A 230686-nucleotide genomic window follows, 5' to 3' on the forward strand; every position below is an offset into this window, starting at 1 on the left:
ACATGATGCACAATTCCGTGATTAAACTTCTACTGATAATACTGTTCTTACTCACCTTGGGCTACCCAAGGTGTTTTTTCATATAAAAAATCTACTCAGCCTCACATCAAAATACAAATGATTTTAATGTTTGTTCTCAGTAGATTTTAATAACAGTAATGAGCTTAGCTGTTAATTGATTTTCGACAACACCACTTTGCCACCCCTATCGGCGATGATGCAGTGGGTATTAAGCTGTTCGTAAACTCCTCACGTTAGTCGTTTAAAGTCACTAACCCTAAATCATATTTCCATTTTAAAACACGCGCTGCAGCTGTTTCAATTGTTGCCTCAGATAATTCACCTGCCTTCACCTTAGCAAGTATAAACGGAATTTGTTGCGCATAAGATGAAGATAACACCAGATCGTTTCCTGCTTCGATTGCTTTAAAACCAGCCTCTGTTTGACTTGTGAAATCAGCTAAACCTGCCATATCCATATCATCAGTCATGATAACACCTTTAAAACCTAACTGTTGACGCAATAAATCATGTACGGGTTTTGAAATAGAGGCAGGTTGTTCTTTATCAATCGCATTGATAATATTATGGGATACCAAAACACTATCAGCACCTGCTTTAATTCCGGCGATAAACGGTAAAAAATCTGTTTTTTCTAGCTCTGTCAGTGGACGTATATCCCTGACAATTTCTACATGTGAATCCCGATTGTTGCCGTATCCTGGAAAATGTTTCAACGTTGAACCGATATTCTGCTTGTGCATTTCTTTAACAGAGCGCTCAACGTATTCCACCGTTCCTTCACGTGGTAACCCAATTGTACGATCATAAATAAACGAGGCACTATCCGTGGAAACATCTGCAACAGGCGCAAGGCCTGTTTGAATACCATAATACTTGAATATTTCTGCCTTATTGATGATGTCATCTTTGATCGCTTGCCATCCTCCTGAGCGGTATAGATCTTGTGGTGAAGGGAATGCCGTGTTCACTAAATCATTTCCACGTGATAGTCGGCTGACTGTGCCTCCTTCTTCATCTGAAGCAATTAATAATGGCACCTTACTTTTAGCTTGGTAACTTGCAATTTTTTGTTTGAGTGACTCGCGTGTTTCGCCGTCCATATCGCGACTGAATAACACATAACCACCGAGATGAAATTTGGTAATATCCTCGATTTGATGGGTTTCCGGAACACGTACAAGAAATAGTTGACCGACTTTTTCTTCTAATGTCATTTTTCCAACCATTTTGGTGATTTTTTTAGAAACAGCCGCTTCTTTTTCAGCAGCAAGTGTTTTTGCATCTTTCTTGATTGGTTTTTCTGTTGTATTTGTTGGTTTAGGTGTTTCGGTCGGTGCCGTTACTTTACTCTGACACGCGACACATACAGTTGCTAACGTAAGACATATGCCAAAAAATAGTCTTTTTTTAAATTGCATCGTTATCACAGCTCTCTTCCCTCTTAATAAAATTATAACATTTAGCTATTTGTGGTGCCACTGCCTTTTATATCGTAAAACACAAAAAAAGCCCATATAAATGGGCAATAATAGACGTTTAAAAGAATAAAAATCGTTTGGGTTTGATCGACTTAAAATCACCTGAAACGACTGCTGCATTGTCGAGTAATAATTGACTGTTAGCAATAATGGCTCTATGCCAAATAGTGTTGTTATTCAAAATTTAGTGAGAAAAGTCTTTTTTGCTAGCTGCTTATTTTTAGTCATTGCTAATATCGTAGCGGATTCATCCGCTTTACGAGAGTAGTATGGGACGCAGCGACAGCGAGTACCATCCCTTTCAACTATTTGGTGACTTTTCATCCTCCTCGCTACGCTGTGGGGTATTCAGATGCCACTTTTCCCGCCAGAATCATCCTCACAAACGTCATAACGCTGTAAGTTTACTATTGAAGCCCAGTAGAATTCGATTGCGAAAATTTATAAAGTTACGGTAACCAAAACTAACACGTTTAATTATTTTAATTTTATTGTTGCTGACAGTGTTGTGAAATTATTCGCTTACGAAGGCAGTATGGGACGGAGCTTTCGGAAGAAAGTAAGTACCATTCATCTGAATTTTTGCAGTCGTATTTCAGGGAAATACTTTTTCAATGTTCTTAGACTGCGTTTCATTTGTGTAGAAATCAATTTGTTTGCACCCAAAATAAGTGTTTGATACGCTGAAATATTTTTATGTTGTAGTGCAACGAGTAAGTTTTGTGCTAATTGATAGGTTGCTTTAAATTCAACATCAAGTGTCATGAAATAATCGATGATGCCCATAGAGCTTTTAGGACCTTTAAATAAACGTTGGTAGCGGTAGTCTGAATCACGCAACTCTGCTTTGTTTTTAAGTAGTAATTTCCAATACTTTTTAGTTTACGATAAATCTTCTTATCTTCTGGGCGTGTAGTATCATAGCGGTTCATGAGCTTGATACGTATTTGATTGAGCTAGCGCATCACTAATTGAACTAAATGGAAACGATCAATAATGACAATTACGGTTGAGATAACGTCTTTAATTAGAGGCGTAAAAGGTGCATTCATATCTACCACGACAGTTTTTACAGAAACTCTCGCTTCATAGGAATACTTTTAAAAATAGTTCTTCAAATGATGCAACCCTTCGAGTAGGCAAGATATCTATACTTTCATGTTTCCTTGCATCAGTGAAAATTCAACAACATAAATTATAGAGCCCAACTAATCAATGAGCAAAAAAAGCATGTCCGAATCGACAATCGATTCAGGCATGCTTTTTCTTTTTATTTTAAAGTGTTAACGTTCTATATAATCATCTAAAAAGAAATAGGGATCATTGTTCGTCTCCCTTATTGCGTCCCTTGTTTCCGCATAACCACAATAAATAGCTACAGTGAGAAATACACTCATCAATACTGTAATCAATTGAATAAATAGTAGAAAACGTGTCTGTTTAATGGTTCGAGTGAGTGTGAAAATAACGATACCTAAATTAACGAAGAACAAAATGATCACGAATAAGACAAAAAAACCACTGTCTCTCATGCTCGCTGATAATTCGTCATACTCATCCACATAATAACCTGCAATATAACTAAGGACAATGCTTGCTAATAACGAACCAATAGCAATCAGTGTCAAACCAATACTACTCATTAATTTCATTATCTTCACCCCATATCTAGTATCAGTTAATTATAACTGAATAATCACTTCAGCTGACTATCAAAAGATGTTAGAGGCCAACACTTTTTTAAGATTGACAAATACGTTTTCGCACTTATTTTTGGTCGTGTTTCTCTAACATTTGTTCGCAAATTTCATGCGACAGAAGGATACTTTCAGCTGTAAGGGGTGATTCTCCTATTTCAATTGAATGAATAAAGTCCTTAATTAAAGATTCGAACCCTCGCTTATAAAGCGTTGACTCCCAATCAGTGAATTGCGTTGTTGTCATTTGATTACCGCTGTATGTTTTATAATCCACCAAATCATTTAGACGAACGGTGCCTTCTGGTGCTTGGACTTCCATTATTTCCGAGTTGACACCTGCTTCAAAGTTTACCGTTACCACACAGGTCGTTGTCGCTGTTTCTATCGTAACCAACGCACGCGCAAACCCACCGTCTTTAGTGGTAATATGAGAATTAATCGTAACGATAGCATCATCTAATAAATAAAGTGCTGTGTCTAATGAATGAATGAAAATATCATAAATGGTAAAACGTAACGGTGCCCCTGGTTTGTTGCAACGATTTTTTTCCACACGAATCATTCGCTTATTAGGTATCGTTTTCAATTGTTGTACCATTGGTGCATAACGTCGATTAAAGCCCGCTGTTAGAATCAGCCCTTTTTCAGCTGCTAAAGCAAATAAGGCATTCACTTCCGCCAAATTTTCACTGATTGGTTTATCAACGAACACATGTAAACCGCTATTTAAAGCCGCTTCGACCATTGCCGAATGCGTATGGGTAGCCGTGTGAATAAATACAGCTTCAATACCACTTTCAAATAAATCTTGGTAGTTTGTGTATAAATTCGTGATGCCATATTTTTTGCCGAGTTGTTCCAGCTTTTGCGGATCACGCGTGCTTAAAAACCATTCCACCTCATCTTGCATTGCCATTGTGACAGGCATGTATGCTTTTTGAGCAATGCCCCCTAATCCAATTACACCTATTTTTTTCATCGTTATCCCTACCTTCACTTCGATTACTTTAAGTATACCGCTTTATGTGAAATATCAAAATGATTTCCCTATCAAATACAGAAAAATAACGTTTTTTATCGTTCTCATGTATACTAAAGTGGTAAATCAAAGAAATGAGGTGGCTCACTTGCCATTACGAATTGAAATCATTGCACCTTACGCTTCGATGGTGCCACAAATTGAAGAAGCCTTGCCTTTGTTTGACTCACATCATATTACCTATCACGTCGGTAATCTTGAAGAAGGTGTGACGATTGCACAATCGCTTCATCCAGATGACACCGATATTATCATTAGCCGTGGTGGGACTGCACAACTAATTCGCGACGCTGTTACGATTCCTGTGATTGACCTCCAAATTTCTGGCTATGATATGATTCGTTCTCTGACCTTGGCAAAAAAACAGATGGCTCATACCGCGATTGTTGGCTTTTCTAACATCACATCTAATGCCCAATCTATTATGAGTTTATTTGAATGGCATTATCAATTGAATACGGTCACTCATCAAGATGACGTATTACCGTTGTTGTTTGATCTAAAAGAAAAAGGTATTAAACAAGTCATTGGTGACGTTGTCACCGTGACCGCTGCCACAAAAATCGGCTTACAAAGCATTTTGATTACAAGTGGCACCGAATCGTTGATCAATGCCATTACTGAAGCCACTCACTTGGCGAATCATTTCAATAAGAGTCGTGAAATTAAAGATGTTTTTGAAGCGCTTTTCAGTGAATCCTATCCCAATTACCTCTTAATGGATAGTAACGAAACGATTGTTTTCCAACAATACAAAGATTATCAGGAGATGCCGCTCAGCGACTCATCACTTCGTTCGTTAATCCACGTTTTGCAACAACGGGATAAAATTAAAACGATTTTCAAAGAACGCCGTACGGTTGAAGTCTTGGCACAACGTAAAAAAATCAATCAAAAAATATACTACCTGCTGGTTTTTTCAAAAGATGAATCAGAGCACCAACGTGCTACAGGTATTCGTTTAATCAGTTCGCCACCGTTATACCATGAACTCCCAGCGCATAAAACGTTAAAAGGCACGGCTCAACAATTTTTAAAACGCCGTCAACCACTGACACTTGTGGGTGAAAATGGTGTTGGTAAAAAAACCTTTGCTCGTGTGTTGTTTTTTTCAGAAGAATCAGATGGCAATTTATTAGAAGTTGATACACGTTACGCCACTAATTTTGATGTGTCGTTAGAAAATGTGCATACGTTGATTTTAAAAAATATTAAAAGCAGTCATATCACAGTTGCACTTAATGAACTGATAACGCGCGCTTTGTCTAAAAACATTCAACTGATCTTGACTGCCGAAGAAATGGGTGTCATCCATTCGTTGCAAATTGAAACAGGCGTCCTTTACCTCGACGGAATCGATGGCACCGCTGATAACATTGTAGAATTAACCCATTTTTATATGACGTATTATCATGAAAAGTATCATTTTAAACCTGTAAAAATTGCCGATGCCGTTTTACAGATGATGCAAACAGCAACCTATCCGCATCATTTGATAACGTTACGAAAAACAATTAAATTAATGATGAGTAATGAAACAAAGTATGTCATTGGTTTAGATACCTATCAAAAAGCAAGTGCTAAAAAGCGACCAATCGCCACTGGACTTGACTTAACAGGTTCTTTTAAAGACATTGAACGCCAGATTTTAGAGTACGTTTTAACGGACGAAGATGGTAATCAAACAAAAGCAGCCGAGCGCTTAAATATTAATCGTGCAACACTTTGGCGTAAATTAAAGGATTAATACAACTGTTGCAATATTAAACGCTTTTCATTTTTATTTAAAAAACACGATTGGATACTGTTGCTTTTATTAACAACTCCTTTTAGTATTATGTGTAAGCGCTTAACAAATTTATTAGGAGGTTTCACAAATGGAAATAAAACGCACACTTGATAAAATCCCTGGCGGTATGATGGTTGTCCCATTATTATTAGGGGCTTTGATTAATACATTCTTTCCCGGTGCTTTACGTATCGGTGGCTTCACACAAGCACTCTTCGTCGATAGCGCTAGCGCTTTAATCGCTCTTTTCTTACTCATCGCTGGTACTCAAATTACATTCAAAACAGCGGGTGAATCCGTTAAGAAAGGGTTAACCTTACTCATTTTCAAATGGGTGCTCGGCGCCGCATTTGGTTTACTCGCAATTAAATTGGCAGGGGCAAATGGGCTCTTCCTGGGCATGGCACCTTTAGCAATTATTGCAGCAATGACTAACTCAAACGGAGGTCTTTACATCGCTTTAGCTGGACAATATGGTAAAGAAGCAGATAAAGCAGCTTATCCTTTCCTTGCTTTGAGTGATGGTCCCTTCCTAACAATGGTCGCTCTTTCAATCTTTGGAACAATGGGCTTCGTTGAAGGTATGTTTTCTCCAATGGCTTTCGTTGCCGTTTTGTTACCATTGATTGTTGGTATCATTATTGGTAACCTCGATCCCAAAATGGGTAAATTTTTACATAATGGGAGTGACAAATTAGTTCCTTTCTTCGCTTTCGCTTTAGGGATGGGTATCGACTTCAATGCCATTATTCAAGGTGGTTTAAGCGGCGTATTGCTCGGTGTCTTAACTGTTCTCTTTACAGGTGGTATTGGGTTTGTCCTTTTCAAGAAAATTGGTTGGAACCCGATTGTTGGGGCTTCTGAAGGCTCAACTGCTGGAAACGCAGTCGGCACACCTTTAGTAATTGCAGCAGCAAATGCCTCATTCGAACCGATTGCTCAAATCGCAACTGTTCAAATTGCTGCCAGCGTTGTCACTACAGCAATCTTATTACCAATTTTCATCGGCTTCTTATCCAAACGTGTCAATATCGCTGCGTACAATGCTGAGAAACCGACAACAAAAACAACACTCGATACTAACGTCTAGAAAGGACTGTTTTTTATGACTCAAGCCATTGAATTTGCCATCGTTGCAGATGACTTAACAGGTGCCAACGATAGTGGCGTCCAATTTGCAGCCAAAGGTTTAAAAACTGGCGTACTACTTAATCCCCACTCGTTTGATACACTCGCTTACGATGTGATTGTCACGGATACGGATTCGCGTGCTCTTGATCCCCAAGAGGCCTATGATAGCGTATTTTCCCAAGTGACCCACTTAAAAAAAATGGGTGTCGAACGTATTTTCAAAAAAATCGATTCCACGTTACGTGGTAATATAGGCGCTGAGATGGATGCCTTGTATGATGTGACATTACCTGATTTCCTTTGTATCGCGATTGCCTATCCAACCAATAAACGCACGGTTAAAGATGGAAAGCTCTTCCTTGATGGTCTTCCCGTCGGTGAAACAGAAATTGCGCGTGATCCTAAAAACGCCGTCATTGAATCAGAAATAGCAGCGATTATTTCCTTACAATCACGACGTGAATCAGCAGTTATCACGGCTAAAATGATTAAAGATGGCGCTGATTGGCTACAAACTCATTTATTACTCTTGAAAAAAACAGGGGTCCGTTACCTCATCTTTGATGCAGAAACTGAAGTCGAATTAATGGCTCTATTAGAAACAATGAAGACTTTACCATTTAGCACACAATGGGTGGGATCCGCAGGGATTGCGAGCTATATGCCTACCTTTTATGATGTGGACTTACATGATCAAGTGCCTGCTGTTAAACTGGTCACTCATAAGCCGATTTTAACAATCGTTGGCAGTGTGAATCGTCATTCACGTGCTCAGCTCGATCATTTGTTAGAAAACAGCACCACTTATCCCGTTGCTTTTCATTCTGCTAGTGCCGTTGATACGCCCGCTAAAAAACATTTGGAAAAACAACGTGTGATAACCGAAGCAACCACTGCACTTATCGCTCATCAAGATGTGGTGCTATATTCGACAGCAACGACTGAAGCGATTCAGTTGGCACGAGATATTGGTCAACATAATCGCTTTTCCGCAAATGCTGTCAGTGAAGAAATTGTCAAAACAATGGGCGAAATTTGTGATGCCCTCTTACAAACAGATACCATCGGTGGATTGGTCATGACAGGCGGCGATACCGCTAAAAAAATCTGTACCATCAGTGATATTCATGGTTTTGAACTGCTGGAAGAATTACAAATAGGTGTGCCTATTGCGCGTCTTATGAGTGATTCACCACTTTATGCCATTACTAAAGCAGGTGGCTTTGGCAGTACCGATGTTTTCTTACAAGCCATCACTAAACTTAAAGGAGCGACACAATAATGAAACCTATAATCGGAATTACAATGGGCGATGCCGCAGGTGTTGGGCCCGAAATTATTATTAAAGCACTCAGTGATACCACAATTTATGATACTTGCCGTCCACTTGTGATTGGTGATGCCAGTATCATGTCACGCGAATTAACGAATCTTAATAGCAATCTAACGCTCCATTGCATTACAACTCCAAATGAGGCTTTATTCACAAAGGATACGATTGATCTCATTGATTTAAACTTGCTCACTGCTAATTTAGCTTATGGCGAGGTCTCAGCTGCAGCTGGAAATGCCGCATTCCGTTATTTAGAAAAAGCGATAGACCTTGCAAAAAACAATGAAATTTCAGCTATTTGTACCGCACCTCTTAACAAAGAAGCGCTTCACAAAGGTGGACATCTCTACCCTGGACACACTGAAATTTTAGCAGATTTAACACAAACAACTGATTTTTCAATGATGCTTGCCACACCTGATATGAAAGTCATCCATTTAACCACACATATGGGATTGATCGAAGCCATCCAAAGCATTACCCCTGAGCGGACCTATTCAGTGATAAAGTTAGGCTACAATACCCTTCTAAAATCAGGTTTGGCTTCACCTAAAATTGCTGTTTGTGGGATTAACCCTCATGCCGGGGAAAATGGCTTGTTCGGAAATGATGAAGAAGGTAAACAATTATTACCAGGTATCGAACGTGCGCAAGCCGAAGGCATTGATGTGATTGGCCCTCTACCAGCTGATACACTGTTTTATCGTGCGGGACGTGGCGACTTTGATTTAGTTGTTGCCTGTTACCACGATCAAGGCCATACTCCTGTTAAAGTATTAGGGATTGAATCAGGCGTTAATATCACAGTCGGACTCAACTACGGTGTGATTCGTACCTCAGTTGATCACGGCACTGCCTTTGATATTGCAGGTGAAAATAAAGCCAACGGTGAAAGCATGATTGCTGCTATTCAATCAGCCATCGAATTATCTCCGATTGTCTAAAAAAATCTAATAAAATGACGGTTCATGTAGGCAGTTATCTTTGGGTAGCTGTCTATTTTGTATCGTCGCGTTTCATTTACGCCTCCTCTCACAGTTTAATTTTGACTATGTGCTCCCTTCGATGTCTATTGAGCCTGGATGGAGAAACGTTTGAAGTTAGTATTTCAACTTCTTATTAAGAAAGAGGCGATACTTATGATGTCCTGCTGGCAAACCATTTCGGAAAAGTACGTCTGAAGTTTTTAGCGATTGTCATTCAATTTACAGCGCTCGTGCTACTCTAAAAAAACAGCAAAAAAACCATCTAAAAATTCGAGCGGATTAGATGGTGTGTCATTCACTATTTTATTCTAGCTAACGTCTTTATAACGGTTCTACCTAAGCGCGATATGATAAACACCCTAGTTGTTACAAACATTGCAAAAGATTTATGACCTGAATTTAAGCACTAAAAAATTATTATTTCTAATCACTGTTTATTATCAGCTGTTGGTAATGATGTACTTACATTAACCAATCCCTCTAAAAAAAGCCTTTAATAGATCGTTAGTTATTATATAAAAATAGCATTGATTAAAAGACACATCCTCCAATTAAAGCCCACTATACTGACTCAAAAACAAATTAACATCACCGTTATTCTCTTGGATTTTATCCCTTGTTTTATCAAAATCACTGTATAATATCACTGTTAAACAGAGTATCAGCGTCACTAAAATAGTTTGGCTAACCACTAATAAGCGTTTTCTTTTCGAAAAATCCCCTAATAATAAAGCCAACAATACAACATTTATAATAATCAACACAAATTCTGCTAAAAAAAAGCAAATGCTAAACTTTAACGGTTGCGCATATGTTTCGTATTCATCCAAATAATAGCCTGCTATGTATGTCATACATGCACTTGCACCCACTAACAAAACGCTAAGCACACTTAACGCTATACTTACGATTCGTTGCATGTTGCCTCACCTCCACTATCTTACTAAAATTATACAGTAATAAACTAAAAGCACCGTCTTAAAAAGACTAAATTAAAACAGAAAACAGTGGTATTTGACTATTTTGTGTCCTTACTAACCCAATCACAATACATCAGTTGAAGTGAGTTATCTAATTAATGGTTGTAAAACATACAAATATTGGTCGTTTAACGACAAAATTCATATAAAATAAAGCGATAAAAAAGTTGACAAAGTAAACTAAAAAAACTATGCTTAAATTAGTTGAATTTGTAAACTGTTTCAGGAAAGGTAGGTACCCTTTGTGACTATCAATGAAATTAGAATGTTCAATCGCTATTACACGAGTATTTTAGGTGTGTTTGATCAGCAGACATTTGGTTTACCTTACTCAATGATTGACCTGAGAATATTAGGAACAATAGGTAGACATGACGGAATTACTGCGAACACGCTGATAAAGTCGCTTAATATCAAAAAGAGTTACCTCAGCCGTATTGTGAGTAAGTTAGAAAAAGACGGTTACATCATCAAACAAAAAAATCAACATGACAGCCGTAGCTTTAATTTATACCTTACTAAAGATGGCACACAGTTAAATGATTTCATTGAAAAAAAATCAGACGAACAAATAGCAACGTTATTAGCGTCGCTAGATGAAACTGATTTGAAAGAATTAACAACCGCAATGGCAACAATCAAAAACATTTTAGGTCCTATTGTACCTGATAACTTGGAGGAAGATTAAATGATTTCATTTGAAAATGATTACTTAGAAGGCGCTCACGAAAAAGTATTAACACGATTAATCGAAACAAATATGATTCAAGATTCAGGCTATGGAACTGATAGTTTTTCTCAGCAAGCCAAAGAGAAAATCAAAGCAGCTATTCAAAACCCGGATGCATCAATTCGCTTTTTGGTGGGTGGGACACAAACCAACCAAGTAGTCATCAACTCAGTTCTGCACCAATATGAAGGCGTTCTCGCAGCTGATACAGGCCACATCAGTACTCACGAAGCTGGCGCTATTGAATTTAGCGGTCATAAAGTATTAGAATTGCCTTCTGTCGATGGCAAAATAAACGCAACGGACGTCGATAACTACATCAGCACGTTTTATGCCGATGCCAATCACCAACACATGGTATTTCCAGGAATGGTTTATATTTCTTATCCAACCGAATACGGGACGCTCTATAGTCATGAAGAACTTGAAAGTCTTTCTCATGTTTGTAAAAAATACGATATTCCGCTCTTTATTGACGGTGCGCGTTTAGGATATGGACTAGCTAGTAAAGCTGCAGATGTCACAATTGCTGATATCGCAAAACTATCTGACGTTTTTTATATCGGTGGTACAAAAATCGGTGCACTTTGTGGTGAAGCTGTCGTCTTTACTAAAAATAATGAACCGAAAAACTTTACTAATTTAATTAAGCAACACGGGGCGTTATTAGCTAAAGGACGCTTGGTCGGTATTCAATTCTTAGAATTATTTACAGACAACCTTTACTTCACTATTAGTGAGCATGCCTTAAACATGGCCTTGAAATTAAAAATTGGTTTTATCGAAAAAGGTTACCAACTTTATTTAGACTCACCAACAAATCAACAATTTTTCGTCCTCAGTAATGAAAAAATTGCTGAATTACAAACGAAAGTAAAATTTGCTTGTTGGGAAAAAGTCGATGATAACCATCAAGTTGTGCGCTTTGCAACATCTTGGGCAACAACCGAAGAGAATATCGATACATTGTTAGCTTTGATTTAAAGTCATACCGAAGAATAACACGTTATCCTACATAAATGAGAGAACCTTTTAAGGTTAACTCTATCTTATATCATAAAAAAAGCGACCTCCAAAAGTTAGGTTTTAGTCTAACTTCTAGGGGTCGCTTTATTGCCATCTATGAGGTGTTTATTTAATGCCGTGTTTTTGTAAATAGTCATGCGCCACATCAGCTGCAGACTTATTTTTAACATTAACTTCATAATTCATTTTACTCATATCTTCTTCAGAAATTTTACCCGCTAATTTATTTAAAATACCTTCTAATTCAGGGTATTTTTCCAGCGTTTCTTCTGTCATTAATGGTGCCCCTTGATATGGTGGGAATAATTTTTTATCATCTTTTAAAATCACCAAGTCATACTGCGTTAATTCACTATCAGTTGAATACGCATCTACCACATTAACATCACCATTGTTGATTGCTTGGTAACGCAAAGCGGGTTCCAATGACTTCACATCAAATTTCAAACCGTATTTACTTTCCAATCCTTTATAACCATCTTTACGATCGATAAACTCAAGCGTAAAACCACCTTTTAATTGTGACTGAATGGCACGTAAATCAGAAATGTTTTTAAGATTATTATCTTTAGCAAATTGACGTTTGACGGCAACTGCATATGTATTTTGGAATTCCATTGGTTCTAAGAAAGCCATATTATGCTCTTTCTTCAAGGCTGCTTTAGCCTTTTCAAACACTTCTTTTTTATCATTCGATGTATTAGTATTATTTTTTACAAACGTTTCTAATACCGTACCTGAAAATTCAGGATAGACATCCACATCGCCACTTTTTAATGCATTAAATAAGAAACTTGTTTTACCAAAATTCGGTTTTAATTGAACATTAATATCACTATTTTCTTCAATCAATTCTTTGTACATATTGATGATAATATCAGGTTCTGCACCTAATTTACCTGCAATCGTGATTTGTTTTTCTTTGCTATCGGCATGTGTGTATACAAATGTACCAGCCACAACAAGGATTAACACACTAAATGCGATAAAGATTTTTTTGATACTCGCTTTTTCTAACAAGTGAATAAAATAGTTGAATACCACTGCTAAAACGGCTGCAGAAATAGCACCTATTAAAATAAGAGGGATATTGTTACGATCAATACCTAGTAAGATAAATGAACCTAATCCACCCGCACCGATCAAGGCCGCTAATGTAGCCGTACCAATGATTAATACAGTCGCTGTACGGATACCTGAAATGATGAATGGCATCGCCAACGGAATTTCAAACTTCACTAATTTTGTCCATTTAGACATCCCAAATGCCTCAGCTGCTTCTTCAAGTGAAGAATCGATTTCTGTTAAACCTGTGTAGGTATTTTGTAAAATTGGGAAAATAGCATAAATAACCAACGCAATAATAGCAGGTGCCGTTCCAATTCCTATTAATGGAATCAGTAAACCAAGTAATGCTAATGATGGAATTGTTTGGAAAATCCCTGAAATTTGTAATAGAACTTCTGCTAAACGCTTATGTTTTGTAACAATAATAGCTAGTGGAATCGCAATCAATATTGCAATTAATAATGATAACAACGAAATTTGAATATGTTCAATAAAAGCTTGTAATAGCTCCCCTTTTCGCTCGGATAAGGTTGTCATAAAATAACTCATCGGCTACAGCTCCTTTTCTTCTATAAGTCGAAGGATACTTTTTTCGCTAATATATCCTAAGGATAGATCATCTTCAATTACTTGTAGACTGGAATGCGCGATAAGTAACTGTAACACATCGTATAATGGTGTATTCAATGAAACAGAACGACCTGTATTAATACCTTCTTCTTCAATTAAATTTTTCTGTTGAAGCAACTTAACAGTCCCTTTTTCTAACCATTTTGAACCTTGAGTTGTTTCATTTTTAAAGAATTGTGCAACAAAATCATTTTTAGGCAAGGCTTTTATTTTTTCAGGTGTATCTATTTGAACTATTTTCCCCTCATTCATGATACAGATACGATCACCTAATAATAAAGCTTCTGACATATCATGTGTAACAAATACAATCATGCTATTAATTTCTTGATGCAATTCTTTAATCAACAATTGTAGCTGGTTACGAGAAATCGGATCGAGTGCACTAAATGGTTCATCCATCAAAATAACATCTGGTTCTGTTGCAATCGCGCGTAATATACCAATCCGTTGTTGCTCTCCACCAGAAAGTTCATCCGGTTTACGATGTAAATAAATATCAGGATCAAGTTTTACTTTTTTCAACAACTCAATCGTACGCTTGCGGCGCTTTTCTTTATTCCATTTTTTTAGCTCAGGAATTAATTCAATGTTTTCCGCAACGGTTAAATTGGGGAACAAGGCAATCTGTTGTAATACGTAACCAATGTTAAGTCGTAAAGACTGGATGTCATAATCAATAATACGTTTATCTTTAAAATAAATATCACCATCTGTTGGCTCAATAAGACGGTTAATCATCTTCAATGTTGTTGTTTTACCACTACCACTGGGGCCCACTAATACAAAAAACTCGTCGGCAGCAATCGTCAAACTAAAATCTTCTATGACTGTCTGGTCACCATAAATTTTCGAAACTTTCTTGAACTTAATCATTTTCTCACGCCTTCCCCTATCAGTTAATTTAAACTTATCTTATTTAAAAATAGCTTTGATTATCGGCCGTTTTTTTATTTTGTAACACAAACTACTATAATCTTAATTTCTTCACAAAGCAAGCAAAAAGCAAACATACGTTCTCTTACCTATTTCATTTTTTTAAAGCCAGTTGATAACTTTTTTGTATCAATACTTTAAGTTCAGCAGTCGGTACCGATCCATCTAAACAAATCGTATACCAATGTTTTTTATTCATATGGTAACCAGGAAAATAATTGGGTTGATTAATCAACGATAGCACTTCTTCTGGTAATCCCCTTAAATCAATACTTTCAAGCGCTTTTTCACCCTTTAACTCCAATTTTTCCGGCAAAACTGTCAGCAGCGCTGCGTAACATTTCTGATTATCTGCTCGCCGATAAATAGCATTTTTAGGGAAACCCTCCCATAAAAACTCTAATTCATCACCATAAACATCACGAATATAAGCCATTATTTCCTTACTTTGCGGATTCACAAAAACAACTTTCTCATAACATTCCTTCGCAATTCTTTCTAAAAGATCATCAAAAGCTTCTCGTACTTCTCCAATAAAAGTACCCGCGGTATTAGTAACTAAATGTAAGATATAACTTTCACCTGTTGCTAAATCAATCATATCAGTAGAAACTTCGCCATTTTCAGAGATAGTGACTGTCATTTCAAATAACTCTTGTAACACAAATTCTTTATAATAATAACCCTTTGTTGTTTTCTCGAAACCAAAAGTCAGCAATTTATCACGATTAAGTTGTTTATCTGTAAAGAAATTGTTCATTACACTGTTCAACCTCTCTTTAGATGTTTTTTTCGTATTTCTAGTATAACAAACTCAGCAATAGAAACAGCTAATGTGGCTCGAGACTTCACTATTTGACATTTAGTCTAATTAGACTATAATATAATTAAATAAATGAAACATTAGAAAGGAAGTTAAAAATGAAACACGTTTTTTTATTGATTGGCCAATCAAATATGGCTGGACGCGGTTTTATCAACGATGTCCCTAAAATTACAAACGAACGTATTCACATGTTACGCAACGGACGTTGGCAAATGATGGCTGAACCACTTAATTACGATCGCAGTGTTGCTGGCGTTGGTCTCGCAGGTTCATTTTCTGAAGCTTGGCTCTCAAAAAACGCCGAGGATACCATTGGCTTAATTCCCTGTGCTGAAGGTGGCAGTTCTATCGATGAATGGGCACCCGATGGTATACTCTTCCGTCATGCAGTCGCTCAAACCCGCTTTGCAATGGAGAACAGCACATTAAGTGGCATTTTATGGCATCAAGGTGAAAGCGACAGTGTTGTTGGACGCACTGCCGATTATTACGCTAAACTAGCGACTGTCTTAGATACCTTTAGAACCGCTTTAGATGCACCAACACTTCCTTTAATCATTGGTGGTTTACCAGATTTCCTCGGTAAAACAGCTTTTGGTTTAATGTGTACTGAATATCCATTAATTAATGCTGATTTACAAAAATACGCGGATAGACATGAAAACACTTATTTTGTAACAGCTGATGAACTCACTGCTAATCCTGATGGTATCCATATCGATGCGTTATCACAACGCCGTTTTGGTTTGCGCTATTTCGCTGCCTTTGAACAAAAAACTAACCAGCTTACACCTTTAAAAGATGAAACAACACCATTAAATACTTTTGCTGAACGACCACTCACTCAAGGAGAAAAAATGTACCTTGCTAGTGAGGCGATGGCGATGGGAACGATTAATTACGAAACCTTTACATCACGTTTAGCTGAGATTTATCCACGTTAATCACAAAAGGAGTGAAAACAGTGATACCACTACTTATACTTGGTTTGTTAAAACAATTTCCCGGTGCTCACGGCTATGAGCTCCTTGCTTTAATGGAAGAACGACACTATAAATACATTGTTAACTTTACCAAAGGTTCCTTCTATTACAACTTACAACAATTAGAAGACAAGCAATGTATTCGCCAAAAAAAGGTGTCGCAAACTGAAAAGGGTCGCGAAGCACATCACTATGAAATAACACCCCTCGGGCAAAAAAACTTTGAGGACTTAATGCATAAATTTGGGACTAAAACGGATTATATTAATTTAAGTTTTTATGGTGCCATGTTATTTTCTGACGACTTTCCACCCAAACAATTTAATGCCTTAGTTAAAAGCCAAATTGCTGAAACAAACAAAAAAATCGCTTTATTAGATTTATCGATTGACCATCATGAGTTATTACCATCTTTTAAAAAAATGTTGGAGAACTCACGCGCGCACCATCGTGTTAATTTAGAATGGTTTGACACTTTATTGAAGCCTAAAACTGACAATCAATAAGAAAAATTAGCTGATATTTTCAATTTCCCCCTATCAATGTGTTGTGATGACTTATTTTTACAGGGATTTTGAAAATGTCGCTTTTTTTGCACAAAAATAGGCGTCAGTGAAATCTCACCAACACCTTAAATGATAGTCCTGTTTTATGCTAAACCGCCGTTTGTGAAGATGACTTGCCCATTCACCCATCGTGCAGGTCCTGCTAAGAATGCAACTGTTTCGGCAATATCTTCGGGTTGTCCTAGTCGTTCCAAAGGTGTTGCTTTCGACAGATTATTTATCGTTGCTTCGTCTTTACCGTTTAAAAATAGAGGTGTCGCCGTTGGTCCGGGTGCCACCGTATTAACCGTAATATCCTTCCCTCTCAATTCACGTGCAAGTATCATCGTCATACTTTCAACAGCGGCTTTACTTGCTACATAGCCCCCATACGTTGGGAATTGTGTCCGTGTAACGCTTGTTGAGAAATTGATAATGGCGCCCCCTGAACGTACACGACGAGCGGCTTGTTGTGCAACCACAAACGTCCCACGAATATTTGTGCGGAACATACGGTCTAAATCATCTAAATTTAAATCAACGATCGTACTCAATAGCATCATTCCAGCTGTATTAATCACAACATCAATGCCACCAAACGCCACTTCGACTTCATCAAAAACCTGCGCCATTACTTTTTCATCCGCTACATCACCCCCAACAACGAGCGCTTGCCCACCTGCAACAATGATATCAGCCACCAGTGTTTCTGCTTTTTCTTTATTACTTGCATAATGCACAGCCACTGCGAAATTATCAGCAACTAAGCGTTTCACAACTTCACGACCAATCCCGCCTGATCCACCTGTTACTAAAGCTACTCTTGAATGTGTTGTTTGTTTTGTCATTGTTATACGCTCCTTTGGCTTAATTTAAAATAAATTACAATTATGTAAATTTGTAACTTATCTGATAAAAAGTATTATACACCTATATATTACAAAAACAAGGATTTGTAATTAATTGATTTAAAAAGGGCTTTTTGCTGAGCTTTGATTGTGTGTTATCATGAAGTTATTGTTATATTAAATCATTGTTGGGGGACTTTTATGTTTACATTATTTATAATGATGATGGAACGCGTTGGCTTAATTATTCTACTCGCTTTTTTATTGGTCAATGTCTCTTTCTTCAAAAAAATTCTTTTAAATCGGCAACTTTTATCTGCCAAAATAAAATTAATCGCTATATTTGCAACATTCGCGATTATTTCTAACTTCACAGGCATTGTCATCACCGATAATCAACTCTTACCTGGTGATTTTTCGACTGTACTCAATGCGGATACGTCTATTGCTAATACACGAACTTTAGCCATTGGCGTCGCAGGTATTATTGGAGGTCCCTTCGTTGGCGTGGGTGTCGGTATTATTGCCGGTATCCATCGTGTGATGCAAGCTGGTGGAACCTCCTTGTTTTATATCGTCTCTTCTATACTTGTTGGATGTCTTGCGGGGTATATCGGTCGTAACTATATCCGTCTCAATAAAATGCCCTCCACCAAAAAGGCTTTTTTATTAGGGACATTGATGGAAAGTATCCAGATGGTTTTTATTCTCTTTTTCAGCCCAACCCTAGAACAAGGGTGGTTGCTAGTGAGATTTATTGCTGTTCCAATGATTCTTCTTAATGCCATCGGCACTTTAATATTCATTACAATCATCAGCTCCACTCAAAAACAAGAAGAACAATTACGAGCGGTTCAAACGCATGATGTGTTAGATCTTGCTGCTAAAACCCTCCCCTATTTCCGTGAAGGGCTGACCCAGGAATCCTGCGGGGCTGTTGCTAAAATAATTCAGAAATATACAAAAGTGGCTGCCATTAGTATGACCGATAATCATCAGATTTTGGCGCATGTTGGGGTTGGTAGCGATCACCATATCCCTGAGCTAGATGTTATGACCTCGCTCTCATTAGATGTACTACAAACAGGCCATTTAACCATTGCTCGTTCTAAATCAGCCATCGGATGTAGCAATCCAAACTGCCGATTACATGCCGCTATTGTCATTCCTTTAAAGAGCAACGATCAAATAGCTGGCACTCTAAAAATGTATTTTACCGATGTCAATGATCTTACGCATGTTGAAGAAAATATGGCAGAAGGACTTGCCACTATTTTTTCTAGTCAACTCGAACTGGGAGAAATTGAAGCTCAATCTAAATTACTAAAAGATGCCGAAATAAAATCGTTACAAGCACAGGTCAATCCTCATTTTTTCTTCAATGCCATGAACACAATTGCGGCGTTAATGCGTCGTGATGTCACACAATCACGCCAATTATTATTACAATTAAGCCAATATTTCCGTTCGAATTTACAGGGCGCTCGCCAAACGACCATTACGTTAGAACAAGAACTCGCTCATATTAACGCGTATCTTGCATTAGAACAAGCGCGTTTCCCTTACCGTTATACTGTTTCCTATGATATTGAAGAAGGACTTGAATCATTAGCGGTGCCGCCTTTTTGCTTACAAGTTCTTGTTGAAAATGCGATTCGTCATGCGTTTCATTCACGTAAAACAGACAACCTCATTCGTGTGACGATGACACGCCAAGGACAAACTGTGCGTTTATGTGTGCGCGACAATGGTTTCGGAATTAATCCTGAAAAATACGCTTTACTCGGGCAAGAACCTGTGCCTTCCGTTGAAGGAACTGGTACTGCTTTAGAAAACCTTAACAAACGTTTAGCAGGACTTTTTGGACCTGACAGTACCCTCCATTTTACAACCACTGCCGAAGGGACACGCGTCACCTTCAAATTGCCATTTGAAAGGAACAGTGATACTTTATGAATGTTTTAATCGTTGATGATGAACCACTCGCTCGTGAAGAATTACGCTTTATCGTAGCTGAAGATGACCGTGTCACTTTTGTTGATACAGCTGAATCAGTCGATGAAGCGCTCGAAAAAATGTTAGATGTTAAACCCACAGTGATATTTTTAGATATCCATTTAACAAATGAATCCGGCTTTGACCTTGCAAAAAAAATACAACGTCTTCAAAATCCACCAAAAATCATCTTTGCCACAGCCTATGATAATCATGCCTTAGAAGCGTTTCAAGTGGATGCGATTGGTTACATCTTAAAACCATTTGATGACCAACGTATTTACGCTGCATTAACGAAAGTGTATCAACAATTACAGACTTCTTCCGACACAACTACACAGGAACTGGAAAACCTACGTATTGCGCTTCCTTTAAGCGATCGTATTGTAATGATTGATCCTACACAAATATTATTTGCTTCTGTTGAAAACAGTCAACTAACAATTGTGTTGCCAAAACAAAATTATCAATTGAACGAATCACTCAATTGGCTTGAACAGCGTTTAGATACCCATCAATTTATGCGTACACACCGAAGTTTTATCGTTAATTTAAATAAGATCACTGAAATACAACCGTGGTTTAATCATACGTATCAACTGACACTCACCAACAATGCCAAAATCCCTGTTAGTCGCTCGTTTGTGCCCTCTCTAAAAAAACGAGTGCAATTGTAACTAGAAAAGACCTGACTTCCTTATAACAAAGGGAAATCAGGTCTTTTTTTAGTGATTAATTATCGCTACAACTCTTTCTACTACAAACTAAACGGATTGAATGATACTAATGACAACGAGAACAAACGCAGCTACAAATAAGAAGCAGAAAAAATACGCTTTACGTTGAACACTGTCGAGTAAAGCAGCTAAAAAACCCACTAATAAGAGGATCTGAATCCACATCGGATAGCTTAAGCCTTGGTTGCTATTTGTAAAAGCAAAAAACATGTTTATGTAGATTAACACCGCGGCCATTACACCTGTGTAAGATAACATTTTATCCACAATCGGTCACTCCTTTATTTAAAAATCATTATTTTTAATATACCATAAAATCGTTACTTAAAAAGCTGTTTCAACAAATCAATGTATTTCAGCAAGCGCTCAGGGCAACTCAAGCGATTATTTGGCATCCCGAAATGAAAGCGGATTCAAAATTGTTTTTATAGCCTATACTAGGTTTATAAACAAATACACACACTACTCAAAGGAGCGATTTCATATGAAAAATTCAAAAGCAGTTCCGTTCTTACAACAGGCTTTTATCTTCGCAATAGTCATGCTTGTTGCTAATATTATAAAAGGATTTTTACCAATGCCAATGCCTGCCTCAGCTATTGGACTTATCTTATTATTCATAGCACTCTCTACAAAAATAGTTAAAGTCGAACAAGTCGAAGGTTTAGGTAATAAACTCATCTCAATCATCAGTTTTCTATTTGTGCCTGCGGCAATTTCAGTCATCAACTCATTAGGCATTTTAAGTACCTCTGGTTTACAAATTATGCTCATTATTATTGTAGCAACCGTGATTCTATTAGCTATCACTGGTTGGTCTACACAAGTTTTCCTTAAAAAAAGAGCAAAAACACATCGTTTACGTTTGAATTCAGAAGGGAGTAAATAACTATGACTGCTTATTTTGGAATCACACTCACTTTGATTGCCTTTGGTATTGGGACATTCTTATTTAAAAAAACAAATAAATTCTTTCTTTTTACTCCTCTATTCGTTGCAATGATTCTCGGTATACTTTTCTTGAAAATCGGTGGTTTTGATTACGCCACAGACTATAAACCTGGTGGTGATGTGATTAACTTTTTCTTAGAACCTGCCACAATCGCCTTTGCAATCCCGCTTTATAAACAACGCACTGTCTTAAAACGTTATTGGTTAGCGATTATTGGTGCGATTGTCATAGGGTCATTTGCTTCTATCTTTGTGGTCTATGGTGTTTCTAGTCTTATCAATGTTGATCATCCAATTATGTTATCTCTTTTACCTGAAGCTGCGACAACTGCAATTGCTTTACCCTTATCTGCCTCTATCGGTGGTATCGCCTCTGTTACATCATTCGCCGTTATTTTCAATGCAGTGATTGTGTATGCAGTTGGACGCTTCCTCCTTGAGAAATTTAACATCTCTAATCCAATTGCACGCGGACTCGCTTTAGGAACAGGTGGGCATGCATTAGGCGTAGCCGTTGCTTTAGAAATGGGTGAAGTTGAAGGTGCAATGGCCAGTATCGCTATGGTTGTTGTTGGAGTAATCACCGTCATCGTTGTCCCAGTATTTGTAGCCTTTTTATAACAATTATAAAAAACCCACATCCTAATCAGATGTGGGTTTTATGTTTTAGGCTATGCTGTTTGTTTGGCCAATTTCCGTCAATTATAGTAACCATAACTACTATTAAAGAGAAATGCCACCCACATTGCCACCATACTCGGATTGCCTGCAATAATCCATAATATGATTGACAAGATATTCACAACAATCCATAATAACCACTGTTCTTTATAACGTAAGGTCATCAAAATTTGAGCAACCACACTTATTGCCGTTGTAATACTATCTAAATACGGTTGATTGCTACCAAAATAATCTAGCATCAAACCAAAGAGGTACCAAAAAATAACGACCACAGTCACGGTGAAAAATGTTTGTTTTTTAGATAAACTACGCGCTTCAACAACAGCTGTTTCAGTCGTATTTGTGCTTGTTTCTGACACAGCAACGTTCATTTTTTTACGCCAGACAATGATACCCACAATTTGCATAATAAAGTAAAAACTATTTAATAATACTTCGCCATATAACACAAACTGAAGGCTGATAATTAAATATAAACTTACCTGAATAACACCAAAGAAATAATTACTAATTTTCCCTTTAGCAACAAAGGTTACGCATAATACGCCACTAATACCCGCAATCATACTGATTAAATTTTCTGGATTGAAATAAAAAACAATAAGTTGTAATAATAATAGGCCACCAATATAACTTTTTTCAAACGTTGTCCAGCCACCTAAAAGTTCTTTTCTCACTGTTGTCATCATCTTTGTTCCTCCTCGTTTTGCTTTCCTTTAATCGATCCAAATACCTGATTTATTATGCACATGGTTCTGAACATGTTTTTTAGCAGCCTCGTATCGGGCATAAAAACCTTGTGAATCTGTCTCTAAATTTCCTTTTTGGTCAAGCATCACCACCTTTTCTAATAGTTGATGCGCCTCTAATTCAGCCATAAATAGTTGATGTAAGTGCCAACGACTCGTTTCGTCTGCATATGACATATCACGAAAATCATCATTCACATAAGGCGTAATAGGCGGGATAACAAAAATGATTTCCCATTGTTGTTGTGCGATGAGTAAATCAAAACTAGGTGCCAATTGTGCATACTCTTGTGGGCTACAATAATATTTTGTGTAAACCTTGGTTACCAAAACATCAGTATCCGCAAACATTAGCCCTCTATTCATGGGACTAATAATCGCATTTTTATTATTTTCAAATTGACCTGCACCCATATAATTAAAATCATTGATAGCAAGTTCCTCATCACGCACATTGTATTTTTCTTCATACCGTCGTGCATATTCATCTGTATAGGGGCTATCAAAATAACGGCCTAGATCTTTTACTAACGTGCTTTTCCCACCACTCGCTGTCCCTAAAACGAGTATGTTCATTGAGAAAACGCGGCGAAATGGCAGCATGATATAACGCCAATATTTATAAGGATTTTCACGGATTAAAGTAGCTGAAATAGGCAGCTCCTGACGATTAATAAATCTAATAAAATCGTTTGTCCGCACTTCTAGCTCTGTTATGTACTCTTTTTCTCCCACATACCACGTTAATTTTTCAGCTGAAGAAACCATTGTTGCTTTCACAATTGATTGCACAGCCTCTAACCATTCTGTCCAGCCATTTGGAAATAACGGCATCCCTGTTTCATCTAATTCTGTAACCACTACCTTCTCGTCTTCTGCAAAAAGCTCACGCATATAACGAAACCGACGGCGTAAATCCAAACCCACTGCCTCACCTCTATCACCCGGCTCACCACAAACAACAACAATACACGCATCATTTTCGCGCTTAGCTTGCATGATTGTATTAAAATGGCCCAAATGACAAGGTGCAAAACACCCAAAAACAATTCCAATATTTTTTTCTGATAAACGTGCTGTGACTAAATTACTCATAATGAACCTCCATCGATTTTTATTAAAGGTATTTTTAACCTTTATTAAATTAAAGTTTTTTATACCTTTATTAGTGTAAAAACAAGTTTTAAGCCTTCACTTAAAACTTTTAATGCTCTATTTAAGGTACGGGATATCCAACGCATAAAATTTTGAAGGTCTCCCCACCCCAGTTGGACGTTCATCTACCTCTTTTAAGAACTTCAATAAATCTTTTTTGAAATTCGAGTGATCTAACGTTTGATACGGCACACCTAAAAACTTCGCATATACCTTCCGCGCTTCTGCAATTGTGAAACTCTCACCTAATAATGTCAAAAGACGTGGTTGATAATACATTTTTCCGATAATACGTTTGATTGCTGTGCTAATAATTTTCTCATGATCAAATGCTAAATTACCTGTACTCGCCGCACTCGTCGTTTCAGCAACTAGATCTAAATCGATATGTTCCATCTGATGATGTAGCAATGCAGAACCTTCTGTTAGCGTGATATCAAACCAGGCCGCCTCACTGGCATCATCCCCTGCTTTTAAAGCCTCTTGATTGAGGAAGGCAATGTAACTGACTGTAATCACCCAATCACGTGGATCTCTATTTGGCGTGCTAAATGTGTATAACTGTTCGATATTTGATTCTTTTAGTTGGACACCTGTTTCTTCAAACGTTTCACGCAAACAGCCTTTATCTGTTGACTCATTAGGATTGACAAAGCCTCCTGGCAAAGCCCAACAACCTTTATATGGATGTGCTTTTCGTTTGATTAATAGAATTTTCAGAGCATCTTCTTCACGATTGTATGCCAACATGACATTATCAATCGTCACTGAAGGACGCTCATATTTTTTATGTTCTTTCGTACGATACCACTCAAGGAATTCCTGTTCAGACGCCTCTGTTTCGTAATATATTTGTTCTTCTTGCTCTGTGCGTTTTGTCATTTTTTCACCTCGTTAATAAAAGTATTTAAAACCTTTATTAGCCTAATAATAGCATACCTCTTTTTAACTAGCAACCTTTTTTATATAAAACGCTTCCATGTTATAATAATACTGTGAAAATATCAGAAACGAGGAACACACCATGAACTATGAATTAATCACAGACTACAAACACAACGCTATCTATCGTAAAAGTTTTTTTGAACTCGTTCAAACAACATTTGAACTAGATTTTAAACAATGGGATGACGCTGGTGGTTGGAATGATAACTATCGCTGTCTTTCTTATCGTTTAGGTTCACAAATTGTTGCCAACGTTTCAATCAATGAATTGACTGTTATTGTTGAGGGAAACGCTCATTCAGCTTTACAAATCGGTACAGTTGTCACGCATCCTGATCATCGCAACAAAGGCTTGTCACGTCAATTAATCGAGTATGCGCTAACCACGTATGAAAAAGATTATGACTTTATCTATCTCTTTGCGAATGATACAGTGCTGTCTTTTTATCCTAAATTCGGCTTCAAACAATGGCACGAATCAACGTTTGTTTTAGATGTATCAACGTACAAAAAAAGTAACAACACAAATTCTTGGCGTAAATTAACACGTGAAGTACCTGCTGATTTAGAAATCATGACTCGCTTAGCAGAGCAACGAAAACCCTTATCGAATCAAGTTGAAGTGACAGGTCGTGAGCATTTAAGTCACTTTTATTACATCCTTGGTTTTGGTGACGCACTCTATTATCATAGCGAATGTGATGCCCTACTGATCTTTGAAATAGATGGATCAGAATTACATCTCTTCGATATCATTGCAGCTCAACCAATCAATCTTAATGATATCTTAAGTAGTCTATTAACACCTGAAATTACAACCGTTAACTTTTACTTTACACCTGCTGGCCTTCCTCATGTACAATCGGCACGTATGGAAAACCCTGAAGATACACTTTTTGTGCGTTCAAAAATTGAGGAACCAAACACACCGTTTGTTTTCCCATTAACTTCACATGCCTAAAGATATTATTTTGATAACATCTAATAAAACAGTTTAAAAGCCCTACTGATTTTTTACAATCAAGCAGGGCTCTTTTTGTATGAAATAGCTTGAATCAACATTTCAAGCCGTTCATCATTATGTAGTAAAGTCACTAAGACTTCGAGGATATTTTCCATATCTGCAATCAAACCCTAACAAGCAAACATTCCCGCTTCAAAATCATACGTTACTTTAGCAGATTTTTCCCGGGCATGCTACTTTAAGATAAGACTGTGCTACCTTTTCCCACAAATACCCTGTTGGTTCAATTACATTTTTTTGAAAAGCTGATATTTATTATCCGCTTCGAGTATGATTGACGCTTTATTTTCAACGTCATTTAAAAATTTAAATGCATCTCCCTCAGGGGCTTTATTTTAAAATATTATAAACATCACGCGATAACACTGAAATCTTTTCATATCCAGTATAGTTTTTAGTCATTACTGAGATGACGTAAGGTTCCTTCGCATAAACAATGCCTACATCATGAGCCAAGTCATATAAATCACCAATTTTATGCCCTACCGGCACTGGTAAGTACTTCGGAATCCGCTGATTATCATAATTTGTTGATTGCAGATAACGCGGTGCCTTACCACCTTGTCGATAAATCGCTTCAATCAGTTTAGCATTATCTTTTGCACTTACTTTCCCCCACGAGGTCCATTGGCGACCAACTACCTTACTAATTTCTTTCTTCATTGCAGGGCTGTATTGGTTACCGCCATAATAGCCTAAGAAATTGGCACCTTGGTTATCTGATTTTTGTATCGTCCATTTTAAAATTGTATCAATCGGGAAATATTTACCCCAAGGCTCATACTGTAATACGCCAGCACCCCACGGTTGATAGGATAACGGCATATTATTAATGGCACGTTTGTTTTCATAACGACTGCTATATTTTATTTTGCCACTATTAATCATCTTTTGTGTGTAATAAATCGCAGGTAATTTCCCTGTACTTGCCGCCGTAAAATTAGTGTTACCATGCATCGTTGCTGTTTTTCCGTCCGATAAACGACGGACATAAATGCCATAATTTGGTGAACGGTATTTGCTATTTAAGAGCGTTTGCACTTTTTCCATTTTCTTATCATCTTCTTTAATACTACTTTTTGGCAGCCATCCAAGGCCGTTAACCTTATAAAAAACACCTTTTGGCGTTATAGCTGATTCTGTTATTTTAACAGCACGCCCTTTGTTTTTGGCAGTAGTTACCACATATCGTGAGCCTTTATACAGATAAGGTTTTGTATACAACGCAGCCGTACTGCTGGTGATATTCCCCGCAATCGACACTTTTTTATAGCTTTCTTTTGCCAATGCTTTAAAACCATTTGCATTGACCCATACCATTTGTTTATTCGCTAACGTTATTTGATAATAGGTTGCACCACCGGATTGCGCTTGTTTTTTCACGACATAATCATTGTCAATATACCCCTGTGTTTTCGACAATATGCGGCTATTTTTACTAAGGTAAGGTGCCGTAAATACATTATAATTACCACTCGTTAATTTCAAATTTTTATTCAACGTTTTGTAAATTGGTCGATCAAGCTTAGTAAAACCCTTTGTATTGATCCATCCTGCTTTACCCTTCCCGTACACAATATAATAATAACGGTTATTGCCTGAAATGGCCTCTTGCTTAACTGTATAATCATTACCAACATAAGCCGTACTGTTATCGATTGTCTGATAACCTTCATATCCATACGGCTTCGAATAAATCTGGTATGCTTTTTTCTGCAATCGGACATCAACATCTACTTTAACGTAATTTTCCGTTATACTTTTTGTTGTGGTTGAATTTGCTTGAACAGCTATTGGCTGATTTACACCCCCCATAAGGAACCCTACCACAAGTAGCCCTACCATCAAATTTCGCTTCATAAAAGTCCCCACCTTTTAAAATAGTTGTCTTTCTCTTATTCACTTATAATATACCACGATTTGTCATTTTTCTTACGCCCATCAATCAAATAACATTAAATTACAATTTCAAACATTTGACATTTATTAGTCACCATCTTATGCTTAGTGACGAAGGAGTGGTTTTTTTGAAAAATGCCTTACTAACGAACGAACAAATTTTAGCTACAACAGAAAATTTATTGCGTCAAAATGGCGTTACAAAAACAGCAGTCACTGATGTTGCAAAAGCTTTAAATGTCAGCCATGCCACAATTTATAATTATTTTCCCAATAAAAAAACGCTGCTCGCGAAAGCAACGGAAAACTGGTTACAAGTGGAGATAATTAATCACCTTAAAGATATACCCAGTACAGCTGATACTCTTTCAGTGGAACAGCATCTTTATCGCTATATTGATATGCTAATTAAGCTAAAACGCAAATCAGCAACGAAAGACAGCGCTCTATTTGCTATTTATGCAAAAGTCACTGTCTCCGAAACAAAAGTTTTAGCACATCACATTCACCAAATTCATCAACACTTAACACTTATCTGTCAACGACACCTCACCCTTGCTGATGAGCCATGCCATAATTTAGCACGCTTTATCTTCTCTGCAACAAGTAAATTTCATCACCCGGCACATGCGAATGAGTGGCTTGAGACGGCACAAAGTGATGCTGATTTTGCCAATGTCTGGGCGCATATTCAACCGCTTCTAAACAGTTATCACACACGTTAAGTATTATTTTGCGAATAGTGCTAATCTAGCATCTTCTAAATGAGCAGAGTAAATCTGCTCGTTTTGTAAAAGCGTTATTAATTCTGCAGGTTTCCCATATACGAGTCCACCATATGATTGTATCCCCTGTTTATTGATATAGTTTTGTACAGCCTTTAACTGCTTAGTGTGATCATACCCTTGTGTATTGTTACCTGCAGTGATTGCTAAAATATCGGGATTGTCCAATATGTATTGAACTTGTGATTTAAACATTTTTTCTAATAAAGCAGGCTTTTTCGAACGGTCATCATTAATGATATTCGGATATTTTTTTGTGGACACAGGTTGATCCGTGTAATAGCTTACCGTATTATCCACTTTCAAACCAATCGGTAAAATGACACGATTCTTATCTTGCTCATTTTTCGTTTGATTACGAATACCAAGCCAAGCAATATCAATTTCACTGTTTTGTGGTTTCATAAGAGCCAGAGACTCTTTAATTGTTTGATCCTCTTTAAAAGTAACATAAGCAGAAACAATGCTGCTATCAGGTAATTTTTTAAGCTCAGCTATATTTTCTTGAATCATTGATTTCCGTTCATTAGCTGATGAAAGCTCATAAGTCGCTACGGCTGGTTGTGCTTTTTCGGCAAATGAATAAGGTAAACGAGTTAAATCGTGAAATCCTTCTAACTCAGCTGTATTTTTACCTTTATTTATTTTTAGTGTTTCTATTGTTGCTGTATCATTAGAATAGCTAAACTTAGAAGCAAAATCGATTGCAAGATCATACTTTCCAAGCCCTGTTTTTACGACATCCACTTTGTTGACAAAATAACCCGGTATAAATAAATCTGCGTAGACGGTGAAATCAAACATCACTTTATCATCAGGAACCCCCTCTACCTTGAGCGGCACGAGAGCAGTCGGATTATAATATTTTTGATCATACATCGCTTGTATGCCAGGTATAATTAAATAGAAAAGTAGAAGCCCTACACAGACAACAGCACCGATAGGAATCAATGTCATACGCATAATTTTTCGACTCGTTTGTTTTTTTAGACGAGCGACATCGATAGCTTTTTCACCTAAAATCTCCTTATCCCAGTCTTCATCATTCTCCAATAAATAATCATTTATTAATTCGTTTTTTTCAATTTCAGCTTCGATGTATTCCTTCTCTGCAGGTGTGACCTCACCTTTACGATAGCTTTCAAATAATTCTTTAAAATTTTTCATAAGGCTCCAACTCCTTTCGTAATTTTTGACGCGCTCTAAAAAGAGATACCTTTACCGTACTGTAGGGTATTTCCAAATAAGCAGCCACCTCGTTTAATTGATAATCACAAAAATAATGCAATATAATCATTTCTTTATGAGGTGAGCGTAATGCCAACACACAACGATAAAGATTCTGATAACGTTCCTTTTCAATAAACTGATCAAGATTATCCCCCTGCACTACCTGTCCTAACAACGGTACTTTCGACTGATAACGCTTCTTTTTACGATACTCGTCGATATAAAGATTTTTACAAATACGAAACAGCCAATATTTGTATTGTTCTTGGTACTTTTGTTTACCATATAATGCGCAATAAAACGTTTCGCTTACTAAGTCCTCGGCCATTTGTTTATGCTGACTCAATGAATAGGCATACAAATATAATTCTCGATAGTACGTTTGATAATATTTTTCCAACTCGCGTTGTGGCACTACTTCACCCCCTATTCAATAGATATACGAATAATAGTTTCAATGGTTACAAAAAAACAAAAGATTTTAGCTCTTTAAAAACCATCCTTCAAAATCAAAGGATGGCTTAGTCTACTTTTTTAGTTATATTTAGTGTTGGACTTTCTTGCTTAAGGATAAACGGTACTTTTTCTGTTTGATAATCTATCCGTGCTGTTATGTTCCCCTCTACTCGGGTCATTGCTTTATAGGCGACCTGTCTAATCATTTCCAGCTGTTTATGATTGTTTTTAAACGTAATTCCTTTTTGCCGTTTCAAAGCCGCGTCAAAATCAGCACGATACTGTAAAATACCTGTCCATTTCATACCCAGCAAATGAATATGATTCCACTCTGGAAAAGATGTATTATGGTAAAAGACTTCTTTTGTCTCTAAAGCAATAAATTCCTGACACCAACGTTTGTTATTGATAATAAAACGCATCGCCGGCACATTATTTTGTAACATGATGTCCTTAAACGCTTGTTGATGCTCAGGTTCAACAGCTAGATGTTCAACAATTTGTAATCCTGCCTTCACAAACAATTGCTCATTAGTAAGCCAAAAACCGAGCGGCACCAGCATTTCTTCACGCCTGATAGTGACATTCTCATTAAAAGGTAATTTTTCAAAAGCCTGCTTATCTTTGGCCTCCATTAAGCATAACAACGTCCATTTTGTTTTTGTTGACTGTTTAAAAAAGACCGTTGCAGTATACCAACGATAAGTAATAGCGCTGTTTAATAGGAGCGTTTTTTCAAAAGCCTCTTTGTACTGCTTTTGTTCAACTTTTGTTTCAAAGTAAAGGGTGTCGATGATATAGAACATAGCCCTCATTCCTCTGTTTTAAAGTATAGTCGTCTCACCCTCATTATAGGATAAAACAAAATAGAGAGCAAACCTGATATAGATCAGACGCCCTCTATTGTTTTGAAATTACTTGCTGAAAGTAGTAAACACTACTTCAATACCTTGAATTAACAGGTAAAATGCAATAATGAACGGTACTGTTAATGCTGATGTAATTGGAGTAAAAAGTAATGAAATCCCAATAAAAAGACACATAACATTAAAAATAATCGATAACCAATAGATAAATTTATTAGCTTTAATAAACCCTACGTTTAAAATCTGTGCAATTGAATCGACAATAAACCACAATGCAAATAAAAGCCCAATCGCGATAATACCCGATAATATATTGGTAATCAAGGCAACACCAATTAAAATATTAAGCACGCCTGCAATAATTAATAACGTGGCATTAAAACCGGTAAATTTCTTTACTTTTGTATAACGAATAAAATTAAAAATACCTCTAGTAATTGCTAAGATACCTAACCAAATAACAATCACCGTAATTGTTATACCTGGACTAGCAAACAATGCAATTGCCGCTATAATGTAGAGTAGTCCAATTAACAAGTCTTTCCAATCAAAACCCTTTGTATCTGTTGACATAGTATCCTCTCCTTATGGTGATGATACTACTCCTTTAAGATAGACTTTGCAACGGTGTTTTTACTATAAAATTTGATAAATAAAATGAAAAGTTTCATTTTATTATAGAACGTTGAATATTTTCAAAAACATGAAATTTTACAATTAAAATTAGGATATTTTTCGATTTGTGTTATTCTGTCAAGTATTACTAGAACTCATTAAATAATGAAACAAACTTTTTTCAACTTCATTATCTAGGATTAGATTCATTTCTACCACAGGTTTACCATCTCTCATTGTAACTTGTTGAACAGTGTTATTGTCGACTTTTGCTGTACCTAAATAATAAGAATCAGAGCCTTCACCATCACTTTTTTTGACAAATACATGAATTGGCATCCTTGTTTCATTTGATTGGACAATTTTGATGACTTCTTTTGAAGTTAATGATCGATTACTTCTGGTATACCACTTGAGCACTTTAGCATTTAAAAAATCATCCTCATAAGCAACACTTGCATCCAATGATTCATCTTTTTCGTAAGTGAAAAAAATCGGACAATTACCATATTTAGGTTTATAGCCATATAAAGTTGCAGACTCATCTTTATCCCAATTGAGTAAACGACAGGCATCTTTACGAGAATATTTTTCTCCAATTGTTAATGTATCTTAATACCCTAGCAAATATTGTCTTTTCAACAGTGATCTATTACGTTAAAATAAATGCTATAAATAAAAATTTAAGATGCCGTTGAAAATCATGAATTATGAATTATGAATTACATTCACATAGGTATGCTTTATCAATTCTAACTACAGATAGTCAATTTATCGAAACATGGAATGAGATATTACATATAGTATCTTCAATTTCTGATGAAGTTATTATTAATGCATTTGAATTATCTAATTCCGAAAACCGAAAGCAAAAAAGTCTATCAATAACACTTAATGCCCTTCTAAAAGAAGAGTTTGAAAAATGGGGATGGCAATCAGAAAGTCCAATTTTTCAAATATCCGAATATCAAGGTGAAAATTGGAGACTTGATTTTGCAAAAGATAACATTTCTATAGAAGTTGCTTTCAATCATTCAGGAACAATCGCATGGAATCTATAAAAACCTGTACTCGCAAGCGAATTAAATCACGAACAAAAAGCTATCCAAACTAAAATTGGTATAATTATTTGTGTCACTAACGCAATGAAAAAAGCTGGTGGTTTTGATAATGCAATTGGTTCATTCGAAAAGTTCATTGATTATTTAAAGCCTTTGAATAACCAACTAAGTGTACCTCTAGTAATACTTGGTTTAGATGCCCCGTCAGATTATAAAGTTGATGGAACAAACAAAGGAAGAATTATTTATTATTAAAAGACTCTTGACTGAGTCTTTTTTAATTTTTAGTTTGATCTTTCACGTTAAATATAGTATAATAAACAAGTATAACCGAAAGGATGTTCGCATATGAAGAATAAAAATATAAATGTACTAGAATTATTTGCTGGTGTTGGTGGATTCCGAATCGGCTTAGAAAAGGCAAATAAACAAGTTTTTAAAACACTATGGGCTAACCAATGGGAACCTTCAAAAAAAGCACAAGATGCTTTTACTTGCTACAGTAATCATTTCCCTAAAAGTACTAACTTAAATGAAGATATCTCAACTATCTCAGATGATAGATTTAAAGAAATGAATGCTGATATGATTGTTGGGGGATTTCCTTGTCAAGATTATTCTGTTGCTAGAAGTTTATCTGGTGGTATGGGTATTCAAGGTAAAAAAGGCGTTCTTTTTTGGGAAATTATGAGAGCGACTGAAGTAATCAAACCAAAATTTTTGCTACTCGAAAATGTTGATCGTTTATTAAAATCACCAGTAGCACAACGTGGACGTGACTTTGCAATTATGCTGTCAGCTTTTAACAAGTTAGGTTATTCTGTCGAATGGCGAGTTATCAATGCTGCTGAATACGGTCAAGCACAGCGTAGACGTCGTGTTTTCATTTTTGCATACCGCAATGATATTACTTTTGCAGATCAGTTTAAATCGTTTACAGATGAAGAATTAATATATCAATCGGGTATTTTTGCAAAAGAGTTCCCCATTGAAAACGAACCTTATAAAAAAAGACATGTTGAGGGTACACTCTCAAATGATATCGTTGAAGTTTCCGAGTCATTTTCTTCTAGTGTTTTTAATACAGGTATTATGCGAAACGGAAAATTCACTTCTATTGATACTATCGCAATTAGTGAAACACCAACAACACTTGGTGAAATACTCCAACCTGCAGAAACTGTTGATGAAAAGTATTATTTGAATGAAACAGAAATTGAAAAATTCACTTACCTTCGAGGAGCAAAGAAAATCGAACGAACTGCTGCAAGTGGACATAAATATATCTTCTCTGAGGGTGGCATGTCTGAAACTGATGATTTACAAAAACCTGGACGTACAATGCTAACAAGTGAAGGTTCTAAAAATCGTAGCACACACCTTATTAAGGTTGATGATAGATACCGTATACTAACACCAATCGAATGTGAAGCTTTAAACGGTTTTCCTGCAAATTGGACAGATTCAATGTCTGAACGCATGCGCTACTTCTGTATGGGTAACGCTTTAGTTACTGGTATTATTGAACGTATTGGAAAACAAATAGTCAAGTTAAATGAATGAAATCAGTAGTGTATACTAATCCTCAACTAGTATACACTTTTTCTTGTCTATCTTTTCTTTACGAGTATGCTAAATAGTGATTATACACTCGATTAAGGAGCTGAACAACATGTTTAAATATGGACCTGAGATTACTGAGCAGCAATTACTTGAACACTCACTGTTACTTGAAGGCAAGCTGATCAATCAAATTGGAAATCAAGACGAAGTTAATATCTGGTTAGGTAATACTAAAAACAAAGGAGCTCTAGGTAACGCTATTCAGGCTTGTTACTTTGGTGTACCCGCAAACTCTATTAAAGGCGCAGACTTCAATTTTCATAATATTGAATTGAAAGTAACACCTGTTAAGAAAGTAAAACCCTCTAAACGTAATAATATGATAACTTTAGCAGCTAAAGAACGTTTAGTTCTAACCATTATTAACTATATGGAGGATTGGAAATATCCATTTGAAACAAGTCCACTTATTAAGAAATCAAATGAAATGTTACTTATTTTTTATCTCCATGAATTAGACACTGAAATTCGTGATATGAAAATTTTAAAGTCTCAAAAATTCACTATTCCGTTAGAAGATTGGCCTACAATTAGAGAAGATTATGAGATCATCACAAATAAAATTAAAGCTGGCTTAGCTCATGAACTTTCTGAGAGTGATACAATCTATCTATCTGCTTGTACAAAAGGTGCAGGTAAAGGAAAAGATTTTAGACAACAGCCTTTTTCTGAAATTAAAGCAAAACAACGTGCATTTTCATTCAAAAATAGCTACATGACAAACTATTTCAACTCTATTTATGACCCTAGCTATATTGAATCACTTTCTATACATAAGTCGGAATCATTAACTCAATACATAGATAATAAATTTATGCCTTTTGAGAACATGAATATTGAACAGGTTACTAAACAACTTAACTATCTCCCAAGTACTACCATTGATACAGATAAAGGTTTCTTACCTAGACTTTCTGCAAAAATATTAGATGTGAAAGATACAAATTTAAATAACTTAGAACAATTTCAGAAAGCCAATATCAAATTTAAAACGATTCGCTTAAGAAAAGATAAGGCAAATAATCAAGATATGTCTTTCCCTAATATTGATTTTGAAGAAATACTAAATGTGCCATTTGAGGATTCTAGCTGGAATGAGCTATTTGCTGAAACTAAATATCTCTTTGTATTATTTGAAGAAACTGCTGAAGGTACTTTTTTCAGAAAGTCTTTACTATGGAATATGTCACATAAAGATTTAGTGAATCTTGAGAAGCTATATAATCACCTCAAACAAATGTTGCTTGATAAAACGATTGAAATTAATATTATTGAAAAAAACGGTAGAGAATATTGGCAAGATAATACACCCAAGAAAGCTTTTATTCCAAATATTCATATACGAACAAAGGGTACTAAACAACACTCAACTACCATCTTACCTGATGGACGGCTAATTAAGAAAAAATGTTTGTTCTTAAATAAAGAGTATATTCATTCGCTATTCAATTAAAAAAATCGTCTTACAACTTATACCTTAAAAAAAAGCAGCCATCACTGGCTGCTTTTTCGTACTTTAGAATTTAATGCTCGTTTCATTTCTATTTAACAAATGCTGAGAATACTTCTTCAATTCCATGTAACAAGAAGTAAAATGCAATGATTAATGGTACTGTCAATGCTGATACGATTGGGTTAAATAACAATGATATACCGATTACGAGGCATAAAACATTAAAAATAAGTGATAACCAATACATACCTTTATTACGTGCTTTAAAGAATCCTGCATTTAAAATATGAGCAATTGAATCAACGATTACCCAGAAAGCAAACACGACTCCGATGACAACGATACCTGAATTCAAGTTGAATAACAACACAAATCCGATAAGGATATCAAGTACACCTGCAATGATTAAAATCGTTGCATTAAATCCAGTAACTTTTTTAACTTTAGTGTATCTAATAAAATTATTAACACCTTTTATAATTGCTAGTATACCTAACCAAATAACAAGTACTCCGAGTGCTGCACCTGGTCTGTTGAACAATGCGATAGCTGCGACGATATAAAGTATTCCAATTAACAAGTCTTTCCAATCAAATCCTTTTGTTGCTGTTGACATAAAATCATCTCCTTATATTAGAAATGATACTCTTTTACATTAAAATTCGCAATGGTCAAATGAGCTAGTACGGCTATATAATGCTGTTTCTTACTTACTATTTTCTTCAAAAAAGGATTTTCAAAAAGATGATTTACCTTAAAGCTTTATCTTCTTAAAAGATACATATCCAATTGTGATACCCAACAAATTTGTTATTATATCTGCAACATCGAAAAAACCTAATTTAAAAATATACTGACTGCTCTCAACTACAACAATAAAAAGAACTGAGAAAAGGACTGCTTTTTTCGAACTTACTTTAAATAAAGAGAGTATGATTCCGAGGGGGATAAAAAAGATAATATTTGCAAACACCTCAAAAGCTTGCCCATCCAAAATATCAACTATAAAAGCGAGTGGATTAAAAGAATATCCTTGAACGCCAATACTTTTGAAAAACAGCAGGAAAATCAACAGCGGAAAATAGAGTGTCATACTTACATAAAAAAAGACTTTAGATAGCTTTTTTTGATAAATTTGATAACAAAGCAATGTGATATATAAGGCTGTCAGTATTAAAAATAGCAAGGAAAAAACTTCGCTTTCAATTACCCACATATACTCTTGTGGTACATAGGATAATAATCGATCAAATAGTAGATGACCGTATAGCCATAACATAATAAAAAACAAACCAATAAATACGGTAATGAATACTAACAATAAACGTTTATTCAATAAGCCAACCTCCTATCATTATTTCAAAACTAATAGTAAGCATAGCATTATAAAATTCGAAAGTCACTCTCTAATTCGATTAGTCAAAATAAAAAAAGTATAACGTTTAATCGCGCTATACTTCATTTTATATTGTAACTGCAGTTCACAAAAATTTAAAAACAACTATCTTAATTTCCTTGTTTGTCATTTATTAATCGTCTCGTTATTTATGACTTTGTTCGTGTTTTTCTAAAAACAAACAGGTCCAACATAAAGAAAATAAAAATAAGAATATAGAAACTAATACTAAGCATTGAGGTCAGTGACGCTTGCGTAATGATAACACTTAAACCAACAATTGTAATGATGATTTTTAATAGTAACGATATTTTTTTCATAAGAACCTCCTTATCAATTTTATATCTCTCTTTCATTATAAACGGTTTGCATTTAAAATGTGTAGGCTTATTTAATTTACTAATAATCATCACCTATTGTTGCGTATTTCATTAAAAAAACTACTTATCCATAAATTTAATTTTTCGTGGATAAAAAAGCAGACAAAAAAACCAACTGATTATTTAAATAACCAATTGGTAAATTAAATATTCCTTGGCAATATGTCATCCATATCTTCAACGGCAATATCTAATAGAGTCAAAAGCTATGAAGTTGTTATACAAATTCCTCATTAATGCTGTTAAATGCATTGCTGTCGGCACTTTTGTATGGCTTCCAACCTTATGACAATTTAATGATAACATGTTAGACTTCTGTTTATTTGTTATTATTTTCCAAAAATAAACAGAAGTTAATTAAAAAAAGAAATTTAAACTTTGTTTAATTAATTATTTTCTATATTACTGAAAAAACATTGTGATATTTACGTTCGATTATCTCCAATTTACCTGCTAAATCGTATAACCAATCTAAGGTCACTTTTCCCGGATAATGGATCATTATCCCCTCGCTTTTGCTCGGTAATACATAATTTGTTATGACAATATCCGTTGACTTATCATCTAAATCTGCTATGACCAACACTTTAATTCTATCCCCAAAAAACATCTTCACTACATTCCTTAAGCCGTTTTTTTCTTCTAATGTAGCAAATGCATATATTGCAACAGTCGGTTGTGACATTGTATACTTCACCATACCTAATTCAGAATTTAAAGTATAGACAAGTTGAATAAGGAAAAATTGTTTATTTTCCTTAGATGTAAAATATATTTTATCGTTATCAGCGATTGTATTGATGACATTGAAAAATTCATGGTATTGCTGAACATGGTATTTATACACATCATCGTTGTGATCAATCAAAAAATACAACACGTTTCTAGAATAAAGTAAAATTAAAGCTAGTTTTTTCGAAATTTTTTCCCTCTTTTCACTAGTAATCGTCGATTTAGGAAAATAATCGAGTATAGTATCAATAAAATGTTCATATTTACGCTTTTTTTCTATTTGTGAAGTTGACAAATTTTGATATATACCATTCAAGAACGAGTGATGAATGATTTGATTCATTAACTGTTCATTTAATTCTAAGTTGAATTCGCCAATCACTAGCCTGTTTAATTCACGAAACATATTAGAATCAGTCTTCAAATCCATTTTTTTATACGTTCGATTATTGTCTGTATGCCCATTTTTTATGCGATACAAAGATGTTAACATAAAATAGTACATTTTCCTTAATTCATATTCATCTAAAGGAATAACATTTTCATATTGTGCTAAAACGTTTGCTTTAAATACTGAATATAATTGCGAATCGGAAGTTTCAGGTTCAAATATATTAGAATAATTTAATTCTAACAACATATAATGGCAAAACAACCTAATTTCTGTTTCATTACCTTCCAATATTAATTTGTTTTTTTCAACCGATATTTCAAAAGAAAAATTACGACTATTTATATAACAATTCCATCTACTTACAATTTTTCTAACTTTAGATTCAGACACAAACATGTCATGAGAAATATCAGTTATTGTCACTTCACCTGTCAATATATTAAATAAGAGTTGTACTGACATTGACTCAGTTAATAATTTACAATAAATAAAATTGAAATTGATTCCTCTTTCTTTGTTAAAAAAAAAGCCTTTATTCTTTTCGAATTCTATTATATAGAAATAATTATTAATTTCCAAAATGTCCTTCAATAAAGTATTTTTAGAACAGTCTAATATTTCTATTGCATCCTCGATCTGAATGTATTTTTTCTTATTATAAAGCAGCTCTATTAATATCAATTTTCGTGCAAGGTGATTTTCTAATATATTTTTCACTATTCTCTCCCTTTATGCTATTAAATCATTTTTTTATAAACATCTTTAGGTGTATTTGCCTTTTTATGTGACATTAATCTGATTTTATTTGGTTGGTCTTACTTATTTTTTTCAGTTTGATAGAAAAAAATTCAATTAAACACTTTAGTATGATTTATATGAAAATAACTTTTACTCATTTTTACATAGAACAATTATCACCGTTATAATTGTAATTAGAACCATTTAACGAGTCTACGCTAAAGTGTGATTTTTGATAAAAAAACTATCTTAATGGTACTTATAGTCATTTCGAATTTCCTAACTTTTAACATATAATACTTAAAAAAAAGCTGCACAAAGTGCAGCAGCATAAATCAGAACTTATTTCACTGATTTTTGAATAACAACACTATTAAGAAAGAGTCCTTTAATAAATTAAACTGGCAAATTTGTCAGTTTTCACACGATATAAAATCATTCGAATTTTTTTATGTTATGAAACTAGAAAGCATTTTTTTATCCTCTTGCATGTATAGTATTATATCTACTTTTTGCAAATGAAAATAGAGCCATATACTATATTTCCAAGCTTTTTTTGCAAAACATATCTTATTATCAATGTTCCAACCATTTTAATGGTTCTGTACTTTCAAACTGTTCTTTTTTATAACCAAATACACCATGATATTTATATTTGAATTTTTTCAATTCTTCATCCAAACTAAATAACCACTCTAACGTAACATTTTCCGGGAAGTAAATCGTTTTATCTTCATATGATGTGGGCAATAAATAATTTGTAATAATCAAATCTGCTTCTTCTGTTTTCCCTTCCAAATTATCAGTGATTAAGATACCTATTCTCTCACCAAAAAACATTTGAATTAAACTTTTTAACGCTTTTTTAACGTCAGCTGTTCCAAAGGAATAGATTGCAATACAAGGTCTCGTTAAAGTATATTTAGCAATACATATTTCAGCATTTAAAGTGTAAACTAGTTTAATAAAAAAAGCTCTTCTAATTTCTTCTGACTTAAAGATATTACCTTCTTGTTCTGCTAAATCGTTAATAATCATAAAAAAATTACGATACTGTTTAAAATGTACGTTGTAAACATTAATATTATGATCAACTAAAAAATACTTAATTTGTGGTGAATGAAGTAATATTAGTAGTAAACTTTCTTTGATTTTCCGTGTCGTTTCCTCAGTCAAAATGAGGTTTGGAATACAATCGATAATATTCTGAACAAAACGCTCATATTTTTCTTTTACCTCCAACTTAATTGGAGCCAATTCTTGATTATACTCTTTAAAATACGAATGATGAATAATTTGGTTAACTAGCTTAGTATCAACTTCCACATTAAATACCTGTGTTATTTTAGTTTCTAAATTACGATATAAGGTTGAGCTAAAGCTTACCTTAAATGGATGATAGTCCTCAAAAACATTGTCATAGTGACCATTTTTAATACGATATAGAGCTGTAATCATAAAATAATAGGCTTTTGTTAATTCATAATCCCCGATGTTACACTTACTACTGTACTGTTTTTTTATATTTTCCTTATATAATCGATATAACAGCGAATCAGAGGTCGTTTGATCATAAATATCCGTATAATTTAATCCAAAGAACATATAGTGGCAAAAAAGTCTTATATCTGTCTCATTTCCAGCAAGTATTAATTTATTCTTATCAATGATTATTTTGAAAGAAAAGTTTCGGCCTTTTAAATACTCATTCCATTTACCAATTAATTTTCTAACTTTAGACTCAGATATAAAAATATCGTAAGCGATGTCTGTTATCGTCGGTTCTTCAATTATAATTTGTTTTAATAATTGAACAGAGGTAGATTCAGTTAATAGATAACCATATAGATAATTGAAATTCACACCTTTATTTTTATTAAAAGAAAGGCCTTTTGTTTTCTCATACTCAATCACATAAAATTTTTTATTAATTTCCATTATATCTTTTGATAAAGTGTTTTTTGAGCAACACAATAACTCAGCAGCTTCATCGAGTTGAAGGTATTTTTTCTTATTATAAAGTTCCTCAATCAAAAGTAACTTTCGAGCTAGATGATTTTCTAGTACATTTTTCATTTATCGCTCCCCTTAAAACATCAGATTAAGTTCCTATTTTTAAAATCAAACATTCTGCCATCGCTAATGCTTTGAATATTTTCTTTTAATATCAAAATATTAAGAGCACTAATCAACTAGGAAATTGACTTTTACATTCAAAAATTGTTTATAGATTAATTTAGTTATTTCCATAAGCAAGTTAAAATAGTCATTATATTCTGCGCAACAAGAAGCAAGAACCATTTCTTATTCTTGCTAGTATAACTTAGTCACCCACTACTTGAAAGCGTTACAAAAACCATGTTTGTGAAAAAAGGTTACTATAAGATTCACCATTTCATACTATTATATGTCTTGAAACGTCAGTTCTTAAGTACCATCATTTGATTGTCAAAACTAATGCTGCTTGTGCACTTCCTTGTTTTTCTTTGCTTTTAGCATCATAAATATCAACTTCTGCTGTTGCTTTATACTCACCTGTTTCGAGAGTTACATCAAGCGGCACATTGTAAATTTCGTAACCTGGTTGGATTGCACCTGATTCATAGACCACTTGATTCGTGTTATCCACTCTGATTTTCACATTGATTGGATAAGCATTTGTTTCATCATTACGCACATGTAATGTCCCTTTTTCTTTAGCACCTTTTGGAAAAACAGCTTCTGGATAGACGCTTAGAGTAAAATTAGACGCATCAACCTTCGCTGCGGCTGCTTTTTTCTTTTCTGCTTTTGTCGCATCTTTTCCTGCCGGCAAGAAGTCTCCCGCTTCAATTTCAACACCTTTATCACGGGTCATAATTTTACACATCGTAATGCCACCTGCCAATAATAAAAATATGACAATCAGAATTATCATTTTCAACTTTTTTCGTCTGTTGGTTTCACTAGGCGTTTTATCATCATTTTTTACTATCATTTTTTCTCCTTACTGTGTTTTAGCCTTGTTAGCAAGTAAACTTGCTAACAGATACTTTGTTTCGTTATCTATAAAAATATTTTCCAAGATTATATTCCGTAAACATACTATCTTTTACAAATAAAGATAACCTATCAAAGGCCATAGATTATCTTACGGCCTTTGATAGGATAGTTTTTAGATTGTTTTTTTGCCCAATTAAAGTTTCTGAAGTCGCTGATTTCTCTGTATTATAGTCATAGCAAAAATAACAATCAGTATCCCCAAGAGAGAACCGAAAAATGATAGGACAACTCCTGTTTTTGGAAGAACAGTATCTGTGTGTTTTAAAATTGTTTTCACAGTTTGAACTTTATCATTTGTATTAGACTGATTTTTTCCACTATCACCAGTCTGACTATTCTCATTGTGACCAGGGTGAACGGCGCCAACATCAGGTTGAGTGCTATTTTCTTTGTCACCATTACCAATTACACCGTTTATTCTGATAGACTGATTAATGCTTGCCTCTACTGGGATGGTTAATGCAAACATACTTATGATCAATGAAATCATCAGTGGTATTTTCCAAAATTTCATGAGTTGCCACCATCTCCTTTCGACTATTCATTGTTTATTACTTTGTCTCACCAGGTCCTACCTGTCCGTTTGTACCAATACTTTCAAATTTTAATTTCATATCATATGCAACTTTGATTTTTTGATCCTTACTTCCTGTTGATTTTCCTGTAAAACCATATGTGAATGATGTCGTTTTACCCTTAACTGCATCCAAGTCTGCTAACTTAGTATTTATTGTTCCATTAACTTTTGAATTTTCAATCAATGGTACTACTGTGCTGCCTACTTTCATATTTAGGACATTTAATGCTGCATTATGTCCGTCACCTTTAGGTACAAACTCAGTTAAAGTAACACGCACACCACGACCTGAATTGTTCGTTACTTTATAATTAGTTGGTGATTCAACGACAGTCGCATCATCTGCTTTTGTATTAAATACAACAGCTGTCGGTAATGTTACATTGATCCATTTATCACTGCCCTCTGGAATAACTTCACCGGGGTTCGTATTATCAATTTCACCTAATTGACCTTTTGTTTCGATTGAAGCTTGAGTTCCCCCACTAATAGTTTGAGTGCCATCCTTGTTAATAGTTGTTTCTCCGTTTCCAGCTGCAAAGACTGGTGTCCCTGCTCCAATAACCATTGTTCCTGCCAATAATGCTGCACTTAACTTCACTGCTTTTTTCATCATTCATTCCTCTTTTCTTTTTTTTAGATTAAAATCATCAGTGTTCTATATATATAACTCCGAACAACTAAATTAAGTTTAACAATCAAAAGTTGCATTATATAATCAATTTTTGGTTTTTTCCTAGTCTTGAAATTTTTTAAAAAAAAAGCATACTAGGTAATACTATCATTCAAAACTAGTCAAATACCTATAACAAAAGAGCAACATAGTATCGGTACTAATACCGGAAATTATACAAAAAAGAACTATTTAATATGTTGACGTTGATTTCTTTTAAATAAAAAGACATTGATTATTATTAAAAAAACCAACCATGTACAACTAACATAAGGCGGTGATTGTGATACTTTTCCTATTGAGAGATTATTGAAGAATAAGGTGAAATCACCCATAAAAGTATAGTTGTTGATCACTTGAAGAACTGGATTAATACCTGCTACCATTGGCAAAAAAGTAGTCATCAAAGTAATCGGTAATGCCGTTATTTGCGCTTGTGTTTGTGTTTTTGATGCAATAGCTATCATTAAATTCAATAAAATAACCACTAACATTGTCATTAGTCCTAACAGCATATAAGGACCTATATTACCTTTTAAATATTTAGCAGTCCCTGTTAATTGCGGCACTGTAACTAAGGCGAAAAGGCCTATAATAACTGGGAAAAACAGCGTTGCAGAGATATATTCAAAACTATTTATACCTGCAAGCATCAATGCTCTCAAATTGTTTTTTTCTTTCTCTTCAGCGATAAAATTAACGACCATATTACCTGCAGAAAAAGCAAAACTCATCGCTAAACACATCAGTAAAATTGCTAAACGTTGCTCTTCAGGAATTACCATCCATTTACCGTAAAAAATACTCATCATAAAAGGCATAGCTATCAATATCAGCATGTTTTTATTACTCCATATTATGTTGGTACGTAACCAAATAAGTGCTTTAATTCTCATCATCTTATTTATCTCCAGTCAGTCGAATAAAAATTTGTGATAATGTCGGTTCACAGGAGTGTATTGAAAAAGTGTCATCTAAACAGTATTTATCAAGGCTTTCTTTTTTAAAGCGCACCGTCGTTTGTTTACCGACATCATTTGTAATAATAACAAGACTTTCTTGCGTGTATTTTGCTATAAGCTCTTTAGGATTACCTGATTCAATCAGGATACCCTTGTTGAGTAATACTATTTCATTACATAATAATGTTGCTTCTTCCATATCATGTGTTGTTAAAAAAATAGTCGTTCCCTGCTTTTGTAGCTCTAATAGTAGTTGATGGATTTTTTTTGATGTATAAGGATCTAAGCCACTCGTTGGCTCATCTAAAAATAAAATGTGTGGACGATTAATCATCGCCCGTGCTAATAACATTCGTTGTCGCATACCAGTAGAGAGTTCTGAAGCTAATTTATTTTGGTGCTGTAATAAACCAACATTCTGTAATAAATTTGTGATTTCAATCGCTAAAACACCATGAAGTTTAGCGTAAATTAATAAGTTTTTATACACTGTCATTTTTTCATAAAAACCACTGGTATCACTGACAATTCCCATATTAGAAAATTCATTTCTTCCAAGTTCAGAAACCGCTTTGCCTAACAAATATGCCTCTCCTGAATCTTGTGCCAGTTGCCCAGTCAAAATATTAATTGTTGTTGTTTTACCTGAACCTGAGGGGCCTAAAAAGCCGAAAATTTCTCCTTTTAAAATACTAAAACTGATATTTTCTAATGCCGTTTTTCCAGAGAATTTCTTATTGACTTTTTTCATAGACACAATTTCATAAGTCATCCACTTGCCCCCTCCTTTTTATTCATGTCGCAAAGCGATAATCGGATCTAATTTGGCTGCTTTTTTAGCTGGGAAAGTCCCTGCAATAAATGCTACCAGCATAATTGATAATGAAATGATACTCGCAGTCATTAGACTAATATCAACTAATTTCAATCCTGATAACTCTTCTAAAAAACCGCTAGATGCAATGGAGTTGATGCCACTACCTAATAATTGCGCGCTCACAATTCCCAATAATGAACCTAAGAAACCAATTAAAATTGCTTCAAAGCTAAACAGAATAAAAATCTTTCGTTTACTCATTCCTAAAGCTTTCATTAAACCGATTTCCCGTGTTCGTTCTTGTACTGACATATAGAGTGTATTGATAATACCGAAACAAGCTGCAAAAAGCGATAACATACCAAATAAAGTTAATACACCCGTAACTGCATTAATTACTGTATAAATAATCCCAACTGAATCCTCCACTGTTTGTGACATAAAGCCTAATTTATCCAGATCTTTTTTGACTGTTTTCATCGTTTGAGCATCCGTACTTGGTTTTACTTCCACAGTTAAAAATTGATAACTATTTTTAATTTTCGCCGGAACGCCCTTATTATTAATAGCCAAAATCTGATCTGCTAACTGTTTATTGACACGCGATTGTCCACCTTGAATGAGGCTTTTTGTTAATACGCCGACAACCTTTGCTTCAATTATTTTTTCAGATTCATCAACTTGAGAAGTAATGGCCAATTTTATTTTTTTGCCCACGGCTTTCTTATTTGATTTTAAGCCTAATGTTTTCACATATTCTGGTGCTATAATTATTTGATTTTCTTTTGCTGACATATCTACCATGTTTCCTGCTTGCATTGTATTTGAAATACCATTAATTGCAGTCGATACTGGCAAAAGATATTTTTTTCCATCCCCACTTTTTGCATATTCAATGATTGGGGTTTGGATTGGAGTTACTTCAATGATATTTGTTACCTTCTTTATTTTATTGATGTCTTTTTCTGTTAGTGTCGCAGCTTGAGACGTACCATCTTTATATTCAACTGGCTCACTGTTATCAATATTTAATCCATTATCTGTTTTACGTGCAATGGTTAGATTATTCTCACCACCGATATTGCCTAGTTGATCATCCAGGTATTTATTAACACCCACATTAATACCGATTGTTAAAGAGATTGTAAACGTCCCAATTAAAATCGCAATAATTGTTAAAATGGTACGGGTTTTATGTTGTAGGATATTTTTCATTGCTGATATAAGCAGATCTTTAATTGTCATTGCTGTACTCCTTTATAATTTCACCATCTTGTAAATAAAATTGGCGATCGAATTTTTTTGCAAAATCATCATCGTGTGTTACAACTACTAAGGTTATTCCTTTAGCTTTATTTATATCAAACAATAATGTTTGAATTTTATCGCTTGTCTTGCTATCTAAGTTACCTGTGGGTTCATCAGCAAATATAACACCCGGATTATTAACCAGTGCGCGGGCGATACACACACGCTGCTTTTGCCCACCTGATAAATCTGCTGCACGACTTAATGCTTTTTCTTTTAAATCTACGGCTTCTAGAGCTTCCAGAACTTTGATTTTACGTTGTTTTGCTGATAGTTTATAAGATTCACTAGCAATCTGTAATGGTAACAGCACATTGTTTAGTACGGTATCTTTTGGTTTCATAAAAAACTGTTGGAAAACAAAACCGAATTGTTCATTACGAATTTGATTCACTTTTTTTCTTTTAATGCTTCGATTTCCATACTATTTAGCACAATGGATCCTGAGGTTGGAATATCAAGCAACGCAAGTATGTGCATCAGCGTTGATTTACCAGAACCACTTTTCCCAACAATTGCAACAGATTCCCCTTGTTGAATCGTTAAATTGATTCCTTTTAATACTTTATATTGCTGATTTTTACCATAAGATTTATTAATGTTCTTAAGTTCAATAAAATTCATCATTATCACTCCTTCTATGTTCACAAACAACTCTAAAACACTATTCGTGTGCTTTTTTAGAAATAGACAATTACTACTGTTATTTGACAATTTTTAAAACAACACATGAATAAAGATGTGTAACAGTTAACTATAGGAACCATTGTGAGGTTTCGTACAAATAGCTGTTACACATACTTTTGAGATTGCTGACATACCTCAGTACTTTTTAAGTACCTCTATTTTGTTTTATTCTCCGTGACTTTTTATTAGCAAAGTGATAATAGTCCAACGCCACCGATACCTGCAAGTATAGCTAATCCTGTAAACATAGATTCCACCTCCTTTGAGTGCTTCTTTAGCATAATAAAACACTAGATTATTGACCTACTTCAGTACTTTCTAAGTACCTAATTCACATTTTTTTCTTCATTGTGGCTTTTTTATTAGCAAAGTGATAATAATCCAACGCCACCGATACCCGCAAGTATAGCTAATCCTGTAACCATAGATTCCACCTCCCTTCAATCTAACTTATTGCTTACTTGGTGCTGTCTCTTAACTCGAACAATTCGCTTTCGAGTTCATTCAATTGTTTAGTAATTGTGAGCGCATCTTTTTCAAGATCTGTTACAACCATCGACACATCATTTCTAACCCAAAATTGACTGGTTTTTGCATTTAATAAATAGGATTGGTCCCACGATTTCCTTAATAATGTATAGTTGTCTGCGGTTGCAATGAGTGGTAAAATCGGAATTTTATATTTTTTAGAGAAAAACAGCATATCCTTTTTAAATACTTTACTTGGTCCATTAGGCCCGTCAGAAAAATTAAAAATAGAGTAACCTTCGGTTAAATAATGATGAATCTGTTTTGCACGCGCAAAAGCATTCGTATCATTTTCATCTTGACGTATAATTTCAATATTTAAATGTTCAAACAATGGGATACAAATAAAATTTTGTGGATTATTAGACATAATGACTGCTAGCTTTGGTGGTTTGGTCACGAGTAGAAAATGTAACATTGCGCCGATTCCTTGGTGCCAAGACACGATGATAAATTGTTTAATAAACACATCATCTGACAGTTCGACATGATTTGTGATTTTATCGTAGTTTTTTAAATACGTTTCTTTAATCGCATTTCCTAATAAGGTATATTTTTTTATTTGCATGTTTCTTTTGAATTTTTTAAACATGATGGAACCCCCTCTATCGTTTACGTGTTATTGCTCCATTGTTGTTAAAAAACAAACCAATGCTTAGGCTTCTTTTGAATTCACATGTGGCGATTGTAAGATTAAAATTGTCATTTCTTCCTCAAAATGAAGCTGGTGCTGCTCAATCGTGATATTTTCTAAAATATAAGGTGTATATTCTTTTAAGTAGACAACTAACGCATAATCAAGTCTAGCGGCATCGATATTTTTAACTGCCAAATCAAATGCCCCCCTACCACCTGTGAACCCATTAAATATTGTTGAATTAGGTCCGGTAATGCCATAAGCAACAGATAGCCAACCAGACATACTATTCAACACTGAACTTGGAAATTTCATCGGGCTAATATAGGTTGGTGAGCTATCATAGGCTTCTTTCATTAACTGATAGGTGTTTTCAATATGACTGTAAGGTGCGTCTACATACACCGCCCACCTTGAGCCTAACGGTGCATCCACATCAATGTTCGCTAGTTGAAGTAATTTTCCACTTTCATACACAGCGATTTGGATTGCCTCTGGTAACCGCAAACTTTTTTTCCCTAGACGGTGATTTAAAGGTGCATCCACTGCTGGTAGACTGAGCTTTACTAGCGTGACTGTCTTTTCATCCACTATATGTGTCTCACTTCTAGTGGGATCAACACTATACTTGTGTTTTATATATTCGTTAATAATGAGGCCCTCCCTCTTTACTGATATTTTTTGAAAATGAGCGCTGCATTTGTTCCACCAAAACCTGCAGAAAGATTTAAAGCATAATCAACTGTTAACTGACGGGCCTTATTGGGAATACAATCAATTGCACATTCAGGATCAGCTTCAATAAAGTTAACCGTTGGTGGCACAACATTGTTTTGTGTTGCTAAGCAACAGACTGCGGCTTCAATTGCACTAGAAGCCCCCATCGTATGACCAATCATCGATTTAATAGAACTTGCACTCGGTGCTTTATTATCGAATAAGTCATTAAGAACACGCGCTTCAATAGAATCGTTTTTTTGCGTTCCTGTGCCATGTAATGAAATGTAGTCAATCATACTCCCCGCTATCTTTGCATCTTTCAGGGCGTTTTCAATCGCTATTTTTAAACCGCTACCTTCAGGGTGTGGAATATTAATATGATGGGCATCACTCGATAATCCGATGCCGGTTAATTCAGAAATGATGATAGCATTACGCGCTTTTGCATGTTCTAATTCTTCTAACTGCAAGATTGCTGCACCTTCAGATACGAGCATACCGTCTCGATCTTTTGAAAAAGGGCGACATACATTTTTTGATAAAGCATTTAAACGTTTAAATCCTAATAATGAAACGGCGGAGAATGGCTCAACTCCCCCTGCTAAAACGGTATTTGATCGACCGCTCATAATATCATCATAAGCGTGACTTAATGCATAATTACCAGCTGAACATGCATTTCCCACCAGATACTGAGGAATAGCTTTTGTTGTCATCAAGGCGAGTGTATCCAAAATGAGACGTTGTTTTTCATTACGTTCACGCAATTGTTGTGGGACACGACAGCCATTAAAATAATGATCGACTGATTCATCTAGACTTGCTTCACCCATCGTTGTACCTACATACAAAGCTGCGATTTCATCAATGTTAGTATTGCTTTGATTAAGACATTGTTGCATAGCATCATATAACAATTGACTCCCACGTCCGATTGTTGCTAAGTTCTCTTCTTGATAATGGTTACTTATTTGAAAATCTTTGATCTGGCCTCCCATAAAACTATTCGCATATGTAAAGACAGCGTTCTCTACCTGTGAAGTTCCTACTTTACCAGCTAAACAGTTTTCCCAAAACGAATGTGATCGTCCGATTGGTGTCACCAAACCAATACCAGTAATAACAACACGTTTACTCATTAGACTTAACCGTGCTTTGTACTGCTGTAATAATATCTTTTACAGTTATAAAATCCGTCATGTCTTCTGCAGGAATATCGATTTGATATTTTTTTTCAAGCTCTGTTACAACGTCTAATAAATCAAGTGAATCAATAGCTAAATCGTTTCCAAGTTCAGCATCCTCATGAACCTCTGTCATTGCTACTTTAGATACATCACTAATAATTTGTTTAATTTCATTTTCCATTCTATTCGCTCCTTCTTTGTAACATAATGTCACTTTTTGTTTACTAGACCTATGATAAACTGTTTACTAAGGTAATACTTTTTTAAATTTGAGAAATATCACCGTGTTTTTTTCAAAAAAAAGAGTGATTTTGTTAATAAACAATTTGAGAAACAATTGCTTTGAATTTATAATAGTCCTCCACAAAAAAATTGTGACTACTCCAAAAAATGATAATTAGAAAAGCCTTCCCCTAAATCCGCTTCTATATGAAGCAAAAGAAACGCAAAAAAACAGTCGCAAATACACGACTGTTTTTAGTAAACATTTGTTTGTCTTTTATTGAAGCTTTATTTTATGTCATATGACGTACTCATACTTTTCAAATTACGAATTAACTCTTTTACCTTTTTATAAAAACTTTGCCCAATTACTGTTAACTAATACACCTTGGTAATCAGCATGAAGCAAGCCTAAACATTTACGCGGCTTCAATGATGGTTTATTTTGCCTCACTTAAAGAGGCACACTAAATTTTAATACTAATTGTTGTTTGATTTTTTTTACAGAATCTTTCCTTATTTCACCAAAGTAACTTCCAGTAAACTGTAAATTCATTTGTTTTTGTTTTTTTATGACTCCCATAGCTGAAACTGGCGTATCTTTATTCAAAGAGGAAATTTGCTGATTATTATCCACAACTAAATTCAAACGAGCGGCTTCACTATAATTAACAGGGTCACGTTCTGTTGAAGTTAACAGTTTAATACCATCAGTGACTACTTCTTTAAATGCGCTTAATTCTAGCTCGACTGAATGGGTCTGTGAGTTATTAATAATTTTATAGCGATTAGATTCAATTTTTTTATTTACTGTTTTATCTTCCGTATTGCTAAAAAGCATCTCAATTGGTAGCGTTACGTTAATTTCTTTATCTAAATTGTTAACAACCACATTTTTAGTCACAGTAATTAATTCACCATTATGGTCTTTTATACCATAAACAACTTGATATGTCCCTGCGACAGTCGTATCAACCTCAACACCATTTAAACCCCAAGTCATCTTCTTATCAAAAGCAAGCACCTCTCCATCAGCATTTGTTGCCTGAATAAAACCGGCTTCAGGATCGTATTTATCTCCTCTATTCAACTCAATATCCTTGGCCTCAATACTCGTTTGATCCTCCACCACATTAATAAACTTCATTTCAGATACAATTCCAGCTTGCACTGCATTCCTAAGTGCAATATTTAATTGATACCGTCCAATTTTGCTTGTATCAATCTGTATTTTTTCAAACTCTGAGATTATATTACCATTGATGTAATAATAACCTAAACGCACAATATCTGCTGCATCAAGTCGCTCACCATCTTTATTTCGTACATTTGTTAATGGTGAATTCGGGTCAAATGTATCCCCCACATATAATTTAACATCTTGCGTTTCCACCGTTGTTTGATCCCTTATTACAACAACATTATAATCGGCAGTTACCGTCTGTTTATCACCATAAGAGTAGGTGATTGTTTGCTTATATGTCCCTGGCTCTGTCATTTTAACTTCTTCGCCACCAAAACTCAAGTTCGCATCATTTGGCAAAATTAACGCACCCAGTGCATCTGTCCCGGATACGAAATTATCCTTTGGATTATATGTCTGTGTGTGATACAACCTTGAATTTTTCGCTTTCAATGTCGGTGTTTTATACTTCATATATCTGTAAACAATTGTAGCATCTTCATTATATTTTCCTTTAGCATTTGTTGGTAGTTTATCTTCCAAGAGACTATAACCTGGAATTGATTGCTTGTATTCAGGGGTAGATACGTCATAACTATCACCTTTATAACCTTGCAATTTTTTTGTTTGTGCTCCGGAAATTAATTTGTTATTTTCATCACGGTACTCAACTTTAAGATCAATTTTTTTACGTTCCCACACATACGTACCAGCATTACGTGAAACATATCCCATGAATTCTGCGGGTGTATATGTCCTCCCTTTCTCATTTTCTGAAATCCAACTGCCGCTGTAATTATCAGTATCCGTAATAGGTTCTAAGGCTGCATCTACTCTGAATGATGTTCCTGTTGGAATCGTTATTTTTTTCAATTGTGTCGCTCCAGCAAACATGTTACTGCTAGTAACTGTTCTTGAACTGCGTTTCCAACCACTGAAATCGACCTCCTTCAAGCTTCTAGCCCCTTCAAACATCCCCGAGAAATTCGTGACATTTGATACATTAAGGTTAGCTAGATTAGCGGAAGTTAAAGCACCAGCAAACCTAAATGCCCAACTAAAGGATGTGTTCTTACTCGTGTCCCAGCCCCTTAAATCGATTTTTTCCAATGACATATTATTATAAAACATCGTTGCCATTGATGTGACATTTGATACATTAACATTGCTCATTTTTTCAAAGGACTTTAAGTACAACGCGCCACTCCACATAGCATTCATATTACTAGGCATAACGACCGTACTATTAAAAATGATTTTTTCAGCTTTGAAGTTTTTCCAAGGAGCAGCATCTACAGAGCCAGCTGATCCACCGCTAATAAATGTCATGGTATTTGTGCTTGTATCACGCGAGTACCTTGTCCCACCCCAATTACCATAAGCAATAGCCGTTGGAGACACCACTTTTTGAACTGGTTGTTTTGAAGTCGTCGCTTTTGTCGAACTATTTGATAGTGATTGCTCGCTCACTGTAATTGCTTGTTCTGACTCTTTTTTTATTTCAGTGTTTTCACTTGATAACGTATTACTTTTTTCTTCATCCTCTTTTTTTATTTCAGTGTTTTCACTTGATGACGTATTACTTTTTTCTTCATTCTCTTTTTTTATTTCAGTGTTTTCACTTGATGACGTATTACTTTTTTCTTCATTCTCTTTTTTTTCTGTCGAACTTTTTTCCATTGTGTTGTCTGTCTGACTGACACTTGATGCATTTGTTATGAATGGTACAGATAGATTACTTATTAAAAGCCCCACTATCAGAATAAAGCTTATTTTTTTCACTTTGACTCCTCCTTGATATTACTATGTCGCTTTTCGATCATTTAGTTGCGTTTTATTTGCCATCCCTCCTCAATAAATAAAAAATCGTGGTAACTTTAAAAACGGTTACTAATCTAATTTTATTGAATGTGTCGTCTAAAATAATAAGAGTGATATGTTTTTTATACCGCTGATTTTAAGTCCCCACTTTTTTTTATAAAAATATACTCTTTTGGGTGAATTTAAACTTATCCCTCTCTCGATTTTATCAGAGGTATTTTTAGATAGATAATCTTATTTTGCGTTTACAAACTCTATATATCCAAAAAAAAAGAATCTCCAAAAATATTGGAAATTCTTTTTCGTATATTATTTCTAGTACGTTAAACACAGACAACATTTTGTAATGGATTGGCGAACATAAAAACGTTAATATAAAACTTAATATCTTAACATAAGGAATTGTAATTCTTAAGACATTTACATATGGAATTAACATAAAGAACGCTACTCTTAAGACATTTACATATGGAATTAACATAAAGAACGCTACTCTTAAGACATTTACATATGGAATTAACATACAGAACGCTACTCTTAAGACATTTACATATGGAATTAACATACAGAACCGTACTCTTAAGACATTTACATATGGAATTAACATACAGAACCGTACTCTTAAGACATTTACATATGGAATTAACATACAGAACCGTACTCTTAAGACATATGGATTGGTACTCGCTTGCGCTCCGTCCCATACTGTTCTCGTAAAGCGGATAAAACCGCTACGATAACAGCACCCATACTACTCTCGTAAAGCGGATAAAACCGCTACGATAACAGCACCCATACTACTCTCGTAAAGCGGATAAAACCGCTACGATAACAGCACCATACTACTCTCGTAAAGCGGATGAATCCGCTACGATAGTAGCACCCATACTTTCAACGTCCACTACTTTAGTGACGACTCCTTCATAAAAACTTTTCTCATGTGAGACTAAAACAACGGTGCCTTGGTAATTTTTCACTGCGGTTGTGAGCGCATTTTTTGTCGCTTTATCTAAATGGTTAGTCGGCTCATCTAAAATAAGAATGTGGCTATTCACAAGGGTCATCGCACACAATTTAACTTTTGTTTGTTCCCCACCACTTAATTGAATGAGCGGCTTTTCGACGTGTTCTGCATTTAAGCCACTTTTTGATAACTTGCTGCGCACTTCTTTATTAGTTAGGTTTGGTAATTTCTCTTTGATAAAACTAAACGGTGTATCATTACTATCGTCCCATTCTAACTCTTGAGAAAAGTAATTCACTTTTCCACTCGTTGGCATTTGAGCATTCCCGCCTAATGATGAAATTAACCCTAAAATTGTTTTTAACAACGTTGATTTCCCTAGACCATTAAATCCTTTAATCAGGACTTTTTCACCTGTCGTAATACTTAAATTGATAGGTGGTAATAATGGTGCTTCATAACCAATTTCAAGTTTTTGGAGACTAATTGTCATATCCGAATTCGTATTAACATAAGGGAACACATATTCACCTATCGCATTGGTACTCGGTGGTGTTAAACGTTCAATACGATTCAATTGCTTTTCACGACTTTTAGCAATTGTCGAACGAGATCCCGCTTTATATTTTTGGATGTATTTTTCCATCTTTTCAATTTTTTCTTGTTGTTGATAATAATTTTTTAAATACACTTCATTTGCTTCGGCTTTAAGTTTTAAAGCTTTATGGAGATTTCCTGGATACTTTTTGATACGCCCAAATTCAATATCACAAATACAGTTTGTTATGCCATCAAGAAAAGCTTCATCATGGGAAATAACAACAAAACTTCCTGTAAAAGGATTTAAGAAATTAGTGAACCATTCAATATGTGTATCATCTAAATAGTTCGTCGGTTCATCTAATAACAAGACATCTGGTTGTTCAAGTAATAATTTCGCCAACATGACTTTCGATTTTTGTCCCCCACTTAGCTGGTTCAACTGACGGTCTAATCCCATTACATTAATACCTAAACCACTAGCGATTGTTTCTATTTTACTGTCAATTTGGTAAAACTCACGTTGTTCCAATTCTTCTTGTTTGTCCCCAATTTTAGCTAATAAATCAGGTTCATCAGCAACACGCATGTACATCTCACCAATTTCAGCTTCTAATTGATATAAACGAGCAAAGGCTGTTTGAAGATAAGTAGTAATGGTTTCTTCGTCACTAAATTGCAGATGTTGTTGCAAATAGCCCACTGTTGTTCTTCGTCCCCAGACAATGCGTCCTTCATCTGGCATTATTTCACCCATTAAAATTTTAAGCAATGTTGTTTTTCCAGCGCCATTTTTACCAACTAAACCTAAATGATCGCCAGGGTTTAACTGCAAGTCGCCATTTTCATAAAGCACCTTATCGGGTAATTCATATTTTAAGTTTTCAATCCGTAATAAACTCATTCTTATTTCCTCTTTTCATCATACTATTAAATCAGACAAACAAAAAAAAGCAGGATGCCTCTTCATTCAAAAGAGTACCTCTGCTTCGGGATACGGGCAAAGGCTACATTTAAGCAGCCTAAAACCAATATGAACACTGTTTTTCATCCAGATATTCAATACTGTTCAAAATGTTTATTCACATCTTAAATAACACCGTAAACTGCGGTGACATCGAAGATTAAAAAACATTTAGGCTCCATAGATACAGTGATTCATCTACAGAGCATTAGCGTCTAACCAGTTTATCAACAATAATAACTTTCGTCATTCTTGCCACCGTTCCCTTCATCAACTCATTTTTACCATTATGTCATGCTTTTACTTTTTTCACAAGTCGTGCTGTTTAAAAACGGTAATCAACCTTACCCTCTTTTATTACAATAATGCTCTCACCTTTTGCATTGATGAGTACAACTGTAACATTATTATGTTTTTCGCTAATCATGCGCAGCTCTGGCGTGATTTTATCGGTCATAAATGTTTGTTCTTCACCAGGCTTCTTACTTGCTTGCATTTTTTGCTGCATTTGATCACTGGTTGCACTCACTATCACTTGTGCCCCATTATAATTGGCTGCTAAGTCTCTGTCTGCCAAATAATTAGTGTTAATTTCATTGATTGCTTGACTATCTAGTGGTGCCTCTTTGATTTTTGCTTTTTCATCTGCTTGAGCTTCTATTTCTGCTGCTTTTTCTGCCTTCATTTTATTTAAATCGTTTACTAAATCAGCGACTTCAATTTCTTTATCAGCAATTTCCTTCTCCAAAACATTCGTAGATGTTGAGGCTGTATGGTTATACCAAAACAGAGCAGAACTGCCAATACCGATGACTGCAATCAAAGCTAAAATTAATAGTTGTTGTTTGCCATTTAACATTCTGTACTCACCTACTTTTAATTTAATAAAAAAACACTCTATCTATTATATTGTAACGCTTTTCCACCTTAATTTATAGACATACCCTTGTGAAAACAAACTATTTTGTCACATTTAGTTATCACTTTTTAGTGGTGTGTGTAATGCTGTTGCTTATATAGAAAAAATATGATAAGTTTCAAGATAGAGAATGTTTAAATCCTGATGAATGGATGTGTACGACTATGAAAACAAAACGTTTAGTGAAAATTGAAGAATACATACACACTAAAGGTTCGGCTACACTAGATGAATTATGTGATTACTTCGGTGTTTCTAAAAATACCATTCGCCGTGATATTAATATCATTTTACAGGATGGTTCAATTGAAAAAGTTTATGGTGGTGTTAAATCAGTTGTTAACTATGGCTTAACGCCGTTTGAACATCGTAACATCGTTCATGCAACAGCGAAAGAGCGCATTGCGCAATTGGCAGCTGCACAAATTAAACCGGGCGATTTTATCTTTATTGATTCTGGGACAACTACTCGTAGCATCATTGACTATCTACCGAATGACATTAATATCACTGTCTTAACTAATAACTTGGATATTATGAACGCGTGTGCTTTGCATCCTAATATTGCTTTATTAAGCTTAGGCAGCCACTATAAGAGAGAAACACGTTCTTTTGTCGGCTTACATATGGAAGCTAAATTGAGCCAGTACAATATTTCCAAGGCATTTATGGCGGCTACTGCTGTATCTATACATAGTGGTGTTACAAATAGCGACTTGATGGAACATGAAATCAAAAAGAACCTTGTTCAAATTGCAGATGAAATTTTTTTACTTGTTGATGATTCAAAATTTGAAAAAGCGACGCTATTGACTTATATGCCATTAGCAGATGTTTCTACGGTTGTGACCAATAACCCCATCGACAACACTTATCGTGACTTTTTTGAAGAACAACAGATTAAATTATTAATCGCTGAATAGCTATCAATCATAAAAAAGCAGCCTCCTGACTATTAGATTTTGTCTGGGCTGCTTTTCTCATGTGTTCTATTTTAAACGGTGGGTTTACAAACCTTTTTTACCAATAAACGGTACAAACTTCGCTGTTTTTTGTGCATACACTTGAAAATCAGGACGATCGCGGTATTTCTTCTCAAGTAATGGTACACCTGAAACGAACAACAATAACAGTGTAATAATAATCGGACCTATTATACCGATGAGCGAGCCGACTGATGTAATCGTAAGGATAAAGATACCCCACCAGCTCAATGCTTCACCGAAATAATTTGGGTGACGTGTTGTAGACCATAAACCGGTCGTCAATAATTTACCTTTATTAGCTGGGTTATTTTTGAATGCTGTTAATTGCCAATCACCAATGACTTCATAAGCGAAACCAATCACCCAAATAATAATCCCAAGGTAATTCCACCAAGACATTTCAGCTGGTTCAGCTGTTGTTACTTTAAATAAAGGTAATGCTACGATATATAACAATACCCCTTGTAGTACAAAAACATTCAAATATGCTTTTAATTTTGCAAAATTTGTTCCCCAACGTTTACGCATGTTCACATAACGGTAATCTTCGGGTTTACCAATGTTTCTTTTTGCCAAATGTGCAAATAAACGGACACCCCAAATTGTAACAAGTACCAAAACAATCGTCGCAATTTGTGTTTTTTCCGCCATTAAAAGATAACCTGCCCAGATAACAATAACAAAACCTGGTCCCCAAGCTAAATCAATAATTGAATTATTATGTAGAGCTTGCGCGATGAAAAATAATGCTGTGAAATAAACAAATAGACACAGTGTAACGACTAGATAAACTAACATTAGTTATTCCCCTCCTCTTTCTCTCCTTGAGTTGTTCCAATTGCAACGGCTCCTTCACCTGCGCTCATAGCGACTACTGTTGATATTTCCTCAATGAAGGCCGGTTTAAACCCTAGTTGTTGTTCTGCCAATGCTGCCATCCGTTGTGCTCGTACAGCATCATTCCCATGTACAATAGCATAACGAGTAATAGGCTGCTTACGATGCAGTCGTGCAATTTTTTTCAACAATTGCTTTTCGCTACCTTTGGTACTTAATGCTATACCCTTAATCGTTCCACCTCCGTCAGCTTTTAAGCCAATCATCGGTTTCAGATTAAGTCGCTTCGCAAGTGGTCCTAATCGTCCAGGTAAACGCCCTGATTGGATCATCCCATCAACTGTATCAACACTTACGAAAATTTCAGTGTTCGCAACCAATGGCTCCGCTAACTTTTCAATTTCGCTCAGTGTTTTACCTGCGGCTATCCAATCTGCAATTTGTAAGACAACTAACCCTTGTCCGACTGCATTTTGTTTCGAGTCAATCATCACAATTTTAAAAGTGGGTGTGCTCATTTCTTCTGCGACTTTTTTGATAACTGAAAATGTACCACTTAATTTTTCTGCTACTGTCACAACAATTACTTCCTCATAATAACTTTTCAAGTAAGCAAAACGATTCTCAATGAGGCGCAGACTGGGTTGTGAAGAACTCACACGAGCTGTTAAATCACGCTGATAAAAATAATCCGACGTGATGGTTAATTTGTCCAAATGACTGGTTTCATCAATTAACAAGTTCATCGGCAACACTTGAACTTGCTGTTCTAGAATAAATTCTGCTGGTAAATCCGCAATTGAATCTGTGACAAGTGCAATACGGTGTTTGCGTTCTTGTTTCACTTGATACTGCAATAACATATCATCTACCTTTTGATCAACCACTGTGCCGAATGTTGCGATTTGATGGAAAAAACGTTCAGGTGTATTGGTATGAATATGAATCCGTGCACTGTTTTGACTCGTTGCCACAACAAGTGAATCACCTAAATCTGAAATGGCTGCTTTAACTTCTGTGGCACTTAGATTAACATTACTTAAAAGTGCTTCCGAACAATAACGATAAGTCGGCGCTTCTGCAAAACGATGTGTTTCAACCTCTTGTAAACGCAGCTGTGGCTCTACAGTTAAATTCTCTTCACTCATCATGTCTGGATTCGTTAACGCGTTGCTCATGCCTTCAATAAAGGTATAAAAGCCCAACGCACCTGAATCTACCACTGCATTTAACTTTAAGAGTTTGAGCTGATTCGGCGTATTATTCACACTAACTTCTGCAGCTGCAATGCTTTGAGTGATGATATTTGATAAAGATGACTGCGTTTTTTTTGACATCACAATCGCATTGGCAAAATCTCTCATCACGCTGAGCATCGTTCCTTCTGTCGGATTATTAATTGATTGATAGGCACTCTCGACAGCGCCATGCGCACCTTTTATAAAATCATCAATTGTAATCGCTAATTTTTCAGGCATATGTTGCGCAAAACCATTTAAGTACTGTGCAAAAATAATACCTGAGTTTCCACGTGAACCTATAAGAGCCGCTTCACCGATACGATTACAAATGACAGATACGGTTTCACTCTCCGACGCCTGTACGGCCAAAACTTCACGCATTAATGATGCAAGGTTACTGCCAGTATCACCATCAGCAACTGGAAATACATTGATTGCGTTAAGTTTTTCCGTTTTTTTAATGACATCACGTGCCCCTACTTTAAATGCTAGTAATAATTGTTGCCCTTTTATTTCTAATAATTCAGTCATTTGAATTTGACTCCCCTTTTCATACTGTAACGATTTACCACTGGCGACGTTTTGCTATCCAAAAAACTAAACCAGCTGTCGCAGCATTAATAAATGTCCCCCAAATTAAATCAAGCACTGTGATTACTACAGGCCAATTTTCAAGTGTTGCTAGATTCGTTAAGTCATATGTGCCATAACAAATGAGTCCAAAAAAGCCACCGACTAATATAGCATAAGATAGCTTATTTTTATTCAACGCGGGTACAATAACAAAAAACAATAAACCGGTCATAAACAACACATAAAAAATCGCTGCAGGAATGATACGCGTTTCTCCCATTAAACCACCTAATTGGTCAACATATAACTGACGACTAATGACTGCTAACCACAATAAATCAATAACTAAAAAAATCACTGCGCTTGTTAAAAATAACTTAGCATATCTTTTCATTATAATTTCCCCTTCCTTATTTCGCTTATCAACTGATAACTATTTTATCATGTTCAGCTTTAAAACGGTACTACACAGCTTAAAACAACAAAAAAGGGCACCTCAAAGAGAATGCCCCCATCGTCAAGTTGTAACACCCACGTGGATTTGTTTGAATAATGAATCACTGTATTCTTATTATACCTTATTTAGAGCGTTAGCGAATAATTTTTTGTACGACTTCAATCATTTCTTTAACTCCGGTATGATTTTGTTTGTCTGTTCGATAGATAATACCAATACTGTTCGTCAATTTGAAATTTTCAATATTAAGTTCTTTGATATCCTCTTTTGTACGAACGTTGCGCACAATGTCAGCAGCTAAAATTGACACACCTAGGTTTTCGCTCACTGCTTGAACAAGTGAAGGTGAATTAACGCTCGTCCAAACCGCTTCAGGACTAATATTTCGCATCGCTAAATAGTTATCGAATGTATCACGAACAGCACTCCCTTTTTCACGCAACAATAAACGCTCCTTCAAAACGTCATCAATCGTAACGCTTGCTTGTTTTGCCAACGGGTTATTAACAGAGCATATAAAACATAAATCATACTCTGATAACGTCATTGTTGATATTTCTTTTTCTGAACTAACGCCTTCAACCAAGGCTAAATCCAGCTCATTATTAAGTATTTTACGTTCGATATCTGTTGGGTTATCAACCAAAACAGTCACTTTGTTCTCAGGGTAATTACGTTCATGCATTTTGATAATTTGCGACATCAATGTACTTGCAATTGTAATTGTGGCACCCATTCGTAAGTTCTTTTGCTGTGCCAGTTTATGAGACAAATCTCCGATATCATCAATTAACATCAACACTTTTTCGGCTTTTGTTAAGATTATTTTACCTGATTGATTAATGTAGATTTTACCTGATATACGATCAAATAATTCTAATCCTAGTTCTTTCTCAAACTCTTTAATTGCTCGCGATACAGCAGGTTGGCTAAGTAGCAAGTTATTTGCTGCCACCGTTACACTGCCATCTTTTGCTACTTGTTTAAAAATCATTAAATGCCTTAAATTCATTATTTTTTCCTCCTACAAAGAGATACCGAAAACGATATACACGTGCTGAATTGCACAATTTTTCTATATATAGTATACTCGCTATCTTTTTTCTGTACAAGATATTACAAAAAAATTATTTTGAATTATTTAACGCAGAAACTGCAATCTTCATCCGATTCAAACCCTCAATTAATTTTGCTTGTGAGCAGCCAACATTAAAGCGAATAAAATGATCATTACCGGGGTCATAAGTTGCACCTGGCATAATAGCTACTTTCCCGATATTAATCAATGCCTCTTGCAGCTGTTCGCCACTATACCCGAGAGCACTGACATCTAGCCACGCTAAGTACGTTGCCTCTGGTTTTTTAAAAGTAACTGCGGGAAGATGTTCTGCTAAAAAATCAGCAATCACTTGCATATTAACTGCTACCTGCTCATTAAGGGCATCTACCCAATACGCGCAGTCATTATAGCCCACGACTGTACTAATCATTCCCAGAATACTAGTTGAGGATAAACCGTTTTTATTTTTCAAAGCGATTAAAAAATCAGCACGTACTTTTTCAGAGGGAATCACACAATAAGAGCCAATTAACCCTGGCGTATTGAATGTTTTGCTTGCCGATGTACAAATGGCAATGTTGTCTAAATAACGGTTCAAACGCACTAACGGATAGGCTTGGTGTTCAGGCGCATTAACATCCATATGTATCTCATCTGAAATGATTTTAACTTGGTGTTTTTCACAGAGTTCGACGATTTTCTCTAACTCTTTATTTGTCCAAATACGTCCTGTTGGATTATGTGGACTACATAATAACAATATTTTAGTTGTATCGTATGCTAATTTTTCTGCCAAATCTTCAAAGTCGATGGTATAAATACCCTCAACATAGTGCAATGGATTTTCCACCAGTTGACGGTCATTGGATTCAATCACTTTGAAAAATGCATCATATGCTGGTGTTTGCACAAGGACGCCATCACCTGGATTCGACCACATTTCAATTAGTTTCGCGACTGAAAAAATCACTGCTGGACTGTAAACAATCCAGTCATCAGCAATTTTTGTATCGTAACGGCGTTGATACCATGAGACAATCGCTTCTTTAAAATAGTCATGATTCCAACGAGTATAACCAAAAACTTCATGACTTAATCGGTCTTTCAAAGCAGTCACTATCTCTGATGGTACGTTTAAGTCCATATCAGAGACAGTAAATGGTAGAAGGTCTTCTTGTCCAAAACGGTCTTTTACATAATCCCATTGCGTACAAAATGTTCCCTTACGATCTATAACGTTATTAAAGTCTGGTGTATTATTCATTATGATCACCTTCCATTATCCGTTCAATTTCGTTTTTAACTGTAGCGACTTGCGAGCCAATTACCACTTGTAAAGTTGTAGCATCCAATTTCATTACACCGAGTGCTCCACAGGCTTTTAATTCGGCATCATTAACAAGGGACATGTCGTTTACAACAAGACGTAATCGTGTCACACAGTTATCTAAATCTGCAATGTTTTCCTTGCCACCTAATGCTGCTAAGATACGCGCGGCATCATAACGACCTTTTTTACCGTGTGTCATTTCTTCAGCTGAACGTTCAACATCATCTTCAATAACCTCTTCACGTCCAGGAGTTTTAATGTTGAATTTTTTGATTGCCCAACGGAAGACAAGGTAATAAATAACAAACCAAATGACCCCGACAATTAGCACAAGATACCATTTTGTATAAGTTCCTTGCATCAATCCGAAAATAAGGAAATCAAGTACGCCCCCATCTGTATTACCGATGACAACTCCTAATAATGACATCACCATGAATCCCAGTCCTGTCATAATAACGTGGAAAAGATAAAGTAAGGGTGCGATGAAGAGGAATAAAAATTCAATTGGTTCAGTTATCCCTGTTACAAATGTTGCAAGAACACCTGAAATCAGCAGGCCTTTTACCTTAGAGCGACGAGATGGCAATGCGACATGGTACATTGCTAATGCTGCTGCAGGTAAACCAAACATAAATGTTGGCATTTTACCTTGTGATAGGAACGCTGTTGCCGATGGACTAATCGGTCCACCACCTTGTAGTTGCGCATAAAAAATATTAAGTGCACCTGAAATAGTATTGCCGTTAACAACTTCTGTACCACCTGCTTCTGTAAAACGAATCATTGCAACTAATATATGATGTAAACCAAACGGTAATAATAAACGTTCTCCTGAACCAAACAAGAATGGCCCGAAGATACCTGCTTTTTGAATTAAATCACCGATTGCTTGAATTCCCATCGCAAAAAGTGGCCAAATCATTGGAATTAAGATACCGACAATCCCTAAAACTAATGATGTAATTATAGGAATGAAACGCGGTCCACCAAAGAAGGCAAATGCATCTGGTAACTGAATTGTATAAAAACGCTTATGTAAAAGATAAACAATAATACCGACGATGATACCCCCTAACACACCCATTTCAATTGTTTGGATGCCTAGCACCATGCCTTGCCCTGCTTCACGCATATTATCTAATTTTGCTAAAGTATTCGTTTCTGTTAGATAAAAATTAATTGATAAGTTCATAATAATATAACCTACTAAACCTGAGAATGCAGCGACACCCTTCTCATAACGCGCAAGACCTAATGGAATTGCCATCGCGAATAATAGTGGTAAATAGGTGAATGCAAACCCCCCGATTGTTGACATGAAACGGAAAATGACTTGTAAAAAAGTATGATCTAAAAACGGAAATTTATCGATTGTTGATGGGCTACTAAATGAACTCCCGATTCCGAGCATTAAACCCATGAATGCTAGTAATGCGACAGGTAACATAAATGTTTTACCTAGCCCTTGGAAAAACTCACCGAAACTAAATTTCTTTTTTTTCAAAGTGATAACCTTCTTTCAACTTGTATTTGATAACTTAAAATTAACAGATATACCCCAATAAAGAAAGCGCTTTCGAATTAAAGTAATAACTTACATTTGACGAAAAAAATTTCGTCACAATATACTAACAAAGTGACAAAGGATTGGTACATCAACATAAGGAGTGGTACTCTAAGTAATTAACATAAGGATTGGTGTGGTACATCAACATAAGGACTAGTACATCAACATAAGGACTAGTACATCAACATGAGGAGTGGTACTCGCTGTCGCTCCGTCCCATACTACTCTCGTAAAACGGATGAATTCGCTACGATATTAGCACCCATACTGTTCTCGTAAAACGGATGAATTCGCTACGATATTGGCAAAAAAAAAGCAACACAAAGTGTGGCTTAATTTATACAGTTCTTGTGAATAAAAAGGAATTGTACTCTTAAGGTGTTGATAGAAGAAGTGGTACATCAACATATGGAGTGGTACTCTTAAGGTATTAACAGAAGGAGTCGTACATCAACATATGGAGTGGTACTCGCTCTCGCTCCGTCCCATACTACTCTCGTAAAGCGAATGAATTCGCTACGATATTAGCAAAGGAGTGGTACATCAACAGAAGGAGTGGTACTCGCTTGCGCTCCGTCCCATACTGTCTTTGTAAGCTCATTTCTTCGCAACAACGTCAGTATTATCTTTCAATGCCGGATGCTTTTAAATAATTTAAAATGAGTAGTTCTAACAAAACGTTAAATGGGATTCTTGAGGACATATCAATTTCACCATAATAACAATTAGTGACTGCTGCTGTCATTGTTAATGTACTTAGTTTCTCCAAACTGCTGTTTTCACAGCCAATCAATGCCAAAACGGGTACTTTATTAGCTTTCAATGCTTTTGCATAGGCTAAAACATGGGGTGTTTCTCCTGAATATGAAATGATAATGGCTAAATCTTTTTTTGTAAGGTTGCGTGCAACAATATCTAATTCATCCCAATCTCCTCGGGCGGAGCTTGTTTTGCCTGCAAATGTTAATTTACGGCTTGCTTCCATACATGTTGGGAGCGAGGCACCGACTCCAAAAAATTCGATTGCCTGACTTTTGATAAGGTAATTAGTCGCTTGGTTTAATTTTTCTTCTGATAGACGGGCTAATGTTTTTTCAATTTCTGTCTGTATACGTTGAACTTGATGTGTCAGTGATTCAGTGCGAACATCCATAATAGTTTCACTTTCGTTATTTTCAAGTGCTTGAGCCACTGCATATTTGAATTGTTGAAACCCTTCAAAACCTAACTGTTTACAACAACGGCTGATTGTCGCTGTTGAAATAAATAGTCGCTTCGAAATCGAATCAATTGTGCTTTTAACGAACAACTCAGGAGATGCTATCACATCATTTAAAAAGGTTGTTTCCAATTGACTAAGATGCCCTTTGTGCTGTTCTAATTTTTTCACTAGTATATTCATTGCACGTCTCTCCCTACCTATCAAGTATCTGTTACTTATATCATATCATTTTAGACAGTCTATCTTAAATTACTTTTTATCATTCTACAAAAAAATAGTGAAACTATCATCATTTGTTTATTAAAAGCTTATTATCTCTACTCACAAATATTTTTTATTTCTGTATAATAAAAGATGGGAGGCGATTAACTATGAATTTAACGATTGTTCCAATACTAAGTATCATCGTCTGGTATTTCGCTATTAAAGAATTATCGAAATCAGAGCATAAACAAAACATACGCAGGGTAATAATTTTAACAGCTGCCGGCACACTTCTTACGTCTGTGCTAACTGTATCACTTTTTCAACATTTATTTTTATAATTTTAACAGAGCTTTTTCAAAACGAAAAGGCTTTTTTCATCTACGATCTAAAAGAAGTAATGGCGAGTCCTATCAGAATAAGCAGAAAGATTATTTTAAAATTTAATTGTGATAGTTTCTTTCCCATCAAAAAATTAACGCCACAATAAATTATAATTGAAAGATATAATATTTGTAAAAAACAATGCATTTGACTCCTCCTTTGCGCTAACTCCAGTATACCTTAATTAAATCATTATTTTTCTTCCTTGAGTTAACGTTAAAAATCAAACAGTATCATTAAAGGTCGGCCATTCCTTTTTACAAATCTACTTATGCTCAATAAATAATTAACCTTAAAAAAACTTACAAAAAAGCTAATTTCCCATCGATCATTATCGATGAAAAATCAGCTTTTTTGTTCTTCTCCCACTTTAAACTAAGGAAAAGTGTATTCTATTACGATTAATTTTCAAAGCTCACGTTATGATGGACTTTTTGTACATCTTCCAGCTCTTCAAGTGCATCGATTAGTTTTTCAAAAGTAACGATGTCTTCTTCAGATAAAGATACTTCATTTTGAGCAATCATCTCAACTTCAGCAACTGTGAATTCAGTAACACCATCGGCTTTTAAAGCTTCTTGAACACTATGGAAATCCTCTGGTTCTGCATATACAATCACTTGATCTCCTTCCGTCATCACATCGCGGATTTCAAGATCTTGTTCTAATAACATTTCAAAAATCGCATCGGCTTCCTTACCTTCGAAACCAAATACAGCTGTGTTATCAAACATGTAAGCAACTGCTCCAGAAACACCCATGTTTCCACCATTTTTACCAAAAGCAGAACGAACTTCCGCTGCTGTACGGTTGACATTGTTTGTTAACGTATCAACAATAACCATAGCGCCGTTTGGTCCAAAACCTTCGTAGCGTAATTCAGAGTATGTTTCATCACTTGAACCTTTTGCTTTTTCAATTGCGCGGTCCATGACGTGTTTTGGAACGTTATATGTTTTTGCACGTTCCATTACCGATTGTAATTTACGGTTTGTTTTCGGATCAGGATCACCTTGTTTAGCTGCTACATAAATTTCAACACCAAATTTAGCGAAAACCTTACTGCTTGTTGCTTCTTTTGCTGCTTTTTTATCTTTTATATTTGCCCATTTACGACCCATTATTTCACATCTCTTCCATTGTTTTGTCTATTCAATTATAAGCTAAATAACGTCATTTGTTAAGTTTTATTTTAGTCCTTTACTAGTCGCTACATCCTGTAATTTTTGTCCAGTTAGACGATAAGTAGTCCAATCGTTCATTTGTTCTGCGCCCAGTGCCAAATAAAAATCAATACTTGGCTGATTCCAATCCAAACAGCACCATTCCAAACGACCGCAACCACGCTCAACTGTTAATTGTGCTAAATGTTCAATAAAGGCTTTGCCAAAACGCTTACCTCGATACTCTGGTAAAACATAAAGGTCTTCTAAATAAATACCAGCCTTGCCTAAAAATGTCGAAAAATTATGGAAAAATAGCGCAAATCCAACGGCTTCACCCTTATATTACCCGATGATGACTTCTGCGGCTTTTTTATCAAATAACCACTCTGTTAACAACGCTTCAGTTGCAACAACTTCGTTGGCCATTTTTTCATACTCCGCTAAGCCTTTGATAAACGTCAGAACCAAGCCAACATCTTCTCTTTGTGCTGTTCTAAAAATCAGTTCACTGTTACTCATCTTGTCCTAACCCCTTTTGCTTTTTATTCTATCATTTATTTCAAAGATAGCTCTCTCAATAGAATAACAGATAGGATTAATTTTGCCCATATTCACCATCAAAAAACAGCCATTTCAACAACGATTAACTCGTTACTAAAACAACTGTTTCGCTTAAGTTATACTAACGTATTCATCAATTGTTCAGATACACCCTCCTCTAGCGCTACTTCTCTTATCGTTTTCCCAGAAGAAAGTGCACGTTTTGTAATGCTTGCTGCTTCTGCATAACCGACTGTTTCAGAAAGTGACGTCGATAAATACATACTTTGTTCAAGTAGTTCCTTACAACGTGCTTCATTGGCAACAATATCCATCAAACAATTATCAACAAAAGTTGTTATGCTCTTTTCAAGTAAATTGAATGACTCTAATAATTTATAAAAAATAACAGGTTCAAAGGCATTCAACTCTAATTGTCCACCTTCTGCTGCCATCGTTATAGTGACATTATTGCCTATTACTACAAAAGCGCATTGATTCACAATTTCTGGTATCACAGGATTAATCTTCCCTGGCATAATTGATGAGCCATTTTGCTTCACTGGAATAATTAACTCGCCAATCCCAGCTCGGGGGCCTGATGATAACAACCGTATATCATTCGCAATTTTGGATAAACTGACTGCCGCTACTTTTAATGTATCACTGAGTGCAACATACCCTTCAATATTTTGTGTGCCATCTATTAAATCTTCAGCAATTGTTAATGACTCACCACTTAGCGCACATAAAATCGGTAATAATTTAGCACTGAATTGTGGATGTGTTGTAATCCCCGTTCCAATCGCTGTACCACCCATATTAAGTGTACACAATTCTATTTTAACCTGTTTCAAGCGTTTTAGATTACGTTTCATTACCGAGTAATACGCATGAAATTCATCGCCTAAAGTTAACGGTACAGCATCACTTAACTGCGTACGACCAATTTTTTTAATTGTTTTAAACTGATCTGCTTTTTGACTAAATACCTCAATTAAACGTTCAAGGGCTACTTCTAACCCACGCATTTTCTTCAAAAATGTCAGTTTTCCTGCGGTTGGATAAACATCGTTAGTAGACTGACCTTTATTTACATCATCAATAGGGTGAACGATAGAATAGTCACCTTTGACTCCTCCCAGCAATTCAATCGCACGATTAGCCAACACTTCATTCATATTCATGTGACTACTTGTCCCTGCACCACCTTGCAATGGATCTACGATAAAGTGATCATGAAATGCACCCGCGATTACTTCATTGGCTGCATCTACAATTGCTCCAGCAACATTAACTTCTATCATGCCCAGTTCAGCATTTGCTAATGCGGCTGCTTTCTTTATTTCAGCAAGACTGATGATAAAATCAGTCTCCAATAACTCACCTGTAATATTAAAATTGTTTTTAGCTCGGGCAGCATTCACACCATAATACGCTGTTTCTGGAATATTTAACACACCAACGCTGTCACTCTCTTGTCTAAACATCGTCTTCCCCCTCAAACAAAATTGTTTTAACCACTTATCGCACTTATTGTTAGCGCTTACATTAGTTGGTAAATTAACAAGTACTTCCACTATTAATTTTAACATAGAGCTATTAAATTATGTACAAGAAGTGTCCGAAAAACGCAGATAATACATACAAAAAAACAGTAATCCTTAAATGGATTGCTGCTTTTTAGTTTTCATGTCAATTACTTATCAAACCATTCGTTATAATATGAACCCTTTGGATTATACATGAATTTAAAATGATGTTTTTTGGCTAACTTTTCACTTTTTTGTTTATCTTTAAATGAGACAACAAACACTTCAACGTGTTCTTTTTGTCGTATACGTTCTAAACGTTTAATCTGTTGCTGCGCCCAGTCATCTTGTTGTAGTTCAGTATAATTAAAATCTTCCCACATGATAAAATCGACATACGGTGCCGTTGCTTTTTCTAGTGTATCGAAGCCCCAATTTTGTCCGATTAATAATTTTGGTTGCTGTTTTTTCAATGTCTTTAAAACATTAACCATTCCAGCCCGATAAGCTTTTTGCTGTTTTGATGGCACAAAATCATCAATGTTACCAACCGTATCAAAAAAGACACCATCTAAACCTTTTTTTATCACTTGCTGTTGGACTTCTTTTATCAACAACTCTTGATAATGTTTCGAGGTCATGTTCACAAGATAAGAGTCCCATTCTTTAAAATACTTTTTCTTTTTAGCTTTATCATAATAAAAATCTTCTTTTTGCATTTTCTTATAAAACGCTTTATTCCAACGATCTACCTCCATCGCATTCACATAGCCAAATACAAGTGTCCCTTGTTTTTGCATTTTTTTAATGGCTGCTTTATTCATCTCCAAAGGTTCAATTACCATCATATCAATATTTTTGGCCTTCTTCATCATCTGTGGTGTCTCTTTATCAAGATAATAGCGATAAGACGATACGTTTGCTAACTGTTTAGCTTGCGCTGCCGTAGATCCCACAATGACTAAACACAATACTATTATGACCGTGAAAAAAACTTGTTTTTTCATTTTATACTCCCCCTTATAACGCTTTAAAAATCAACTTATTCCCTTACTCTATCATACCCTTTTTCTGTAAGACTTCCTAAATTTAAATGATTTAAGTTGCTTTATTTTAGTTTAGTCGCTAAACTAAACTAATGAAACCAATACAAACGCGTACCCTCGCATTAGGGCAAATGATACACCAACTCTGTTTATTAGAAAAACAACCCTTTGATGTTCCTGAAATTGGCTTAGTCACACCCAGCGAGTTTCACTTAATAGATGCTTTAAATAACCAACCAAAAACTGGAAAGGAATTATGTCAAAATTTACAAATTACTAAAGGCGCTGTTTCACAACTGACTGAACGCCTCATTTCAAAAGGGTGGTTAATACAAACACCTTCACCAACTGACAAACGCAGCGTACTGTATTCATTAACCGAAAGTGGTAAAAAAATTGCAGTCGCTCACTTTGCTATTGCTCAACAGTTTCATCAGCATTTAACGACCCAATTCTCATCAGCTGACATGCAAACAATCGATGCTGGCTTTAAGACTTTGGCAGATTACTTAAAAACTTTATTGGAGGAAAATAGCAATGACTAAAAATAAAATCATGCTCATAGGTGGACACGGTCATGTAGGGCGTATTATTAAAAAAAATTTAGCTCCTCATTTTCCCGAGCAATTAATCATTGCCGGTCGTAATCGTCGGACAATGGAGCAATTTGTTGCTGACTCACAATTACCGCTTCAAGTAGCTGAATTTGATATTACACAGCCGATCGATGACACACTTTTCACTGATGTTAAACTTGTTGTGGTATGTATTGATCAGGTGACAACAGACTTTGTATCTTACTGTAATAATGCTGGCATAGATTATATTGATGTAACTGCCAATACCGCTTTTTATAAGCAGTTAGCTGTCTTACCTCTTACAGAAAAATCAGCTGTTGTATATAGTGTGGGATTGGCACCTGGTTTAACTAACTTAATGTTAGCAAAATTGTATGAAAATGCGCCTTCTTTCCAAAGGGCAGATATAAAAGTACAACTTGGCTTAGCTGATGCACATGGAGATGCTGCGATTGATTGGACTTTAAATCAGCTCAATGAGACATACACATTACGTGGGGAGAAAAACCCACTCAAAACTTTTTCCAAGCGACGTTTACTTGAGCTAGGTAAAACAAAGCAACCTGTTTACCTGTTTAATTTTTCAGACCAGCATACCTTACGTGACCAGTTCCCTAATCGTAGGATTACTACTTATCTTGGCTTTGACTCGAGAGTTGTCACTGGCTTAATGCACCAAATGCAAAAATGGCGCTTATTGCCGCTACTTAATCGACCATTTATTTTTAAGAGTGTCAAAAAAATGATGACCGCGAAAGTCATCGGAAGCGATGCTTTTTATGCACAAGTTGCAACCTATGATAAAAATGATCAGTTGTTACAGCAACTGACTGTCACTGGACATGATGAAGCGCGTGCTACTGGTTTGATTGCTGCTTTCTTGATAAAAAAAGTTTATGCAACAAAAGACCCTGCTGGCTTTGTCCAAATCGATCATTATTGTTCATTTGATGACGTTGTAGAAGCTATTCCTGAACTGACCGTGCTTTAATTTTATTGGTAGAAACAAGACCCCAAGCGTTGTGTGTACTTTTAGTTGTAGCTAGTAGTAAAAAACACCCGTCCTTTTATGAGACGGGTGTTCGTTTTTTATTCAGTGACTGTGACAACCATTGATTTACTCGTATTACCTTTTACATCGCTATTTATTAAATGTAAAATGGGTTGATTCAATGAAACGTTAGTGCTTAGCTTAAAAAATCCGTTATCATCAGAATGTACTTCAATCAATTGCTCTTTTGTTGGTGTCATTAATCTTACAGTCGTATTTGGTTCTGCTTTCCCTGAAATATTAATCGTATTTCTATGGAATGACGTACTTGTTATTTTTATTTGCGCTGGTGGTGTCACATCTGTATTAACAACTGAGATGTCATGATAATACATTTGCGTATAAGTTCTACCTAATAGATTATACACCGTCATTTTAGTTCCAAAAAACACGCTCAACTCACCTGTTTTTGTTGCTTTTACCGCTAAGGATTGAGCAACTTTTCCAGTTGTTTTTTGCGTCTCTTCTTTCATCGCTGTACCAATACCATATCTGTTTTGTGACTCACTCCACTCCAACGGATTGGGGTTAAGCGTATTGAAACTCAATTGATACTCCTCTCCGGAAACTGCTAGAATCTCTTGTTTGAGATAAGCACCGATCCCCGCAGATTGTGTATAAAACCGAATTCCTCCGTTATTCATTTTAGAGATAGCACCACGATAAGTGCTGTAGTTTGAAATGTCAGTTGCGAATTCTATTTCATTATTTTTACTGTTTTTACTTACAGTTGTTGCTTTATAATTCTTGCCATCCCCACTTGTTTGCCAGTTTGAAATACCTGTTTTCGAGTCATTAATTTTCAAATCAGTATTCAAGAGCAAATTTTCTGTAGGTGCTAGTGTGGCTGGTAACGGTTTTATTAACGCAGCTGTTTTTAAAAAGTGACGCACTTTATCTTTATAAGCTTGACCACCTACTGCTAAATTTTGTGCGTGTGCCGCTCCAACTACTTCTAGCTGTTCTTTATAACCAGAAGCTGCTTCATATAATTCATCTTTCGCCTTTGGATGTATAAAACCATCACTTGTTCCGTGAATAAATAATTTTGGCAAGGATGAATGTTCGACCGCTTTAAGTGGTGAAATATCGAATAAATCAACTTTCAAAATAGGTTTCACATGCTTTTCATTCAAATTATCCACCAAACGATCTTCATAGGCATACCAATCAACGAGATTGACGATTGGGATATATTGTAAACGTGAGGTTAAAATACGCATAACATCGTGTGCTTGATCAGAAATCGTAGCATAACCACAGTCTTCGATTATGGCTTCAATATCTAACGTTGGACTAATCACATCCTGAGACATCATCACCGTTGCTGCTCCCATTGATACGCCCATCAACACAAATTTTTGTTGTGGGTTTTTGGCTTGTTCTTGTAAAAGCCAAGCGTTTAAATCATTTTTTTCATATGCGCCAAATGTAATATATGTGCCTTCACTTGCACCACTAGCACGAGAATCCGGTATTAACACATTATAACCTTCGTCACTTAAAAATTGTGCTTCCTTCATAACATTCATTGGATTAGAGCGATAACCATGGTGAACTAGCGCTGTCTTATCTGATTTATTATCGATGTAGAAGGCATGTAACTTAATATTTGAATGTGTTGTTTCATCATATACTGTTAAGTATCGATCACTTTTATTCGTTAACCCTTCAAACCATTTACTCTGTTGGATTTTGCCTAGAAAGCCAAAAAAATCAGCCACTTTAATTGTCGGATTATCACGCTTAGTTGTAATTTCGAATGCGAGTTCCGCAAGAGTATCTGTTAAATAATTAATAGCTTTAGTAGTGGGTTTACCACTACGAGTTAACGTTAATTCACCCTCAATCTCATTTTCTAGATAGTCTTCAATGTTATTTATAAGTGCTTGTTCATTTTTTGGTAATTCTTTTCGTTCTGCTAGTGTTTTAATTTCAAAATTATCAGTCGTTTTCTCACTTGTTGCAGCATTTACATTCGCGGTAAAAACAACGGTATTACCCACAATTAATAAGATTGAAAGTGCTACTAATACTAACTTTTTCATTTCTTCATTCCTCTCATTATGTATCAGGCAATTCTTGCCGTCCTCTTTTTAAATTAACATATGAGAGGGTACTCAACGAGCCACTTTTTTGTTGTTAAAACTGCTCATTTTGCGCTTGTTTTTCAATAAAAATCATGCTGAAACGCTTAGGCATCGTATTACTTGTCAACTATCACCCGTAACTGCCTTTCTTTTATTGGTTAAGAATACACTGGGAATAAAAATAAGTACCAATACCACTGCTGAAATGAGGAATCCTGCTTGGTAGCTTTTTAATTCGGCTATTAATGTTGGCTGTAATCCTTGCATCATTGTAGCAATACTTGTCGCAATTAAAGCTGTTCCAAAACTGGCACCCAAATTCTCAATAATTGTTATCCCAACACCTGCCTCAGGCAACTGCTTACTACTTAGACCCGTGTAAGCATCGCTCATTAGAGGCAAATTAATCCCACCAAAACTGGTTCCACGAATAAAGAGCAAGATAACAATCCAAACCATACTCGTGTTAGCTGTAATAAACACCAACGGGATTGACCCAATAAGTGCAATAGCCAGACTTACCAGCACCACATACTTCGCTCCAATTTTATCAATCAGCTTTCCAATCAACGGGCGTGTCACAAGCATTCCTATCCCTTGTGGCATTAATGCGAGAGCCGCTTGACTGGGCGTAAACTGATGAATAGTAATAAAAAAGAGTGGCAAAATTAACATGGGTCCCATAATGGCAATGTTAGCAAGAAACAAACCACTGCTAGCTGCTAAATAAGTTTTATGTTTAAACAAGCTAAGCGGCAACACCGTTTGATTTTTGCGGATTTTATTATAACTAACATACACAACGATTAAAATGATACCGATGCTGAGCCATAGTATGGTTTGTTTATTATTAAACGACGCTTCATCTGCGGCTTTCGTAATCCCATAAATGAGCGCTATACTCATTAATGCTAGCGTTAAGATGCCAAAAACATCAAGTTTACTTTGCTTGTTGAAAGGCTCAAAAGGCGGAATAAATTTTAACATCAACGGTACTGCGATGAGAACAATAAAAATATTAATGAAAAAAATCCAATGCCACGATGCTCCTTGTACGATAAAACCTCCCAAAACAGGTCCTAGTATAGGCCCTAATATCATCGGTGTACTCACAATTGCCATCACACGACCGAGGTTTTCTTGACCCGCGGTTTTAACTAATAGCGTCATCATCAACGTCGTGATGATACCTGCACTAAACCCTTGTAGTAACCTCAAAATAATAAAACTGTAAACGTTCCAGCTAAAACCGATTAAAAATGATAGGAGCCCAAATGCTATCACTGCGCCAATAAAGATACGTTTCCCATTGAATTGGTTCATCAACCAACCAGAAATGGGGACAGCGATTGCCAAAGCTAAAACATACCCCGTTACAGACCATTGTAAAATTGCTAATGTGGTATTAAAATCCTTTATTAATGTATCCAAAGCGATATTGACCATTGTTGAATCAAGCATCGGTGCAATCGCTCCTAATGCAATTGCCCATGATGCAGCTAACATAGCTTTTGGTAAACGCTCAACTTTTCGGTGATCTTTCATAATGTTGTTCTCCTTCTTATCCCTATATTGTTTCTCTGTCAACAAAATAATAACAACGTTTTGTTTCCTTGTCAACAATAAAAAAGAAAAATTAAAAACAGCCATGCTAATTTGAACATGACTGTCTCCTTTAGAGTTAATTAAGCGTTAGGCCTTGTTTTTTAATTTCGTTATCTAAATGTTCATCATACAAGGCGACAAACTTCAATAATTCATTATAGTTGTCTTCTGTTACCTGTTCGAACACAGCACGATCACGTTCTCCAAAATAAGCATGTTGCGCTTCATGTATTTGATAAACGGCTTCCCCTTGTTCAGTTAGTCTAAAGTAGATTTCTTTACGATTCCCATCTTTTTGATAACTTTCAATCACTTTTTTATCAACTAATTTTTTTGTAAGCCGACTCAGAGCACCACGTGTCATATAAAGTGCTTCTGCTAAAATCGTTACATTTGGATCCTGCTTTTTTTTTATTGCTTCGATACAATGCACTTCAGAAGACTTGTACCCCTTCAGCTGTTCTTCCATTCGTGACTTGTTTAACCACGCCATCTTATTAAATAAGTCACGTACTTGTTCTGAAACTTGAGCTTCTTTAGACATGCTGTATCCTCTCCCATTGTATAATTATGTTTATCATAGCATATTGCAATGGCTTTAGGAAAGCACTTGTTCCCAACGTACTTTGTTACAAAAGAAAACATAATTCTTTTCTCAATTATATTATTAATACCCTTTGTATGTTAAGAATTTAACAAATGCATACACACATAAAACCCACGACCATCCAGTAATGCTTCGTGCAGCTCTATCTGACACTGGTAAATAATCAGGAGCAAAAAAGCCTAGTAGAACAATAATGCCCGTCACTAACAATAAGACTAAATATTTATTCATTGTATCTCTCCTCGTTAGATTCATCTGATGCTTCATTCTAACATGTTATCTCCACGCTTTCCAAACCAATTATTAATTTCTGTATTAAAAATGTTAACTTTAAGCTTTATTGAAAAAAATCGGCTTAATTATCTACTAAATTAACCCAGATCAGAAAGTTTTAGCTGGGTTTTTATCTAAAAAAACAGCCACAAACAACTGCTTTTAATTCTATAATCGTTTCTTAAGCAACAGCTTAAACATAATATGTGACGCTCCTAGCAATAACACTACGATACTGGTCGTATAAATGGCATAGCCGCTATCATTAAGGAACACTGGTACAGATCCTAAAATCACGGCAATTAATAAACTTCCAAGCATCCCTATTACGGCTGACATACTCTGCTTAACCACCTGTGTTTCTGACTCCCAGTCGTAATTAGCAAATTGATAATTTATAAAAAGTCCCCATGTTGCAGAAAAGATAGCAAATATGAGCGGAATAACTAACATCATCAGTCCTTGATACAAAGTTGCTTTAATACCAATAATAAAGAGACTTCCACTTATTAGAGCTACTGGGACAGTTAAAGTGAGATTAACGAGTATTTTACTAAGATAAATATCACGCAGGCGTAAAGGTAAGCTTTTAAGTATCCAAAGATTTTTACCTTCTAATGACAACGATACACTACTTGTGTTGGACATGCCTATCATTGCCGCCAATATAAAAGGAGCTAATTTTGGTAAAAACACGACTAATTCAGGTAAGCCTACCATTATCGCTAATCTTTCACTTCCAACAATTACTACTGCGACTGACATAATAACTGACATGACCAATCCAACAACCATATTAGTCACATAAATAGTAGATGATAAAAAGCGTTTCAGCTCTTTACTATATAGAGCAGTCAGAACGCTGCCACTATTTAAACGATTAACTTCATAATTACTCTTATTATAGGTTGAAGATATTCTGGTGTTAAGCGATTTATATTTAAAAGATAACACTTTTACAAATAATAGGTACCACACTATCGAAATTGCTATAAAGCTTATAAATTGTAACCATTTCTCCTCTACTATTCCGTTGTGGTACAATTCTGCGATTGGATAAATTTTGAAAGATTCGTTGATAAATATCCTCGATAAGTCATTTAATTGATTAATATCAAAGCTCTGATTGAATCCACCCGCAAATAAGGAAGCCGCTAAAATACTAATAAGTAGCACTATCATTAACACCGTTGATATAAGTGAGGCATGTTTTGTTCTTGAAGCAATTGCTGTAATAACTGCTCCGATAATAGTCGCAATTGTTGTAGGTATGAGTGTTACCGTAAACATAGCAATAATCCAAAAACAATAAAACAACCTATTAGGATTGCTAAAAACAGCATATATAACGCCCGCTGGCAACATGATTAAAAGCGATAACAGTGTGTTCCAAATATATAAATACATAAAGCGGCTCGCAATAATAGTCGTTGTTTTTATAGGTAATGACATCAAGGTATCATAATCAAAAAAACCAAATAATTCACCGTTTGCTTTGAAAATAGTAAAAAAAAATGAGAGCAAACTAGCTATCAAAAATGCATAAAGTGGAATTAATTGTGTCATGTTTAAATAACCCAGACCATAGGCGATTGCCCCACTATAAAAACTTGCCATTAATGCGACAATAGCAAGACATATCAAGTATATCAGGCGTTTGCTTTTTTCTTTTTTATGACCTGCCACTTTGAATATATTTAAACGTTGTTGCGAAATAAAACGAACTCTTAGCAACAACCAAATATTCTTATCCATTTTCAAGCACCTCCATAAAGAGGTCTTCTAAAGATTGTTCTTTTACTAGTTGCTCCATTTCGCCATTAATTGCGATTTTACCATGATGAATCATCGCAATTTTATTACATAATTTTTGTGCAACATCTAATACATGAGTTGAGAAAAAAACAGCGCTCCCTCTCGTGCATAGGTCTTTCATAATATTACGTAAAACAATCGCTGCTTTTGGATCTAACCCAACAAAAGGTTCATCAAGAATCAGTAGCTTAGGTTTGTGTATCACTGCACCAATTAAAGCGATTTTTTGTTTCATTCCGTGTGAATATGAAGAAATTAAATCACCTAAATTACCCATTATTTCAAAAGCCTCTGCGTATTTTTTAATTTGTTGTTCCCGCTCACTTGATGATAGACCAAAAACATCTGAAATAAAATTAAGATATTGAATACCCGTTAAATGCTCATATAAATCAGGATTATCAGGAATATAGGCGGTTATAGATTTACAGTCAATTGGATTAGTTTTTATAGATAAACCTTCGATATATATTTCGCCTTGCTCAAAATCTAATACCCCTACTACTGCCTTAATTGTAGTGCTTTTGCCGGCACCATTGTGACCTATAAATGCAAAAATATCACCCGCAGCTACTTCGATATTAATATTTTCAACTGCTTGTTTTCCATTATTATACGTTTTACCAAAATTTTTAATTTCTAATATATTCATCTGCTTTCCCCCTTTTTGAATGACAAGTTACTATTAAACTATTTAGTTAATTATAACCCATTAAGAGAATGATTCCCTGTTATTTACTGTTTTTGTATATATATTAATTACTACTATCAACTTTTAGAAAATACTTACTTTCAAAAAACAACCATAGTAGCTGTCTCAAACTGAATACAATTACAAAAGAGTTCGAACTTTTTTAATACTGCTGTATTCGTAAACAATGGTGGCGTAACAACTATGCTTATTCATCAATTAATGCTGCATTAGATAACCCCGAGCGTCTGCTATTATTTTAATAAAACTAACAATGTCTCCTAAAAAGCACATATGATGTTGGTGAAGTATTTATAGTAACTAGCGTGTTATCAAAAAAAAACTACTCTCATATTAGAGACTAGCTTTTTGAAATGGAATGATTAATTTCTTTTTATACTATTTTAATCCAATGGTTTAATGATTAAATCTTTAAAGAAAGCCTCCGTCCCAATATCTACAAATAAACCTATGTTACCTCTTGCCCCAGCACCAAGCTTCATTTTATCAACAACCAATACAGGTTTCTTCTGATTGTTTAGATAGAAGGTTGCTTTTTCATCAATAACTATTATTTTTAAAGTAATCCACTTATCTAACGCAATATCAGCTGGGCCTTCAAAATCTACTATTCCACGGTTTCTAAAGTAATCAAAAGTGTAGTTTGGGTATGAAAAATATTGCACCCCGCGGTTTTTTCTTACAGGATCAGTTGTTTGTCCATTAGTAGGGCGAACATAAAAAGCTTCAAAATTTGTATCCTCTTCATTGATTCTAAACGCAACACCAATAAAACCTCGTGCAAAATCAGGGGCATCTGGCAAAAGACGACTTAACATCTTCACTTCTATCTCGCCGTTATGAAAAGACGTATTTGAAATTTTCGCATAAGTATTCTCATCAAATGCCATTAATTTATCTTTCTTCACTACTCGTAATACGTTTTCACCATCCAACTCTGTATAATCACACTCAGTATGAATTGCTGTATAAGCTATCGAATTAATAGTCAAAATAAATTCCTCCTGGTTAATTAATTTTTAGTCTTCTATTATTGTAAAATAAGTATAAATCAACTAAATTTCAAGGTTTTAAAACGAACTTTTGTGTGAAGTTTAGTCACTAATTTATCCTTACCAGAAAAACCAGTTCCATATAAATACGCTGATTAAACAAATAATTGCTGAGGTTAATGTAAATACTAACACTATTTTAATTTTATTCACACGGTCTCTTTTTTTATCTCTTTTTTCTCGCGCTGCTTGAATATTTTTTCCTTCAGTAAAAGCAAGGATTTCTGCATAAGTTTGTATATTTTCCATTTTTTTCATTTTCTCAATTTTCAGTGCCGCTACCATAGAAATCACCCAAAACACCAACGAAATACCAACCCCATACCAACCCCATAAATCCATCAAAGGGACAATAGATATCACCGTCATTATCATAAAAACAAATATTACCCCTGTGTGTTTATTAAATTTTGCAACACCGATTGTTTGTCTCATATTTTCCACATCACCTTTAATTAATTCATCTAAACTCACTTCAAAGAGCGTGCTTAATGCTATTAAATTATGAATATCTGGATATGTATGGTCATTCTCCCATTTAGAGATGGTTTGTCGTGTCACATAGATTTTTTCTGCGAGCTCTTCTTGAGAAAGACCGTCACGTTCACGATAAATTTTTAATTGCTTACTAAAATTCATTAGTTACTACCTCCTTTTATATAATGATAATATAAAAACAGTTAGTTTGTCTGTCTATGAGGATATACTTTGCTTATTTCTCCCTGTACACTTTCGTTTACATGAGTGAAAACATTGATTTAACAGCTTTCTGGCAATTATCACTATTTAGTGAAAATTAAAGCGAGTGATGTCAACGTAGTTGTAAGTTGCGATGAATTTGAACGCAGTAAAAATTAAGATGCAATAAACGACCTTCGAAACCGAAGTGTCGCATTTTATCAACTTCTATGTGTAAATAAAAAAGCTACTATCAAATTAATAACAGTAGAAATTGTAATTTTTATGGAGTATAAACTAATATTTTTTATTCCCGTCATCTATTGACAGACTATTCCGAATTCACTATGATGTAGGTACATCTTTAACGAAAGTAAGTTACATTATGTAAAGAAAGAGTCACATTTACTTTATTTTTTTAATAATAGCATTAATATTTAGTAGCATTAACTTTGATACTGTTAGTGCAAGTAATACTGATACCCTAGCTGCCAGTCATCAAATAAGCACTCGTGACAACAGACCAATGGATGACAGTGGTGGAGCACCGATGGCTCCTAAAGGCGGAGGACTTGGTGGTAGAGCACCTATTCCTAAACCTAATTCCTTACCAAATGGATACTACACCAGTATAAAAAATCACCAAATTATCCAAAGGATTTTAAAGCTTCTAACCTTAAAAAAAATACGGTTAAAAATGGACAGCGTTTAGATAGTTTAAGAAAAGTGAAAAGTGGCGAATGGAAAAAAGTTTATTATGATGGTTATTCTAAAAATAAAAAAGTATCTATCCATTATTTTCAGCATACTAAAAGTCAAAAATAATATGCATAGTAACATTAAAAGATAAAGGAAGTGAGCCCTATTTTAAAGATAAACAGTACGAATTACTATTATAATTCTCGAGCATATTTAATGCTTATGATTGGTGCACTAGAGTCTTATAAAAAAGGGGACATTTCAACTGATCAGCTGCATGCCTATGTTTTCACACCTGCAACTGAGACAACGATGGCTGAAATACCCTGTCATAAAACCATCCCTGAACTTATCTCAGAAAACTTATACTACGAAGATGACTATAATCCAGATACAAGGATTCGGATGGCTGATGTCGCAATTGCAAAAGCACATTATCTTCTTGCAACACTTAAAGAATTAGAACTTGAAGATCCTGACAATGAATATGATGGGATTTATTCAAATTGGTGGATTCCAATTGATGAAAATGAACAATCTATATGAATTAAGAATACTTGAAATAGACGAAATAGTATTTACTACAAGTCAGATACTTTATTTTTCAATACAGCTGGGATTTACTTGTTAGCTGTATTAACATTGAAACAGTAAGTGCGAGCAGTACGTATCCCCTAACTGAAAGTCATCAAATAAGCACTCGTGCCAATAGACCAATGGATGGCAGTGGTGGCGCACCGATGGCTCCTAAAGGCGGAGGAATTGGTGGTAGAGCACCTATTCCAAAAACTAAGCCTAAGCCTAAACCGAAGCCAAAACCAAAACCGAAAAAAGAACATCAAGTTGTATCCAGCTATAACAATGCTTTGAAAAAGGGACAGAAAACTAACAGCCATAAAGTAACACATGCCACCAAATTTAAGAATAATATTTCTACAAGTGGAAAATCATATTCTTCAGCAGATTTATACAGAAACAATAAACTAGAGATAAGAAGATAATATGGTAAAAGTGGGAAAGTACAGACTGATATCCATTATTCAAATCATGGATATCCAAAAACACATCCTAAAGTACCACATCGTCATAATTGGAAGTGGATTAACGGAAATTGGGCTCCGGGAAAAGAATATTAAGAGGTGAAATATAAATGGACAAAAAAGAATGGGAAGATTACAGAAACGACATTGTTGATGAACACCAAGAGCTACCATTTTATTTGGATGGTAAAGAATGGTGGATTTCACGTTTATATGGTGAAGAAAAAAGTTATTTGTTGACAGCTCCAAATTCGGACACGCAGTTTTTCGCAACAGCTGAGGAACTCTTTGAAAAAGGTATCGTCAATGGGAAACCTTTTATGGAACAGGTGCCTTATTTTTCCTTGATTTAATAATTTACACATTAACCACAAAAAAGAGCTAAACGTTGATACAACAGTGATTAGCTCTTTTTTTCGGTGTATTTATACCAAAACCAGCATTTTTATTTATATTCTTCTGTTAAAAATTCAATTTGTTTTTCAGTTAATTCAATCATTCCGTTTCCAATCCACGGCGTTCCAATTAGCTTAACTTCAACTGGAGTACTGTACACTCTACTTTGAGCGTTAGAAACGCTTAAGTTAAGCAATTGAGCATACTCCACTGTTCCTTTTTTTGTCATAAAGATAAACTGTTTTTTTACATGATTCATAGTAGGCGTGTTGTTTTCTTCTAAAAAGTTAAAAAAACTCTGATTCTAGCTAAGTGAATGTTCACAGTGATAGCATTTTCAAATGTTTTAGTAAGATATAGTTTAAAATTTCGTAGCTGTTTAAAATCAATCTGCTCAAAAGTTAGTTGAGATAGTTCTAAATACAACAAAAGACACTTCCTTCTAATCTCAAATGAGACAAGTAAGAAAGTGCCTTTATTAAATTGGCATATTACCAAAATTGTTACAAGTAGCAAGTTTTTATGGGATACCAATTATTTGTGAAAAATATTGAATAAGTAGTTGCAGCTATTTTAGTAAGTGTACCTATTTACTCTATTCCCACTCCGTCATAGCTAAGTCTATTTTGAATGAATTTGAATAGTTTAAAGCTTTTTACTTAGAATTAAATAGTGAGTAGTTATTAGAATTTTGTGCGGTTGTTTGCAAAATGTTTGCAAAAATAAAAATTATATGATATTATGTATTTGTAATCGAAACAAAAAAACAATCGGAAGGAGGCTAATATTATGGCTAGAGATTATATGAGTATAAGGCTTTCATATGAAGCTAAATTTTGGTTGGAAAAATTACAAAGTCATGTGCAACAAGTTCTAGATAAATCTATTGATGAAAAAGAAGTAGATGATATGGAAATGATTTTGAAAGAATATCTTGAAAAAATTTCAGATCCACTTGGTGGTGTCTCAATAACAAATATACTTAAAGTATCAGCTTCAAGTATAATAGAGAAAGCATATTATTATACAGAAAACTATTCGCTAGAAAAATGGTTGGAAATTGATGAATTAGTACAAAATAGTAAAATTAATTCAAATTTAGAAGTAGGAACACTTACCCCACGTTTGTATTTAGATAAAGAAGTGATTAACGGTTTAGAACAGTACCGATATGATTTTAAAAAAGAAAATATGGTACGTGTTGTAAAAATGAGTTATGTGATAAAAAATGTATTGTATGCATATCATTTAGAAATATTAGGAAAGTAAAATGATTGAAGATTCTTTTAGAGTCTTCAAATAATTTTCGAACTGAATGTCTCGATTAGCGAGACTAATAAACTTGAAGAGGTGGGAAAATGTCTTATGAAACGCCAGAAGGAAAAGAAATAAAAACTATTGTAATCAGCGTATCACATTTACAAAAAACGTTTGATGATTATGCTAAAGATTTTCCATTTGAATGTCTGTCAGTGTTAGACTTTCTTGAATATGAAATTGTAAATGGTGCTCAAATTGTTGAATTAGAGGAGGAATAACATGAGACAACGAGTACGGGGCTCCCCTCCCCTACTACTAAAAAATGTAACTATGTTGCTGAATTAAAAAATGAGAGGAATGAACTAATCATGAAAAAAAATATCAACGAATTATTATTACTAGAAGGAATTACTTTATCAAGTTTATCAGATGGAGTTCTTAGAAAGTTACAAACTTTGAGATTAGGCAAATCAGAAAGTTTTAATTTAACGCAAGATAATGTATCAGAAATGACTGTAAGCTACACCCTTCCAACTGCAGAGAATGTAATGGATAATATCCTGTCTTCTTGTCGTTTGTTTACAAATAAAGGAACTAGACTTATAGACTTAATTATTTCCAAAGATGGAGATTATCGGTTCTACCCTAACAGTTTTTTTTACTACACCGATAGTGAACTAAATAATAATGTTGCTTTAGAGCCAATAAAAAATGCCTTAGAAGAATTTCAAATTAATACTTCAATTAATCATAGATACTTTGCTCGCATTGCTGATGAATCAAGCATAGAAGAGATTCAAAAATTAATGCCTAAAGAATCTTATTTATGTCACAAACTTAAGAAAGAATTTGCTAAATCTACCGAGTGTAATGTTCGATATTCTTACCTTATAAAAGTCATTGCAGGATTAAATTTAATTGATAATGAGGTGAAATAAGAGGAAATTTTAGGAATAAATCTTGAAATTGAAGAAAAAATACATGCCTAAAATCGCAAATGTTTATCAAGATAAAAAAAATGGAAAATGGTACTTTGTAGCAAGTTTAGGTTTTGATGAAAAAGGCAAACGAGTCCAACATTGGGAACGTGGTTTCCCAACCCAAAAGGAAGCAAAATCTGCCTACGATGATTACATGAATGATTATTCTAAAACCGCTATTAAGAAGAATAGTTCAATGAGTTATCAAGAATTCTATACAACTTATTTTGAAACAGACTATAAACGTTCTGTTAAAAAGCGAACCTATGATAACCGAGTTTCTTCTATGAGAATCCATTTCGCCTATTTTTACAAAATAAAATTAAATGAAATCAGTCCACCTATGATAAAAAAGTGGCAAAATGAATTATCTGAAAAATATTCTAGTGCTTATATTAGAAATATTTATGGATTGTTTCAAATGAGTTTAGATTTAGCTGTGAAGTTAGGTTTGTTACAAAAAAACGTTGCAAAACAGGTAGGAAATGTAAAGAAAAATAAAAAGAAAGTTGATTTTTGGACTCAATCTGAATTTGAAAAAGTGATAGCTACCTTTGATACTTCTGATTACTACCAAAACTATTCATTCATGCTTATCTGGCTACTATTTATGACCGGGTTGCGTTTTGGTGAAGCTCAAGCATTAGAATGGGATAATGACATTGATTTTGAAAATAAAACCTTGCGTGTCAATAAATCTATGTACTATAAAAATGCTGAAGAGTATTACATTACTGAACCTAAAACAACTGCTAGTAATAGGGTAATTGCAATAGATAGTGATACGATAAGATATTTAAAGAATTGGAAAATGGCACAAGAAAATTGTGGTGGTTCAAAATGGATTCTTTCTTACAATGGATTGCCCACAAATAAGAGTGCACCCTATCACATTATTCAAAGGCACTCGGAGCTTGCAGGTGTTCATAGGATAAAAACACATGCTCTTCGTCATAGCCACGCTTCACTATTAATATCATTGGGAGAAAATGCTATTGTAATACGTGACAGGCTAGGTCATGAGGATATTAAAACAACTTTAGGAACATACGGACACCTCTATCCAAATACTAATATAGAAGTTGCTAATAGGCTTGTAAGCCTTATAAATGTCGAGACAAATGAAAAGGCAATAAAAGAAACAAAAAAATTTAGTGGAAACCAATATATCAAGAAAGAAGGAAAATAAAAATGGCAAAATTATTAAGCGTTAGAGATTGGGATTTTAATACGATTGGGACTTTGTTTGAGTTGGATGAGGTAACTCCTGTTTTCGAACAAGAGCATAGAGCAGATGAAAACGGTGAAATTATCAAAGATAGAGAAGGAAAACCAAGAAATTTTGCAACTGATAAAGTCATTGGAATGAACTATTCGGTAACGATATTAGACGGGAAGTTCAAGAAGAAGTCTACTCAAATAAAAATACTTGATCCTAAGCCTTTCATGACTAATGATGATATTATGAAAAAAGACTCTGTTAAAATTAAATTTGTTAACTTAGAATGTAGTATGCAAGGCAATCCTATGTATTATCGTGCTGAAAAAATTGAGCTTGCATAATGAATTCTGACATTATAGCATTTTTAAATGAGCCTTCAATTGGTGTTCTGTATTTAAATGGTTTAAAACCAACTTTTGCACGAGAAAAATTTAATAAAAAAAGTTTTGTATACTCAAGGATAGAGGAAATGAAAGAAACTGGTTTCAATTATGCGTATATGAATGATATTTTGGTTATAGAAGATACAGCAAAGAAACGGCCTATCTATGAATGTATGGTAGAAGATTTACCATTAAGTACACAGGGCGATTTTATAGCATTCTTTCATGCTGAAATAAAAAATCATAAATGGCTAGCAAGCAGTTTGACTTTACCTAATATGGTATACTTGAAACGACATTTAATAACAATCGTATGTAAATAGGAAGTTATTTAAGTATGAGGAAAAACCAAGTAACTATAAAAATCGAAAGATTCGGCGAAGATATACCAGATGAATTTAAAGAAATGAACATGCAAGTTATGTCTGTTTATGCTGATGGAAATGATTTACACGAGACGTTATGTGGAGCTTTCCAACTAGCCTTAAATGAAGTTGCTAAATATAAACATGATAATTTTACTCGTAGGGAAAGTTTTGATTCATTGGAACTTACACAAAGAAAAGTTAAGAGCCTTTGCTTAGATAGACAAAGAAAAGAAGAGAATTTAAAGTCAGATAACTAATGGAATAAAGTTGTTGTTTGCAACATATAAAAATAAGAACCTAGAACCTTATAAATAAAGGTCTATAGGTTCTTATTTTTTACCCTCGTTCATTTGTTTTAAGTGATTATGAGTAATGGTTTTAATCTAGTATACTTCTCACAGTAAGAAGCGCAATAATTAATATCCAATTTTTTTCGACACTATAAATAAGATGTTTATTGTAGTTTGTATTTAAATAAATCTAATTTAAATGAACTCATCATACTTTGGTATCTCAATTCTTCATTTGGACTGGCAGCCCCGAAAAAAGCTGTTGCAATTAGTTCCTTTTCATTTAAAGCTAACATATTTTCAATTAATACAGGAGAAAAATAGACATTTTCACTATACTCTGCTATACAATAAGTTAAGAAAGAAAAAAGTAATCGATCATCTTTACAAAAATTTAAAGATTTGATGAAATTATCATAACATTCATCTTCCTTAAATCTGGAAACTATAATAATAGTTTCAGATTCTTTTGGAATTACAGATAAATAAATAGATGGGATATATGGATTCACTATAATTATAAATATCTGCGGCAGGATTCCCCTCTATATCAACACATATGGCAACAGCAGTTGTTAAAGTAAAAGCAGTTTTAAAAGGTAAAACTTTAACAAAACTTTCTAATTTATCATATTCACGAGTTTCATAAATATTTTTAAATCGATTATAGTCAACTTCCATATCTATTATACTTAATTCGTTTCCTCTATAATTATTTGATAATTGCTTATTTTTTGTGGCTTCAGGTGATTTCTTAAACAAAGACGAATAACTTTTTTTAAGTCTGTATTTTCTATGAGCTTCAAAACAATGTGCTCTAAAAGCGAACCAATAATTTTGTTCATCAGTTCCCTCAAAGGGAACATCCTCTATTATTTTGAAGTATTCTTCGTCATGATACTTACAAAAACCGTCGAAGGTGCTTGCTTGATTTTTTCCAATCTTTCTAAACTCTAGTATAGGAACTAAAGAATGTTCTCGATAATTTATATCTAACATATAAACATGTCCTTCATCGGCAATTAGATTTAAGACACCATTATTTTGTAAAGAATGAGAACTTATATAACCATGATCACAATTATTATCAAATCCAAAGCACGTTTTGAAATCGGTATCTCTAAAATGCTTATGAGATTCTGAATATAGTCTTTTGGCATTATACTCTTTTTTACTATTAGAGCTATTGTTACTTTTAACGTAACAACAAAATTTGTATTTTTCCCCACTTTCACATGGGCAGGGTTCGTAGGGACCAAATACATAAGGTGTAGTTGTATACGGGTTCATAATTATCCTCATTTCATATCAATAATATTTAATTATATTTTACATTGAAGATCTTTTTTTAGCAAATGTAGTATTGAGAATTCATAGAATAAATTCTATTGTTTGCAAATTGTTAGCAGAATATCAAAAAAATAGCCTAGAATCCTTATAAATAAGGTTTCTAAGCTCTTTTCTGTTATTCCCACTCAATTGTTGCTGGTGGTTTAGATGTAATATCATAGGCTACACGGTTAACGTGAGCCACTTCGTTTACGATACGTTGAGAGATAACTTCCAACACTTCGTAAGGAATACGTGCCCAGTCACCTGTCATACCGTCGATAGATGTTACTGCACGAACCACAATCGTATGATCGTAAGTACGTTCGTCGCCCATTACACCAACGCTTAATACGTTTGGTAGAGCTGTAAAGTATTGCCAAATTTCACGGTCAAGACCGGCTTTTGCAATTTCTTCACGTAAAATCGCATCTGATTCACGTACGATTTCAAGTTTATCTTCAGTTACTTCACCAAGAACACGAATACCTAAACCAGGTCCTGGGAATGGTTGACGCCATACTAATTTTTCAGGCATACCCAATTCAATTCCTAAAGCACGCACTTCATCTTTGAACAACGTGTTTAACGGTTCAATCAATTCAAATTGCATATCTTCTGGTAACCCACCAACGTTATGGTGTGATTTAATTGTTTGAGCTGTTGCTGTTCCAGATTCAATAACGTCAGTGTATAACGTTCCTTGTGCTAAGAACTCAACACCATTTAATTTAGTTGCTTCATCATCAAACACGTAGATAAATTCGTTACCGATAATCTTACGTTTTTGTTCAGGATCAGAAACACCTTTTAATTTACTTAAGAAACGCTCTTGCGCATCAACTTTAATAATGTTCATATGGAAGTCGCCGTATAATGTTTCCATTACTTGCGTTCCTTCATCTTTACGTAACAAACCATGGTCAACAAAGATACATGTTAATTGATCGCCAATTGCACGGTGAATTAATACACCAACAACTGATGAATCAACACCACCACTTAAAGCAAGTAAAACTTTTTTGTCGCCTACTTTTTCGCGGATACTTGCAATTTGTGAATCAACAAAGTTTTCCATTGTCCAGTCGCCTTTACAGCCACAGATATCAACTGCAAATTGACGTAACAATTCATTTCCGTGTACAGAATGACGTACCTCTGGATGGAATTGAACTGCGTAAATACGACGAGATTCATCAGCAATTGCAGTGATTGGGCATGATGGGCTTGTTGCTGTAATTTCAAAACCAGCTGGTGCTTCAACAACTTTATCCCCATGACTCATCCAGACAACTTGCTCAGATGGTAATCCTTTGAAAAGCGGTGCATTATCAATCACATTGATTGATGCTTTACCGTATTCACGGTTTGTTGCGCCTTCAACACGGCCACCAAAGTGCGTGCTTAATAATTGCATTCCATAACAAATACCTAAAACAGGGATCCCCATATCGAATATACGCTCATCACAACGGAAAGCATCTTCGTCATACACACTGTTAGGTCCACCAGATAAAATAATACCTGTAGGATTTAAAGCTTTCATCTCTTCTAACGTGATTGTGTGTTCATGTAATTCACTGTAAACGCCAAAATCACGAATACGACGTGTGATTAGTTGATTGTATTGACTACCAAAGTCTAATACGATGATTTTTTCTACGTCTTGCATTGGTTTTATACTTCCCAAAAATGTCACCCCACTCAGATATTTAGCTTAAAAGCTATACTTACTCATCATAAACAAAAACGAGCGGTCGGTCAAGATGATAACATCAAAAATGACCGATTCCGCTCTTATTTTTTCCAAAAGTCATCAAATACTGTAATTGGTAAGTGACGTTTATGTTCGGATTTCAAATACCAGCTTTCAATCTTAGTTTCTGCTTCTGCAGACACTGTTTTTCCTTCGAGGTAATCATCGATTTCATCGTAAGTAACACCTAAGGCTACTTCATCAGATAAAGCCGGACGATCTTCCTCTAAGTCAGCTGTTGGTATTTTAGTATACAGATGTTCTGGTGCACCTAAAGCTTCCAATAATTGGCGACCTTGGCGTTTATTTAAACGGAACAACGGATTAATATCCGTACCACCATCACCATATTTTGTATAAAAACCTGTAATCGCTTCTGCTGCATGATCCGTTCCAATCACGGCACCTGCTCGTGCACCGGCGATACCATATTGTGTCACCATTCGTTCTCTGGCCTTAATATTGCCTTTCACAAAGTCAGTCAGAACAACACCTGCTTCTGCTAATGCTGCTTGAGTCGCATCAACACTAGCTTTAATGTTGACGGTAAACAGTTCATCTGCGCCAATAAAGGCTAAAGCATCTTGGGCATCCGCTTCATCTAATTGCACACCATACGGTAAACGCACGGCAAGTAGATGAACATCGGCTTGGGTTTCTTCACGTAATTCTGAAACAGCTATTTGAGCGATACGTCCTGCTAATGTTGAATCTTGTCCACCACTAACAGCGATAACCAATGTTTTAAGAAATGAATGTTTCACTAGATAGGCTTTTAGAAAATCAACGCTCACACGAATTTCTTCCTCAGCATTAATCGTTGGTTTGACACCCATTTCAGCAATAATTTTCGTTTGTAAACTCATTATGCTCACTCCTTCTTATAAACTTGGACGATCAAAGTGAACGCTTGTTGTTTCTTTTACATGATCACGCACACTCTTGATGTTTTCATTACGATTTTCCCAGCATTTATCGCTTAAATCAACCGGGTATTCTTCTGGATTCGAAATACGACGGTATTCGTCCCATAATACTTTTTTATTTTCTTTTGCGAATTCTTTAATTTCGTGTACTGTCGGTAATTGATACACTAACTCACCGTCAATAAAAATATCCTGTAACAATTCTTGCGCTGTAAAGTTAGATACATCTTTTTGGATATATGAATGAACCGGGTGGAACATTGTTAATGTTTCAATGCCCTCCATTGATTCCTCAGCAAGAGTGATATAATCCCCTTCAGAACGTTTGCTTTGATTATCAATGATACGGAAGACATTTTTACGACCTGGTGTTGTCACTTTCGAGCTGTTGCTTGAAAGCTTGATTGTATCCATATACTGACCGTTTTCATCTTCAATTGCGACCATTTTATACACGCCACCTAAAGAGGGTTGATCATAAGCAGTAATCAATTTCGTGCCCACGCCCCATACATCTATACAGGCATTTTGTGCCATTAAATGCATAATCATGTTCTCATCTAAATCGTTAGATGCAACAATTTTAGCATTTGGATAACCGGCATCGTCTAACATTTCGCGTGCTTTTTTAGATAAGAAACTTAAATCACCACTATCAATACGAATGCCCACAAAATTAATTTTATCACCAAATTCATTGGCTACTTTAATTGCATTTGGAATACCTGAATGTAGCGTATCGTATGTATCAACTAAAAACACACAGTCTTTATGGCTTGTCGCATATTTAGTAAACGCGACATATTCATCTTTGTAGGCTTGGATCATTGCATGTGCATGTGTTCCTGAAACAGGAATATCAAACAATTTACCTGCTCGGACATTACTGGTTGAATCAAAACCACCAATATACGCAGAACGAGTCCCCCAAAGTGCTGCATCAAACTCTTGGGCACGTCGTGTACCAAATTCCATCACTGATGCGTTTGGTCCTGCAACATAACGAATACGCGATGCTTTTGTAGCAATTAATGTTTGATAATTCAAAGCGTTTAGCACTGCTGTTTCAATCAGCTGACACTCTGCTAACCCTGCTTCGACTTGAAAAAGAGGTTCATTATTAAAGACAATTTCACCTTCACGCATGCTGCGAATTTTACCTTTAAATTTAAATTCACTAAGATACGTTAAAAAATCCTCAGGATAATCTGTCGTCTCGCGTAAATAAGCGATATCTGATTCCGTGAATTTTAAATTTTGGATATATGTGATTACCCGTTCAAGACCTGCAAAAACTGCAAAGCCCGCGTTAAAAGGCATACTTCTAAAATATGCTTCAAAAACCGCCTTTTTTTCTGCTATTCCATCGTCCCAATAAACTTTCATCATGTTAATTTGATAAAAATCCGTATGAAGTGAATAGCTATCATCGGGATAATTAGTTGTCATAATTAAACTTCCTCTCGCTTCAATGCTATTTTTTGTACCCCTTTATTATACACATCTTTGCATATGACGTGAACAAACTTTACTTAATACTTCCACAAAAAGCCTTTTATCATTAAAAATAGTCAGATTCACTTTCATTCTCCCCTTTAATTTACGCGTATGACTATATTTTTTTACGCTTTTTTGCTTAATTTTCGAAAAAAAATTTGATTTAATCATTATTATATCCGATAATTAAAATTGTAAGGAATATTACTAAAGGAGGTATATACATATGTGGAAAGAATTTAAAGAATTTGCGCTTAAAGGCAACGTATTAGATTTAGCAGTCGGTGTTGTTATTGGGGGCGCTTTTGGTCTCATCGTCACATCATTAGTTAACGATATCATCATGCCATTAGTTGGAATTATTAGCGGAGGCGTTGATGTCTCTAAACTTTCAATCATGGTCGGAAACGCAAATCTAGCTTATGGTGCGTTTTTGCAATCTATTATTAACTTTTTAATTATCGCCTTCTCAATCTTTATGTTCCTAAAAGTTGCGAATAAATTGATGCGCAAACGTGAAGTGGAAGAAGAAGTTGTGGAAGAAGAAACAAAAACTGAGCTCTACTTAAAAGAAATTGCAGCATTATTAGCAGAAAAAAAAGCTTAAACTAGCACTTTTATTTGTAATTAATGGATTATTTAATCTCAAAGCAGACTTTTTTACTAAAGTTTGCTTTTTTTGCACTTATATACGTACTTTTTGGATAACATTTCATTAAAAATTTTTGCTATAATAGTAAATAAGTATATCTAGGTACAATTTTTTTAGTTAAGATTACTAAACCACTAATTGGGTATATTAAATTATGCTATCGCGTGAACATTTTGATATAGAATAACTTTAGGGAGTGTTGATAAATAATGAAAAAAGTAACATTAGCAACAGGATTAAGTGTACTTGCGCTTTCAGCAGTGATTACACCACAAGCAACAGAAGCAAGTGAAGCAAACACTAACTCTTACACAGTAAAAAAAGGCGATAATTTATACAGAATCGCACAAAAACTTGGTATTTCTGTTGATTCATTGAAGAAAATAAATAATATAGAAGAAAACCTCATTTTTGTTGGTCAAGTTCTTAAAACAACAGCAACTAATCAAGCGCCACAAACTCAAGCACCGCAAACATTTAAACCTACTACTACAATCCCTTCAGGACATACTGCTGATTTTGCTAAAGCAATGGCTGTCGCTGCTCAAAAAGCACCGAGTAAAGGACAACTCTTTACCAGTGTATTAATTGCACAAGCAATTTTAGAGTCGGGATCAGGTTCTTCTGGTTTATCGGCAAATTATAATAACTATTTTGGTATTAAAGGCTCATATCAAGGTCAAACAGTTGTACTTCAAACACAAGAATATGTGGGTTCTAAATTAATTACTATCAATGATGGTTTTAAAGTTTATCCAAGTCCTACTGAATCAATTGAAGATTATTATGGATTGTTTACTAAATCTGCTTGGTCGCAAAATCATTATTCAGCTTTTATCAACGCTAAAAATTACAAAGATGCAGCGAATGCTTTAACTGGTAAATACGCCACTGATATTAATTATGGTGCAAAACTAATCAATCTGATTGAAGTGTATAACTTACAACAATATGATACCGATGTTGCCCTCTCTTCTGATACTAAAATGGTCACTTATACAGTTAAGGCTGGTGATACACTAAAAGGTATTGCAACAAAATACAAAACGTCATATGAAAAAATTGCAGAAAACAATCATCTTAAAACGCCATTTATTATATATCCTAATAATAAGTTGAAAATTGAAGTTGAAAAAACAGCTGCTGAAAAGGCTGCTGATCAGAAAGTAACGGATAATGTTCCAAATAATACAACAAATACACCTGCTGCTAGCAATGCAACTGCTAACTACAAAGTGAAACAAGGTGATACATTAAGCAGCATTGCCTATGCAAATGGAACAACATACGATAAAATTGCGACGCTTAATAAAATAGCTGCTCCTTATACAATATTCGCTGGACAAACAGTTAAGTTGCCGTCTTCAAAAGTAGTTACTCCTGTTAAAAAACCTGCGACAAATGCTAAAAGTTATACTGTGAAATCAGGCGATACGTTGACTAAAATTGCTGCACAACACGGCACAACGTGGTCCGAATTACAAGTGATCAATAAGCTCGCATCACCGAACAAACTATCTATTGGACAAAAAATCACTTTAAAATAGTCATAATCTAAGCAGCTATACTCTTTTGTGTAGTTGTTTTTTTATTTATCCTAAAAAAAGCAAAACAGCTATTCTAAATTTTTTTCATAATATCCGAAATAAGATCAATAAAAAAAGTAGCAGTTCCCTAATGGGACTGCTACTTTTTATGTTTTTTACAAGCTTAAATCTATAACTTATTGATATTATCCTCTTACATGCTTTTCAACATCACGGTGTGTCAATGATGTCTGATAATCATCACGTAGTTGTTCATCAATGTAACGCGCTAATGACACTGAACGATGTTGACCACCTGTACAACCAATTGCAATCAATAACTGCGTTTTACCTTCTCGTTTATAGCTCGGAAGAACGAAACGCAATAAATCTAAGAGCTTAATTAAAAACTCTTCAGTATCTGGCCATTTCATAACATAATCATACACTTCCTGATCTAGACCTGTTAATTCACGCATCGTTTCATCGTAAAATGGATTGGGTAAAAATCGCACATCAAACACTAAATCAGCATCAATCGGTATTCCATACTTAAAGCCAAATGATGTCACATTGACATGAAAAACATCTTCAGGGTTTGTCAAAAAACGTTGCATCAATTGTTCACGCAATTGCTTTGGTTTAAAATTAGTTGTATCGATAACAACTTGTGAGATGCTTTTAAGATACTGTAACAGCTCACGTTCGCGCTTTATACCTGAATAGGTGGATTCACCTGCAGAAAGCGGATGAGAGCGTCTTGTCTCTTTATAACGGGTTACAAGTACTTCATCGTCTGCATCAAGGAACAACACTGTCAAATCTAAACCTGCTTGTTTAATTAACTTTGTGATATAAACATCAATCGATCCAAAAAAATCTTGTGAGCGTAAATCCATTACGACAGCGATTTTTTCTTTACCCGATTCATGCATCAATTCCCAAAATTTTGGTAACAATAATGGTGGTAAATTATCTACACAAAAATACCCGATATCTTCCAAAGACTGAACTGCAACAGATTTCCCTGCTCCAGACATACCTGTAACAATTACAAGCTCTACTTTGTTTGTTTCATTCATTGGCATTCATCCTTATTGTTGAGTTATTTTGCAAGACTAGAAACTGCTTCTTTAATCATTTCTAATTTCTGTTGTGATGCTTCTGCTGTTTTATCCGTGATACAGTAATAAAATTTAATCTTTGGTTCAGTCCCAGAAGGTCTTACACAGAACCATGAACCATCTTCAAAATGAAACTTCAAAACATTTGCACTCGGTAAGTCGATGTCAGTTTCTGTATTTGTGCTGTTATTATAACGCTTTTGCACGGAAAAATCTTCTAATTTACTAATTGTTAGTCCTGCAATGCTTTTTGGCGGTGTTTCACGTAATGATGACATAATACGTGCACTTTCAGCTAATCCTTCTCGACCTGATAATGTAAGCGACACCACTTCATCTGTGTAATAGCCAAACTGGTCGTATAAACCATTCAACACTTGTAATACAGACAAACCTTGCTTCTTATAAGCTAGTGTTAACTCAGCGAATGCAAGTCCAGCCTGTAATGCATCTTTATCACGTGTAAATGGTTTTAACATATAGCCATTACTTTCTTCATAACCGAATTGATAAACGTATGATTTATCTGATTGCCATTGTGCAATTTTTTCACCGATATATTTGAATCCAGTTAAAACATCAAACATTTTAACGTCAAAATGCTCTGCTATTTTACCACCTAAATCGCTTGTTACAATAGATTTAATAACAGCACCATTGTCAGGAAGTAAACCAGATTTTTTTCTCTCAGATAGCGTATAATATAAAATCAATGCGCCGATTTGGTTTCCTGACAGCACTTGGAACGCACCCGTTTCATCCGGTACAGCAACACCTAAACGGTCAGCATCTGGATCAGTAGCAAGCAGAACATCTGCTTCATTATCTTCCCCTAAACGAGCTGCAAACTTAAACGCATCCGCATTTTCAGGATTGGGTGATTTTACTGTAGAGAATTCTGGATCGGGTTTCATTTGCTTAGATACGTAATCAACATTAGTAAAACCAGCAATTTCAAATACTGTTGGCATTAAAACGCCACCAGTTCCATGAAGTGGTGTATATACAATCGAAACATCGCCACCATTTTTACGAATAAGCGAATCGTTAACTACAACCGATTCTAAATCACAAAGATATGGTTTATCAACAATAGTACTAATCACTTCAATCTTGCCTTTTTCAATTGCATCTTCAGTATCTATTTTTTTAATTTCTAATTCATGTGATTCTAATTTCACTAACTCTTCAACAATTGTTGCAACTGCCTCGGGAGTCATTTGGGCACCATCCTCACCATAGACCTTGAAGCCATTATAATCTGATGGGTTATGACTGGCAGTAATCATGATACCATTAAACGTTTTCAAATAACGAATCGCATATGATAGCTCTGGTGTTGGGCGTAAACTCTCAAATACGTAAGCTTTAATATCATGCATTGCAAGAACACTTGCTGCTACATAAGCAAACTCTTGTGATAAATAACGGGGGTCATAAGCAATAACAACGCCACGTTTAGAAGCAGCTTTTCCTTGAGTAGCAATATAGCGTGCTAACCCTTCAGTCACCCATCTCACTGTATACTCATTTAAGCGATTTGTTCCCACACCCAATAAGCCACGCATCCCTGCTGTTCCAAATTCGATATATTTATAAAAACGATCTTCAAGTGCTTCCTTATCTGCTTTTATAGCATCTAATTCAGCGCGATTAGTTTCATCTAATTCTTGAAATTCATCCCAATTATGGTATTGTTTTTTCCAACTCATGTATGGTGCCTCCTAATTTATAATTACTATTAGATTTTAGTGTTTCCATCACTAATATTATACACTTTTTCCTCATTATAAGTATCTATAAAATATAATGGGCGTTTTTTTGTTTCGTTAAATATACGACCCAAATATTCACCTATAACTCCGAGGCTAATTAATTGGATACCACCAAGGAATAAAATAACCATCATCAATGAAGGATACCCTGAAACATCAGGTCCAAACATCAATGTTCTGATTAAAATAATTATCATATAAATAAACGCTATAAAAGATACAAAAAAACCGGCAATTGTCGAAATGCGTAATGGCACAATCGTAAATGATGTAAAACCTTCGATTGCTAAATTAATTAAATTGAAATAATTCCATTTTGTTTTTCCTGCTATTCGTGGTTGACGATCAAATAAAATTTCTTTTTTCTTAAAACCAATCCAACTAAAAAGACCTTTCGTATAACGCTGTGTTTCTCTAATTGTTTGTAGAGCATCAATACAGCGACGGTCTAATAGACGAAAATCACCTGTATCACGTTGCAAAGGAATACGCGTTGTTTTTTGAAGCATTGCATAGTAGCGTTTTGAAGTTATGCGTTTCATCCATGATTCGCCCTTACGTGTACGACGTTTTGCATAAACATCATCGTAACCTTCTTCCCACCATTTTAACATTTCAATGATTAACTCCGGTGGGTCTTGCAAATCTGCGTCCAAAATAACAAGTGCATCACCTTCAGCATAATCAATACCAGCCATCATGGCCGTTTCTTTGCCATAATTACGTGAAAGTGCCAGTGTTTTAATGCGCTGATCTTTTTGACGCATCTGTTCTAAAATGAATAACGTTGCATCTGAACTCCCATCATCAACAAACAAAAAATCAAATAGATAGTCTCCACATAACGCTGATACACGATCGAGCTCTGCGTATAAAGCGGGAATTGCTTCTTCCTCGTTATAGGCTGGAATTAAAATTGTTACTTTCTTCATTGATTCACCTCAGTTTTGATAGTTATTATCTTTTTCATTGTAACAGTTTCAACTAAAAACACAATCGAATACAGCTATTTTACACTACTGTAGATAGTCCGCCAACTGTTTAACAGCATTGCCGGTGGTATAGGTGTTCCATGTTTTGTTGTAGCCTTCATAATCAGCTTTGTAAGGCACATTTTTTAGTTCTTCACTCAGTAATTGAGAGGTTGCTATAATCGGGCCTGGTAGCATTGTTCGCCAGTTCTGTTGTAACCCTTGCTGCAGTTCATACTCTTTCTCATCATAACAAAAGAATAACATTTTTTTAACCGTAGGTAATAATGATATCTCAAACGGAATAGAAGAAAAATCACTAATCAATACATCAATCGCAGGATAAAAATCCGTCAAAGCTGTTGTATTTGGTACTATTTTAATAAAATCATCATCTGTCAATAAATCTGAATCGTTCAATCGTGGGTGCCTTTTAATTAGCAACACACTATCTTCTGAATGTTCACGTCGCAATAACTCAACATCTAATTGCAATTCATTGCTAAGTTCACCTGAACGGTAGGTAGGAGCATATACTATCACTTTTTTAGACTCACTAACATCAAATTTTCGGCGAATTTCTAAACGTTTTTGAGTCATTAATTTATTATCAAAAAAAACATCGGTTCGTGCAATCCCAAATGGTAAAAATTTCTTTCCTCTCGCTTCAAACGATTGTTCAAAGATAGCCTGCATTTTTTTTGAGCCCACAACATAACTATCAGTAAAATCATACACTTTTTTAAAGCGTTTTTTATCTGCCAGAGGTCTTATCCTATTTGATGCATCTTCGTATCCAAATTGTTTAATTGCACCATTAGCATGCCACACTTGAATCGTCTCAGATTTCTTATTTTTAGGTAATGCCCCCAGAACTGCAAAGTAATTATCAATCACTAACTTACGAGCTGACACTAAGGTTGGGATACAACTAAACATCGCTACACCATCACATTTTTTTTGTACAATTCGTGGGTCTAAATTTAAAAGCGATTGGCCCGCAGATCGTTCATACAAAAAGACAATCGAAGCAGTTGGATTACGCTGAATTAATTCGTTCGCAACAGGTACATTATTATCACCAAAAGAGGACAAGAAAACTATTTTATCACGTTTAGAGAAAACCGCAAGTCCTCTTGAAAATAAAAGCATTAGCAACATGTATATTTTTTTCATCATGATTTACACCTCCTATATCAAAACTTAAAGACGACCTCGAGAGATCGCCTTTAGTTATTATTTTGGATGAATAGTAACTGTTTTTTTAGTCACGTAATATTGATAATCATTTCCTTCGAAGAAAAATGACTGTTCCTTTTCGTCATAAAGCGTTTGGCTTTTAGAAATATTTAAATCTTTCACAGTAATGGGTTGTGTACTTGCCATTTCCATTGAATTGATTTGACCTGAGTCATCATAATGATATTTCAAAGAACCTTCGTATAATGACACATATTTCTTTTTGGGGTGATCTAATGAGTTCATAGCATCCAAGACCTTGCTCTTATTCGAACCAAGATAAGCAGTAAAATATTCAAAGGAATCTGCTATACGGTTGTCTATTAACGGGATTAATTTTGATGTATCGACACTATCTTGCACTATACTATCAGATCTGTATTGATAGTTACCTTTTGTGGTGTAGAACTTGTCCTTAGCGATTGCTATTTCTACTGTCGATCCACTTTGGCGCAATACTTTAAGGTCTTCACCGAGTGCAACTTTAGCATCCACTTTTTTCGTCAGTTTTTCATCAGAATAAAGCGGAACATTACTCTTGTTGAAACGAGCCTTTTCATCAACGTTCTCCCAAACCATTTTCTTTTCAGCCTGATTTTCCTGAGTTTCATTTTTTAATGATGGAATAATCAATGCTGCAACACTTTGATTTGTTGCAATTGAAAAACCAGTGACTAACATCACAATCATCAACCCAATAAGTATAAACGGCGTTAAAACACTGCCTTTTTTATCTATTTTGGCATACTTAGACTGATTTCGTACGCTACGCGAATCTGTATCACCACTTTTAATTACTTCTAACGGTAAATAAGGTTGTTTTTGTTTATTTTTACAATCTTGTTGATATTTTTTCTTTTCAGCTGCAGTTAAGCCATTAAACCACTTAACATACTCGTCATATGCTTTGGCTACTTCAGCTGAAGGACCATCCATTTTTAATTCACCATAGTGCATCCAAATAATACGGTCACATAGTTTTTTTACTTGGGCTAAAGAATGCGACACAAAGAAAATTGTTTTACCTTGTGCTTTAAATTCCATAATCTTATCCACACATTTTTGATAAAATGTTTTATCACCAACACTCAACGCCTCATCTATTACCAGTACATCCGGATCGATATGAACTGCAATAGCAAAACCCAAACGAGATTTCATACCACTTGAATAGCTTTTAACTGGCTGATGGATAAAATCGCCTAAATCAGAAAACTCAATGATTTCTGGCATAAGTTCATTAATTTTTTTCATGCTATAACCAAGCATTAAACATTTCATACGAATATTTTCAAGTCCTGTCAAAGGACCTTTAAGACCTGCACCGATTGCAATCATCGACACTTCACCATTGACTTTTAATTCACCTTTAGTGAGTGGCGCTATACCTGCAATAATACTTGACACTGTAGACTTACCAGAGCCATTTACCCCGATTAAACCCACTGTTTCGCCTTCATGAACATCAAAAGAAACATGACGCAATGCCCAAAACTCTTGTGGTTTTTTATTTTTATTAAAGATTGCCTTAATACGATCTGATTTATTTTTGTACAAATCATACTGTTTTGATACATCTTTGACTGAAACTTTAACTGTCATAATGAATAATCCTCTCTCTTAAACATAGTCAACAAAGCTCTCTTTAAACTTGTTGTGAAGTACACTACCTGCAACCAAGAAAAAGAGCGTGAACGCCCAAAAATATATTGTCAATGCTGGGCTTTCCCAGAACCACGCACGTGAAAGAAAAGCATCACGGAATCCTTCAACTATGTATAGAATTGGATTCAAACTGAAATAATGACGAATTGATTCTGGCATCTCAGCTATATTCCAAATAGTTCCTGAGACATAAAATAAGAGTCGCATGACTGATTGAATAACAAACTGCATATCTCTAAATAAGACTGTTATTGTCGAAGTAAATAACGTTACAGCATATAAGAAAACAATCATACAAATAAAATAATAAATATATTGTGCCCACATCAATGTTGGCGTCACACCTTGTGATGCTAATAAGATTAATGAGACAACTAACATTACTAAATACACCGAAAAGCCTGAAGCAATATTGATTGATGGTAAAATATTAAGTGGAAATTTCATCTTGCTTACAAGATTTACTTTATTTACGATTGCTTTGCTGCCTCGTGTGATTGATTGATTAATAAACATCCATGTTGTCATACCAACAACCATCCATACAAAGAATGGCACACCGTCTGTAGCTGTGCGAGTTCCTCGTAAACCTACACCAAAGATTAGATAATACGTACCTATTTGAATTAATGGATTTAGAATTTGCCATAACAAACCTAAATAATGACTTTGATAGTCTGCTCGTTCTTCATAACGTGCAATTCGCAGAATCATACTCAAATGTTTTAATTGATCTTTTACAATACTAACTGCATCTTTCAAACAAATACACTTCTTTCTCTCGTTTTAATAATTCAAGTGATAACACTCAAATTTTACACTTATGTATCTTACCACAGTTACTTTTAATTTGGGAACTATATCCTATTAAATTTGTGGTGAATAAGTCAAAAACGTTTTTTATTTTGCTATAACTTTGATGAATTCTCTCATATAATCAGGTAAATCTGGCGGTCTACGGCTTGACACAATATGACCATCTACTACTACTGCTTCGTCGTGCCAAATTGCTCCTGCATTCGTCATATCATCTTTAATCCCCGGCGTGCTTGTAACATTCACACCTTTGAGAATATCTGCTGAAATTAGTACCCATCCTGCATGGCAAATTTGCCCGATTGGTTTTTTAGCATCATTAAATTCACGCGTAATACGTAACACATCATCAAAACGACGTAATTTATCAGGTGACCAACCGCCTGGAACTAATAATGCATCGTAATCTTCCGTATTAATTTCAGAAAAAGTCGCATCGGAAACAGCAGGAACACCGTATTTACCAATATATTCATGTGACTTTTCTTCAGCTATTAAATGAACAATCGCACCTTCTTCTCTTAGACGAAGTATCGGGTACCATAATTCTAAATCTTCAAAATCAGTACTGACAAATGATAGTATTTTTTTCCCTTTAAGTAACACTTTCTATCAACCCCTTATAATTTTATCTCTCTTGAATTATATCATATTCTTAGTTTAATAGCCCCTAACAACATAAAAGGAACCACCTATGTACGGCAGTTCCAAACTGAAAATTACTTTTTTCGTATAATTAATAATCACCTTTAATAATACGAACTCGAATGATTCCTTCTATTTGCTCTAACGCTTGTTTTAGCTTCTCATGATTGATGGTACTTGTCACATTATCTAAATCAATCAGTGTGTATGCAATTTTATTACGGCTACGATTAATCATATCACCAATATTCAGTTGATTTTCTGCAATTTTAGTAGTAAATTGCCCAACCATATTTGGCACATTGTGATGAGCAATCGCGATTCTCGTTAAACCACGGTAAGGAAGTTCTACACGTGGGAAGTTAACAGAATTACGAACGTTACCTGTCTCTAGAAAATGGGCTAATTCTTTTGCTGCCATCACAGCACAGTTTTCTTCCGCTTCTATTGTTGAAGCGCCTAAATGTGGTAAAATCCGCACGCCTTCTTGACCAAATAGTTTTTCGTCTGCAAAATCAGCAACATAGTTTTTTAATTTTCCGCTATTCAATGCATCAACAATTGCTTCTGTGTCAACAAGTTCGCCACGGGCAAAATTTAATAACACAGCCCCTTCTTTGATATCTTGTAGGCTTACTTTATTTATCATTGCTTTTGTTGATTCTAATAATGGCACATGAATCGTAATATAATCACTAATTTCAAGCAATTGTTTTAATTCATCCACACGCTCAACTTCACGCGAAACTTGCCAAGCCGCTTCAACAGATACATAGGGATCATAGATAACAACATCCATCCCTAATGCTACAGCATCGTTAGCGATAATACGGCCAATGTGCCCTAAACCAACGATACCTAATGTTTTCCCGTGAATTTCAGTGCCTACAAATTTCTTTTTACCTTTTTCAACATTCTCTGCTAGGTTTGTCTTAGGCAACTGTTTCACCCAATTTGCACCTTCAATCATCGGTCGAGCAATTGTGAGCAAATTCGCAATCACGAGCTCTTTCACAGCGTTTGCGTTGGCTCCAGGCGTATTCATCACAACGACGCCTGCATCACTACAAGCTTCAACAGGAATGTTATTCACACCTGCGCCCGCTCTCGCTATTGCTAATAACGACTCTGGTAAATCTTGCTGATTCATGTCGTAACTACGCAATAAAACCGCATCAACATTACCGCTACCATTGAGGTAATACTTCTCAGGATCAAGTTTTTTTAGGCCTTTAACAGCTATCTCATTGTATGTCTTAACGTTATAAGTATTAGGCATTATTTACATCCCCCGTCACCGTATTGGCTACTGCAAATTTATTCATAAAGGCTATCAGTGCTTCAACACCTTCAATCGGCATTGCATTATAAACACTTGCTCGCATTCCACCTACTACACGGTGCCCTTCAAGATTTGTTAAACCCGATGCTTCCGCAGCAATGACGAATTCTTCATCCATTGTAGGCGAAGGTGTGAGGAATGGAATGTTCGTTAATGAACGATGTCCCGCTTCAACTGGCGACGTATAAAAATCACTATGATCTAAAAAGTCATATAATAATTGCGCTTTTTTACGGTTTGCTTTTTCAATTACCGCAACACCGCCTTGTTCTTCAATCCATTCTAACTCAAGTTTTGCCATATAAATCGAAAACGTTGGCGGCGTATTGTACATTGAATTAGCATTTGCATAGGTTTCATAGCTTAGCAGGGTTGGTAATTCAGGTAGTGACTGAATGAAATCCTCACGCACAATAACGATTGTTACACCTGCTGGCCCAATATTTTTCTGTGCACCTGCATATATTAATGCAAAATCTTCGACATTATATTCGCTTGATAGGATATTAGATGACATATCAGCTACTAATGGTAAACCATTAAATTTGTCGAGTGGTATATCTAAATAAGCCGTTCCTTCTATTGTACTATTTGTCGTAAGATGTACATAAGCATAGTCTTCTGTTACGGGTTCAATCACCGGTAACGTATGATAACTATTTTTAGCTGAAGAGGCAATTGTTACAACCTCTGCTGTTTTTTTGGCTTCTTCAATTGCTTTTTTAGACCATGAACCTGAGTCAATATAGGCAACTTTTTTCCCATTCGCTAAATTTAGCGGTACCATCGAAAACTGTAAACTTGCGCCACCTTGTATAAATAACACTTTATAATTAGCGGGAATGTCCATTAAACGACGCAACAGTGATTCGGTATCACTTAAAATTGTTTCGAACAATTCTGAGCGGTGGCTCAGTTCCATCACAGACATACCTGATTGCTGATAAGATAAAAATTCATTTTGTGCTTTTTTTAAGACAGCCTTTGGCATTACGGCTGGACCTGCTGAAAAATTATAAACGCGTTGTTCCATGTAAACATCTCTCCCCTTTGTTTTTGTAATATAGAATAAGTATATATTTAAATAATTAACATTTCAATGTTCGTATTTAGGTTAAACTGTTTTTTATTAGGTTTTAGAAACTTAAACTTTATTTTAATCGGATAGTTCTTCGATGACCTTTTATTCAATATACTATCAACAGATAACTTTTGAAAATAAATTACAACTTTTTTTAATTTTCTGTTAGTAACCGCTTACTTTAGCGTTTTTCAAAAAAATATTGTCATTCCAATTATTAAAATATAAAACACAACTGTAACCTAAAAAAGAGAACAACAGACTGACACAAAGGTCAAACTGTTATTCTCGTGAAATTATTTATTTTTATACGTTGTACAATCTATGTTTTAAAACTAGCTGTCGTTCTGTTAAGTTTATCTTATTTCACTTTATAGATAGCCGCTTCATAAGGACGTAAGACGCTTATCACATCAATCGCTGGCGTATCAGCATAGTTACTAATCAACAACTCCCCTGTCGCTTTTTCAGTCGACAATAACGGCAGTGGCTGATAGTTTTCAGCGCTCATGTTGGCAACAATAATTAATTGTTCATCACCTAAGGTTCTTGTGTAGGTGAATAAGCGTGGGTCTTCGCTATTAGTCAGCTCAAATTCACCTGTTCTAAAAAGTTCTTCATTGTGTCGTAATTCTATTAACTTTTGATAATAATGGAAAATAGAACCTTTATCTGCAATGGCTTTTTCAACATTTATCTCTTCGAAACGAGGGTTCACCTTCAACCAAGGGGTGCCTGTTGTAAAACCAGCATTCGCTGTTGCATCCCATTGCATTGGAGTTCGTGCATTATCACGTCCTTTTGTTTCAACCGCTGCCATAAAATCAGCTTCAGATAATAATTGACGTTCTTGTACAAGGTCTTTATAAGCGTTATGAATTTCAACATCATCATAATCTTCAATTGGGAACGAACTGTTTACCATACCGATTTCTTCACCTTGATATACAAACGGTGTCCCTTTGAGCCCATGTAAGACTGTTGCGAAAGCTGTTGCACTTTGATGATGATAGGTTGTATCATTGCCCCATCTTGACACCACACGCGCTTGATCGTGGTTTTCGAAATAGAGTGTGTTCCAAAAACGTTCATTTAAGGCTGTTTGCCATAATGCCAAATCAGCTTTTAACTCAACTAAATCAAACGGTTTCATCCCCCATTTACCAAGTTGTGCTGTCGGACGTTCATCTACGCCCATATGTGTAAACGTAAAAATCATGTTTAATTCGTTACGTTCTGGATCGGTGAACAATTTTGCTGATTCAACATCTGAGCCATTTCCTTCGCCAACTGTCATTGCATTAAATGGTGCTAAAACTTCACGGTTCATTTCTTGAATAAATTCGTGTAATCGTGGCCCGTTAGAATGATACTCGCCGACGACATATTGTTCATCACTGTCATATGCTGGGAATGACTGATCCTTAGAGATAGCTCCAATTACGTCCATACGCCAACCATCTACACCTTTAGCCATCCAAAAACGCATCAAATCATAAATTTCTTCGCGTAACTTTGGATTTTCCCAGTTTAAGTCTGGTTGTTCTTTTAAGAAATAATGTAAGTAGTATTGTTCTGTTGTTTCATCCCATTCCCATGCGCCACCTGAAAAGATAGAGCCCCAATTGTTCGGAGGTGACCCATCAGCTTGTGCATCTTTCCATATATAATAATCACGATAGGGATTATCTTTTGATTTCTTACTTTCTTGGAACCAACGATGTTGATCAGACGAGTGGTTCGCCACAAGGTCCATGATAATTTTCATTCCTTTTGCATGGGCTTTCTCAATCAATTCATACATGTCTTCATTAGTTCCAAAACGTGGATCTATCTTACGATAATCACTGATGTCATAACCGTTATCTTTTTGGGGTGATTCAAAAATCGGGCTTAACCATAACCCGTCCACACCGAGTGATTCTAAGTAATCTAGCTTTTCAATCACTCCTCTGAGGTCTCCAAAACCATTACCTGTACTATCTTTGAAACTACGAGGGTATATCTGATAAATGACTGCATCTTTCCACCATTCCATCTTCATTCACTCCTTTAGTTTTGTTTGATTGTATCGAATCTGTAACTGCTGCGATAACTTTTGTGTCTACCTGCTGGCAATACAATATCACCAAAGTGGTCATGATGTATCGCATCTGGTAACTGTTGCGGCTCCAAGGCTATACCTAGTTCAGATACCATCGGACGGGTACCATTAACTAAATACGGTTCGTTCATTCCTGTTGTCGAGAAAACAACGATGGCATTGGCATCTGTTTCTATTACCATTCTGCGTCCGCTGACGTTATCAGTCAGACGTACTGCAAAATCAGAACCTTCATTCAGCGGAAAAGGTGTATCTAATCCTTGAGGCTCTTTTTTTGTGAACGCTTTCAAAGTTTGGCCCGCTTGAAAATCGAAAGCTGTATTGGCTACAGGTGCCAACACACCGGTCGGACATTTACTGTCATCCATTAACGCGACTTGCGATGCTCCGATTTCAAGCTGATGTTCGCTGATTGTTTCTTTTAAATCACCACTTAAATTGAAATAGCTATGATTCGTGGGATTAAATAATGTTGCTTCATCTGTTATCCCTGTAGTTATTATCTCAAAATGATTGTCCGCATACAATTGATACGTCACAGTCATTTCCAAATTACCAGGGTAACCGTTATCTCCCGCTGGACTTACAATTCCTAAAGTGACTGATAAATTTTCGACATCACTTTTAAGAACCTCCCATACACGGTGACTAACAGCGTTAACGCCACCATGTATGTGTTGTTCTCCTTCGTTTTGCGTCAATTGCGTGTTTAACCATTTCCCTTGGCGAATACGGCCGCCGACGCGACCGATTGTTGCACCAAAATAAGGGGAATGTGCGCTGTATTCTGCTAATGTCGCACATCCTAATACGACGTTCTCAAATCGTCCTGTTTTATCTGGCACAACAACTTCCAATAATGTTGCACCATAAGTCATTACACTGATAGACATGCCTTGATCATTTTCGAGCTGAAAGCGTTCCACCGTAGTATTTTTAATCGTACCAAAAATGGAACGTTCAATCTTAGGCATGATGTGCCGCTTCCCAAACACCTTGAATTGTTTCAAGATCTAGCAAAGCTGTGCTACTAAAGATGTGATCTGCTTCAGCTAATTCCTGAGCATCTCCCACAGCGATTGATACCATATTTGCTGCATTAATTGCTTGTACACCTGCCAACGCATCTTCCACACCAACACAGTCACCAGCCTTCAAGCCTAATTGTGCTGCAGCTGCTAAATAAATATCTGGTGCTGGTTTTCCCGCTTTAAGGTCTGCTGGATCAACGATTGTTTCAAAACGATCACTCAAACCTAACTTATCAAGGATAAAAGGCCCATTACGACTTGCAGATGCAAGTGCGATACGGATTTCAGCTGTTGCTAGTTCGTCTAAAAAGGCTGTAATACCTGGTAAAATATCTTTTTCAGATAATGAAGAAATGAGCTCAAGGTAAACTTCATTTTTTTTGTTAGCAAAAACAGCAAGTTCACCTTCGCTATATCGATCACTTTGGTTACCATGAATGAGAATGCGCTCGAGTGATTCCGAGCGACTGATCCCTTTCAATTCTTCATTAAACGCTTCATCAATAACAATGCCTAAATCGGCTGCTAATTGTTGCCAAGCGATAAAATGAAAACGTGCAGTATCTGCAATAACGCCATCTAAATCAAAAATTACTGCCTTCATTTTGCTGCCTCCTCTACCTTTAATACGCGTGGTTTTTCATCAACTGTGATAGTTAATGGCTCACCTTTAATTAATTTCACATCTGTTCCAGCTGTTGTGACTGTGATTAACAATAATCTACCGCGGAAGTTAATGTGGAAACGGTAATTTTCCCATTTTTCTGGTAAAAACGGTTTAAACGATAATTCGTGATCTGATACGCGCATTCCAGCAAATCCTTGTACAATTGCAAGCCAGCTACCTGTCATTGATGTAATATGTAAACCATCTTCTGTATCATTATTATAATTATCTAAGTCCAGACGTGCTGTTCGTTCATACATTTCAACTGCTTTTTCTTCGTAACGAATCTCCGCAGCTAAAATAGCGTGTACACTTGGTGATAAGCTTGATTCATGCACTGTTAAAGGCTCATAAAAATCAAAGTTGCGTTTTTTCTCTTCAAGTGTAAAGTTTTCAGGGAAATAATACACCCCTTGTAACACATCCGCTTGTTTGATGTAAGGCGAACGTAAAATGTGATCCCATGACCAGTTTTGGTTCAATGGTAAAGATGCTGGGTCTAATTCTGCTACAGGCGTTAAATCTTTATCCATGAATGTATCATGTTGTAAGAAAACATCTTCTTGTTCATCATGTGGCAGGTACATTTTTTCAACAATATCTGACCATTTCGCCGTTTCTTCAGCAGTAATTTGTAATGATTCACGTTTTTCAGCTGATAGTTTAGGCAACGTTTCAAGCGCATAACGCAACGTCCATTGTGCCATATAGTTGGTGTACCAGTTATTATTCACGTTGTTTTCATACTCATTAGGTCCTGTTACACCGTGCATCATGTATTGTCCTTGTCGTTTTGAGAAGTGAACACGGTCTGCCCAGAAACGTGAAATTTCAGTGATGACATCAATTCCTTTTGTTAACAAGTAACTTTCATCCCCCGTATAGTTTGCATGGTTGTATATCGCATACACCATCGATCCGTTACGGTGAATCTCTTCAAATGTAATTTCCCATTCGTTGTGACATTCGACACCTGTAAAAGTTACCATTGGGTATAAAGCACCTGCTAAACCTTGTTGTCTCGCGTTATGTTGTGCTTGTGGCAATTGTTGATGACGATAATCTAATAAGTTTTCTGTCACTTCTGGTGCTGCTAATGACAGATAAAACGGAATAGCAAAAGCTTCTGTATCCCAATATGTCGCACCACCGTATTTCTCACCTGTAAATCCTTTAGGTCCAATGTTAAGACGTGCGTCTTCACCGTAATAAGTTGAGAATAATTGGAAGATATTGAAACGAATACCTTGTTGTGCCGAAACGTCCCCACCAATTTCAACATCTGCTAGGTCCCAACGACGGTGCCATAATGTTTGGTGTGCTGTTTTTATTTCATCATAAGTTGATGAAGCAAGCGTTTGCGTTAAACTATTAAGCTGCTCTTTAATGCTTTCAACTGTTTCAAAATCACGTGACGTTACAACTAAAATGCGTTTTTCTAAAACTACTTTTTCACCTGTTTCAATTGTTGCCTCATAGTTGGTCACAATTTCTTGCTCTGTTTCCACTGCTGCTTGGACCGCGAAGCCAGTTTGTTCATGCGTCATTTTAAAACCAACTGTAAATTGTGGGATATCAAAGTTATTTTCAATTGTACGCGCAACCAACAAACCATCTGTTGCTACTACCTCTTTTTCAACAACTTGCCAGAATTTTTCATCGTAGTTCGCATCTTCATTGGTAACATTTGCATCAATTGCTGATGCGACTTTAATCGTTGCTGCTGCACCTAAGTTCTCAAATTGTACTGAAATGGCACATAATTCTTTTGTTGCAAGGCTTACAAAGCGTTGCACTGTAAATTTCACGCGTTTTGTTCCTTTAGTAATAATGAAAGAACGCGTTAATAAACCATTATACATATCTAATTCATGAGTGAAATCAGAGATAGTATCCGTGTAAAGATCCACTTCTGCACCATCAATATAGAAAGCAAGTTTCATGAAATTAACTGTGTTGATTACTTTACCAAAATATTCTGGGTAACCATTTTTCCACCAACCCACACGCGTTTTATCTGGGTACCACACACCTGCCAAGTATATGCCTTCATGTTTATCACCCGAATACGATTCTTCAAACATACCTCGCATTCCCATGTAACCATTCCCAATACTTGTTAGACTTTCTTGGAAACGTTTGTTCTCTTTATCCAATTCATGAGTTGTTAATTTCCAACCATCTAATTCAAATTTATTATTTTGCATTTTTATTTCCTCCTTATAAAATGATTTATTGCAATCTTTTCAAGCTGATAGTGCTACACTTATCGTAGTGAAAAACGTCTGTTTCTTGCTGTTTTATAAATAGTAAGACTGGAACGACAGATATTATGTAGCAACACATTTTCTACAACTTCGAACGTTACAAATAAACCGTTTTCATTTGCTCAATTACATGATACTACGCAACCGTTTGCATTGTCAATACCTAGACGTTATATTCATCAAATCATCTCTGTTTCAAACACTATTTTAAAAATCGCTTGACAGTTGCAAGCGATTCCATCTATACTTTAGGCAAGCGTTTGCATAAAAACGAAATTTAGGAGGAAATACAAAAATGAAACAACTATTATCATTTGAATTCTGGCAAAAATTTGGTAAAACATTACTTGTAGTTGTGGCTGTTATGCCTGCTGCTGGTTTAATGATCAGTATCGGGAAAATATTCGCCATGTTTGATATTGCATTCTTTACACGTGTCGGTGGTGTCACCGAACAAATCGGTTGGGGAATTATTACTAACCTCGCTATTCTCTTCGCGGTTGCCATCGGGGGCTCATGGGCCAAAGAAAAAGCTGGTGGTGCTTTTGCTGCATTAATCGCTTTTATTCTTATTAATACAATTACCGGTGCCATCTTCGGTGTTAATACCGAAATGTTAACAACTGAAGGTGCTACAACAATTACTTTATTCGGCACTAAAATATTGGTTGAAGGTTACTTCACTTCAATATTAGGTGCACCTGCACTAAATATGGGTGTATTCGTCGGTATTATTGCTGGTTTCCTTGGTGGAAATCTCTACAATAAATATTACAACTATCGTAAGTTACCTGACGCGCTTGCTTTCTTTAACGGGAAACGTTTTGTTCCTTTCGTAGTTATCTTGTGGTCAATCATTATTGCACTTTTAATGGCGCTTGTATGGCCTGTCATCCAAACCGGAATCAATAAATTCGGAATCTGGATTGCAACCTCTTCTGCCTCTGCTCCTTTTGTCGCACCGTTCATCTACGGGACGCTTGAACGACTCTTGTTACCATTTGGTTTACATCATATGTTGACGATTCCGATTAACTATACACCGTTGGGTGGTACTTATACGATTATGTCGGGGGCTAATGCCGGACAACAAGTCTTCGGGCAAGACCCATTGTGGTTAGCTTGGGCGAGTGACTTATCTCACTTCAGCAGCATTGGTGACAGTGCCTCATATAACAACCTTGTTGATACCATTACACCCGCTCGTTTTAAAGTTGGGCAAATGATTGGAGCAACCGGAACATTAATGGGTATAGCTCTAGCTATGTACCGTCGTGTTGATGCTGACAAACGTAAAAAATACAAATCAGTATTCCTTTCAGCTGCAATTGCTGTTTTCTTAACAGGTGTAACCGAACCACTTGAATTTATGTTCATGTTCTGTGCGCCATTACTTTATGTTGTTTATGCCTTAATTCAAGGTTTAAGTTTTGGTCTAGCAGATTTAATCTCTTTAAGAGTTCACTCATTTGGTAACCTTGAACTATTAACACGTTTGCCGCTCTCACTTAAAGCTGGTTTAGGATTAGATATCATCAACTATGTTATTTCTTGTATCGTGTTCTTCGGAATTGCTTACTTTATCTCTTACTTCTTAATTGGTCGTTTCAAATTTGCAACACCAGGTCGTTTAGGTAACTATATTGATGATATGCCTGAAAATGAAAACGATGACGCTTCAACTAATCCTCACAACGTTCCTTCTAAGGATAAACAAGTCCAAGGTATCATCGACTGTCTTGGTGGTCCAACGAATATCGTTGATGTTGATGCTTGTATGACTCGTTTACGTGTCACAGTTAAAGACGCTTCTCTAGTTGGCGAAGAACCCGATTGGAAAAAATTAGGTGCTTTGGGTCTTGTTAAAAAAGATAACGGTATTCAAGCCATTTATGGGCCAAAAGCTGATGTTTTAAAATCTGATATCAACGATACGCTCGGTTTATAAGATGAAATTTCTAACATTAAATACGCATAGCTTGATGGGCGATTATGATTGCCCACAGGCTGTTACGTTAGCGAACTTCATTAGTCATAACGATGTGGATGTCATTGCTTTGCAAGAAGTAAACCAATCGATAGCAGCTGATACGGTTACCACATTACCATCGCGTTATTATAACTGCTCAACAATACCACTCAAAAACGATAATTTTGCACTAGAAGTTATCAATCATTTAGCAACGTTAGCGTGTGATTATTACTTCACTTGGCTACCTTCACATATTGGCTACGATCGTTATGATGAAGGACTTGCCTTACTAAGTAAAAAACCGATTATCGCTATCGCAACACAACTTATTTCTGCGACAGAAGCGTACGATGATTATCACACCCGACAAGTCGTTGGGGTTCAATTAGATAACAACGACTGGATTTACTCCATTCATACAGGGTGGTGGCGTTCGGACGGTAGTGAATTCGCTTCACAATGGGCAAAACTATCTGAACATCTCGCTCCAAAAAAGCAGGGACGACTTTACTTAATGGGCGATTTTAATAACCCTGCTCATGTGCCTGGTCAAGGTTACGATACAATTTTAGCTGATGGTTGGTATGATACTTATACCCTCGCACTTGAAAGAGATGCTGGTTTCACTGTCAGTGGTGCAATTGATGGTTGGCGTGAAAAAGCATCAGATGATAATAAACGTTTGGATTTCATCTTCTGCAATCAACCTCTCGGTGTTGAAAAATCAGAAGTCGTCTTTAATGGAACTAACCAATCCATTATATCGGATCATTACGGTGTATTGATTACAACCGTATAAAAATAAACGCTCATCTTCTTTTTATACTCTCAGACGTTAGTCACTATATTTAGTGACTAGCGTCTTTTTACGCTGTAAAATAACTAGTTTTAAAAATTAAAAACACTAAGTTCCTATTTATAATTGATTTCAAGAATGATAGTAGTGACTTGCACTCCACCTAACCTAAACACGTTTGGGGATAATTTATGCATAAAAGAACTCAATTATTGCAAAAAAGTCACTAGAACTTCAGCTTGGGAAAGTTGTCTTTTTAGCGGTATTTTTCATCTCCAGTACTTCAACATAAAACATCTGAAAATTACATAACGCTACAAAAAATCCACAACGAGACCTGAAATTTAAACTGTAGTTTTAGTATCCCTAGCTTTGGTGTCTTGTCTCCAGAAAATGAAGCTTTCTTTCGGTCATCAGCCTACCTCAACTAAAATTTCTAGTATAACGAATGTTTTTTTCTCGAACTGTACCAACCGATATTTTTAACTATTTCAAAAAAAGCATCAGGCTTAGATAGCCTGATGCTTTTTTCTACACTATCTTCAACACCAAACAGGTTGTTTTCATTTTCAAATCTTCCAATTTTCAAGAGAATACATAAGGTGTTTTCACTTTTAATCTCTCACTATTAAGCGGTGTGGGACAATTATCTTCGATACGAGCGAGTTTTTATTATCGATGTATTTCATCATTAACGAGACGGCTTCTATACCTAGTTGTTTCGCGTGGATATCAATTGAACTAAAGGCGGGACTGCTCATTTGTGAAAATAAAGAGTTATTAAAACTAACAACTTTACGTGGTATATCTGCGGTTTGATTAATGGTTTGTTGCACCATCAATCCAACGATATCATCACTTGTCACAAATCCGGTAACTTCTGGATGTTCACTTAACCATGACCCAAATGTTTCCACGTCTGTTGGGCTTGTATCAACAGGCGCTTGATATTGGTATTCATTAGCAAGATCTGCGCTGCGGATAGCTCGTCGGTACCCTGTAAAGCGGTCTAAGCTTACCAATTGCTCCTCATTGTTATACACAAAACAAATATTCTGATGTCCTGCTTGAATTAAGTACTCAGTCGCATCTTTTGCAGCCAAAATATTATCATTATCGACATAAGGTGTTTCGTTTTCATAATCAACGGGTTTTCCAACAACTGTGTAACCGATTTTTTGATCGTGTAAATAAGTAACTACAGGATCATTCACTTTAGAATACAATAAAATAAAGTTTTGGATTCTTCCACGTTTCACCATCGTTGCCACATTATCTGCCAATTCTTCATTCGTATCTCCAGAGGCAATAGTCACCATGTATTGTCGCTGATTACATTCTTGATTAATCCCTCGGATAATTTCCATAAAGAAAGGATTTTGAAAAATTTCAGGTCCTGCGACTGGTAAAATAACACCAATTGTATTGCTTGTTTTATTCGCCAAATTACGTGCTGCATAGTTTGGTTCATAACCCAGTTCCTTCATCGCGTTAAAAACCAATTGTTTTGTTTCATCACTAATGACCTTATTGTTATGCATGGCACGCGAGGCTGTTGATGTTGACACACCTGCTAACGCTGCTACATCTTTAATTGTCACCATCTTTTTCAATCCCCATTCACTGTTAATATATAATATATCTCTAGAATAACATATAACATTAAAATAGATAACACTAAGTAGTAATTAACTTGTTAAAACAACGTTTATCTGATTAAAATGTTTGATCGATTAAACCCACAAGGGTATCAAAAATATATATTTGTTATATTTAAATATTTTGCTTGCTTGCTTGTCCAATGTTTTTGTTCGTCGTAAAATCATTTTTAAATGAGCGCAACATTCGACTCATTAATTAGAGCATACTATTCTTGATGTTGTTACTAAGCCTAAGTCAATTCAGTCACAACAGTTCGTCTAAAGTACTTTTTTCTACCTTATTTGTTTTCAACAGAATGTCTGAAACCTCTTGCCTACTATCAATTGTTGATTCTTTTCTAACCAATACATCAATTCCAGAGGGTGTAACCAACGATTTTTCAAATTCTATCATCAATACATCGTCAGAAAGATAAATAACTGACCACTCACTTTTTAAGAGCTTTAATATGCCTTTTCCTCGCCAAATAAATTTTCCACCCTGATATAAATCTCTGCCGATAATTTTTCGTATTTTATCATTTTTTTCAAATTGAACAGTATCTGTTAAATAACTAGAATCTTCTGAAACTTTACTGTAACTAATTTGGGGATTATGATTTTTCCCACTTGTCCACATCGGAAAATTAGTCGCAACAATTTCCCATGTTCCTTCAATTCTTTTTAACGTATCATCCATGTTTATATCGCTCCTTTTTTACAATAGCTATCCACTCAAAACTACTTTTGTTAGATTTCCACTAACAATACTCCTTATAAGTTTATCATAATTTTCCATTTCCTAGGGCGATGAGCATTAAATCATCGTCCGAGAACAGATACGAATTAACACTCTTCTTACTCCACTATTTGATATGTTTTAGTTATGAAGTCCCTTTAACAGGAAAACATCCAGTTGCTAACTTATACAATGTATCAAAAAGGCCCTTGTATAAGTGCCCTCAGCACTAATACAAAGACCTTTATGTTTTTCTTAATGTAAATCAAAAATATGACCGAGCATTTTATTGTAGGATTCCTTCAGGATGCTTATCTGCATATTCCTCATAGGTTAAGTTACTATCAAATACTTTTTTTGCGAGATCAACTCCGATATAACGGAAATGCCAAGATTCGTATTCATAACCTGTAATTGCTTCTTTTCCATCTGGAAAACGCAGGATATAGCCGTACTTATACGAATTAGCTGCGAGCCATTTACCTTCGGCTGTTGTTTCAAAACCTTGTTCAGCGGCAAACTCACCTGCTGCGTTACTAATATCGATGGCCAAGCCACTTTGATGTTCACTTGTACCTGGTAAGGCGCTGTATGTAAGTGCTGCTGCTTTACCATCTTGTTGCACATAACCATCAAAAATCGCTATTTGTGTTTCATATGATCGAAAAGCAGAAACGCCTGATAAATGAATGTTCTCTTTTTTAGCTTCGGCGAACATTGTTTCTAAATGCTGAGCGGCTTCTTTACGTAACATACTACGTTCAACCTTTTCACTACCAAATACAAACGGGACATCGGGATACACTAAATCATTGGGTGTGTATTTGTCTGGAAATTTATTGTGCTTATTCACAAGTGCAGTGATACTTGACGGGTCTTTCAACGTTTTCACTCCAATTTTATTCAAAACAGGTTGATTTTCCTTCTCTTTTTGCTCTTTTTTAACCTGCTCTTTTGCTGCTGCTTGCTTGTTTGCTTCCTCTTCTTTTGTAGCCGTTGTCTCTTTAGCACAACCACCTAAAAGTAATAATAACGCAGTTGAAACAAGCAATGTTTTCTGTAATCTATTCACGTTGTAAATCCCCCTTAAAATATCAGGTACGTCTTTAATCTGGCAACCCTTATAGTACTTCTTCTATTCTAAACACTTTTACACTACTTTTCCAATAGTTTGTGAAAAAAAAAAACAATATTCCCTTACCCAATTGGATAATAGAATATTGCTTTTAGTATTAAGCCTTGCTACTTCGGTTTGACGTAGTTTACACCATTTGCCTTTGGACCTTCCGCTTTCCCGATTAAACCAGCTAGAGCTAAAATCGTTAAAACATAAGGTAGAATTTGCATAATGATGGTTGGCCAATGACTGAAGAATGGTAATGAACCACCGATTACTGCTAATGATTGTGCAAAACCAAAGAATAAACCGGCACCTAGGGCACCTAGTGGATTCCATTTACCGAAAATCAAGGCAGCTAGCGCCATAAACCCTTGACCTGCGATTGTTGTTGCATTGAAGTTGTTTGTGAATGATTGTGCGTAAAGCGCACCACCAATACCACCTAACATTCCGGACATAATAACCGCTATATAACGCATACGGTTAACTTTTATACCCATTGTGTCAGCAGCCAATGGATGCTCACCTACTGAACGTAGACGTAGACCAAAGACTGTTTTATTTAATACAAACCAGATCACAATCGCTACAATAATTGCGATGTATGAATAGAACGAAATACGTTGGAAAAAGATTTGCCCGATAAACGGGATATCTTGCAAGATCGGAATGTTACTATAATCAACGTTTTGTGAAATAGTATCAGTTTGACCTTTTCCGTAGATTATTTTTGTTAAAAAGACTGTTAGTCCTAATGCTAGGAAGTTGAGTGCTGTACCACTGATAATGTGATCGGCACGGAATGTAATCGTTGCAACCGCATGGAAGAGTGCAAATACACCACTACATACCATTGCAAAAAGTGTCGCTAGCAATGTCGTCCAAGCACCAAATGTATCAGCGAAGGTTAAATTGAATACGATACCTGAAAAGGCACCCATGATCATCAAACCTTCAAGACCGATATTAACAACACCTGCACGTTCAGAAAGTAAACCACCTAATGCTGTGAAAATGAGCGGTGCTGACATTAATAAAGTTGATGAAACAATCAATGATAAAGTATCCATGTATTAACGCCCACCTTTCTTAGCAGCCATCTTCGCAATGACCCATTGAATAATATAACTTGCAGCAACGAAGAAGATGATAAGCGCAATCACAATATTTACCAATTCATTCGGAATACCTGCTTCAACTGAAATTGTTGTTTTCCCAATATTTAATGCAGCGAATAAGAAGGCACTAAATACAATACCGATTGGTGAAAGTGCTCCTAATAATGCAACAGCAATACCATCAAACCCAATTCCTGATACAGAACCTTGAGTAAAGGCAAAACCAAATGTACCCAAACCTTCCATTGCTCCTGCTGTACCTGCTAAGAAACCAGAGATAAGCATTGCAAAAATGATGTTACGACGTACATTCATTCCTGCATACATTGCCGCATTTTCGTTGAAACCAATCGCTTCAAATTCATAACCTTTTGTTGTTTTCTTCATAAATACCCAGATGATAACAGCAAATATGAGTGACAAAATTATACCCCAGTGCAATGTTGAATATTGCGTAATATTTTCTAAAAATGGTGATTTTAACGACGCTGTCTCTTTCACAACATCCGTTTGATCTTTCCCATCTGTGAAAACATCATGAATCAACCAGTTAAAAATATACAGTGCAATATAGTTCATCATAATTGTGATGATAACTTCATTTACTTTAAGATATGCTTTTAAAAGTCCTGGAACCAACGCCCATAAAGCACCACAGATACCACCGACAACAATTGCCATTGGTAAGTGAATAAATTTAGGGAAGTCAAACAGTGTTCCTGCCCAAACGGCACCTATCCAACCCATTAAGAGCTGACCTTGAGCACCAATGTTGAACATGTTCATTTTGTAAGCAACTGCTATCGCTAAACCAGTTAAAATATAAGGTGTTGTTAAACGTAATGTTTCACCTAGATAATAACTGTTACCGAATGCACCATAGGCTAAGGCGCTATAGCCTGCTATTGGGTCGTAACCGAACGCTAGCATAATAATCGCACCAATTAACAAACCTAGCACAATCGATGCCACAGGGACGATTAAACCTTGAAAACGTCTAGACATTTGCTTTTACCTCCCCAGCCATATATAAACCTAATTCTTGTTCGTTTGTTTCTTTTGCATCTAAAATTGCGACAATACGTCCTTCATAAATAACTGCAATTCGATCACTTACATTTAGAATTTCTTCTAACTCATACGACATTAAAACAACTGCTCGTCCTTGATCACGTTGTTCAATCAAACGTTTATGTATGAATTCAATCGCACCTACATCTAAACCACGAGTAGGCTGTGCTGCAATTAGTAATTGTGGCGAACGATCAATCTCACGCGCAATGATTGCTTTTTGTTGGTTACCACCAGATAATTTTCCGGCTGGAACGTGTTCACTACTTGTACGGACATCATATTCTTTGATTAACCCATTTGCAAAACGATCAATCTCTTTTTGATTAAGGAAACCATGTTTGCTTAATGGTTTTTGATAGTATGTTTGTAACGCTATATTGTTAGCTAGAGACATCTCCAGTACTAAACCATGTTTGTGGCGGTCTTCTGGAATGTGTCCTAGACCTTTTTCCGTAATTTGGCGAGGTTTTAAATTATGAATTTTTTCCCCGTTTAATTGAATTGTACCGTGCTTCACTTTTCGTAAACCGGTGATTGCTTCGATAAGCTCAGTTTGACCATTACCATCAATTCCAGCAATGCCTAAAACTTCGCCTGCCTTCACTTCTAAACTCAAATGAGATACTTTTTCAATTTTATGTTTTTCTTCCGCTACCACAAGGTCATTAATAGATAGCACAACATCTGTTGGATGTGCCGCTTTTTTAGCGGTTGAGAACAGAACTGCTCGTCCAACCATCATATTAGCAAGTTCTTGTGGTGAGGTTTGTGCCACGTTTACAGTGCCAATACCTTCACCTTTACGGATAACTGTCACACGATCACATACTGTCATGATTTCTTTCAACTTATGCGTGATTAAAATAATTGATTTGCCTTCTTTAACCAGCAATTTCATAATTCCCATTAAATCAATAATTTCTTGTGGCGTTAACACAGCTGTAGGCTCATCAAATATGAGGATATCTGCACCACGATAAAGCGTTTTAAGAATTTCGACACGTTGTTGCATACCAACACCAATTTGATCGATGCGTTTATGCGGATCAATTTGTAAGCCATACTTGTTAGAAAGTGCCTCAATTTCTTTAATTGCTTCTTTTTTATTAATTAAGCCTAAACGTGATGGCTCATGTCCAAGAATAATATTTTCAGCGACTGTAAATTTATCCACTAACATAAAATGTTGATGAACCATACCAATACCTAAATCATTCGCCTTATTAGGACTTGTAATATTTTCCTTTTTACCTTTTACTCTTATTTCGCCACCGTCAAGTTCGTATAAACCAAATAACACGTTCATTAATGTTGATTTACCAGCACCATTTTCACCTAATAATGCATGAATTTCACCAGGTTTAACCTGTAAATTAATATTGTTATTTGCTACAAAGTCGCCAAACTGTTTACGAATATTTAACATCTCAACTACATATTCCAAAAGGCGCCCTCCTAAAATTAATTTTTTAATTGAAAAAGCTGGACATCGGAATGACCAGCTTATTCTTATTATCATTTGATTTTTTTACTATGGTTTTTCTGGAACTTTTACATCACCAGAAATGATTTTTTCTTTGTACTCTTTAACTTTGTCTAACACTTTTTTATCAATGTTATCAGTTGAATCAGCAATACCAACAGCATCTTTATCTAAGCCATAAACGATTGTTTTTCCACCTGGGAATTTACCATCTTTAGCTAATTTAGATGTCTCTTCTACTGCGATATCAACACGTTTGATTTGAGATGCTAAAGCCACGTTGAATGTTTTACCATCAACTTTGACTTCACCTTGATCTGCTTGATCACGGTCAACACCCATGAACCAAATTTCACGTGATGAATCTTCTTTTTTCAAGTTACGAGCTTCTGTAAAGGCACCATTACCTGATGCACCTGCTGCTGAAAGAATGATATCAGCATCGTTGCTGTACATTGTTGCTGCAATTTGTTGTCCTTTGTCCGCTTGAACAAATGAACCAACGTATTTCACATCAATTTTAGCTTTAGGATTTACTTCTTTAACGCCCGCTTTGAATCCTGCCTCAAAACGCCCTACAACTTCACCTTCCATACCACCGATAAAACCTACATGATTCGTTTTAGTTGTTAAACCAGCAATTACACCCATTAAGAAGGCACCTTCATTGTCAGCAAAACGAATGCTTGCGATGTTATCTACGCCTTCGACAACATCATCGATTAAAGCGAAATGTGCATCTTTTTGTTGTTTAGCAGTTTCAGTAACAGCTTTAGTTAACTGGAACCCTACACCAAAAACAAGGTCAAAATTGCTACGAATTGCACTGTTCAAGTTTGTTTTGTAATCTGCTTCATTTGCAGATTGGAAATAATCATAACCTGACTTGCCTTTTTCTAAGCCGTTATCTTTACCGAATTTTTGAAGTCCATCCCATGCTGACTGGTTAAACGAACGGTCATCTACCCCACCTTGATCCGTAACCATTGCTACTGTAAATTTGTCATCTTTTTTAGCATCATCTGATTTTGAAGATTTGTTTCCACATGCTGCTAAGAATGAAGATAAAACGACAACCATAATTAATACAACTGCTAACGAGCGTTTTTTCATCAGTTGTTCCTCCCCTAATTCCTCTTTTTTGTAAAAAACACGATTGTTGTAATTGCTTACATAGAAAAATTTACGTGTTTTAATTACTCATTAGAATATATCATGAGATTGATAATAAATAAATAGCTAATTCAACATTTTTTTAAATTCCCACTTTTCTGAATATTCCGTTAAATTAGACCGCTAGATAAACAGCACAGCATATTTGCTGTACTCTTTATCTAAAACAAGCTGTTTTTATTGGATTGTTTTTATTGCTTCGCGAAAAACATCGCTGATATGTTCAGCAATTTGAATACGACGTTCTAACAATGGTTCAGTTTCGTCGCTTCCAATTGGGATTGGAAATTGATACAGCGTAGGATCTTCATCATCTAATCGAATATAGTAGTTATCTCCAGTGCCGGCAGGTTCACTCCCAATACAGATGTAGTTCAAATGAACCAAATCAATGCCAGGGAATTCTTCCATCGTTTCTTCTATAATATATTGCGGCTCAAAAAATTCAATGGCTGTTTCACCACTATAACTCGGGTTAGTTGTTTCAACATTCCACTTAACTTCCAAGTTAATGATCGGATAATCACCGATTAAATCGCGGTACCATTGAGGCAACTTGACCGGAAGCTCACTTTCTAACATCTTCAATTCTTCTTTTGTGGCTTTACGACTTGTTAACTTTATGTCCGCATCTTCAGATATCTCGATAAATTCTTCAATAGCACTTCCTAATATAGGCTGCAATTAGCTCTCACTCTTTTCAGTTATTTTTTATATTATGTTCTTCCATTAAGGTGTTTTAGTCTGACTTACATATTTACTTATATTCATTATAATATGTTTCGAATATATTTAAAAGGGTTTACCTCAAACTATTATAATTATCTATCCAAACAGACTAGTTGCTGATTAAATCCGGGTCATGTTCGCCGTCTTTCAAGACTAGTAAGCCATGATAAACTTGCAAATCATCGTCACATTCTTCACAAAAACATTTTTCTTCATCACACCAGAATGCGGCTAATGTATTTTTTTTAACTTGTTGATATCCGTATGTATCATGCAATTTCGTAAATGCCTCTATATAGAGAGCTTTCGCTTCTTCACGTGTTGTTGCCTCAAGTTCTAAAACGATATCTTCTTGCCAATCATCGAAGAACCACCAAGGTTCATTAAAACTTTCTGTTTGAATAATTTGCCAACGTGTCATCGTCCACACTCCTTTATCTCTCTTAAATAGTAGCGTGTTTATTTACTCTTTTCAACTTATCTGTTTTACGCTACACTAGAACTATAAAGAAAGGTGTGATTTTTTTGGATAATTTAACTACTTGTGAGATACAAGCATATGGTACAGTTCAAGGTGTTGGCTTCCGTTATGGCACACTTTTTATCGCACGTTCCTTGGGCCTTAGTGGCTGGGTTAAAAACATGCCTGATTACTCAGTTTTAATTCACGTTAAAGGTAATAAACATGACATAATTACCTTTATTGATAAATTAAAAAAAGGTCCCACACCTTCAGCTCGAGTGACTAAACTAGAAACAACTTGGGATATTGAACCTCCAATACAAACAGATTTCACAATTATTTATTGAAAAAAGCGACAGTTTAGCACACCTTCAGCTGAAATTCAGAAAGGTAGTGAAACTGTCGCTTTTTTGCCTTTTTTTAGATAAAACTATTTTTATAATTTATTTTTCTTCAGCGGTTTTTTACGAGCAGTTTGAATGACCTCTTCTTCCATGATAGGTAGTGAAACGCTGACAGTTGTACCTTCACCCACAACACTATCTGCTGAAATAGTTCCTTTATAACTCACGACCAATTGCTTCGCTATCGCTAGACCTAAACCATTTCCACCCACTTCACGTGTTCTTGCTTTGTCCACACGATAAAAACGGTTAAATACTTTGTCTAACTCTGAAGGATCAATACCAACACCGTGATCTTTCACTTTAATAACAGCACGATTACCGATTTGTTCAAGCGTAATATTTATTTCTGACAAACCATTTGAATATTTCACAGCGTTATCAAATAAGATAATCAAAATTTGTTCTAAATGATTTCTTAAGATTAATGAACGCAACACAATATCTGGATTATAATCATACGTAATATTAAAATCGTCGTGCAATATTTCAAAATTTCGTTTAACTTGTTCTACCGCTTCGTTAAGATTAGTAATCTGTAGTTCGGCAGTATTAGAAACTTGTTCAGCTCTTGAAAGATCAAGCATTTCTTGTACAAGTTTTTTCATACGATTAACTTCAAATAACGAAGCCTTCAAGGACTCTTCTAATACTTCAGGATCATCTTTCCCCCATCTGTTCAAGAGATTAAGGTGTCCTTCAATAATTTGTACAGGTGTTCGCAATTCGTGTGAAGCATCTTCAACAAAATGTTTTTGTTGCTCAAACGTTACTTCCATACGTCTCATCATATCATTATAAATAGTAAGCAATTCACTGATTTCATCTTCGGCATCAATATTTTTCACGCGTGCCTTAAAACCATTTTCCTGACTATTCACCATCGAACGCGCTAAATCTTTAATGGGTTGCAACAAATGTAAGGCCATTACATATCCCAAAATAGCACTGAATACCAATGCGATGATATCTAAAATCAGTAACGTCCAAAAAAGATATTTCATTAATGAATTTACACTGGTGAGCGGATTAATGACTTGTACATAACCCACAATCTTAGCATTATTTTCTAAAACAGGCTTAATACCTACGATAACGCGACTGCCTTTATTTACCGTTTCTTTAACTGTAATCGCTTCAACTTTTTCAAGAGGAATATTATATTGCTGTTCACCACCGTATTGAGCTGGGTACCATGTGCTACCATCCGGCTTTAAAATCCGCACAATTAAGCCACGATTATAAATATTTTCATTTAAACTTTCACTATCAATTGGAAAATCAGTGGCATTCACTTGATGCCAACTTTTACCAGTCAATGAAAACGTTACGTTATTAAGTGCCGTTTGAACTTTACTCTTTTCCTCATTAAGAAGCATGGTAGATACACCTTGATAAATAGCGACTGCAAAGACAGAAAAGGTTAAAAAGATGGCAACACTCGTTCCCAACATCCATTTATATTTTAAGGAACGATTTTTCATGTTGAGAATTTGATGAATTCTCATGTGCGCATCACATACCCTGTGCCTCGTACCGTTTGGATATAACTCTCTTCACCTGGACGATCAATTTTATTACGTAGATAACGCACGTATACATCTACAACGTTGGTCTCCACTTCTGTTTCATAACCCCAGACTTTATTTAATAACACTTCACGTGTTAGCACAATATTAATATTTTCCATTAGAGTCAATAACAAATCGTACTCTCTCTTTGTTAATTCAATCACTTCTTCGCCAACTAGAACCATCCGGCTTTCTTTTTCAACGTTTAAGTCACGGTAACTTAACTTCGTTTGTTTTTGAGCGGGTTCTGCATTTTCAACACGACGCAATAAAGAACGCAATCGTGCCAACAATTCTTCAATTGCAAAAGGCTTCACAATATAATCATCCGCACCATGGTCTAAACCAGAAACACGATCGATAACACTGTCTCTTGCGGTTAACATAATAATGGGGGTTTGTTGTTCCTGCTGACGAATACGGCGACAAATCTCAATACCATTTAAGCTTGGTAACATTAAATCTAACAAAATCGCATCCCATTCACCTTCTAACGCCAATTCAAGACCTTCACGGCCGTCATGTGCAATGGTTACATTATAATTTTCATGTTTTAATTCAAGTTCAACAAAACGCGCTAAATTTTTTTCATCTTCAACTAATAATATATTATTCACTGTTGTACCTCCAACGGATTTAATAGCATTCACTTATTTCTATTATAACGATATGATGCCTCTTTTACAAAATCTAAAGACCCATTATATCCTAAGCTTTGCCTCTTTTATCTTTTATACTTAAAACTTATATTATCACCACTACATTAAAATAAGGGGTGAGTTGTAAGAGAAATACATTGTAAAACCAAATCACCTTATAAACACAAGTGACTGTTTTTTACAGGATAATACATCTCCTTACGTTTTAACACTAACTTTTATCCAACAATGCAAAAAGAGCACTTTGACAAAAAAGCCAAAATGCTACTTGTTATTTTATCTTATAGACATCGTATGATCCTAAAACTTTAACAGTGCCACCTAATAATGATATTTCCACCATCGCATTATCCAGCAATCGATTATCAGCACCTACATCTAAATCGATATGGAAGAAGTATTGCCCTAGACGCGTTTTTGTTGGTCGTGATTCAATCTTGCTCATATTGATATTACGCCATGCAAATGTTGAAAGCATCGTATGCAAGGTCCCTGAATCATTATCTGGTAATTTTAATAAAAGGGTTGTTTTTGTTTCAATTGGATCATCTGTTATCGCTAATTTTCGATTACTCAACGCAATAAATCGTGTTTCATTATGCATATTTCCTTGCGCATTCGCACGAACGACGTCCAAATCATAATGCTCTGCCGCAAATAAAGGGGCGATTGCTAACGTTTTTTCATCTGGATGCGTGCTCACATATTCTGCCGCAAAGGCTGTACTAGAAACTGCTTCACGTTTAATATGCGGGAAGTTTTTGGTTAAATAATCATGACATTGCGCCAAACCTTGCGGATGAGATAAAACCGTTGTCGCTTCTTGCCAATCACTTGAACGTTGTTTATTCACCATGATATTTTGTGATATTGGTAAAATATACTCCGCCTGAATAGGTGGCACATCATTTTGATAAAGGTAATCAAGCGTTACATTTACTGTCCCTTCAATTGCGTTCTCAAAAGGCACTAAACAAACATCGATTTCATTTGCCGCAACTGCATCTAAACATTCTGATATCGTCGTATACGCTGTGTGTTGCTCTTCTGGAAAAGCACGGTGCGCCACTTGATATGAAAAAGTCCCAACCGGACCTAAATAGCCAATATTCACTCTATTCCCACTCCTTATAAAAAAAGACAAAGTCATTTAACTGACCTTGCCCCTTCATTTGATTAATATTAATCCATAAACTCGAATTCAAATTCAATAATACGAACTGTATCGCCATCTTTAGCGCCACGATCACGCAAAGCTTGGTCAACACCTAACGAACGTAATTGACGTGTGAATCGTGTGACTGATACTTCACGATCAAAGTTAGTCATTGCAAACAAACGTTCAATTTCTGAACCGCTCAATACCCATACTGCATCAGAACCACGTGAAATTTCAAACTCAGGTTTTTCAGCTTCATGTTTGTACATTACGATTTGATCTTCTGTTGGTTCTTCGTTTAATGGGAAGTATTCTGTTGTTTCAAGTTTGTTAGCTATTTCTAACAACATGTTAGATAAACCTGTTTTAGTTAAAGCCGACACAGCAAATACCGGATATTTATCTTCGATTTGCTCCTTGAATGTCACTAGTTTTTCTTCCGCACCAGGCATATCCATTTTGTTAGCTACCACAATTTGTGGACGCTCTAACAAACGGTAGTTATATTGTGATAATTCTTCATTAATTTTCAAGAAATCATCATACGGGTCACGGCCTTCAGTTCCTGCCATATCAATAACATGAACGATAACACGTGTACGCTCGATATGTTTTAAGAACTGATGTCCTAAACCAACTCCGAGTGATGCACCTTCAATTAATCCTGGTAAATCAGCCATCGCAAAACTACGGTGATCGGGTGTATCTACCATTCCTAAGTTAGGTGTCAGTGTTGTAAAGTGATAATCTGCAATTTTAGGTCTTGCTGCAGTAACAACAGAGAGTAATGTCGATTTACCCACACTCGGGAAACCTACAAGACCAACATCTGCTAATACTTTTAATTCAAGTTCTAAATTACGTTCTTGACCAGGTTCACCGTTTTCACTAATTTCTGGTGCTGGGTTAGCTGGTGTTGCAAAACGACGGTTACCTCGTCCTGCACGTCCACCTTTCGCTACGACTGCACGTTGACCATGAGTGATTAAATCGGCAAGCAATTCACCTGTGTCAGCATCTTTTACAATCGTGCCCGGAGGTACAGGTACAACATAATCAGGTGCGCCGTGTCCGTGCATCCCTTTACTCATACCGTTTTCTCCAGGATTACCTTTGAAATGGCGTTTGTAGCGGAAGTCGACTAATGTTCGTAATCCTTCTTCAACCTCAAATACCACAGATCCACCTTTACCACCGTCGCCACCTGCAGGGCCACCGTTAGCAACAAATTTTTCACGACGGAAAGCGACCATACCATCGCCGCCATCTCCGCCTTTTACATATATCTTAACTCCATCTACAAACATCATATTCAGTTTCCTCAATTCTATACTTCATTATTCTTTATTATATAGCATGTGAAAGCAGAAGTAAAACGTCTATGTTGGGGAAACGTTGTCGATTGTTTGTTCAGACGCGTATTGCTGCTATCAATTCACCAATCTGCTCCGCTTGTTTCTCTTCTAATAAATGCACGATTCGACTTCCCACAATCACACCATCACAATGCGGTAACATCTCAGTGACTTGCGTTGCTGTTGAAATACCAAACCCTGCCATAACAGGCACCTTTGTTGATTTTTTAACTTTTTCTAAGAATGTAAACACTTCATCACTGAACGCTTGTCGCTCTCCTGTAACACCTTTGACAGTGACTGCATAGATGAAACCACGCGCCTCTTGCATGATACGTTGCATCCTTTCTGCTGTCGTAGTTGCAGTAATCAATGTAATTAAAATAATGTTTTCAGCATCTAAATATTTTTTTAATGTCGCATTTTCCTCAAATGGTAGATCGGGCACAATTACACCAGATACACCCGTTTCGCGACACGTTTTGGCGAACGTTTTATAACCCATAGCAAAAATCGGATTCAAATAAGTCATCAATACAATTGGCGCTGTTTTAACAGGAATTTTAGCAATTGTCTCGAAAATACTCGTCAGCGTGATTCCTGCACGTAACGCTTTTAAACCTGCCGCTTGAATAACAGCGCCATCGGCTACTGGATCGGTAAATGGCACGCCTATTTCAACAATGCTGGTACCTTGTTCAACTAATGTTGCATAATCCGCTGCCAACGTTGCGTTACCCATCATGTATGAAATAAAAGCTTTATCTGTTTGCTCTAACTTTGATTCAATCGCATTCATCTTATTTTCCCTCCTTCTCAAAACGCTCTTTGATTTGGGCAACATCTTTATCGCCACGACCTGATACTGTAATTACAAGCAATTCCTCTTTTGGCATGTCTGCTGCAATTTTTAAAGCTAATGCAATCGCATGTGAGCTTTCTAACGCTGGCATGATCCCTTCTTTACGAGACATCAAAGTGAATGCGGCAACCGCTTCGTCATCTGTAATTGCATGGTACTCCGCTCGTTTCAAATCATGTAACAAACTATGCTCTGGTCCCACTCCTGGATAATCCAGTCCCGCAGAGATAGAAAACACTTCACTTACTTGACCTGCTTTATCTTGAAGTAAATACATCAACGAACCATGTAATGCACCGACACGCCCCTCAGTGAGCGTTGCTGCATGTTTGCCTGTTTCAATACCAGAACCACCTGCTTCAGCGCCATAAAGCTTCACGTCTTTATCTTCAATAAAAGGATAAAATGTACCAATCGCATTAGAACCGCCTCCAACACAAGCAACCAAAGCATCTGGTAAACGGCCTTCTTTCGCTAAAATTTGTTGTTTAATTTCAGTTCCAATCACACTTTGGAAATCACGTACCATTTGTGGGAAAGGATGTGGCCCCAATACTGAGCCCATTAAATAATGAGTATCATCAACATGTGCAACCCAGTAACGCAACGCTTCATTTACTGCATCTTTTAATAAACCTTCACCACTCGTAACCGGAACAACTGTGGCACCGAGTAATTCCATTCGGAAAACATTCAACTGTTGGCGAGCGATGTCTTCTTCGCCCATAAAGATGGTACATTCCATATCAAAGAGTGCGCAAACTGTCGCGGTTGCTACACCGTGTTGACCGGCACCTGTTTCTGCAACAATTTTACGCTTACCCATTCGTTTAGCTAATAAGGCTTGACCCAACGCATTGTTAATTTTGTGAGCACCTGTGTGGTTCAAATCTTCCCGCTTCAAATAAATTTTGGCACCACCCACATAGTCTGTTAAGCGTTCAGCAAAATAAAGCGGTGTTTCACGACCAACATACTCTTCTAAGTAATAAGCGAGTTCTTTTTTAAACGCTGAATCGTCTTGGTATTTTTTATAGGCGTCATTCAATTCCAATACTGATTCCATTAATACTTCTGGTACATAACGTCCGCCGTATTCGCCAAAATGGCCACCTTCATCTGGATAATTATAAGTCATTGTTTTCGTCCTCCTTAGATCGCACCGTCTGAATAAATGCTCTGATTTTTGTTACATCTTTCTTACCATCGGTTTCAACACCACTACTCACATCAACAACTGTCGGCTTTACATTTTCAATCGCTTCCCCGACATTTTCAGCTGACAATCCTCCAGCTAACCATAGATCGGGGTGTTTTACCTTATGCAATTGCGTCCAATCAAAAACAGTCCCACTACCTGGTTGAGGTGAATCGACTAAAACCGCTTGATAGGCAATCGCTTCCTCTAATTTAGCGAGAGGAACTGCTCTAATAACTGGTACCGTGATATTTTCTAACACCGGCACCTCTCCATGAATTTGAACACCATCAAGATGGATGGTTTCAATCGCTTCTAGTATGTTAGCAGTTGTTGGTGAAACAAACACACCGATCACCTTCACTCTAGAAGGTATCACACAACGAATTTTTTTGGCTTCTTCAAAAGAAACTTTACGCCGACTTGGAGCAAGTACAAAACCGATATAGTCAGCTCCTGCTTCGACTACGGTTAACGCCGTAGCCGTGTCCATCACACCACAAATTTTAATCTTAGTCATTAAAAGACCTCCTTTAAAACATCCGCTTGGCGCATCATCCCTTCACCAATCAATACACCGTCAACTCCTACAGCTTTTATTTTTAAAATATCAGCCGGACTTAGCATCCCGCTTTCCGAAATAACCGTAATATTATCAGGTATTAATGTTTTTAAACGTTTGGTCGTTGCTAGATCTACAGCAAAGGTTTTTAAGCTCCGATTGTTAATACCAATCATTTGAGGATTCAACAACAAAGCTTGTTCTAATTCATTTTCATCATGTACTTCTACTAATACATCTAATGCTAACTCTCGAGCAAAGTGGTATAAGCTTTGGAGTTTTTCTGGTGACAAAGCAGCTACTATTAATAATACAATATTTGCGCCTGCACTTTTAGCTTTCAACAGATGCGCTGAGGTTGTCACAAAATCCTTACATAATAACGGCAGTTTCACTGCTTTACGAATGGCAATTAGGTCAGCAAAATCACCCTTAAAATAATAAGGTTCGCATAATACTGAAATAGCACTTGCCCCTAAGGCTTCGTATCTTTTAGCTTGTGCGACAACGTCCACATTTTCATCAATCATGCCTTTTGATGGCGATGCGCGCTTGATTTCAGCAATGAGACGAAATGGATTATTATTCGTATTATTAGTAAAGACTGCTGTATTGTGCAAGTTTATCGTATGTGTTTCACTGGCATATTTTGCTACTCGTTCACTATTTTTTGTAATAATATCCTCTAAAATACTCATGCTTCAATCGCCCCCGTTGTTTTTTGTAAGTAATGTAAGTGTTCCAATGCTTCATTTGAATCGATTGCTGCTTCTGCTAATAGGATAGCTTCTTCAAATGAATCCGCTCGTTGTGCGGCCACTAGGCCAATTGCACTGTTTAACACAACCGCTTCACGATACGCACCTTTTTCACCAGCGAGCACATTTTTTAATATTTCTGCATTAAAAGCCACATCTTTACCGACTAATTCACTATTCAACCGTTGTGTCATCCCCAATTTTTGTGGGTCTAATGTTGTCACTTTATAGCTGTTGTTTTCAACGATTGCCAGCGTGTTCTCACCTTCTAATGAGGCTTCATCAAGACCACCATAACCATGTACAACAATCGCTTTTTTACGACCTAATGCCACTAATACTTCTGCCATCGGTTCAACTAAATCTCGACGATAAACACCCACCACTTGATAGTCTAACTGATAAGGGTTTGTTAAAGGGCCGATGATATTGAAAATTGTCGGTATCCCTAACGAACGTCTCACGCGCATCACTTGCCCCAAATGCGGATGCACATGCGGTGCAAATAAGAATGTCATACCGTTTCTTTGTAATTGACGATCGATTTCTGTTGCACTTGCATTTAAAGAAACATCAACGGCTTCTAACACATCAGCACTTCCGCTTTTACTAGAAATCGAACGATTGCCGTGTTTCGCTACTTTTACACCTGCGGCTGCAATCACGAATGCAGAGGTCGTTGAAATATTGAACGTTCCAGAACGATCACCACCGGTACCGCAATTACACATTAATTCTCGATGTTTTTGTGGCAGTGGCATGGCATGTGCACGCATCGCTTGCACAATCCCAGCTATTTCCGGTGCTGTTTCACCTTTCACTTTTAAAGCGATTAAAAAAGCGGCTACTTCACTATCAGATAACGTATTGTCAAATAAACGATTACCTGCGACACGGGCTTCATCCATTGATAAATCATGGCCCTCTGTTAATAATGTTAAGTAGTTTGTAAACGGAACTTTTGTACGGCAACGTGCAACAAAGTTTTCAATTAAACGTTGGCCTTCTTTTGTTCCGATTGATTCAGGATGAAATTGCAAACCATACAAAGGCAGCTCACGATGCGTTATTCCCATGATTTCACGATCATCTTCTGCACGAGCAACGATATCAAACGTTTCTTCCAAACCTGCTTCTTCAACAATCAAGGAATGGTAACGCATCGCTTCAAAACCATCGGGCATTTCTTTAAAGATACCGGTATTATCATGTAAAACCTTACTTGTTTTCCCGTGCTTGATTTGTTGGGCAGTCGTTACTTTATAACCATAGGCACTTGCTAATGCTTGATGACCTAAGCAAATTCCTAAAATAGGGAATGTCTCACCTAATTCTTTAATAATAGCAATACAAATCCCCGCATCTTCCGGTCGACCCGGACCTGGTGATAACACAATACCTATCGGTTGTTTTTGCTTAATTTCTGCAATCGTGATGGCATCGTTACGCACCACCTCTACCTCTTCACCAGCTTTTGTTAATTGATGATAAATATTGTATGTGAATGAATCATAATTATCGATTAAAAGAATCATAACGCGCTACCTCCATCAATGCTTTCGCTTTATTTAATGTCTCTTCGTATTCTTTTGCTGGTACTGAATCCAGTACAACACCGGCGCCAGCTTGTACATGTAAGGTCTCTTCCTTCACAACCATTGTTCGAATGGCCAAGGCAAAATCCATATCACCATTAAATGAGAAGTAACCCACACCCCCACTGTATATGCCACGTTTAACCTGTTCCATTTGATTAATTAAACGCATCGCTGCAATTTTTGGTGCACCGCTCACAGTTCCAGCTGGTAATCCTGCACGCAATGCATCGAAAGCCGTATGTCCTTGTTTTAAAATCGCACTTACTTCTGAAACGATATGCATCACATCACTGTACTTTTCAACAGTCATTAATTTTGTGACTTCAACTGTTCCATTTTCTGCCATCCGTCCAACATCGTTTCTTGCTAAATCAACAAGCATTGTGTGCTCTGCCACTTCTTTTTCGTCAGCCATCAGCTCAGCGGCTAAAATATCATCTTCAGCTGGTGTTGCACCTCGTCGTCTCGTTCCTGCGATTGGTTTCATCGTTATCGTTTGACCATGAACAGCAACCACACTTTCTGGTGATGATCCAATAATCGTACACCCATCCATCTCAAGATAATATAAGTAAGGGGAAGGATTCCGACGTTTCAGACGACGATAGATTTCAAAGGTATCACCTGTATAGTTTGCACTCATGCGTTGTGAGGGGACCACTTGGAAAATTTCACCTTGACGAATAGCCGCTTGTGCTGTTTCAACCATTTCCTCAAAAGCACTTTGTCCAATAGCACTTGTAAAAGCTGTGACTTGTACTTCACCTTTCGACAATTGCGATTCTTTTTGTAGCTCTGTTGCCAACGCGTCGACTTTTTCTTGCGATTCAATACTTGTGATAAAAACCGTTTGGTCGATGTGATCAAAGACTACCATTTCTTTGTATAGATACAGCTGTGCTTCCGGCAAATCTAACGGATCTGGAAGATACTCGCCAATGTTTTCATATTGATGAATCGTTTCATATCCAACATATCCAAGCGCACCACCGATAAATGGAAAACGATGATCATTCACAACATTTTCTGACATTCTTTTTTCAACTTCATCCAAAAATAATGCAGTGCTTGGTCGACCATTATATGCTGTATTGCCTTCTGTTAACGTGATTTTATCCACTGGATTTTGACTGATAAATGAGTAACGGCCGTTCAATCCAAATTTTAATGAACTTTCAAGTAATGCTTTATTTTTGCCTGTTAATTGCTTGAACACACGTACTGGTGTTAATTCATCCGCTTCTATTTCTTTAATGTATAATGGCATAAGATGCCTCCTCTTTTATAGTTAATCAGTAAAACAAAAAAACGTCCTCTTACAAAAAACCAGATTGGTCTCTTGTAAGAGGACGTTTTATCGCGGTGCCACCTCAATTAGAAGCAAAGAAAAACACTATGGCTTTTATCTTGTAACTCCTCACTCTTTGGATACTAACATATCCTATCTCTGTAACGGGAGATCCCGAATTTGCTTACTTTAATTTCAGCAAATCTCTCGAAAGTCCATTCATTATAGGTGTACCTATCGGCTCTCACTATTCCGACTCGCTCAAAGGTACTTAACCATATAACTACTACTCTTTCTCAACGATTTATATCTGTTTAACTAACTTAGGACTATCATACATTACTTGATTCAGAAATGCAAGTCCGTATTTATTTAATCGACAAATACAATTTCTTCTATTACTTCAACATCTTCATCTAATGTTTGGATAACAGGGCAGTTACCAGCAATCAAGCGTGTTGCTTTTTGAATTTTAGCATGTGCTGATTCATCTGCACGAATTTCGAATGTAATATCGATCGATTTGATTGGATTTGCACGTTTTTCTTCGTTACGTTCATACGTCATTGTTGTTTTCAAAATTTCATATGTTACGTGTTGTTTATCTAGAATACTTTCTAATACATAGGTTGCACATGCAGATACTGCAACAACTGTTAATTCGACTGGTGAATAACCTAAATCACGTTTCAAAACCATTTTTCCTTCTGGTAAAGCAATTTCTAATCCATCTTTTCCTGGTAAAAGTTCAATCATAGCTTGTCATCTCCTATAAAGTTACTGTGTTTTATTTTATAGGTTTATTATAGGCTAATTTTTAAAAATAACAACCAATCTGCCCACTATTATTTTATGTTGTCTTTAAAAAACAGAGAGGTTGTACTTTTTCACAAGTTCCATTAAGAAATCTACACCTGCCACACTATTTCCAACTGTATCAATCGCCGGGCCATACAGACCGATCCCAATAGGTCCCTTTAAATCTTCAATCATCCCACTTTTAACGACAGCGATGATTGCTCCTGAAACGCCACTTTTTGCAGGTAAACCAACAAATGCAGCAAATTTACCAGAAGAATTATACATTCCACATGTTAACATTAATGCTTTTGATACTTTTAAAATAGCACCATCAATACAGATGCGTTCATTTTGACCATCTTGTGCAAAAAAGAGCGCAATTTCTGCTAAATCACCCACTGTCACTTCAATCGAGCACAGTTGTAAATAAGTTTGAATCGCATTCTCAACACCAGCTTCTAAGTAACCATTGGCTTTTAAAATATAAGCGATGGCACGATTATGATCTGCTGAATCATATTCTGATTGATAAATTTTTTGGTTAATTGTAATTTCTTTTTGTAATAATTTTTCTAAAAATGACGTCACGACTTCTACTTTTTCAGTTGGCGTTTCACCCGGTAAAAGTGATGCTACCGTAATGGCACCCGCATTTATCATCGGATTGAACGGCTTCGTATTTGCACTTTCTAGGCGCACAATCGAATTAAAAGAATCGCCTGTTGGTTCAACATCAACAAAATCCATCATCATCGTCAAACCATGATGATCTGCCGCTAGCATAAAACTAATTACTTTGACAACGCTCTGAAGTGTAAAGGTCGTTTCTGTATCACCATACTCATACGATTGATTAATGTCCGTTAAACAAACAGAAAATTGTTGCCCATCTGCCTCTGCCAAAGCAGGAATATAGGTCGCCACTTTTCCATTAACTGTTTTTAGCGTACTGTTGTGAACTAAATCAATTAAGTTTTCTCTCATCACATACCTCGCTCTTCTGGGATTAATGAAACATATGTTTCACCGTTAAGTCGTTCTGTTAATTCATTTTTAGCCGCTTGAATAACAGCTGGATGTTCAGCCGCATGAATTGCCGTATTTGCCATCAATTCAGCCGCATATAACATTCCTTTATGGCCAATCGATGTTTTACCATGTGATACGACTTGCCATGTATGTGGAGGTGTCCCGATTGTCCAACACGAAGTAGCTACTTGTATTGTAGGCACTTTCCAGCTCACATCGCCAACATCAGTAGATGCCATCATCGTGCTTTCTGGTAATAACGGAATAGGGAAATGATTGATTTTTTTATCCCCTAATAAGGTCAACAACGTTTTCGGGAACAGAGCCGTAGCTTCTGCTTGCGTTTGTTCATCAAACGTTTCGTAAATAGCTGCTGCATACTCATATTCTTCTTCACTGTATTCTAATGGCGTCACCGTATTTAATTGCTCCTGCATCACATTTGCTAATACTGTATTAGGAATAAGATTCGAAGCTGCACCTTTAAATTCATAGGACATTGTTGTTTCTGTCATTAATGCGGCACCTTCCGCTATTTTTTCAACGCGTTTGAACACATCCATTACTTGTGCTTTTTTGGGCGCACGAATTAAATAGGAAACCTCTGCATAAGGTTGCACAACATTCGCTGACATTCCACCGCTATTAGTAATCGCATAATGCATCCGCACATCGCTCTCGACATGCTCGCGTAAAAAGTTAACCCCTACATTCATCAGCTCGACTGCATCCAACGCACTACGACCAAGATGTGGTGCAGCTGCGGCATGAGAACTTTTACCATAAAATTTAAAATCAACAGCATAATTTGCTAATGTTGCAATATTCATCACGGCATTCGCTGTGTTCGGATGCCATGATATCGCCAAATCAACATCGTCAAAGACACCCGCTTTTGTCATAATCGCTTTTCCTGATCCCGTTTCTTCAGCAGGGCAGCCATAATAACGAACAGTAATTGGTGCACCCGTCTCGGCAATGTATTCTTTAAGTGCACAAGCAGCTGCAAATGACCCTACCCCTAATAGGTTATGGCCACAGCCATGACCATTCCCCTCTTTTTCTATCGGTGCATATGCTGTTGCACCATTTACCTGGCTTAATTGTGACAAGGCATCATATTCTCCTAAAAAAGCAATAATAGTCGGACCCGTTCCGAATTCACCTAGAATAGTGGTTTCTAATCCCGCTACGTTTTTTGTCACTGAAAAACCTTCAGAAAGCAATGCTTCTTCCATGGTAGTCACTGCGTATTTTTCTTCAAAATACACTTCAGGAACATCCCAAATTTTATCGCTTAACGCTGTAAAAATAGCAGCTTTATCTTTTATAAATGAATGTGTGTTAAACATTTGAAACCCTCTCTTCTTTTAAATTCGATTTGATTGATAGTAGCGCAAAAATACAAATCATCGCAAAAATAATCAATAACCAAAAGGCGGCATTGTATGAGCCATTGAAAAAATCGACCATAAAACCCATTGCAGCCGGGGTAATAAACCCTGCTAATTGTCCGCCCGTGTTCGCCATCCCCATTGCTGTTGCTGTAATATCTTGTGGAATCGTTTTTAAAACAAACGACGGCAAAAGTAATGTGATGTAAGTCATTAATATTGTAACAATACATTGGTAAAAAATAAACATCCCGATACTGTTAGAGTGGAACATTAAAAATAAAAAGCCAGCGATACCAACAGCAAAAACAGCTCCAATTACTTTATTTTGTTGCAATGTTAATTTATCAATCACAATCCCGAAGATAAGCATACCACTAAGCATTAACACCCCAGGAATTAATTGCAAATACCCAATCGATAATAAATCAAGTCCACGTTCATTCGTTAAATAACTAGGCATCCATGAACTTAGTCCCCAATTGACCGCATAAATTGTAAAATAAGAAACCAGTAGGCTCCACATAAAAGGCATCGTTATTAATTTTTTTAGAATACCTTTATTTTCACCAGTAACTGATAGTCCCCTCGCTGCTTCCACGGTTGTATCCGGCACTTGAATATAACGCCAATATAAAAATGCTATTACTGCTCCAATCAAACCCGTGATAACAAACAATAGGCGCCACCCAATCAATCCTAATAAGACTGCAGATATCAGTGGTACTAACATTGCCATTATTGCTGCAGATGCTAATAAAAGTGACATGGCACGACTGCGCTCATTCTTCGGGAAGATGGTGGCAATAATCTTTGATGCCGCTGGCTGAAAACCGCCTTCACCAATACCGAATAAGAAACGGATAACAATCAATGCACTAAAAGACCAGGCAACAGCCGTTAATCCTGTGAAAACAGACCAGATAATCACAGCTGTCAATAGAATTTTTTTCGCACCATATTTATCCGCTAATAACCCACCTGGCATTTGCATAATTGCATACCCTAAAAAAAACGAACTCAGTACAACTCCTGTTTGTGTCGCTGTTAAAGCAAGATCATTTGCAATATCAACAACCGCATAATTAATTAAATAATGGTCCAAATTTCCAATTGCCCACCCTAAGAATAGCAATAATAACACGGTTTTTCTTGTCTTTTTTAATAATACTGTCGACTCCATTTTTAACCTCCATTGGCACTTTTGTGTATTTGGCCACACCTGTTACAAGTACGCTTTATTAATAGTTTTTTACATCACATAATTTCACTAATAAATTATCCATTATAATTTTGCGCAATTAACTATTTAATTATAATATCATATAACTATCTATAAAATAAATAGTATCAATTAAAAATTAATAAATTGCAAAAACACAACTTTTTAACTAAATAAAAATGATTAAATTGTTTTAAAAAATAATAAATTTTATAAAAAGGTTGGCAAGGTTCATTTTCGGTCTTATACTAGTATAGAATGGAGTGAGAAACGTGTCAGAATTTAACTTAACAAAAAAATATATTGAAGAAACTTGTAGTTACGAACCAGATTTCTTCAATCAAATAAGAGACAGTATTATTGCAGCAGGTATCAATGAAATGAGCATTGACGCCGATTCAGCACAATTTTTACGTGTTCTCTTAAAAACCACAGGCGCAAAAAACGTACTCGAATTAGGGACACTAGGTGGCTATAGCGCGATTTTATTTGCGTCTATTATCCCAGCTACAGGTCATGTCACAACAATAGATAACGATGTCCGTTACCAACCCCTATCGCAAGGAAATGCTGAAAAAACAGGCTACAAAGATAAAATTACTTTTATTTGTAATGATGGCTTAAAGGCGATGGAACAATTAGCATCAGAAGGCGCGACCTTTGATTTCTTCTTTATCGATGCTGCTAAAAATAGCTATATCAACTATTATGAATGGGCATTGTCCATGGCAAAACCAGGTGCAATGATTGTTGCCGACAATACGTTATGGAAAGGTGAAGTCCCTGATCCTGATAAAACATCTAACCCTATCCGTGCTATGCGCCGTTTCAATGAATACGTCTCTCAAGATGAACGAGTGGATGTTATTATTACTACTACTGGCGATGGTATGACTCTTGCCCGCGTTAAATAAGCCAAAAACCACCCTCCATAAGGGTGGTTTTACTTTAGTTATAATTTTGTTACGCGATACATTTTAAAGGTTGCGACTGAAAAAACAATCAAACCTAGCCAAATTAATGAGAAGCTGATGGCATGTGTCACTGTAAAAGCTTCATGATAGACTAATACGCCTAGTAAAAGACTGATAGTCGGTCCAATATACTGCATGAATCCCATCATGCTCAACGGGATATTACGAGCTGTGAAGGCAAATAATAGCAGTGGCACCGCTGTTACTATACCTGAAGAAACCACAAGTGCCCACATACCTAGCGTTGCATGATTGGTCACGAAACTTTGATCTGAATTGATAAAATAGAACCATGCAATCAAAGCAAATGGTGTTACAAATAACGTTTCAACCGCAAGCCCTTCAATTACTGCATAATCCATTTTCTTTTTAAGCAGACCATAAAATCCAAATGATAAAGCTAAAGTTAATGAAATATATGGGAAAGCACCTAAACTTAGTGTCATTACCATTACACCGATAAAAGCAAGGACTACTGCAATGACTTGTGCGCGTGCTAATTTTTCTTTTAAGAAGATGACTCCGAGTAAAATACTAATAATAGGGTTAATATAATAACCTAAACTTGTTTGTAAGATATGATTATTGTTGATTGCCCAAATAAACGTAAACCAGTTTGTTGAGATTAGTAATGACACAAGTAACATCATCAATAGTTTTTTTGGGTGGCGGAATAAGTCTGTTATGATTCTGACAAATGATTGCCATTTTTTTGATAAAACAACTGCAATTAACATGAAAACTGATGCCCAAATAATGCGTTGAGATAATATTTCCATTGGTAATACATCACTTAATAATTTAAAAAAGAGCGGTATAAAGCCCCATAGTGTATACGTTAGTATGCCACTTAAAATACCAGCTTTTGTTTTGCGTTCGTTCATGTTCTATGCTCTCCTCACTACGGTTAAAATAATAAAAAGGAGACAAAACCATGAAGGTTTTGTCCCCTTTAACAGTGTTAATTATGCTTCTTGAGCTACAGGGTAGACAGAAACTTTTTTCTTGTCACGACCTACGCGTTCGAATTTAACAACACCATCAACTTTTGCGAATAAAGTATCATCGCCACCACGACCTACGTTAGCGCCTGGGAAAATACGCGTACCACGTTGACGATATAAAATCGAACCACCGCTTACGAATTGTCCGTCAGCACTCTTAGCGCCTAAACGCTTAGATTGTGAATCACGACCGTTGGCAGTAGAACCGCCACCTTTTTTATGGGCAAAATATTGGATATTTAATTTTAATAACATATGTTTCACCTCCAGCTATTTTTTATCTGAATAAATTCAGTATAACTTTCTTCTAAGGTAGTGAACTGTGTTAATAGAGCTTCCGCTAACAATTGAACATCTCTATGGTCCTCATCTGATAAATCAACGGGTAGTGAATAATAAAGGTAACCTCCATCATCCTCTTCTTCAATATGCGGTAGTTGGCCAATATGCAAACTAATTGCATTAATCATCCCAAAAATCACAGTTGAAGCACCTGCACATACTAAATCTTTACCAGATTCCGCATAATCAGCGTGTCCTGTCATTTCTATCGCAACGATTTCCTTTGATTCTTTCAATCGGTTTACATTTACTTTTATCACACGTCATCAGTCCTTAATCGTCTTTTACTTAAGCGTTGATTTTACCAATCGTTACTTTTGTATAAGGTTGACGGTGACCTTGTGTTTTGTGATAGTTTTTCTTAGGCTTGAATTTGAAAACGATAACTTTCTTTTGGCGACCGTGTTTTTCAACAGTACCAGTTACAGTTGCGCCTTCAATCAAAGGAGCACCAACCTTAACTGAATCACCACCAACGAATAATACTTCGTCGAATGTAATTTCAGCTCCAGCTTCAACATCTAATTTCTCGATGTAGATTACTTGGCCTTCTTCAACTTTTAATTGTTTACCACCTGTTTTAATAATTGCGTACATTCTTTGCACCTCCTCTTGATTACTTAGACTCGCCACTTACAGGCGACACTGGGTTCTTAATACCTGAAATGAGCGGTTACAGTAGCACGGGTGCTACATACATAACATATCTTAATATATCATATCAGCTGTTCATCGTCAATGATTAATCAGATTATTTTTTGATTTCTGCAATCATTTCTATTTCTACTAAAGCATTTTTAGGTAATGCTGCAACTTCAACACAACTACGAGCCGGACAAACCTCTCCTAGAGCAGCGGAATATGCTTCATTCAATTCAGCAAAACCACCTAAATCAGTTGTGAATATTGTTGTTTTAACAATATTTGAATAGTTTCCACCACAACTTTCTAGTAAAGCCTTGATGTTTTTCATGACTTGATCTGTTTGTTCCGCGATTGTTTCGCCAACCATTTCCCCCGTTTGTGGATCCAACGGAATTTGTCCTGAAAAGAAATGTAAATCGCCAACTATTTGACCCTGAGAATATGGACCTATTGCTTGTGGTGCATCTAATGTTTGAATGGTTTTCATTGTTGTTCCTCCTTAGTTATGATGTTCTCATTGTATCATATTTTTATTTTAACTCAGCAAACAAAAGTGAACCTTTTTTGTCAGAGGATAGACTGTTATCAACTGGAAATAAGGTTTTTTCTTAGCGATTATAGAGGTTAAGCGTTTCAATGTCATTAACAGGAATTTTTTCGTACGATACGATTGATTTATGTCCATGAAAACATTACTTCTACCAACATAAAAAGAGTGAACCTTTTTAAAGGTTCACTCTAGTCTCTATGCTTTTTTACCGAATAAGCGTTGGAAAAACCCTAATTTCTTTTCTTTAATGTCCATTAGAGGCACTGATTCGCCCTGTATACGTCGCGCAATATTGCGGTAACCTATTGAAGCCTTTGATGTGTTAGATAGCACTACAGGCTGTCCACTATTCGAAGATTCAATCACGGCTTCATCGTCCAGAATTATTCCTAATAATTCAATAGATAAATGTGATGTAATATCTTCAATTGTCATCGAACGGCCGTCTTCAACCATATTCACACGAATACGATTAACAATCAATTTTGGTGCTGGCATTTCTTGCTGCTCCAACAAACCAATAATTCGATCAGCATCACGTACTGATGAGATTTCTGGCGTAGCTACAACAATTGCTCGATCAGCTCCAGCAATAGCATTCTTAAAGCCTTGCTCGATACCGGCTGGGCAATCAAGAATGATATAATCATAATCTTCACGCATACTGTCAATGAGCGTCTTCATCTCATCTCCTGTAATAGCATCTTTATCTGAATTTTGAGCTGCGGGAAGTAAGAATAAATCACCATCAAAACGCTTGTCTTTAACTAACGCTTGATGTAATTTGCAACGACCTGCAACAACATCCACAATATCATAGACAATACGGTTTTCTAACCCTAGAATAACATCGAGGTTTCGCAAACCAATATCCATATCAATTAGGCAAACTTTCTTTCCTTGCAACGCAAGTGCTGTACCTAGATTAGCGGAAGTTGTCGACTTACCGACGCCACCTTTTCCAGATGTAATAACGATTGCCTCGCCCACGTTTAGCGTCCCCCTTTTTCAACTGCAAAAATCGATTTCACGTCACTATATTTACTCAATTCTTCAATTGCAATATTATTTTCTTTATCTAAGTACGCAACGGACATTCGCGATGATAATGCAATTGCTTCTTCTTTATCAATCGTTCGAACACTCGAAGCAATTCGTAGCTGTGCTGGGTAATGAAAACAACCCATGATAACAGCTTTCATATTACCATTTTTTCCTGCGTGTATTGTTCCCTTTACATCACCTAATACAAACGCATGCTCAATAACTTCAACATGACCGCCAGGATTCACCTCTCCAACAACAAGGATATGCGCCTGTGATTCAACCAATTGTCCCGAACGAATTAAACGTGAGACAGGAAAAACCTCATCTTCATGCTTCCACTTTTTAGCTGCTGCTCTCGTCATAACAGACGTTTGGATGCGACTAACTATTAAGTCACTTTCGTCATGAATGATACGAATAATCTGTTCTTGAAAACCTTTACTTAAAATTCTAGCACCTGTTTCAACAATTACGGGTGAACGTTTAGACGTTTCATCTACCGTCTTATTTTGTCTTGTACTTAACATCGTTTTTAATTCATTTATCAATTCTTTATAGCCCGATTCATCGGATAGATTAAGAACAATACCATCTTTCGTGCCTTTTAATTGAACAGGTTTTTTATCCATCATAGAACCTCCCTAGATTTATAATCTATGCATCATAATTTAACATGTGTAGAGGATAATCCTTTGGTTTCACGTTTCCAACGTTTAAGTAATAACATAAATGGAAAGTAAATAATTAGAAAATAAGCAATATTAAATAATAATGTCGTTGTTAATCGCGTTGTCACATAAGGTAAAAACGCTATTGATACACTCTTCATACTTGAAAATATCAGGTAGGCTCCAAACTCACTTATTGCCACACCGAAAATTGAAACAAGCAGAATCATAATAAATGTTCCTTGAAGATAATGAAGTAATTTTTGCGAAATATAAACAACAACTGGAAATAACGCAAAGTAAATGCCAATAATTCCGATGTTATATATATCATATACTAATCCTAATACCAATGCATAAATCATCACTTGGTTTCTTGGTAAATAAACAACCATCATCACTAACATCACAATAATGAAATGAGGAATGAATCTCGTCTCACCATAAAAAAGTGTGCGTGCAAAGTAGAAGCTGACTGTATTTTCAAGAATGAAAACCAAACCCATAATGATAGGCAGAAGGATTCTTGCAGGTATTCTATTCATGCGAGCTCCTCCTTAACCTATGAATCTGTATCCACTGTTCTTTTAGCAACAAATACCGTATCAAAATCATACAAATCAGCTTCAGTTTTTATATTAGCTGTTTGTGATAAACCAAACTGATCATTCTCAACATCTTTAATTTCACCAATTAAAAGACCTGCTGGGAAACGACCACCGTAACCTGTTGTTACGACTTTTTGACCTTTTTTATATTTTTGATCAATGGGTAATTGCGTTAATTGAATGGTATTTTCTTCTTTATTGTAACCACTTACGATACCATAAGCTTTTTTATTATCTTTACCTTGGATTGCAGCAGAAATACGCGTTCTTGAATCTGAAGAACTTAAAAGCTCAACTGAGGATGATTTAGCACTGACAGATTTAATTTTACCAACTAAACCTTTCCCAGTAGTAACAGCCATATTCGGCTTAATACCATCAAGCGAACCTTTGTTGATTGTCACTTGATCAAACCAACCGTCTGGATCACGAGAAATAACAAGTGCTGAAATCGGATCGAATTCAGATAACGTGCTTTTAACGTCTGTTTGTTGTTTGAGTTCTGCATTTTCACGTTTTAGCGTGACAACATCACTTTGCAACTGTCCAAGTTGTTCAACTTGTTCTTTTAATGATTTGTTTTCCTCATAAGTAGAACTCAAATCTTTTGCACCAGAAAAAATACCGACAACAAAATTTACTGGTTTGGAAATAATATTAGATGCGAATCCAACAACATCATATACAAAAAGCTCTGGCAAAGAAGCATTTTCACGATCACGTGAAGTAAATCCAACCAGACTTACAAATAAGACTACTGCAACTAGTAGAATCAATAAACGTTTATTCAAGAAAAAACGTGGCATAACAACACCTCAACATATTTAATTTGATATTAATGGATAATGAATAAGACAGCAAATTACACTGTCTTAGTTCAGAATTTATCTAGATTTTTTAGCGTTTTTAAACAAATCAATATTATCTAATGATTTACCTGTACCAATTGCTACACAATCCAATGGATCTTCTGCAATAACGACTGGCATGTTTGTTTCCTCTGAGATTAAGCGATCAATGTTGTGTAACAATGCGCCACCACCTGTTAGGACGATTCCTCTGTCCATAATATCAGCAGCTAATTCAGGAGGCGTACTTTCTAATGTTGTTTTAACAGCATCAATTACTTGCATAACTGAATCATGTAAAGCTGTGCAAATTTCAGCTGCTGTAATTTCAATTGTTTTCGGTAAACCAGTCACTAAATCACGACCACGAATATCGGTTGTTTGTTTTTCTAAACCTTCAACATTAGCTGATCCAATTTCCATTTTAATTTGCTCTGCAGTACGCTCACCAATTAATAGGTTATATGTTTTTCTAATGTAATTAACAATCGCTTCATCTAATTTATCACCAGCCGTACGTTCTGATACAGCAGTAACGATACCACCAAGTGAAATAATCGCAACTTCAGTTGTACCACCACCGATGTCTACTACCATACTACCCGTAGGTTCCCAAACAGGTAATCCCGCTCCAATTGCAGCAGCGAATGGTTCTTCAATCGTATAAGCATCACGAGCGCCTGCTTGACGAGTTGCATCAATTACTGCACGCTCTTCAACCCCAGTTACTCCAACTGGTATACAAATCATTACATGCGGTTTACCAATACCCATGCCTTTGTTTAACTTGTTAATGTAATATTTCATCATTGCTGCGGTAATATCATAATCAGCAATAACTCCGTCTTTCATTGGACGAATTGCAACGATGTTACCTGGTGTACGACCAATCATGTTACGTGCGTCACTTCCGACAGCTACGATTTGACCTGAATCTTTATTAATTGCAACTACAGATGGTTCACGTAAAGCGATACCTTTACCTTTTACATATACCAATGTGTTTGCTGTCCCTAAATCTATACCAATATCCTTGCTTCCGAAATTAAACATTTTTTAAGACTCCTTTAAAAGTTGATTTTTATCGTATTCTCTATATTATTATTCATCATTTCAATTCAATGTGTCTCTAACTTTTGTCACTCTATCATTATATCATATACTGTATGTGAATCCATCATATCAAATACATACAATCACACTGTTCTTTTTATAATGCCTCAGCTAAAAATGAAACTAACCATCATGTTCACTATTTTAACATAGCTATCCTTTTTTTAAAATAAATTGTCGGCTAAAAACAACATATTGACTGTATTTCTCTATTTTTGTATAAAACAAACGTAAAAAGACGAACGTTTGTATGCCTTTTTCAAACAAATACGCCTGCCCTCTTCATGCTATAAAATTTTCCATCACCAATAATAATATGATCAATCATACGTATCCCCAACAATAAACCACTTTCATGCAAACGAACCGTCGCTTTTTCATCCGCTAAGGAAGGTGTGACATCGCCAGAGGGATGATTATGAAAACAAATAAAGCTCACTGCATCATATTGTAACGCCTTAAGATAAACTTCACGTGGGGAAATCATCGTTTCATTAACACCTCCAATATACAATGTTTTGCGTTTTAATAAATGATTTTTAGAATTAAGATATAAACAAACAAAATGTTCTTGTTTAAGATAACGCATATCAGACATTACCACACCGACCGCATCTTCAGGTGTTTTAATAACTTTTTTTATTTCAAAAGGAACTTTAGCAAAGCGGCGTCCAAATTCGAGAGCCGCCAGTATTTGCGAAGCTTTAACAGGACCAATCCCATTAATTGTCATCAACTCACTGTGTGTCGTAGTATGCAAATCGGCTAGTTCTTGATAATTATGCAATACATTTATCGCCAATTCACTTACAGGCAATACGCGTGTACCTGATTGTAAGATAACCATTAGCAATTCTTGCAACGAGAGTTCGGCAGCTCCACCATTTATTAAGCGCTCACGTGGCAAATCGACTAAAGCTGATTGTGTGCCCATCGAAAAACCTCCTCCATTACTATTACTATATAAAAACTACTCCCGATAAAAGGGCAAAATGGTACTAATCCTTGGCGATCCATTAAAATGACATAAACCAGCGCTAACACTGCGGAAAATCCCACAAAAAACATAAAAGTTATCACATCCATCCATGTGCTCAAAGCCGCAAATAACCAAATATCACCGCTTCCTAGCGAATGACGAAAGATTATATATAATAAAACACACAACAGTAAAGGGATTAAAATCGTACCCTCACATGCCGTTTCTCTGAGATACAAACCAATCATCATTATAACGACAACTATCGGGATGGGTATATGCAACGTCTGATAATCGACAAGCGTCATCCAAAAAAGCAATAGCACTACTATGCCTTCAAGTAGATTCGTCAACGTTATTTCGAATCCTAGAGGTAGCATTAAAACGACAACTATAACTTCTGTTATAAAATATTTTTTTGAAATAATCCCATTGCAACACGAAGCTCGTCCTCTCAATAACATAAAGCTAATAAAGGGAATTAAATCAATTACCTTTAAACGCACCAAACACTGATCACAACACGAACGTTTTCGCCACCATGATTTTTGATTACAATAATTTTCAACACTCCAATAGACGAAAGAACTCAACATAAAACCAATTATAATCATCGTTTTCTCCTTTGCTGTTAGTATAACAACCAGGATTGCTTGTACCTAAAGCTCAATTTGCATTTTTATTCTGTGAGACTCTACTAAAATCACTATTAAAAGCACGCAAACAGCCTTTTTTTCGCAGTACTCCTATTTAAAATAAAAAAACATCCCTAGCACTAGTTGATAACTAGCATTAGAGATGCTTCGGTATAATTCTATTTAATTGTTGCAGCGATACGCTTTAGTAAGAAGGCTCTTACTTCAGCAATAAAGTAGAGTGAGCCTGTTATTGAAACAATAGCTGCTTCTGCTTTCGCTTTATTTATCAGTTCGAGCAGCGTACTTTGCCATTCTACTTCTACCTGAACGTTTAACTTTTCTGACTTCACTTGTAACTCCGCTGCAGTTAATGCTCGTGGGTAATCAAATGTAGTGAGAATAACGTTTTCAGCAAAACAAGTCTGTAAACGGCTAATCATTTGGTCAATTGGTTTATCTGTTAATGCTGAAAAGAGCACATAACTTTTTTGTGTCGGGTATTCTGTTGACATCGTTTGAACAAACGTTTCAATTCCTTCATTATTATGTGCACCATCAATAATAAGAACTGGCGCTTCACTCAATTTTTCAAAGCGACCCGGCCAAGACGCTCGAGCAATACCTTTTCGAATGGTCGCTTCTGTTATATTCGAATAATGCTCCGGCAACAGCAGCAGCGCTTGAATAGCAACAGCCGCATTTCGTAATTGATGCGCACCTACTAAGCCTACTTCAATATCAGCTAAACGATTTTCTCTATTTTCAAAATGGAAACGGTCATCTGCAACTGCGGTTAGTTTAAAATCAGCACCAGATGCATAATAGGGAGCCTCTTGCTCAGCAGCCCACTGTTGGAATAACGGTTGTAACTCCAACTGCGTGACGCCAGAAATAACTGGCACATTTCGTTTAATGATACCCGCTTTTTGCGATGCAATTTTAGCTAATGTATCACCTAAAATGCCGATATGATCCATTCCAATCGTAGTAATGACAGACAATAGAGGCGTAAAGACATTCGTACAATCTAAGCGTCCCCCTAGTCCTACCTCAACAATACCGATATCAATCGGGTGCATCGTTGCGAAATACTCAAAAAACATCGCGGTGACAACTTCAAATTCAGTCGGTTCTCCAAAAGGACTATCTTGCATTCCCTCAACGATTGGTTGAAATTTCTCAACTAACGCTACGATACTTTCATCACTAATCGGAACACCATTCACACTGATACGTTCATTAAAGCTTTCAATGTAGGGAGAAGTAAATGTCCCTACCTCATAACCAGAATCTTGCAGTACTGTTCGCATAAAAGAAACAGTGGAACCTTTGCCATTCGTACCAGCAACATGTATCCATTTATTTTTCTGTTCTGGATGTCCTAATTGTTCTAACAGATACAACATCCGTTCTAACCCTGGTTTAATACCTAATCGTAAGCGTGAATGAATCCAATCCACCGCTTCCTCATATCGTAATGTCATCGTCTTCACCCTTTTTATTTACAGACTTGCTAAATCAGCAATACGTTGTTCAACTAATGCGTATTTCTCTAAATAATCTTGTTCTTTCGCGCGCTCTGCCACCACAACTTCATCAGGTGCGTTTGCAACAAAACGTTCATTTTTCAATTTACCTTGTACACGAGAAACCTCATTTTTTAATTTATCGAGCTCTTTCGTTAAACGTTCTGTTTCAGCTGCAACATCAATCAAACCTTGAAGTGGTAAGTAAATTTCAGCACCTGTTACAACAGCTGTCATAACTTGCGTCGGTACTTCTAATTCTGTATCAATCGTCAATGACTCAGGATTACAGAATCGTTCAATGTATGATTGATTTTCAAGTAATAACGCTTTAATTTCTGGTGTTTTTGCTTTAATCATCATTGTAATCGGACGACTTAACGGTGTATTTACTTCTGTACGGATCGTACGTACTGCACGAATCACTTCAACATACAATTTCATTGCATCTGCTGCTGTTGCATTATTAAGCTCTTCACGCACAGTTGGCCATGCAGCTGTAACAATTGTTTCGCCCTCTGTAGGAAGTTGTTGCCAAATTTCTTCAGTAACAAACGGCATGAATGGGTGCAATAAACGTAAAATATTATCTAATACGTAAGCTAAAACAGCTTTCGTTGTTGCTTTAGATGCTTCATCTTCACCGTATAGAGTAATTTTACTAATTTCAATGTACCAATCACAATAATCATCCCAAATAAAGTTATTTAAGTGACGACCTACTTCACCATACTCATAACGTTCAGATAGCTCAGTTACTTTCGCAATAGTTTCATTTAGACGAGTTAAAATCCATTGATCACTTACATCTGTTACGTTGCTCAAATCAATATCTTTTGCTTCCATACCTTCAATATTCATCATTACAAAACGTGAAGCATTCCAAATTTTATTGATAAAGTTCCACGTTGCTTCTACTTTTTCATAGCTAAAACGTAAATCTTGACCCGGTGATGTTCCTGTTGTTAAGAAGTAACGTAACGAATCCGCACCGTATTTCTCAATAACATCAATTGGATCCACACCATTACCTAATGATTTAGACATTTTACGTCCTTCTTCATCACGTACAAGACCATGAATCAGTGCATCTTCAAAGGGACGGCGGCCAGTAAATTCAACTGATTGGAAAATCATACGTGACACCCAGAAAGCAATAATATCATAACCAGTTACCAATACATTTGTTGGGAAATAACGATTGTACATTTCGGCATCTTCTTCCGGCCAACCCATTGTTGAAAATGGCCATAAAGCAGAAGAGAACCATGTGTCTAATACGTCGTTATCTCGTGTCCAACCTTCGCCAGCTGGTGCTTCCATGCCAACATGAATTTCGCCTGCTTCATTGTACCAAGCAGGAATTTGGTGTCCCCACCATAATTGACGAGAGATACACCAATCATGAATATTTTCCATCCAACGTACATATTGGGCATCAAAACGGTCAGGTACAAAGTTAACTTTATCTTCCGATTTTTGTAAAGCCAATGCTTGTTCTGCCAACGGCGTCATTTTAACAAACCATTGTTTTGATAAATAGGGTTCAACAACTGCATCTGTACGCTCTGAATGGCCCACTGAATGAGGATGATCTTCAATTTTCACAACAAGATCAAGCGCTTCAAAATCTTTAATAATCGCTTTGCGACATTCAAAACGGTCCATACCTTCGTATTTACCAGCATTCTCGTTCATCGAACCATCTTCATGCATAACAATAATACGCGGTAAATCATGACGTTCACCTACTTCAAAATCATTAGGATCATGTGCGGGTGTGATTTTAACAACGCCTGAACCAAATTCACGTTCAACATATTCATCAGCAATGATTGGAATTTCTCGGTCCATCAACGGTAATTTAATTGTTTTACCAATGTATTTTTGGTAACGTTCATCATCTGGATGGACTGCTACAGCTGTATCACCAGGAATCGTTTCAGGACGAGTTGTCGCAACTTCTAAGAAACCTGAACCATCTGTTAACGGGTAACGCAAATGATAGAAGTGACCGGCTACATCTTTGTGGATAACTTCAATATCAGATAATGCTGTTTTAGCTGCTGGATCCCAGTTAATGATACGTTCCCCACGATAAATTAAACCTTTTTTATAAAGATCAACGAACACTTTATTAACAGCTGTATTAAGACCTGCATCCAATGTAAAGCGCTCTTTAGAATAGTCTAAACCTAAACCTAATTTACCCCATTGTTGACGAATATGACCGGCATATTCTTCTTTCCAATCCCATACTTGTTCAACAAATTTTTCACGTCCTAAATCATAGCGTGTGACGCCTTCTTCACGTAGTTTCGCTTCAACCTTAGCTTGAGTCGCGATACCTGCATGGTCCATACCTGGCAACCATAAAACATCGTAACCTTGCATACGTTTTTGACGTGTAATAATATCTTGCAACGTCGTATCCCAAGCATGTCCTAAGTGTAATTTACCTGTTACATTGGGTGGCGGAATAACAACACTAAACGGTTTCTTAGCTGTGTCTCCTGTTGCTTCAAAAAAGCCTTGTTTTACCCACCAGTCGTAGCGGCCTTCTTCAATAGATTGTGGTTCATATTTTGTTGCTAATGTTTGTTTTTCTGTCATTATAATCATCCTTTCTGCGCATAAAAAAATACTCTAATCATCCTAGAAAGGACGAAAAGAGCATTCCGCGGTACCACCTTTATACCAAACGATTAACGTTTAGCACTTCATTTCTGTAACGGCTCGCACCGGCTTTTTCTACTATTAGTTCAAAAAAGCAACTCAAAGGCTACGTTCAATCGGCAATTAGAGAAACTTCCAGCACCCGTTTCCTCTCTATACTAATCCACCCATTTACTCTTCCTCATCATCGTTGTTGGTCTACTATTTATGTTTCCATTATTGTAGCACTAGCGAGCGCTGTTCGTCAATAATTGGAGTTGTTTAAAGGTATCTTCCATCGCATTCAACGTTGTATCAATATCTGCTTTTGTATGTTCTGTTGAGATAAACAAACCTTCAAATTGAGAAGGAGGTAAATAAATACCGCGTTCACTCATTTCACGATAATAATGACTGAACAGTTTTAAATCGGCACGGTTCACATCCTCAAAATTAGCGATAGGTCCTTCAGCAAAGAAAAAGCCAAACATTGACCCCGCACGATTAACCGTTACAGGAATTTGATGTGCTTTACCGATTGTTTTTATACCGTCTGTTAACTGATCAATTCGAATTGTAAAATCATCATAAACAGCAGGCGTTAACTGACGCAATGTCTCCACACCCGCAGTCATCGCTAAAGGATTACCTGATAATGTTCCTGCTTGATAAATGGGGCCGCTTGGTGCCACATTATCCATAATCTCACGTGGTCCTGCATAAGCACCTACTGGCATTCCGCCACCGATAACCTTACCTAAACACGTTAAATCTGGAGTTACACCGAAGTACCCTTGTGCACAATTTATTCCAACGCGGAACCCTGTCATCACTTCATCAAAAATCAATAACGCTTGATGACGTTTAGTAATTTCACGTAAACCTTCAAGGTAGTTCTCTACTGGTGGAACAACACCCATATTACCCGCAACCGGTTCAACGATAATCGCCGCTACTTGATCTTTATATTGTTTGAAAACCGCTTCAACAGCTTCTAAATCATTATACGGCACTGTAATAGTATCACGAACAGTTCCTTTAGGCACACCGGGAGAATCAGGTAAGCCTAAAGTTGCTACTCCTGATCCTGCTTTGATTAATAACGAATCGCCATGACCGTGGTAACTACCGACACATTTAATAATCAAATCACGTCCTGTATAGCCTCTAGCAAGACGAAGCGCACTCATTGTCGCCTCAGTACCCGAGTTAACAAAACGCACTGATTCTGCAGATGGTACACGTTTAATAACTTCGTCAACCAATGCTAATTCACTGAGATGATTCGCGCCAAAACTCATACCTTTTGCTGCCGTTTCTTGAACAGCACGCACGACTTTATCATTTGCATGCCCTAAAATAAGAGGCCCCCATGATAATACATAATCAATGTATTTGTTGCCATCAATATCGTATAAATACGCGCCTTTGCCACGATCAAAATAAACAGGATCTGTATCAACAGAGTTAAATGCACGAACTGGACTACTTACACCACCTGGCATTTTAGTCACAGCCTCTTTGAAAGCTGTTTGCGATTTTATGATGTTACGTTTCGACATCTACTCACCCCTTACATGAATTTTTCAATAATCTTCCATGCTTGGTCTTTTCCTAAACCAGTTTCAGATGAAAACATAACGATATTATCATCTGGGTCAAAACCAAGTGTTTCTTTAATTTCTTTAATACTTTTTTGCCAGCGACCTTTTGGAATTTTATCTGCTTTTGTCGCAATAATAATGACACGGATACCATGATGTTTCAGAAACTCATACATCGTTACATCATCATTCGATGGTTTATGGCGCATATCTACAATTTGAATCACCGCACGTAACGGTGCTCGATCTGTCATATACGTTTCCATCATTACGCCCCATTTGGCGCGTTCACTTTTAGAAATTTTAGCATAACCATATCCAGGTACATCAACAAAAATTAATTTCTTTTCAACTTCATAAAAATTAAGTGTTTGTGTTTTACCAGGCTTTGATGAGATACGTGCCATTGCTTTTCGTTGTAACATGCGGTTGATAAATGACGATTTCCCGACATTCGAACGACCTGCTAAAGCGAACTCTGGCAATAAGGCTTTAGGGTACTGATCCGGTCGGACAGCACTGATTAATAATTCTACTTGATTAACTTTCATCGTCTCGCTCCTTAAAAAAACTACCTTGCTTTAACATGCACAAGGTAGTTAGCTTATTTACTTGCTCATTTTACATTATACACTACAAAACTAACAATCGCTATGCCATTGCTACTTCTGAACCATCATTTAGAATAAGGATTGGTTGTGCTTTTTCATTCACAACGTCAGCAGTGATTTTACATTTAATAACATCTTCACGTGTTGGCACTTCATACATTACGTCAAGCATAATATGCTCGATGATTGAACGTAAACCACGCGCTCCAGTACGACGTTCGATTGCTAATAGCGCAATTGCACTTAAAGCATCTTCAGTGACTTCAAGTTCAACTTCATCTAACTCTAACAAACGTTGGTATTGCTTGATTAAAGCATTTTTAGGTTGCGTCAATATTGAAATCAACGTTGGCTCATCTAACAACTCTAAGGTTGCCATAACAGGTAATCGACCGATAAATTCAGGAATCAAACCAAATTTCAAGAGGTCTTCAGGAACAACCTTTTGCATTAATGATTCATTCTCATTAAATTTAACGCTTTCCTTACCAAAGCCAATTACTTTTTCACCTAGACGGTTACGAACAATATCTTCAACACCATCAAAAGCACCACCAACGATAAAGAGAATTTTACTTGTATCGATTTGGATAAATTCTTGGTTAGGATGTTTACGTCCACCTTGAGGTGGCACGCTTGCAACTGTACCTTCTAAAATTTTAAGCAATGCTTGTTGCACACCTTCACCAGACACATCACGTGTAATAGAAGTGTTTTCTGATTTACGGGCAACTTTATCGATCTCATCGATATAAATAATCCCTTTTTCAGCACGTTCTACATCGAAGTCAGCTGCTTGAATAAGTTTCAAGAGAATGTTTTCAACATCTTCTCCAACATAACCCGCTTCAGTTAAACTTGTAGCATCTGCTATTGCAAATGGCACATCTAGCACGCGAGCTAATGTTTGAGCAAGCAATGTTTTACCACTACCCGTAGGTCCGATTAAACAAATGTTGCTTTTTTGCAATTCAACGTCGCCTTCGCTTTGTGAAGCAGTCGCTTGGATACGTTTATAGTGGTTATATACGGCAACTGATAATGCACGTTTTGCACGATCTTGCCCAATAACATATTCATCTAATGTTGAACGTAACTCACTTGGTTTTGGTAATTCTTCAAAAATTGGTGCTGTTGGTGCCAGTTCCAACTCTTCAATAATAATTTCATTACATAAATCAACACACTCATCACAGATATAAACGCCTGGACCTGCAATTAATTTTTTAACTTCATCCTGTGGTTTACCACAAAATGAACATTTCAATTGGTTTTTTTCATCAAATTTTGACACGTACGTCACTCCTTAAATCAACTGGTTACCTAAAGAAAGTAATTGCTTAGCAATATCTCTCTTTCGAATAATGTTTTATACTACCATAACTATACTCATTGATGTATTAACTTGCAACTAAAACACTTACAATCAAACAGCTTATTTCAAACGCCTGTCACAATCATCATTTACTGATTTCTAGCAATAAAAAACACCTTGTAGGAAAGGTATCTTCCTACAAGGCGACAGTGTTTTCAATATGTTATTTTATCAGTTTACGCTTCTACTGAGTTATCAACAACAAATTTAACTGCTTTACGGATTTGTAAATCTTCAGTAACAGTTGTAAGGTCACCTAATGCCATACGGACAGTTGGTACATCCATTTTGTACATTTCAGCTAAACGTGCAACTTCTTCGTTAACTTCTTCTTCAGTTACTTCAATGCCTTCAGCTTTAGCAATTGCATCTAAAACTAAGTTAGTTTTCACACGTCCACCAGCATCTGTTGCCATTTGCTCGTTTAAAGCTTCTTCAGTTTGACCAGTGAACTGGAAGTAAAGTTCAGTAGTTAAACCTTGTGCTTCGATATCTTGAGTGAATTGTTTTTTCAACATTTCAGTTTCTTGTTCGATCATTACTTCAGGAACGTCAACTTCAGCGTTCTCTACAGCTTGACCTAAAGCTTGGTTTTCTTTAGCTTGAACAGCTTTAGTCGCTTTATCTTCAGTTAAACGTGCTTTAACTTTTTCAGTTAATTCAGCAAGCGTTTCAACTTCGTTATCGATATCTTTAGCTAATTCATCATCTAATTCTGGCACTTCTTTTGTTTTAACTTCGTGAATTGCAACTTTGAATTCTACAGCTTTACCAGCTAAGTCTTCTGCTTGGTAATCTTCTGGGAATGTTACGTTTACAGAAACGTTTTCGCCAGCTTTTTTGCCTTCTAATTGTTCTTCAAATCCTGGGATGAATGAGTTAGAACCTAATTCTAATGAATAGTTCTCAGCTTTTCCACCTTCGAATTGCTCGCCATCTAAGTAACCATCAAAATCGATTACGACTGTATCGCCTTTAGCAGCTGCATCTTCTTTTAAAACTAATTCAGCTTGGTGGCTTTGTAAATGAGCTAATTCATGTTGAACATCTTCGTCAGATACTTCAACATCAGCTTTATCTACTTTAAGACCTTTGTATTCACCTAATTTAACTTCAGGTTTTACTGTTACGATTGCTGAGATAACCCAGTCAGCGTCAGCTTCGATTTTTTCAATATCAACGTTTGGAGATGCTACTGGGTTGATACCTACTTCGTCGATTGCTGCAGGATATACTTTTGGTAATAAGATGTCTAATGCATCGTTATATAATGATGCTTCACCGTACATTTGGTTAAATATTTGACGTGGTAATTTACCTTTACGGAAACCTTTTGGTGCTAATGTTTTACGTACTTTTTTAAACGCTTCGTCAAGAGCAACTTTTACGTCCTCTTTCGGAATAGTGATAGTTAATTTACCTTCGTTACCTTCTTGTTTCGTCCATTGTGCAGTCATTATATAATTCCCTCCATAAATAGTGAACGTCAGTTCTTTAATTTCATGCTAACGCTCGTTTATATATTTTTTTGTTTTAAGTTCAACCTATACAAGTATATACTATCATACGTCGTCTTTTCAACTGATAATTACTAAAACGACATATTTTCTAAGGCGTACCGTTCTACTTCATCAATTTTAAGCACTTCTTGAGACACATCCGCATTATCTAACGGTTCTTGATTAAGACGATAAAACCATTCTAAATAGGATTCACACCATTCATTGACTGTTCCAAAATCAGGCGTTAGAGGATAAGTAGCGGTTTGATGTCGTCGAATAACAGTTTCTACTTCTTGAGCTAACGAGGGATTCTCATTTTCCAATTCAACGGTTACCCTCTCAATTAAACTATTATAGAAAGTATTATCTACTCGTAAATCGATTTGTGCTGGAATAACAGTCACTTCTTCTCCCATCACTACAAGCTTATATTGAGAAACATCCTCCAAACGATGCAATGCTTCTATCAATGCAACACGCTGCTCCATTGTGATCCCTTCATCTTGTAATAATTGATGGATATCCTGAAAATAGCCTTTTAATTGCACATAGCTACCGCGTTCCAAAAAACCTAATTGGTCATGCAACGGCCAACGAGCAAATTGAATATGTGGATGTATCACGAAACTCGCACTCATATACGTTAGATTATCCGTTTGTTCAACTGCTTCTATCGTTTTTGTTTCTTCGACAATCGCTAAATCCTCTAACCAGTGTTGGTATTCACGAATACGACCACTTTTCAAGTAGCTCGCTGCTAATTTTTCTATGATATCAATATCTGTTGCAACAATTCGCATGAAGCGCTCACCTACTTGAATCGCCTCATAATGTTTGCTTTCAGTTTGATAAATATCTATGAGTAAATTGGTAATTTGTCGATCTTCAGGCGCTACACGGTTAGCAGACACCAGCATTTTTTTCAGCATACGATCTTCTTCAGAACTCATGACCAACCTCCTCTTATTACGTTTTAGTCTCTTTCAATACGGGTACAGGTCTATACGTCACATTATCTTATGGAGGTCATTCAATGTCAACGCTAAAAGCTCTCAATGATAGTAAAAGCGAAGGACTTGAGAAAGTCCTGCATACTATCAATCATCTATCTAGTAGCAATATTCATATCCGTAAACACCTCGAAGTTTCTCACAGACAGTCTTTCACTATCTACGATATGTTATCTGATGCCAAAATTGGCTCGATCACTGCCAATTACCAAGCAGATACTATTACAATTCAATCACAAGTTCACAGCGATATTCGTCTTTACACAATCACAGAACCAAAAGATTATTTAAAACTGCTCTTTTATTTGAGTGATATTAAGTAATAGCACTTAACACATTAATACCTTAACTATTTTTATGATATAACAGATGGACGATAATGTTGGTGTGGGTATCTCAACCAAATCAGCCTTTGTCACCATCTGTTTTTCATTATTTCCGCTTTAACTATTGACATTTAGCCAATAAAATCATACAATAAGTTTTGTTGAGTACAACTTTGTTGCACATTTAGTCCTGATAGCTCAGCAGGATAGAGCAATGGCCTTCTAAGCCATCGGTCGTGGGTTCGAATCCCTCTCAGGACATAATTACAAACCCTCCTAACCCTTGATACATAAGCGGTTGGGAGGGTTTTTGTTTGTGAAATGTCAAAATAATGTCAAAATATTTTTTAGTGTCAAAATCCCACTACTTAAACAATGCAACCACTAAAACTACCAAACGAACAATATTATAGGCAATCTCGATACACACGTTTATTTTATTCCACATAGTATCACCCCTTTTTCTCTTTATCGGTCTTACAATATATGACCCACGTAAAATATTTATTCTCGGTACACGATTATAAAAATAAGCAAAAAAAAACACCCTACATGGGTGCTTTTTTAATTACCATCATCTTTAAAAATCTCATTGGAATCAATTTTTGACTGTCTAATCTTTTTCAATTCTTTCAGAATTTCATCTAATATTTTCTTTTCTGATTCAGTTGGATATTTTTAAAATGTCTCAAATTCTGTTGTATTATAATTAATATCTTCTAAAATACTAACATAACAGTACTTATTTCTTTTTCAATGATACCTATAGAAATAAATCAAAAATGAAATGAACAAGCGTGTATTTCCATTCGATGAATAATATTGCTACAAGTCGAAAATCATATTATTCAACAGATATATATGGTAAATTAAATTTAAAAAGATACTACGGTGAAAGTGGAAAAGTACAGAACTGATATCCATTATTCAAACCATAGAAATTAAAAAAAATCCTAAAGTACCACATCGTCATAATTTGGGGTGGTCTAACGAAAAAGGATATTAGGAGGTGAAGTGTAAATGGACCAAAAAATCTGGCAAGATTTCAGAAAAGACATTGTAGATGATCACCAAGAGCTACCATTTTATTTGGATGGCAAAGAATGGTGGATTTCACGTTTATATGGCGAGGAAAAAAGTTACCTGCTGACAGCGCCTAATTCAGACACACAATTTTTCAAAACAGCTGAGGAACTTGTTGAAAAAGGAATTGTCCATGGAAAAACTTTTATTGAACAAATACCTTTTCTTACTCTTATTAAATAGATTTCCACTTATTATTTATAATATTATGTATTGAAAATAAAAAATAAGAGTTCAAATACTAATATCGTATCATACATTAAGATACATTAAATTTCTAATCAAAAATCCTTTCAAACACCCGTATGGTAAACTTTCCTTTAACAAAACCACTCATAACTTGTTTCGTTTTTGATTAGTCACTTCTATTCAAACTTCATTTAATAACTTTTCAATGCAGCGATTCCTAATTTAGGATATGAAATCGGGCATCCTTTTGGATGCCCGATTTCATTTTATTTTACATAAGTTATTTGAGCTAGATACTCTCGAGTTCCATAGTTAGTAAATGTTACACTAGTGTTTACTCCTTTTACCTCATGGTCAAGCTGTAATTCATGCAAACGCTCTTTCACTTTGTTTTCCAACTCATCGACACTAATCGCCTCTACATAGCAAACTGTTATTGCAATGACAACCACCTCCTTATGAATATATTCATTTTACAATGGTAATTATTTATTATTTCCACAGCATAAAGAGATTAACCCCCATACCTAATATAGGATAACGACGATAATTGTGACAATAATTCTTGGGTTTCACGAGGTAAAACAATTTCATTTTTAGTTAAGCATCCACTTACACTTAATTGTAATCTACTGAGAATAAGTGTTGGTGATTGTGTTGGTTTTTCTAACTCTCTGTATGCTTCTTCAAAAATAGAGACTAATGGGCGGTGATTTTCAACTGTCAAAGCGTTAATTATTTTTGAAATAATCACTAATGCTTCTGAAGCTCTCTCTTGACCTGATCCATACCACTTTACCATAATTACGCCTCTTTTCATTATATGCATCTATTCGAATCTATAACTTAATGTTACCACAATTGGAATTTAAAATCTTATAAGCCAATAAAAATGTTCCAGCAATAGTCCTAAATGCACTGTTTTAACACAACAAATAAAATACCTGCTACAAATTTCCTCTGTAAAAAAAGAGTTTTTTCGATCCTTATTAAACTTTACGATATTTTTTTAACAGCATATCAGGAATATGACAATAATCGTTGGGAAATTTATCTAATCGATCCTGATGTTCCTCAGCACTACGGAGATAATTTGTCAGTAAACAGACTTCGACTGCAATTTGATCTGCATCATCGCGTATGTCAATAAAATGTTGCGCTGCTTCCAAATGCTTTTTATTCTTACTATAAACGCCTGTTCGGTACTTTTCGCCAATATCTTCACCTTGCTTATTGATACTGTATGGGTCAATAATTTCGAATAGATACGTCATTAAACTTTCCACTGTTAATGTTTGAGAATCAAACGTTATTTTTACACACTCCGAATAACCATCATACTGATTTTCTAAGCTATCACTATTACCGTTTGCTCTGCCCGCTTCTGTTTTATGCACCCCTGGTATCGTTTTGATAAAAGCTTGTACACCCCAGAGACATCCACCTGCTAAATATATTTCTTCCATATTAAACATCCTATCTTTTATGGGATTGAGTTAATTCAACTAACTCTCACTAACAATACTATACGATGAATTATACTGGAATACACAAAAAAAAGCCCGTATCAATTAAGATACGAGCTTTCTACTTACTTAACTAAATACATGCTATTGTTTGGAATATAGCCTACTGTGTCATCTAAAACACATTTAAGCCATCCATTTTGTGATGTTCCTACCACGCGGACCTTGTCTCCCTTTTTACGTTTAGCAACAATTCTACTATCCCATTTCGACTGTCCTCTGAAGCCAATTTCGGTAACTACTGTATACACAACTGCTGGGTCTTGATCATACCAATAAAGTGTTAAACTCTCCTTATACCAATATTTCTTTTCTCGGAAAATGACTTGCACAAAATCATTTGATTGTACTCCGTAATTAATCTGTGCAGCATATCCCAAGGGTACCGTTGCTCCTACACTAGAATTCCAATCTGCTTTTGTTCGTAAATTTAAATCTTCGCGTGCATATCGCCATAAAATGGCATTGTAAGCTTTTAAAAACAACGCTCTTTCTTGCTTACGGCGACGTACTAGCCCTGGTAATGGTTGTCCGCCTGCATTCACAAATAGTAAAAATTCATCTGCAGCATTTCCAAACTGTTTTTTATTGACATATTGTAGTAAAGTGCTGCTATACAGTGTCCCTTCGCCTAAGTTATACGTAAAAGAAACCAACGCATCAAATTGATTTTGGTTAATACTCACTTTAACTGCTGAGTTCACTGCTTTCTCAAATCTCCGAACATCACTGCGTAAATAAGCGTCAGCTTGAGCTCGGGTAATGACCTGTCCAGCCCATACATCAGGGCCATAATGTCCATAACCAATTGTCCAATATTGCTCACTCGCAACTGGTTTATAAGCAGTTAAGCGTAATCCTTCATATTCTTTAATTAAATCTAAACCAACTTTACTAATATTCATTCTATATTCCTCATTTCATTCTAATTTTGTAGTTTTGTTTAATGATGAATTCATATCAATTAAGATAGAACTATTATCTATTGTTCTATAGATAATAGTTTATTTTTCTTACATCCTTTTCGAAAATGTTAAATTAATCTAGTTAATACATCAAACTAGATTTAAAACTCCTCGCTTACTTCATTTAAATTCACCGTAAGCTTTACCTGTTTTAACATCACGAGAACACGCATAGCCTCGCTTACCGTTGTTTCGGATATAGGATACCCAAACATAACCATTTGATTTAACATAGCTGTCATAAATAACTGACTCGCCTTTACCTAGCGTAGCTTCTTGCTTAGCTTTAAGTGTAGGCGTATGTTTGATTGCTACTCTTGTATTAGGATAAAATATACCTTTTTCCGCCACACGCTTAACTTCCTGTGGTTTGAGAGCAGCAGGTGGTTTAATGGTATCCGTATTACCCTGTTTTTTAATTTGAGCGATAAAAAAATCTTTCAGTTTATCAATTACCGCTTGAGGTTGTTTTTGATTACTATCATAACCACAATGCTCAATTAATGATCGTTTAGGACATTCTGTTGCAGTGAATTCGCAATGTAAACGTACAGTATTACGGCTGATTGGTAAGTTATAGTATTTTAAATCATCATAAGCTTGTTTAAATGCATTTTGTTCAGCTTTTAAAAAAACTTGCTTTGTTGTTTGACGATTTCCTTTTACTTCTATACCGATATAGTAAGCATTACCTTCTACGTTAGCCGTATGCCATGCTTTATTGAATGTATCTTCCACGCGTACAATTGTCTCTTCATCCACATAATAGTGTGCAAAACCTTCCTCAAGTTGTTTATTATTCATTTTCCCTAACCGCTCAATATGTGAGTTTGCACTCTTGTTGTCCCATGTATTATGCAAAACAACACCTTTAACATTGCCAATACGTTTGCCTGCGACTCCGCGACAGACCGCATTATTAATAACTTTCATTACTTACTCACCTCCCCTCAGTTCATCATACCGTTGTGCTTGTTCACTGTCTCCGGCACCTATCGTGGTAGGATCTACAACAACACCTAACAAAACAAGGATGCTAAAAACAGCTCCTACTATATCCAATAATCGTTCTTCAATTTGTGTAAAATCAAACACTATTCCAAATAAAACCAACAATTTTGAGCATAAAAAAAGAATCGCCGGTATAAAGGCCATCCAAAATATTTTTGATTTAATACGAACTTTCCAATTGATACCTAAATAACTTTTCACTACTATCACTTCCTATAATTTTGTTAAAAAGTAGCCGATTAAAGTAATACCTAGCGTGATAATAAATCCCCACGACCATTTATTACTAATATCCATACGATCCTGACGCTTTTCAAGTTCTTTTGCTAAGTGAAAAGCTGTACCAGCAATCTTTGTGGTCTCGTCTAATCCTTTTGTATTCTCCTCAATTTTAGCAAGTTTCACTAAAATTTCAGTTTCGATATCTTTTTCCATCAATCACCATCGCCCATCTCACTCAGATAAAAACCAAATGATGTTAGCTCTTCAAATTGTTGAGTTGTTAGCATTTTAGCAACAACTAACAGTCGTAAATTATCCATCGTGTATCGACCCGAATTATACGCATTTCCCACTACTTTATACATTATAAAACACCCTCTTTATTTTCTGATTTTATTCATTAATACCTTAAATTGTTAATGTAATATCTAACGGATTCCATGCACCAGATGAACCATCCGTATTGTAATTACTAGCAGTAAATTTTACATCTCCATTTAACTCTACAATCCAGCGATTAAATCTGGCTGTACTTGCATTAACAGACGTAAGACAGAGGAATGTAAGCGATCTATCCAGTTTTTCTATCACAGTTGATGGTAATTTGGCGATGACAGTATCTCTATTTGTAAATGCATTCATAGTTCCCTTAAAACTGAGCGAATAAATATTATTGTTACTATACAATCGATACATAGGTGCTACCGATGCAGTTACACCATTAATTAATTTTAAAGGTTGCCAACCTGTATCTGTACCTTTTAGTTCAGCTAATTCAGATGCATTGACATTTTTTTCCCATCCTACCCAAACTTTTGCAGCTGCGTTATAAGAATTACGATAAACCTGTTTCCCTGAATGTGGTGCAAATACAATTTCAATATACCCGCTACGGTATTTACGTTTAACGTATCCTGAAGTTATATTTATAGGAGCGTTTAAGGCACTTGTAACATAACCATCAAAATTTTTGATGTCCTCAACATCAAGTAAATTATAGCCTGAAATATTGATGGAAGTTCCATCTTCGTTTGTTGTTGCTTGTTTTTGCCAATGGCTCGTATCCACATCTCTCAACAGTTGCTTCCATCCGCTCCAACCACTACTTGACAACACATTTGTGTATATAGCACCGGACACAGAGTTCACTGCTGTTAAATCACGTAATGATGGCGAGCTTGTATTTACAATAAGATTAAAAGAATCGCCTTTAGGTGGCGCATTTATCGACATTTCCTCTTTTGTAATACTATAATTACCTGCATCCGTAATTCTATACCAATCAGTTTCTCCTTTAGAAACTTCTCTGCTAAAACCATTTCCATCTGTGTAAATATAGGTATCTTTTTTCAAAGCGACATTATTATCTGCAATTGTTTGTAATAACGTATCAGTTTTAGTTGTAACGGTCGTAATCGCATTGTTAGATACATCAGTGATGATTTTTTCTCCATTTTTTACTGTTTCAATCATTTGTGACACATAATCTGTTCCACCTTTAATTGCTTCTTCAATGGCAATCACTTTACTTTTGACAACTGTTTCTAAATCATCAAAAGTTTTAATATACTCAACCTTTGTTTCAGAGCTAAAACTATTAACTAAACTAGCTTTAATCATAAATGAGAACTCACGGGTTACTATAATATTATCTTGTTGATAAAGATAAACTTGTCCTCTTACACGCCCTGTATGTTTTAAAAAGTCTTTGGGAATTGTATAGCTGACAATACCTTCTGTTTCATTAAATACAGCTAAATAATCACTTACTTTGCTACCATCTTCCGCCACTAAAAAAATGTACGTATTAATTTTTTTTGAAGATAAGTCTATCCCTTTTTCAAAATAAGTTAATTTAAAACGCAACACTGAAGTATTTATATCTTGATCATAGAACTCAACATTTAAATCTGATAATGGTTTTAAGTCAGCGTTCACATCAAGATGATTAAATTTTATTTTTTTTACTACCATTATTTTTCCACTCCTTTATTAGATGATTCTTCCTGCTCCGAATCTCACCATTTCAATTTTTGAATCTAACTGTGTGGGTGTTACAACAAACACAGTAAAACTATCCTCATAGATAGTCCCAAACTTACGATATTGATACGTTTCTGTGCTATCTGGTTTAGAACATAGATTGGCAATCGAAGGGATTTTTGTTTGAGGAATTTCTTTTAGATAATCTCCATGTACATGCCCATTAATCCATGCCAAAACATTAGTCGCAACTCCTCCAAAATCAATATCAACTTGAATAGGAAAATCTTTATCTGTTCCTTTATATGAAAGTTTAGAGCCTGTTTCAAATGCTTTTAGTAAAGCTTGAACAGCTCCAGCATTGCGCACTTCTGGATGTATAATCGAGTTACTATTACGATAGTCAACCAGACCTGTATGACTGAAAATCATAGCTTTATAACCACTTGGAATCCGCTTCATTTTATCTGCCATCCAATTTAGCTGTGTATTGGCAAAACAACCTTTGCTAGAAACTAATGGGAATTTATAATCACCATTTAGCAACTCCTGACGTGTATTAAAACTATCGAAAAAGAATACGCGGATTTTATTACGTTCATCATCATAATAACCATATGAGCCACCTGGTTCTAAAGGATTATCAATCAATTTACTTTTGTGTAACCTTTTATCAAATAAATAGTTTTTAAGCGTATCAAAACTAATAACATGTGATAAATCGTTTGCTAAATAAGAATCACCTAATGAATTATCATCATGGTTGCCTCGCATCATAAAAACAGGCACTTCAATTTCCATCAACCGTTTCACAGTCTCTTCAAAAGACAGATGTACATCCGCTAAAGTGAGAGAACTCCCATCAATCACATCGCCTCCGTGTACAACATAGTCACAATTTAAAATTTTGGTAAGATTCACAAGGTTTTCCATATGATCGTATCCTGTTTTCTTTAAATAGCTAAGATTTTTATTTCTTACACCTGCATGAGTATCTGTTAAAAAAGGGACGACAACACTATTTGGCTTTCTTAACTTATTAACAGCATCTCTAACACGATATAATTCTTGTTCAATATTAACTGTCGTTTGGTAAACTAGTTTATTTTGCTTGTTCATTTCCAACCTCCTATTATAAGACTTTAAATTCTCCAATTTTTTCATCTGAAACAATTCGCTTAGCCTGAAAGAATCCACTCAATCCATTTTTTGTAATTGTTTGTACCACTGCGTTATTCGTTCCTAAAGTAGAAATTTCTATCCAGTAACCCGCACCTGTTTTAAATTCGGTAGGAATATCATTAAGTTTATTAAATTCTGTGCTTGTAATATAGTACTCGATAGGGTATCTTACAGAACTCAATACTTTTGTTGTTTCGTCCCAATAACTAATTTTATTTGGCATACGACCTTGTGACAAATTCCATTCACCGATAATGTTAGAGCTAGGATTAATGACGCGTTCAAATGTCATTACTGTCGTCCCCTGTGCGTTACGTTTTAATGTTTGAATAAATATCCCCCAATTATTTGTTGGTTGCACCTCAAGGAAATAGCCGTGCTTTCCTGTGTGCATTGGAATATCTTTTAATTTAGTTGCTAAATCAACTGTAATATAGTAGTAGCCAGGTCTTGTTATGTTTTTTAATTCTGTCGTTCCCTCAGAAATTAATTGACTTCTACCTGAAGAAGACATCATCCTATAATTTTGCCCAAACTGAGCTAAATTGAATAATCTTTTAAGATCATTGCCCTTTTGATGCAACGCAAAAAGCTGGGTCTCTCTAAAACCAATTCTTCCTCGAGTTACTGAGAACACCAAACTAAGTTTATTAGTGGTACGATTTTTTAAAAGCTGAATACCATTGGGATATCTTACGGTACTATAATGTTCTTCTTCAATATCCCCAAAAACATCAATTTTATAATTTATTACACGTCCGTCTTCCGTATACGTGGTAATATAGGTAGGGTTTCTAACTGAATTTTCAGATGATAACACAAACGCTTTATTATCGAAATAATGAAAACCACATAAACTACTCATAATATCGCTGTCAATTTTAATACTTTTAATAGGTTGCTGTCCGATGTCTTTGAGGGAATAAACAACAATCATTTCATCAACGATACAAGAAACAACTCCTTGGTAATTATCAATAGATACACCAAAACGTTTTCTATTAACTGAACCATCAAAAGTTATCTTTGTTTTGTTAACTGATGTATCTAGATTACCACCCGGTGTGTATGTGAATCTTACTAAATCAGCACCTACTTCTACCCATAAATTGGCTACACCTTGTGCAAAATCACAACCTAAAGATTTCATATCCTTTCCATTAGGAATATCCATTTTATCAAGATATACACCGTTTGAATTGGTTCGTGTAACCGTTGGAATATCGGTACTAGATTGATAAGTGTAGATATAATCTCTTTGATCATCAATAGCGAAACACCCTGGAATTGTATTACTTGCTAATCCTAAATCACTATAGAAAAAGACTTCACTATTTTTCAAATCTAAAGTATTTTCTTTTAATTCAATTTCCGCCATTTTTTTCTTAAGCTCTAGCAGTTCATTCAGGATTACACCGCCAGGATCAATGCTTGCTAAAATTTCTTTGACTGATTCGAACCAGTCATCAAAATCACCCATTGCATGTTCAATCCAATCCTTTAATGAATCGATTAAATCACTGGCCGTCCAAACATAATCACACCCTTGGTGCATGGGTGAAGATAATGCTGACCAAATGACGTTGTAGTTAAAATCTTTTGTACTATACACTACTTCTTTATTTGATTTAAAACTAAAATAAGCATTACAACGCCCAACAGATAACATCGCCTCTTTACGCAATTGATATTCCACAATACCATTTGTCGCGTCCACAATTCGTGCGTCATCAACCACAATATGGTGCTGTGCATCAACCATATTAAATTCTGCGGATACGCCGTTTAAATTTTTCACTTTTCCATCTTCAAAGATCGTTGCACGGAAAATTTGTGATTCATCATCATCTTGTCTCACTCTAATTAATTCCACTTGATTCGCAACAGCTGTTGTACTTAACTTAAATTGATATACTGTCATTTTAATTCCTCCTTATGGTCTTTTTAATCCTAAATAGGGTGCAGGATCTTGATAGGGTCCCCACAAATCTGCTCCCACAGAGAAGTGCAAATGCGGGCCTGTTGATTGTCCTGTTGAACCCATTGTTCCAATTTGTTGCCCTTTTGTTACTTTTTTACTGATATTAACCATTCTTGTCGTTAAATGCCCATAACCGGTGCAATTATCATCGGCATGCTTGATAACGATGTATTCACCAAAACCACCACTTGATGCTGTTGGTAACGAAGCAATAACCTCACCACTTTCGGCCGCAAAAATAGGACTTCCACTTTTATCAGCAAAGTCCATTCCTTTATGCGTTACTATATTTCCCGGATTCAATGGATCATCACGATTGCCAAACCACGAAGTGATTTGATAACCTGGTGCAACTGGCATACCGTATTTCCCGCCCGGCTGTTTTAAATCTTTAAACTTGTCATACCAAGCCTGAGCATAATCTTCACGCTCAGGATGTGCAGCGGCAGGTCTTTCAAAATTATAAAGGAATGCTCCTGCTGCTGTTCTCGGTGATGTTGATGCTTTGAATCCACTGACTGTTTTTGGTTCGATAGCTCCAATCCATTGACCCGATTTCATACTCCACTCAATTAGATTGACCTGTGGCACAATTGTTCTGTAATCGTCAGTGATGTTTGCTTATTTCATCAACCTTTGGACGTATTCACGACCATTGTCGGTCGGTTGGCCAACAAGTGGATACGCAGAACCATCCCATTGCACAAGTCCGTATGCAGGTCCTCCGACTTGTTCGGTATCAGGGTTCATTTGGGGACCCGATTCACCTTGGATATTTCCGAGTATCGCTGCAGATGCCGCTTTACTGTAGCTATGCCCTCTTAATGTACTCCAAATCGCCCAAGCTCGCTTATCAATGTCACTTGTTACCTCAGGTGGATATTGACCATTCCAACCACCATTCCCTCCACCCGTTCCGCCATTGCCATCAATTTTAATTCCATTGACATAAAAATCACCAACTACTCTAACTTCTCCATATAAATTCAGTTTTAGAGAATCCATTGTAGACTCTGCAGGTACTTGAACAACTGCTCTAGATCCAGATTGCCCTCCTGAATTGATTGAGAAAATTTGTCCAGGAATTTGAGTAATCGCTACACCATTCGCTTTTAATTCATCACTGCCTTCTGATTTGCCATAGGTTGGAGTGATTTTTGCAATCGCTGATCCGTGTTGATTTTCAGGATCATCTCCTAATGTTTTTGTTTCAAAACTCAATCTCCCTCCATCTAGCACAATTTGGAAATCACCTTCATCAGAAGATTTTATGATGTTACCTTTAATCAAAATACCGCTTAACACACCCGCACGAATATAATTCGCATTAAATTCACCATCAATTGTCCAAGCTGTTTCGAATTTATCTTTGTCAAAATCGCCATTAATAAAACCGATGCCTTCCGAATTCATCACTAAGAAGTGATCCGATTCTTTTAAGCTCTCTTTATTCATGATAACCATCTGATAAGGTTGTCTTGATTCACCTTTTTTTGCATCCCACGGTGACATTAACAACACTGATCCACCTTTAGCTCCGCGAATAATATCACTTTGCCACTTACTTACTTACTTCAGTTGAATCATAAAAATTCATTTTGACACTCTGCAATTCAGATACGCCATTTTGTACGTTGGCAAGCTGTGTTGTAGCCGAAGACCCCTGTAAATTATCACCTAAACTTGTGTCTACTTTGTTTGTTAAACAATCATACTTAACTGAAAAGACACGTGTTTGATAATGATAGCCCTTGTCATAATCGTGAATACTCACTCTATCTCCAATCGAGCTGGCGCCAATCACTTCGCTTGAAAATTGTACCAACTGTCGAGAATTATCTAATAACATTTGATAAGTGGCTGTTAATAGTTCCTTGTCATCCTCAATATCGTCAAAAACAACCACTTGTTCTCGCCTGCGCATTCCGCCATTTTTCATCGGGATACCATGCACTTCAGTTAGCTTTTTCAATTCCAGAAAAGCCTGCCCTTTTGGTTTGACGACAGGTGTTTTCCAGTCAACTTTTTCGAAACCTAGACGTTTACCTTTACCATCACCAACATCTTCACCCTTTCCTCGACCAACAATACTTGTGATGATATTGGAACGATTTTTAGTACGTACAACTTTTAGCGCCGTACTGCCAACTTCGTAACGTTTAGTGCTTTCTTTTCCAATTTTATCGTGTAACTCAATCCATTTTTTTGAAATACCTGTACCGCTAATTTCACATCTGAATAGCAGCTCACAGCCTAACGACTGAATCGTTTTCAGCGCATCTTTAACCGAGATATATTGAAAAGTTGCACTGGCTACCTTGTTTACTATCCCCGTTACATGCCACTCTCCATCTGTTGCTTTAACGACTTGCTTCGCTATTTCAGTCAATGTCTGTTTCTGAGATTGCTCTTCCTTAACGATATAATTACTCAGCTCATCGAGACCAAAATTAATGCCTTTAAAGTTCATTATCTCCGCATCAATTTCCTCTTCTTGTATTTTATAAAGTGAATAAACTGACTTGCGCTCTCTAACTGCAATGTACTCTGCTTGTTCAAGTTCACTATCATACAAACAACTGACCGTTAAAGTATCTTTTAATAAGTCAGATTTATCGCTTGTTATTTCCTGTTCTTGCAGGCATTGCATTAGTGTGCGATTGTTCTTCATTTTAATTAACTGTTGTTTGTTATCAAAAAAGTAGACACTCATAACTCCACACTCCTATACACAATTGACAGCGTTGCAACATCGCTGGTCACTCGATCGTCAGTTTTTAATTGAAAATTTGAAAAATCGCTATCCAAGTCGAGTAAATTTGTGCGATCGACATTGTTAACAAACACCTTGCCGTTTTTAAAGTCAAAAAGCACCACGTCATTGACTGCTAAAGTTTCACTCGTTATTTTAAGCGTTTGTGAACCATTCACAATTGATAAAGTGGACGTTTTTGTCATTTTGGCAGTCACAGTCATTGGTGTAACTGGGTAATGGAGATGATGATTAATCGCACCGATTGTTATATTTTCAGCACCATATTTATAAGGGTCAGAACAAAAAAGTGTAAACGTACTGATAATATTGTTCGAACTTCCTTCTACTGTATCCGCTGTTTCAAAGCGTCCATAGTAGGTTGTCGTCGGTTCGTCTTCAAATGAAATAGCGACATCTTCATCACGATACAAACGAAACATCAACTCTTTAAAATCGCGTTGTAATTCTAACGCATTCTTATTCTGAAGTTTATAAGTGACAGTGATGATACGTGCAGGCAATCGTTGATTCGTAATAATTGCACCAATTTGTGCTTCTGTACTTTCCAAAACAATGGATGTCATTTCGCGACCTTCAACTTTTAATGTTGTATAACCTTCCAATATATCTTCCAACAAAAATCCATCATAACGCATAGCTGATGTTGGTATATACTTCATTTTTCTAAATGGATCTTTTTTTACATCTTTAAATGTGTACATCTAAAAACTCACCTCCTAAATTTGCATATTGATTTGTGTTTCGCCACCCATCGCATCAGAAATATCTGCAACAAATGCTGTGAAATTTTGTTTGCCAATATTAACTACGAACTGGGCGGGTTGTGTTGTTGCAGTATTACTTTGACTCGCATCAGCTGTAAACGAAGCACTAATGGAATGGCTCATGCCATTAACATTACTCATAACGTCGCCAAAACCATTTTGCAAACCTTTATCAAGACCAAACATAATACTTTGACCATTTTCAACGAGTAAACGTTTGTCATATGAAATTGGCCCTTTATGGTCTTTAATCCAATCCCCGATGCCACTAACGAATTTTTTACCCGCTTCCCATGCGGCTTTCAACCCATTAACAAATCCATCAATGATTGCTTTACCAGCATCAACTAAACTAAATTCTTTTATGATGTTAAACACACCAATCATTTTGTCGATAAAACCAGCTACTTTGTCAACGCCACCTTGGAAAAAACCAACAATACTATTCCAACAATCGCCTAAAAAGTTTGCCACCGCATTAAATGCTGCGATAGTCTTCGCTTTAATCGTATCCCAATGTCTAATTATTAAACCAACCACAATACCGATAGGTCCTCCTAATATAGACAAAAGAGCGCCTCCCCATTTTTTGAAAAAGTCAACAATTGCAGTAAAGATAGCGACTGCTTTTTCTTTTATTGCCGTCCACAAATTCGAAAGAAATTCGCTAATTTTTTCCCAGTTTTCATATACGAGTATTGCAACTGCAGCTAATGCCATAATTGCAAGGACTGCTATTCCCATTGGACTAGATACAAGCTTTAGTCCGTCTTTAAAAAGATCAATCGATGCTTTCACAGTCGCTATCGTTTCTGCTACTTTAATCAACACGACAACAACTGTCCCAACTGTGAGAAAGGCGGCAACTAAAGCCGTGATAATTGGAATCAACGTTTCACTATGTTCTTGAAAATAACTGAGAAAAACCATGACTGGTTCCATTAATTTCGGGATATACGAGATGATAACGCCAAACCCTTGATCGATCACCGAGACAATTTGACTAATAACGCTATTTATCTGGGTAACAAGTTCATCAAAGGCACCTAAATCAGCAGATTTAAGTGTTTTTGCAATTTCTAAAAAGACATTATTTAACCCATTGTCGATGGCACCCTCGATATCACCCATCGCTGTTTTAGAACCTTCTGAAATTGAACTGAACACGCCAATCTTATCAAATATTCCTGCGAGTGCTGAACCCATTTCTGCTATTTTTTGTGCTGCACCAAATGATACATCAGCTATTTCTTTTGTTTTATCAATGGCTGTTGTAATTCCAGAAACAAAACCATTATTGTCTATATTTAATTCCATGCCTGTTTTATTAGTTCCCATTTTTTTCTCCTTTCCTATTTATTCGCTTTCATCATTAAATCTGAAAAGTCGTTATCCTTTAATGCTTCTTCTTCCTGACCTAACACCATTCTTTCACGTTTCGCATAGTCATAAAATTTTTCAAATGATGTGTAATACGGCCGCATTTCTTTGCCCATTTTTTTCGTAGCTTTAACTTGTTGTGCTAGCCAAGCGGCTTTATGCAGCACATAGTCTTCGTCTACCATCTTTAATTGAAATGCCGTCATCTTGAGCGTGTATTCATAAAATGTCATACGCTCAATTTTTTTTAGTTCTGTCATGTTCAAATGTCGAAAGCAATTAATAATAATTTGTTCATAGTTTTCGAGTGAATTGAGGATTATTTTGTTTTCATCGCTTTTTTCGTATCTCTGGCTATTAGCTTTCCCGCGTTGTTACTTTCGATCTCGGCCAAGGTTTCCTCAAATACTTTTTCGATTTTATCACACGATTCTAAATAACTTTCAATATCTTCTAATGCTGGTCGTTTCGCCTCTGTTGAAGTGGCACAATGCAATACATCAGCTAGCGCTACAATACTACCTGAATGAATTTCAATTAGTTTTGTTGATAATCCAGTACCAAATTTCATGCCGTTGTTTTCGATAAAAAACTTTTTATCCAATTCACGTACAAACTTAATTCCAAAAATAAACACCTTAACTTCTCCATTAATCTTTAACTCCATTACAATTCCTCCTTTAGTAATAAAAAGAAGCTAGGTTTCCCTAGCTTCTACTTGTATAGTTGATATAATTTTATCGATCTGTTAATTATTATTCCCAGCAGGTTCTTCAGCTTTGACCGTGTCTTTAAACACGTATGACACCACATTCGCTTGTTCCTCAGTCAAAGTTGCATAACCTTTTTGTCCGACACCATTAATAGCAAATTCCATTTCTAGTGCTAGACCATCCTCAGAATTGGATGTTTTTGAAAAACTTGAAACATAACCTTGGAAATATGTTGCTTTAAATTTATCACTGTTTTTTTCTGTGCCTTTTTCTGCTTTATCAATCTCCCAAATTTCGATAATTTCAGCTGCATCGAAAGCATCATCTAATTCATCAATGTAGGTATCTCCTTTGGCAATAATCGATGTCGCTGAAAACTCATAAACAATCGGTGCCATATTTTGCAATGGACCGTCCTTGGTCGGAACTGCTTCATTGTCACGGCTTTTAGCATTACTATGTTCCGTTTGGAATGCCATCTTCCAAGCTGCCCCATCCTTTTCATTTTTTAAAATACGGTATAATAGAATAACGTCAATTCCTTTTTTTGCTTCAGTCATTTTTAAAATCTCCCTTTTAATAGTTTTTTTAATCTTTGTTTGCTTCGCTTGCTCTGCAGTGGCAGCGTTGCTGAAATATTTCATTTTTCATTAACATGTTAACAATTTACTGCGCATTTGATACCAACGTGTTTTATTTAACGTCCACAACAATCATAAACGGACGAGCAAGTCTTAAAGATGTTCCCCAGTAAAATTAAGCTTTTCTGCTGTTTGAAACTCTTAACTACTATCATCTTAACACCTTATTTCACCTAAAAAGTGTCTTCTTAATACCTTGATAGTACGGAGAAAATTCATTGCTTTTTCTTTCTTATTTTATCCCATAAAAAAGATACTAGCTCTTTTGCTGGTATCTTCATCGATAGCTTTTCTGCTGTTTGAAACTCTTAACTACTATCATCTTAACACCTTATTTCACCTAAAAAGTGTCTTCTTAATACCTCGATAATACGGAGAAAATTCGTTGCTTTTCCTTTCTTATTTTATCCCATAAAAAAAGATACTAGCTCTTTTGCTGGTATCTCGTTAATAGAAATTTTGAACGTCTATGTTGTTACTCTTTGTTCAATTCCTAATTCACATGCAAAGTCAGTCACTGCCATATTCAGTTCCATATGGTATGTAGTGTGCTCAATCATTAATTTTTCCATTATCCTAGTTTTATTAGACCCAATAATAAACTTGTCCACGAATATAACTTTACGTCGTTCTCTTCGTTCAGGATCCAAAACACATTCGATTCGTTCCAATCCCTGATTGATTTTTTTTACAAAGTATTCCATCTTTTCAAATTTCTCAATATTATCTAATGCTGCACTTTCTGTTGTACTATGGAAGTCATTACCATATGTTGGAGGCACAATAGAATAACTTGCGGTCACCTTTGGAGCTGCTCTCACACCTGCTTTTATGGCTTCTTGTTTATAGGCGGTTATAAGTAATTCCACATTTTTGACAGTTTTCCTCATACTTAAATCACTTGGTCGTACTTCTTTGTAGTTTTCTAATTCAATCATTAAGTTGTCTTGTGTGCTCATTCATTGTCCTCCTTTTATTAGTAAAGTTAGTTTTTATAACACTTATTTCATTGACAAGTAATCTCTAACAATGCGACATATAAAAACTCAACACTCGTTTCATGATGTTTATAGCGTTGATAGGAATAATGATCTCTATCTGCGCTTGATCGCACTTGTTTTTCCGTCTTTATTTTAATTACTTCATGACCACGAAGACGTGCATCAGCTAGCTTTTTAACAAATTCGATTTTATTTTTATTTTTAATGTAATAACGATTATTGATCATCGTTTTATTCATTCGCCACTCTCCTCTGATTTTGTAAAGTTAATGAAAACGTTAGTGCTAAATAAACACACCACACCACATTACTTACCTTTTTTTACTAAATAAATATTTCCAATTAATAAAGCCGTTGTAGATATAATTGTGAAAAATAGTACCAATAATGAAAATTTTAAAATAACTGTCACGCTCCATTTCTTATTTATTCTTAAAACAAATTTTTAACTTTAGATTCTATCTTATCTCACACCACGAATATGATTTAAAATCATATCCAACGTGCAAAAACACCTTATTCTCTCTTAATACCAAGTATTTCATCAGATGTAACATTAAAATAAAGACATAATTTAACTATATTTTCAGCATTCATTGATAGTGGATCTTTTTCCCAGTTGCTGATTGATGTCTGTGTTGTATCAATTTCTCTCGCTAAGGCTCGTTGAGACATCTTTCCATTTTTAGCTCGCAACTCTGCGATTGTTATCAACCTGCCACCTCCTGGTCATATCTCTATGTTATATGATTTAAAATCACGTGTCAATAAATATATATGATTTATTATCATGCCACTATCTTATAACTGTCTAGATTATTATTTAATACATTATAAAACAACAACTTGATTTAAAATCATACCAATGATATATTATACTTATCAAAGGGGTGTTGAAATGAGGACTTTAGGAAGTCGCATAAAATTTTTAAGAGAAAAAAAACATTTAACTCAAACAGAATTGGCTGAAAAAGTTGGCGCAAAAACTTATACTACTATATCTAAATGGGAAAGTGACGAAAATTTCCCAAAAGGAAAGGATTTAAAAATCCTAGCAGAATTGTTTGGTGTTTCAGCAGATTTTCTCTTAGGAATAGAACCATCCGTTCAAACTTTCCAAACATCTGAATGCCATGATACAGATATTGAACTTCCTCTATATGGTGACGTTGCTGCTGGGGCTCTAGCAGAGTTAGAAAGTATTGATGTATGGGATGTCAAAACCGTAAAATTACCAAAATTTTTGCTTCCACAATCGATGTTATCCGATAAGTTATTTGCTATGCATGTTAATGGAGATTCAATGGATAAAATAATTCCTAACGGTTCATTAATTGTTGTAAAACCAATTGAACAATCGCTCTATAATGATGGTGATATTGTTGTTTTCAGCTATAATGGTGAATATTCATTAAAAAGATATCGTCCCAATGCCATGGAAGGTTTTGTATTATTTGAAGCTGATTCAATTAATCCTGATTTCAAAAATATCCCCATTAGTAAAAGTGAGTTATTTGAAGCGAATATGTATGGTAAAGTCGTTTTTTGTGGGATAACATTTTAATCCTACTATTAGTTAAAATTGTTTTAAATAATGTCTGATAAAACTTAAAATCCGTCTGTAGTCTACGTATTTAAAAACTCATTCCGAATATGGAATGAGTTCTTTTGTATACAAATATAGATCTTACTTAAAAAAATGCTTTTACTGACATATAAAATTCATATAAAAAGTAACAAGCAAAGCCTAACAATAAAATACCAGCTACAATCGAGCTCCATTTTATAGCTTTACGATTCATAATTTTTCTTGTTAATGAAACAATGGACAGTAAACTAACATCATGTAACAATATACCACTCAAAATCCCTAATGCAACAATAAAAAATTGACTGTTACTCTTTGTGTAGGAATCAGTTAATACAGTTCCAAATACTGTAACCCAAAAAACGAGGTTCCCTGGTGATACAGCTACAATAAGTCCATTTCGATATGTTTTAAAGAATGATTTATTTGTTTTTTCACCTGCTAAATTAATATCCTTATTCGCATTTTTGATAGAATCGTAGGCGATAAAAACCAGAAATACAGCTCCTATCAACCATAATGGGCTTTGAATATAAGGTAAAGAAAGAATATTAGCAAATCCTAAATAAAGTGCAATTATTAGTGCCACATCAATTGTCATACCACCAATACCAACGGCCCATCCGTGTATAAATCCATTTTTCAAAGTCTGTTTTGTCATTTCTACACTTATCGCCCCCACCGGCATTGCGATTACCAAACCCACTAGTAAAGACGTAAAATAATTTTCCATGTATTCCTCCTTAATTATCTGTTTATTTTATTATGAAATTATCATAGCATAACAATACATATTTAATCTCTAAAATTGTATAAAAATGCAAAATATGCTTGAAAGTGTCTTTTAGTATCAAAAATCCGACTTGTGCTTCATCCGCTAAACGCTTCTGTCTTTAAACTAACTAAAAAAACTTGTTATCTCTATTTGATTAGAGAATAACAGTTTTTTATGAAATCAATCTTCCCAACCACAAAGTGTATATCCTTGATTTTTTGACTCTGTTAAAGTCATTCCTTGTAAAGAATTAAGATTATTTGATTTTAAGTACTAAACACTTCATGCAGCAGGTCCTGCTTCAATCGTTAATAAATAATCCAAAATAAAAACAGTCACTATTAAATTCTGAAAACTAGAATTTAACAATGACTGCCTTATTTACTTTTAAAACAAATAGTAAAAATAAAACTGATCACTAAGCCGAACAACATTAGGATAACGAGTTCTCCCATTAAACTAACTTGGTCTTTTAAAAATTGATTAATTAAAATAACGCCTATAATAGCTGAAAGTAACAATAATCCAAATTTCCTCAATGATTCATGTCACCCTTTCTCCACTTTTACAGCACTATTATTATGTCAGTAACTAATTTTATCACATTTCGTTCAATTAAAGCGAATACACGGTAAGTCGTTACGTGTTTAGACACATGAATGTGGCGAAAATCGTACGTTCGGAATCTTGTATTGTTATATAGCTATTATTTCACTATACTAAGGGTGTGGTAGAGGAAAAAGGTATTTTTTAGAAAAACGCACTTTATTTTTATAATTCTCTTGCCTCAAAATAAACGATAATATTTATATTATCATGGAGGAATTCATTATGTTTAATTGGTTAAGAAGCAGTAAGATTGCAATGCCGATACTAACAGTTTTACGTGTCTATCTTGGAGTACAATGGTTCACATCTGGCTTCCACAAAATTTTTGGTGATACACCATTTGATGCCGGTGGTTTTATAGGTAATATTGTTAAAAATCCAGTTGTCGGACCTGAAGGCAACCAACTTTATCCAGCATACACTTGGTTTATGGAAACTTTTGCAGTAGGTAATAGTCAATTTTTCAGTTTCCTTGTAATGTGGGGCGAATTATTAATCGGCTTAGGTTTAATTGTTGGTTTATTCACATCAACAGCTGCCTTTTTCGGAATCGTCATGAATTTCCTTTTCCTATTCGGTGGTACAGTTTCAGTAAATCCCCTCTATTTAATCCTCGGACTCCTCGTTTTAGTTGGCGGACGTAACTCAGGTACAATTGGCCTTGACTTCTACTTCCGCAAATATGTTTCACCTAAGTTGTTTAAACAAAGACAACATCGTTAATTTTGATACAACTTAAAAAGAGGCTAATGCCTCTTTTTTTTGCCTTCAAACAAATTATTTGGTTGTACAGGTAATTGAGTGTACTATTATGGTAATAAATGAATGAGGTGAACTTATGAAAAAAGCATTAATTATTGGCGGTACAGGTACTATTGGTAGTGCAGTTGCAAAAGCTTTATCTACGACTCACGAGATCTTGATTGCGTCACGCTCTAGCGAGTACCAAGTTGACTTAGCATCACCTACGAGTATTAAAGCATTGTTTGATAAGGTAGGAACTGTTGATGCAGTTATTATCTCTGCTGGGGCCGCTCACTTTGGTCCATTAGCTACTATGACTCCTGAGGACAATCTGCTCAGTGCCAATAACAAGTTATTAGGACAAGTAAACACTGTTTTAATTGGCAAAGATTATGTTGCTGATAATGGTAGCTTCACACTGGTAACAGGGATCATTATGGATGAACCCATAAAAGATGGTGCCTCTGCTGCAATGGCAAATGCTGGTGTCAAAGCGTTTGCGAAATCTGCTGCGACAGAAATGCCACGTGGTATTCGTATCAATACAGTGAGCCCCACTGTTTTGGATGAATCTTGGTCTATTTATAAAGATTATTTTGTCGGTTTTGAAACAGTATCTTCAAACAAAGTTGCTAACGCATTTGTCAAAAGTGTCAACGGTGTTCAAACTGGTCAAAGTTTTACAGTTTATCAGTAGCTCCATTATTTCAAAAAATAATACATCATATTTATAAAATACAAAGTATTTAAAAAACCAGTTATAGAGCTTCGGCTCAACAACTGGTTTTTTGTCAATTATTTATACGCGTGGAATTTTATTACTTAAAATATTACCTGCGTGTTTTTTTTGACTGTTAGCATGCTTTAATTTATCAGGAGTAACATCATTACCCTCTTTGTCTAAAATTTTCAATCCATCAATTGTTCCTAATACTTGGCCTCTTATTTCACCTAAGTATGCTTTACGTAATTTGAGTTGCTCTTTTGTTTCAGCGGGAGTTAAACCCTCTTCTTTCTTTTTCTTTGCTAAGGCATTAATTCGATTCAAATCTACTTTCATTGTAAATACGCTCCTTTTTTCTTGAACTCTTTGTCTAAGAATAGCATAATTTAACAACTGATGCCAATTTATAGGTTCAGATTGGTCAAACATTAGCACTTAGCTCTTTTTTACTTTTGGTTTAAATGTGATGAATTCAAAAGCAACTTTATTTGCATCATCTAAAATAAGCACCGCATTGAATTTTTTACCTTTTTTACTAAGAAAGCCTTTTATTAAGGCTGTACGTCGTGATTTTAATAACTTACTACACATCGGACGACTGATTTTTTTATTAAGAATTTTTTTGTATATAACGAAGTCACATTTCTCACAGCCATACACTTTAAATTTTTCTAAAACAGACGCACCACATGAGGGACAGATTCCTAACGGTTCCTCTGTCATCGGGATAGCAATTTTTTCAGTACCTATTTGTTCAGGTACGGTAGCAATGAGATGCTGTATGAAACGTTGAATGCTGCCTAAGAAAGCTTCTTGTGTTCCCGTTTTATCATGGATTTTTTTTAAATAACTTTCCCATTTAGCGGTCATCTCTGCACTCGAAATTTCGACGCCTACAATTGCTTCACACAATATACTTCCCTTAGCAGTTACCTGCAGTTGATTTGCAGTTACTTCAATATAATCTTGACGCTTTAATGTTTCAAGAATACTTGCTCTCGTTGCTTCAGTTCCAATACCTTCAATTGCTTTTAAAATTGCTTTAGCTTCATCCTCAGCTGTGCGGCCGATATTCTTCATAGCCGTGATCAATGTCCCTTCAGTGTATGCAGGTGGTGCCTTGGTTTCAGCCTCTTTTTCATAAAGACGACTTTGAACAACTTCATTAAGCTCAACAATTGGTAACTTTTCCTCATCTGTTTTTTTCTTAGCTGCTCCGATAATTTCTTTCCATCCTAGCTGTCTAATCATACGTCCCGTTGTTTTGAAGATTTGTGTATTAACATCCGTCAGTATAATTGTTTCATCATAGATATACGGTTGTGCAAAAATAGCTAGAGTTCGTCGTAATATTAAATGATACAATCGTTGCTCCATTGGTCCCAACTTTGCTAGGGCAGCGGCAGTGGGTATTTTTTTTGTTGGGATAATCGCGTAATGTTCCTGAACTTTTGAAGCATCAACATGACGTTTTGTTGCATAGTTTTGTGGGTCTTTAATTTCCACACCGGCACGCTCACAATAGCCTTCAAGATTTTTTTTCAAGTAAGCATATTCTGCTGGCGTAATGTAATGACAATCCGTTCGTGGATACGAGACTAATTTTTTTTCATATAACGTTTGAACAATCTTTAATGTCGTAGCCGGACTAACTTTATATAACTTATTGGCTTGACTCTGTATATCAGACAATGAATAAAGACGTGGCGCATATTCCTTTTTTTCTTTTGTTTCCACTTTAGCAATACGAGCAGCTTGTTCCTGTTGATGAATCACATCGAATCCTTTAAAAAAATCTATCAACTCAGGCAGTGTTTTAAATGTATCTTTATATTTTCCAACATAGGTACCTTGTGCAGCATTTACATGAATATATGCTTCAAAATAAGTTTGTGGTTCAAAATTTTCTATTTCTTGTTGACGTTGCCAGATTAAATATAGTGTAGGTGTCTGTACGCGTCCAATTGAAAAAACACCACTCAAACCTTTTTGTTGTAATAACAGTGTATAAAGTCGACTGATATTCATCCCAATTAGCCAATCACTAATTTGACGTGTTTGCGCTTCGATGTACGATGAAAAATAATCCTCGCCTGGTCGCAATGATTCAAAACCTTTCCGAATTTCATCATTTTCTAATGAGTTAATCCATAAACGTTTTGTGGGCTTATGTTCATTTCCACTGACCTTAATAATTGATCGTGCAATATTTTCACCTTCACGATCACTATCTGTCGCCACAATAATTTCATCAGCTTCGTCAAGGAGTCGTTTAACGATTCGAAATTGTGCGCGTTTATCTTTAGCGACCTTGAATTGATATGACTCAGGAAACATGGGCAACTCATTGAGCGACCACTTTTTCCATTCCGGTTTATAACTTTCTGGCGCTTGCAATTCAACCAGATGACCATAACCATAAGTGATTGCGACTTCATCTTCAAATAAAGCATCTTTAATCAGAAAACCACCTTCAATTTTTTGTTTAGATTTAAAACTGTGGGCATAAGCTTTTGCTTGACTAGGTTTTTCTGCTAGAATTACAATTTTCATCGTCTACCAATCTCCTTAGTTTAACTCTCGTCCGCTCTTATTAAATGAGTGTATTCAAATTGTTGATAGTTGATTATTTCTAAATAATCAACTGTATATCTCAAACAAATATTTTTATTAGCTATGTATTTATTTTTCTTTTTTCACTTCCCTACCATTGTATCATTTCCTAGTGTCAGTGCAAAAACGTAATGTTCAGTTTTTCCAAGCCTAATCATTTCCAATTTTAAAATTAATATAGATACATTAACCTTAAAAAAAACACAAAAAACTTTCTATCAAAATGATAATAACCCTTTATTTTTATCGGATTTAAAGGAAACGCTTACAACGTTGATTTGTCAATGATTTTATTTTTCGAAATTGTCAGTTTTTTTCTAAAAAAAGGTTTTTTTTTTGCATTTATAGGGTAAAATAAATGTGTAGCACGTAGGGATATTACTATACAATAAAAGGGGATGTTTTATGATGGCATTATCAAGTATTTCTTTTGACAACCGAAGCAAACAAGTAGACAAAGAAGTTCCATTTAATATTGGGGATGGCGTATCATTTATCCGAGGTGAAGTAATGTTTAAAGGTACTGTCACTAAAATGTATGATAATTCCGCACTTATTGAACTATTTGATACTCCAAATTACGAATTTAATAATACTGTATGTAATTTCAAGAGAATGCAGCTATTATAACTAAATATCAAAAGTCCTACAGTCAATTGTAGGACTTTTTTATGTTCTTTTTCTAAATTAAAAATATTAATATACAGCGTTTAGTAAACTTTTTATCAATCCGTCATCCCATTCACAAGATCAGGATGTTATACATTAAATTGTAACAAAGAGCAGTGTTCACACAGATGTCATATGTCTTACCGTTATAACTGTTATTTTCTGTTACACTTATTGTAGTAAGATATCAGTTAATGAAGGAGATGTTTTAGATGGAACACGCAACTAAAGTTGGTATTAAAGGTAATTACTATGATATTTCAATTCGAGAAGTGATTAGTAATATTGCTTTTACCATTGTTTATAATCCCTTAACTATTACAGATATTGATCAGGCAGATGAATGGGTTACTTCTAGCGCTAATGGTAAATGTATTCACAAAATTTCGGCTATAGAGCATGATACGCGTAAAAATACACGTCGTATTTTCCTTAAAGAATAGTAAAATAAGCAATATAAAAATACCAGTAGATAAAACACTGTAAAAAGTGAACGATCTACTGGTATTTTTTATATTTTAACGCTCTTTCGTTTTGTATCACTTTAATTTCTTTGCGATAAACTATGAGCTGTCATACCAAACACAACAACAATTAGCCCTATCCAAGCACTAAATGATGGAACAGCTGAATTTAAAATAAGTAGTCCTAATATAAAAGAAAACACCGCCTCCATTGATTGTGTAGCTTCAACGGCAGCCAGCTCTTTCATTCTTCCTTGTGTTAAGTCTGTTGCTTTGAAAAAAAGTAGTGTGGCAATAACACCTGAAAAGAGAGCTATTATAATTGAATTAGACACTTGTGACATCGAAGGAATACCTGAACGAGTACCTGCAATAATTGATAAAATCAGCCATGTGGGTAAACTGCATAAAGTCATTCCTAACACACGCTCAAACACGTTTAGACGACCTTCTGTCACTTCCATCATTTTACGATTACCATAGGGGTAAGCAAATGCCGCGATAATAATTGGTAAAGTACCTAGCACTATCCCTTTCAATCCAACCGTTGTCGCATGTGATACTTCCATTATAATAATACCTACAATAATAACACCTGACCAACATAATCCTGTAAGAGGAATCCGACCTTTGACTTTAACAATACCTGTGGCCGTTTGAATTTTTTCATAGAACAGCGGCGACATTAATGCACCGGCTACTATTGTAATCTGCCAAGTTCCTGCAACCAACCATCCTGGTGAATAATCAGCAGCAAAGCATAATGGTGCATAAAAAAGACCAAACCCAATTTGGCTGTAAATGAACCAAGCAAAGGGTCGTTTTTTTATTTCTGACCACATCTTTTTAAAACCACTTTTAAATAAAACAAGCAGCAGCAAAAATGGAACCATAAAAAAATAACGTAAAGATGCACTCCACATCCAATCACCACCTAAGTCAGACATCAATTGATTGATCACAAATGTAAAAGCAAAAAAGAACGCTGCAATAATACCAATAATAATCGCTCTCATAATCCCCCTCCAGTCTTCTATTTCTCTATATTATCATAAAATCTTCAGGAGGAATTCCTTTTCTTAATACGAAGTCCATATGCTATAATAATACCAGTACAGTTAACAGAAAAGGAGCTTTTGAATGACTGAACACTTTGATATCACAACACATACCTTAATTGCTTACCAAGATCAAAAATTAAGAAACTCTAAAATATTCCTCGCCTTTCGTTGGATATATAGCCTCCTTCTTACGTTCGTAGTGACGATGCTTGCATTTTTATATGACGTGAATTTGGTCGTTATTGGCTGGCTCGCCTTAGGATTATTTTTAGTTTTTACATTCATCTTTTGTTTTACGCCTTTATTCGCTATGGTATTAACAGGTATCAGTAGAAAAATGACCAAGGTTGAACGCTTCCCGGTAACAATCGCATTGACAAAGGAAGGTCTCACTCAAACAATCAATGACCGTGTCCTCTTTATTAATTGGTCCGACTTCAAGCGAATTTATAACGACGACGAATACTTTTTTTTAGCTACTAAAAATGATGTTTGTCCTTTACCATTATCAAGCACAGAAAATACAAAGCGTTTGATTTATCAAAATATTAAAGCAAACGCCCCCAAATGCAAAGGTATCGAAAAGTTAAAGATTAGTAAATAAAAAATGTTTTTTAAAATAAATTGTTTAGTCTCTATGTACAGGGGTAATAATACCATATAGTTATTGAATAACTATACTTTCATATATCTCTCCCCCTATTGAGATAATGAATACCCCTACTCTTGGCGACTTTTAAAAAGTCGTCTTTTTTTGTTTCATAATGTTATTACAGGAGGAATTTTTATGATAGTAACCCTAATATTAATTGGTCTTACTCTTTTTGCTATTGGATTTTTGTTTATCGTCATACGCTTTTTTAACCACAAGCCTAAGAGAAAATTCATTATAACGGCTCTAGTAGGTTTTTTATTAGTTGCTATAGGTGTTTTTCTTACCCCCGGCACTGAGACTGACAAACCAACTGAATCAAAAAAAACTACAGAGTCTTCTTCAACCACTCATTCTTCAAATATTGACAGCACTAGCAATTCTCAAACAACTTCAACAGTTCCTATTCAATCTTCGACAACAACTAGCACTACAACTGAAAATTCACTATCATCTACTAGCAGTTCAAGCAATACAAACACTACACCTGATACAACCGACACGGTAACGAGTACTTCTATCGAGACAACAACTGAATCATCTACTTCTACGACTGAAAGTAGCTCTAGCACTAACGAACAAATAGAAAATGCAACGACTGATTCTACACCCGAAGGAACTGAATAAATTTTTTCCTCTTTAATCCATTGTTAACTAAACAACTGCACATTATGTGGTTGTTTTTTTATGTTTTAATAGGGTACCTATTCATTGTATACGTATAAATTCAAATGAAAAAACACGCCTTTAAAAAGCGTGTTTGAAGCCTTACTTTACTATAAATGTATTTTTCGATTTAATTTATTAAACAAATCCAAAAATTGTACTTTTTCTGCCTCAGTCAATTCACCTAATACATCAGTGTTTACTCGTGTGTCCAATTCGCTTGCTTCTTTCAGTGCTATTTCACCTGCAGCAGTGATTGCTAAACGTGTAATTCGGCGATCATTTTTATCATAAATACGTTCTGCATAGTTTTCTCGTACAATGATAGTCGCTATGTTAGTCATCGCACCTGGCGTCACGTTCAAAAAATGAGCCATATCACTTTGTTTTTGAGGACCTTTATCGCGTAACTCACCTAATACCAATAACGCTGAAATACTGATGCGATGTGGAAATTCGTCAGACCAAATTTTCATTAACGCTGTTGTATAATGATTGATTGTGTATATAAGTTCAATATTTTTTTGATTCATTATCTATTTACCTCCTCTTTATTAGATGACAAAACATATACAAAAAAACCATAGTTAGCCACTACGGTTTCTGAGAATTTATTTTTTAAATATTTGTGTAAGATCTGTTAAGACTTTATCAGAATCATCCAAAAATGTAACAATAATTTCAGTGCCGGTATCTTCTACCAAAGCATAAGTTTTTTCAAAACGTCCACGCGGCAATGAAATACTGCCAGGATTAAGGTATAGAATACCTGCGTTATACTCACATCCAAGCTCGTGTGTATGTCCAAAGAAGACATATTCTGCTTTGCGACTTTTAGCTCGATCACGTAAAATAACCAAATTCATCTTGATATTAAACAAGTGACCATGTGTTACTAAAATCTTGTGATTATCTACTTCACCGAACCACTCAGTGGGATAAATACGTCCAAAATCACAATTACCTCGTACAATATTATATCCTTCAACTGCTATATCATCGGCCTCAAGTTCAGAATCTCCGCAATGGAAAAAGGCATCAACCTTACCAGTATACATTTCTTTTAAATGCAATAACGCTTCACGGTTACCATGATTATCACTGACAACTAAAACTTTCATTCTGTGCTTCCCTTCTCTACATATATTACTAACATTGTCGCATGATTTTTATCTTTTGACTAGTCATTTTATTGCAAAAAAACATTTTTATTTTAAGTTAGTTTTTTTTATTTAAAAAAATATTATTTATTTACTTAAAGATAGTAGGAGTTGCGGTAAATCCTTCGCCATTTTTTGGATAGCTTTTCCGCGATGACTAATGATGTTTTTTTCACTCATAGTTAATTCTGCTGTCGTTTTAGAGAGTTGTGGCACCAAGAAATATGGATCATATCCAAAACCAGCACTTCCTCTTGGTTCAAGTAATATTTCCCCTTCAATAGATCCTTCATAAAAGCGTGTTTCTTCATTGGGCACTGCGACAGCAATTGTACAATCAAATCGAGCCGCACGCTCTTCGCGACTAAATTTTTCAAGGGCTTTAACTAATTTTTCATTATTGTTTGCATCGTTAGCAGGCTCTCCAGCATAACGCGCTGAATATACACCAGGTGCGCCATTTAAAGCAACAACACTTAGACCGGAATCATCACTTATAACGGCTTGATTTGTCAATTTAGCGATTGCTTCTGCTTTCAAAGCAGCATTTTCACGGAAAGTTGTACCTGTTTCTTCAATCTCTGGCAATTCAGGATAATCATTTAATGTTTCAATGACTACGCCATAATCCTCAAAAAGGGCTTTAAATTCTAAGGCTTTGCCTTCATTATGTGTTGCTATTAATAATTTTTTCATTATCAAAATCTCCCTTGTCCAATTTTAACATATTCTACTTCTAAATTAGGGACGTCAAGCCAATCACGTGCTATTCCCCCAAATATTTTAGTTGAACCTGTTGTGAAAAAGCGATGTTGATTCTTTTCACCCGAAACATTACGTAATGAAAAGTAATCTAACAACATGCTGACTTCACTTGCCGTTTCTAAGCCTGGATTAATTACCTTGACGGATGAACCTAGTACATTTTCAATGATTGGTTGTAACAACGGGTAATGTGTACAACCTAAAACAAAAGTATCTACACCACTATTTTTAAAGGGGCGTAGTGTTTGGGCAACAATTTTTTTAGCAACTGAACCTTTATACTCGGAACTTTCTACGACAGGCGCAAATTTTGGACAAGCAAGGGTTTGAACTTTTATTGTGTGATCTAATAGATCAAGCGCACTATTATATGCTTGGCTTTTAATCGTTCCTTCAGTTCCTATAACACCGATTTGATTATTTTTAGTAGCCTTTAGTGCTGCACGCGCACCTGGTTGAATGACACCAACAACAGGAATAGCAACATGCTCTCTTATATACTGTAAAGCGGCAGCTGTAGCCGTATTACAGGCGATTACTAACAGCTTAATATCATGTTCTAACAGGTAATTTGTCATATCCATTGTAAATTCTTTCACTTGTTCCGTATCTCGCGGTCCATATGGACAACGCAATGTATCTCCTAAGTAACAGATGTTTTCATTAGGTAACTGTCTTAAAATTTCTTGTGCAACAGTTAAGCCTCCCACACCTGAATCAATTACACCGATTGGTTGATTCATAATTTTTCGCTCCAATTTTCAAATTGATATTGCTTCTCTCTATTTTGACTAATTTCCCTTACATTTTCAAGTCAAAAACCTTTAAATTAAGATTTAAATGCTGCTTTAATTTTAAATTCACAGTTCGATCACTTAATTTGACTCTTTTTACATTTTCATTTGTATTTATAAGACAATCGTTTATAATTGAGTACGAATGAAAGGAGCTAACTATGACTGAATCAAACACAACACCCTCATCCACACTCGGTTATGAATTGATGCGACACTTTGTTTTACCTGACCTTTTAGGGCATGAAGCGAGCGGATTGCTCTATTTATTAGGTAAAAACTTAGGACGTAAATTTACTATGTCATCAATTCCAGAGCTACAGATTTTTTTTAATGAGGCTGGCTGGGGTTCATTAACTGTAGAAAAAGAGAAAAAAGATACCTGCCATTTTATATTATCTGGTGACCCTGTTGAAAAAGCATTCGCTTTAAATACAGAACACTCATTTAATTTAGAAGCTGGTTTTTTAGCAGCAAACTTTGCTAGTCAAACTGGTTTTTATACTGAAGCCACTGAAGAAATTAACCATAAAAAAAGCACCGTCATACTCATTGTAAAATGGGATCGTAAAGAATACGATGCCAATGCGAGCATAGACAGTACCAAAGAAGACTCTATATCAAATTAAGGTGTTTCAAACCTTTCATAATACCATCTTCATCCACGTGGTCGGTTATATAATCGGCCACTTTTTTCAACGCTTCTTTTCCATTTCCCATTGCCACACCACACCCTACCGCTTGTAACATTTCATAATCGTTCATGCCATCTCCAAACGCATAGGCGTTTTCTATCGCAATATTAAGCTCACTTAAAAGTGCTTTAATACCATCTGCTTTTGAACCATTTGCTGGAATAACATCCATCGACTGATCATGCCAACGCACAAAACGATAATTTTCAAAGGCTGCATTATAACTCATGTCATGTGAATCATCTGCAAATAACATCATCTGATAAATTTCATTATCTGTTGTGAAATCGGAGACCACTTCTGGGTAAGAAATATTGACAGAATTTAAAGCTTTTTTAACCACTTCGTTATTGGGTTCATCAAAAGCAATCATATGATGACTCGCAAATACTAGGGCGTGATTTTTTGCTTTTGTTAGCTCTTTTAATTGTGCCAATTCTGCCATGGGCATAGGATTAGTATACACAATCTCACCTTTGTGAGTCACATATTGTCCGTTATAACAAACAATCGTATCCACATTAAGTTCATCACAAATTTTAGTTACTGTGAAAGGTGAACGGCCCGTAGCTAAAGCCACTTTAATGCCTTTACTTTGTAGTAAAGCGATACTTTCTTTTGTAGATTCCGGAATTTTATTTTGAGTATTATACAATGTTCCATCTACATCAAAAAACACTATCTTAGTCATATTAATTCTTAACTCCTTTAGTTTAATTTTTTAAATGTTATACGCTAACATTATAACATGAATGTAACTTCCTCTTTAGACTGGCTCGATTCATTCTAATATAAAGGGCTCTTTTGATATATTCTGAATACCCTATAACAAAATCTACAGCATACCTAAAAAACAAATAATTCAATGTCCCCTTGTTTTTAATGGGTTTATAAATTATTTGTTAGTGTGCTTCTCAATTTTATGGTAAACTGTTAATGAAAGATTTGTTCGGATAAATTGATGAAACTTATTACATACGCGTTGACCTTGTTGCAGTATCACTTCTATTTGAAAACAATTTTTGTCAAAAATTACTTTTAGAATAGTTGTTCATGTTGCAAAAATAAAATGGAGCATCCCTTTTGGTGATGTTTAGTTAATTATACGCCTAAAAGAATAAGTACTTATCCTTCAAACTTTAAATTAGAGTTAAGAGGTTTTTCCTCATAAAAATATATTTCAAACACACAAAGGAGCAAATTAAAATGATATACAAAGTATTTTATCAAGAAAACATGATTGAAACACCATTGCGCGAAAACACAAAAAGCTTAATGATCGAGGCTAGTTCTATCGAGGACGTTCGAAAAAAATTAACAAACCATGGTTACAATATTGAATTTATCGAAATGATGCGAGATGCCCAAATCGCATTTGAAAAAAATGACCCTGACTTTAAGTTAGAGGAAATCTAGATCGAAATGAAGCTTGTAAAAAATAATGAAACTGCAGTCTTTGCTCTCGGTGGCTTAGGCGAAATCGGTAAAAATATGTACTGTGTTCAATTTCAAGATGAAATCATCGTAATTGACGCAGGTATTAAGTTTCCAGAAGATGACTTGTTGGGCATTGATTACGTCATCCCTGATTATACTTACCTGATTGAAAATGCAGACAAAGTCAAAGGTGTCTTTATCACGCATGGTCATGAGGATCATATTGGTGGTATTCCTTTCTTACTTAAACAGGTTAACTTGCCAATTTATGCTACGAAGTTAGCACTTGGCTTAATTAGAAATAAACTTGAAGAACATGGCCTTTTACGAACTGCTGAATTAATTGAATTCAACGAAGATGATGTCTTCAAGTTCCGTAAAACAAGTGTTTCTTTCTACCGTACAACTCACAGTATTCCAGATGCATTTGGTGTCGTAGTTAAAACACCTTCAGGTAATATTGTTGAAACAGGTGATTTTAAATTTGATTTCACTCCGGTTGGTCAACCTGCTAACATTACTAAAATGGCAGAGCTTGGTAAAGAAGGCGTTTTATGCTTACTTGCAGATAGTACAAATGCTACGGTACCACAATTCACGATGTCTGAAAAAATCGTTGGCGATAGCATCAAAGATATTTTTGAAACTGTTGATGGTCGTATTATTTTCGCTACTTTCGCCTCAAATATGCACCGTGTACAACAAGTGGTCGAAGCTGCTATTGAAAAAGGTCGTAAAATCGCTGTTTTTGGACGTAGTATGGAATCCGCACTTGAAATTGGTCAAGAGCTAGGTTACATCGCTGCACCAAAAAATACCTTTATCGATGCTCACCAAATCAAACGTTTACCAGCAAACCAAGTATGTATCTTATGTACGGGTAGTCAAGGTGAACCAATGGCTGCATTATCACGTATTGCCAATGGTACTCACCGTCAAATCCAAATACAACCTGGCGATACAGTTGTATTCTCATCTTCTCCTATTCCTGGTAACACGGTTGGAATCAACAAAACAATCAACCGTCTATACCAAGCAGGTGCGGATGTTATCCATGGTAAATTAAACAATATCCATACATCAGGTCACGGTGGTATGGAAGAACAAAAATTAATGCTTCGCTTAATGAAGCCTAAATATTTCATGCCTGTCCATGGTGAATACCGCATGCTAAAAAGCCATCAACAAACGGCGATTAACTGTGATGTTCCTGCAGACAATACTTTCGTTCTTGGTAACGGTGATGTTTTAGCGCTAACTGCTGATTCTGCACGTATTGCTGGTCGTGTACCTTCTGGTACTATCTATGTTGATGGAAAAGGAATTGGCGATATTGGTAGCATTGTTTTACGCGATCGCCGTATCCTTTCAGAAGATGGTATTGTACTCGTAGTTACAACGGTCGATTTTGAAAATCAACGTGTAATGTCTGGTCCAGATATTATTTCTCGAGGATTCGTCTACATGCGTGAATCAGGATCATTAATTAATGATGCTCAAGCACTGATTACTCGTCGATTACAAAAAGCGATGAATAGCGATAAAGAAGTCACTCGTCACGATATTAAATCATTAGTGATTGATACATTAAACCCATACTTTTATGACAAAACAAAACGTCGTCCGATGTTATTACCTGTCATTATGGAATACGATAAATAATAGTTAATAATTAAAAACTAGACCGCTTAACTTCTGTATAAACAGGAGTAAGTGCTCTAGTTTTTTTGTGCTGTTATCGTTGCGATAACAGTATGGGTGCTGACATTGTTGCGAAGAAATGAGCTTTACAAGGACAGTATGGGTGCTAATATCGTAGCGAATTCATTCGCTTTACGAGAGTAGTATGGGACGGTGCTGACATTGTTGCGAAGATATGAGCTTTACAAGGACAGTATGGGACGGAGCGACAGCGAGTACCATTCCTCATGTTAGATGCTTTAAGAGTACCACTCCTCATGTTAGATGCTTTAAGAGTACCACTCCTTTTGTTCAGTCACATAAGCATCACTCAACACTTATGAAATTACGATAACAGTATGGGTGCTGACATTGTTGCGAAGAAATGAGCTTTACAAGGACAGTATAGGTGCTAATATCGTAGCGAATTCATTCGCTTTACGAGAGTACCATTCCTTTTGTTAATGTCTTAAGAGTACCACTCCTCATGTTAGATGCTTTAAGAGTACCAATCCTTTTATTAATAACTTAAGAGTACCATTCCTTTTGTTAATAACTTAAGAGTATCATTCCTTCAATGAAGCGAGTACCACTCCTTTTGTTATCTCCTTCTAAGTATCTCTCTCAGATTTAATAGTTTACGCGTATATTAAAAGGACCCTAAAAATCAGATTAAACATCTAATTTTCAAGGTCCATTCACACTATTAAATTAATTTTTAATCTAGTTTCTCTTTCAATCGTTCAATGTCTGTGTCCGCACCAATAACCATCAAAGTATCGTTCACTTTGATATATTCTGTGGGTTCAGGATTTACAATCATAACACCTGCACGGCGAATAGCAACAACATTAAGGCCATATTCAGAGCGCACTCTCAAATCGATCAATGTTCGTTCTTTAAAGCGAGGGTTAGCAACTGATAACTCTACTAAACTATACTCATGACTTAATTCTAAATAGTCTATCACATTACGTGACGCTATATAATGCGCAATGCGTCGTCCCATATCTCTCTCAGGAAAGACAATACGATCGGCACCGATTTTAGATAAAACTTTACCATGACTTTCATTTTGAGCCTTAACAGTAACGTGTTTAACGCCCATTTCTTTCAGCAATAAAGTGATTAAGATACTGGCTTCAACATCCTCACCAATTGCCACAACAACATGGTCAAAGTTACGTATCCCTAAGTTATTCAATACATTTTCATCCATTGAGTTTCCGATAACCGCATGTGTTGCAATATTTGCATACACATTCACCCGTTCTTCATTGATATCAATTGCGAGAACTTCCTTCCCCAAATCAATCAACGTTTCACAAATACTACCGCCAAAACGACCAAGGCCGATCACCGCATAGTTTTCATCTTCTTCACGATATTTTACCAAATTAATCGCTCCTTCTACTCAACGAGTTGATGTTTAAATGCATAAATAACCGCTTGTGTACGATCTTGTACATTTAGTTTAGATAATATATTGCTGACATGTGTTTTAACTGTTTTCAGTGTAATAAACAACTCATCTGCAATTTCTTGATTAGACTTACCTTTAGTGATTAACAATAAGATTTCTTTCTCACGCTTGGTTAATTCCTCATGTAGAGGTGTTTCTTGTACGCGTGTTAAACGTTTCATCATTTTACCGGTTACCTCAGGCTCCAATACTGAATCGCCCTTATAAGTCATTCTGATAGCGTTAGCGATTTCTCGTGCTGCTGATGTTTTTAACAAGTACGATTTAGCACCTGCCTCTAATGCCGGATAAACCTTCTCATCATCAATAAAACTTGTGACAATGATTATTTTCGCTTCAGGCCAGGCTGACATTATCTCACGAGTTGCCTCGATACCATCCATCTCATCCATCACTAAATCCATTAAAATAATATCAGGTTTTAATGCCAATGCTTTTGCGACACCTATTTTTCCGTTTTCAGCTTCACCAACCACTTCGATATCTGATTGAACAGCTAAATAAGCAGAAACACCCATTCGTACCATTTCATGATCATCTACTAACATTACACTAATCAATCGAATCACCTTCTACAATCGGAATTTTTATTTCAACACTCGTCCCTTTATTAGGAAAACTAATAATTTTTAAAGTCCCACCAATTTCATTGATTCGTTCATGAACATTTTGAAGTCCATATGAACCTGGATTAGCATTGAAGTCTTTCACTTCGAAACCCTTACCATCGTCAACGACACGTAAAATAGCAACATTTTTAACTTGTCCAAAATAGACGCTTAAGTGATTTGCTTTTGCATGCCGCATTGTATTGCTAATTAATTCTTGAACAACCCGAAATAAATGATTTTCCAAAGCGGGTTGAAACGCAATCGGTTCAATTTTCCAAGTCATCTCTAAAGGTAATTTAGATTGTAGCTCACGCAATAAACCTTCAATTCCTTGTTGCAATGATTTTCCTTCAAGCAAAACAGGACGAAGGTGTAATAATAACGCACGCATTTCAGATTGCGATTCATTAATCGTTTTTTCAATCATTTCTAACTGTTTGGCGATCATCGGTGGCAATGTTGAGTCATCAACCGTCTCATTGACAGCCGATAACATCATCGTTGCAGCAAAGAGCTGTTGGCTAACCGAGTCATGTAATTCACGAGCCAAACGCTGACGTTCATTCATTAATATCTCTTCTTTTGTTTTCGCAGACAATCCGCCTTCTGATTGCTCAGAAAGTTGTTGTGAGGCAAGCACCTGACGTTGATAACGCTCTTGTAACTCTGTAATTGAACGTTGAATCCACTGTATTTCCTTAAAATCGCTCGTTCGCTCAGTTTCTTTGTTTTCAACTAAAGGATTAGCCACACGAATTTGTCGTTCGACATTATCCAATTGTTTACGAATATTCGTTGCGACGACGCCTCCAATGACAACACCAATTACAACAGCTACTACTATTAATAAAACACCGAGTGGTAAACCAAAATAGGCTTGTTTCCAAAATACTTGATTAAGTGTTAATGATGTTGTTGCAATCAACGTGATTAGGGTCCCTAAAGTCATGCCAACCATTGCTAAAAGACCAATGATAATTCCGCCTTTGAACAAACTCATACGTGCATCACCTCAAGTTCACCAACAATAACCGAAACAACTAGTTTAATTTTATAAGTTGCCTCATGGTAATTTTCGGAATAGTGCACAAGCGTTTCCTGTCTCAGCGTTTTCACAGCATCACTTTCAGGATAATTCAGTTGACCAGAAAATGCAGAATAATCTAATGCTACGCCAACGTCTACTGGTACAACAATACGCATATCACCAACAAGACCTCGAATTATCGCTGTATTTTCACCTGGGGGCAACACTGTATTCCCTAAATCGATGATCACATCACCAATACCAAACTGAATATTGATATCATTCCATTCGAATGGTGATTCACCGAAATGGTACTCACCAATTATTTTATTTTTTGATACAACAGTATCTTTATGAATAGCTTCAGCTTCTTTTATTTGAACTGATATTAAATCAGCTGTGCGTTTCATCTTCAACAAATGACGAATAAAGACGATTAGAACAATTAAAACACCAATACGAAAACTAATCGTTCCACCAATCGCTAATATAATACACACTACACCTGCCCAAAACAGAAAACTACGCTGTCTTGTATGATTTAATTTGTTGCGGCGGTGCATCAAAAAAACAAGTGAAAAGCCAACAATTAACAATATGAACAAACTGCGTTGAAAAAGCAATTCAACGACTGTTGCAAGCATAAAGATCATTAGTAATCGTGCATAAAGTTGGCGTTTACCTTTCATTCGTTTACCTCCTTAAACATACTCTCGTTTAAGTATATGTCTTTTGCTCTGTTTTGTAGCGACCCCTACGACTGATTATCACTGCGACTTAGGACTGATTTATTCACCTTCGTCTTCAGTAGTAACCTCTGTCTCAGTTTCACTTACAGGTGCAACAAGTTTCGTCCACCCATCAGCTTGCGTAATTTTACGGCCTTTCATTAGTTGGCCTAACGCGCGTTTAAATTGCGCTTTACTAATACCAAATTTAGCTTTAATTTCATCAGGTGATGATTTGTCAGTATAAGGCATTTCACCATCCATACGAACTAAGTAAGCTTCAATCATACCTGCATCTTCGCCTAATGCTTCATGCGCACGTTTACGCAATGATATATTTAAAGATCCATCCGGACGAACAGCTACAACACGTCCATTAACGTATTCGCCTAAACGCGGTTCAATGTCACGTTCTGTTTCATGCACAAATGCTAAATAAGCTTCGTCAGTAATTAAGAAGCTTCCAGAACGAATTAAGCGATAAATAGTTCCTGAAATATCAGTGTTCTTCAATTCAGGAGCCGCTTTCTTGATTGTCGTTTTAATAACTTCTTCTGTTGCAAGAACGCCCCATAAACGATCTTTTTGATCAACTCGTAATGACAGCAGTAAACGATCACCTTTTTTAGGCCATATTTGTTTAAGTGGTGGCATATCATCCATTGATACAACAATATCTTTTGGTAAACCAATATTTACAAACACACCTAAATCACGACGAACAGCTACAACTTCACCCCAGCTATAACGACCAATTTGTACCTTTGGAATAATTGTTGTCGCTACAACACTTTGATCTTGATCATTTAGAATAAAGACTTCTAACTCTTCCTCAAGTTCAACTGTTTGATCTTCTTTTAGATATTCGCGTGGTAATTTGTAAACATCCTCGTAACCATCTGCTACAAATATATTTTTTTCATCCATATTTTTCACAACAACTTTAAGCGTTGTACCTAAATATTTTGTTTGTCCGTAATTTTCCATTTCTCGTCACCCTCTCAACTCTTTCATCCTTTATTATAACTTACTTTTAAACGGATTACATTACTCTATCTAAAACTAATGATGAGCATTACTAATTTTCGCTCACCCCTTGAGTTTAGTGTATAATACAAAGTAACACTAAAACTACGAAAAGAGGTGACAGAAACAGCTGTTTCATGACAGGTGTTTCATACAAAATGAAACAAAATAATTTTATTCCTGGTGTTATCACTGGTTTAGTACTGGGACATTTAGCTTATCATTACGTAATAGAACCTCGTAAGCGAATAGACCCTGAACTTGTACTAAATTCTTTGAAAGCACAATTAAAAAATACTCACCCGATTAAAAATTCATGGATTTCTTATACACCGGAAAATTTCAAACATCATGGTGTTATTACCGAAGTCTATCGCGGCGGTCTAGCAGATGATCTTTTTACAGATCGTTACGAATTTGTCGCTGAATCTAAATCAGGCACTTTAATCGACCTCTATAAAGTTATCTAACGTAAAAAAGAAAACAGGCTGTTGTAGTCGTATTTTGACTACTCCAACCTGTTTTTTATTATTTAAATTGAACTTCACAGCGATAAATTGGTTGTCCTTTAGCAGAAAATTTTTGTTCATATTCTGTTTGGACATTACCTTCCATTTCTGATTGATGCAAGTCAAGACTCAAATATTCTAAACTTAAACCAAAGTTAGTAAAACTGATTAATGAATATTCAAACAAACCACGGTTATCTGTTTTGAAGTGAATTTCTTTACCTGTTTCTAATACATCTTTATACGATGTTAAAAAAGGTGCAGATGTCAGACGACGTTTTTCATGACGTTTTTTAGGCCATGGATCTGAAAAATTCAAGTAAACCTGATCGATTTCACCTTTTTCAAAAAACTCGGAAACAAGGGCACCATCTGTCGGCAACAATTTTATATTCGTTAGTTTCTTATCAATAATTTTATCTAATACATCAATCATGACACTCTTTTGGATTTCAATACCCAGATAGTTAATGTCTGGATGCAGTTCAGCCATACCTGTGATAAATTGACCTTTACCAGTTCCTATTTCAATATGAATAGGTTGGTCGTTGCCAAACAGTTGAGACCATTTCCCCTTCATTTCTTCGGGTTTCATAATAACGTGTTCAGGATGAGACTCAAGTTTTTCTTGAGCCCACGGTTTATTTCTTAAGCGCATTTTTATAACTCCTCATCATTTAATACTTTTTCTAATTTGATTAACCATTTATTCATTTCATTTAAACGGCCACTATTATGCTTTGTTTTAATCGTTAAAATAACATTGCATAACATGTACCATTTCAATTTGACTTGCAACAATGGCGTCATGCTCATTCCATATGTTTCGAGCCATTTTGACCAATTTTCTTTGGGTATGTATCGATACAATAACATGCTTAAATCAACACTAACATCTGATAAAACAGCCCCGTCCCAATCAACAAGAAACAGCTCATCTTCATCAGATAGCAGCCAATTGTTATGATTAACATCACCGTGACAAACAACTGCAGTCATAGCACTAGCAACAAGTGTTTGGTTACTTTCAAGATAACGTAACGCTTGCTTAATTTGAGGATGTAAGCTCAATACATCAGCCATATCTGTTTTGACATGCGTTAGCCAATCATTGGGATACATCACATGCGCATCAATTTTTTTCAATAAAATATTGAGTGCGCGTGAGGTATGAATGCGTTGCATCATATCAATCACACGTGGGCTTGTCATTTCCTCGTGAGTGAATAAATGACCATTTGCCCATTTTTGAGCAGTAATGACATCACCATTCTCTAATCTTTGCGTCCATTTTAAACGAGGCACAAAACCTTCAGCCGATAAAACTGCCAAAAATGGTGTTGAGTTTCTCTTTAGGAAAAACTTTCCTTCATGATTTGTTGCAAAATATGCCTGACCGGATTCACCACCTGCTGGCTGTAAATCATCCCATTGTCGACCTAAATAATTTGTCATCCGTTTTGTGCCCCCCTTTCACCTAATAATAACCAACCACTCAACTTTAGCTAGGGTTGGTTTATTGCTGCTAGTATTCCAAAACAATTATTTGGATACTTTAATCTGTGAAAAAAAGCTTAATGTTTTTTCTTTAACAAAATAACATCTTTCTTTTATTTCGCAAACATAAACAACCAACCATCTGAAATTAGCGGCTGTTTTCCCCATTCTATTTACTCTACTTCTATATTCTAAAGCGTTACGTAGGTTTCGTCAAGACAACAAACGTTCGTTTTATTAAAACAATGCTTTGTCACTGTTATCATTTTTTTCATAGACTTTTATTCTCTCAAAAAAAAGCTTATCACTCTTATAAAGAGTAATAAGCTTTTAAATCGAATGAAAATAACAATTAATATTTTAATTCTAACAACGTAGCCAAAATACTATTTTTACAGCATCCTTAGTATTTGTCTTCCGGCTCAAACTGTCGTATTAAGCTTTTCCACATTCTTGCTCAATTCTTAAGTCGTAACGACGTTGAATTTCAGCAGTAATCAGACCACGTTTACCATTACCGACAGGTTTTCCATCAATCTCAATAATTGGTGTTGCGTCATGTCCCGTGCTAGCAAGAATTGCTTCATCTGCTTGGAAAAGCTCATCAAGCATAAAGGCTTCTTCTTTTACAGGGATATTTGCATCAGCAATAGCATCCATAATCACCATACGTGTTATACCTGGTAATACGAGATTTGTTAATGGATGCGTTTTAACAACGCCATCTTTTACAATTAAGAGCGTAGAAGCTGAACATTCAGTAACAAGGCCATCACGGTGAAGAATCGCTTCTTCCGCACCAACTTTAGCTGCCTTTGTTTTTGCCATGCAGTTACCAATTAAGTTAAGCGTTTTAATGTCGCAACGTAACCAACGCACATCATCAGCTGTAACTGTTGATACACCTTCTTCTAACATCGCTAAATCACGTTTATAGATTTTTGTATGACCTGTTAAAACAGCTTCTACATCATCAGGAAAAGCATGATTACGGGGTTCTTGCACCCCACGAGTTAGTTGGAAATAGACGTGTCCGTCAACAACATTATTAGCTTTAATTAAATCATAGATTAATGTTGTTAATTTTTCACGATCATAAGGCATTACTAAATCCATTTTTTCTGCACTTGAATAAAAACGATCCATATGCTCTTTTTCAGTAAACAATTTACCATTTAAGACACGAATGACTTCATAAATGCCATCACCGAATTGATACCCACGATCTGAAATGCTAACATTTGCATCTGCAGAATTAATAATTTGATCCTTTACTAATACTTTCATCGCATTCACCCCTTAATTTAAATTGTTTTATTTTGCTAATTCGTAGATTGCTTCTGCATAAATAACAGAGGCTCTCACTAAATCTTCCCAAACTGAATATTCATTTTTTTGGTGCATTGTATCTGCTGCACCTGGGAATGCTGCACCAAAAGCAACTGCTTCTTTCAAATAACGGGCATATGTTCCGCCACCAATTGAAAGTAATTCTGATTTAGCACCTGTTTGTTTTTCATAAACTTTAGCTAAAGTACTCACCAAGAATGAATCCCCATCTACATGTGAAGGTTTTTCATCTTCAAATAAAGTGATTTTCCCATTAAATGCCAATGCTTTTTCAGCGATAGTATTTTTAGCTTCGGTCATATCAAATGTGTAAGGGTAACGGAAGTTAAGGCCAAATTTACCACCATCTTTGTTAAATGATAATAAACCAACATTCATTGTAAGATCCCCTGATTCATCCTCTGCTGCGATACCAAAGTGCTCAGCACGAGAATCTTCATACAAGTATTTCATTGCAAACGAAACAAAATCGTTAGCAGAACCTGCAATGTCATAGCCAGAAAGGAATTCGAGTAACGCTAAACCAGCATTAACACCCTTACGTGGTTCCATTGCGTGTGCTGATTTACCAATTACTTGGATTTTCACAGTATCGTTTTCAGCGACAATGTTACCTTCAACATTGTTATCTTCAATATATTTATTGAATGAAGCAACCATTGCAGCTGTATCACCCACTTTATTTAATGTTGCTTTTGCATCTGCAGCTACCATGTTATAACGTTCACCTGAAATAAATTCAGCTAATTCAAACTCACATTTTTCAGCAAGCACTTTATTTTCAAATGAAACATCAACAGATGAAATACCTTTTTCCGTGTTAATAATTGGAAATTCTGCATCAGGAGCAAATGCAATTGTTGGCATTTCTTCTTTTTCCAAGTATGTTTTTAGGCAGCTCATACCGCTTTCTTCATCAGAACCGATAAATAAACGAATACGTTTTGAAACGGGTAATCCTAATTCTTTAATAATTTTCATACCGTAATAAGCAGCAATTGTTGGACCTTTATCATCACTTACACCACGTGCAAATAACTTACCGTCGCGCATTTCTGGTTCATAAGGTGCAGAATCCCAACCGTCACCTTCAGGGACAACATCAACGTGTCCAAGAATACCCACGATTTCTTCGCCTTGACCAAACTCAATATGTCCGGCAACATCTTCAACTACTTTTGTTTCAAAACCATCTTTTTGACCCATTGTCATCATGAAATCCAAAGCTTCTTTTGGACCAGGGCCGAATGGTGCACCAGCAACTGCTTTCGCATCGTCACGTACACTACGGATACGTAAAAGGTCTTTTAAGTCTTCCAACATTGCATCTTGTCGAGACTCTACCTCGTGTTTCCAATTAACGTTTGTCATTTCTATCTCCCCATTCTTTATACATTCATCAATATTATTGATACTCCTCCATTTTACACGTTTTCAGATGATTAATCTAATTTTTTTAACATCTCTACCCTTATCAATTTTAATTAGCGGAAATAGCATTATACTAGTAGTGAGACTACTTATAAAAAGGAGGATAATCCTATGACTACAATTAGCTTAGATAATATTCAACCCCTTATTCCTGAACGTCTTTCCAATTCCTATAAAGGCAGCTACGGCCAGATACTTATTATTGGTGGCTCAGAGCGATATGGTGGTGCGGCGATGATTGCCGCTGAAGCCTGTGTGAAAAGTGGGGCTGGTCTAACTACTGCAGCAGTTGCTCAAAATGTTCGTTCATCGTTACGTTCACGACTCCCCGAATGTATGACCTTAGACTTCACAGATTTACCTGAGGTATTATATGCTGTAAAAAAAGCTGACACCGTATTAATTGGGCCAGGTTTAGGTCTAGATAATCATGCTAAAAAGGTGTTTGAAAAAGTATGTCACGTTATCCAACCTCATCAAACATTAATTTTAGATGCGGATGCCCTAACTTTATACAGTTTGATGGAACCCCAGATTAATACTAAAAAACGGATTATGACTCCTCATTTAGGCGAATGGCGTCGATTGGCCAAAAAGAGTTTAAAAGCAGAAACCGAAGAGACTTTATTAGCTGATCAAAAACGTTTAGAACCAATCCTTGTCATTAAAAGTTCACGCACCCGTGTCTACTTCGACAACACGGCTTATCGTTATACTGTTGGTAATCCTGCCCAAGCTACCGGGGGAATGGGGGATTGTTTAGCGGGTATCATTGCAGGGCTTTCAGGGCAACTCGCTTCACCGCTCGATGCTACTTTAGCAGGCGTCTTTATTCACAGTGCTATTGCTGATGATTTAGCAAAAAAACGTTATGTTGTTTTACCTACTGAAATAATAAACACTCTGCCTTTTTATCTCAAAAGTTTGAGCCTCAACTAATTTTCTTCAAAAAAATAGGCTGCTTGCCCTCTATTAAAAGAGAGCAAGTAGCCTATTAAGCGTTTATTATTGTGCAGAACGTTCAGCTGAAATAAGTGTATTTTCTAATAACATTGTAATTGTCATAGGTCCCACTCCTCCAGGCACTGGTGTGATAAAACCAGCAACTTCTTGGCAATCATCAAAATCAACATCACCACAAAGTTTATTATTTTCATCACGGTCCATTCCAACATCAATGACGATGGCACCTTGTTTAATGTGTTCTTTCTTAATAAATTTAGCAAGGCCCGTAGCAACTACTAATATATCAGCGCGCTTCGTAACACTTGGTAAATCTTTCGTCCGTGAATGAGCGATGGTCACTGTTGCATTTTCTTGCAATAATAATTGCGCGACTGGTTTCCCAACAATATTACTACGCCCCACAATGACAGCTTCTTTACCTTCAATTGATTCACCAGTAGATTTAATCAAACGAATGATTCCTGCTGGTGTACATGGCACAAAGGCCTCTTTACCAATAGATAAATTACCGACATTAATCGGGTGAAAACCATCCACATCTTTAGTTGGATCAATCGCGTCAAGCACTAAATCAGAATCAATTCCAGTTGGTAACGGTAGCTGCACCAATATACCGTGCACCGTTTCATCCTGATTTAATTTTTCGACAACAGCAAGTAAATCAGCTTGCGTCACTGTTGCATCAAGGCGAATAACTTCAGAATTCATCCCTGCATCAGCTGTGCGCTTTTCCTTATTGCGAACATAGACTTGCGACGCTTGATCCTCACCTACTAAAACAACTGTTAAACCTGGTGTAATACCTGTTTTTTCTTTGAATTCTGCAACGCGTTTGGTAATTGATACTTGTGTTTCTGCTGCAATTTGTTTTCCATTGATGATGTGACTCATTGTTTGCCCTCCACTCAATTCGGTTAATTGTATTCGTATCATTCTTTATCAAACACTAACACACGCTTTTTTTATTAAATTGTTTCAGCGATGTTAGAAATAACACCGTTAACAAATTTACGTGATTGATCATCACCAAATAAACGTGATAAATCAACTGCTTCGTTGATTACAACACTCTTAGGTGTTTCTTTGTCGAACATCAATTCATATGTCGCAATACGTAAAATAACAAGATCTACTTTGTTAATTCGCTCAATACGCCATTTCACTAAATGTTCTTTAATTTTTTCATCAAGCTCTGCTTCTTTGGCTAAAGTCCCTTTGACGATTCCCATTAGGTATTCGTCTGGCTCAGAGATTACATTGTTTACAGCCACTTCGACAGTTAAAGCCTCATCAAAATTAAATTGGAATAAGATTTGAACTGCTTTCTCTCGTGCTTCACGTCTTTTCATAGCTTCTACTTTTCTCCTCTATTTGCACAGCATCTGCGATTAATGACCGATGTCATGCTTGGCAATTTGCACATCAATTACATGAACATTGACTTCTCTAATATCAAGATTAGTCATTGTAAATATTGTTGATTGAACATTTTCTTGTACTTTTTCAGCAACAAGTGGCAATGCTTTTCCATACGCAACGGTAATATAAACATCAACAACGATTGCATCGTTTATCATATCTATTTTAACACCTTTTGTATAATTTACACGACCAAATTTTTCTGCAAGGGCATTGTAGAACGTGCCATGCATCTCAACGACACCATCAACATCACTAGCAGCAATACCTGCAATCACACCAAGAACTTCTGGTGCCACTTCAATTTGACCTAATTCTTTCGGCTGTGTTTGAGTACCTATCATTTGAATCACCTCCCGAATTATTACGCGTTATTATTCATTACATCATAGGTTTCTAAAAATTTCGTGTTAAAATCAGCATCGATAAATTTTTCATGATTCAACACACGTTGATGGAAAGGAATGGTTGTTTTAACTCCTTCAATACTGAATTCAGCAAGCGCTCGTTTCATACGCGCAATTGCTTCTTCACGTGTATCACCATGAACAATGAGCTTAGCAACCATTGAATCATAGTAAGGTGGAATACGGTAACCAGGGTAAGCGGCTGAATCGACACGTACGCCGTAACCGCCTGGTGGTAAGTAGAAATTAATTAAGCCAGCTGAAGGCATAAAGTTGTTTGTTGGATCTTCTGCATTAATACGACATTCGATTGCCCAACCATTGCTCTTCAAATCTTCTTGTTTCACACTTAATGGGTTATTATTAGCGATTGAAATCATTTCTTTAATCAAATCAATGCCATAAACCATTTCAGTAACTGGATGCTCTACTTGGATACGCGTGTTCATTTCCATGAAGTAAAACTTGTTTTGATGATAATCAAAAATAAATTCGATTGTTCCTGCACCTGAATAATTTACAGCTTGGGCAGCTTTAACAGCAGCGTCACCCATTTCAGCACGTAAATCATCATTCAAGGCTGGCGATGGACATTCTTCAATTAATTTTTGCATACGGCGTTGAACTGTACAATCACGTTCACCAACATAAACTGCATTCCCAAAGTTATCTGCCATTACTTGAATTTCTACATGACGGAAATCTTCAATGAATTTTTCAAGGTAAACACCTGGGTTACCAAAAGCAGCGGCTGCTTCTTTTTGTGTAATTGTTACGCCTTCGATAAGCTCTTTCTCATCGCGTGCAACACGAATACCTTTACCGCCACCACCTGCAGTTGCTTTGATGATAACTGGGTAGCCAATACCTTCAGCAACTTCGCATGCGTTCTCGATACTTTCAACAATTCCCACAGAACCTGGAACGACTGGCACACCAGCTGCACGCATTGTTTCACGCGCTTCATCTTTAGTACCCATTTGTGAAATAGCTTCTGGTGAGGGACCGATAAAGATCAGTTTACACTCGCGACAAATTTCAGCAAAATCAGGGTTCTCAGATAAGAAACCATAGCCTGGGTGAATCGCATCACAATCAGTAAGTTTTGCAACGCTGACAATGTTGCTTGTGTTTAAGTAACTTTCTGTAGATGGTGCTGGACCAACACAGTATGCTTCATCTGCTAATTGTACATGCAATGCATCTTGATCAGCAGTTGAATAAATCGCTACACTTTCAATACCTAATTCTTTACAGGCACGAATAATACGAACAGCGATTTCTCCACGGTTAGCAATTAAAATACGCTTAATCATTTTTTTCGTCCCCTTTAATCTTCTTTAATTTTAAATAACGGTTGATCAAATTCTACAAGCTGACCACTCTCAGCAAGAATTTCGACAACTTCACCACTAACATCTGATTTGATTTCATTAAATAATTTCATTGCTTCAATTATACAAACAACTTGGCCTTTTGATACACGATCGCCAACTTTTACAAAATCAGGTACATCTGGGCTTGAAGCGCTGTAGAATGTTCCTACCATTGGTGATTTAATTGCAGTTCCAGCTGTTTCTTGTGGTTGTGTAGCAACAGGTGCTGCTGGCGCTTCCACTGCTGGTGCTGTTTGTTGTACTTGTGGCGCTTGAACAATTGCAGCTGGGGCAGCTGTTACGAGTTGTTCTTCTTTTTTAAGTGATAATTCCCCTTGCTCTGTTTTGAATTTAAACTCTGTTAAGCTCGACTCATCAACTAACGAAATAATTTCTTTAATCTCTTTTAACGATAACATTATATGCACTCCCTTAATTTTGTTGTTTAGTTTACTACATAAAATAATGACATGATTGCAGACTGAAGACAAACGTCAAATGAAGTTGCTCCTACTTGTTTACTCGGTTTTTTCTACCCCAAATTCACACGTGGCCCCTGGCAATTCAACGTTTCCATTCAGTCTTCCTAACTTATAGAAGCATTGCTCAAACATACATTTTATTCTCTATAAGTTCAATGACTTCTAATATACCATTAAAAATGTACATTCATCGATTAATTTTAGCACATTTTTACATATTATAAAATAAAAACTGCCCTTTATCTTTTAACTTAGATAAAGAACAGCCTGAATTTTGGTATTTAAAAGTGATGTTTATAAGATAATCAAATCTTTTGGTGAATGTGTTAAGACCTCAATACCATCCGTTTTGATAAGGATATCATCTTCAATACGCACGCCACCGATTCCCGGTAAATAAATACCTGGTTCATCTGTAATAATATTCCCCGCTTCTATCACATGCGGTGATTTTGCTGAAGCATTCGGTCCTTCATGAATTTCTAGTCCAATACCGTGACCTAACGAATGTCCAAAGGCTTCGCCGTATCCTGCTGCTGTAATTACATCACGTGCAATTTTATCAATCTCGATACCTGTTTGACCAGCACGAACTTGATCGATCACCGCTAAGTTTGCTTTAAGTGTTACATCATAGATTTCGCGTAACTTATCGCTTGGTTCACCAACCGCGATTGTACGTGTCATATCCGAAACATACCCATTGTAATAACAACCAAAATCAAGCGTAACAAAATCACCTGTTTCGATTATTTTATTCGATGCGACACCATGTGGCATTGCTGAACGATGTCCAGATGCTACGATTGTATCAAACGATGCACCTGTTGCACCTTGTCTCATCATATTAAACAATAACTCATTCGATACTTCTTGTTCAGTTACTCCTGGACGAATAAAATCTAAAATTGCACTAAACGCGTTATCACTAATAGCGATAGCTTGTTTAACGACTTCTATTTCAGCAGCATCTTTCACCATACGTAATGCTTCAAAAAGACCACTTACTGGTTCAAGATTAACTCCAAATGATTTCACTAATTCTTGTTTTAATGTCACAGTTACATAATCCGCTTCATAGTGTAGCGTTTTCAATTGATGCGTTTGTAAACATTTGTTAGCTTCTTCAAACATTGACGAATGATGCTCTACGACTGTAAATTCACTACATTCAGCAGTCGCCTGTTCAGTATAGCGGAAATCCGTAATAAAGTAAGCGGCCTCCTGAGTAATAATTGCAATACCAGTTGATCCAGTAAAACCTGTCGCATAGCGCAGATTATAAGGACTTGTCACAAGTACGGATTCAATCCCTTGTTCGTCCATTTTCTTGCGTATTTTCTCTATTCTTTGCATGATAACATCCCCTTTATCTTTAGATATATACTGCTTCAGTATACCATATTTTAGTCCTGTTAGAATATTCTAACAATACTTACTTTTTTATTAGATATCTGTTTCACTTTGTTATAGCATTAACTGTTTTTATGCTATACTAATAGTTATCTTTTACAGACAGAAAGGAAGCACAAACATGAGTGAATCTAAGAGTGTTTATGGGGGCCAGGCTGTCATCGAAGGTGTGATGTTTGGTACTGGAAAACACACAGTTACTGCCGTTCGTCACGCGGATGACAGTCTGAGTTATTACTATTTAGAAAGACAATCAAAACCATGGGCGCAAAAATTAAAAAAAGTGCCTCTTATCCGTGGAGTAATTGCTTTGTTAGAATCGACTAAAATCGGTGGACAACATTTAAATTATTCAGCGGAACAACAAGAAGAACCGGAAAAAGAACCAGAAAAGAAACGTTCAAAAATCATTGATACGAGCCTTTATATTGGTATTGCGATATTGGGAGTATTCACCTTCCTCTTCGCTAAATTCGCTTTAACCTTAATCCCTGTTTTTTTAGCAGGTCTTCTACAACCAATTTTCCCTGGACATGCCTTACAAGTTGTCTTAGAAAGTGTTTTCAAACTGATTTTATTGGTTACTTATTTGTTAGCAATTTCACAAACAAAGTTGATAAAAACAGTTTTTCAATATCATGGATCAGAACACAAGGTCATTAATTGTTATGAAAGTGGACAAGAACTCACGGTTGCTAATGTCCAAAAAGCAACGCGTCTACATTATCGCTGTGGTTCAAGTTTTATTTTATTTACAGTGATCATTGGCATGTTTGTTTATTTCTTCTTCCCAACCGATCCATTTTGGTTACGGATATTATCTCGTATTCTTTTAATTCCAGTTGTTATGGGAATTTCTTTCGAAGTATTGCAGGCAACAAATAAATGTCGTAATATTCCTGTTTTAAAGTACTTGGGGTATCCAGGTTTATGGTTACAGCTTCTAACGACAAAAGAACCCACAGATAAACAAGTTGAAGTTGCAATTGCTTCTTTCAAAGCACTACAAGAAATCGAACATACGCCATCTTTATTGGAAACAGATGCTCGTTTCGTGAAAGCGGATCCTTTATTAGCAGGAAAGATTGTCAGTAATTAGTATAATTTAAAAATAAACAGAAATATCTCTTTATTAACAACACAACTATCGCTATAATTAAGAGGTATTGAATTAACTAAGAAGAGGTGTCACTATTGAAATTCTTGATTACACTATTGGTGGTTATTGCCGCTATTGTTCTTTACCAACTCTATTTTGTTGTTCGCGCACGACGTATTGTTACGCGCTTAACAGAAGATGAATTCAAACAAGGGTATCGTAAAGCTCAATTAATTGATGTTCGTGAACAACGTGAATTTGACGCAGGACATATTCTAGGTGCTCGTAACATTCCTTTTTCACAATTCCGTCAACGTTCTAATGAACTTCGTACAGATTTACCAATCTACATTTATTGCCAAGGTTCTGCTCGTAGCAACCGTTTCGCTATCAAAATGGCGAAAAAAGGTGCAAAAGATATCTACCAACTTAAAGGTGGTTATCAAGGGTGGAAAGGTAAAACAAAAGCAAAATAAGGCAGTTATCACTTTATTTATTTAAAAAGACTATTTCCATCAAATGGGAATAGTCTTTTTTTGTTTTTTACATCTACTCATAATAAAAGTGAGACATCTTTTTTCCAATTCATTTCATCTTCGTACTCACTAAGATAGCTATTTTATCTCTCCTGAGATGAAAAATGCCCCCACTCTTGCATGATACACAAGAACGGGGGTTATGTTTATTCGATATTCTTAATGATAGGTTGCTTCCCACATCTTCTCACGTACTGCTGTTTCAGCATCAGTAATTGTGATGGTATTGAGTTTCTCTGAGACGGCTTGCTTCACAACAGCTGTTGCTACTGCTAACGATGCGTGTTGTAAATCAGCTACTTTCGGCAATAGCGGTGCACCTACAACACTCGTATCAACTAAATTAGCTACGGCATTCGCTGCAGCACTAAGCATTCCCATTGTAATTCGTTCTGCCTGACAAACGACAGCTCCTAATCCTAACCCTGGGTACAATAACGCATTGTTAGCTTGTCCAATTGTGTAAGTCACACCTTTGTAGTCAACAGGTGCAAACGGACTGCCTGTCACTACGAGGGCTTGTCCATTAGTCCACTTGATAATGTCTTCTGGTTTAGCTTCAGATAAGCGGGTTGGGTTTGATAACGGAATAATGGCGGGTTGTTCTGATACCTCAGCCATTGCTCTGACAACATCTTCTGTAAAGGCACCTGTAACACCTGATGCACCAATTAACATGGTGGGTTTAAGTTGTTTAATAACTGCGACTAAATCTGTCGTATCAAGGTCACCTAATTCTGAACGTTCATGTGCAAACTGTTTTTGCCCGTCTGTTAAATCCTCATGCTCAGTTGTCACAAGGCCAAAACGATCATAAATAAAGAGTTGCTGTTTAATCACGGCTTCATCTTGCCCACTTTGGCGTGACATTTCATCTAAGAGTTGTGTTGCGACACCAATCCCTGCTGTTCCACCACCAAAAATGAGAATGCGTTGTGATGGTAGTTTGATGTTTGCTGCTTTTGAGGCAGACACAGCGGCTGCTACAACCATAATTCCTGTGCCTTGTATATCGTCATTAAATGTTAAATAATCGTTGCGATATTTTTCTAAGATACGTGCTGCATTTTCACGACCAAAATCTTCCCAGTGCAACAATACATTCGGATAATTTGTTGTCATTGTTTGCACAATTGTTTCAATAAACGTATCAAAACGTTCGCCACGCACTCGCTCATGACGATTACCCAGATAAAACGGGTCATTAATTAATGCCTCGTTGTTTGTCCCAACATCCAATACGACAGGTAATACTTCAGCAGGGTTCACTTTTGCTGCCACTGTATAGACAGCTAGTTTACCAATGGCAATATTCACACCATTAATTCCCCAGTCTCCAATTCCAAGTACGCCTTCACCATCGGTAATGACAATCATTTTTATATGAGGGTTTTCAGAGGCACGCTGTTTTACAATTCGTTGAATTACGGACGTTGAATCGTTGATTGATAAAAATAACGCATCCTTTGGTGATGTGTAATCTTCATTGTATCGAATGACAGCATCGCCAATCGTAGGCGTGTAAATAACAGGTAACATTTCCGTGACATGTGCGCCAATTAAATGATAAAACAACACACGGTTTGTATCATATAACCCCATTAAAAAGAGGTGTTGACTCATCGCATCCGCTTTCGCTAAAAATTGTTGATAGGCCTGTTCACTTTGTTGCTCAATTGTTTGAATGGCTGGTGGCAATAAACCTTCCAAACCGTATGTTTCACGTTCTGCTTTTGTAAAAGCTGTTCCTTTATTGGTCATGGCATTGTTTAATCGAGTTAACGCGTCCATAAGTCATCTCCTTTAGTCGAATACGGTTAGCTAAGGCTCCGCTTCTATTACAACTATATTATACCTCAAAACGAACGAAGCTTGAAGAACGAGTCTTCTATACTTACTTTTCTAGCTGATATAATTCAGGACGACGATCTGCAAAAATAGGAATACGTCCCCGAGCTTCTGCTACCTGCTCTAAATCTAAGTTTGCACTTAAGAAACGTTCTTCGGCATCTGCTTCTGCAATAATCTCTCCCCAAGGGTTAACTATTAAAGAATGTCCAGCAAAAATATTTTCTGGATTGTTACCACAAACATTGATACCAACTACAAAACATTGGTTTTCAATTGCGCGGGCTTGTAACAAGGTACGCCAATGATGCAGTCGAGGCTCTGGCCATTGTGCGGGCACATACAATACGTGCGCTCCTTTTAACGCATGATGTCTTTGCCACTCACTGAAGCGTAAATCGTAACAAATAGCGCTGCTTTGCTTAATGCCATCCAGTTCAAAAAGATGTTCCATTCTACCAGCGGTTAGATACTTATCTTCAGCCATCAAACCAAACAAATGTACCTTATCGTACTGGCTCAATAATTTGCCTGTGCGATCATACACGTACGTTCGATTGTAAAATTCCCCCTCTTCTTTTACTGCAACTGAACCACCAATAATATTCACTTTTAACTGTTCTGCGAGTTTCGACAATAAGTATTGGGTTTCTTTACCCTTTTCATCGGCAATTGTTGCTAATTCTGTTAAGGCATAACCAGTGTTCCACATTTCAGGTAATATTATCACATCAGTTCCAGTTTGAGCCGCAGTTTTTATTTTTGTAGCAACGTTTTTAAAATTGGTCTTTGGGTCTCCAAAAGCAACTGACATCTGTATACACGTTATTTCCATCCGTTTTTCCCCCTCGATTTGTTCATTCTTTTATTATAACGCATTTTCCGATTATGCTATAGACAGAAAATTCCGATAGCTGTAAAATAGAACTCATTACAGTGAGAGAAAGGTGACCTTAATGAAATTATCCCAACGTATGAAAAAACTTCCACCGCAATTTTTTGCAACGCTTGTTCGTAATGTCAACTTAGCGAAAGCTGAAGGTCGCGATATTATTAATCTCGGTCAAGGAAATCCTGACCAACCAACGCCTCCCCATATCGTAGCAAAATTACAGGAAAGTGCCGCTTTACCTAAAAATCATGGTTACGGTCCTTTTACTGGCCTGGATACATTCAAAGCTGCTGTCGCAACATTTTACCAGCGTGAATATAATGTAACACTAGATCCAACATCAGAAGTCGCAATTATATTCGGTAGTAAAACAGGTTTAGTTGAATTGCCACTTTGTTTAATGGATCCTGGCGATGCCATGCTTTTACCTGACCCTGGTTATCCTGACTACCTTAGTGGACCAGCTTTATTTGACACAGAAATCATTTCAATGCCTCTAGAAGAAAAAAATGACTTTTTACCCGATTACACAAGACTTATTGAAGCTGATAAAAAACGTGCGGAGTGGCTTTACTTAAATTATCCTAACAATCCGACTGGCGCAATCGCAACACCGGCATTTTTTGCTGAAACAGTTGCTTTAGCGAAAAAACACACGATTGGCGTACTTCATGATTTTGCCTATGGCGCGATTGGGTTTGATGGCGTAAAACCTCCTAGTTTTCTCGAAACACCTGGCGCTAAAGAGGTCGGGATAGAACTTTATACCTTATCTAAAACATATAATATGGCTGGTTGGCGTGTTGGGTTTGCAGTTGGAAATGCCACTGCAATCGAAGCAATCAACCTTGTACAAGATCATTTATTTGTCAGTCTCTTTCCTGCTATTCAAGAAGCAGCAATCGAAGCTTTATTGGGTGATCAGCAAAATGTGACGGATTTAGTCGCACGTTATGAAAAACGCCGCAATGCTTTAATAAGTGGTTGCCAAGCTATCGGTTGGGAGGTTGCGGCTCCTCAGGGTTCTTTTTTTGCTTGGTTACCGGTTCCAAACGGCTATACAAGCACTGACTTCACAGCGCTATTACTTAATGAAGCAGATGTTGCAGTAGCCGATGGTAGTGGTTTTGGTACATATGGCGAAGGTTATATTCGCGTGAGTTTATTAATTGATGAAAAACGTATCGCTGAAGCACTGACACGAATTGCAGCCTTACATTTATTCGATTAAATTATTTGAGTTTATTGCTTTTTTGCGTTTTAATGAGTGTAAGTAGTGGATTAAAAAGGGGTTGATTAACATGCCATTACTCGCATTTGATGGCGAGTGTCTACTCTGCCATTCGTTTATCCGTGTCTTGTTACGGCTTGATCGCAAAGAAATGTTTCAACTTACTTCTATCGATTCCGACTATTTTAAAGAACGTATAAAAAAACAGCCTGTTGATGTAACCATTGATAGCGTTATTCTGTTTAGCGATACTTCTGTCTACTATGAATCAACGGCTATTATCGAAACATTAAGACAGCTACCGTTCATCGGTCGATTGGCGCCATTAGGTTATCTTATTCCCAAAGGTAGACGTGATAAGCTTTATCGATTGATTGCGAAACATCGTAAAAAAAAGACATTACCTCTCGTTTGTCCACTGGTTCCTTTAGAGTGGCGACATCGTATTAAATAAAAAAACCGTCTCTTTTCCAACACAATTGTGCGGATAAGAGACGGTTTTACTTATGTTTATTTAGCAGTATACAAACGCATATGTTCTTTCATACCCACTAACTTAATGGGTGCTTGATCTAATTTTTCATCGATACTGTAGTCAGAACCATCTGTCGGTAAAGTCGCTTTAAATAGTTCCTCATATTCTGGAATACTTAAGCGTTTACGTTGTGCCAGTTGTTCAGTATGCGCCGCTGTATATAATTGATTAGCGAAACCTTCAACGAGTGTCGCACTGAAAAATTCTGCAACAGCTCCTGATCCATAACTGAACAAGCCTAAACGTGAACCTTCTGTTAACGTCGTTTGATGTTCAAGGAGAGACATTAATCCAAGATAAAGTGAGCCCGTATAAATATTACCAATTTGTCGACTGTATTTTGTGCTTAATTGATAATAGTTTAACAGTTCCGCTTGTTTTTCTTCATCAACGGTAGTTATGATCGTATCCAATGCTTTTTTGCCCATTTTTGTATAAGGTAAATGGAAACATAATGCTTCAAAATCAGCAAGAGATAATCCTGTTTTTTCGGTGTAAGTTGCCCACATTTCCTCAAAGAAATGAACATACTGTTCAGTCGAATATTTGCCTTGAACAACAGCTGTTTCAGAATAAAGAGGACGCCAAAAATCCATAATATCTTCTGTCATGTAAACATTGTCATTATTAAATGCTAAACAACGTGGATTAGCAGTGACTAACATCGCTACTGCCCCTGCGCCTTGCGTTGGTTCACCTGGTGTTGATAAGCCATAACGCGCAATATCTGATCCGATCACCAATGCTTTTTTATCAGGATGCGCTGCGACGTGATTTTGCGCATAACTTAATCCTGCTGTCGCTGCATAACATGCCTCTTTAAATTCAATTGCACGCGCATGTTTAGGTAAACCTAACAAACGATGAATATACACTGCCCCTGCTTTCGAGTGATCGATGCCTGACTCTGAGGCAAAAATGACCAAATCAATCGCCGCGATATCTTCTGGTGTTAATAGGTTAAGCGCTGCATTTGCTCCCATTGTTACTGCATCTTGGCTTAATGGGGCGAAGCCCATTTGATCTTGCCCAATACCAATTGTAAACTTGTTGGGATCAATTTCACGCGCTTCCGCTAATTCGACCATATCGACATAAAAGGCTGGCGTGTAAAAACTCATTTTATCAATACCTATTTTCATTGTGGACACCTTTTTCTTAGTTTATTTTTTGTTTGTGAGTATGTCCTTAGTCTATTAAAAATTCGACTTAAAAACAACTGATTTGAGCGTTTTTCCTGAATATTCTTTATTATTCTCTCTAAATGTCACAAATTTTGTAAGCGGTAACGTAAAATACACCCTTTTCTTTCGTATTATTGTTTTAAAATGCTATAATAACAGGGCAATTACTACGTATTACAAAAGGAGACTTCCCATGAAAGATATTGTTATTGTTAGCACTGCTCGTTCACCTATTGGAAAATTTGGCGGTATGTTTAAAGACGTTTCTGCTGTTGAACTTGGTTCAAATGTAATCAAAACGGCATTACAACGCGCAAACATTTCTCCTGAGAGTGTTGATCAAGTTATATTCGGCAACGTTTTACAAGCCGGACTTGGTCAAAATCCTGCACGACAAGCCGCAATACACGCCGGCATCCCTCATTCTGCACCTGCGATGACGGTTAATGAAGTATGTGGTTCTGGGCTCAAAGCTGTCATTCTTGGTCGACAAGCGATTCAATTAGGCGAAGCAACAACTGTTGTTGTTGGCGGTACTGAAAATATGACGCGAGCACCCTTATTGCTCAATCGTTATGACAAAGAGGCTTTTGCACCTGAAAAATTAACTGATAGTATGTTTTTTGATGGTTTAACAGATGCGTTTGGCCATTATGCGATGGGCATCACTGCTGAAAATGCAGCAGATCACCATCATATTACACGTGAGCAGCAAGATTTATTTGCTTACGAATCACAACAAAAAGCAGCAAAGGCACAGCAAGAAGGCCTTTTTGATAAAGAAATATCACCTGTTACCTTGGCAGATGGAACGGTTGTCACACGTGATGAATCCATTCGACCACAAACAACTTTAGAAAAATTGAGTACCTTGAAGACTGTCTTCAAACGTGAGGGCTCAGTGACAGCCGGTAACTCTTCAACGATTAATGACGGTGCTTCAGCACTCGTATTAATGGATAAAGAAACAGCGATTGCACAAAACATTCCTTACCTTGCAACGATTAAAGCCTCTGCTGAAATTGGCATGGATCCTGCAATGATGGGATACGCGCCCTTTTATGCAGTGAATGCCTTATTAGAAAAAGCTGACCTTTCAATTGAAAAAATTGATTTATTTGAATTAAATGAAGCTTTTGCAGCACAATCATTAGCCGTTGTTACAGATTTGAAAATTCCTGCTAATAAAATAAATATCAATGGTGGTGCAATCGCTTTAGGCCATCCAATTGGTGCTTCTGGCGCACGTATTTTGACAACATTGATTACCAATCTTGAACAAACAAATACACACACAGGTATTGCTGGTCTTTGTGTTGGTGGCGGTATCGGCCTTGCCCTTCTCGTTACACGCGATTAAATGACAAAAACGAGGTGAATACTATGGCAAAATTTTATCAACAGTCACTCGCTGAACGTCACGCGACATTAATAGCAGAACAACGCCTTACAGCAACACAAATTGAGCAACTTAAAGCTGCGGCTATTATTGCCCCTGAGGTTGCAGACAGTATGATTGAAAATCAAATTGGACAATTTCCGTTACCACTAGGACTTGCTTTCAACTTTCTTATCGATGAAACATCTTATGTTGTTCCAATGGTAACTGAAGAACCTTCTGTCATTGCAGCAAGTAGTAATGCTGCAAAAATCGTGCAAGCCAATGGCGGTTTTACAACAACTATTCAAGAACGTGCCATGATTGGACAACTCATTTTCACTGATGTATCCGATTACGAAGCGGCTATCTTATTAGTTCAAGAAAAAGAAGCGGCACTCATCGAGATTGCCAATACTGCTCAGCCATCACTTGTAAAACGTGGAGGTGGCCTCCGTCGCATAGAGACACGCATCATTACGGATGATGATCATCAACCCGCTTATTTCACGGTACACCTTGTAGTTGACGTTCAAGAGGCAATGGGCGCCAATATGATGAACACTATCCTCGAAGCGACGGCTACACCGCTTAAAGAATGGTTGGACAGCGCTGTTTTAATGCAAATACTGAGTAATTTTGCAGACACCTCTTTGGTTACTGCAACTTGCCGTATTGAGCCACACACTTTAACAACCACTCGTTTTGAAGGAGAATGGTTGGCAAAACGCATTGCAGAAGCTACTCGGTATGCGCACCTCGACCCTTACCGTGCAGCAACGCATAACAAAGGCATTATGAATGGTGTTGACGCTGTCGTGCTGGCTAGCGGGAATGACACACGTGCAATTGAAGCGGGAGCTCATGCCTTTGCTGTGAGAGATGGACGTTACCGTGGCTTATCAGACTGGAAGGTTGCAGAAAATGGCGATTTAGTGGGACAACTCACTCTACCGTTACCCGTTGGTTCAGTTGGCGGTGCAATCAGTGTCTTGCCCTTGGCACAATTAACACAACAAATTTTAGGTATCTCAACAGCTAATAAACTGGCGCGTGTGATTGTATCAGTCGGGCTTGCTCAAAATTTAGCGGCTTTAAAAGCGTTGGTGTCTGAAGGGATTCAAAAAGGGCATATGTCCTTACAAGTTAAATCGTTAGCCCTTTCTGCTGGTGCTACTGAAAGTGAATTACCATTAGTTGTTGCTGCATTATTAGAAAATAAACAATTAAATTTAGAAAATGCGCATACGATTATTGCACAACTTCGCCAAAACTAAAAAATCACGTCCCCAGAAAGGGACGTGATTTTTTGTGCTCTTACAAATAAAAACTAACAATTACTAATAAACTGGCGCTAAAACTGATGACTCCCCACTCAAAATGTCGCATACGTAATTCTCCTACACATACTACAATGGTAATAATAAGAAATAGAATCAACCATCCCACAGGATAATTAAGTCCAAAGCCATCGTGCACCACATCTATTAGAAAAAGAGAAAATAACAGTAAGTAGGTCACGGCTAAAAAGCCTTTTAATTTTGTCATCGTGCACCTCTTCTATGAATATCTGTTATTTTATCCTTCATAATTTAAATAACTTTAGTCTTTTAATGTTAGTCTAATGGCCATACAATTTGTGGTTTACGCGCTGCCATTGCTTCATCTAAACGATGAATATAAGTTGTATGGGGTGCTTCTTGAATAATTTCTGGGTTCTCTTCTGCTTCTTTCGCAATTTGAATCATGATGTCACAGAAGTTATCTAAGGTTTCTTTTGATTCGGTTTCGGTCGGTTCAATCATCAACGCTTCTTCCACAATTAATGGGAAGTATGTTGTAGGTGGATGAATACCAAAATCAAGTAGACGTTTCGCAATATCTAATGTGCGGACACCTAATAATTTTTGGCGACGTCCACTTAACACAAACTCATGTTGACACGGTCCTTCAAATGGTAAATCATAGTGTGGTTTCAAACGTGCCATAATGTAGTTAGCGTTTAAAACAGCATTTTCAGTGACTAATTTCAAACCGATAGGTCCCATTGTACGAATGTAAGTATACGCACGTACATTAATGCCAAAGTTACCATAAAATGGTTTCACGCGTCCGATAGATTGTGGACGATTGTATTCAAATACAAATTTATCTGCTTTCTTAAGCAGTACAGGTTTAGGTAAGAACGGAATCAAGTCGGCTTTAACACCTACAGGTCCAGAACCTGGTCCACCACCACCATGCGGTCCAGTGAATGTTTTATGCAAGTTCAAGTGAACCACATCAAAGCCCATGTCACCAGGACGTACTTTACTCATAACAGCGTTTAAGTTCGCACCATCATAATAAACTTTACCGCCTACTTCGTGAATAACGTCAGCAATTTTGACAATATCTTCTTCGAACAAACCAAGCGTATTCGGATTTGTTAACATCAATGCCGCTGTCGTATGATCAACCACACGACGAAGGTCATCCACATCGACCATACCTTTATCATTCGATTTAACGGTGATGACTTCGAATCCGGCAACTGCTGCAGAAGCTGGGTTCGTTCCATGTGCAGAATCAGGGATGATCACTTTGGTCCTTTGTGTATCTCCATTAGCAAGATGGAAAGCACGAATTAACATCAAGCCTGTCCACTCACCGTGTGCACCAGCGGCTGTTTGTAAGGTCACTTCATCCATACCCGTAATTTCTTTCAAGCTCTCTTGTAAATTATACATTAATTCCATTGCACCTTGAACTGTGTTTTCAGGCTGAAGCGGATGAACATGGGCAAAACCATCTAGTCTTGCAGTCACTTCATTCACCTTTGGGTTGTATTTCATCGTACATGAACCAAGTGGATAAAAACCTGAATCGACGCCATGGTTATGGTTTGATAAGCGCGTATAATGACGAATTAAATCTAATTCGGCAAGTTCTGGCAATTCCGCAGGTGTTTGGCGGATGTTTTCTTCACCAAGAATACTTGTAATATCAACAGTTGGCACATCAAGCGGCGGTAAACTATAGCTAATGCGGCCGGCTTTTGTTTGTTCAAAAATTAACGGTAACGTTTCAGTTGTCATTATTTAGCCACCTCCAAAACTTTGATAAAACGATCAATTTCTGTTTTTGGAATTACTTCTGTTACAGCAATTAACATTTGATTATCTTTTCCAGCATAATCACGGCCTAAATCATAACCACCGATAAAGCCTTCTTCAATCAACAAATCCTGTAAATCTGATACTGGTTTTGAAAATTCAACCACAAATTCATTAAATTGACGTGTGCCATAAGTCACATTAAAACCTTTTTCAGCAAACTGTTGACGTGCATATTGAGCCTTTTGGAAATTCAATGTTGCTGTTTCAACAAGGCCGTTTTTACCCAATGATGCCATTGCAATACTTGAAGCTAGAGCATTTAAAGCTTGATTTGAGCAGATGTTTGATGTCGCTTTATCACGACGAATATGTTGCTCACGCGCTTGTAACGTTAATACAAAACCACGTTTACCATTTTCATCTGCCGTTTGACCCACCAAACGACCTGGTACTTTACGCATTAATTTTTTAGTCACAGCGAAGTAACCACAGTGCGGTCCACCAAAGGCTTCCGAAATACCGAACACTTGCGTATCACCCACAACAATATCAGCGCCAACTGCACCAGGTGGTGTTAATAGACCTAACGCTAATGGATTAGATGAGGTGATAAGTAACGAATTGTTATCATGCGCTAAGTCCGCAAATACCTTTATGGGTTCTACTTGTCCTAAGAAGTTAGGGTACTGAACGATGACAGCTGCAGTATCATCCGTTAACAACGGTTTAAGTGCTTCTACATCTGTAATCCCATCTTGACTTGGTGCAATAACAACATCCACACCACGTCCTTCACAATACGATTTTACAACGGCTTGGTATTCAGGATGAACAAGTTCACTCATGACAATTTGCGAACGTTTTTTCACGCCTGCAGCCAGTGCAGCTGCCTCACCAAGAGAAGTCCCTCCATCGTACATTGACGAATTGGCAATATCCATACCGGTAATGCGTGCGACCATCGTTTGAAATTCAAAGATTGCTTGTAATTCGCCTTGAGAAATTTCAGGCTGATAAGGTGTATACGCTGTGTAAAATTCAGAACGTGAAATCATGCTATCAACGACGGCCGGAATTGCATGCGTATAAACACCTGCCCCAAGAAATGACGTATGGGTTGTTGTCGTTACATTTTTAGAAGCAAGACGTGATAACTCACGTACCAAACTATTTTCATCTGCGGCGGCTGGTATTTTCAAATCACCTTCAAAACGAACACTCTTTGGAATAGGTGAAAATAATGCCTCAACATCAGGGACACCTATTGTATCCAACATTTCTTTTTTATCAGTCTCTGTAAGAGGTAAATAACGGTATTGGTTCATTTTCTCTCCTCCTTAACGGCTACGTTTATAAAACGTTTTAGGTACTTTAACAGCATTTAACAAGCGTTTTCGTACTTGAATTTCAAATGTTTCTTCTTTGAAAACATCATGGTTGACCAATGCTAACGCAATGCTCTTTCCTAATGTTGGTGATTGTGTCCCAGTAGTAACTACACCCACTTCAACTCCATCTTTCAACACAGGATAACCATGTCGCGGCACACCTTTATCAACTAATTCTAAACCGATAATACGACGCATTTTACCTGTAGCTTTTTGATCAATCAATGCTTGCTGACCAATAAATTGAGGCTCTTTATCTAATTTGACTGCAAAACCTAAGCCTGCTTCTAGAGGTGAAATTGTTTCAGAAATTTCTTGCCCATATAATGATAAGGCAGCTTCAAAACGAAGTGTGTCTCGAGCCCCTAAACCAATCGGTTTCACATCATCTAATCGTGCAAAAAATTGCCATAACTCTAAGGCAGCTTCACTATTCATATATATTTCAAAACCATCTTCCCCTGTATATCCTGTGCGTGACACAATCACTTGATGACCTTCAATCATAACGTTCCCATCAAAATAAAATGGTTTCATATCATCAATAGGACGATCTGCATAACGTTGGACAATCGCTACTGCATGAGGCCCTTGGATTGCTATTTGTCCATATTCATCTGACACATTCTTTACTGTTACGTCAAAAGCATCAGCATGACTAGCTAACCATTGATAATCCTTTTCTGTGTTTGACGCATTCACAACTAGTAAATAATTTGTTTCTGAATGACGATAAACAATTAAATCATCTACACAACCACCATCTTCATAACACATAATGTTATATTGAGCTTGATTATCAGACATTTTACTTAGATCATTTGATAACAATTTTTGCAAGAAAGGTAGTGCATCATTGCCTCTTACTGTAATTTCACCCATGTGAGAAACATCAAAAAGCCCCGCAGCTTCACGCACTGCTTGATGTTCTTCTTTTATCCCACTAAATTGGACAGGTAATTCCCATCCTCCAAAATCAATTGTTTTGCCGCCAAATTCACTATAACCCGCAAAAATCGGCGTGTGTTTTAACTCACTCATGGCTATGTCCCCTTTCAAAAGTTGCTTATTCTTCGCACAGAACAAAAACAAGGACGCACAAAAAAACTGTGCGTCCCTGTTTTCCTGATCTTACATCAGAATTTCAGAGGCGTAACACGCATCGATCCTTTTGCCTGAGAGTTTCATGAGGATTCATTTGCCCCTTCGGCGATGCTTGCGCATTCTCTCGCGATACGTTATTCCACTAAAAGTATTTCTAACACTTCAATAATACCATATTCATAATTGTTCGACAATACTTAACATTTAGTTAATTCAGCAAATATTAAACGCTTACTATTTATTAAAAGTGAACATTTGAGGTAGTTTGTCTGTTTAAAGTTCGCTTTTTAGATAAAAAGGACATTATTTGTACATGTCGAATAGGTAAGTTAACAAAATACCGAGGAGGTCGTCTTATCGATATCGCCAAAATCTGTAACAATCTAATTACAATGGCCTTAAAAAACAAGTACAGCGATATTCATTTCACTCCTAAAACGACCCATTACGCGCTTTATTTCCGCTCAAATGGAACACTTTCTTTTTTACAGAAGCTTTCACTTGAAATTTCTGAGCGTTGCATTACCTTTTTAAAATATAATAGTGGTCTTGATATTGGTGAACAACAACTTCCACAAAGCGGTCGTTATGAGTGGCCAGAGCTGACCGGAGTTTCAATTCGCATTTCTGTCATCCCTAATTATCGCTCATTGCCTTCATTAGTACTGCGATGTGTGTCACCTGTTCATCAATTACCACTTGCACTTTTTCAATATCAGGAAGCAAAATTAAAAGATTTAATCGCTCAGAAAAGTGGCTTACTACTTTTCAGCGGTGCAGTCGGAAGTGGTAAAACAGCAACGATATACAGCTTGTTAGAATATATCTCCCAAAAACCCTATAAAAATATCTTAACCATTGAAGACCCTGTTGAAATCCCCTCGCCTTTTCTCACTCAGTTTCAAATCAATCAAACTGCCGGCTTTTCTTTTGACGTTGCCTTACGCGCTACTTTACGACATGACCCTGACATCCTAATGATTGGTGAAATACGCGATAGTGAAACAGCTAAAATGGCGCTTCGGATGGCCTTGACGGGTCATCTTGTCGTCGCAACCATTCACTCCTCTCATTCACTTGGTGTTCTTTATCGTTTAAAAAACCTTGGATTACCACCAACAGATTTAAAACAAGCTTTACTCGCTATTATTTCCCAAAAATTTGTCCCGATACAACACCACTTGGTACAACGCGCACTAATTTATGAAATACTCACAAAACCTGGGTTAACTTCTGAAATTTTATCCAATCGGCTCACCTTTAACGCTTTATACCAGAAGGGAGTTCTGTATGGCGTTATTCCAAAAACAACGGACAAAAAAATTCCAAGCGCTTTTTCTCCAACAGCTGAGTGATTTGCTGCATAACGGTTTAGCACTGGATCACGCCTTAGCTTTTCTCACACGTATCCATCCGCAACAAGCTATTTTCTTTGCTAGTTTAAAAAAAGAACTCACAAACGGCGCCAGCTTTGATCGGTGTTTAGATACATTACATTTCCCGGCTATTATCTGCTCACAGTTACACTTTGCCCAAACGCATTTACAATTTACCGAAACGCTCAAAAACTGTGCCGAGGGGTTAAATTTCCAATTGCAACAAACACAATTTATTCGCCGCTTCATCCAATATCCTGCCGTTCTTTTTGTGCTACTTAGCGGTGTTATTTTAGTTTTACAAGCCTTTGTCGTCCCACAGATTGAAATGTTGTTCATACACACAAATGCGCCGCCTCCTGCAATTTTTAACCTTTTAAAATATGCCCATTTTTGGTTATTAGGTTCTGTGTGCATCACATTGCTTCTTATCTTTTTTTTCAAACAATGGCTTCAACAAAAAAACGCCTATCAACGTGCACTATTTTGGTGTCGCTTTCCTCTAACACGCAGACTCATGCCTTATTATTACACTCATTTATTTGCCCGTGAATTTGCACTACTTATCAAAAGCGGCCTCTCATTACAAAAAATCCTGAAGCTGAGCAGTACTTCACATTATGGATTATTCAACCACATTGCGCGTCACATCAATGACGGCTTATTACAAGGGCTTCCTTTTGCCACACTTTTAAAAAATCACCCCTTGTTCCTACCCTTACTAGCAATTGTCATCCAACACGGGGAAGCAAGCGGCTTTTTGTCACAGGAACTAATGGCCTGCCATCGTTATTGTGAACAACTCCTCAAACAACGGTTGCAGAAAATTGTCGGTTTAATTCAACCCTTGTTATTACTGTTAGTGGGCGGTTGTATTATTATCATTTACCTGAGTATCATGTTGCCATTATTCGAAACAATTGAATATATTTAAAATGTAAAAAAAACGTTTGCCTTAGCCCCTGTTTCTCGGCTAATATGCAGACGTTTATTTTTTTAACAACTGATTCATTTCTTTGAGTCCTTTTTTTATTTCTGTGTGATATTTTTTAGTCAATTCAGATTGTGCTGTTCGTTCAATCCGAGCAAGAGATACAATACCTACAATAATAAGTGAACATAATAAAATACACCCAATAGCATAAACATAAACAAAACCGTTACTGTTTCTTTTACGTTTTGATCTCATATAAGCCACGCCCTTGCTTAACCAAAAACCAATGAATCGTTGTTTTCTTTTTTTCAAAATAACTATCTTTAGAAAAGATATCATGCAACAAAGTAATATTTCCACCGTTAGTTGCTTTTAACATTAACTTATCATTTTTCAATGTGAAAGTAAGCGTCTCAGTATTTTCAAGTTGCCATTTCATCGTTTTTGCAGATAAATCAATTTTTTTAACCGCTTGTTTTTCTGTTTGTAAATAGAGCACTAGCATGTGCCATTCCATATCTGCTTGTCGTTGTAACCACCGTTCATGAACTTGTGTAATGCCAAACATTACGCTTACTGCCACCTTTAAAAAAACGGGCAATAATATTAATGCTATCAGACATTCAACGAGTGTGAAGCCATTCTTTTTCAACTTTTTGCTCTGTTCCTGTCCATCGTACTGTTCCATTTTCCACCTCGATTTGCCATTGCGCGCCTATTTTATTTATCTGCCAACGATAATCCTGTTTATCAATTTGCATCACTCCTTTAGATTCAGTTGCTTCCCCTAATTGTTGCAACATAACTGCTAAAAGCTGATTATCCACTTTCACGTCATTCAAACTACGTTCACTGATGACAAATAATCCAACAAACATGCTGGCACATAAGATAATCAATACGAGCGCAAACAACTGTTCAATCAATAGGAAACCGTTCTGTTTTTTCAATGCGTATTCGCCCCCATTTAATATGCATTATTAGTCGATAAGTGAAATAGTTATCCTCAAAAACAAGTGTATTAAACTGATTAACTTCGCCGTTTGAATTATAGTGATAACGTTGCTTTGCCACTTTTACTTTTAAATCACTGTACTGTTCTGCAAAAATATTTTCTTCTGCCGATACGACTCTTTGTTCTTGTTTCACTAAATCATAAAACACAAACATATCACGCTGATCAGTGAGTGCTTTTATCTGAGCATACTGATGGTGTAATATACTGCGTTTCAATGAAAATTGCGCTGACATTTGCGAACGTATTTGTTCACCTCCATGGATTGTATAACCAACCATCATCGTTACAATCACCAACACTACTAAAACCTCCAACAACGTCATTCCTTGCCTACTTAATACTGACATTCCCATTAGTTGAGATGATAATTTCACGTTGATCTGCACACTGATTTTGTCCCACTTTTAAATAGCCACGTGCTATTAGTTGTTCCATCGTAGGAACGTTTCCATCATCCATTTGATATGCCATCACCTGATTTTCAATCATTTGACGTTGTGCCTCACACCCCTTACCTTGTGCAGATTCAGTGTGTTGCATAACATTTGGGAGTATCAATAATAACAATGCTGAAATAATAATTAACACAATTAACATCTCAATGAGTGTAAACCCATTCTTTTTTCTACGCATCTCTCCTCCTCCTCTCCCTTCTTATTATTGTTCTTGCCGCACTAATAGCTCTCCTTTCAATCGGCTAAGTTTGAAATTTGCGGCCTCTACCTCATTTATAAGCACCTCTTTGCGAACAAAAAAACTCACCCAAGTTGGGTGAGTTTTAGAGTAGATTATTTCTTTTTACGAATCATATCGCCCGGACTCACTGGTTGTGAAACGGGCATATAAACGGGCATCATCGCATTGGGCGCTCGGTCAATCACTTCGTTATCTTCATTGCGCATACTTGTAATGATTTGTGAAAAGTGTTTGAATCCTGGGCCATAAAACTCGACTTCGTCTTCTACACTAAAGGCATTTCGTTGTTGCACAGTTGCTATTTTAGTTTGTTCATCATAGGCTAACACTTGTCCTACAAAGGCATAGACCGGTATCTTACGACGCGGTCCAAACAACTGCTCGTTTTCTGATGGTCGTTGGTAATAAAACCCACTGGCTAATTCACGCTGTGCCACTTTCCATAATTCATCAATCCATTCTTGCTTACAGATATAATTTTCCGGATCTGCCATATAACTATCAACAGCCGCTTTGTAAACATTAGATACGGTTGATACATAATGAATTGATTTCATTCGTCCTTCAATTTTGAAACTGTTCACTCCATTTTGAATCAGATCAGGAAT

235 protein-coding genes, 1 tRNA gene, 5 pseudogenes, 1 riboswitch and 3 other annotated features (2 of these 245 running past the window's edge) are annotated in these 230686 nt (G+C 36.1%); of the genes and pseudogenes, 62 read left to right on the plus strand and 179 right to left on the minus strand.

Annotated features, from left to right (window positions below; all coding sequences use genetic code 11):
• Positions 1-25 carry the 3' portion of an ABC transporter ATP-binding protein gene (locus V6S17_RS07555; RefSeq protein WP_029092074.1) on the plus strand. The gene continues 1691 nt to the left of window position 1, outside the view, so only the last 25 of its 1716 coding nucleotides appear in the window; its start codon lies off the left edge, out of view; it ends in the stop codon at positions 23-25.
• A gap of 229 nt (positions 26-254) precedes the next feature.
• On the opposite strand, the gene V6S17_RS07560 is transcribed toward V6S17_RS07555, so the two are convergent.
• The 6 genes and pseudogenes from V6S17_RS07560 to V6S17_RS07580 all read right to left on the minus strand — a co-directional run bounded on the left by V6S17_RS07560 (position 255) and on the right by V6S17_RS07580 (position 4181).
• Positions 255-1442: a glycoside hydrolase family 3 protein gene (locus V6S17_RS07560; RefSeq protein ID WP_036027643.1), complete on the minus strand. Its 1188-nt coding sequence runs from the start codon at positions 1440-1442 to the stop codon at positions 255-257.
• Between the two features lie 448 nt (positions 1443-1890).
• A pseudogene (locus tag V6S17_RS07565) lies at positions 1891-1998 on the minus strand (transposase); the annotation flags it as partial.
• 74 nt (positions 1999-2072) lie between these two features.
• Positions 2073-2288 carry a hypothetical protein gene (locus V6S17_RS07570; RefSeq protein ID WP_069124600.1) on the minus strand — a complete coding sequence of 72 codons (216 nt, stop codon included), beginning with the start codon at positions 2286-2288 and terminating at the stop codon, positions 2073-2075.
• Positions 2289-2458: 170 nt separating this feature from the next.
• Positions 2459-2581 (minus strand): annotated as a pseudogene (locus V6S17_RS12685) (transposase); the annotation flags it as partial.
• A gap of 204 nt (positions 2582-2785) precedes the next feature.
• A complete protein-coding gene (locus V6S17_RS07575; RefSeq protein ID WP_029092077.1) occupies positions 2786-3154 on the minus strand; it encodes a hypothetical protein in 369 nt (122 codons plus the stop codon).
• Between the two features lie 115 nt (positions 3155-3269).
• The gene (locus V6S17_RS07580) at positions 3270-4181 is read right to left on the minus strand and encodes a Gfo/Idh/MocA family protein (protein ID WP_029092078.1); all 912 of its coding nucleotides are present in this window, start codon (positions 4179-4181) and stop codon (positions 3270-3272) included.
• Between the two features lie 148 nt (positions 4182-4329).
• On the opposite strand from V6S17_RS07580, the gene V6S17_RS07585 reads away from it, so the two are divergent.
• The 4 genes from V6S17_RS07585 (at position 4330) to pdxA (ending at position 9438) form a co-directional block, all read left to right on the plus strand.
• Positions 4330-5988 (plus strand): sigma-54-dependent transcriptional regulator, encoded by a 1659-nt coding sequence (locus V6S17_RS07585; RefSeq protein ID WP_036027566.1) that lies wholly within the window; start codon positions 4330-4332, stop codon positions 5986-5988.
• A gap of 130 nt (positions 5989-6118) precedes the next feature.
• Entirely contained in the window at positions 6119-7120 is a 1002-nt protein-coding gene (locus V6S17_RS07590; protein WP_029092079.1) for a 2-keto-3-deoxygluconate permease, read from the plus strand.
• 15 nt (positions 7121-7135) lie between these two features.
• Positions 7136-8443 (plus strand): four-carbon acid sugar kinase family protein, encoded by a 1308-nt coding sequence (locus V6S17_RS07595; protein WP_051457178.1) that lies wholly within the window; start codon positions 7136-7138, stop codon positions 8441-8443.
• On the plus strand, positions 8443-9438 hold the full coding sequence (pdxA, locus tag V6S17_RS07600) for a 4-hydroxythreonine-4-phosphate dehydrogenase PdxA (protein WP_029092081.1): 996 nt from the start codon (positions 8443-8445) through the stop codon (positions 9436-9438). Before V6S17_RS07595 ends, pdxA begins: the two co-directional genes overlap by 1 nt.
• 593 nt (positions 9439-10031) lie before the next feature.
• On the opposite strand, the gene V6S17_RS07605 is transcribed toward pdxA, so the two are convergent.
• Positions 10032-10400 carry a hypothetical protein gene (locus tag V6S17_RS07605; protein WP_029092082.1) on the minus strand — a complete coding sequence of 123 codons (369 nt, stop codon included), beginning with the start codon at positions 10398-10400 and terminating at the stop codon, positions 10032-10034.
• Positions 10401-10704: 304 nt separating this feature from the next.
• Here V6S17_RS07605 and V6S17_RS07610 point away from each other — a divergent pair, with 304 nt between their 5' ends.
• Both V6S17_RS07610 and V6S17_RS07615 read left to right on the plus strand, forming a co-directional pair.
• Complete coding sequence (locus tag V6S17_RS07610) at positions 10705-11148, plus strand: MarR family winged helix-turn-helix transcriptional regulator (RefSeq protein WP_029092083.1); 444 nt, start codon at positions 10705-10707, stop codon at positions 11146-11148.
• On the plus strand, positions 11149-12174 hold the full coding sequence (locus V6S17_RS07615) for a threonine aldolase family protein (protein WP_029092084.1): 1026 nt from the start codon (positions 11149-11151) through the stop codon (positions 12172-12174).
• Positions 12175-12321: 147 nt separating this feature from the next.
• Here V6S17_RS07615 and V6S17_RS07620 read toward each other — a convergent pair whose 3' ends face one another.
• The 3 genes from V6S17_RS07620 to V6S17_RS07630 form a co-directional block, all read right to left on the minus strand.
• Positions 12322-13833, minus strand: coding sequence for an ABC transporter permease/substrate-binding protein (locus V6S17_RS07620; RefSeq protein WP_029092085.1), 1512 nt, complete (start codon positions 13831-13833; stop codon positions 12322-12324).
• Between the two features lie 3 nt (positions 13834-13836).
• Positions 13837-14790, minus strand: coding sequence for an ABC transporter ATP-binding protein (locus V6S17_RS07625; protein ID WP_029092086.1), 954 nt, complete (start codon positions 14788-14790; stop codon positions 13837-13839).
• Between the two features lie 154 nt (positions 14791-14944).
• Positions 14945-15610, minus strand: a complete 666-nt coding sequence (locus V6S17_RS07630; RefSeq protein WP_036027568.1) for an MmcQ/YjbR family DNA-binding protein — start codon at positions 15608-15610, stop codon at positions 14945-14947.
• A gap of 161 nt (positions 15611-15771) precedes the next feature.
• Here V6S17_RS07630 and V6S17_RS07635 point away from each other — a divergent pair, with 161 nt between their 5' ends.
• Together V6S17_RS07635 and V6S17_RS07640 are read left to right on the plus strand one after the other, a co-directional pair.
• Complete coding sequence (locus V6S17_RS07635) at positions 15772-16620, plus strand: sialate O-acetylesterase (RefSeq protein WP_029092088.1); 849 nt, start codon at positions 15772-15774, stop codon at positions 16618-16620.
• A gap of 20 nt (positions 16621-16640) precedes the next feature.
• Positions 16641-17165 carry a PadR family transcriptional regulator gene (locus V6S17_RS07640; RefSeq protein WP_029092089.1) on the plus strand — a complete coding sequence of 175 codons (525 nt, stop codon included), beginning with the start codon at positions 16641-16643 and terminating at the stop codon, positions 17163-17165.
• Between the two features lie 143 nt (positions 17166-17308).
• Here V6S17_RS07640 and V6S17_RS07645 read toward each other — a convergent pair whose 3' ends face one another.
• The gene (locus V6S17_RS07645) at positions 17309-18052 is read right to left on the minus strand and encodes an SDR family oxidoreductase (RefSeq protein WP_029092090.1); all 744 of its coding nucleotides are present in this window, start codon (positions 18050-18052) and stop codon (positions 17309-17311) included.
• 201 nt (positions 18053-18253) lie between these two features.
• Here V6S17_RS07645 and V6S17_RS07650 point away from each other — a divergent pair, with 201 nt between their 5' ends.
• Both V6S17_RS07650 and V6S17_RS07655 read left to right on the plus strand, forming a co-directional pair.
• Complete coding sequence (locus tag V6S17_RS07650; protein ID WP_036027570.1) at positions 18254-20008, plus strand: sensor histidine kinase; 1755 nt, start codon at positions 18254-18256, stop codon at positions 20006-20008.
• Positions 20005-20724, plus strand: a complete 720-nt coding sequence (locus tag V6S17_RS07655) for a LytR/AlgR family response regulator transcription factor (RefSeq protein WP_029092091.1) — start codon at positions 20005-20007, stop codon at positions 20722-20724. The genes V6S17_RS07650 and V6S17_RS07655 overlap by 4 nt, the downstream gene beginning before the upstream one ends.
• Before the next feature lie 87 nt (positions 20725-20811).
• Here the strand turns inward: V6S17_RS07655 and V6S17_RS07660 are convergent, their stop codons facing one another.
• Positions 20812-21051, minus strand: coding sequence for a hypothetical protein (locus tag V6S17_RS07660; RefSeq protein WP_029092092.1), 240 nt, complete (start codon positions 21049-21051; stop codon positions 20812-20814).
• A 217-nt stretch (positions 21052-21268) separates the two neighbouring features.
• Here V6S17_RS07660 and lrgA point away from each other — a divergent pair, with 217 nt between their 5' ends.
• Together lrgA and lrgB are read left to right on the plus strand one after the other, a co-directional pair.
• Complete coding sequence (gene lrgA / locus V6S17_RS07665) at positions 21269-21673, plus strand: antiholin-like murein hydrolase modulator LrgA (protein WP_036027572.1); 405 nt, start codon at positions 21269-21271, stop codon at positions 21671-21673.
• A gap of 2 nt (positions 21674-21675) precedes the next feature.
• Positions 21676-22356, plus strand: coding sequence for an antiholin-like protein LrgB (gene lrgB, locus V6S17_RS07670; RefSeq protein ID WP_029092093.1), 681 nt, complete (start codon positions 21676-21678; stop codon positions 22354-22356).
• A gap of 77 nt (positions 22357-22433) precedes the next feature.
• Here the strand turns inward: lrgB and pnuC are convergent, their stop codons facing one another.
• The 3 genes from pnuC to V6S17_RS07685 all read right to left on the minus strand — a co-directional run bounded on the left by pnuC (position 22434) and on the right by V6S17_RS07685 (position 25205).
• Positions 22434-23108 (minus strand): nicotinamide riboside transporter PnuC, encoded by a 675-nt coding sequence (gene pnuC / locus V6S17_RS07675; RefSeq protein ID WP_036027574.1) that lies wholly within the window; start codon positions 23106-23108, stop codon positions 22434-22436.
• A gap of 27 nt (positions 23109-23135) precedes the next feature.
• Positions 23136-24263 carry an AAA family ATPase gene (locus V6S17_RS07680; protein ID WP_029092095.1) on the minus strand — a complete coding sequence of 376 codons (1128 nt, stop codon included), beginning with the start codon at positions 24261-24263 and terminating at the stop codon, positions 23136-23138.
• 117 nt (positions 24264-24380) lie between these two features.
• Positions 24381-25205 carry an NUDIX domain-containing protein gene (locus V6S17_RS07685; protein ID WP_029092096.1) on the minus strand — a complete coding sequence of 275 codons (825 nt, stop codon included), beginning with the start codon at positions 25203-25205 and terminating at the stop codon, positions 24381-24383.
• A gap of 142 nt (positions 25206-25347) precedes the next feature.
• Here V6S17_RS07685 and V6S17_RS07690 point away from each other — a divergent pair, with 142 nt between their 5' ends.
• Positions 25348-26229, plus strand: coding sequence for a GNAT family N-acetyltransferase (locus V6S17_RS07690; protein ID WP_029092097.1), 882 nt, complete (start codon positions 25348-25350; stop codon positions 26227-26229).
• A 393-nt stretch (positions 26230-26622) separates the two neighbouring features.
• On the opposite strand, the gene V6S17_RS07695 is transcribed toward V6S17_RS07690, so the two are convergent.
• Positions 26623-28152: a serine hydrolase gene (locus V6S17_RS07695; RefSeq protein ID WP_051457181.1), complete on the minus strand. Its 1530-nt coding sequence runs from the start codon at positions 28150-28152 to the stop codon at positions 26623-26625.
• 167 nt (positions 28153-28319) lie between these two features.
• Here V6S17_RS07695 and V6S17_RS07700 point away from each other — a divergent pair, with 167 nt between their 5' ends.
• Positions 28320-28916: a TetR/AcrR family transcriptional regulator gene (locus V6S17_RS07700; RefSeq protein WP_029092098.1), complete on the plus strand. Its 597-nt coding sequence runs from the start codon at positions 28320-28322 to the stop codon at positions 28914-28916.
• Between the two features lie 3 nt (positions 28917-28919).
• On the opposite strand, the gene V6S17_RS07705 is transcribed toward V6S17_RS07700, so the two are convergent.
• The 5 genes from V6S17_RS07705 to V6S17_RS07725 all read right to left on the minus strand — a co-directional run bounded on the left by V6S17_RS07705 (position 28920) and on the right by V6S17_RS07725 (position 32743).
• Positions 28920-30143 (minus strand): anti sigma factor C-terminal domain-containing protein, encoded by a 1224-nt coding sequence (locus V6S17_RS07705; protein ID WP_029092099.1) that lies wholly within the window; start codon positions 30141-30143, stop codon positions 28920-28922.
• Entirely contained in the window at positions 30130-30621 is a 492-nt protein-coding gene (locus V6S17_RS07710) for an RNA polymerase sigma factor (protein WP_029092100.1), read from the minus strand. The genes V6S17_RS07705 and V6S17_RS07710 overlap by 14 nt, the downstream gene beginning before the upstream one ends.
• A 106-nt stretch (positions 30622-30727) precedes the next feature.
• The gene (locus V6S17_RS07715; protein ID WP_051536000.1) at positions 30728-31468 is read right to left on the minus strand and encodes a hypothetical protein; all 741 of its coding nucleotides are present in this window, start codon (positions 31466-31468) and stop codon (positions 30728-30730) included.
• A 108-nt stretch (positions 31469-31576) separates the two neighbouring features.
• The gene (locus tag V6S17_RS07720; RefSeq protein WP_029092101.1) at positions 31577-32101 is read right to left on the minus strand and encodes an HdeD family acid-resistance protein; all 525 of its coding nucleotides are present in this window, start codon (positions 32099-32101) and stop codon (positions 31577-31579) included.
• 180 nt (positions 32102-32281) lie between these two features.
• On the minus strand, positions 32282-32743 hold the full coding sequence (locus V6S17_RS07725) for a DUF3427 domain-containing protein (RefSeq protein ID WP_080712956.1): 462 nt from the start codon (positions 32741-32743) through the stop codon (positions 32282-32284).
• Positions 32744-32853: 110 nt separating this feature from the next.
• On the opposite strand from V6S17_RS07725, the gene V6S17_RS07730 reads away from it, so the two are divergent.
• From V6S17_RS07730 to V6S17_RS07745, 4 genes are all read left to right on the plus strand, one after another.
• Positions 32854-33204 carry a BglII/BstYI family type II restriction endonuclease gene (locus V6S17_RS07730; protein ID WP_141229141.1) on the plus strand — a complete coding sequence of 117 codons (351 nt, stop codon included), beginning with the start codon at positions 32854-32856 and terminating at the stop codon, positions 33202-33204.
• Between the two features lie 84 nt (positions 33205-33288).
• A complete protein-coding gene (locus V6S17_RS07735) occupies positions 33289-33459 on the plus strand; it encodes a hypothetical protein (protein ID WP_154657744.1) in 171 nt (56 codons plus the stop codon).
• A 93-nt stretch (positions 33460-33552) separates the two neighbouring features.
• Entirely contained in the window at positions 33553-34767 is a 1215-nt protein-coding gene (dcm, locus tag V6S17_RS07740; protein ID WP_181280364.1) for a DNA (cytosine-5-)-methyltransferase, read from the plus strand.
• A gap of 109 nt (positions 34768-34876) precedes the next feature.
• A complete protein-coding gene (locus tag V6S17_RS07745) occupies positions 34877-36280 on the plus strand; it encodes a Sau3AI family type II restriction endonuclease (RefSeq protein ID WP_036027578.1) in 1404 nt (467 codons plus the stop codon).
• Between the two features lie 88 nt (positions 36281-36368).
• On the opposite strand, the gene V6S17_RS07750 is transcribed toward V6S17_RS07745, so the two are convergent.
• The 20 genes from V6S17_RS07750 to V6S17_RS07845 form a co-directional block, all read right to left on the minus strand.
• On the minus strand, positions 36369-36896 hold the full coding sequence (locus V6S17_RS07750; RefSeq protein ID WP_029092105.1) for an HdeD family acid-resistance protein: 528 nt from the start codon (positions 36894-36896) through the stop codon (positions 36369-36371).
• Positions 36897-37034: 138 nt separating this feature from the next.
• On the minus strand, positions 37035-37616 hold the full coding sequence (locus tag V6S17_RS07755; protein ID WP_051536001.1) for a VanZ family protein: 582 nt from the start codon (positions 37614-37616) through the stop codon (positions 37035-37037).
• Between the two features lie 209 nt (positions 37617-37825).
• Positions 37826-37996: a hypothetical protein gene (locus tag V6S17_RS07760; protein WP_154657745.1), complete on the minus strand. Its 171-nt coding sequence runs from the start codon at positions 37994-37996 to the stop codon at positions 37826-37828.
• 457 nt (positions 37997-38453) lie between these two features.
• Positions 38454-39899 carry a helix-turn-helix domain containing protein gene (locus V6S17_RS07765; RefSeq protein WP_029092106.1) on the minus strand — a complete coding sequence of 482 codons (1446 nt, stop codon included), beginning with the start codon at positions 39897-39899 and terminating at the stop codon, positions 38454-38456.
• Positions 39900-40496: 597 nt separating this feature from the next.
• Positions 40497-41996, minus strand: coding sequence for a helix-turn-helix domain-containing protein (locus V6S17_RS07770; RefSeq protein WP_029092107.1), 1500 nt, complete (start codon positions 41994-41996; stop codon positions 40497-40499).
• Positions 41997-42357: 361 nt separating this feature from the next.
• Complete coding sequence (locus V6S17_RS07775; protein WP_036027580.1) at positions 42358-42897, minus strand: hypothetical protein; 540 nt, start codon at positions 42895-42897, stop codon at positions 42358-42360.
• A gap of 198 nt (positions 42898-43095) precedes the next feature.
• The gene (locus tag V6S17_RS07780; protein WP_029092109.1) at positions 43096-43476 is read right to left on the minus strand and encodes a hypothetical protein; all 381 of its coding nucleotides are present in this window, start codon (positions 43474-43476) and stop codon (positions 43096-43098) included.
• 37 nt (positions 43477-43513) lie between these two features.
• On the minus strand, positions 43514-44155 hold the full coding sequence (locus V6S17_RS07785) for a hypothetical protein (RefSeq protein ID WP_141690184.1): 642 nt from the start codon (positions 44153-44155) through the stop codon (positions 43514-43516).
• Positions 44156-44400: 245 nt separating this feature from the next.
• A complete protein-coding gene (locus V6S17_RS07790; RefSeq protein ID WP_029092110.1) occupies positions 44401-45111 on the minus strand; it encodes an ABC transporter permease in 711 nt (236 codons plus the stop codon).
• Position 45112: 1 nt separating this feature from the next.
• The gene (locus tag V6S17_RS07795; RefSeq protein ID WP_029092111.1) at positions 45113-45946 is read right to left on the minus strand and encodes an ABC transporter ATP-binding protein; all 834 of its coding nucleotides are present in this window, start codon (positions 45944-45946) and stop codon (positions 45113-45115) included.
• A gap of 18 nt (positions 45947-45964) precedes the next feature.
• The gene (locus V6S17_RS07800; protein WP_029092112.1) at positions 45965-47236 is read right to left on the minus strand and encodes an ABC transporter permease; all 1272 of its coding nucleotides are present in this window, start codon (positions 47234-47236) and stop codon (positions 45965-45967) included.
• Positions 47226-47693, minus strand: a complete 468-nt coding sequence (locus V6S17_RS07805) for an ABC transporter ATP-binding protein (protein ID WP_244877113.1) — start codon at positions 47691-47693, stop codon at positions 47226-47228. The genes V6S17_RS07800 and V6S17_RS07805 overlap by 11 nt, the downstream gene beginning before the upstream one ends.
• Positions 47690-47926, minus strand: a complete 237-nt coding sequence (locus tag V6S17_RS07810; RefSeq protein WP_120482486.1) for an ATP-binding cassette domain-containing protein — start codon at positions 47924-47926, stop codon at positions 47690-47692. The genes V6S17_RS07805 and V6S17_RS07810 overlap by 4 nt, the downstream gene beginning before the upstream one ends.
• Positions 47927-48443: 517 nt before the next feature.
• On the minus strand, positions 48444-49106 hold the full coding sequence (locus tag V6S17_RS07815; protein WP_029092113.1) for a lysophospholipid acyltransferase family protein: 663 nt from the start codon (positions 49104-49106) through the stop codon (positions 48444-48446).
• Between the two features lie 63 nt (positions 49107-49169).
• Positions 49170-49742 (minus strand): beta-ketoacyl synthase N-terminal-like domain-containing protein, encoded by a 573-nt coding sequence (locus V6S17_RS07820; RefSeq protein WP_029092114.1) that lies wholly within the window; start codon positions 49740-49742, stop codon positions 49170-49172.
• A 77-nt stretch (positions 49743-49819) separates the two neighbouring features.
• Positions 49820-51010: a beta-ketoacyl-[acyl-carrier-protein] synthase family protein gene (locus V6S17_RS07825; protein ID WP_029092115.1), complete on the minus strand. Its 1191-nt coding sequence runs from the start codon at positions 51008-51010 to the stop codon at positions 49820-49822.
• The gene (locus tag V6S17_RS07830) at positions 51003-51239 is read right to left on the minus strand and encodes an acyl carrier protein (RefSeq protein WP_029092116.1); all 237 of its coding nucleotides are present in this window, start codon (positions 51237-51239) and stop codon (positions 51003-51005) included. Before V6S17_RS07830 ends, V6S17_RS07825 begins: the two co-directional genes overlap by 8 nt.
• Before the next feature lie 495 nt (positions 51240-51734).
• Positions 51735-54245, minus strand: coding sequence for a bacterial Ig-like domain-containing protein (locus V6S17_RS07835; protein ID WP_029092117.1), 2511 nt, complete (start codon positions 54243-54245; stop codon positions 51735-51737).
• Positions 54246-55126: 881 nt separating this feature from the next.
• The gene (locus tag V6S17_RS07840; protein ID WP_051457194.1) at positions 55127-56692 is read right to left on the minus strand and encodes an ABC-F family ATP-binding cassette domain-containing protein; all 1566 of its coding nucleotides are present in this window, start codon (positions 56690-56692) and stop codon (positions 55127-55129) included.
• 385 nt (positions 56693-57077) lie between these two features.
• Positions 57078-57611 carry a hypothetical protein gene (locus V6S17_RS07845; RefSeq protein WP_029092118.1) on the minus strand — a complete coding sequence of 178 codons (534 nt, stop codon included), beginning with the start codon at positions 57609-57611 and terminating at the stop codon, positions 57078-57080.
• 224 nt (positions 57612-57835) lie between these two features.
• Between V6S17_RS07845 and V6S17_RS07850 the strand changes: the two genes are divergently transcribed.
• Positions 57836-58594, plus strand: coding sequence for a DeoR/GlpR family DNA-binding transcription regulator (locus V6S17_RS07850; protein ID WP_029092119.1), 759 nt, complete (start codon positions 57836-57838; stop codon positions 58592-58594).
• Between the two features lie 84 nt (positions 58595-58678).
• Here V6S17_RS07850 and V6S17_RS07855 read toward each other — a convergent pair whose 3' ends face one another.
• From V6S17_RS07855 to V6S17_RS07905, 11 genes and pseudogenes are all read right to left on the minus strand, one after another.
• Positions 58679-59455 (minus strand): DUF1295 domain-containing protein, encoded by a 777-nt coding sequence (locus tag V6S17_RS07855; protein WP_029092120.1) that lies wholly within the window; start codon positions 59453-59455, stop codon positions 58679-58681.
• Positions 59455-61266 carry a DAK2 domain-containing protein gene (locus tag V6S17_RS07860; RefSeq protein ID WP_029092121.1) on the minus strand — a complete coding sequence of 604 codons (1812 nt, stop codon included), beginning with the start codon at positions 61264-61266 and terminating at the stop codon, positions 59455-59457. Before V6S17_RS07860 ends, V6S17_RS07855 begins: the two co-directional genes overlap by 1 nt.
• A gap of 34 nt (positions 61267-61300) precedes the next feature.
• Positions 61301-61702, minus strand: coding sequence for a DUF2177 family protein (locus V6S17_RS07865; protein WP_029092122.1), 402 nt, complete (start codon positions 61700-61702; stop codon positions 61301-61303).
• A 196-nt stretch (positions 61703-61898) separates the two neighbouring features.
• On the minus strand, positions 61899-62777 hold the full coding sequence (locus tag V6S17_RS07870; protein ID WP_029092123.1) for a LysR family transcriptional regulator: 879 nt from the start codon (positions 62775-62777) through the stop codon (positions 61899-61901).
• A gap of 115 nt (positions 62778-62892) precedes the next feature.
• Complete coding sequence (locus V6S17_RS07875) at positions 62893-64089, minus strand: MalY/PatB family protein (RefSeq protein ID WP_029092124.1); 1197 nt, start codon at positions 64087-64089, stop codon at positions 62893-62895.
• A complete protein-coding gene (malX, locus tag V6S17_RS07880; RefSeq protein WP_036027584.1) occupies positions 64082-65662 on the minus strand; it encodes a maltose/glucose-specific PTS transporter subunit IIBC in 1581 nt (526 codons plus the stop codon). The genes V6S17_RS07875 and malX overlap by 8 nt, the downstream gene beginning before the upstream one ends.
• Positions 65663-66347: 685 nt before the next feature.
• On the minus strand, positions 66348-67127 hold the full coding sequence (locus tag V6S17_RS07885) for a MurR/RpiR family transcriptional regulator (protein ID WP_029092126.1): 780 nt from the start codon (positions 67125-67127) through the stop codon (positions 66348-66350).
• An 809-nt stretch (positions 67128-67936) separates the two neighbouring features.
• The gene (locus V6S17_RS07890) at positions 67937-68656 is read right to left on the minus strand and encodes a YebC/PmpR family DNA-binding transcriptional regulator (RefSeq protein WP_029092127.1); all 720 of its coding nucleotides are present in this window, start codon (positions 68654-68656) and stop codon (positions 67937-67939) included.
• Between the two features lie 66 nt (positions 68657-68722).
• Positions 68723-69220, minus strand: a pseudogene (locus V6S17_RS07895) (GNAT family N-acetyltransferase).
• Positions 69221-69378: 158 nt separating this feature from the next.
• Positions 69379-70731 carry an aspartate ammonia-lyase gene (locus tag V6S17_RS07900; protein ID WP_036027659.1) on the minus strand — a complete coding sequence of 451 codons (1353 nt, stop codon included), beginning with the start codon at positions 70729-70731 and terminating at the stop codon, positions 69379-69381.
• 209 nt (positions 70732-70940) lie between these two features.
• Positions 70941-71780, minus strand: a complete 840-nt coding sequence (locus V6S17_RS07905) for an endo alpha-1,4 polygalactosaminidase (RefSeq protein WP_029092128.1) — start codon at positions 71778-71780, stop codon at positions 70941-70943.
• A gap of 131 nt (positions 71781-71911) precedes the next feature.
• Between V6S17_RS07905 and V6S17_RS07910 the strand changes: the two genes are divergently transcribed.
• Complete coding sequence (locus V6S17_RS07910; RefSeq protein WP_051457202.1) at positions 71912-72364, plus strand: MarR family winged helix-turn-helix transcriptional regulator; 453 nt, start codon at positions 71912-71914, stop codon at positions 72362-72364.
• Positions 72357-73388: a saccharopine dehydrogenase NADP-binding domain-containing protein gene (locus tag V6S17_RS07915; RefSeq protein ID WP_029092129.1), complete on the plus strand. Its 1032-nt coding sequence runs from the start codon at positions 72357-72359 to the stop codon at positions 73386-73388. The genes V6S17_RS07910 and V6S17_RS07915 overlap by 8 nt, the downstream gene beginning before the upstream one ends.
• A 98-nt stretch (positions 73389-73486) precedes the next feature.
• Here the strand turns inward: V6S17_RS07915 and V6S17_RS07920 are convergent, their stop codons facing one another.
• The 8 genes from V6S17_RS07920 to V6S17_RS07955 all read right to left on the minus strand — a co-directional run bounded on the left by V6S17_RS07920 (position 73487) and on the right by V6S17_RS07955 (position 82241).
• On the minus strand, positions 73487-75496 hold the full coding sequence (locus tag V6S17_RS07920) for an alpha/beta hydrolase (protein WP_029092130.1): 2010 nt from the start codon (positions 75494-75496) through the stop codon (positions 73487-73489).
• A 165-nt stretch (positions 75497-75661) separates the two neighbouring features.
• Complete coding sequence (locus tag V6S17_RS07925; protein ID WP_029092131.1) at positions 75662-77083, minus strand: DHA2 family efflux MFS transporter permease subunit; 1422 nt, start codon at positions 77081-77083, stop codon at positions 75662-75664.
• A gap of 136 nt (positions 77084-77219) precedes the next feature.
• A complete protein-coding gene (locus V6S17_RS07930) occupies positions 77220-77687 on the minus strand; it encodes a MarR family winged helix-turn-helix transcriptional regulator (protein WP_029092132.1) in 468 nt (155 codons plus the stop codon).
• A 123-nt stretch (positions 77688-77810) separates the two neighbouring features.
• Entirely contained in the window at positions 77811-77981 is a 171-nt protein-coding gene (locus V6S17_RS07935) for a hypothetical protein (protein WP_154657746.1), read from the minus strand.
• 210 nt (positions 77982-78191) lie between these two features.
• The gene (locus tag V6S17_RS07940; RefSeq protein ID WP_029092133.1) at positions 78192-79778 is read right to left on the minus strand and encodes a hypothetical protein; all 1587 of its coding nucleotides are present in this window, start codon (positions 79776-79778) and stop codon (positions 78192-78194) included.
• Positions 79771-80484, minus strand: coding sequence for an ABC transporter ATP-binding protein (locus tag V6S17_RS07945; protein ID WP_029092134.1), 714 nt, complete (start codon positions 80482-80484; stop codon positions 79771-79773). The genes V6S17_RS07940 and V6S17_RS07945 overlap by 8 nt, the downstream gene beginning before the upstream one ends.
• Before the next feature lie 449 nt (positions 80485-80933).
• Positions 80934-81542, minus strand: coding sequence for a hypothetical protein (locus V6S17_RS07950; RefSeq protein ID WP_051457204.1), 609 nt, complete (start codon positions 81540-81542; stop codon positions 80934-80936).
• Between the two features lie 120 nt (positions 81543-81662).
• Complete coding sequence (locus tag V6S17_RS07955) at positions 81663-82241, minus strand: helix-turn-helix domain-containing protein (protein ID WP_029092136.1); 579 nt, start codon at positions 82239-82241, stop codon at positions 81663-81665.
• 589 nt (positions 82242-82830) lie between these two features.
• Here V6S17_RS07955 and V6S17_RS07960 point away from each other — a divergent pair.
• From V6S17_RS07960 to V6S17_RS07975, 4 genes are all read left to right on the plus strand, one after another.
• Complete coding sequence (locus V6S17_RS07960) at positions 82831-82992, plus strand: hypothetical protein (protein WP_154657747.1); 162 nt, start codon at positions 82831-82833, stop codon at positions 82990-82992.
• Between the two features lie 203 nt (positions 82993-83195).
• The gene (locus V6S17_RS07965; protein WP_029092137.1) at positions 83196-83525 is read left to right on the plus strand and encodes a DUF3969 family protein; all 330 of its coding nucleotides are present in this window, start codon (positions 83196-83198) and stop codon (positions 83523-83525) included.
• A gap of 194 nt (positions 83526-83719) precedes the next feature.
• The gene (locus V6S17_RS07970; protein ID WP_036027585.1) at positions 83720-83980 is read left to right on the plus strand and encodes a hypothetical protein; all 261 of its coding nucleotides are present in this window, start codon (positions 83720-83722) and stop codon (positions 83978-83980) included.
• A gap of 149 nt (positions 83981-84129) precedes the next feature.
• Positions 84130-84372, plus strand: a complete 243-nt coding sequence (locus tag V6S17_RS07975; protein WP_029092138.1) for a hypothetical protein — start codon at positions 84130-84132, stop codon at positions 84370-84372.
• 92 nt (positions 84373-84464) lie between these two features.
• Here V6S17_RS07975 and V6S17_RS07980 read toward each other — a convergent pair whose 3' ends face one another.
• Positions 84465-84644: a hypothetical protein gene (locus V6S17_RS07980; RefSeq protein ID WP_036042274.1), complete on the minus strand. Its 180-nt coding sequence runs from the start codon at positions 84642-84644 to the stop codon at positions 84465-84467.
• A gap of 560 nt (positions 84645-85204) precedes the next feature.
• On the opposite strand from V6S17_RS07980, the gene V6S17_RS07985 reads away from it, so the two are divergent.
• The 7 genes from V6S17_RS07985 to V6S17_RS08015 all read left to right on the plus strand — a co-directional run bounded on the left by V6S17_RS07985 (position 85205) and on the right by V6S17_RS08015 (position 88885).
• The gene (locus V6S17_RS07985; RefSeq protein WP_029092140.1) at positions 85205-85684 is read left to right on the plus strand and encodes a hypothetical protein; all 480 of its coding nucleotides are present in this window, start codon (positions 85205-85207) and stop codon (positions 85682-85684) included.
• A gap of 89 nt (positions 85685-85773) precedes the next feature.
• Complete coding sequence (locus tag V6S17_RS07990) at positions 85774-85953, plus strand: hypothetical protein (RefSeq protein WP_029092141.1); 180 nt, start codon at positions 85774-85776, stop codon at positions 85951-85953.
• 90 nt (positions 85954-86043) lie between these two features.
• On the plus strand, positions 86044-86613 hold the full coding sequence (locus tag V6S17_RS07995) for a hypothetical protein (protein WP_029092142.1): 570 nt from the start codon (positions 86044-86046) through the stop codon (positions 86611-86613).
• A 43-nt stretch (positions 86614-86656) separates the two neighbouring features.
• Positions 86657-87844, plus strand: a complete 1188-nt coding sequence (locus V6S17_RS08000; RefSeq protein WP_029092143.1) for a site-specific integrase — start codon at positions 86657-86659, stop codon at positions 87842-87844.
• Positions 87845-87846: 2 nt separating this feature from the next.
• Positions 87847-88218 (plus strand): hypothetical protein, encoded by a 372-nt coding sequence (locus V6S17_RS08005; protein WP_029092144.1) that lies wholly within the window; start codon positions 87847-87849, stop codon positions 88216-88218.
• A complete protein-coding gene (locus V6S17_RS08010) occupies positions 88218-88583 on the plus strand; it encodes a hypothetical protein (RefSeq protein WP_244877114.1) in 366 nt (121 codons plus the stop codon). Before V6S17_RS08005 ends, V6S17_RS08010 begins: the two co-directional genes overlap by 1 nt.
• Before the next feature lie 14 nt (positions 88584-88597).
• The gene (locus V6S17_RS08015) at positions 88598-88885 is read left to right on the plus strand and encodes a hypothetical protein (RefSeq protein ID WP_029092145.1); all 288 of its coding nucleotides are present in this window, start codon (positions 88598-88600) and stop codon (positions 88883-88885) included.
• Between the two features lie 492 nt (positions 88886-89377).
• Here V6S17_RS08015 and V6S17_RS08020 read toward each other — a convergent pair whose 3' ends face one another.
• The 4 genes from V6S17_RS08020 to V6S17_RS08035 all read right to left on the minus strand — a co-directional run bounded on the left by V6S17_RS08020 (position 89378) and on the right by V6S17_RS08035 (position 94378).
• Positions 89378-90208: a YecA family protein gene (locus tag V6S17_RS08020; protein WP_029092147.1), complete on the minus strand. Its 831-nt coding sequence runs from the start codon at positions 90206-90208 to the stop codon at positions 89378-89380.
• Between the two features lie 175 nt (positions 90209-90383).
• Positions 90384-91919 carry a glutamine-hydrolyzing GMP synthase gene (gene guaA / locus V6S17_RS08025; RefSeq protein WP_036027587.1) on the minus strand — a complete coding sequence of 512 codons (1536 nt, stop codon included), beginning with the start codon at positions 91917-91919 and terminating at the stop codon, positions 90384-90386.
• A 125-nt stretch (positions 91920-92044) separates the two neighbouring features.
• Positions 92045-92869 (minus strand): ammonia-dependent NAD(+) synthetase, encoded by an 825-nt coding sequence (gene nadE, locus V6S17_RS08030; protein WP_029092149.1) that lies wholly within the window; start codon positions 92867-92869, stop codon positions 92045-92047.
• 15 nt (positions 92870-92884) lie between these two features.
• Positions 92885-94378: a nicotinate phosphoribosyltransferase gene (locus V6S17_RS08035; RefSeq protein WP_029092150.1), complete on the minus strand. Its 1494-nt coding sequence runs from the start codon at positions 94376-94378 to the stop codon at positions 92885-92887.
• A gap of 274 nt (positions 94379-94652) precedes the next feature.
• Between V6S17_RS08035 and mscL the strand changes: the two genes are divergently transcribed.
• Together mscL and V6S17_RS08045 are read left to right on the plus strand one after the other, a co-directional pair.
• Positions 94653-95033 (plus strand): large conductance mechanosensitive channel protein MscL, encoded by a 381-nt coding sequence (gene mscL, locus V6S17_RS08040; protein ID WP_029092151.1) that lies wholly within the window; start codon positions 94653-94655, stop codon positions 95031-95033.
• A 254-nt stretch (positions 95034-95287) separates the two neighbouring features.
• Positions 95288-96625, plus strand: a complete 1338-nt coding sequence (locus V6S17_RS08045) for a muramidase family protein (protein WP_036027589.1) — start codon at positions 95288-95290, stop codon at positions 96623-96625.
• 185 nt (positions 96626-96810) lie between these two features.
• Here the strand turns inward: V6S17_RS08045 and rapZ are convergent, their stop codons facing one another.
• The 13 genes from rapZ to V6S17_RS08110 all read right to left on the minus strand — a co-directional run bounded on the left by rapZ (position 96811) and on the right by V6S17_RS08110 (position 113271).
• Positions 96811-97692, minus strand: a complete 882-nt coding sequence (gene rapZ / locus V6S17_RS08050; RefSeq protein WP_029092152.1) for an RNase adapter RapZ — start codon at positions 97690-97692, stop codon at positions 96811-96813.
• A 17-nt stretch (positions 97693-97709) separates the two neighbouring features.
• Positions 97710-99440, minus strand: a complete 1731-nt coding sequence (locus V6S17_RS08055; protein ID WP_029092153.1) for a phospho-sugar mutase — start codon at positions 99438-99440, stop codon at positions 97710-97712.
• A 29-nt stretch (positions 99441-99469) separates the two neighbouring features.
• Complete coding sequence (locus tag V6S17_RS08060) at positions 99470-100435, minus strand: glycosyltransferase (RefSeq protein ID WP_029092154.1); 966 nt, start codon at positions 100433-100435, stop codon at positions 99470-99472.
• Between the two features lie 84 nt (positions 100436-100519).
• On the minus strand, positions 100520-101653 hold the full coding sequence (locus tag V6S17_RS08065; RefSeq protein WP_029092155.1) for a CDP-glycerol glycerophosphotransferase family protein: 1134 nt from the start codon (positions 101651-101653) through the stop codon (positions 100520-100522).
• Positions 101654-101710: 57 nt separating this feature from the next.
• Positions 101711-103315, minus strand: a complete 1605-nt coding sequence (gene tagH / locus V6S17_RS08070; RefSeq protein WP_069124599.1) for a teichoic acids export ABC transporter ATP-binding subunit TagH — start codon at positions 103313-103315, stop codon at positions 101711-101713.
• A gap of 18 nt (positions 103316-103333) precedes the next feature.
• Positions 103334-104140, minus strand: coding sequence for an ABC transporter permease (locus tag V6S17_RS08075; protein WP_029092156.1), 807 nt, complete (start codon positions 104138-104140; stop codon positions 103334-103336).
• Positions 104141-104278: 138 nt separating this feature from the next.
• Positions 104279-104800: a type 1 glutamine amidotransferase domain-containing protein gene (locus V6S17_RS08080; protein ID WP_029092157.1), complete on the minus strand. Its 522-nt coding sequence runs from the start codon at positions 104798-104800 to the stop codon at positions 104279-104281.
• Positions 104801-104930: 130 nt separating this feature from the next.
• Positions 104931-106118 (minus strand): phosphoglycerate dehydrogenase, encoded by a 1188-nt coding sequence (locus V6S17_RS08085; protein WP_036027591.1) that lies wholly within the window; start codon positions 106116-106118, stop codon positions 104931-104933.
• Positions 106111-107214 carry a 3-phosphoserine/phosphohydroxythreonine transaminase gene (gene serC, locus V6S17_RS08090; RefSeq protein ID WP_029092159.1) on the minus strand — a complete coding sequence of 368 codons (1104 nt, stop codon included), beginning with the start codon at positions 107212-107214 and terminating at the stop codon, positions 106111-106113. The genes V6S17_RS08085 and serC overlap by 8 nt, the downstream gene beginning before the upstream one ends.
• Positions 107215-107623: 409 nt before the next feature.
• Entirely contained in the window at positions 107624-109300 is a 1677-nt protein-coding gene (locus V6S17_RS08095; RefSeq protein ID WP_051457207.1) for a glycoside hydrolase family 13 protein, read from the minus strand.
• A 14-nt stretch (positions 109301-109314) separates the two neighbouring features.
• Positions 109315-110340: an aldose epimerase family protein gene (locus tag V6S17_RS08100; protein ID WP_051457208.1), complete on the minus strand. Its 1026-nt coding sequence runs from the start codon at positions 110338-110340 to the stop codon at positions 109315-109317.
• Positions 110333-111001, minus strand: coding sequence for a beta-phosphoglucomutase (gene pgmB / locus V6S17_RS08105; RefSeq protein WP_029092161.1), 669 nt, complete (start codon positions 110999-111001; stop codon positions 110333-110335). The genes V6S17_RS08100 and pgmB overlap by 8 nt, the downstream gene beginning before the upstream one ends.
• On the minus strand, positions 110998-113271 hold the full coding sequence (locus tag V6S17_RS08110; protein WP_036027592.1) for a glycoside hydrolase family 65 protein: 2274 nt from the start codon (positions 113269-113271) through the stop codon (positions 110998-111000). Before V6S17_RS08110 ends, pgmB begins: the two co-directional genes overlap by 4 nt.
• A 355-nt stretch (positions 113272-113626) precedes the next feature.
• Between V6S17_RS08110 and V6S17_RS08115 the strand changes: the two genes are divergently transcribed.
• Positions 113627-115279 carry a PTS transporter subunit IIBC gene (locus V6S17_RS08115; RefSeq protein ID WP_029092163.1) on the plus strand — a complete coding sequence of 551 codons (1653 nt, stop codon included), beginning with the start codon at positions 113627-113629 and terminating at the stop codon, positions 115277-115279.
• 1 nt (position 115280) lies between these two features.
• Complete coding sequence (locus V6S17_RS08120; protein ID WP_029092164.1) at positions 115281-116102, plus strand: endonuclease/exonuclease/phosphatase family protein; 822 nt, start codon at positions 115281-115283, stop codon at positions 116100-116102.
• 611 nt (positions 116103-116713) lie between these two features.
• On the opposite strand, the gene V6S17_RS08125 is transcribed toward V6S17_RS08120, so the two are convergent.
• The 9 genes from V6S17_RS08125 to V6S17_RS08165 form a co-directional block, all read right to left on the minus strand.
• Positions 116714-117703, minus strand: a complete 990-nt coding sequence (locus V6S17_RS08125) for a LacI family DNA-binding transcriptional regulator (protein WP_029092165.1) — start codon at positions 117701-117703, stop codon at positions 116714-116716.
• 301 nt (positions 117704-118004) lie between these two features.
• Positions 118005-118439 (minus strand): hypothetical protein, encoded by a 435-nt coding sequence (locus V6S17_RS08130; protein WP_029092166.1) that lies wholly within the window; start codon positions 118437-118439, stop codon positions 118005-118007.
• A gap of 325 nt (positions 118440-118764) precedes the next feature.
• The gene (locus V6S17_RS08135) at positions 118765-119550 is read right to left on the minus strand and encodes a M15 family metallopeptidase (RefSeq protein WP_244877115.1); all 786 of its coding nucleotides are present in this window, start codon (positions 119548-119550) and stop codon (positions 118765-118767) included.
• 170 nt (positions 119551-119720) lie between these two features.
• The gene (locus tag V6S17_RS08140; protein ID WP_029092168.1) at positions 119721-120668 is read right to left on the minus strand and encodes an ABC transporter permease; all 948 of its coding nucleotides are present in this window, start codon (positions 120666-120668) and stop codon (positions 119721-119723) included.
• A gap of 3 nt (positions 120669-120671) precedes the next feature.
• Entirely contained in the window at positions 120672-121721 is a 1050-nt protein-coding gene (locus V6S17_RS08145) for an ABC transporter permease (RefSeq protein WP_029092169.1), read from the minus strand.
• Entirely contained in the window at positions 121714-123234 is a 1521-nt protein-coding gene (locus V6S17_RS08150) for an ABC transporter ATP-binding protein (RefSeq protein ID WP_029092170.1), read from the minus strand. Before V6S17_RS08150 ends, V6S17_RS08145 begins: the two co-directional genes overlap by 8 nt.
• Positions 123235-123321: 87 nt before the next feature.
• Positions 123322-124386 carry a BMP family lipoprotein gene (locus V6S17_RS08155; RefSeq protein ID WP_029092171.1) on the minus strand — a complete coding sequence of 355 codons (1065 nt, stop codon included), beginning with the start codon at positions 124384-124386 and terminating at the stop codon, positions 123322-123324.
• A gap of 237 nt (positions 124387-124623) precedes the next feature.
• Complete coding sequence (locus V6S17_RS08160) at positions 124624-125130, minus strand: SMI1/KNR4 family protein (RefSeq protein WP_029092172.1); 507 nt, start codon at positions 125128-125130, stop codon at positions 124624-124626.
• 154 nt (positions 125131-125284) lie between these two features.
• Positions 125285-125596, minus strand: coding sequence for a DUF1033 family protein (locus V6S17_RS08165; RefSeq protein WP_036027668.1), 312 nt, complete (start codon positions 125594-125596; stop codon positions 125285-125287).
• A gap of 104 nt (positions 125597-125700) precedes the next feature.
• On the opposite strand from V6S17_RS08165, the gene V6S17_RS08170 reads away from it, so the two are divergent.
• Positions 125701-125985, plus strand: a complete 285-nt coding sequence (locus V6S17_RS08170; protein ID WP_051457210.1) for an acylphosphatase — start codon at positions 125701-125703, stop codon at positions 125983-125985.
• A gap of 89 nt (positions 125986-126074) precedes the next feature.
• Here the strand turns inward: V6S17_RS08170 and V6S17_RS08175 are convergent, their stop codons facing one another.
• From V6S17_RS08175 to V6S17_RS08240, 15 genes and pseudogenes are all read right to left on the minus strand, one after another.
• Entirely contained in the window at positions 126075-127550 is a 1476-nt protein-coding gene (locus tag V6S17_RS08175; protein ID WP_029092174.1) for a HAMP domain-containing sensor histidine kinase, read from the minus strand.
• Positions 127547-128230 carry a response regulator transcription factor gene (locus V6S17_RS08180; RefSeq protein ID WP_029092175.1) on the minus strand — a complete coding sequence of 228 codons (684 nt, stop codon included), beginning with the start codon at positions 128228-128230 and terminating at the stop codon, positions 127547-127549. The genes V6S17_RS08175 and V6S17_RS08180 overlap by 4 nt, the downstream gene beginning before the upstream one ends.
• Positions 128231-128543: 313 nt before the next feature.
• Positions 128544-129386 carry a prephenate dehydratase gene (gene pheA, locus V6S17_RS08185; RefSeq protein ID WP_029092176.1) on the minus strand — a complete coding sequence of 281 codons (843 nt, stop codon included), beginning with the start codon at positions 129384-129386 and terminating at the stop codon, positions 128544-128546.
• A 68-nt stretch (positions 129387-129454) separates the two neighbouring features.
• Positions 129455-130738: a GTPase ObgE gene (obgE, locus tag V6S17_RS08190; RefSeq protein ID WP_029092177.1), complete on the minus strand. Its 1284-nt coding sequence runs from the start codon at positions 130736-130738 to the stop codon at positions 129455-129457.
• A gap of 103 nt (positions 130739-130841) precedes the next feature.
• Complete coding sequence (gene trpA, locus V6S17_RS08195) at positions 130842-131585, minus strand: tryptophan synthase subunit alpha (RefSeq protein ID WP_036027595.1); 744 nt, start codon at positions 131583-131585, stop codon at positions 130842-130844.
• A gap of 1 nt (position 131586) precedes the next feature.
• Positions 131587-132786, minus strand: coding sequence for a tryptophan synthase subunit beta (gene trpB / locus V6S17_RS08200; protein ID WP_029092179.1), 1200 nt, complete (start codon positions 132784-132786; stop codon positions 131587-131589).
• Positions 132776-133366, minus strand: a complete 591-nt coding sequence (locus V6S17_RS08205; RefSeq protein ID WP_029092180.1) for a phosphoribosylanthranilate isomerase — start codon at positions 133364-133366, stop codon at positions 132776-132778. Before V6S17_RS08205 ends, trpB begins: the two co-directional genes overlap by 11 nt.
• Positions 133366-134106, minus strand: a complete 741-nt coding sequence (gene trpC, locus V6S17_RS08210; RefSeq protein WP_029092181.1) for an indole-3-glycerol phosphate synthase TrpC — start codon at positions 134104-134106, stop codon at positions 133366-133368. The genes V6S17_RS08205 and trpC overlap by 1 nt, the downstream gene beginning before the upstream one ends.
• Positions 134103-135158 carry an anthranilate phosphoribosyltransferase gene (gene trpD / locus V6S17_RS08215; RefSeq protein ID WP_422388461.1) on the minus strand — a complete coding sequence of 352 codons (1056 nt, stop codon included), beginning with the start codon at positions 135156-135158 and terminating at the stop codon, positions 134103-134105. The genes trpC and trpD overlap by 4 nt, the downstream gene beginning before the upstream one ends.
• Before the next feature lie 42 nt (positions 135159-135200).
• Positions 135201-135701: pseudogene (locus V6S17_RS12690) on the minus strand (anthranilate synthase component II); the annotation flags it as partial.
• Positions 135682-137031 (minus strand): anthranilate synthase component I, encoded by a 1350-nt coding sequence (gene trpE / locus V6S17_RS08220; protein WP_036027597.1) that lies wholly within the window; start codon positions 137029-137031, stop codon positions 135682-135684. The gene trpE and the pseudogene V6S17_RS12690, both read right to left, overlap by 20 nt.
• A gap of 75 nt (positions 137032-137106) precedes the next feature.
• Positions 137107-137361 (minus strand) — a binding site (T-box leader).
• A 63-nt stretch (positions 137362-137424) separates the two neighbouring features.
• Positions 137425-137808 (minus strand): OsmC family protein, encoded by a 384-nt coding sequence (locus V6S17_RS08225; protein WP_036027598.1) that lies wholly within the window; start codon positions 137806-137808, stop codon positions 137425-137427.
• Between the two features lie 105 nt (positions 137809-137913).
• Positions 137914-138837, minus strand: coding sequence for a glutaminase A (gene glsA / locus V6S17_RS08230; protein ID WP_036027599.1), 924 nt, complete (start codon positions 138835-138837; stop codon positions 137914-137916).
• Positions 138837-140234: an amidohydrolase gene (locus tag V6S17_RS08235; protein ID WP_036027600.1), complete on the minus strand. Its 1398-nt coding sequence runs from the start codon at positions 140232-140234 to the stop codon at positions 138837-138839. The genes glsA and V6S17_RS08235 overlap by 1 nt, the downstream gene beginning before the upstream one ends.
• Positions 140227-141459: an MFS transporter gene (locus tag V6S17_RS08240; protein ID WP_036027601.1), complete on the minus strand. Its 1233-nt coding sequence runs from the start codon at positions 141457-141459 to the stop codon at positions 140227-140229. The genes V6S17_RS08235 and V6S17_RS08240 overlap by 8 nt, the downstream gene beginning before the upstream one ends.
• Before the next feature lie 311 nt (positions 141460-141770).
• On the opposite strand from V6S17_RS08240, the gene V6S17_RS08245 reads away from it, so the two are divergent.
• The gene (locus V6S17_RS08245) at positions 141771-142412 is read left to right on the plus strand and encodes an O-methyltransferase (protein ID WP_051536002.1); all 642 of its coding nucleotides are present in this window, start codon (positions 141771-141773) and stop codon (positions 142410-142412) included.
• A gap of 38 nt (positions 142413-142450) precedes the next feature.
• Here the strand turns inward: V6S17_RS08245 and rarD are convergent, their stop codons facing one another.
• From rarD to V6S17_RS08340, 19 genes are all read right to left on the minus strand, one after another.
• Complete coding sequence (rarD, locus tag V6S17_RS08250; RefSeq protein WP_029092186.1) at positions 142451-143356, minus strand: EamA family transporter RarD; 906 nt, start codon at positions 143354-143356, stop codon at positions 142451-142453.
• Positions 143357-143437: 81 nt separating this feature from the next.
• Positions 143438-143731, minus strand: a complete 294-nt coding sequence (rpmA, locus tag V6S17_RS08255; RefSeq protein ID WP_029092187.1) for a 50S ribosomal protein L27 — start codon at positions 143729-143731, stop codon at positions 143438-143440.
• Between the two features lie 5 nt (positions 143732-143736).
• Entirely contained in the window at positions 143737-144078 is a 342-nt protein-coding gene (locus V6S17_RS08260; protein ID WP_029092188.1) for a ribosomal-processing cysteine protease Prp, read from the minus strand.
• A gap of 28 nt (positions 144079-144106) precedes the next feature.
• Positions 144107-144415: a 50S ribosomal protein L21 gene (gene rplU, locus V6S17_RS08265; RefSeq protein WP_029092189.1), complete on the minus strand. Its 309-nt coding sequence runs from the start codon at positions 144413-144415 to the stop codon at positions 144107-144109.
• A gap of 15 nt (positions 144416-144430) precedes the next feature.
• Positions 144431-144503, minus strand: a sequence feature (ribosomal protein L21 leader region).
• A gap of 66 nt (positions 144504-144569) precedes the next feature.
• Positions 144570-144950, minus strand: a complete 381-nt coding sequence (locus V6S17_RS08270) for a RidA family protein (protein ID WP_029092190.1) — start codon at positions 144948-144950, stop codon at positions 144570-144572.
• A gap of 258 nt (positions 144951-145208) precedes the next feature.
• On the minus strand, positions 145209-146003 hold the full coding sequence (gene minD, locus V6S17_RS08275) for a septum site-determining protein MinD (RefSeq protein ID WP_029092191.1): 795 nt from the start codon (positions 146001-146003) through the stop codon (positions 145209-145211).
• 2 nt (positions 146004-146005) lie between these two features.
• Complete coding sequence (locus tag V6S17_RS08280; RefSeq protein WP_080712958.1) at positions 146006-146692, minus strand: septum site-determining protein MinC; 687 nt, start codon at positions 146690-146692, stop codon at positions 146006-146008.
• Between the two features lie 29 nt (positions 146693-146721).
• Complete coding sequence (gene mreD, locus V6S17_RS08285; protein ID WP_051536003.1) at positions 146722-147273, minus strand: rod shape-determining protein MreD; 552 nt, start codon at positions 147271-147273, stop codon at positions 146722-146724.
• 17 nt (positions 147274-147290) lie between these two features.
• Complete coding sequence (gene mreC / locus V6S17_RS08290; RefSeq protein ID WP_036027602.1) at positions 147291-148142, minus strand: rod shape-determining protein MreC; 852 nt, start codon at positions 148140-148142, stop codon at positions 147291-147293.
• 78 nt (positions 148143-148220) lie between these two features.
• Complete coding sequence (locus V6S17_RS08295) at positions 148221-149237, minus strand: rod shape-determining protein (protein ID WP_029092192.1); 1017 nt, start codon at positions 149235-149237, stop codon at positions 148221-148223.
• Positions 149238-149556: 319 nt separating this feature from the next.
• Positions 149557-150231, minus strand: a complete 675-nt coding sequence (radC, locus tag V6S17_RS08300) for a RadC family protein (RefSeq protein WP_029092193.1) — start codon at positions 150229-150231, stop codon at positions 149557-149559.
• The gene (locus V6S17_RS08305) at positions 150210-150890 is read right to left on the minus strand and encodes a prepilin peptidase (RefSeq protein ID WP_029092194.1); all 681 of its coding nucleotides are present in this window, start codon (positions 150888-150890) and stop codon (positions 150210-150212) included. The genes radC and V6S17_RS08305 overlap by 22 nt, the downstream gene beginning before the upstream one ends.
• A 200-nt stretch (positions 150891-151090) precedes the next feature.
• Entirely contained in the window at positions 151091-152398 is a 1308-nt protein-coding gene (locus V6S17_RS08310) for a bifunctional folylpolyglutamate synthase/dihydrofolate synthase (RefSeq protein WP_029092195.1), read from the minus strand.
• An 18-nt stretch (positions 152399-152416) separates the two neighbouring features.
• Positions 152417-155056, minus strand: a complete 2640-nt coding sequence (locus V6S17_RS08315; protein WP_096699469.1) for a valine--tRNA ligase — start codon at positions 155054-155056, stop codon at positions 152417-152419.
• Between the two features lie 41 nt (positions 155057-155097).
• Positions 155098-155313: a binding site (T-box leader), on the minus strand.
• 30 nt (positions 155314-155343) lie between these two features.
• On the minus strand, positions 155344-156657 hold the full coding sequence (hemL, locus tag V6S17_RS08320; RefSeq protein WP_029092197.1) for a glutamate-1-semialdehyde 2,1-aminomutase: 1314 nt from the start codon (positions 156655-156657) through the stop codon (positions 155344-155346).
• Between the two features lie 11 nt (positions 156658-156668).
• Positions 156669-157250, minus strand: a complete 582-nt coding sequence (yihA, locus tag V6S17_RS08325; protein ID WP_029092198.1) for a ribosome biogenesis GTP-binding protein YihA/YsxC — start codon at positions 157248-157250, stop codon at positions 156669-156671.
• Between the two features lie 100 nt (positions 157251-157350).
• Positions 157351-158604, minus strand: coding sequence for an ATP-dependent Clp protease ATP-binding subunit ClpX (gene clpX / locus V6S17_RS08330; RefSeq protein WP_029092199.1), 1254 nt, complete (start codon positions 158602-158604; stop codon positions 157351-157353).
• A 257-nt stretch (positions 158605-158861) separates the two neighbouring features.
• Complete coding sequence (gene tig / locus V6S17_RS08335; protein WP_029092200.1) at positions 158862-160142, minus strand: trigger factor; 1281 nt, start codon at positions 160140-160142, stop codon at positions 158862-158864.
• A 134-nt stretch (positions 160143-160276) separates the two neighbouring features.
• Positions 160277-161137, minus strand: a complete 861-nt coding sequence (locus V6S17_RS08340; RefSeq protein WP_029092201.1) for a hypothetical protein — start codon at positions 161135-161137, stop codon at positions 160277-160279.
• Positions 161138-161220: 83 nt separating this feature from the next.
• Between V6S17_RS08340 and V6S17_RS08345 the strand changes: the two genes are divergently transcribed.
• The 3 genes from V6S17_RS08345 to V6S17_RS08355 all read left to right on the plus strand — a co-directional run bounded on the left by V6S17_RS08345 (position 161221) and on the right by V6S17_RS08355 (position 162789).
• Positions 161221-161520, plus strand: a complete 300-nt coding sequence (locus tag V6S17_RS08345; protein ID WP_029092202.1) for a hypothetical protein — start codon at positions 161221-161223, stop codon at positions 161518-161520.
• A 190-nt stretch (positions 161521-161710) separates the two neighbouring features.
• A tRNA-Arg gene (locus tag V6S17_RS08350) sits at positions 161711-161784 on the plus strand.
• Between the two features lie 759 nt (positions 161785-162543).
• On the plus strand, positions 162544-162789 hold the full coding sequence (locus V6S17_RS08355; RefSeq protein WP_029092203.1) for a hypothetical protein: 246 nt from the start codon (positions 162544-162546) through the stop codon (positions 162787-162789).
• Positions 162790-163309: 520 nt separating this feature from the next.
• Here the strand turns inward: V6S17_RS08355 and V6S17_RS08360 are convergent.
• The 21 genes and pseudogenes from V6S17_RS08360 to V6S17_RS08460 all read right to left on the minus strand — a co-directional run bounded on the left by V6S17_RS08360 (position 163310) and on the right by V6S17_RS08460 (position 179654).
• Positions 163310-163597: a bacteriocin immunity protein gene (locus V6S17_RS08360; protein WP_029092204.1), complete on the minus strand. Its 288-nt coding sequence runs from the start codon at positions 163595-163597 to the stop codon at positions 163310-163312.
• A gap of 187 nt (positions 163598-163784) precedes the next feature.
• Positions 163785-164261, minus strand: a complete 477-nt coding sequence (locus V6S17_RS08365) for a peptide-methionine (S)-S-oxide reductase (RefSeq protein WP_029092205.1) — start codon at positions 164259-164261, stop codon at positions 163785-163787.
• 125 nt (positions 164262-164386) lie between these two features.
• Entirely contained in the window at positions 164387-165226 is an 840-nt protein-coding gene (locus V6S17_RS08370) for a glycoside hydrolase family protein (protein WP_069124597.1), read from the minus strand.
• 180 nt (positions 165227-165406) lie between these two features.
• Positions 165407-166219, minus strand: a complete 813-nt coding sequence (locus V6S17_RS08375; protein WP_029092206.1) for an N-acetylmuramoyl-L-alanine amidase — start codon at positions 166217-166219, stop codon at positions 165407-165409.
• Between the two features lie 3 nt (positions 166220-166222).
• Positions 166223-166498 carry a phage holin gene (locus V6S17_RS08380; protein ID WP_029092207.1) on the minus strand — a complete coding sequence of 92 codons (276 nt, stop codon included), beginning with the start codon at positions 166496-166498 and terminating at the stop codon, positions 166223-166225.
• A 12-nt stretch (positions 166499-166510) separates the two neighbouring features.
• A complete protein-coding gene (locus V6S17_RS08385; RefSeq protein ID WP_029092208.1) occupies positions 166511-166732 on the minus strand; it encodes a hemolysin XhlA family protein in 222 nt (73 codons plus the stop codon).
• Positions 166732-166884 (minus strand): XkdX family protein, encoded by a 153-nt coding sequence (locus V6S17_RS08390; RefSeq protein WP_141690182.1) that lies wholly within the window; start codon positions 166882-166884, stop codon positions 166732-166734. Before V6S17_RS08390 ends, V6S17_RS08385 begins: the two co-directional genes overlap by 1 nt.
• Positions 166885-166927: 43 nt before the next feature.
• Positions 166928-168493 carry a phage baseplate upper protein gene (locus V6S17_RS08395; protein ID WP_051536004.1) on the minus strand — a complete coding sequence of 522 codons (1566 nt, stop codon included), beginning with the start codon at positions 168491-168493 and terminating at the stop codon, positions 166928-166930.
• A gap of 18 nt (positions 168494-168511) precedes the next feature.
• The gene (locus tag V6S17_RS08400) at positions 168512-169621 is read right to left on the minus strand and encodes a metallophosphoesterase (RefSeq protein ID WP_029092209.1); all 1110 of its coding nucleotides are present in this window, start codon (positions 169619-169621) and stop codon (positions 168512-168514) included.
• 13 nt (positions 169622-169634) lie between these two features.
• A complete protein-coding gene (locus tag V6S17_RS08405) occupies positions 169635-171605 on the minus strand; it encodes a BppU family phage baseplate upper protein (RefSeq protein ID WP_029092210.1) in 1971 nt (656 codons plus the stop codon).
• A 12-nt stretch (positions 171606-171617) separates the two neighbouring features.
• A complete protein-coding gene (locus V6S17_RS08410) occupies positions 171618-172025 on the minus strand; it encodes a M23 family metallopeptidase (RefSeq protein ID WP_338515869.1) in 408 nt (135 codons plus the stop codon).
• Between the two features lie 45 nt (positions 172026-172070).
• Positions 172071-173177: pseudogene (locus V6S17_RS08415) on the minus strand (phage tail tip lysozyme); the annotation flags it as partial.
• A gap of 49 nt (positions 173178-173226) precedes the next feature.
• Positions 173227-174378 (minus strand): phage tail spike protein, encoded by a 1152-nt coding sequence (locus V6S17_RS08420; protein WP_051457134.1) that lies wholly within the window; start codon positions 174376-174378, stop codon positions 173227-173229.
• Entirely contained in the window at positions 174375-175142 is a 768-nt protein-coding gene (locus V6S17_RS08425) for a distal tail protein Dit (protein WP_029092211.1), read from the minus strand. Before V6S17_RS08425 ends, V6S17_RS08420 begins: the two co-directional genes overlap by 4 nt.
• 15 nt (positions 175143-175157) lie before the next feature.
• Positions 175158-176543, minus strand: a complete 1386-nt coding sequence (locus tag V6S17_RS08430) for a phage tail protein (RefSeq protein WP_051457133.1) — start codon at positions 176541-176543, stop codon at positions 175158-175160.
• Between the two features lie 14 nt (positions 176544-176557).
• A complete protein-coding gene (locus V6S17_RS08435) occupies positions 176558-176845 on the minus strand; it encodes a hypothetical protein (protein WP_029092212.1) in 288 nt (95 codons plus the stop codon).
• A 59-nt stretch (positions 176846-176904) separates the two neighbouring features.
• Positions 176905-177252 (minus strand): tail assembly chaperone, encoded by a 348-nt coding sequence (locus V6S17_RS08440; RefSeq protein WP_029092213.1) that lies wholly within the window; start codon positions 177250-177252, stop codon positions 176905-176907.
• Between the two features lie 81 nt (positions 177253-177333).
• Entirely contained in the window at positions 177334-177858 is a 525-nt protein-coding gene (locus V6S17_RS08445) for a phage major tail protein, TP901-1 family (RefSeq protein WP_029092214.1), read from the minus strand.
• A 548-nt stretch (positions 177859-178406) separates the two neighbouring features.
• Positions 178407-178898, minus strand: coding sequence for an ArpU family phage packaging/lysis transcriptional regulator (locus V6S17_RS08450; protein WP_029092215.1), 492 nt, complete (start codon positions 178896-178898; stop codon positions 178407-178409).
• A gap of 47 nt (positions 178899-178945) precedes the next feature.
• On the minus strand, positions 178946-179179 hold the full coding sequence (locus V6S17_RS08455) for a hypothetical protein (RefSeq protein WP_029092216.1): 234 nt from the start codon (positions 179177-179179) through the stop codon (positions 178946-178948).
• 277 nt (positions 179180-179456) lie between these two features.
• Positions 179457-179654 carry a helix-turn-helix domain-containing protein gene (locus tag V6S17_RS08460; protein ID WP_029092217.1) on the minus strand — a complete coding sequence of 66 codons (198 nt, stop codon included), beginning with the start codon at positions 179652-179654 and terminating at the stop codon, positions 179457-179459.
• Positions 179655-179838: 184 nt separating this feature from the next.
• On the opposite strand from V6S17_RS08460, the gene V6S17_RS08465 reads away from it, so the two are divergent.
• Positions 179839-180504 (plus strand): LexA family protein, encoded by a 666-nt coding sequence (locus V6S17_RS08465; protein WP_036027603.1) that lies wholly within the window; start codon positions 179839-179841, stop codon positions 180502-180504.
• 127 nt (positions 180505-180631) lie between these two features.
• Here V6S17_RS08465 and V6S17_RS08470 read toward each other — a convergent pair whose 3' ends face one another.
• Positions 180632-181261 (minus strand): LysE family transporter, encoded by a 630-nt coding sequence (locus V6S17_RS08470; RefSeq protein WP_029092218.1) that lies wholly within the window; start codon positions 181259-181261, stop codon positions 180632-180634.
• 873 nt (positions 181262-182134) lie between these two features.
• Here V6S17_RS08470 and V6S17_RS08475 point away from each other — a divergent pair.
• Entirely contained in the window at positions 182135-182635 is a 501-nt protein-coding gene (locus V6S17_RS08475) for a DoxX family protein (RefSeq protein ID WP_029092219.1), read from the plus strand.
• 115 nt (positions 182636-182750) lie between these two features.
• A complete protein-coding gene (locus tag V6S17_RS08480; protein WP_029092220.1) occupies positions 182751-183353 on the plus strand; it encodes a short chain dehydrogenase in 603 nt (200 codons plus the stop codon).
• 102 nt (positions 183354-183455) lie between these two features.
• On the opposite strand, the gene V6S17_RS08485 is transcribed toward V6S17_RS08480, so the two are convergent.
• Positions 183456-183716 carry a DUF896 domain-containing protein gene (locus V6S17_RS08485; RefSeq protein WP_029092221.1) on the minus strand — a complete coding sequence of 87 codons (261 nt, stop codon included), beginning with the start codon at positions 183714-183716 and terminating at the stop codon, positions 183456-183458.
• Positions 183717-183815: 99 nt separating this feature from the next.
• Positions 183816-185933, minus strand: a complete 2118-nt coding sequence (locus V6S17_RS08490) for a type IA DNA topoisomerase (protein ID WP_029092222.1) — start codon at positions 185931-185933, stop codon at positions 183816-183818.
• Between the two features lie 465 nt (positions 185934-186398).
• Here V6S17_RS08490 and V6S17_RS08495 point away from each other — a divergent pair, with 465 nt between their 5' ends.
• Together V6S17_RS08495 and V6S17_RS08500 are read left to right on the plus strand one after the other, a co-directional pair.
• Positions 186399-186623 carry a DUF2187 family protein gene (locus V6S17_RS08495; RefSeq protein WP_029092223.1) on the plus strand — a complete coding sequence of 75 codons (225 nt, stop codon included), beginning with the start codon at positions 186399-186401 and terminating at the stop codon, positions 186621-186623.
• 251 nt (positions 186624-186874) lie between these two features.
• Positions 186875-187105 (plus strand): hypothetical protein, encoded by a 231-nt coding sequence (locus V6S17_RS08500; protein ID WP_029092224.1) that lies wholly within the window; start codon positions 186875-186877, stop codon positions 187103-187105.
• Positions 187106-187206: 101 nt separating this feature from the next.
• Here the strand turns inward: V6S17_RS08500 and V6S17_RS08505 are convergent, their stop codons facing one another.
• The gene (locus V6S17_RS08505) at positions 187207-188142 is read right to left on the minus strand and encodes a multidrug resistance efflux transporter family protein (protein WP_029092225.1); all 936 of its coding nucleotides are present in this window, start codon (positions 188140-188142) and stop codon (positions 187207-187209) included.
• 124 nt (positions 188143-188266) lie between these two features.
• On the opposite strand from V6S17_RS08505, the gene V6S17_RS08510 reads away from it, so the two are divergent.
• Together V6S17_RS08510 and V6S17_RS08515 are read left to right on the plus strand one after the other, a co-directional pair.
• Positions 188267-188791, plus strand: coding sequence for a YcxB family protein (locus tag V6S17_RS08510; RefSeq protein ID WP_029092226.1), 525 nt, complete (start codon positions 188267-188269; stop codon positions 188789-188791).
• Between the two features lie 183 nt (positions 188792-188974).
• Complete coding sequence (locus V6S17_RS08515; RefSeq protein ID WP_029092227.1) at positions 188975-189466, plus strand: hypothetical protein; 492 nt, start codon at positions 188975-188977, stop codon at positions 189464-189466.
• Between the two features lie 149 nt (positions 189467-189615).
• Here the strand turns inward: V6S17_RS08515 and V6S17_RS08520 are convergent, their stop codons facing one another.
• The 4 genes from V6S17_RS08520 to racE all read right to left on the minus strand — a co-directional run bounded on the left by V6S17_RS08520 (position 189616) and on the right by racE (position 192173).
• Positions 189616-190038, minus strand: coding sequence for a MarR family winged helix-turn-helix transcriptional regulator (locus tag V6S17_RS08520; RefSeq protein ID WP_029092228.1), 423 nt, complete (start codon positions 190036-190038; stop codon positions 189616-189618).
• Positions 190039-190116: 78 nt separating this feature from the next.
• Positions 190117-190626, minus strand: a complete 510-nt coding sequence (locus V6S17_RS08525; RefSeq protein WP_029092229.1) for a metallophosphoesterase — start codon at positions 190624-190626, stop codon at positions 190117-190119.
• A gap of 126 nt (positions 190627-190752) precedes the next feature.
• Positions 190753-191361: an XTP/dITP diphosphatase gene (locus tag V6S17_RS08530; RefSeq protein WP_029092230.1), complete on the minus strand. Its 609-nt coding sequence runs from the start codon at positions 191359-191361 to the stop codon at positions 190753-190755.
• A gap of 2 nt (positions 191362-191363) precedes the next feature.
• Positions 191364-192173, minus strand: coding sequence for a glutamate racemase (racE, locus tag V6S17_RS08535; protein ID WP_029092231.1), 810 nt, complete (start codon positions 192171-192173; stop codon positions 191364-191366).
• Between the two features lie 212 nt (positions 192174-192385).
• On the opposite strand from racE, the gene V6S17_RS08540 reads away from it, so the two are divergent.
• The gene (locus tag V6S17_RS08540) at positions 192386-192853 is read left to right on the plus strand and encodes a YslB family protein (RefSeq protein ID WP_029092232.1); all 468 of its coding nucleotides are present in this window, start codon (positions 192386-192388) and stop codon (positions 192851-192853) included.
• On the opposite strand, the gene V6S17_RS08545 is transcribed toward V6S17_RS08540, so the two are convergent.
• Positions 192840-193610 carry a Cof-type HAD-IIB family hydrolase gene (locus tag V6S17_RS08545; RefSeq protein WP_029092233.1) on the minus strand — a complete coding sequence of 257 codons (771 nt, stop codon included), beginning with the start codon at positions 193608-193610 and terminating at the stop codon, positions 192840-192842. The genes V6S17_RS08540 and V6S17_RS08545 overlap by 14 nt on opposite strands.
• Positions 193611-194125: 515 nt before the next feature.
• Here V6S17_RS08545 and V6S17_RS08550 point away from each other — a divergent pair.
• Both V6S17_RS08550 and rnjA read left to right on the plus strand, forming a co-directional pair.
• Positions 194126-194335 (plus strand): DNA-dependent RNA polymerase subunit epsilon, encoded by a 210-nt coding sequence (locus V6S17_RS08550; protein ID WP_029092234.1) that lies wholly within the window; start codon positions 194126-194128, stop codon positions 194333-194335.
• Positions 194336-194341: 6 nt separating this feature from the next.
• Entirely contained in the window at positions 194342-196018 is a 1677-nt protein-coding gene (gene rnjA, locus V6S17_RS08555; protein ID WP_029092235.1) for a ribonuclease J1, read from the plus strand.
• A gap of 736 nt (positions 196019-196754) precedes the next feature.
• Here the strand turns inward: rnjA and V6S17_RS08560 are convergent.
• From V6S17_RS08560 to V6S17_RS08580, 5 genes are all read right to left on the minus strand, one after another.
• On the minus strand, positions 196755-197432 hold the full coding sequence (locus V6S17_RS08560) for a potassium channel family protein (protein ID WP_036027605.1): 678 nt from the start codon (positions 197430-197432) through the stop codon (positions 196755-196757).
• Positions 197433-197446: 14 nt separating this feature from the next.
• Positions 197447-198079 carry a response regulator transcription factor gene (locus V6S17_RS08565; protein ID WP_029092237.1) on the minus strand — a complete coding sequence of 211 codons (633 nt, stop codon included), beginning with the start codon at positions 198077-198079 and terminating at the stop codon, positions 197447-197449.
• Positions 198072-199130, minus strand: coding sequence for a sensor histidine kinase (locus V6S17_RS08570; protein WP_029092238.1), 1059 nt, complete (start codon positions 199128-199130; stop codon positions 198072-198074). Before V6S17_RS08570 ends, V6S17_RS08565 begins: the two co-directional genes overlap by 8 nt.
• Positions 199127-199846, minus strand: a complete 720-nt coding sequence (gene liaF, locus V6S17_RS08575; protein ID WP_029092239.1) for a cell wall-active antibiotics response protein LiaF — start codon at positions 199844-199846, stop codon at positions 199127-199129. Before liaF ends, V6S17_RS08570 begins: the two co-directional genes overlap by 4 nt.
• Before the next feature lie 99 nt (positions 199847-199945).
• Positions 199946-200872, minus strand: a complete 927-nt coding sequence (locus V6S17_RS08580; protein WP_029092240.1) for a CvfB family protein — start codon at positions 200870-200872, stop codon at positions 199946-199948.
• A 197-nt stretch (positions 200873-201069) separates the two neighbouring features.
• Between V6S17_RS08580 and V6S17_RS08585 the strand changes: the two genes are divergently transcribed.
• Positions 201070-201381 (plus strand): hypothetical protein, encoded by a 312-nt coding sequence (locus V6S17_RS08585; RefSeq protein WP_106786833.1) that lies wholly within the window; start codon positions 201070-201072, stop codon positions 201379-201381.
• Positions 201382-201439: 58 nt separating this feature from the next.
• Here V6S17_RS08585 and trmB read toward each other — a convergent pair whose 3' ends face one another.
• From trmB to pepV, 4 genes are all read right to left on the minus strand, one after another.
• On the minus strand, positions 201440-202078 hold the full coding sequence (gene trmB / locus V6S17_RS08590) for a tRNA (guanosine(46)-N7)-methyltransferase TrmB (RefSeq protein ID WP_029092241.1): 639 nt from the start codon (positions 202076-202078) through the stop codon (positions 201440-201442).
• Positions 202079-202080: 2 nt separating this feature from the next.
• Positions 202081-202875, minus strand: coding sequence for a phosphotransferase family protein (locus V6S17_RS08595; protein WP_029092242.1), 795 nt, complete (start codon positions 202873-202875; stop codon positions 202081-202083).
• A 477-nt stretch (positions 202876-203352) separates the two neighbouring features.
• Complete coding sequence (dat, locus tag V6S17_RS08600) at positions 203353-204204, minus strand: D-amino-acid transaminase (protein ID WP_029092243.1); 852 nt, start codon at positions 204202-204204, stop codon at positions 203353-203355.
• Positions 204205-204231: 27 nt separating this feature from the next.
• On the minus strand, positions 204232-205638 hold the full coding sequence (gene pepV / locus V6S17_RS08605) for a dipeptidase PepV (protein WP_029092244.1): 1407 nt from the start codon (positions 205636-205638) through the stop codon (positions 204232-204234).
• Positions 205639-205809: 171 nt separating this feature from the next.
• Here pepV and V6S17_RS08610 point away from each other — a divergent pair, with 171 nt between their 5' ends.
• Positions 205810-206637: an NAD(P)H-hydrate dehydratase gene (locus V6S17_RS08610; RefSeq protein WP_029092245.1), complete on the plus strand. Its 828-nt coding sequence runs from the start codon at positions 205810-205812 to the stop codon at positions 206635-206637.
• Positions 206638-206703: 66 nt separating this feature from the next.
• Here the strand turns inward: V6S17_RS08610 and folD are convergent, their stop codons facing one another.
• The 6 genes from folD to V6S17_RS08640 form a co-directional block, all read right to left on the minus strand.
• Positions 206704-207555 (minus strand): bifunctional methylenetetrahydrofolate dehydrogenase/methenyltetrahydrofolate cyclohydrolase FolD, encoded by an 852-nt coding sequence (gene folD / locus V6S17_RS08615; protein WP_029092246.1) that lies wholly within the window; start codon positions 207553-207555, stop codon positions 206704-206706.
• Positions 207556-207629: 74 nt separating this feature from the next.
• The gene (gene nusB, locus V6S17_RS08620; RefSeq protein WP_029092247.1) at positions 207630-208013 is read right to left on the minus strand and encodes a transcription antitermination factor NusB; all 384 of its coding nucleotides are present in this window, start codon (positions 208011-208013) and stop codon (positions 207630-207632) included.
• Between the two features lie 39 nt (positions 208014-208052).
• Positions 208053-208427, minus strand: coding sequence for an Asp23/Gls24 family envelope stress response protein (locus tag V6S17_RS08625; protein WP_029092248.1), 375 nt, complete (start codon positions 208425-208427; stop codon positions 208053-208055).
• A gap of 20 nt (positions 208428-208447) precedes the next feature.
• Positions 208448-209806, minus strand: coding sequence for an acetyl-CoA carboxylase biotin carboxylase subunit (accC, locus tag V6S17_RS08630; RefSeq protein WP_029092249.1), 1359 nt, complete (start codon positions 209804-209806; stop codon positions 208448-208450).
• A 14-nt stretch (positions 209807-209820) separates the two neighbouring features.
• Positions 209821-210285 (minus strand): acetyl-CoA carboxylase biotin carboxyl carrier protein, encoded by a 465-nt coding sequence (gene accB / locus V6S17_RS08635; protein WP_029092250.1) that lies wholly within the window; start codon positions 210283-210285, stop codon positions 209821-209823.
• A 357-nt stretch (positions 210286-210642) separates the two neighbouring features.
• Positions 210643-211704, minus strand: coding sequence for a M24 family metallopeptidase (locus V6S17_RS08640; protein WP_036027606.1), 1062 nt, complete (start codon positions 211702-211704; stop codon positions 210643-210645).
• 178 nt (positions 211705-211882) lie between these two features.
• Here V6S17_RS08640 and V6S17_RS08645 point away from each other — a divergent pair, with 178 nt between their 5' ends.
• Both V6S17_RS08645 and V6S17_RS08650 read left to right on the plus strand, forming a co-directional pair.
• Positions 211883-212860 carry a DUF1385 domain-containing protein gene (locus tag V6S17_RS08645; protein ID WP_051536006.1) on the plus strand — a complete coding sequence of 326 codons (978 nt, stop codon included), beginning with the start codon at positions 211883-211885 and terminating at the stop codon, positions 212858-212860.
• Between the two features lie 95 nt (positions 212861-212955).
• A complete protein-coding gene (locus tag V6S17_RS08650) occupies positions 212956-213336 on the plus strand; it encodes a rhodanese-like domain-containing protein (protein ID WP_227001961.1) in 381 nt (126 codons plus the stop codon).
• A gap of 219 nt (positions 213337-213555) precedes the next feature.
• On the opposite strand, the gene V6S17_RS08655 is transcribed toward V6S17_RS08650, so the two are convergent.
• Both V6S17_RS08655 and V6S17_RS08660 read right to left on the minus strand, forming a co-directional pair.
• Complete coding sequence (locus V6S17_RS08655; RefSeq protein WP_036027608.1) at positions 213556-215187, minus strand: NAD-dependent malic enzyme; 1632 nt, start codon at positions 215185-215187, stop codon at positions 213556-213558.
• Between the two features lie 103 nt (positions 215188-215290).
• Positions 215291-216079 (minus strand): carbon-nitrogen family hydrolase, encoded by a 789-nt coding sequence (locus V6S17_RS08660; RefSeq protein ID WP_029092253.1) that lies wholly within the window; start codon positions 216077-216079, stop codon positions 215291-215293.
• Between the two features lie 121 nt (positions 216080-216200).
• On the opposite strand from V6S17_RS08660, the gene V6S17_RS08665 reads away from it, so the two are divergent.
• Both V6S17_RS08665 and V6S17_RS08670 read left to right on the plus strand, forming a co-directional pair.
• Positions 216201-217367, plus strand: coding sequence for a pyridoxal phosphate-dependent aminotransferase (locus V6S17_RS08665; RefSeq protein WP_029092254.1), 1167 nt, complete (start codon positions 216201-216203; stop codon positions 217365-217367).
• Between the two features lie 70 nt (positions 217368-217437).
• A complete protein-coding gene (locus V6S17_RS08670) occupies positions 217438-217821 on the plus strand; it encodes a thiol-disulfide oxidoreductase DCC family protein (RefSeq protein ID WP_029092255.1) in 384 nt (127 codons plus the stop codon).
• A 56-nt stretch (positions 217822-217877) separates the two neighbouring features.
• Here the strand turns inward: V6S17_RS08670 and V6S17_RS08675 are convergent, their stop codons facing one another.
• Complete coding sequence (locus V6S17_RS08675; protein WP_029092256.1) at positions 217878-219044, minus strand: hydroxymethylglutaryl-CoA synthase; 1167 nt, start codon at positions 219042-219044, stop codon at positions 217878-217880.
• Between the two features lie 235 nt (positions 219045-219279).
• Here V6S17_RS08675 and V6S17_RS08680 point away from each other — a divergent pair, with 235 nt between their 5' ends.
• Both V6S17_RS08680 and V6S17_RS08685 read left to right on the plus strand, forming a co-directional pair.
• On the plus strand, positions 219280-220446 hold the full coding sequence (locus V6S17_RS08680) for a thiolase family protein (protein WP_029092257.1): 1167 nt from the start codon (positions 219280-219282) through the stop codon (positions 220444-220446).
• Positions 220447-220469: 23 nt separating this feature from the next.
• Complete coding sequence (locus tag V6S17_RS08685; RefSeq protein ID WP_036027609.1) at positions 220470-221741, plus strand: hydroxymethylglutaryl-CoA reductase, degradative; 1272 nt, start codon at positions 220470-220472, stop codon at positions 221739-221741.
• Positions 221742-221781: 40 nt separating this feature from the next.
• Here V6S17_RS08685 and V6S17_RS08690 read toward each other — a convergent pair whose 3' ends face one another.
• The 4 genes from V6S17_RS08690 to gcvT all read right to left on the minus strand — a co-directional run bounded on the left by V6S17_RS08690 (position 221782) and on the right by gcvT (position 225991).
• On the minus strand, positions 221782-222012 hold the full coding sequence (locus tag V6S17_RS08690) for a hypothetical protein (RefSeq protein WP_029092259.1): 231 nt from the start codon (positions 222010-222012) through the stop codon (positions 221782-221784).
• A gap of 68 nt (positions 222013-222080) precedes the next feature.
• Positions 222081-223541, minus strand: a complete 1461-nt coding sequence (gcvPB, locus tag V6S17_RS08695; RefSeq protein ID WP_029092260.1) for an aminomethyl-transferring glycine dehydrogenase subunit GcvPB — start codon at positions 223539-223541, stop codon at positions 222081-222083.
• Positions 223541-224887 carry an aminomethyl-transferring glycine dehydrogenase subunit GcvPA gene (gene gcvPA / locus V6S17_RS08700; protein WP_029092261.1) on the minus strand — a complete coding sequence of 449 codons (1347 nt, stop codon included), beginning with the start codon at positions 224885-224887 and terminating at the stop codon, positions 223541-223543. The genes gcvPB and gcvPA overlap by 1 nt, the downstream gene beginning before the upstream one ends.
• 12 nt (positions 224888-224899) lie before the next feature.
• Positions 224900-225991 (minus strand): glycine cleavage system aminomethyltransferase GcvT, encoded by a 1092-nt coding sequence (gene gcvT / locus V6S17_RS08705; RefSeq protein WP_029092262.1) that lies wholly within the window; start codon positions 225989-225991, stop codon positions 224900-224902.
• A gap of 112 nt (positions 225992-226103) precedes the next feature.
• A riboswitch (glycine riboswitch) is annotated at positions 226104-226193 on the minus strand.
• Between the two features lie 253 nt (positions 226194-226446).
• Between gcvT and V6S17_RS08710 the strand changes: the two genes are divergently transcribed.
• The gene (locus V6S17_RS08710) at positions 226447-227409 is read left to right on the plus strand and encodes an ATPase, T2SS/T4P/T4SS family (protein ID WP_051536007.1); all 963 of its coding nucleotides are present in this window, start codon (positions 226447-226449) and stop codon (positions 227407-227409) included.
• Complete coding sequence (gene comGB / locus V6S17_RS08715; RefSeq protein ID WP_029092263.1) at positions 227345-228364, plus strand: competence type IV pilus assembly protein ComGB; 1020 nt, start codon at positions 227345-227347, stop codon at positions 228362-228364. The genes V6S17_RS08710 and comGB overlap by 65 nt, the downstream gene beginning before the upstream one ends.
• Before the next feature lie 54 nt (positions 228365-228418).
• Here comGB and V6S17_RS08720 read toward each other — a convergent pair whose 3' ends face one another.
• The 6 genes from V6S17_RS08720 to V6S17_RS08745 all read right to left on the minus strand — a co-directional run.
• Positions 228419-228619 (minus strand): hypothetical protein, encoded by a 201-nt coding sequence (locus V6S17_RS08720; RefSeq protein ID WP_029092264.1) that lies wholly within the window; start codon positions 228617-228619, stop codon positions 228419-228421.
• Positions 228603-229052, minus strand: a complete 450-nt coding sequence (locus V6S17_RS08725; protein WP_080712961.1) for a prepilin-type N-terminal cleavage/methylation domain-containing protein — start codon at positions 229050-229052, stop codon at positions 228603-228605. The genes V6S17_RS08720 and V6S17_RS08725 overlap by 17 nt, the downstream gene beginning before the upstream one ends.
• Positions 228988-229314 (minus strand): type II secretion system protein, encoded by a 327-nt coding sequence (locus tag V6S17_RS08730; protein WP_029092266.1) that lies wholly within the window; start codon positions 229312-229314, stop codon positions 228988-228990. Before V6S17_RS08730 ends, V6S17_RS08725 begins: the two co-directional genes overlap by 65 nt.
• Positions 229283-229735, minus strand: a complete 453-nt coding sequence (locus V6S17_RS08735; RefSeq protein ID WP_080712962.1) for a prepilin-type N-terminal cleavage/methylation domain-containing protein — start codon at positions 229733-229735, stop codon at positions 229283-229285. The genes V6S17_RS08730 and V6S17_RS08735 overlap by 32 nt, the downstream gene beginning before the upstream one ends.
• A complete protein-coding gene (gene comGC / locus V6S17_RS08740; RefSeq protein WP_029092268.1) occupies positions 229713-230015 on the minus strand; it encodes a competence type IV pilus major pilin ComGC in 303 nt (100 codons plus the stop codon). Before comGC ends, V6S17_RS08735 begins: the two co-directional genes overlap by 23 nt.
• Positions 230016-230170: 155 nt before the next feature.
• Positions 230171-230686: the final stretch of a peptidase U32 family protein gene (locus V6S17_RS08745; protein WP_029092269.1), read on the minus strand. Its footprint extends 720 nt past the window's final position; only the last 516 of its 1236 coding nucleotides appear in the window; its start codon lies beyond the right edge, outside the window — the gene reads right to left on this strand; its stop codon occupies positions 230171-230173.

The sequence above is a fragment of the Brochothrix thermosphacta DSM 20171 = FSL F6-1036 genome (assembly GCF_036884295.1).
In the GTDB taxonomy this organism is placed as follows: Bacteria; Bacillota; Bacilli; order Lactobacillales; family Listeriaceae; genus Brochothrix; species Brochothrix thermosphacta.

Coding starts and splice junctions, on each gene's coding strand:
- V6S17_RS07560 (WP_036027643.1), bottom strand. CDS start 1,442: ATGCAATTTAAAAAAAGACTATTTTTTGGCATATGTCTTACGTTAGCA.
- V6S17_RS07570 (WP_069124600.1), bottom strand. CDS start 2,288: ATGGGCATCATCGATTATTTCATGACACTTGATGTTGAATTTAAAGCA.
- V6S17_RS07575 (WP_029092077.1), bottom strand. CDS start 3,154: ATGAAATTAATGAGTAGTATTGGTTTGACACTGATTGCTATTGGTTCG.
- V6S17_RS07580 (WP_029092078.1), bottom strand. CDS start 4,181: ATGAAAAAAATAGGTGTAATTGGATTAGGGGGCATTGCTCAAAAAGCA.
- V6S17_RS07590 (WP_029092079.1), top strand. CDS start 6,119: ATGGAAATAAAACGCACACTTGATAAAATCCCTGGCGGTATGATGGTT.
- V6S17_RS07595 (WP_051457178.1), top strand. CDS start 7,136: ATGACTCAAGCCATTGAATTTGCCATCGTTGCAGATGACTTAACAGGT.
- pdxA (WP_029092081.1), top strand. CDS start 8,443: ATGAAACCTATAATCGGAATTACAATGGGCGATGCCGCAGGTGTTGGG.
- V6S17_RS07605 (WP_029092082.1), bottom strand. CDS start 10,400: ATGCAACGAATCGTAAGTATAGCGTTAAGTGTGCTTAGCGTTTTGTTA.
- V6S17_RS07615 (WP_029092084.1), top strand. CDS start 11,149: ATGATTTCATTTGAAAATGATTACTTAGAAGGCGCTCACGAAAAAGTA.
- V6S17_RS07620 (WP_029092085.1), bottom strand. CDS start 13,833: ATGAGTTATTTTATGACAACCTTATCCGAGCGAAAAGGGGAGCTATTA.
- V6S17_RS07625 (WP_029092086.1), bottom strand. CDS start 14,790: ATGATTAAGTTCAAGAAAGTTTCGAAAATTTATGGTGACCAGACAGTC.
- V6S17_RS07630 (WP_036027568.1), bottom strand. CDS start 15,610: ATGAACAATTTCTTTACAGATAAACAACTTAATCGTGATAAATTGCTG.
- V6S17_RS07635 (WP_029092088.1), top strand. CDS start 15,772: ATGAAACACGTTTTTTTATTGATTGGCCAATCAAATATGGCTGGACGC.
- V6S17_RS07645 (WP_029092090.1), bottom strand. CDS start 18,052: ATGACAAAACAAACAACACATTCAAGAGTAGCTTTAGTAACAGGTGGA.
- V6S17_RS07650 (WP_036027570.1), top strand. CDS start 18,254: ATGTTTACATTATTTATAATGATGATGGAACGCGTTGGCTTAATTATT.
- V6S17_RS07655 (WP_029092091.1), top strand. CDS start 20,005: ATGAATGTTTTAATCGTTGATGATGAACCACTCGCTCGTGAAGAATTA.
- lrgA (WP_036027572.1), top strand. CDS start 21,269: ATGAAAAATTCAAAAGCAGTTCCGTTCTTACAACAGGCTTTTATCTTC.
- lrgB (WP_029092093.1), top strand. CDS start 21,676: ATGACTGCTTATTTTGGAATCACACTCACTTTGATTGCCTTTGGTATT.
- pnuC (WP_036027574.1), bottom strand. CDS start 23,108: ATGATGACAACAGTGAGAAAAGAACTTTTAGGTGGCTGGACAACGTTT.
- V6S17_RS07680 (WP_029092095.1), bottom strand. CDS start 24,263: ATGAGTAATTTAGTCACAGCACGTTTATCAGAAAAAAATATTGGAATT.
- V6S17_RS07685 (WP_029092096.1), bottom strand. CDS start 25,205: ATGACAAAACGCACAGAGCAAGAAGAACAAATATATTACGAAACAGAG.
- V6S17_RS07690 (WP_029092097.1), top strand. CDS start 25,348: ATGAACTATGAATTAATCACAGACTACAAACACAACGCTATCTATCGT.
- V6S17_RS07695 (WP_051457181.1), bottom strand. CDS start 28,152: ATGAAGCGAAATTTGATGGTAGGGCTACTTGTGGTAGGGTTCCTTATG.
- V6S17_RS07705 (WP_029092099.1), bottom strand. CDS start 30,143: ATGAAAAATTTTAAAGAATTATTTGAAAGCTATCGTAAAGGTGAGGTC.
- V6S17_RS07715 (WP_051536000.1), bottom strand. CDS start 31,468: ATGTTCTATATCATCGACACCCTTTACTTTGAAACAAAAGTTGAACAA.
- V6S17_RS07720 (WP_029092101.1), bottom strand. CDS start 32,101: ATGTCAACAGATACAAAGGGTTTTGATTGGAAAGACTTGTTAATTGGA.
- V6S17_RS07730 (WP_141229141.1), top strand. CDS start 32,854: ATGAATTATGAATTACATTCACATAGGTATGCTTTATCAATTCTAACT.
- V6S17_RS07735 (WP_154657744.1), top strand. CDS start 33,289: ATGAAAAAAGCTGGTGGTTTTGATAATGCAATTGGTTCATTCGAAAAG.
- dcm (WP_181280364.1), top strand. CDS start 33,553: ATGAAGAATAAAAATATAAATGTACTAGAATTATTTGCTGGTGTTGGT.
- V6S17_RS07745 (WP_036027578.1), top strand. CDS start 34,877: ATGTTTAAATATGGACCTGAGATTACTGAGCAGCAATTACTTGAACAC.
- V6S17_RS07750 (WP_029092105.1), bottom strand. CDS start 36,896: ATGTCAACAGCAACAAAAGGATTTGATTGGAAAGACTTGTTAATTGGA.
- V6S17_RS07760 (WP_154657745.1), bottom strand. CDS start 37,996: ATGAAAAAAATATCGTTACTATTAAAAATCATCATTACAATTGTTGGT.
- V6S17_RS07770 (WP_029092107.1), bottom strand. CDS start 41,996: ATGAAAAATGTACTAGAAAATCATCTAGCTCGAAAGTTACTTTTGATT.
- V6S17_RS07775 (WP_036027580.1), bottom strand. CDS start 42,897: ATGATAGTAAAAAATGATGATAAAACGCCTAGTGAAACCAACAGACGA.
- V6S17_RS07780 (WP_029092109.1), bottom strand. CDS start 43,476: ATGAAATTTTGGAAAATACCACTGATGATTTCATTGATCATAAGTATG.
- V6S17_RS07785 (WP_141690184.1), bottom strand. CDS start 44,155: ATGATGAAAAAAGCAGTGAAGTTAAGTGCAGCATTATTGGCAGGAACA.
- V6S17_RS07790 (WP_029092110.1), bottom strand. CDS start 45,111: ATGATGAGAATTAAAGCACTTATTTGGTTACGTACCAACATAATATGG.
- V6S17_RS07795 (WP_029092111.1), bottom strand. CDS start 45,946: ATGACTTATGAAATTGTGTCTATGAAAAAAGTCAATAAGAAATTCTCT.
- V6S17_RS07800 (WP_029092112.1), bottom strand. CDS start 47,236: ATGACAATTAAAGATCTGCTTATATCAGCAATGAAAAATATCCTACAA.
- V6S17_RS07810 (WP_120482486.1), bottom strand. CDS start 47,926: ATGATGAATTTTATTGAACTTAAGAACATTAATAAATCTTATGGTAAA.
- V6S17_RS07815 (WP_029092113.1), bottom strand. CDS start 49,106: ATGTTTAAAAAATTCAAAAGAAACATGCAAATAAAAAAATATACCTTA.
- V6S17_RS07825 (WP_029092115.1), bottom strand. CDS start 51,010: ATGAGTAAACGTGTTGTTATTACTGGTATTGGTTTGGTGACACCAATC.
- V6S17_RS07830 (WP_029092116.1), bottom strand. CDS start 51,239: ATGGAAAATGAAATTAAACAAATTATTAGTGATGTATCTAAAGTAGCA.
- V6S17_RS07840 (WP_051457194.1), bottom strand. CDS start 56,692: ATGAGTTTATTACGGATTGAAAACTTAAAATATGAATTACCCGATAAG.
- V6S17_RS07845 (WP_029092118.1), bottom strand. CDS start 57,611: ATGTTAAATGGCAAACAACAACTATTAATTTTAGCTTTGATTGCAGTC.
- V6S17_RS07850 (WP_029092119.1), top strand. CDS start 57,836: ATGAAAACAAAACGTTTAGTGAAAATTGAAGAATACATACACACTAAA.
- V6S17_RS07855 (WP_029092120.1), bottom strand. CDS start 59,455: ATGTTAGTTTATCTAGTCGTTACACTGTGTCTATTTGTTTATTTCACA.
- V6S17_RS07860 (WP_029092121.1), bottom strand. CDS start 61,266: ATGACTGAATTATTAGAAATAAAAGGGCAACAATTATTACTAGCATTT.
- V6S17_RS07865 (WP_029092122.1), bottom strand. CDS start 61,702: ATGAAAAGATATGCTAAGTTATTTTTAACAAGCGCAGTGATTTTTTTA.
- V6S17_RS07870 (WP_029092123.1), bottom strand. CDS start 62,777: ATGAATTTAAGGCATTTAATGATTTTTAAACAAGTAGCAAAAGATGGC.
- V6S17_RS07875 (WP_029092124.1), bottom strand. CDS start 64,089: ATGAATAATACACCAGACTTTAATAACGTTATAGATCGTAAGGGAACA.
- V6S17_RS07885 (WP_029092126.1), bottom strand. CDS start 67,127: ATGAATATACTAGTGAAAAAATTAGAACAGCACAAAGGGCATCTTAGT.
- V6S17_RS07890 (WP_029092127.1), bottom strand. CDS start 68,656: ATGGGTCGTAAATGGGCAAATATAAAAGATAAAAAAGCAGCAAAAGAA.
- V6S17_RS07900 (WP_036027659.1), bottom strand. CDS start 70,731: ATGTTTAGACAAGAGAGTGACAGCGTTGGTGTGTTAAATATTCCAGAA.
- V6S17_RS07905 (WP_029092128.1), bottom strand. CDS start 71,780: ATGAAAAAACAAGTTTTTTTCACGGTCATAATAGTATTGTGTTTAGTC.
- V6S17_RS07910 (WP_051457202.1), top strand. CDS start 71,912: ATGAAACCAATACAAACGCGTACCCTCGCATTAGGGCAAATGATACAC.
- V6S17_RS07915 (WP_029092129.1), top strand. CDS start 72,357: ATGACTAAAAATAAAATCATGCTCATAGGTGGACACGGTCATGTAGGG.
- V6S17_RS07920 (WP_029092130.1), bottom strand. CDS start 75,496: ATGAAAAAGTTAGTATTAGTAGCACTTTCAATCTTATTAATTGTGGGT.
- V6S17_RS07925 (WP_029092131.1), bottom strand. CDS start 77,083: ATGAAAGATCACCGAAAAGTTGAGCGTTTACCAAAAGCTATGTTAGCT.
- V6S17_RS07930 (WP_029092132.1), bottom strand. CDS start 77,687: ATGTCTAAAGAAGCTCAAGTTTCAGAACAAGTACGTGACTTATTTAAT.
- V6S17_RS07935 (WP_154657746.1), bottom strand. CDS start 77,981: ATGAATAAATATTTAGTCTTATTGTTAGTGACGGGCATTATTGTTCTA.
- V6S17_RS07940 (WP_029092133.1), bottom strand. CDS start 79,778: ATGGATAAGAATATTTGGTTGTTGCTAAGAGTTCGTTTTATTTCGCAA.
- V6S17_RS07955 (WP_029092136.1), bottom strand. CDS start 82,241: ATGAATTTTAGTAAGCAATTAAAAATTTATCGTGAACGTGACGGTCTT.
- V6S17_RS07960 (WP_154657747.1), top strand. CDS start 82,831: ATGGCTCCTAAAGGCGGAGGACTTGGTGGTAGAGCACCTATTCCTAAA.
- V6S17_RS07965 (WP_029092137.1), top strand. CDS start 83,196: ATGCTTATGATTGGTGCACTAGAGTCTTATAAAAAAGGGGACATTTCA.
- V6S17_RS07970 (WP_036027585.1), top strand. CDS start 83,720: ATGGCTCCTAAAGGCGGAGGAATTGGTGGTAGAGCACCTATTCCAAAA.
- V6S17_RS07975 (WP_029092138.1), top strand. CDS start 84,130: ATGGACAAAAAAGAATGGGAAGATTACAGAAACGACATTGTTGATGAA.
- V6S17_RS07980 (WP_036042274.1), bottom strand. CDS start 84,644: ATGACAAAAAAAGGAACAGTGGAGTATGCTCAATTGCTTAACTTAAGC.
- V6S17_RS07985 (WP_029092140.1), top strand. CDS start 85,205: ATGGCTAGAGATTATATGAGTATAAGGCTTTCATATGAAGCTAAATTT.
- V6S17_RS07990 (WP_029092141.1), top strand. CDS start 85,774: ATGTCTTATGAAACGCCAGAAGGAAAAGAAATAAAAACTATTGTAATC.
- V6S17_RS07995 (WP_029092142.1), top strand. CDS start 86,044: ATGAAAAAAAATATCAACGAATTATTATTACTAGAAGGAATTACTTTA.
- V6S17_RS08000 (WP_029092143.1), top strand. CDS start 86,657: ATGCCTAAAATCGCAAATGTTTATCAAGATAAAAAAAATGGAAAATGG.
- V6S17_RS08005 (WP_029092144.1), top strand. CDS start 87,847: ATGGCAAAATTATTAAGCGTTAGAGATTGGGATTTTAATACGATTGGG.
- V6S17_RS08010 (WP_244877114.1), top strand. CDS start 88,218: ATGAATTCTGACATTATAGCATTTTTAAATGAGCCTTCAATTGGTGTT.
- V6S17_RS08015 (WP_029092145.1), top strand. CDS start 88,598: ATGAGGAAAAACCAAGTAACTATAAAAATCGAAAGATTCGGCGAAGAT.
- V6S17_RS08020 (WP_029092147.1), bottom strand. CDS start 90,208: ATGAACCCGTATACAACTACACCTTATGTATTTGGTCCCTACGAACCC.
- guaA (WP_036027587.1), bottom strand. CDS start 91,919: ATGCAAGACGTAGAAAAAATCATCGTATTAGACTTTGGTAGTCAATAC.
- nadE (WP_029092149.1), bottom strand. CDS start 92,869: ATGAGTTTACAAACGAAAATTATTGCTGAAATGGGTGTCAAACCAACG.
- V6S17_RS08035 (WP_029092150.1), bottom strand. CDS start 94,378: ATGACAACTAATTATCCCGATGATAGCTATTCACTTCATACGGATTTT.
- mscL (WP_029092151.1), top strand. CDS start 94,653: ATGTGGAAAGAATTTAAAGAATTTGCGCTTAAAGGCAACGTATTAGAT.
- V6S17_RS08045 (WP_036027589.1), top strand. CDS start 95,288: ATGAAAAAAGTAACATTAGCAACAGGATTAAGTGTACTTGCGCTTTCA.
- rapZ (WP_029092152.1), bottom strand. CDS start 97,692: ATGCCAATGAATGAAACAAACAAAGTAGAGCTTGTAATTGTTACAGGT.
- V6S17_RS08055 (WP_029092153.1), bottom strand. CDS start 99,440: ATGAGTTGGAAAAAACAATACCATAATTGGGATGAATTTCAAGAATTA.
- V6S17_RS08060 (WP_029092154.1), bottom strand. CDS start 100,435: ATGAAGAAAGTAACAATTTTAATTCCAGCCTATAACGAGGAAGAAGCA.
- V6S17_RS08065 (WP_029092155.1), bottom strand. CDS start 101,653: ATGATGAAAAAAATATACATGTTGCTAATGCTTTTATTTTCAAGAGGA.
- tagH (WP_069124599.1), bottom strand. CDS start 103,315: ATGACAGTTAAAGTTTCAGTCAAAGATGTATCAAAACAGTATGATTTG.
- V6S17_RS08085 (WP_036027591.1), bottom strand. CDS start 106,118: ATGCCTAATACTTATAACGTTAAGACATACAATGAGATAGCTGTTAAA.
- serC (WP_029092159.1), bottom strand. CDS start 107,214: ATGGAACAACGCGTTTATAATTTTTCAGCAGGTCCAGCCGTAATGCCA.
- V6S17_RS08095 (WP_051457207.1), bottom strand. CDS start 109,300: ATGGAATGGTGGAAAGATGCAGTCATTTATCAGATATACCCTCGTAGT.
- V6S17_RS08100 (WP_051457208.1), bottom strand. CDS start 110,340: ATGCCTAAGATTGAACGTTCCATTTTTGGTACGATTAAAAATACTACG.
- pgmB (WP_029092161.1), bottom strand. CDS start 111,001: ATGAAGGCAGTAATTTTTGATTTAGATGGCGTTATTGCAGATACTGCA.
- V6S17_RS08110 (WP_036027592.1), bottom strand. CDS start 113,271: ATGCAAAATAATAAATTTGAATTAGATGGTTGGAAATTAACAACTCAT.
- V6S17_RS08115 (WP_029092163.1), top strand. CDS start 113,627: ATGAAACAACTATTATCATTTGAATTCTGGCAAAAATTTGGTAAAACA.
- V6S17_RS08120 (WP_029092164.1), top strand. CDS start 115,281: ATGAAATTTCTAACATTAAATACGCATAGCTTGATGGGCGATTATGAT.
- V6S17_RS08125 (WP_029092165.1), bottom strand. CDS start 117,703: ATGGTGACAATTAAAGATGTAGCAGCGTTAGCAGGTGTGTCAACATCA.
- V6S17_RS08130 (WP_029092166.1), bottom strand. CDS start 118,439: ATGGATGATACGTTAAAAAGAATTGAAGGAACATGGGAAATTGTTGCG.
- V6S17_RS08140 (WP_029092168.1), bottom strand. CDS start 120,668: ATGGATACTTTATCATTGATTGTTTCATCAACTTTATTAATGTCAGCA.
- V6S17_RS08145 (WP_029092169.1), bottom strand. CDS start 121,721: ATGTCTAGACGTTTTCAAGGTTTAATCGTCCCTGTGGCATCGATTGTG.
- V6S17_RS08155 (WP_029092171.1), bottom strand. CDS start 124,386: ATGAAAAAACGCTCGTTAGCAGTTGTATTAATTATGGTTGTCGTTTTA.
- V6S17_RS08165 (WP_036027668.1), bottom strand. CDS start 125,596: ATGACACGTTGGCAAATTATTCAAACAGAAAGTTTTAATGAACCTTGG.
- V6S17_RS08175 (WP_029092174.1), bottom strand. CDS start 127,550: ATGAGAATTCATCAAATTCTCAACATGAAAAATCGTTCCTTAAAATAT.
- obgE (WP_029092177.1), bottom strand. CDS start 130,738: ATGTTTGTAGATGGAGTTAAGATATATGTAAAAGGCGGAGATGGCGGC.
- trpA (WP_036027595.1), bottom strand. CDS start 131,585: ATGAATGCGATTGAATCAAAGTTAGAGCAAACAGATAAAGCTTTTATT.
- trpB (WP_029092179.1), bottom strand. CDS start 132,786: ATGACTTATAATTATCCAGATGAAGGTGGCCATTTTGGCGAATACGGC.
- V6S17_RS08205 (WP_029092180.1), bottom strand. CDS start 133,366: ATGACTAAGATTAAAATTTGTGGTGTGATGGACACGGCTACGGCGTTA.
- trpC (WP_029092181.1), bottom strand. CDS start 134,106: ATGAGTATTTTAGAGGATATTATTACAAAAAATAGTGAACGAGTAGCA.
- trpE (WP_036027597.1), bottom strand. CDS start 137,031: ATGCCATTATACATTAAAGAAATAGAAGCGGATGAATTAACACCAGTA.
- V6S17_RS08225 (WP_036027598.1), bottom strand. CDS start 137,808: ATGATTGAACTTTTACCAGGAAAAGATGGATTAGAAATTGCTTTACCA.
- glsA (WP_036027599.1), bottom strand. CDS start 138,837: ATGAGAGAAAACTTAATTGATTTAGTTCACAACAGTACGCTAAAAACA.
- V6S17_RS08235 (WP_036027600.1), bottom strand. CDS start 140,234: ATGTTTAACACACATTCATTTATAAAAGATAAAGCTGCTATTTTTACA.
- V6S17_RS08240 (WP_036027601.1), bottom strand. CDS start 141,459: ATGGAGTCGACAGTATTATTAAAAAAGACAAGAAAAACCGTGTTATTA.
- rarD (WP_029092186.1), bottom strand. CDS start 143,356: ATGAACGAACGCAAAACAAAAGCTGGTATTTTAAGTGGCATACTAACG.
- rpmA (WP_029092187.1), bottom strand. CDS start 143,731: ATGTTATTAAAATTAAATATCCAATATTTTGCCCATAAAAAAGGTGGC.
- rplU (WP_029092189.1), bottom strand. CDS start 144,415: ATGTACGCAATTATTAAAACAGGTGGTAAACAATTAAAAGTTGAAGAA.
- V6S17_RS08270 (WP_029092190.1), bottom strand. CDS start 144,950: ATGAAAACCATTCAAACATTAGATGCACCACAAGCAATAGGTCCATAT.
- V6S17_RS08280 (WP_080712958.1), bottom strand. CDS start 146,692: ATGATGGATAAAAAACCTGTTCAATTAAAAGGCACGAAAGATGGTATT.
- mreD (WP_051536003.1), bottom strand. CDS start 147,273: ATGAATAGAATACCTGCAAGAATCCTTCTGCCTATCATTATGGGTTTG.
- mreC (WP_036027602.1), bottom strand. CDS start 148,142: ATGCCACGTTTTTTCTTGAATAAACGTTTATTGATTCTACTAGTTGCA.
- V6S17_RS08295 (WP_029092192.1), bottom strand. CDS start 149,237: ATGTTTAATTTCGGAAGCAAGGATATTGGTATAGATTTAGGGACAGCA.
- radC (WP_029092193.1), bottom strand. CDS start 150,231: ATGGGCACACAATCAGCTTTAGTCGATTTGCCACGTGAGCGCTTAATA.
- V6S17_RS08305 (WP_029092194.1), bottom strand. CDS start 150,890: ATGATTATAATTGGTTTTATGTTGAGTTCTTTCGTCTATTGGAGTGTT.
- V6S17_RS08310 (WP_029092195.1), bottom strand. CDS start 152,398: ATGACATTACGATATGAGGAAGCGGTGGATTGGATTCATTCACGCTTA.
- hemL (WP_029092197.1), bottom strand. CDS start 156,657: ATGTCGAAACGTAACATCATAAAATCGCAAACAGCTTTCAAAGAGGCT.
- yihA (WP_029092198.1), bottom strand. CDS start 157,250: ATGAAAGTTAATCAAGTAGAATTATTAATCAGTGCTGTCCGACCGGAT.
- tig (WP_029092200.1), bottom strand. CDS start 160,142: ATGACTGCACAATGGACGAAACAAGAAGGTAACGAAGGTAAATTAACT.
- V6S17_RS08340 (WP_029092201.1), bottom strand. CDS start 161,137: ATGAGTTCTGAAGAAGATCGTATGCTGAAAAAAATGCTGGTGTCTGCT.
- V6S17_RS08345 (WP_029092202.1), top strand. CDS start 161,221: ATGTCAACGCTAAAAGCTCTCAATGATAGTAAAAGCGAAGGACTTGAG.
- V6S17_RS08355 (WP_029092203.1), top strand. CDS start 162,544: ATGGACCAAAAAATCTGGCAAGATTTCAGAAAAGACATTGTAGATGAT.
- V6S17_RS08360 (WP_029092204.1), bottom strand. CDS start 163,597: ATGGTAAAGTGGTATGGATCAGGTCAAGAGAGAGCTTCAGAAGCATTA.
- V6S17_RS08365 (WP_029092205.1), bottom strand. CDS start 164,261: ATGGAAGAAATATATTTAGCAGGTGGATGTCTCTGGGGTGTACAAGCT.
- V6S17_RS08370 (WP_069124597.1), bottom strand. CDS start 165,226: ATGAATATTAGTAAAGTTGGTTTAGATTTAATTAAAGAATATGAAGGA.
- V6S17_RS08375 (WP_029092206.1), bottom strand. CDS start 166,219: ATGAAAGTTATTAATAATGCGGTCTGTCGCGGAGTCGCAGGCAAACGT.
- V6S17_RS08385 (WP_029092208.1), bottom strand. CDS start 166,732: ATGGAAAAAGATATCGAAACTGAAATTTTAGTGAAACTTGCTAAAATT.
- V6S17_RS08390 (WP_141690182.1), bottom strand. CDS start 166,884: ATGTATAAAGTAGTGGGAAATGCGTATAATTCGGGTCGATACACGATG.
- V6S17_RS08395 (WP_051536004.1), bottom strand. CDS start 168,493: ATGGTAGTAAAAAAAATAAAATTTAATCATCTTGATGTGAACGCTGAC.
- V6S17_RS08400 (WP_029092209.1), bottom strand. CDS start 169,621: ATGAACAAGCAAAATAAACTAGTTTACCAAACGACAGTTAATATTGAA.
- V6S17_RS08405 (WP_029092210.1), bottom strand. CDS start 171,605: ATGACAGTATATCAATTTAAGTTAAGTACAACAGCTGTTGCGAATCAA.
- V6S17_RS08410 (WP_338515869.1), bottom strand. CDS start 172,025: ATGCCAGTTGCACCAGGTTATCAAATCACTTCGTGGTTTGGCAATCGT.
- V6S17_RS08420 (WP_051457134.1), bottom strand. CDS start 174,378: ATGAGTGTCTACTTTTTTGATAACAAACAACAGTTAATTAAAATGAAG.
- V6S17_RS08425 (WP_029092211.1), bottom strand. CDS start 175,142: ATGTACACATTTAAAGATGTAAAAAAAGATCCATTTAGAAAAATGAAG.
- V6S17_RS08430 (WP_051457133.1), bottom strand. CDS start 176,543: ATGGGAACTAATAAAACAGGCATGGAATTAAATATAGACAATAATGGT.
- V6S17_RS08435 (WP_029092212.1), bottom strand. CDS start 176,845: ATGACAGAACTAAAAAAAATTGAGCGTATGACATTTTATGAATACACG.
- V6S17_RS08440 (WP_029092213.1), bottom strand. CDS start 177,252: ATGGAGTTAAAGATTAATGGAGAAGTTAAGGTGTTTATTTTTGGAATT.
- V6S17_RS08445 (WP_029092214.1), bottom strand. CDS start 177,858: ATGACTGAAGCAAAAAAAGGAATTGACGTTATTCTATTATACCGTATT.
- V6S17_RS08450 (WP_029092215.1), bottom strand. CDS start 178,898: ATGAGCACACAAGACAACTTAATGATTGAATTAGAAAACTACAAAGAA.
- V6S17_RS08455 (WP_029092216.1), bottom strand. CDS start 179,179: ATGAATAAAACGATGATCAATAATCGTTATTACATTAAAAATAAAAAT.
- V6S17_RS08465 (WP_036027603.1), top strand. CDS start 179,839: ATGAGGACTTTAGGAAGTCGCATAAAATTTTTAAGAGAAAAAAAACAT.
- V6S17_RS08470 (WP_029092218.1), bottom strand. CDS start 181,261: ATGGAAAATTATTTTACGTCTTTACTAGTGGGTTTGGTAATCGCAATG.
- V6S17_RS08475 (WP_029092219.1), top strand. CDS start 182,135: ATGTTTAATTGGTTAAGAAGCAGTAAGATTGCAATGCCGATACTAACA.
- V6S17_RS08480 (WP_029092220.1), top strand. CDS start 182,751: ATGAAAAAAGCATTAATTATTGGCGGTACAGGTACTATTGGTAGTGCA.
- V6S17_RS08485 (WP_029092221.1), bottom strand. CDS start 183,716: ATGAAAGTAGATTTGAATCGAATTAATGCCTTAGCAAAGAAAAAGAAA.
- V6S17_RS08490 (WP_029092222.1), bottom strand. CDS start 185,933: ATGAAAATTGTAATTCTAGCAGAAAAACCTAGTCAAGCAAAAGCTTAT.
- V6S17_RS08495 (WP_029092223.1), top strand. CDS start 186,399: ATGATGGCATTATCAAGTATTTCTTTTGACAACCGAAGCAAACAAGTA.
- V6S17_RS08500 (WP_029092224.1), top strand. CDS start 186,875: ATGGAACACGCAACTAAAGTTGGTATTAAAGGTAATTACTATGATATT.
- V6S17_RS08505 (WP_029092225.1), bottom strand. CDS start 188,142: ATGAGAGCGATTATTATTGGTATTATTGCAGCGTTCTTTTTTGCTTTT.
- V6S17_RS08510 (WP_029092226.1), top strand. CDS start 188,267: ATGACTGAACACTTTGATATCACAACACATACCTTAATTGCTTACCAA.
- V6S17_RS08515 (WP_029092227.1), top strand. CDS start 188,975: ATGATAGTAACCCTAATATTAATTGGTCTTACTCTTTTTGCTATTGGA.
- V6S17_RS08520 (WP_029092228.1), bottom strand. CDS start 190,038: ATGAATCAAAAAAATATTGAACTTATATACACAATCAATCATTATACA.
- V6S17_RS08525 (WP_029092229.1), bottom strand. CDS start 190,626: ATGAAAGTTTTAGTTGTCAGTGATAATCATGGTAACCGTGAAGCGTTA.
- V6S17_RS08530 (WP_029092230.1), bottom strand. CDS start 191,361: ATGAAAAAATTATTAATAGCAACACATAATGAAGGCAAAGCCTTAGAA.
- racE (WP_029092231.1), bottom strand. CDS start 192,173: ATGAATCAACCAATCGGTGTAATTGATTCAGGTGTGGGAGGCTTAACT.
- V6S17_RS08540 (WP_029092232.1), top strand. CDS start 192,386: ATGACTGAATCAAACACAACACCCTCATCCACACTCGGTTATGAATTG.
- V6S17_RS08545 (WP_029092233.1), bottom strand. CDS start 193,610: ATGACTAAGATAGTGTTTTTTGATGTAGATGGAACATTGTATAATACT.
- V6S17_RS08550 (WP_029092234.1), top strand. CDS start 194,126: ATGATATACAAAGTATTTTATCAAGAAAACATGATTGAAACACCATTG.
- rnjA (WP_029092235.1), top strand. CDS start 194,342: ATGAAGCTTGTAAAAAATAATGAAACTGCAGTCTTTGCTCTCGGTGGC.
- V6S17_RS08570 (WP_029092238.1), bottom strand. CDS start 199,130: ATGAGTTTGTTCAAAGGCGGAATTATCATTGGTCTTTTAGCAATGGTT.
- liaF (WP_029092239.1), bottom strand. CDS start 199,846: ATGAAAGGTAAACGCCAACTTTATGCACGATTACTAATGATCTTTATG.
- V6S17_RS08580 (WP_029092240.1), bottom strand. CDS start 200,872: ATGGAAAATTACGGACAAACAAAATATTTAGGTACAACGCTTAAAGTT.
- V6S17_RS08585 (WP_106786833.1), top strand. CDS start 201,070: ATGAAACAAAATAATTTTATTCCTGGTGTTATCACTGGTTTAGTACTG.
- trmB (WP_029092241.1), bottom strand. CDS start 202,078: ATGCGCTTAAGAAATAAACCGTGGGCTCAAGAAAAACTTGAGTCTCAT.
- V6S17_RS08595 (WP_029092242.1), bottom strand. CDS start 202,875: ATGACAAATTATTTAGGTCGACAATGGGATGATTTACAGCCAGCAGGT.
- dat (WP_029092243.1), bottom strand. CDS start 204,204: ATGAAAGTATTAGTAAAGGATCAAATTATTAATTCTGCAGATGCAAAT.
- pepV (WP_029092244.1), bottom strand. CDS start 205,638: ATGACAAACGTTAATTGGAAACACGAGGTAGAGTCTCGACAAGATGCA.
- V6S17_RS08610 (WP_029092245.1), top strand. CDS start 205,810: ATGACTACAATTAGCTTAGATAATATTCAACCCCTTATTCCTGAACGT.
- folD (WP_029092246.1), bottom strand. CDS start 207,555: ATGAGTCACATCATCAATGGAAAACAAATTGCAGCAGAAACACAAGTA.
- nusB (WP_029092247.1), bottom strand. CDS start 208,013: ATGAAAAGACGTGAAGCACGAGAGAAAGCAGTTCAAATCTTATTCCAA.
- V6S17_RS08625 (WP_029092248.1), bottom strand. CDS start 208,427: ATGATAGGTACTCAAACACAGCCGAAAGAATTAGGTCAAATTGAAGTG.
- accC (WP_029092249.1), bottom strand. CDS start 209,806: ATGATTAAGCGTATTTTAATTGCTAACCGTGGAGAAATCGCTGTTCGT.
- accB (WP_029092250.1), bottom strand. CDS start 210,285: ATGTTATCGTTAAAAGAGATTAAAGAAATTATTTCGTTAGTTGATGAG.
- V6S17_RS08640 (WP_036027606.1), bottom strand. CDS start 211,704: ATGCAAAGAATAGAGAAAATACGCAAGAAAATGGACGAACAAGGGATT.
- V6S17_RS08645 (WP_051536006.1), top strand. CDS start 211,883: ATGAGTGAATCTAAGAGTGTTTATGGGGGCCAGGCTGTCATCGAAGGT.
- V6S17_RS08655 (WP_036027608.1), bottom strand. CDS start 215,187: ATGGACGCGTTAACTCGATTAAACAATGCCATGACCAATAAAGGAACA.
- V6S17_RS08660 (WP_029092253.1), bottom strand. CDS start 216,079: ATGGAAATAACGTGTATACAGATGTCAGTTGCTTTTGGAGACCCAAAG.
- V6S17_RS08665 (WP_029092254.1), top strand. CDS start 216,201: ATGAAATTATCCCAACGTATGAAAAAACTTCCACCGCAATTTTTTGCA.
- V6S17_RS08670 (WP_029092255.1), top strand. CDS start 217,438: ATGCCATTACTCGCATTTGATGGCGAGTGTCTACTCTGCCATTCGTTT.
- V6S17_RS08675 (WP_029092256.1), bottom strand. CDS start 219,044: ATGAAAATAGGTATTGATAAAATGAGTTTTTACACGCCAGCCTTTTAT.
- V6S17_RS08680 (WP_029092257.1), top strand. CDS start 219,280: ATGAAAGATATTGTTATTGTTAGCACTGCTCGTTCACCTATTGGAAAA.
- V6S17_RS08685 (WP_036027609.1), top strand. CDS start 220,470: ATGGCAAAATTTTATCAACAGTCACTCGCTGAACGTCACGCGACATTA.
- V6S17_RS08690 (WP_029092259.1), bottom strand. CDS start 222,012: ATGACAAAATTAAAAGGCTTTTTAGCCGTGACCTACTTACTGTTATTT.
- gcvPB (WP_029092260.1), bottom strand. CDS start 223,541: ATGACAACTGAAACGTTACCGTTAATTTTTGAACAAACAAAAGCCGGC.
- gcvPA (WP_029092261.1), bottom strand. CDS start 224,887: ATGAACCAATACCGTTATTTACCTCTTACAGAGACTGATAAAAAAGAA.
- gcvT (WP_029092262.1), bottom strand. CDS start 225,991: ATGAGTGAGTTAAAACACACGCCGATTTTTGCGGGTTATAGTGAATTT.
- V6S17_RS08710 (WP_051536007.1), top strand. CDS start 226,447: ATGGCCTTAAAAAACAAGTACAGCGATATTCATTTCACTCCTAAAACG.
- comGB (WP_029092263.1), top strand. CDS start 227,345: ATGGCGTTATTCCAAAAACAACGGACAAAAAAATTCCAAGCGCTTTTT.
- V6S17_RS08720 (WP_029092264.1), bottom strand. CDS start 228,619: ATGAGATCAAAACGTAAAAGAAACAGTAACGGTTTTGTTTATGTTTAT.
- V6S17_RS08725 (WP_080712961.1), bottom strand. CDS start 229,052: ATGGAACAGTACGATGGACAGGAACAGAGCAAAAAGTTGAAAAAGAAT.
- V6S17_RS08735 (WP_080712962.1), bottom strand. CDS start 229,735: ATGGGAATGTCAGTATTAAGTAGGCAAGGAATGACGTTGTTGGAGGTT.
- comGC (WP_029092268.1), bottom strand. CDS start 230,015: ATGCGTAGAAAAAAGAATGGGTTTACACTCATTGAGATGTTAATTGTG.